The sequence below is a fragment of the Spirosoma pollinicola genome, from assembly GCF_002831565.1.
GTDB classification, from domain to species: Bacteria; Bacteroidota; Bacteroidia; order Cytophagales; family Spirosomataceae; genus Spirosoma; species Spirosoma pollinicola.
Window position 1 is genome coordinate 4,699,901 of sequence record NZ_CP025096.1, and the last position, 230,686, is coordinate 4,930,586.

The window sequence follows — 230,686 nt, forward strand, 5'->3', positions numbered from 1 at the left end:
TGAAATCCAGACGGGTTTCGGTCGGACGGGTACGTTCTGGGCCTTTGAGGGTTTCGGGCCGGTAGTGCCTGATGTACTCCTTTGCGCTAAAGGAATGGGGGGCGGTATGCCGATCGGTGCCTTTATAAGTTCGGCAGAAATTATGAGTGTATTCAGGAACAACCCGATTCTGGGGCACATCACCACATTTGGCGGGCACCCGGTTTCGTGTGCCTCCTCGCTGGCAACGTTGCAGATTATTCGGGACGAAAAGTTACATGAACAAGCCGAAGCTAAAGGTCAATTGATCAGGCAGTTGCTAAAGCACCCCGCGATTCGGGAAGTGCGGGGCAAGGGGCTGATGCTGGCGGTAGAATTTGAGTCGTTTGAGGTACTGAAACCCGTCATTGACCGGGCAATAGACCGGGGTGTAATTACCGACTGGTTTCTGTTTTGCAACAACTCGATGCGCCTTGCGCCACCGCTTATTATTACGGAAGCCCAAATTCGGGAAGCCTGCGCTGTGATTCTGGCCGCTATTGACGTCTGATCAGGGAAACATCACCGTTAGGGTACCCACCAGCAGGGCTATTCCGAATAGTATCAATAGGCCAATCAGCGCGGTTTTCAGAATGCTGCCCGGCTTCTTGGATGGTTGGTTTGTCATTGTGTTCATGCGTTTTTGTTGAAAGCAGTGTTAAGTATTCTGCCATTTACCCCCAACTCCCTGAAGGACGGTCGGCCGCTGCCGGGCGTAAGTTGAGAATAGTCAAGCTTACGCCCGGCAGCGGCCGACCGTCCTTCAGGGAGTTGGGGGTAAATGGCAGAATACTTAACACGATATATAATCTAAATCAAGTTGCTCTAGTGTGTACAACGATTTATAACGGAATGTTTCCGTGTTTTTTCTTCGGAAGCGTTGCTACTTTGTTTTCCAGCATGGTAAACGCACGGATGAGCTTCTGGCGGGTTTGATCAGGCATGATGACCTCGTCGATATAGCCTCGGTTTGCTGCCCGATAGGGATTAGCGAACTTCTCGGTATATTCCAGCACTTTCTCCTGCAACTTCGCCTGTGGGTCTTCGGCTTCGGCAATTTCGCGTTTGAAGATGATCTCGGCGGCTCCACTGGCGCCCATAACGGCAATTTCTGCCGATGGCCAGGCATAGTTCATGTCGGCACCAATATGTTTCGAGTTCATAACATCATAGGCACCACCATAGGCTTTACGGGTGATAACCGTTACGCGGGGTACGGTGGCTTCGCAGAAGGCAAACAGTAATTTTGCGCCATTCGTAATAATCCCGTTCCATTCCTGATCGGTGCCAGGCAGGAAACCGGGCACATCTTCGAGTACTAGCAAGGGCACGTTGAAACAGTCGCAGAACCGCACAAACCGGGCAGCTTTGGTGCTGGCATGAATATCGAGCACCCCCGCCAGAACAGCAGGCTGATTGCCCACTACCCCAATGCTGCGACCACCGATACGAGCGAAACCGACCACAATATTCTCGGCAAAATTCCGGTGTACTTCCATGAAGCTGCCGCCATCAACCAGTTCATCGATTACCTCCCGCATGTCGTAAGGCTGATTGGGATTAGCCGGTATAATGTTGTTTAGACCCGGTCTTGACTCGTCGGCTGGCTCATAGGCAAGCATCGGCGGTTCATCTTCGCAATTCTGCGGGATATAACTCAGCACCTGTTTAAGGCTTTGAATGCAGGCCAGTTCGTTCTCGCAGGAAAAATGCGTCACCCCGGATTTCGAGCTGTGTGTGCTGGCTCCGCCTAATTCTTCGGCCGTCACATTTTCATGCGTAACTGTCTTCACTACATTTGGGCCGGTCACGAACATATAGCTCGTATTCTCGACCATAAAAATAAGGTCGGTAATTGCCGGGCTATACACAGCACCACCCGCGCAGGGGCCCATAACGGCCGACAGTTGCGGAATCACGCCCGATGCCCGTGTGTTACGGTAAAATATATCGGCATAGCCTGCCAGCGACAGAACCCCTTCCTGAATCCGGGCGCCCCCTGAATCATTAAGGCCAATTAAGGGAGCCCCGTTTTGCAGAGCTAGATCCATCAATTTACAGATTTTTTCGGCGTGGGTTTCTGACAAAGCGCCCCCAAACACCGTAAAATCCTGGGCAAAAACATAAGTCAAGCGCCCGTTTACAGTACCATATCCAGTTACAACGCCATCGCCAAGATAATGCTCTTTGTCCATCCCGAAATCACGGGTACGGTGCATGACAAACTTGCCAATTTCCTCAAAAGAGCCTTCGTCCATCAGCAAAGCGATTCGCTCACGAGCCGTTAATTTGCCTTTTTTATGTTGAGCATCAATACGCTTCTGACCGCCACCCAGTTCGGCTTCAGTATTTTTCTGGGCCAAAACGTCGGCTTTGGACAGTTTAGGAACAACGGTCTCCGTGGACTCTGAAAGGGTTGTAGCAGGCATATGGTTGGTCATAGGTAAACAAGTAGGGACAAAGTTAATTTATCTTACGGATTCCAACGGTTTTGACGTGTTTTGTGTCCTGAAATTTATTAAACCTAATTAAAGGATGCAGCGACTTCTCCGTTTACTTACTCTCCCGATCATCTTGGGGCTGCTCGACAGTTGCGGGCGTCCTTATGCACCGAATCCGCCTACTACAGGCGACACATACCGCCCCGTTTATGCCGCCTATTCTGACGTTCGTTCGATTCAGACGCTTGGGCCACAACCCATTAAAAACGCAGGCAAGATTTATCGCAAAGACGATTACCTGTTCATCAACGACCGGGGAAGTGGTATTCATATTCTGGATAACCGTATTCCTGAAAAGCCGGTTAAGCTGGCCTTCATAGCCATTCTGGGCAATCAGGAACTAGCCATTAAAGACAGTATTCTCTATGCCGACAACATTACGGATCTGGTGGCCCTGAATATTGCCAACCCGTTGAATGTGCGGCTTGTCAAACGAATTGAAAACGCATTTGAGTATTCCGCTTTCCCGCTGGCAACGAATGTACGATTTGAGTGCGCTGATCGTAGCCGGGGGGTAGTCGTTCGTTGGGAAAAGATCGCCGTCGAAAATCCACAATGTTATCGTTAACGTTACTCTACACCTATGAACTCACTTCTCCGCTTTCTCCCCCTACTCTTCCTGCTGGCATCCTGCGATAAAGGCAGCAGCAGCGATGCCCCTTCGCCCGGTTCAGGCACTGGCGGCTCTACCGCCCGGTTCACCGTAAGTGGCAATACGCTTTACACGGTCAGCAATACCGCGTTGCAGACCTATGATATTTCACAAAGCAGCAATCCTAAAACAGGGAGTAAGGTACCCCTCGGCTTTGGCGTCGAAACGATTTTCCCTTACCGAAACACCCTGTTTATCGGCACGCAGACCGGGATGCATATTTACGACATCAACCAACCTGCCACCCCCAGATCAGTGGGTATCTATACCCATATTTTGAGTTGCGACCCCGTGGTAGCGCAGGGCAACTACGCTTATGTCACCCTGCGCAGCGGAACCAATTGCCGGGCTCAGGCGGTGAATATTAATAGCCTCGATGTTATTGAGATCAGTAATCTGGCCTCGCCCAAACTTATAAGGAGTTACCCCATGATAAATCCGCATGGTCTCGGTGTCGACAGTACGTTGCTGTTCGTTGGAGAGGGCGACTACGGTTTGCGGGTTATGGATATTAGCGATCCCACCAATGTGCGCGAAGTGCAGTATTTCTATGAGACGAAGACCTATGATGTCATTCCAGCTAAAAAATTGTTGATCGTTACCGGCCCCGACGGAATTTACCAGTACAGCTATGCCGATTTGAAACAGTTGAAACTGCTCAGTAAAATTCCGGTTGAACTATGAAACCATTCAGCCTTCTTTTTTTGCTGGGGTTGTTCTTGGCACTCAGCCAGTCGGCAAGGTCACAACAAACCAGCTCATTCTCAATATCTGATAGTAAAGTAGAACGAAATTCGAGTTGGGTAGTCAAATTTGCTCCGCTGAGCCTGTTGGATCCCAGCAACACGATTCAGTTTGGGCTGGAGCGTTTTATGGGTTCTCATCAGTCCCTTCAGATTGAAGCCGGTTACGGTCGGCAGAGCATGAACTTATGGCAAACCTCACAAGAATCCCGCTACAGCAACACTGAAAACTGGCGCGGGCGGGCGGAGTGGCGATATTACTGGAAAGGCGGCCCACTTGGCTCCTATCTGGCTATCGAAGGGCTTTATAAACAGGTAACGGCTTACGAAAACGGAACCGTTGGCATTGGCTGCGAAACAGGCCAATGTCAGTATTATCAGCGATTTTCATCCCCCATTGCCAAACGCGTCTGGGCTGGTCACTTAAAGTTTGGGCGTCAGTTTCCACTTTCGCCCAACAATCGACTGGTGGCCGATTTTTACGGGGGCCTTGGCGTCCGCTGGAACTCTGTCGACCGTACTATTCAGCCCGACAGCTATTACTATTATCAGGCCAGAGGATATACTCTGTTTGACCCATTTTCATACACACCCTACCCGCGCATAAGTATTTCCTATGGCATAAAGTTTGGCTATGCGTTTTAGCTTACGTTTGTGACGTTTTCAATCGAATGGCAGGGTGAATACGTTTGTCAGGCTAAAAATTGGCTTTCTTTGTAAAAAACTGCGAACGACTTCCGCTTGAAAGCCTATTCCATTTCTTTTCTTTTTTTACTGATATGCCCGGTTCTGACGGTTGCGCAATCACCAGGGGGACAGCGTATCTTTTCGTTTCTGGATTTGCCAACTCATGCGCGCGTGGCGGCTCTTGGCGGACAGATTGCCACGGCTACCAGCCCGGGTGGAGCTTATCATCTGAACAATCCCGCCCTTGCCGACTCTACGGCTCCCAATCTTTTGTCCATCAGCTTAATGCCTTATCTGGCAGCGGCCAAATACATTACCGTCCAATATGGATTGCCCGTAAAATCCAACGATGCCGACCGGCATACTGGCTGGGCCATTGGTTTGCAATATTTGAGTTATGGCCAGTTCAGCATGACCGACCCAACTGGAAATACACTGGGTACATTTTCGGCCAATGATTACGCACTTAGCCTGACGCACTCGCGAACAGAAGGAAATTTCACCCTAGGCGCTACAATTAAAGCGGTTGGGTCTTCCATTGAAATGTACTCGGCCTTTGGCATACTAGCCGATTTAGGTGGGGTATGGCGGCATCCAAACCGCAACCTGACCTTCGGATTAGTGGCTAAAAATGTGGGTTACCTCGTTAAAAACTATGGTCCCACAGATGCCAATCTCCCCTTCGATTTACAGGCGGGCATTACCATAAAACCCCAACACGCCCCCATTCGCCTAACAGTAACGGCTCATCATCTTCAACGGTTCGACATTAGTTATAACGACCCGAATCTGAATATTCGGTATGATCTGAGTGGCAACCCCATTCCACAAACAACCAGCGTAACCGAAAAAATAGCCCGCCATCTGAGTATTGGCGCCGAATTGCTCCTTAGTCCAAACGTTAATTTACTGGTGGGATACAATCACCAGAAACGGGCCGAGGGTACGCTAACGACTGGCGGTGGTGGCGCGGGAATTTCGTTTGGGGCTTCGGTGCAGGCCAAAGGCTTTCAATTGACGTATGGTCGGTTTACAACTGTTCCCACGGCGGGAACAAGCCAGTTGTCACTGCGAATTGATTTGGAACGGTTGTTGAAATGATGAATCAACGAGTTAGCCACGTTAGATTTTTATACCCATTGAGCCATTTTCCTATTTCCTGTGTTTATTTACCACGGGGTGCCCAACTTACTCCGTTTTTTCAATGACCCAATCACTCAAAGACCTTACCCCACGGCAAATTGTTGCCGAGTTAGACCAGTACATTATTGGCCAGCACGACGCAAAGCGTAATGTGGCCATTGCCCTGCGCAATCGCTGGCGCCGGATGAACAGCTCCGCTGATATGCAGCGCGAAATTACTCCGAATAATATCCTGATGATTGGCGCTACCGGCGTAGGCAAAACAGAAATTGCCCGGCGGCTAGCAAAAATTGCCGATGCGCCCTTTATCAAAGTCGAAGCTTCGAAATTTACCGAAGTTGGCTACGTTGGCCGTGATGTTGAAAGCATGATTCGTGATCTTGTCGAGCAGTCGGTAAATATGGTGCGGGCAGCTAAAAAAGAAGCCGTACAGGCCAAAGCCCATCAACTGGCTGAAGATGCAATTCTGGATATATTGATACCGCCCGTTAAGCCCGCCAATGGGCATGTGGGATTCGAAAACGAAAAAGCCGATCGAGCTCACGGCGACTCCGACTCCGAACTGAACGAACGCACCCGCGAACGTTTCCGCGAAAAAATCCGCTCTGGCGAGATGGACGACCGCAAAATCGACATCGACGTTCAGCAGAGTCAGGCGCCAAACATCGGCATTATGGGCGGGGCAGTAGACGATCTCTCTATGATGAATATTCAGGAGATGATTGGCGGCATGATGCCTAAACGGGGCAAAAAACGTAAAGTAAGCATTGCCGAAGCACGTAAAATCTTGCTCGATGAAGAAGCAGCCAAGCTCATCGACATGGACGAAGTCAAGGAAGAAGCTATTCGAAAAGCCGAAGACGCGGGTATTATTTTCATCGACGAAATAGACAAAGTCGCTTCGGCTCGTTCGGGCAATGGTGGTGGCGGTCCTGATGTGAGCCGCGAGGGCGTTCAGCGGGATTTACTCCCGATTGTAGAAGGTAGTGCGGTCAATACCAAATACGGCGTAATCCATACCGACCATATTCTGTTCATTGCCGCCGGTGCTTTCCATGTGGCAAAACCCAGCGATCTGATTCCCGAATTACAGGGACGTTTCCCGATTCGGGTGGAGTTACAGAGCCTCTCAGAAGATGATTTCTACCAGATTCTGAAAGAGCCCAAAAACGCCCTGACCAAGCAATACGAAGCCATGTTAAAAGTTGAGGATGTTGGCTTGACCTTTCAGGATGACGCCCTGCGCGAACTGGCCCGGATTGCCTTCGAGGTGAACAGCGACGTTGAGAATATCGGCGCACGCCGGTTGCAAACAGTCTTGAGTCACCTGATGAATGACTTCATGTTCGACATTCCCGATGTTATCGGGGCCAACGCACATGTCGTAGTCACAAAAGAACTTGTTTACGAAAAGCTGAACGGCCTGGTCAAAAACCGGGATTTGAGCCAGTTTATTTTGTAATGTAACGCGGACATCCTGTCCGCCTGGCCGCAGTCTGAAAAGACTATTTAACCAGGCGGACAGGATGTCCGCGTTACATCAATCCAACCACCTGCTCAATGGCCCGATCAATATCGGCCCGCTTTCGGTCGGGGGAGTCGAAGCGGTTGAAAGGCCGAAGGTCAAGTACAAAGGTTTCTTCAATTGTTTCCTCGTCCACAGGCGTATAGAGTTTATAAGCCGTCACTTTCACCGGAATTAGTCCATGCCGGGTCTTGAAGCTGGTCAATAAAAAAGCCAAAAGTGCTTCGACTTCATCTACCGAAACGCCCTCGGCAGCTACGAACCTGACTTCTGCCTGATTCCGGTCGACAAGCGTTTGCTCTTCAGGCGCAAAATGCCCTTCGCAGCTTGAAAACGTTCGCACTAGCCCCGTTTTGTTCAGGGCAGTCACCAATGGGCGAATTTTAGGTTCCAGATCGTCCATCAGGGTTCGCCGTCAAGTAGTGCTATCTCATCGGCCTCATTCATTTTCCGCCGATACACCTGTTTAGAATTTCGCCAGAACCAGCCCAGATAAGCCACCGCTACTAACGCCAGCATACCCGACACGGCAAACGAAGTATCAATACCAGCTTCACCAGCCATGTGATTGTGCAGCCAACCTGAGGCCAGGGCTCCTAAACCAATACCCGCTTCAAGGGCAATATACATGGTCGCCATAGCGCGTCCGCGTGTTTTTTCGTCGCTCAGATCGGCGGTCCAGGCTGTCACCGTCGGCGAGTTCATCCCCCACGACATGCCATAAAAAACAGCCGCCGTCCAGAACCAGGTTTGGGAGTCGGTCAGGATCAACATACCCATTGAAATAGCCAGCACAATTGTCGAAATGAATAGAACCGGCACCCGGCCATATCGGTCGGAGGTTCGGCTAAACACCAATCGAACCACCAGCGAAGCTATTGTATATACCGTAAAAAACAACCCGTTGTTGGTAATACCCAAGGGATTACTCAGCTCAGCGATTACGGTCAAAACCACGCCCGACGAGAAGGATTGTAGCAGCAACACGATGAACGGTGGCAGGGCTTGCTTATCAAAGACTTCTGCTTTTTTCAGGCGTAATAGACTAAACCGAAAGGGTTGCGGACTCACCAGCGTCTCAGGCATTTGTAATAAAATTCCGATGGATAACAGAGCAAAAGCCGATGATGTCCAGAACATCACATTCATGGAAAAATCATGAGCAAGCCAGCTACCAATCGCTGGCCCAAGAGACATACCCATTGCCGTAAATAACCCCAGTGTACCCATAGCTTCACCCCGGCGAGTGGCCGGAACAATGTCGGCAACATAGGCCGACGTGGCTGTGGGCTTGGTTCCTGTTGAAAAGCCGTGAATGAGTCGAAGCGTGAGAAAACCACCGACGGTGAGCAGATAGGGATATAGAAACCCGCAAACGAAGCACACAATAGACCCAAAAGCCATGACCGGAACCCGACCCACTGTGTCGGTAATTTTTCCGCTGAAGGGTCGGGATAGCCCCGCCGTAAGTGTAAAGAGGGCTATGATGAATCCGATGTACTCTCTACCCCCCAGCTTTGTGAGGTAGGCGGGCAGTTCAGGAATCATCATCTGAAAACTGGCCGAGAATAGGAAGTTACTAATGCAAAGTAACCAGAACGAAACCGTGTAGAGAGAGGGGCCGCGCGAAGCCCGGCGGGAAAACAATGAGCGAACGTCCAAAATAACTGGATTTGGTTCGCTCAAATTTACGATTCATTTCTGGTAGACCCATACGGTTTTCGAAACCGTACGGGTCTATTTTATCATTTCGGTTCCGGCGTGGAGTTGCCGCCATCGAGCACAAAGCGCCACTGGCCGTTTCGCTGGCGTTTCCATACCGTCATATATACGCCATAGCTAACTGTCCGCTTCACCGAGTCATCTTTTTTGGTCAGCATCCATTGGCCAAAGGTGTAGCCTAACTCGCCCGACTGAGCTGCATCAGCCTTGAGCACCTGCCAGGTCAAAACGGAACCATTGGTGGGCAGACGACTCATCTGCGCCCGGAGGGAATCGAAACCAACTGTGGGAGCAGCCCCATCATTTAGTTTAATAACATCGTCGGCGGCATAGGTTGTAAAAGCCTTCGCCATACCCTGTTTTTCAGACAAAATGCTAAAATTCTGATCGGCTTCGCGAATTTCGTCAATGGATTTCTGGCGTGTTGCTGCGGCCGGATTCATAGCCCGGGGGCTTTCAACACGTGTTCGGCAGGATGAAAATAGAGCAATGCCACACAAAAGAGACAATACGTACTTCATGTTCGGTAGGTGATTCGTATAGTTTTGGCGTAAATTTGCGCAATGAATTATGAATGCTGAATGATGCGTATTTAATTATTTTCCACGTCAATCATCGCGGGTAGGCTAACCCAATCATAATGCAGCCAATAAAATTCATCGTTTATTATGTCTCAAAATTTAAAAATTGCCATCTTCCTCACCGTTTCCATCCTGCTATCGACCTTTACGTTCTATTTCTGGCAGGTATTTAGAAGTCCGAATCTGCTGGTTCAGGACGATGACAAAACGTTTGCCTTGCTGATTCCTAAAGGCTCCACATTTGAGTCGGTTATGGATACGCTCAAAACCCACAAGGTCGTCAATGACGAAACATCCTTCCGATTTCTGGCTAAAATGATGAAGTACCCGGAACTGGTAAAAGAAGGTCGGTATGAAATCAAACCACGCATGGGTAACCGCGAAGCCCTGGTTAAACTGCGAAACGGTAGTCAGGATGCCATGCCTGTTACCTTTAACAGCATGCGGCAGAAAAGTGACCTCATTCAACGGCTGGGCAGTAAGTTTGAGTTTGGGTCCGATGCCCTTGGCAAGCTCCTCAACGACCCGGCCACCTGTCAGAAATTCGGGTTCGACACCACGACCATCGTTTGCCTGTTTCTGCCCAATACCTACGAGTTTTTCTGGACTATAAAGCCCGAAGCGTTTCTGGAACGGATGGGTAGCGAATACAAGAAATTCTGGACGCCCGACCGGCAGGCTAAAGCCAAAGCCCTGGGTCTTACGCAAACCCAGGCTCAGGTGCTTGCCTCTATTGTAGCTGCCGAAACCAACAAACGGGATGAGCAGCCCCGTGTGGCGGGTGTTTACCTGAACCGCCTGAAACAGGGCATTAAACTCGAAGCCGACCCAACGGTGATTTTTGCTCTCCGCGATTTTGGTATTCGTCGTCTCCTCAACAAGCAGTTAACCGTCGACTCTCCCTACAATACCTACCGCTATACCGGGTTGCCACCGGGACCGATCAACTTACCGGCTCCAGCTACAATCGACGCCGTCCTGAACGCCGAACAGCACGACTACCTATACTTTGTGGTAAATGCCAGTTTCAATGGCTACCACACCTTCTCGAAAACCCTGACCGAACACCTGGCCAATGCCCGCCTGTATCAGCAGGCCCTCACCCGGATGAAGATCATGAAATAAAAGTAAGTCGGTAAGTCAATTGATTACTACCCACCTATGATCACTTACGACGTTAAAGATATCCGGGTTCGGTATTACGATACCGACCAGATGGGTATTGTTTATTATGGCAACTATGCCCGATTCTATGAAATTGGCCGGGTAGAAGCGTTACGGGATCTTGGCCTGAGCTACAAAGAAATCGAAGAACATGGCATTTCAATGCCGGTTTACGATCTGACTTCCCGGTTCATTCGTCCGGCGAAATACGACGATCTATTGACCATTCGTGTTACGATTCCGCAAATGCCCAAAACACGACTTATGTTCGATTACGAGATTTTTAATCAGGATGGGCAACTCCTGAATGCTGGTCAGACAACACTCGTTTTTGTACGGACAGAGACTGGTCGCCCGTGTGCTGCACCTGTCGAATTGGTTGAAGCCTGCAAACCTTTCTTTGACCAGTAGGTTTAAAAATAAGCATTGATGGCTATAAACGTACCCTTGAGCTGATATCGGCTCCCTATAGGCCATAACCGATAAATTATTAACGAAGCCCGCTATGTTTGACAAGCTACTGAATGTTAAAGCGTTGCGGAATGCCCGTATCTGGCTACAGGGTCATCACCCCTTTAATTCCAGAATTACCTGGTACACGTTTTTACAAAAGATGCTTGCTCAAATTACTGATAATAACACGAGTGAGCGAGCTGCGTCTGTTTCCTATAGCCTTATTCTGGCCGTTTTCCCGACAGTCATATTTTTCTTTACCCTGATTCCCTTTATCACGTTCATTCCGGATCTTGAAGATCAGATAATGGGTTTCTTTCAGCGGCTGCTGCCGGGCGATACGTTTAGTACGGTCGATACAACCATCCGCGATATCATCAACCGCCCCCGCAGTGGTGTACTATCTTTCGGCTTCCTGTTGGCTTTATATTCTGCCACGAGTGGCCTGGTAGCGTTAATGCAAGCCTTTAATTCCTCCTATCACTCAGACGAAAGACGCGGTTTTTTCAAGGTTCGGCTGGTGGCAATTGGTCTGACGTTTACGTTGGCATTCGCGTTGATTCTGGCCGTTGTTGTGTTGATTATTGGCGGCATTATCAGCGATTATCTGCTCCATTTTGGATTGCTCAACAATGTCATTTTCATTAATCTTCTGGCTATCGGACGCTATCTGGTTGTCTTCGCCGTTTTTGTCGGCGCGGTTTCGGTTATCTATCGGTATGGGCCGGATGTCAAAATGAAGTGGGTCTTTATTACGCCTGGTTCTGTAACGGCTTCGTTGCTGATTGTGCTGACAACATTGGGGTTTTCGTTTTACGTTTCCAATTTTGGTTCGTATAACAAAGTATACGGATCAATTGGCACGCTCATTGCTCTGATGATCTGGATAAACCTGATCGCACTACTCCTTATTTTGGGTTTTGAAATGAATGTGGCGCTCTATAATCTCGAAGGTGAAAAAAATCCGAGCGTTGCCGAAAAAACAACAAACGCCACCCCGGAGATTTGAGATGACGTTTGCAAAACCTAACCCATAAATGTAAAGGCACAATTTCAGGCTAGCAAACTAGTTTGGCAGACCCGAAATGTGTTCTCTTAACACGGGGCAAAAAACGCGCCAACTCTCTATTTCAAACGAATCATTCATCACCTTTTTACCGTTTGATCAAAATACAGCCAGAGGTAGTAACAAATAGTTTTTACTTTGTGAATTCAATTAACTGGCTTTAGTTAGCCAGCACAGCAAGTATCAACTAAATACCATTTATCTTTTTTATGTTTTCTGTCACCGGACAGTTAAACCCTCTGCCGATGAGCCCTTACCTCAATCGGATTAAACCTTGGGTAAGTGTCATTTGTACCAACTATAATCAACTGGCTTATCTTGAGCAGGCTCTACAATCGGTTATTGATCAGGATTATCCGAATGTTGAATTAATTGTCATTGATAACGGTAGCACCGACGGTTCTGTCGAGCGTATTTTAAGTTTCAACCAGCGTAATCCCACGATTCGGTTCATTCGCAATCTTGCTAATCTGGGGTTGAATCGAGCGTTTAATCAGGGATTGGCTCTTGCCGAGGGCCGCTATATAATTGACCTTGCAGCCGACGATATACTCCTTCCGGGGCGAATCAGTAAACAGGTTGCCTTGTTTGAGCAATTGGCAGGTCCATATGCTGTCGTATTTTCTAATGCGGCTTATATCGATACAACTGGTCGGGAATTTAGGCAGCATTACGATGTTGATGAGCAGGGCCACGCCCGCGCCCGAATTCCATCGGGCAATGTTTTTCAGAAAATACTGGAGTCGTATTTTATTTGCACACCAACCATGATGATGCGTCGGGATGTGTTGAACGAACTTGGTGGCTACGACGAAACCCTGGCTTATGAAGATTTTGACTTCTGGGTCCGTTCAGCCCGACTTTACCATTACGCTTATCTGGACGAAGTGCTAACGCTGAAACGCCAATGCCCCGGTTCACTGTCAACCCAGGTGGCATTACCCGATAATAATTTACTTCGATCAACATTAGCAGTTTGTAAAAAAGCGTTTGAGCGGTGTACTACTCCCGACGAGTACAGCGCTTTAGCCGGGCGCATTCGTACATTTATCCGCAAAGCTTTTTATGCTGAACAGTTTGATTTAGCACTACAGTTTGGCGATCTACTTCGTCATATCGAGCAACCGGGCCTTTCCAGCTTCCTTATTCTGGAATTAAGTCGGCTACATTTTCCAGTCAATGGAATTTACAGGAAGTATCTGCAATGGTGTCCGGCAGGTCAGTCAGCGAAACTGGTTTAGGCCGTTTTTGGTTACTAGTTTATGGTAAACTTGAGGCTGAATTCGCAGAATAATTGCATAGACTCACCGTAAACCAAACCTGTAATCTTTTACTATGGCCGCCGAATTCATTAAACTGTATCCTAAAAACCCAGATCCGCGTCGAATTGAGCATGTTGTTAATGCCCTCCGCGATGGGGCAGTCATTATTTACCCAACCGATACGATTTATGGGATGGGCTGTGATATTCATAACACCCGTGCTGTGGAGCGTGTAGCCCGAATTAAGGGTATTAAGCCGGCAAAGAACGATTTTTCTTTTATCTGCTACGATCTGAGCCACATTGCCGATTATGCCAGAGTCAGTAATCAGGCATTTAAAGTGATGAAAAGTTTGTTGCCCGGCCCGTTTACGTTTATTCTACAAACAACCGGAAACGTGCCTAAATTACTGAATACCAATAAAAAAACAGTTGGTATTCGGATACCCGATAATGATATACCCCGACAGATTGTGCATGTACTGGGGAACCCGATCATTACTACCTCTATTCGCGATGAAGACGAAATCATCGAGTATTCGACCGATCCGGAATTGATTTTTGAGAAGTTCCAAAACCAGGTCGATATTGTTATCGATGGTGGGTATGGCGGCAATATCCCGTCTACGATTGTTGACGCTACTGACGACGATTTTTCGATCATACGTCAAGGCCTAGGGGAATTAGTCCTTTGAAAGCTTAGGAATTGGTACTATACTTGCACCCTGGGGTTAGCATTCCTTCTCTATGGAATCTGACCCTTTTTTTGTGAATTTTTTAGTACTCAACTTGGTCTATATGCGCTTATCTTTAGCCGCACTACCTGTGCTGGCTCTTTGCCAGCTAACTGGCTGCTCAACTCAATCGAAACAGGAAGATTCGTCGAAAGTCGGTAAAACGACCGTCGAAACATCAGCTAAAAATCAAGTAACTTCCGCAGCCACTGCTGATTCTTCCGAAAAACCGGCCGCCGTTGCAACATCTTCTGAGACGAACAAAAACGCTGTATCAACGGGCGATTCCACACTTGATTCGCTGACTTACGCTCCTACCGGTGCACTTTTGCCTAAACACCGCATATTCGCCTATTACGGTAATCCGCACTCCAAGAAAATGGGGGTATTGGGTAAGTATCCGAAAGAGGAGATGCTGAATCGGTTAGATAAAGAAATTGAGAACTGGCAAAAAGCAGATCCGGCCACCCCTATTCAGCCTGCCCTGCACCTGGTAGCCATTTCAGCACAGGGATTACCCGGTAAAGATGGCGGTTATCGTATGCGCATGTCCGATAAAACCATCAAGAAAGTACTGAAGTGGGGTAATGAACACAAAGCCATTGTATTTCTGGACATTCAGCGGGGTCATGCACCACTGGGACCTGAAATGGAATTCATGAAAAAGTACCTTAAACTACCCTTCGTTCACCTGGGTATCGATCCCGAATTCTCTATGGTGACGGGTGCGAAACCAGGCTCTAAAATTGGCTCATATGATGCTGCTGATGTTAATCAGGCCGTGCAGTTTCTGAGCCGTGTCGTGAAGGAGAACAATCTACCTCCTAAGCTGCTGGTCGTTCATCGCTTTACTCAGGGAATGATCAAGAACTATAAAAACATTAAACTCGATCCGAATGTCCAAATCATTATGGATATGGATGGCTGGGGACCACCGGTACTCAAAAAAGATTCTTACAAAGCGTATATCCAGAAAGAACCCGTCCAATACACCGGCTTCAAACTGTTTTACGACAATGATTTCCGCAAGCCCGGTTCCCGCATTATGACTCCTGCCGAAGTACTGGCACTGGACCCAAAACCAATGTACATTCAGTATCAGTAATTAGATAATGAAAAGTTAACAATGAAGAGTGAATAATGAATAATAGATAATGCTTATAATCAGATACTTATTCATTATTCACTCTTCATTGTTAACTTTTCATTATCTAATTAATCAATCGCCCTACCCGACTCCAGCGGATTTTGTGCCAGATATCGGCAGGTACAGGGTCGAGTGACATCCACACAAAAACAGCTTTTCCCACAATATGGTCTTCCGGCACGAAGCCCCAATAGCGTGAGTCCTCCGAATTATGACGATTATCGCCCATCATGAAGTAATAGTCCAGCTTAAAGGTATAGTTCGCTATTGATTGTCCATCTATTCGAATGCTGGTCGGCGTTAATTCTACCTTTTTGTTATCTTCATATCGCTCAATAAGAGGACCATACAAAGCAATTGTTTGTTTGTTAATTGGGATAGTTGTGCCTTTCTTAGGCACATTCAGCGGGCCAAAATTATCCTGATTCCAATTGTATGCAGAGCTTCCGTAGATACGGGCATCGGGTTGACCAGCTTGATCAGCTATAGGGTCAATGCCTTTGATCCAATCAAAACTCCGGAATTTATTGATTACATCCAGCGTCGTATTCACTCGATAGCCAACCAGAAACGACGTTTTGGTTGAGTCATTATACGCTTCCAGAGGCTGCCAGTTAATAAACGGACCTTCTTCCGATTTAAAGTCATTAACGATATCGTATTTACGAAAAAATCGTTCATCGAGTACCTCGGTCGTTTTAATGAAGTAGCTGGTTTCTGATCGGGTCGGCACAGGCAGAACCTTACCGTTTATATACACCTGCTCCTGCCGGATTTCCAGAACATCTCCTGGAATACCAATGCATCGTTTAATGAAATTGGTCTTTAAATCGGTTGGATACGCCGGTTCATTTGGCTTTGCGGGTGGGTAATTGAATACAACAACATCGCCATTTTTCACATGCGTAAAACCGGGTAGCCGAAATGAAGGCAATTGAATAGCCGTACTATAAGACGGAATGTTTGTACCCCAAATTTTCTGATGTGTAAGGGGCACCTGCAATGGTGTTTTAGGGGTGCGAATGCCATAATGAAGCTTACTGACGAACAGAAAATCGCCTACCATCAAGCTATTTTCCATAGAGGGCGTGGGAATTGCATACGCTTCAACGGTCAGGAAACGGATAAGCGTTGCGGCTATTACGGCAAAGAAAATAGAATCGAGCCATTCCCGCAGGGGCGATTTTCTGGGTTTTAACGGCTTCCTGGCCGTCAAAGTTTTCTTCCTGAACATAGTATAAACCGATAAGAATGATATAAATAGTTCATCATGATCTCAAGATGCCTACCTAACAAAGGGAAATATATGTAGCACTATCTAAAGTGACAGTCTATTTTACAGAAACGGTCTTATACGTTGCTGAATAGTATGCTTGACCTACTGAACTACTAGTATGTATATCTATTTTCTATCAGACAATCAGCAGTTAATTTTCTACTCTTAACAAAAGGTGTCTGCTTAAAACCTCTCCTTCTTTCCGGTCTAAAAGCTGTACGATGTGATATCCGAAATCAGTTTTGAATGGTTTAGAAAATTGATTAACCCGCATTCCGCTAACCATTTCATTAAAAGCAGAAACAAACTGATCAGGCTTTTGCCATCCCAAATTACCACCAACAGCATAAGTGCCATAATCCTGAGAATATCGTCTGGCTAGTTTATCAAACGATTGCCCAGCTTTTAATCGTTTATAAATCAATCCAACTTGCCGCTTAGCCGTCAAGTCAGTGTAATGAACTTTATTATTTGTTGCAGGATTTTGCTGGTTAGGCTCGAATTGGCTTGGTGATTGTATTCGTAGTCTACAACCGAGGCCATCAAGAGATCCGAAGACGAATAGAACTAGGCAAACTAAAGGGAAAGCGTACAATTTCATGGCATATTGAATTTTGTAGGGTGACCCGCAAAAAGAGTAATTGGTTGGAAATCATATAATCACATTCATTTACCTACTATTGACTATTGAACACAAAAAAAAGCCCAGTCTATAATGACGGGGCCCTTTTACTAAATCAAACTTGATTAACTACCGATTCTCAACCAGAGCTTTGAACTCTTCAACCGAAACCTCCTGCGTCACGATCGTTAATTGAGTCTTAGCGTACTCAATTACTTTGTCGTCATACACCCGGTTAAACGTACTTGTATAATTCTGACCGTTGTTCTTCTCGTCCATCAAGTAGTTACGGGCAATGCGATCGATGGTTTTATTCATCTCGTCATCTTCATTACCCATGAAGCCAAATTGCTCCTGAACCATCAAACGGGTCACGGCCAATACGTCGTCGAACTCAACGTTGATGTCAGCTTTCTCGGCAATTTTATTTTTGATGAGTTGCAGTTTAACCGACTTTGTGAAGTCATCATATTGCTCATCAATTTGCTCAGGCGTGTACTTGCCTTCGTTCACTTCCAGCAACCAGTTTTTCAAAAACTCGTCGGGCAGCAAAATTGGCGTGTTGTCGATCAGTGTTTTTTCGATATCTAAACGCAGCAATTGAGCTGACTCCCGACCGTAATTACCTTTGATGATTTCGGCTACTTTAACACGGAATTGCGCTTCATCAGAAACAGCGCCAACACCAAGTACTTTATCAAAAAACTCCTGATTCAGTTCAGCGGGTTCGTGGCGGGTTATGTCATCCACTTCAAACGTAAACTCACCGGTTAATTCGGCAGCTTCTTCTTTCTTGACGCCGGTTGCATTGGCACGGGCTTTCTCATCGGGGAACGCCTGCTCCAGTACAAACGTAACAACATCACCTTTTTTCTTGCCAACAAACTGACCTTTGGCGTCTTCAGCCATCTGGTTCGTCGGGAACGCGGTTTTGGCCGTAAACTCGCCCTCAACCTGCTTCAACTCACCATAAATCGTATCGCCATCGTTCACTTCTTCGCCATGTCCATGCGTATGGAAGCGCTGTTGAAGATCGGCAATGGTCGAGTTGATTTCAGTTTCACCAGCTTCAATTTCGTATTGCGTAACGCTTGGCAGATCACTGAAGTCGATATCGAACTCCGATGCCAGACCCAGCGTATAGCTGAATGCAAAATCAGATTGGTTGTCCCAGTCAATAGCTTCAGCCGAATCGCGATCTGGAACAGGATCACCTACAACCTGAAGTTTGTTTTCGCGGATATATTGACTGACCGTTTTGCTCAACATAGCGTTGATCTCATCAACCAGAATGCTCTTACCGTACATTTTCTGCACGAGCGATGCCGGTACATGACCAGGCCGGAACCCTTTCAGCTGAACCTTACGGCCATAATCTTTCAGTTTCTTATCAACTTCTGGCTTATAGTCAGCCGGGGTTAGGATAATTTTCAGCGAGGCATTCGTATCGCTGGCTTTTTCTAAGGTAATATCCACGTTTGTATCGGTTTAAAAACAAAAAGCGAAAGAGTGAAAGAATAAAAGAGTGAATTGTTACAGACAACGCTCTTTCGCTCTTTCACTCTTTCGCTTATTAAACTTCTGTACGGGCGGAGGGACTCGAACCCCCATGCCTCACGGCACCAGATCCTAAGTCTGGCACGTCTACCAATTTCGCCACGCCCGCAAATGTTGGCCCGAACAAGTAGAATTGTTCGCTGAATGCTGTCTCTCTTTCGACTAGTTGCCGAAGTGTTTCAGATAATTCAGGGTGCAAAAGTACAAAAAGATTTTACTATTGCAAGCATATTTTCATAAGGATTTATTTTTAGTGATTATTCCATCCATTATCGCTTAATAATTTGTTAACTTGTAGTAAGAGTACAACCTACAGGCCATTACTGCAAAGAAGCCATTATGATGAATGCCATCGAGCATCAAGCTGGACAATCCTCCGACACTGACGAACCGGTTATTGACCTGGAATTAGAGCGGCTGGAAATCCTTAAACGCTACCGTCGATTATTAAGGGCGGCAAAACCAATGTTGAAGGGCAATGACGCTAAATTGATAAAGAAAGCGTTCAACACATCGGCCGAAGCACACAAGAATATGCGTCGGCGGTCGGGAGAACCGTACATTTATCATCCGCTGGCAGTTGCCCAGATTGCCGTTGAAGAAATTGGATTAGGTACAACCAGTATCGTTGCCGCTCTACTTCACGATGTTGTTGAAGACACCGATACAACCATTGACGATATTGACCGGGCGTTTGGCCCGAAAGTGGCCAAGATCATTGATGGTCTGACGAAGATTTCGGGTTACTTTGAATACGGAACCTCGCAACAGGCCGAGAACTTCCGCAAGATGCTTCTGACACTGTCAGACGATGTTCGTGTAATCCTGATTAAACTCGCCGATCGCTTGCACAACATGCGTACGCTGGACTCCATGCCCCGCGACAAGCAGTTGAAAATCGCGTCGGAAACGATTTATATCTATGCGCCACTTGCCCACCGATTAGGCTTGTACAGCATTAAATCGGAGCTGGAGGATTTATACCTGAAACACGTCGAGCCGGAAGCCTATAAAGATATATCAAAAAAACTACGGGACACCCGTCTGGCCCGCGACCGTTTCATCAGTCGTTTTATCGAACCAATTGAAAAAGACCTCGCCGAGACAGGTATCAAATACTTGATCAAAGGGCGGCCGAAGTCTATTTATTCTATCTGGACGAAACTGAACAAATCAAAAAAACCGTTCGAGGAAATTTATGATTTGTTTGCCGTTCGGATTATTCTGGACGTGCCTCAGGATGAGGAAAAAGCGGCCTGCTGGCGTGCCTATTCCATCGTAACGGATCACTACAAACCTAATCCCGACCGTCTGAAAGACTGGATCAGTACTCCCCGAACCAATGGCTATGAATCGCTCCATACGACGGTTATGAGCCGATTGGGCCAATGGGTAGAAGTCCAGATACGGACCGAGCGGATGAACGAAATTGCGGAGAAAGGCTACGCGGCTCACTGGAAATATAAGGGTAACGATACCCATACTGGTGCGGGTATTGAAGCCTGGATCAGCCAGGTTCGCGACATGATTGAGTCGGCGGGTAAGGGCGACAAAAAAGCAGCTATTGAGTTTGTTGATGATTTCCGGAGCAATCTGTATAGCGAAGAAGTCTTTGTCTTCACTCCCAAAGGCGATTTACAGGTGTTGCAGCGTGGTGCTACAGCCCTCGATTTCGCCTTTGATATTCACACCCAGATTGGCGCACGCTGTATGGCGGCCAAGGTTAACAACACCCTGGTGCCCCTGAGTTATGTGCTCCAAAATGGCGATCAGGTAGAGGTGATTACCTCAAACCGGCAAAAGCCCAATGAAGACTGGCTGCGGTTTGTCGTTACGTCGAAGGCCAGAACCAAGATCAAGGATTTAATTAAGGAAGATAATAAGCGGTTCGTGACCGATGGTCGCGAGTTGGTCAACAAAAAATTAAAGGTGCTTCGAATGGAAATGACCAACGAGGTCATCAACCAGTTACGCGCTTATTTTGGCTCGAAAACCACCGACGATTTTTTCTACCGGGTCGGTAAAGGGCACATAGACGTTGGCGAACTGAAGAAATTTAAATCCGACAAAGAAGCCAAAGAAAACCGCACTCACAAGCTCAATACCGATGCCCTGCCTGACGCCAAGGCGTTTGTAAAGGAGCTGAAGAAAATGCACGGCGAGCGAGCCGATGCCGATATGCTCCTTATTGGGGAGGACATGGACAAAATTGATTACACGCTGTCTAAATGTTGCAATCCAATTTCGGGCGACGACGTTTTTGGCTTCGTTACGATCAACGATGGCATCAAAATTCACCGGGTAACCTGTCCAAACGCCGTTGAGCTGATGTCGAATCATGGCAACCGCATTATCAAAGCGAAATGGACCTCTCAGAAAGAACTTGCCTTTCTGGCAGGACTTCGCATTACGGGAACGGATCGCGTTGGTTTGATAAACGATGTGACACGGGTTATCAGCAATGAACTGCACATTAACATGCGTTCTGTGGCGATTGACTCGAAAGACGGTATCTTTGAAGGAAATATTCGACTTTATGTCCACGATACCAGCCACCTTGAAACCCTGATGCAGAAACTCGAACGCGTTCAGGGAGTGTTTGAGATCGTACGGTTTGATTCTTAAACAGGGAAAATGAAACGTGTAGATCGAAGAATATGTCTGCGTGGCCAACCTTATTCTTTATTCTATGCGCTTCATTCTTCATTCTTCACTAATTTTGCGATATGCCTGCTCCGACGCAAACAAATTTAGAATCTGCTCAATTAATTTTTCGAGCCTATCTGGAACGGAAGGGACTTCGAAAAACTCCTGAGCGATTTGCCATACTCGAAGAGATTTATAACCGGCAAGACCACTTCGATGTGGACGAGTTATACATCTCGATGAAAAACAAAAAGTACCGGGTTAGCCGGGCAACCGTCTATAATACCCTGGACGTGCTGGTTGACTGCGATCTGGTTACAAAACATCAGTTTGGCCGTAACCTGGCTCAGTATGAAAAGTCGTATGGCTTTCGTCAGCACGACCACCTGATCTGCACGGATTGCCATAAGGTGATGGAGTTCTGCGACCCGCGCGTCCAGAATATTCAGAACATGGTTGGTGATATGTTGAAGTTCAACGTTATGCACCATTCGCTGATTTTCTACGGCTCCTGTGCCCGTGATGTCTGCGAGAATCGCCAGATAACGGAAAAAAATGCACAGGGGCGGTCCGTCGATACGGTACAGATTCCGGTAGAAGGATAGGGGTTGATGTAGGATGTATGGTTGAGGTTTTTAAAGAATACTTTCTGTGTTTTACTACATGTATCCTGTCTCGTACACAACACATCCTGCCCCTATGAAAGCTTACACCGAATTTGTTGATTTTATCGTACAGGGGTTAAGTCCACAACAAATCCTGGCATTTCGTCCATCAGACGAAACCCGCGAGCGAGTACGCTATCTCTTGACAGCAGAAAAAACCGGAACGATTTCAGCCGATGAAACAACCGAATTAAACGAATTTGAACAGTTTGAACACCTAATGCGTATGACCAAAGCCCGCGCCAGTCAGCATGGCGCGAGAGGGTAATTACATATCAACAAAGTTGCGAAACAGCGTTGCCCAGAGAGCCGGTTTTTGTTGTGAATACTGTTTGATTGATGAGCGACAGACATGACTTTTTTGTGAAGTTGACCATATAATTGGGATAAAACATAGTGGCCCAACTACCAGTAATAATTTAGCTTACGCCTGCTTTAACTGTAACAGAAATAAAGGAAGCGATCTTGCTTCTATAGATTGGGATCGGAATGAACTAGTCCGGTTTTATAATCCTCGTTCAGACATTTGGTCTGAACATTTTCATTTCGAAGGGTTTCACATTGTGGCTACAACCCAAATTGGGAAGGTAACAGCTACTATTTTTCGTTTCAATGACCGGAACCGCTTACTTGAGCGCGATCCAAATTCATTTTTATAATGATCGATGTTTTATTAGGCCTCCAGTGGGGCGACGAAGGGAAAGGTAAAATTGTGGACGTACTGGCTCCGCAATATCAGGTTGTAGCCCGCTTTCAGGGTGGCCCCAATGCCGGGCACACACTCGAATTCAACGGGTTCAAGCACGTGCTGCACCAGATTCCATCCGGCATTTTCCGGAACGATATCCTCAACATCATTGGTAATGGCGTAGTGCTTGACCCCATCGTGTTTAAAAAAGAAATTGACGGACTGGCGAAGTATAATCTCGCTTTAACAGAGAACCGTCCGACGGCCCGGCTACAGATTTCTCGCAAGGCCTCTATCATTCTCCCAACACACCGACTCCTGGATGCCGCTTACGAACAGGCAAAGGGCGAATCGAAAATTGGCTCGACGCTCCGGGGTATCGGACCTACGTATCAGGATAAAGTGGCACGACTGGGTTTGCGTGTCGGTGATATTGAGTTACCCAGCTTTACAGAAAAATACGCCAAATTAGTGGCTGTCCATAAAGTTATTCTGGATCAAAATAACTTCGACTACGCATCGGTGCTGCCCCAGGCAGAAGCCGAATTCTTCGCTGCCGTCGAGTTCATGAAGCAATTCCAGATTTCCGACAGCGAATATGCCATAAACGAAGCCATCAGCAGCGGCAAGAAAATTCTGGCCGAAGGGGCGCAGGGTTCACTTCTTGACATTGATTTTGGCTCATATCCTTTTGTAACATCCTCCAGCACAATGGCGGCCGGTGCCTGCACTGGTTTAGGGGTGGCACCTCGTAAAATTGGTGAGGTATTCGGCATTTTCAAAGCCTACTGTACCCGCGTGGGCAGTGGCCCCTTCCCTACCGAATTGTCCGATGAAACAGGCGAACTTATCCGGAAAGAAGGCCGCGAATTTGGCGCCACCACCGGACGTCCGCGTCGGTGTGGCTGGCTGGATTTACCGGCATTGAAATACGCGATCATGATTAACGGCGTTACGCAATTGGTGATGATGAAAGTCGATGTGCTGAATATATTCGATGAGATCAAGGTGTGTACACACTATAAACTTGCCGATGGCACCCTAACCGAACAGATGCCCTATGACCTTTGCGATACTGACGTAACGCCCGTTTACAAATCGTTTAAAGGCTGGCAAACGGATTTAACTGACATTCGCTCGTTTGTTGACGTACCAAGTGAATTAGCCGATTATGTCTACTTCCTGGAAGACACGCTGGGTTTGCCAATTAATTACATCTCGACAAGCCCCGACCGGGAAGCCATTATTCACCGGCAGGCTGTGATTGCTTAATTCGTTTTATACGACTAATTAGTTGAGAGCCGCCCCCTCCATACAGGTAGGGGCGGCTTTTTTGCCTATTTTTGACAAATTGAACCGGAGTTGTTCTGCCAGTTATGTCCGTAAAAAATTTTTACCAAACCGTCTATCAAACCGACACGCTTTTCCGGGTAGCTGGCGAATCATGGGAGCCAACGGCTCAGTCAGTTATCGAGGAGCCTGTAGAAGAACAGGTCTCAGGGGTGACTATTGACACACCTGATTTACTTTCTGAACTGGATAAACTGTCGGCTATTACACCCGCACTTTCGGTAGATATCCTGTTGACAGATGCCCCGGTTGCAGAGTTGATAACGGTTGTACCTGAGGAGTTAATAACGCTTGCACCTGAGCCAGCCCTTGTTGTGGCTGCACCCGAGTTATTGCCTCAGTTACCACCACGCCCCACCACCCCCTCAATTGTTCCCCCTGTGCAGAAACAACCACGAATACCCCAGCTTAATCATAAAGTTCTGCTTTTAGCCGATGAAGAATTAGACCCAAGCAACCTGCTCTTTCTGGAGAAAATCCTCAAAGCTGTTAACCTGAATGTAAATGGCGTCGATTTGCTGAATCTGCACGGGGTGCAGGGAATGGATTTCGCCGAGTTGCTGCGGGGAAAATACATCAATCACTTTATTACGTTTGGGGTACCGTTCGAGCGTATCAACCTCGATATTATGATGGATCGGTATTCGCCGGTTCGATTTGAAGGCATCACCTTCCTGATGGCCGACTCACTCCCCACCATTGAAGCCGACCAAAACCTAAAAAAACGGCTCTGGAGTGCCTTACAACGTGTCTTTAGTCTATAAACGACGTACGTTTCAGCTCATATTAACCGTTGACTAGGTAACTTTCTTTCCCGATATTTCGCCTTTCGTCAGATTTTCATAATGACGTTTCCCCAACGAATCCGCCGTTTGTTTTCTTCTGTTCCTGTTTCATCTGCTTCAGTTGACGCATCGGTTACGTCATCACCGTTGGCAGTACCAACCGTACCCGTTTACCTGATGCAACAGGTGAACGAACTGATAACGTTAAACACCTCACCGGTTTACAAACCAGAACCCTTACCCGATTGGCTGGCCGATGAGAACTCACTTCGCGATGAAGGGGTTTTGTTCGGTTTATCCGATGCCCGACCTGATGGAAAAATAAATCAGATTCGTGCTTTTTTCGCCGGACAAACGGCTTCTTTAGACGAATTGGTAACGGAAAACACGGAGAAAATCGGTGAACTGAACTTGTTGATTGAGCACCGGGAAAGTCGGATAACCACCCTTCGCGGGCAGATCAGTGATTTACGCGACAGCAAACCCACCCCAACCAACCTGATTCGAACCCTCGTAAGTCTGCTTCTTTCAGTGGGGATGTGCGTTTGCAATTTCTATTTGATCGACGAAACCCTTCGCCCCATTTTTCCAAACCGCCTGATAGCTCTGGGTGTATTTTTGGCAGGCATGTTCAATTTGTTTGGCCGAACATCGTTCTTCTACGAAGAAGGCACTCGTTTGTCCGTTCGGCGCGTTCTGGCAGAAGCCGGTTTACCATTGGCGGCATCAGTTTTTATTCTGGCAAAAGCCCTGGAAACACAGTCGGTAGGTCAGGCAATTGCTTTATTTGCGTTTACTTTTTTCCTGTTTCTTTTGGCCGGTAGCCTGTTTTTGAGCACGTTGACCAGGTTACAGACAGATCTTGCCAGTATTGAGTCAAATAGGCTTATGGTAGTGAACAAAGTGCAAAGTCCACCCGTTTGGGAAACCGAAATTGACCGGCTGAGACGTGAAATTGATGCCATTCGTATGCAGAAATGGCCCATTGTCATAAGCCTCAACCATACGCAGACCGACATGACCCGATTGAACACCAAACGCGATGAACTTGTTAACTTATTTGTGAGCGAGTTCGAACTTGCCCGCAGCCTGCGCGACCGGCTCTCTGAGCAACAGCGTAAACTATTGATGAATTATGATTGATTACCGAATCGACAACGCGATTGGTATCCTGATTCATTAGTCGTAATTCACCATTAATCAATGATTATGGAACCAACAAACAACCCAGACTTTCATCACGGCTATACGAGTGGTGTGGAAGGCGTGAACCGGGAAACATACGAAGGCTACCTCTCAAGTCAGATCAATACCGACTGGCTAACGGAGCGAATTGGTGAAAAACGGACCGAAGTTGCGGCCATTAATCAGCAACTCACCGAAGCAACCGAAGCGAATCGGGCGGCTTTTTCCTCGCTACAAACGCATACCCTACAGGTTGAACGGTTGGCCAAACAGGTAGGTCAGCGCGAAGCCGACCGGCAGGGGTTAGAAGCGGACCGCGATAATTTACGGGAGCGCCGAACCAAAGCATCACCTGATTATTCACTCTTTGCCGGATTACTGTTTTTGGTGGCCGGGATTTCGTTTCTGGCCGGTGACCTGATTATCTCGCACGAGATTGTGGCTTATGCGCTTAACATCCGTAACACTAACGAAGCCTGGGCGTTTGCCGTTGGTTTGGCGATGGTGTCGATTCTGCTGAAACCAGCCTACGACCGGCTCATCGAAAAACCCTATCAGGAAGATCCCGTGAAAAACGGGCGCAAATATGGCCAGTTTAAAATGGCTCTGGCGGTATTTGCAGTTATTACCCTAGCCGTTTTAGGCTGGTTCCGGTATGAAGCCTACCGCACCGACCAGCTCAAATCGGCAATCAACAAGTCCGTCCGTCAGCTCCAACTCAACACCGATCCAACAGCCGCGACGCAGGTATTAAGCCCATCGACGATCAATAAAATAGAGAAGCAACTAAGCGAATCGAGCGAGTTGAATCTGGCGCTGGTAAACAGCCCCTGGGCGCTCCTATCGTTTGTGTTGAGCGGCATTTTGTTTGCTTTGGCAGGGGCTGTTTGCCTTGGCATAGCTTTGCCGGTTATTTCGGCTTTTTGGTTCCGGTGGTTGCAGGCCGACATTAAACTCTGGAAATTGCGCCGTCGTTTAAAACGTCTTAACAACGAAATAGCCCCCCTGGAAGCCGAGCTAGCGGAACAACTTACTCAACAGAACGTACTACAACACAACCTCGATCTGCTACCCGACCTGAACGAGTTAAAAGAGCAGCGTCAAACGATCATGGCCGAACTCAATGAACTCCTGGCCGAATTGAAACTTGCTCAAACCGATAGCCGCATCAGCAATTTCAACGACGGGTATGGTCAGGGAGAAGCTACAAGGACAGTTTTAAGCGAAGACGAACAGCGGCAACTTCGCAAGGAAATGCTGACCCTTCAGAACGGCAATCGCAACCGGACGAATGAAACTCGCCCAGCCGGCACACCAGCGGTTAATGGAGCAAACGGCAAGGCCCCCTTGCGCCCTCATCAAACAATACGAAAGTTTCTTTCTGACGAATTGTAGATTTATAACATTGAAAAAGTCTAATAAAAAACGCTCCCCTTTGCCTGTAAGCATGGGGAGCGTTTTTTATTCAGCTAACTTTCAAGTTGCCAGAAGCCTTTATAAATCGTCACGTAGGTAAATTACTTATAGACAGGTAAGCGTATTGGAATAGTTATTTTTTGTCAACTACTTAATTAGATTGAACCCCACGCCAATGCAAATGAAGGAAATCAAATTTTACATCGTTGATGTATTTGCTAATACTAAATATGAAGGGAATCAGCTAGCTGTTTTTTTGGATGTAGACAACCAACTTTCGGACAACCAGATGCAGCAAATTTCGCTGGAAATAAACTTTGCTGAAACTACATTCATAAAAGAAATTCAGGGCAATCATCGGTTCGTGGTTCGCATATTTACGCCCGAACATGAAGTCCCCTTTGCGGGGCATCCTTCGCTGGGAACGAGCTATATCATTTCAAAATTTATACTTCCCGACCCTCCAAAAGAATTAACCCTGGCACTGGCCCATGCTGATATTGACATAGCCATTTTAGAGCCAGATAACCTGGATGAAAGTATTATTTTCATGCGCCAGGCGCAACCTGAGTTTGGCCATGTATTCACAAAAGAAGAGATTTCCCTGGAGCTAGGAATTAAGCTCGAAGATATTGATACTGCCCTTCCCATTCAGGAAGTAAGCACGGGACTTCCCTATATCATTGTTCCACTTAAAAATCTGACCGCGATTGATAATCTTTCCCTCACCTACGAGCCATTTAAAGAATTTTTGTTAGCTCGAAATAAGTATAAAACAAATAGCCATACAGGCCATTCAACGTCCCTGTTTTTCTTTACGAAAGAAGGGTACGAGCCTGACAGTTCATACAACACGAGAATGTTGCTGATCGAAAACAATAAACTGTCAGAAGATGCCGCGACGGGTAGTGCAAATGGTTGCTTCCTGGCCTACCTTTTACGGTATGAAAGCACCCCAATAAAAGCAACCGTTGAACAGGGATTCCAGCTCGGCCGTAAATCATACATTTATCTTGATGGAACCCTAATAGACGAAACCTTCCAGATAAATGTAGGCGGGCGCATCAAACTGATTTCAGAAGGAACCTGGTATGTGTAGGTCTACACGTTAAAACTTAGTCAACTGAAGTTAATATCCTTCGTCAGAAACCAGGTAATAGTTTACGCTTCCTGTTTGGCTACCTTCTTTTGAAACCGTTAGGGTTAGCCATTCTACATGCGTATAGGCATTATACGGCCCACTTTGCGTGTCTATCACTTGCTGTTTTCGTTCGTTGGCCTGGGTTTGAACAAAGGCAATAGCCTCCTCGCGTGAATCAAAACTACCAATCAGATCGCCGAACTCAAGCGCTGGCTCTTCGTCGGGCAATTCTCCTTTCGTATTGGAAATGGGTGATTCAGGGTGCTCTGATTGATTCTGTATTTTAGGGCTTGCATACAATTCGATGATCATGGAAGTATGTTTTTTCTGAAATGGACTTACAGCGACTTGGCAAATTGGTTATTTTCGCGCTTGTTTTAGACTGTTGTATACAATTGACAACTCAGTAAGGCAGGTAGTGTTAGCCTATTCAGGAAAAATAATTCAACTTTCATCAACTAACTAAGGGGATTCAACACAAAAAGCAAGCAACTTTTGCAAATCTGCCTCCTCGTTGAAATTGATCGCGTTTTCTTTCAAATACGTTTTAATAGCTTGTTTTTTCAAAGGAAATAAACCAAGAATACTTCCTTGTTTGGGTACATAAAACCGATTATTCTGATCCATAATTCCGTAGTCAACTCGTTTTGATAATACCAGATCAGACTGTGCATTAAGTTTTGCCAATGACCCATTACTATTGCTTAACATTGTCGTATTCCGGATTGAGGATGTGCCCGAAGATTGCCCATAGCCACCTTGTTTTTCGGTGTCAATTAAAGCCAGTCGTTGTTTACTCACTAATTTAACGGATGAATAACTACCAAGAAGGCGCCAGAACGTTTTGGGGTATTCGTAATAAAATACATCCTGTCCAATACTAACCAATTCAATTGTTGGATCTTCGGAGAGGGCCAATGTATCACCCTTTGGACTAACAAAGTGCATTTCACCCAGCAAAAGATTATAGTTGAATACAGCCTCTGAGAAACTTCCGTTTTTAAAATGCAGCTTCCCGCGTGCAAATGCAGGGTACTGATATCTTTTTGCAACAGGCATTGCTTTATTGGGATCACTGCCCCCTTTCAGCCTATAATATTGGCTTTCCTGAGCCAGTGAACGGTCAAATATACCCGTACAAATAATCAATATAAGTGCGTATAGTTTCATTGGCTTGATTTTAATAGCTGCCTAAGTTCCATTAAAAAATTCAATAAAACCATACAACTGACTAAACAGGAGAAGTAGATGTGAGTCTATAGTTTCTCTGAAGCAAGGCATTCGCGAGAAGAGTAATTTTTATTAAAATTTCAGTTTGTTTCATATCCTTGGTCCTACTAAAAGCAGACACCAAACGTATGTTCAACAAATTGTGGATACTCTCTCTTGCCTTGACAACCACAGCCTTATCAGGTCCGAACGGGCTAACCCCCAAGCCGATCTTAGCTCCAACACCCACACTCATGGCTACTCAACGTTCGCAGGCATCAGCAGTCGATAGTAAGAAAAAACAACGACAGGAGCTGTATCAGTTATTAGGGAAATTGCCTGATCGACATCGACCGATAGCGGTTGAAATAGTTTCCACTCAGGAAACCGATGAGTTGATCATCGAAAAACTCCTTTTAGATATCAATGGGTTGGAGCGGGTTCCGGCCTACTTCACAAAGCCTAAAAATAAATCCGGCAAACTACCTGTCGTTTTGTTCAATCACTCGCATTTCGGGCAATACGAAGTAGGAAAAGAAGAGTTTGTACGAGGAAGGCCCGAAATGCAGAAACCACCCTATGCGCTGGCGTTGGCCCGAGCGGGTTATGCTGGCTTATGCATAGACAGTTGGTGCTTCGGCGAACGGCAGGAACGAAAGGAAACAGATACGTTTAAAGACATGATCTGGCATGGACAAGTACTTTGGGGCATGATGGTCTACGACAATTTGCGGGCGCTGGACTACCTGGAAACCCGATCCGATGTCGACACTAAACGGATAGCTACTATGGGTATGTCGATGGGAAGTACGATGGCGTGGTGGCTGGCTGCTCTGGACGAACGGATCAAGATATGCGTTGACCTTTGCTGCCTGACTGATTATCAAGAACTTATTAAGACCAAAGGACTTGACTTACATGGTATCTACTATTATGTGCCCGACTTATTGAACCACTTTACCACCTCACAAATTAACGGTCTTATTTCCCCTCGCCCTCATTTTGGTTTAGCGGGCCGGTTTGATCCATTAACACCTTTGCCCGGACTCACAAAAATTGATCAGGCATTAAAAGAAATCTACAAAAAAGATGGAGCGCCAGATGCCTGGCAGTTACGGATTTACGATGTTGGTCATCGGGAAACAGAAGCCATGCGGACCGATATAATGGCATTTTATAGAAAATGGCTTTAACCAGATAAAATCCTTACTTGCCGGAAAATCGTTATAACTGAAAACGATGAATAAATCTGGGTTTCGATGAACGAACCGAATCTGTTATTTGAGTGCCTGACGTACCAATTACAAAACTTCCCGCTAGATGATATGCTCTGCGCACGGGAAGCCAATCAATGGCGAAAATATAGTACGCAGGAAGTTAGCAAACTGGTTGATCAGCTAAGTGCTGGCTTGCTTGCGCTAGGACTAAACGAAGGTGATCGAACCGACGAAGGCCGGGATAAAATTGCCATTTTGAGTGCTAATAGGCCCGAGTGGATGCTGGTGGATATGGCGATCCAACAGATTGGCGCCGTTTCTGTGCCCATCTACCCAACGATAAATCCGACAGAACTGCAATTCATTTTACAGGATGCAGCCGTTAAACTGATCTTTATCGGCGATGAAACCCTGGCAAAAAAAGTAGCTGCCATTCAACGTGAATTGCCCGACTTAAAAAACCTTTTCACCTTCGACCAGGTACCAACCACTCAACATTGGCGGGAGTTACTCGTTGACTATACCCCGGTGGTTCAGGCTCAACTTACTCAGCAACGACGGGCAATAACGCCCAATGATCTGGCAACTATCCTGTACACCTCTGGCACAACAGGAACACCAAAGGGAGTTATGCTGTCGCATCATAACCTGCTCAGCAACGTATTTAGTAGTTCCCTTTTGCTCAAGGAAGTCGGGATTCAGGGTAAACGAGCACTTAGTTTTTTGCCGCTGAACCACGCGTTCGAGCGTATGGCTACCTATTGTTATTTTTACTGCGGAACCTCTATCTACTACGCCGAGAGTATGGACACGATAGGCGAAAACCTCCGCGACGTTCAACCGACGCTCTTTACTACAGTGCCCCGCTTACTCGAAAAAGTGTATGAAGGCATCATCGCCAAAGGTTCTGAGCTGACTGGCATAAAACGACGGTTGTTCTTCTGGGCGCTAAAACTGGGCGAACGTTTTGACCTCAACGCACCCCAATCAATAAGTTACAAACTTCAGTTGGCCGTGGCCAATCGACTCGTTTTCAGCAAATGGCGGGATGCGTTGGGCGGTCAAATCCGCGCCATTATAACGGGGGCGGCAGCCTGTCAGGTGCGCTTGCTTAAAATCTTCGGCGCAGCTCAGCTTGTTGTTATGGAAGGCTATGGCCTGACAGAAGCGTCGCCTATCATCAGCGGAAACCGGCACAGCGACGCAAACCGGATGTTCGGCACGGTAGGGCCACCTCTCAACGATGTTCAGGTGGCGTTTGCCGACGATGGCGAAATACTTTGTAAAGGCCCCAACGTCATGATGGGCTACTACAAACGGCCCGATCTAACCGCGGAAACTGTCATCGACGGCTGGTTGCATACGGGCGACATCGGGACATTGGTGGATGGCAAATTCCTGAAAATCACCGACCGCAAAAAAGAGCTATTCAAAACCAGTGGTGGCAAATATGTAGCGCCCCAGCCCATCGAAAACAAGATGGTTGAGAGCCGCTGGATTGAGCAGATTATGGTGGTGGGCGAAGGCGAAAAGTTTGTGGGTGCCCTGATTGTACCCGCTTTTCAGGCACTCCAGGAATGGTACACGCATCAGGGGAAAGCCTATCCCGACAATGCCACGGTTATTGCCGACGAGTCCATTCTGGCACTTTTCACCAAAGAAATCGACCATTATAACGCGTTTTTCAATCACGTCGAGCAGGTGAAAAAGTTTGCCCTGTTACCCAACGAGTGGACGATTGAGAAAGGCGAACTGACACCAACGCTCAAGTTGAAGCGAAAAGTGATTCGGGAAAAATATAAAGACCAGATCACTGGTATCTATTCGAGTTAGGCGGCCCTACTTATTGGCTACCTTTGTGGATGGATTATTTTAAAAACCTGCTCGACTTACTAAAAGCTGAACGAGAAGAAGACCGTAATCAGTACCGACGACTCACAGAAACCACTTCCATTGCCGAACGGCGGGCCAATGGACTAACCTGGTATCCTATCGCCATTAGAGGATCAGAAATGAGCCGGGGCGATTATGTAACGGTGGAGGTGGAACGTACCACGCACCAGGATATAACACACCAGTTACGGTCGGGGATGCCCGCATTGTTTTTCAGCAACCACGACCCTAAAAAAGACCGGGTCGAAGGCACGATATCCTACCAGAGTGGGAATCGGCTTAAGATCACCCTGCTTACCGACGAGCTTCCCGAGTGGTCGAGTGATGGCAAATTAGGTGTCGAAATTCTCTTTGACGACAAGAGTTATGACGAGATGCAGGACGCCCTCAAAACGGCGAATACACTCAGCCAGGATCCAAAAAACCGACTGGTGAACATCCTCACGGGTGAGACCTCCCCTACCTTTCATCCAGAAACGCCAAAAACCAATATTCCCCGGTTGAACGACAGCCAGCTTCGGGCCGTCGAAAAGATTCTGGTTGCCAATGAACTGGCTATTGTTCATGGCCCTCCCGGAACCGGCAAAACCACTACTTTAGTCCAAGCCATTAAGGCGCTGATTAAGCAGGACCACAAGAAAATACTGGTTGTTGCGCCCAGCAATACGGCAGTCGACCTGTTGAGCGAAAAACTACATGAGGAAGGTTTGAATGTGCTCCGGGTGGGTAATCCGGCCCGTGTATCCGAGCGGTTGATGGCGCTCACGCTGGATCATAAAATGGCCGATCACAGCCTGATGAAAGAGGCTAAGAAGCTAAAAAAACAGGCGAATGAGTTCAAAAACATGGCGCATAAATACAAGCGCAGTTTTGGAAAAGCCGAACGTGACCAGCGAAAAGCTCTCTTCGATGAGGCCCATCGGATCATGAAAGATGTGGGTAATACCGAACAATACATCATTGATGATCTGGTAGCGAAAGCGCAGGTTATTACGGCAACACTTGTCGGTTCCAACCAGTACATGATTCGTAATCTTACCTTTCATACGGTCGTCATCGACGAAGCTGGGCAAGCCTTGGAACCTGCCTGCTGGATACCTATTCTGAAAGCGCAGAAATTAGTACTGGCCGGTGACCATTGTCAGTTATCGCCCACTATTAAGTCGACCGAAGCGGCCCGAAAGGGGCTGAGTACTACCCTGCTGGAAAAGTGCGTGACCCTTCACCCCGAAGCCGTAACCCTGCTCGAAGAACAATATCGGATGCATGAGCACATCATGGGCTACTCATCGCAGGTGTTTTACGACAATCGGTTGCGGGCGCATTCGTCTGTGGCGGCTCATGCGCTGTTTCCGGGCGATAGTTCCCTCGTCTTTATCGACACGGCGGGTTGCGGATTTAACGAGAAACTGGAAGGCACAAGCTCAACAAACCCGGAAGAGGCCGCCCTGTTAATGAAGCATTTAACCCAGATGACCCTTGAACTAGGCCCACATTACACGCCGGAGAACTTTCCAAGTATTGCCATCATATCGCCTTACAAGCAACAGCTAAACATACTGAATGAACAACTGCAACACACCCCCGAACTACAGCCATACCGACATAAAATAGCGGTCAACACAATTGATAGTTTTCAGGGGCAGGAACGCGACATTGTGTACATTTCCATGACTCGCAGTAACGACCAGGGGGAGATTGGCTTCCTGTCAGACGTGCGCCGAATGAACGTAGCCATGACCCGCGCCCGTAAAAAACTGGTGATTGTGGGCGATAGTGCCACATTGGCGGGCCTTCCCTTTTATGCCGATTTCATCACCTACGCCGAAAACCTCAATGCCTACCAGAGTGCGTGGGAGTGGATATGAGTTAGTTGTACCCATGGGCTTTAGCCCGTGTTCTATGCAATAAAGAGCACGGGCTAAAGCCCATGGGTACAACTAATTAATCTTAACCAAGTCAATCTTAAACACCAGAATTGAATTACCCGGAATATCGTTCTGATCCTGCGAACCATAGGCCAGACTTGGCGGTAGATAGAGCGTGATGCTACCACCCGGTCCCACCAGGGGGATTCCCTCCTGCCAGCCTAAAATGAGTTGGTTCAAGTAAAAGCTGATGCCTGAAGCACTATCGAACGTTTTTCCATTGGTGAGTTTGCCGCTGTAATTAACGGTCACGTTTGCACACGCATCTGGTTTTTTCCCTGAGCCGGGAGCATCGATGGTATAATAAAACCCACGCTCATCAAATTTAGCGGCAATATGACTGGAGTCTATATACTGTTTCAGTGTGGTGATATCCTCATAATGTGCCTTTATCGAAACAACTGGCTCGGTGCAGGGGCCTTGATCGGCCTGTTGGCAACCGCTCGCGATGAGTATTAAAAATAGAAGCGCAAATGAATAGTTTTTCATTTTTCGAAAACAAGGTGCTTTTACAATATAAGTCTAGCTCGGTTTACCGCAATAAATGAAGTACCAAGAGCAACAAGTGAACCAACCAGGCCAGACAAAACCAGCGCAACTGGTTTCGTCAACTTAAAATTGGGTTGTGACAATTGAATTACTTTAATGAACAGGTACGCTAAACCGGCAAAAGCAAACCCCAAAGCTAGTGCCGTAAAAAGAGCCGTCAGAAACCAGTTTGTCGTTGCATTAAGTGATGGCTCCAGCTTACGAGCCATACGTTGTTTAGTCATTGTAACAAACGTGGCCATCGTTGTTGCGAAAACCGAAATCATCACTGTAGGTATTAACAGATCCACCACAGTCGGATTGGTACCTTTTAAGTTGATGGCTTCATACTGATGAAAAATAATAAACGGCGCTAGTATGTTTATAATCAGGTTTAAAACCGTTGCCGTAATGGCATTTCGTTTTGTAAATTTTTCCATTTCCCGGATAGGCGGTGACCGCCCAAGATTAATTTATTCAGTAGTGACCATATCGATGATTTTTTGATCGGGGAAATCCTTTTTTCAGCTTCTATGATTGACCAAAAAAGCATCGATCAGAGGCTCATATTGCTCCCGGTTAATATCAAAGTGACCTACATCTGGCAGCAGGTGCCAGTCAACGGATGCACCGGCGTTGGTCAGGGCTTCAACCAGTTCCATACTTTGCTGGTATGGAACATGCTTGTCCTGGTCTCCGTGAAATACCAGAAAGCGGGGCACGTAAGCACTATTCAGATATTGTACGGGATTCGAGGTTGTAACCAGTTCCGGTATGGCCTGAATGGGGTTACCCATAAATAGGGACTCGGACGAGTCAGCGACATTGTGAGTTAAACCATCATCTAGTTTCTGGTCGTCCATACTCAGGAAATTGATTGGGCTGGATTCACTGATCACCCCCGACACCCGGGATTGAAACGGCGTATAGTCTACACCCAGCAACTGCCCGCTCCAGCCCGTAAGACCAACCATTGTACTTAAATAACCGCCAGCTGAGTGCCCCCAGGCTACAAAGCGATTTGCATCTAACTGATATTCCTCAGCATGCTGTCTCAGCCAGCCAACGGCCGCTTTCGCATCATGAACAGCTCCCGGAAATAAAGCTTCGTGGCTCAGGCGATAGCCTACAGCTGCCACCGCAAAGCCTTTTTCAAGATAGTCCAGTGGAATCTGATTCCTGGGGCTTGGATCTTTAGTTCCCCGCATAAAGCCGCCCCCGTGAAACCAGATAATAAGAGGAAATTGGTTCCCATGTCGGGGCAGATATAAATCGAGATGCTGACGCTCATGACCACCCGGAAGGTAGGAAAGGTCTTTATGAAGTATGTACGACTGATTTTCCATTAATATCCAGGCGTTACTTTTTGGATGCGAGTATACCGGCCAGCCAAAAGGAAAACCGGACCATAGTAGCCTGAACTGGATTCATGGAATTATCGGGAGGGGGCGACACAAAGTACAAATCCAGCTTTCCATAATTCTTCAAAACCCGGTCGAAGCGGGCGGGACCGGGTTTTTCAGGTAGGGTATGCTCCGGGTAGGGCGTACATAAAGCATCGAAAAAGGGCTCAAATACGCCTGGACTTAACATCCCGATAAACTTGGTATACGGACTTTCCAGCCGGTATGTATGTTTTGTATAGGCCGGTACAAACAAAAAATCGCCGGGATTTAGCGGTACGATCTTCCCATCATTCCACATGGTCATGTTCCCTTCCAGCGAGTAAAAACATTCGGAATGAAGTTTGTGATAATGCTGGATAATTGCTCCTCCTTTGGGGCCTTCGGTCAGAACGAACAGATACTGTCCATCGGTATTATTTTGTCTAACCATAAAGGTTTGCAATTGATCTTCCACGATCAAATGCTCTCCACCCCCTTTCGCAATCGCGTAGGGCTGGCATCCATCAGGGCGCTCCAGATTAGTTACTTCTACGGCTGGGAGTACAGGCAAAAACCCGTCAACCAACTGAAAATCTACGGTTGACGAAACGGCATAAAGGTCGCTTTTGCCCGCCTTTTCGTTTTGTGCTAATTCGGCAAACAAGGAGTTTAAGCCACCCGCTCCCGAAAAATATAACGTCTTTGTTGCTGGGACCACACACTCAATCTGATGAGCAACCCCTTTGGGTATATGGCCAAAATCGCCTTCTTTCAGGTGGTATGTTTTTTCAGAAAAAGACAACAGGAGTTCGCCCGACAGCACAAAAAGGCTTTTATGCGTTTTTGTATGCGTATGAGCGGGTAGTTTAAACCCTTGCGGTGCCAGCACCTCAACGATCTCCATTAACCCTCCCGATTGGTCACGAGAGTTAATAAGGGAAATGTCGGCCCCGTTAAAACGCACGTTTTGGCCTTCGCCGGATCTTAATAAATAAGCCGGTGGATGTGTTGTATTCATACTGATTCGACTGGTACAAGGTTACAGGATAAGGTATCTAATTGGCTAAGATAGTGAAACAGAATCATTCGCCATATCACAATACAATTCCTGCCACCAAGCCAACGATAATCAATACGTAAGGAGGAATCTTGGTGTATAGGAGAACCCCAATTGTGACCATCACAACTACAACCGACGGCCAGTGGGGTGCCATTGGTTCAAACAGGGCTATGGCTGCAGCCGCCGTTAAGCCCGTGCTGGCCGCATTGATGCCTTCCAGCGACGCCCGCACCACGCGGTAACGTTTTAGCTGCTCCCAGAACCGATAGACAAAGAAAATAAAGAACGTACCGGGCAGGAAAATTCCGGCAGTCGAAATGAAACTGCCCCAAAATTGACCACCAAGCCCGGAATCGCGCATGGATAAGGCCCCGATATACGATGCAAAGGCAAAGACAGGCCCCGGAACGGCTTGGACCAACCCCAGTCCCGACAAAAACTCCTCGCGGGTCAGGTAGTGTTTAAAGGCGACAAACTCGTTGTAGAGCAAGGGGGTTAGCACCTGCCCGCCACCAAAAACAAAACTACCATTCCGGTAAAAATTCTCAAATAACCGAACCGGTAGTAACTGCGTGTAAGCACCCAGTGTGGCCGCTCCGATGAATACGCCAAACCATAAAAAAAAATTAGCCCACTGCACATGCAGGGGCTTCTTTGTCATTCGTTCCTGTTGTTTGTAAGTGAGCGCCGTAGTGAGGCCCCCGACCAGCAATACAATGGGTGTCATCACCGGCGACCGAAACATATAAGCCACAATCGCTGCCGTAAGCGCTAAAGCCAGGCTAACTTTATTCTTGATAACTTTCTGGCCAATTCGATACCCAGCTACTACCATAAACCCAACGGCCATGGGCTGAATAAATCGGGCAAATTGCAGCGACAGCTTTTGTTGTTCGATATAATAAATACCCATCCCGGCGGCAGTCATTAGGCTAACTGCGGGCAATACCCAAATCAATAGGGTGATATAAGCGAGGTTAGGGCCACCAATTTTAAACCCAATGGCCGTAATTGTCTGAGTCGAGGTTGGACCCGGCAAAACCTGCCCTAAAGCATTCAACTCCAGCAATTCTTCTTCGGTAAGGTATCGACGTTTCTGAACAAACCGATCATAAAACATGGCCAGATGCACCTGCGGCCCGCCAAACGTCGTTAGCGCCAGAATAAGCACATCTTTCAGAAAGATGATGTAACGAATTCGGCGTACGGGCTGGGCAGTGGACAGGTAAGGCAGCATACGGATGGGTTGTCAGTGGTGGTTGATCGTTATTTTCGGGTCTGAAAGGCATGACGATCAATCACCACCTATTAACAAGGAAGGCTATTTTTTGAGACCAAGCTCAATTAGCCGTTCGTTCAAAAATTCGCCAGCCGTCATATCCACGTATATCTTCGGATTTTGCGTATCAATACAACTTTCCAGACTCGTCAGATCCATATCCGAGCGAGGGTGCATAAAGAACGGAATCGAATACCGAGACTGATTCATTTTTTCGCGCGGGGGGTTTACCACCTGATGTATAGTCGACTTGAGTTTGTGATTCGTCAACCGGTCGAGCATATCACCAACGTTCACGACAACCTGATCGGGCAGGGCCGTAATACCAATCCACTTGCCATCGCGACGAAGCACTTCAAGTCCATCGGCCGATGCGCCCATCAACAGCGTAATCAGGTTAATGTCTCCGTGTGGAGCTGCCCTTACGGCACCATCCGGCGTTGTATCAGGATCAAGTGGGAAGTAATGTAATGCCCGAAGGATACTATCTCCGTTTTTTACTTTATCGTCAAAATAATTTTCGGGAAGTTCGAGATATAGGGCAATGGCCCGCAGGAGTTGCTTACCTGCACTTTCGAGTGTGCGGTAGGCCGTAACGGTCGATTGACTAAACGCCGGAAATTCCTCCGGCAACACATTGGCAGGCATTTCACCTTCCGGTTCCGGTTGACCAATGTGATAAAACTCTTTTAAATCAGCAACTTTAAATCCTTTGGCGGTTTCTTTTCCCTTACCAATATAGCCCCGCTGGCCGCTTAATTCAGGGTGCTCGTATTTTTGTTTCAAGGCATCAGGCGATGAGAAAAAACCCTTCGCCGAGTCATATAGCTTTTTTGTTAACTCGCTGGTTAATCCGTGGTTACGAATAGCCACAAAACCAATTTGATTAAATGCCCGGCCTAAATTCTGAACAAAATTCGCTTTTAGCTCGGGATCACCCGATGTGAAATCCGCCAAATCCAATGACGGTATTTCATCATATAACTCTTCTTCTACCATGGACTAAACGATTTTCACAAAAATACAAAATATTGCGAAATCTGTCGGTTGTAAACATAGAGACGTAACCGCATCGGCGGCCCGGCCCTTACGTCTCCTTCGCGTCAGCAATTTGTATCTATCTGGTACAGGATACGAAAAAAGGTTGCTGACGCAAAGGAGACGTAAGGCCGGGCCGCCGATGCGGTTGCGTCTCTACATATATTCATTACCCTTACGCTCCGAAATTTTTGCCGACTTTAGTCCAGTCAACCACGTTCCAGAATGCCGTAACATACTCGGGCCGACGGTTTTGGTATTTCAAATAATAAGCGTGTTCCCACACGTCGAGTCCCAGAACAGGCGTTCCTTTTTTCTCGGCAAGAGCCATTAATGGATTGTCCTGATTAGGCGTCGAGACGATTTCGACGTCGTTGCCATTTTTGATCAGCCACACCCAACCTGAGCCAAAGCGACCCGTGGCGGCCTTACCCCATTCGGTTTTGAAGTTATCGAACGACGTATATTTTTTATTGATAGCGTCGGCCAGTGCGCCCTTTGGTGCACCACCCGCATTTGGTCCCATGATATTCCAGAAGAATGTGTGGTTCCAATGGCCACCTGCGTTGTTCCGAACAGCCGGAGGTGTTGTGCTGCTAACGCTTTTCACTAAGGCCTCGATGTCCATTTTCGCCATGTCGGTGCCCGCAACTGCTTTGTTGAGATTATCAACATAGGCTTTGTGGTGTTTGTCGTGGTGAATTTCCATCGTCATTTTGTCGATGTGGGGTTCCAGGGCACCAGCATCGTAGGGTAAAGGGGCCAGCTTAAAGGGCCCTTCGGCTTGAGAAAGCCCAAAACCGAATGATTGGAAAGCCACCAAACCGGCCGATGCACCAAAGGCCAATTTCAAAAATTCGGAGCGATTCATGCGAATGTTGGTTAGTACGGAAATAAAAATGCGTCTACAACCTAAATAGTTAGTAAACAAAACCCCACAAATGGACGAATGTTCAACAAACTAAAGGTCACAGACGCAAAGAAACGAGTTTTTTGTATCAGACAGCATCTTGCTGTCGCGATCATATAATTATCCACTAACAGCCAGAGACTGTTGGCTACAATTAATCGTACGCGATTCGGCTCAAAATGCTTCGACCGAGTGTTACCTCATCGGCATATTCAAGATCGCCCCCGATGGGTATACCCCTTGCAATGGTTGAAATTTTCAGATTAAACGGCCTTAGTTTTTTCTGGAGATAAAAGGCCGTGGTGTCCCCTTCCATCGTAGGGCTGATAGCCAGGATTATTTCGCGCACTTGTTCTATTTCCGGACTTCGCAGCCGGGCAATGAGCGAATCAATTTGCAGGTCGCTTGGTCCGATGCCTTCTACGGGCGAGATAATACCTCCCAGCACATGATAAAGACCCTTGAACTGAGCGGTATTTTCGATAGCCAGTACATCACGGGTATCTTCCACCACGCAAATAATAGACTGATCGCGCTTGTTACTCGTGCAAATGGTACACAAATCGTGGTCGGACAGGTTGTGGCATTTGCGGCAATATTTAACCCTTGTCCGCATAGCCGTCAAACTCTGGGCCAGCGTTTCGGTTTGTTCTTCATCACGTTTGAGCAGGTGAAGCACCAGCCGGAGAGCGGTTTTCTTCCCGATTCCCGGCAGTTTCGACACCTCATTCACCGCGTCTTCTATGAGTTTGGATGGGTATTCCAATTTCAGTTAAATTAAAGAGTGAAAGAGCGAAAGAGCGAAAGACTGGCTGGCGCATCAACTCTCGCTCATTCGCTCATTCACTGTTTCACTCTTTCGCTCTTTAATTTAAGACTTCGGCAGAGATGCCGCGCCGACAGATTTCATTGCGCATGGGCACAAGTTCTTCCCATGATCCATTCTTGACGGAACATTTCCCTTTATAGTGGATTAGCAGTGTACACTGCTCGGCCTGTTCAGCCGTATGTCCGCAAACGTCAATCAACGTTTCGATCACATGCTCGAACGTATTGACTTCGTCGTTGAAGACTATAAGGTTATGAACGTCGGTTTCAACGACTTCGTCGAGCACGTCCACAACGGTTTCTTCAAAAGGTTGCATAGGAGATAAAATGGTGTTTACTTAGCAAATTTACGGCAAAATGGGCACTTTTAAAAACCTATTGCCGTGCTATAAAAGAACCCATTTTTGGCCTGAAAAGTTGCCTGATTGTCTATGAATACCACCCTCGCTTTAGTCATTCTGATCGCTTATTTCGGAATGCTGATTGCCGTTTCGTTCTACACCGCCCGAGGAGCCGATACTAATGCCTTTTTTACCGCTAACCGACAGTCACCCTGGTGGTTAGTCGCTTTTGGCATGATAGGCACCTCGCTGTCGGGTGTTACGTTTATTTCGGTACCGGGTGCCGTCGGCAAAATTGGCTTCTCCTATTTTCAGGTCGTGTTGGGCTACATCGTTGGCTATTTTGTGATCGGTTCTGTGTTAATGCCCCTATACTATCGCCTGAATCTGATCTCTATTTATGGCTATCTCGAAAAACGCTTCGGATTCTGGTCGTATAAAACAGGTGCCGGTTTTTTCCTCCTCGCCCGTACAGTTGGTTCTGCAGTACGGCTTTACGTGGCCGCCGGTGTGTTACAAATTGCCTTGTTTACACCATTGGGTGTGCCTTTCGAAGTCTCCGTACTGATTACCATCGCATTAATCTGGATCTACACGTTCAAGGGGGGCGTAAAAACCATTATCGTAACGGATACCCTACAAACCGTGTTTTTGATTACCGCAGTGGTACTCACCATCGTACTGATTTCGCAGGAACTAGGCTACTCGTTCGGCGATTTGGTTAAGACAGTGAAAGACAATTCCATGTCGCAGGTATTCTTCTGGGATGCCAACGACCCTAAGAACTTTTTTAAGCAGTTTATTTCGGGGGCGTTCATTGCCATTGTCATGACGGGTCTGGATCAGGATTTGATGCAGAAAAACCTGACCTGCAAAAACATTGGCGAAGCCCAGAAAAACATGTTCTGGTTTACAGTTACACTCGTGTTCGTCAACTTCATGTTCCTGTCGCTCGGCGTTCTTTTATACGTTTTTGCCAAACGCGAAGGCATCGAGATTCCGGCCCGTACCGACGATCTATACCCAATGCTCGCTTTAAATCACCTTGGTTTATGGGTGGGCATTACCTTCCTGCTGGGAATCACGGCCGCCACCTACGCCAGTGCCGACTCGGCGCTGACAGCTCTGACCACTTCGTTCTGCGTTGACTTTATGAATGTTGAAAACCGACCTGAAACCGAGCGGTCACGCATCAAGCATATTGTTCACATTGGCTTTTCCCTGCTGTTTTACGTCGTCATTCTGATCTTCCGTCAAGTCAACAGTAAAGAAGTCATTACGGCTGTTTTTGATATTGCTGGTTATACCTACGGCCCGTTACTGGGCCTCTACGCCTTTGGAATGTTCAACAAACGGCCGGTTATAGATTGGGTGGTGCCGTTTATTTGCCTTGCTTCGCCCATACTCACCTACATCATCAATGAGCATTCTGCGGCCTGGTTTGGCGGGTACCAGTTTGGCTTTGAACGTTTACTGCTCAACGGTTTATTTACTTATGTTGGCCTGTGGGCGGTATCAAAGCCTGTTGTGAAAGAAGAAGTGGTAGTGGCCTAGAACCCCTTTTTACGAACGTTATGAACTATAAATTTTTCTCCTGTCTCCTTCTGATTGTTGCCTCTTTTAACGCAAAGGCGCAATTCTGTTTCTCACCCGAACGCCCACAACTGGGTCAGGTAGTGTCGTTTACGTACACTCCTCAAACCACACCGTTAGCCACCGACAGCACGATTGAGGGCCGCTATGTACGTTATGGGGCACCTAATGAAATGCGTCTGAGTCAGCCAGCCAATGTGTCGCTGATACGAACGGGTAATGAGTATGTAGGCAAGTTAACGATTCCTAAAAAAGAGGTGGCGGGGCTCATGATCCTCTTTCGGAACAGTGTACAACCCAAACGAACCGATCTGAACAAAGGGCAATTTTATGTCATTCCGGTTTGCGATGCCAACGGACGTATCGTTCCTCATGCCACCGGTGGGCAGGCTTCGGTATTTACCCGTAGTCATTTTCTCTATGAACTAAACGCCCAGCCAGATCCTAACTGGGTCGTTACGCTGTATCAGCACGAAATCGCGCAAAACCCCGATCTGCGTCCCCAATACTGGTCGGACTTACTTGCCGCTCAGATCAAACAAAGAAAACCGGGTTATGGCCCAATCGTAAAGGCAGGTATCGAATCCTATCTGGCCTCCCGCCCTACGCCAACTGTTGCAGAATTGGCCACTGCCGCTCAATTGTACGAAAGCATGGGCGACTTCCCAAAGGCCAACGCCCTCCGCGAACGTCAGAAAGCCGTTGACCCAACCAGTTCATTGGTACAGAAAGATCGCTCGATGGCCATTCGGAATCAATCGGACTGGACACGTAAGAAGGCAGCCTATCAGGCCCTTTTGGCCGAGTTTCCAACGTCGTCATACCTACCTGCTCTAACGGTATTGATGACTGATGGCTATTTCAAGAACAACGACATTAAAGGATTGATAACCTTTGTTGAACAACAACCCACATCGCACACAGACCCCCTGATGCTGAACACGATGGCGTTTCAACTAGCCGATGAACGACGCTCGCTGCCCGAAGCGGAGCTGTTGATTAAACGCGCAATGGCTGTTTTAAAAACACAACCTAAACCTAAAACGACCGCTGGTAATTGGGAAACAGAGAAGCAGATTCGACAGCGGCAGTTGCTGAACACCTACGCCCACACATTGGAACAGCAGGGGAAATACGCTGAGGCATATCCTGTTTATCAGGAGTTCATGAACTCTGATGACATCGACAATAGCGATCCACGCACGAATGAGCGTTATTTTCTCTGCGCCCTCCGCACCAATCATGCTGCCGAAGCCCGCCCGATGACCGAGGCCGCCGTTCAGATTGGGAAAGCTACCCCAGCTCTAAAAAACGCCCTTCGCGATTGGTATGCCAAACAACCGGGCAATTCCATTGCCACAGCCGATATCTATCTGGCCGACCTTGAAGCCAATTTACGGGCCGAGCAACGCGAAGAACTCCAGCAATTACTGATCAACGAACCAGCACCGGCGTTCTCGCTCACCGATCTACAAGGTCGCACCATCTCATCTTCGGCCTTCAAAGGAAAAGTTATTGTACTGGATTTCTGGGCAACCTGGTGTGGGCCGTGCATAGCTTCTTTCCCGGCCATGCAGCAGGCACAAACTCGCTTCCAGAACGATCCGAACGTACGGTTTTTGTTTGTGAACACGCGTGAAGGCGGGCCTTTGCAGCGGGTCCATACGTTCATGGATAAGCACCCCTACAATTTTGTGGTGCCACTCGATAGCCAGCAAAAAGTAGCCAACGCCTATAAAGTGCAGGGTATTCCGACTAAAGTTGTGATTGGTCCCGATGGCCGTGTTCGCTACCGAACCATCGGCTATAATGGCAATCCCGAAACAACCGTGAACGAGTTGAGCCAGATAGTCGAGATGCTGAAAGAAGGAAAATAACTAGCGGGTTAGCAACGCCAGATCAAACGTAAATCCGGGCAGCACACCCTCGCCCGTGAGTATTTGAGCAAATGAAGAAATTACGTCGATAGGCTGATCAGGGCGATAAATGAAAACCTGTTGCGCTTTTCGATCAATTAGCCAACCCAATCGGCATCCGGCTGAGCGGTACTCCTCCATTTTATTCTGAAGATAGTTCAGATCATAACTGGCAGAGCGAAGTTCAATAACAAAATCAGGGCAAAAGGGCGCGAATTTTTCCTGTTGATCTTCAGGAATGGCCTCCCAGCGATCTTTTTGAATCCAGGCCACATCCGGCGAACGAGTTGCGCCATTGGGAAGTCTGAATCCTGTGGATGAATCAAAGGTATAGCCTGCTCTGTTTTCTTCATTCCACAAAAATACCCGACTGGCAAGAGTTAGGTTAATATTTCCTGTTTTTGATCCGGTGGGTGACACTATTATTATATTTCCGTTCTTATCACGTTCTAATTCGAGGGGGTCGTTTGCCCGGCAGAAATCGAAAAACTCTTCGTCTGTCATGACCTCTAATTTCTTAAGCACGACCGGAAATTCCAGTTCCATAACCGTTTCTGTTTGGTTAACTACATGCAAAATACCGTATTTGCGTCAACTTTACAATTTCCCCTGATGACCGTCCGCCAAGCCACCGCTACCGACCTTCCAGCACTGATGCACCTGATTCACCACGTTGTTCCACTCATGCGGCAAGCCGGTAATTTTCAATGGGATGAGCACTACCCGAACCATGACGTATTTGCCAATGACATCGCCCAGAATCAGCTTTGGGTAGTGTATATAGACGGGCTATTGGCCGGGGTAGCGGCAATTACGGAAGATCAGGAACCCGAATACGCACAGGTTGGCTTCGACCTTAGTCAGCGGGCTATTGTGACTCACCGGCTGGCGGTTGACCCGGCTTTTCGCGGACAGGGTGTAGCGGCTGCACTCTTGGCCCAAGCCGAGCAGATTGCCCTCGAACAAGGCATCGCTTTTCTTCGGATCGACACCAACTCGGAGAACCAGATTACCCAGAAACTTTTCCCAAAAATGGGATACAGGTATGCTGGCGAAATCACGCTAAGTTTTCGGCCGGGACTAAACTTTCTGGCTTATGAGAAAACGTTATAATTACCCGTAAAAAGGTTGTAGATAGCTATTGGCTTAAAAACGCGAAAGATTTATTCTGATAACGGGGCAATGACAAGCTATTACGGATAAGCAAAAATGACTGATACGCACTTGTTGCTGCGGCTACATTATCAAGCCAGGAAGGAATATCTCCACCGGGATCTAATCGACAGGTATAGGTAACCTGCATTCGTTGCTTTGTTACGGGTCGAACCTGCCATATAGCTAACCAATCGGCGATACGTACCGTATTCGGCTGGGTTGCCACTAAGTCAGGCATACCCACTCCTTTAACATGAAGAATTTTTGTTGCAGGGTCTTGCGTGAATGTCAGTTTCACACCCATATCACGGTCACTAACGGGCCATGGTACAGCCGTAACGACATGATACAACAATTCCGTTTCACTGACGCGTCGTATCAGCCTGGCGGATTTCGTTTTATAGATGACGTTTTTATAATTTGCAATATCAGACAGTAGGGCTACCAACTGGCTCTGCGTGCCCTCCATAGCGCACTCAACTCTCAATTCACTCGATCGGCTACCGGGTATGTTGCGCGTATAAACTTGAATTTGATCCTTGTCTTTCGCTAATTTCCAGGCTTCCTGTGCTTGTGCCTGAACAGATCCAACGCCCAGTCCAAAACTAATGATCAACAATACCCAAAAGCAACCTGACTGAAATAACCTCATACCGTTTTTACGCCTTTTCTTCAACGCCTTCTTCTTTTTACCTGCATATCTAACGTTAGGGCTACGGTTTTTGTTAAGTCGCTTATCAATTACGTGATTTTTTAATCAATACCCATCTACACTTTAGCAGAAATCAGACGCGTAACAAGGCTTCTGGTTATAACGCAAGATGCTCGGAGTGAACCGATTCTCCGTAAAATACAGTTGCCTGACGGTCAAAATCTTCGGTGGAGTCAGTAGTCAGAAACGTACGCTGCCTGTGTTTACTGCACTGCGCTTCCAGTTCAGGATGACGAATCAGGTAATCGGCCAGGCTATCGGCTACAATTCCACCCTGGCTGAGAATGGTCGCGCCTTGTGGAGCATACTGTCGTATCTTATTGAGCAACAACGGGTAGTGGGTGCAGGCTAGCAGGATCGTGTCAATGTCAGGCGATTGTTTCAACAGTCGATCAATGTGTTGCTTGACGAAATAGTCGGCTCCGGGACTGTCATATTCACCGTTTTCCACGAGCGGTACCCACATAGGGCAGGCTTCCTGAAAAACGTTCAGTTCAGGAAAGAACTTCTCGATCTCGACCAGGTACGATTCCGACGTAACCGTTCCCCGTGTGGCCAAAACACCAACGTTGCCGCTTTGAGAGTAATTGCCAATAACTTCTGTTGTAGGCCGAATAACGCCTAATACGCGTCTATCAGGACCATCCAGTCCGGGATGTTGAATGGGCAAATCAAGTTGCTGAATGTTTCGTAAGGCTTTGGCCGAAGCTGTATTACAGGCCAGCACAACCAGGCGGCACCCCCGATCAAATAAATGCTGAACACATTCGAGCGTGTAGTGGTAAACTGTTTCAAAGGAACGGGTACCATAAGGCGTTCGGGCATTGTCGCCGAGGTAGATATAATCGTATTGGGGTAACTTCTGGACGATTTCGCGCAGAACAGTCAGGCCGCCATAACCTGAATCAAATATGCCAATTGGTTGAGAGGGTATAGGCATTTTATAAAATCAATAAAAGCTGTTACACAGAGATTCGCAGAGAAAACGGATATACACGGAGGTTTTTTGTTAACTCCTCCGTGTATATCCGTTTTCTCTGCGAATCTCTGTGTAATAATATTATCCCAGCAGTTCTTTCCCCTGCGCCAGAGCCGCATCCAATCCCGATAAATCGGTGCCGCCCGCTGTGGCGAAGAAGGGTTGCCCACCGCCACCGCCTTTTATGTTTTTAGCCAGCTCTTTTACAACCTGACCGGCATTCAGTTTCCTGTCCTGAATGAGTGAATCGGGAAGCATGACAGCCAGTTGTGGCTTACCGTTTATATCGGCACCCAGCACAAGGGCGAGGTTATCGACTTTCGCTTTCAGGTCATAGGCCAGTTGCTTGAGGGCATCGGCGTTGGGAACGTCTACCCGTTCAACAAGCACCATATGACCCGATCCAACGTTTCCGTTTACGGCCTGTATTTTCGTCAACAGTTCATTCTTTACTTGCTGAATCTTCTCATTCTGCAATACTTCGACCTGCTTCTGCAAGGCAGCGCGTTCATCCATCAACCCCTGAACGGCTTTAACAACATCTTTCGGCGCTTTAAGTAATTCTTTAAGTTCGCTCACAACCGCCATTTGTTCGTTTATCAAGGCTTCGGCACCGGAGGAGGTTTTAGCCTCCACCCGCCGGATACCCGTTGATACCGACCCTTCGCCCGTAAACTTGAACAAACCAATATGTCCTGTTGCCGGCACATGCGTACCTCCGCAAAGCTCAACAGAATAGTTGGGGCCGAAGGTGATAACCCGAACGAAGTCACCGTATTTCTCACCGAACAACGCCGTTGCGCCTAATTCTTTAGCCTGCCCGATAGGTACGTTCCGCTTCTCATCGAGTTTGATGTCTTCCCGAATTTTTTTGTTCACGATCCGTTCTACTTCGGCCAGTTGCTCGTCGGTTACTTTGCTGAAGTGAGAGAAGTCGAATCGCAGGGCATCAGGCCCAACATACGACCCTTTTTGGCCAACGTGCTTGCCCAACACATCGCGCAGAGCCGCGTGAAGAAGGTGCGTTGCCGAGTGATTACTGCTCGTGAGACCTCGACGGGCAGTATTGATAACGGCGTAGACTGAATCAGCTTCGGTCAGCAATTCATCAATTCCCGTAACATCCTGAACGATATGAATAGTCAGGTCATTTTCTTTTTTAGTATCCAGTACCGTCAGCGTTGCAATCTTATCCGAGCCAACGAATAATTGAAGCACACCCGTATCGCCAACCTGTCCACCCGATTCCGCGTAGAAAGGGGTTTTGTCGAGTACTACCTGTATTTGCGTGCCCTGTTTGTTCTGAATCTTGCGATACTTCACAATGTGGGTGTAGGCTTCGGGCTGATCATAGCCCACAAATTCAACACGGTCTGTTTCATTGACATCAATCCAGTCGCCTGCCGTTGAGGTGGCATCTTTTCTGGACCGGGCTTTCTGTTCCTGAAGGGCTTTCTGGAAACCAGCTTCGTCAATTGTCAATCCCTTTTCGCGGGCGATAAGGGCCGTTAAATCGGCGGGGAAGCCAAAGGTATCGTTTAGTTCGAAGACGGTTTCGCCGGGAATTTCTTTCGTGCCTTTTCCGTCAAGATCACTAATTATCTGATCTAGACGCCCCAAACCCGTTCCCAACGTCCGCAAAAACGAGATTTCCTCTTCCCGAATAACGGTAGCCACAAAATCACGCTGGGCGTTCAATTCGGGAAATACATCGGCAAATTGTTGAGCAAGTGTTGGCACGAGCTTGGTCATGAACGGCTCGGTCAGGTTCAGGTATGAATACCCGTAGCGAATGGCCCGGCGCAAAATTCGCCGGATAACATAACCCGCTTTGGCGTTCGAAGGAACCAGTCCGTCAGAAATGGCAAACGATACCGCCCGAATATGGTCGGCGATCACGCGCATTGCTACGTCGGCTTTGTCCATCGTGCCGCCGTATGCTTTGCCCGATAGCTCTTCAATAACACGGATCGTGCCCGTAAATACGTCGGTGTCGTAGTTCGATTTTTTACCCTGAATGGCCATGCATAATCGCTCGAAACCCATACCCGTATCGACATGGCGGGCAGGCAGCGGCTCCAGCGAACCATCGGCTTTGCGGTTGAACTGCATGAACACAAGGTTCCATATTTCGACTACCTGTGGATGGTCGGCATTGACCAGGCTTTTACCGGGTGTTTGGGCTACTTCTTCCGGCGACCGCAAATCGACGTGGATCTCGGAGCAGGGGCCACACGGACCCGTATCGCCCATTTCCCAGAAATTGTCTTTTTTGTTGCCGTAGATGATCCGGTCTTCGCCCACAATGGGTTTCCAGAGGTCGAACGCTTCCTGATCAAAGGGGACGTTGTCTTTTTTATCCCCTTCAAATACCGATACATAGAGCCGATCTTTGGGCAATTTGTATACGTCCGTCAGTAACTCCCACGCCCAGGTAATGGCTTCTTTTTTGAAGTAATCGCCAAACGACCAGTTGCCAAGCATTTCGAACATGGTGTGGTGATAGGTGTCGAACCCTACATCTTCCAGGTCATTATGTTTCCCCGAAACCCGCAAACACTTTTGTGTGTCGGCCACCCGTTTGGATGGCGGAGTACCGTTTCCAAGGAAAAAATCTTTGAACTGCGCCATACCCGAGTTGTTGAACATCAGCGTCGGGTCGTTTTTGGCAACGAGCGGGGCCGATTGTACAATCAGGTGTTGTTTGGATTGGAAGAAGTCGAGAAAATGCCGACGTATTTCGTGGGAAGTCATTTTTTTTAGTCAGTAAGTCAATAACGGGGGCGCCCGTGCGGTTGATAAGTCGATACGTTATATCGCCGACTATTACTTACCGACTGACTAACTATCTACCTTACTCAACTGAGTCTGCAAATTTACGGCAAAACTTGCGTTTATTCAGACAGCTTTCCAAGTTTGCAGTATGGAAAACGGGGGCAAGTTGTATTACGGGATAAAGGAAGTAGCGGAGATGTTTGACATCAATGCCTCCAAACTGCGGTATTATGAAAAGGAATTCCCTACCCTACAGCCCAAAAAGAACCGCTCCGGCGACCGGGTTTATACGCAGGATGACATCAATCATCTGAAAGAAATTCTGGTGTTAATCAACGATAAAGGCTATACGCTGCCGGGGGCCAGAGAATACATCAAAACCCGCGATGCCAACCGCCGGGAACATGTCGTTTATATCAATAAGCTCAAGCGAATAAAGGCCGGACTGGAGAAGCTTAGAGCCAGTCTCGACAAACAAAAACCACAGGAAGTGCAGCCAAAACAGGACGATGACGAGCCTGAGGAGGTTTTGTAAACAGAGATTTACTGAAACCCAATTATCCGGTTTCAGCCTGCTGTTATTTGATTATCGTTGGCTTTTCCCGTAAGAAATAGGTAAGCTTGCAGAAGACACACTATTTTGTGTACTGTATACAAACCAGCTTTCCTGTTTCGTGCCCATTAATATCCACCATCAAATTGCCCTGACGCTTGTTCCCGGCGTTGGCAGTGTTCTTATCCGTCAATTAATCAGCTATTGCGGTTCCGCTGCCGATGTGTTTCAGGCACCTTTGGCCCGGCTGATGAAAGTGCCGGGCATTGGCGAAGTGACGGCTCGCGCTATCTTAAAACCCGGAATCTTAGCCGAAGCGGAACAGGTGGTACGACGGCTTGAAAAGTTGGGCGCTACAGCCCTTTTTTATACGGACAAAGCCTATCCAACCCGCCTTAAAACACTGTACGATGCCCCCGCCCTACTCTATTTTCAGGGAACCGGCGATCTCAATGCTACGCGCACCATCGGGCTGGTTGGCACCCGACAGGCTACTGATTATGGTCGGCGCATTACCAATGAAATTATCGAAGCGGTGGTTCCTTATAATGTGAGCGTTATTAGTGGATTAGCCTATGGCATCGACATTGCCGCCCACCGCGCCAGTCTGTCGAATGGCTTACCCACTATCGGCGTCATGGCCAGTGGTCTGGATATTATTTATCCGAATGTCCACCAGAAAACAGCTGGTGAGATGCTTATGCAAGGAGGCCTACTCACCGAAAGCCGACCCGGCACCAAACCCGACGCGCACCTCTTCCCGGCGCGGAACCGGATTATTGCGGGCTTGAGCGATGTCGTTGTTGTAGTCGAAGCGGCCGCCAAAGGAGGTGCATTGATTACGGCAGAATATGCCAATAATTACCACCGCGAGGTATTTGCGGTGCCGGGACAGTTGAACCAGGCGTTTTCGGCAGGTTGCAACAAACTCATCCGGGAGAACAAAGCGCAGATTTACACCAGCCCTAAAGATCTGATTGAAGCACTAAACTGGGACAAAACAACGAATACCAGTCCACACAAAAACACCCTTCCGGCCTTACCTGTCGGAATCACAGAGGAAGAAAGTCAAGTGTTGGCTTTGCTTCGCCAATCGGCCGATTTACACGTTGACGAGTTGAGTTGGAAAAGCCAAATACCGATGGGTCGCCTGGCTTCTCTCCTGCTCACGCTGGAGTTTCAGGGATTTGTGCGCTCCCTGCCGGGGAAAAAATATGCAGTGGTGTACGTTTGAGGGTATTCAGGCTAGTTTATAATTCCTACTTTTATGGCTTAGTCTAAATTCTGCTCTCGTTCCATGACTGCCCATCTACAAAATTTTCGACAAGCGTTTTTTTGTCTCTCGTTTAGTTTACTGGCTCTTTCTGGTTTAGCCCAAACACAGTCAACTGCAAAAAAAAGTGGAAATCCCGTTTTCCCTGGTTGGTACGCTGATCCCGAGGGCGTCATTTTTGGTAAGCAATACTGGATTTACCCAACATACTCGGCACCGTACGAAAAACAGATTTTCTTCGATGCGTTCTCTTCACCCGATCTGGTAACCTGGACCAAGCACAGCCGCATCCTTGACTCGACAGCCGTAAAATGGGCAAAAAAAGCCATGTGGGCACCTGCCATTATCGAGAAGGGTGGAAAATACTTTTTGTTCTTCGGTGCCAATGATATTCATGATGAGAAGAAAGAAATTGGCGGTATTGGCGTCGCCGTTGCCGATAACCCCGCCGGACCCTTCCGTGATTATTTAGGAAAACCCCTGGTCGGACAGATTCGCAATGGCGCACAACCCATAGATCAATATGTTTTTAAAGACAAAGACGGGCAATATTATTTGCTATACGGCGGCTGGGGCCACTGTAACATTGCCCGCCTGAAAGATGATTTCACCGGTTTTCTGCCATTTCCCGACGGCACAATCTTTCGGGAAATGACACCCAAAGGGTATGTTGAAGGCCCAACCATATTTGTTCGCAAGGGTAAGTACTATTTTATGTGGTCGGAAGGCGGCTGGACAGGGCCGGATTACTCGGTGGCCTATGCCGTTGCCGATTCGCCCTTTGGTCCATTTGAACGAGTCGGTAAGATATTACAGCAAGACCCTGCTGTGGCTACCGGTGCTGGTCACCATTCGGTTATTCAGGTGCCCGGTACGGACGACTGGTACATCGTTTATCATCGACGCCCCTTAACAGAAACCGATGGTAACCATCGCGAAACGTGTATCGACCAAATGTATTTCAATATAGATGGATCTATTAAACCTGTGAAAATTACAGTTACCGGTGTTAGCGCGAAGCCACTAAAATAAGTTAAGAATCAGGATTAAATTAATGAAAAATGGATAATGTAGAATGAAAAATTGCCACGATGTAAATATTTTACATTTTACATTCTCCATTCTACATTATCCATTTACTTATTACATAATGTTTGTAACCATGAAACAACTCATTTCAGGGCTGGTAGTTTGTTTTTTCGGTATTGGGTATGGTTTTGCTCAATCAACCGCGAATCCGGCATCACCAACTTTACCACGAATCGCTATTGCTGGCTTAGGCATCGAATCCAGTACTTTTTCTCCGGCCGTTACCCACGAGGAAGCCTTTCACGCGCGTTATGGCCCCGAGGTGTTCAATGCCTATCCGTTTATGATGCCCGTATCTCCCCTGCGCAAAAAAGCAATCTGGCTTCCTGCTATCGTAGGGAAATCGCTTCCCGGTGGCGCTGTAACCCGAGAAGCTTATGAATCACTGGTAAAAAAAACCCTGGACTCGCTCAAAAAATACGGCCCTTATGATGGCCTTTATTTCGACATTCACGGCGCCATGAGTGTCGTGGGTCTCGACGATCCCGAAGGCGATTTCATTACCCGAATCCGAAAAGTTATTGGCTACAAAACACTCGTTTCCACATCAATGGATTTGCATGGTAATGTATCCTGGCGATTGGCCCAGAATTCAGATTTGATTACCTGCTACCGAATGGCCCCTCATGAAGATGCCATGCAAACCAAAGAACGTGCGGTGGCCCATTTGCTGGAGCGCATTCAGAATGGAAAAGGCAAACCCGCCTACAAAGTTTGGATACCGGTACCAATCCTGTTGCCGGGCGAAAAAACGAGTACCCGCATCGAACCAGGCAAGAGTCTTTACAGTGAGGTAGAGCCACTTGCCGATCATCAGCCTGGCATTGTCGACGCAGCCATCTGGATAGGCTACGCCTGGGCAGATGAGCCCCGCAATCATGCCGTTGTGATGGTTACCGGCGATGACAAGGCAAAAGTGACCCAGGCCGCCGAAAAACTAGCCCTTGATTTCTGGAATGTACGAAATCAGTTCGGCTTTGTGGCCCCTACCGGTACGCTGGAGAAGTGTCTGGCGAATGCGCTGGCCAGCAAAAAACACCCTTTCTTTATTAGTGATACCGGCGACAATCCAACGGCCGGTGGAGCGGGCGACGTGACCTGGACGCTCACGCAGCTATTGGCTCGTCCGGAGTTTCAGCGGGAAGACGGCCCTTCGCTGATCTATGCATCCATCCCCGATCCGGAGTTGGTAAAAAAAGCGATAGCCGCCGGTGTGGGTGGCCATGTTGATGGTGTTGCAGGCGCTCGAGTCGATGCCCGTTTTGCTCCGCCCGTTAAGCTAAAAGGAACAGTAGAATCTATCGTTCGCGGAGACAAAGATGCTGAGGTAGAGGTGGTTGTAAAGATGGGAAGCGTACATGTTATTGTCACCCAAAAACGGAAGCCCTACCACAAGGAAATTGATTTCACCCGGCTTGGTCTCAAACCCCGGCAAGCCAATATTGTTGTGGTAAAGATTGGGTATCTCGAACCTGAACTGTATGCCATGCAGGCCGATTGGATTATGGCCTTAACACCAGGTGGCGTGAATCAGGATTTAGCCCGATTGCCCTATAAGCGAATTAAGCGGCCGATGTTCCCATTCGATAACGACATGAAAAAACCAGACCTGTCGGCTCAGTTTGTGCCCCTTTCCGGTACAACCAACTAAGCTTGTACAAAGACTTAAGCAGGAAAATACACGGTGAAGGTTGCGCCCTGGCCCGGTTGACTCGTAGCTGTAATTCCTCCGCCATGATTAGCGGCAACTTTCTCGCAGATGGCTAAGCCAATACCCGTTCCTGCAAATTCGTTTTTGCCATGAAGCCGCTGAAAAACATGGAATATTCGGTCAATGTATTTCTCATCAAAGCCGATTCCATTGTCTGTTATGCTGATTCTGTAATAAACGTTTGCCAATGGAGTAGGCCGGATCAGTTCAGGTAACTCACTTGACTCGATCCGCTCACTTTCGACTCGAATGACTGGAGAAACATCAAGTCGCCGAAACTTCAGGGCATTGCTGAACAAATTCTGGAATAGCTGCTCCAATTGAGACTGGTCGCCTTTTATGTTCGGTAAATCATCTATTTCAAACAGAGCATTTGTTTCCTGGATACGCAGGTCTAAATCGGAAAGAACCGTGTTGACTACTTGATTCAGATCGACAGACGTTGTTGTGTCGCGCCGGGTAGATATTCGGGAGAAGCTAAGCAAGTCTTTAATCAGCGTTGACATTCGACTGGCCGCCAACTGCATACGCTCCAGATAACCGACGCCCTCGCCCAACTGGTCAGCATATTGACGATGCAGCAAGTCGCCAAATTGCTGCACCTTCCGTAAGGGTTCCTGCAAATCGTGGGAAGCTATGTAAGCAAATTGCTGAAGGTTAGTATTGGATCGGTTCAGTGCCTGGTTACTTACTTCCAGGGCAGTGATCGTCTGGGTAAGCTGTTCATTGTTGACTTTTAATAGTTGCTGGGTTTCTTTCTGAATGGTCAGATCAGTCAATATAACACTCAGACACGTTCCGCCATCCAGTTCCAGAACCGTTGCCGAAAGCAGGCAGGGAACCAGATTTCCGCCCGAACTGATCAGTGCTACATCAAGCTTCCACTTACCAGTCCAATGATCTGCCAATAACGAATCGAACTCTATCCGACTGGTAGGCGCAATAAACTCGGCAAAACTTATACCCAAAACGCTGGACAAAGGCAACTTTATCATAGCGGCAAAAGCGGAGTTGCCATATAAAATAAGGCCATCCTGATTGAGCGTTACCGCCCCTTCATTCATCGTCTCTATAAAAACACGGTAGGTATGGTCGGCTGTTTTGAGCGTATACAACTCATGTCCGGCTGCTCCCTGAACAACCAGCGCATCAACTTGTCCGCTACGAATCGCCTGAATAGTTTCTGTGGCTTCATCGAGTTGCCAGCGTAGCGCTTCATTTTCCGCTACTAATTGCTCGTATGTTTTCGACCCGTTCATTAATCTAGGCTAGTGACTCCTAATCCGTTCAGTACCTTTTGGGTGTTAGACAAATCACCTATAAACCGGCGTTCAGGTAAAGGAAATCGTTTAATCAGCAAGGGCAGTGCAATAAGTTGTTCCCGTTCGGCCAGTTCTTTTTGCTGATGCACATCAATAATTTCAAGGTCGAATTGACCAGGTAAGTACTGCTCACAAATGTGTTTAAGATTGGCAATTGCCCGGATTGAATTCAGCGACGCCCCCGTGACAAATAAATGCAATACGTAGTGCTGGCCCTGGCCATCCGGATGAAACTCCTCTGATCGTGATGGCTCTTTCATTTACTTAACAGTTGGGCGGATATTTAATCCAACCAACACTTTTTCTTCATTCGACAAGTCGCCTATGATCTTACGAATAGGCTCAGGCACCTTTTTAACCAGCGTTGGAACGGCCAGAATCTGGTCACCCTCAGCCAGCTGCGGTTGCACCCGTAAATCAATAACTTCAATGACATATTTCCCTTTCAAGTGCTCTTCGCAGTACTTTTTCAAATTGCTCAGAGCTAATTGAGATTTGGGCGTATTACCGGCAATGTAGAGTCGCAGCTCCCAGATTTCTTCGTTTGTTTCCATTCACTATTTGTCATTCAGACCAACTGCCTTATTCATTATGCCGACTTCGGGTTACCTCCTCCCGGTTTTTCGCCAATACCTCCTTCCGGAGTTCATCATCTACATAGGTTTTATTCAACTCATCCTGTACAGATTCAAACTCCTCCTGCAGACTGGCTATTTTTGCTTCCAGAACCAGGCGTTTACGCTCAATTTCACGGTCTTTACGGCTCAGAGCGTGTTTCCGCAGAACAAGCCCTGTTTCTTCTTCCAGTTGCTGAGCCACTCGGGCAGAACCTGTCAGAACACCTTCTATCCCCAAATAAACGTCAACAAGATTAATTCCATGATCGGTAATAATAAACTCCCTAACCTGATTGGAATGTTTCATGCCGCGCGATTTCATGATGTACAATCCCCGGTTTCGTTCCCCATTCATTTCAATGTCTTTAACCTGTAGCCAGGCATCGACCAACGACGAAACTCCTTCATCGGTCTGTTCATTAACTAGACTGTTCAGGGAGAGAGCCGTGAACATAACGGTTATTTGTTCAGCCTGCAAAAAATCAATTAACCGGATCAACATCGACTTAACATCACTTACCGACCCAACGGTAATCAGATTAGTTATTGGATCGATTATCACAACAGTAGGCTTAAATTCCTGAATTTGTTTGTGAATCGCCACCAGATGCATCTCCAGCCCATTTAGTGTTGGACGGGCCGCCTGAAAGGCCAGCAAACCATCATCAATATGTTGCTGGAGATCAAGCCCGATCGAGTGCATGTTGCGAGTAATTTGCTGCGGAGACTCCTCAAACGCAAAATAGATGCACCGTTCCTTTCGCTGGCAGGTCTGGTCGGCAAAAGTAGCGGCAATACTGGTTTTACCGGTACCTGCCGTACCCGATACCAGAATGCTGCTTCCTTTGAAAAATCCCTGCCCATCGAGCATTTTATCCAGCGCCTGAATTCCGGATGATATACGCTCAGACGATACGGGATGATTCAGTGTCAGGGAGGTTACTGGCAGAACTGAAATGCCCGTTTCGTCGATCAGGAATGGGTATTCATTGGTACCGTGAATCGATCCACGGTACTTGATAATACGTAGTAAGCGGGTTGAAATTTGATTTTTGACCCGGTGATCGAGCAGAATTACGCAATCCGATACATACTCCTCCAGTCCCTGTCGGGTTAAAGAGCCCTCCCCTTTTTCGCCAGTAATAATTGTTGTTACCTTTTTTTCTTTAAGCCACTCAAAAAGTCGTCTTAACTCAGCCCGCAGAATGCTCTGATTGGTTAGGCCGGCAAACAGATTCTCAATTGTATCCAGCACAACCCGTTTAGCCCCGATACTGTCGATCGCGTAACCTAGTCGAATAAATAAACCATCCAGATCATATTCGCCGGTTTCTTCGATTTCACTCCGTTCAATACGGACATGGTCGAGTTTGATCAGTTTCTCTCTCTGTAACTGATCGAGATCGAAGCCCAGCGACGTCACGTTTAACGCCAGTTCCTCACTTTTTTCTTCAAACGCCATGAACACGCCTGGTTCATTGAACTCCATTGCTCCCCGAACAATGAACTCGATAGAGAACAGCGTTTTTCCGCTGCCTGCACTTCCGCAAATTAGCGTAGGTCGTCCGGCGGGAAGCCCCCCGGATGTTATTTCGTCCAGTCCCCGAATACCGGTCCGGGATTTGGGAAGAGATGTCAATGGTCGTTTCGGTTGATCAGGTAAACTCATGCACGTAGAAAAGGAGACCAATCAGGTTCAGTAGAAGAAAGAGAGACATATACCCAACACATAGAAGCAGTAGAATACAGGCTTTTTTTACTAGATTATTGTCTGCGCCTTCCGGGTCAATTAAGGTATATGGATGTTTATATATACTAAAAAAGCACAAAAAGGTTTGTGGAATATAGGTTAGAAACGTTTACGGACTGTTTAACAGTATACTTCCTTATTTCGACACAACTCACATTCGTTTGTAGGCTAATTGAATTAACTAAAACGAAATTAGCTACAAAAGAAGTTATTGACCAAGTTGCGCCGATGTAAAAAAGCTTTGATTGGGTTAATAACGTCTTGAGGGTGGGCAAATAACCCGCTACGCAAGGCGCATGTTGAATTTGATCCGGTCAATTGACTACCTGATAATCCGATAAGGTGAACCGGCTGGTGAGCCTACGAAAATGGGTATTCAACCGAGGGTATAATGTCGTGTTTTTACCAGCTTCATTGACGTACCAGCTTCGGCAGCCCGTTCTCCACACGGTTCCTTCAAATTGCTGTTGAAGGCGTCGATTATACGCTGTTTGAACAGGCTCTTTCACATCCAGATACCCCCGCTCTCCTAAACAGTTTATTTGACGGATATAACGCATGATATAATTCATCTGCGATTCCATGATGTGTAATACTGAATTATGGCCTAACCCGGTGTTTGGTCCCAGAAGAAAGGCCAGATTTGGAAAATTGGCCGTTGTAATGCCTTTATAGGATTCACCGCCCGTCTTTCTCCAAACGTCGAACAAGTTCTCATTCGTTTTACCAATAATTTGAATAGAAAAATTCAGATCGGCTACATGAAAACCCGTTCCTAAAATAACGATATCAACAGGGTATTCCTGACCAGTTTTCGTTTTGATTCCGGTTTCGGTAAACACATCAATATTTTCCGTAACTAGCTGAACATTAGGTCGATTAAAAGTCGGATAAAAATCGTCAGACTTCAAAATACGTTTACATCCAATTGTATAGTCAGGGGTTAGTTTTTTTCTAATGTTGGCGTCATTTACTTCATCAGCTAACTTCTTCATGGAAATTCGCTTCATGAGGGCATTGATCCAGGTAGACCCGATAAACCCCAGCCCAATCAATTCATTTAACCAGAAGATCGACTCCCGTTGCAGTTTCATAAAAAGAGGAAAGCGTTTGAATCGCTGTTGGGCGGCTTCAGAAATAGAGCTATCCAGCCGGTAGCTGATCCAGGCTGGGGTACGCTGAAAAACCAGTAAGGATTTTACCTGTGCCGCAATGCTGGGTACTAGTTGAACAGCGCTGGCCCCGGTACCAATCACAGCCACATTTTTACCAGTCAAGCTGCAACCAGTATCCCACTGCGCCGAATGAAATACCTTCCCCAAAAACGTATTCAGGCCCTGGAAAGCAGGAATATGGGGACGATTCAGCGGACCCAGTGCTGCCAGTAAAATTTTAACCGTTGTAGTTGTGTTATAAGCATCCGTGAGTTGCCAGCAACCATTCTCCTCAATGAACCGTGCCTCCACAATGTCGGTATTGAACCGAATATGATTTCTCAATTTATTCCGGTCAACTACTGTCTGTATATAGGCCAGAATATCAGGTTGGGTCGCATATAAATTTTTCCAGTTGGGGTTAGGTTCATCGGCAAACGAATACAGGTGCGAGGCCACATCACAGGCACACCCTGGATACAGATTGTCCCGCCAGGTCCCTCCCACGTCGGCGGCTCTCTCAAAAATCACAAACGATTCTTTCTGATTTTTTTTCAGTCGCAAAGCCGCAACCAATCCGGCAAATCCGGCGCCAATAATACCAACCTGAAAGTCCGGTTCCATCGTATCTTAGAGTAAGAAAGTGGTTGTTTACAATTCTAACCAAACTTTTGACAGTACCCCTAAAAACAACATCCCGAAAGGTATAAACTTTCGGGATGTTACACCAATCTGAATTTCCGTATTCCAATCTTTATCCTTTACACAAACTTATCGGGTTTTCGATTTCGTCGGCCTACTATCTGATTTGGGTATTAACGGCATTTCCGGCTCCAGTTCACTCACCTGTTTCGATCTTATTTTTCGACCTTCATGGAATATTACAAAGGCAATTAGTAACAGCAGCAATACATTGGATACGAGATCGATGGTATCGCCGGTGTGGGCAAGGGGTGGGTCAAATCGGAATTCAATCGTGTGTTTTCCGGCAGGAATTCGCAAGGCTCTAAGCACATAATTGGCCCGTAGATGCGGAGCTGGTTTTCCATCTATAAACGCCTGCCAGTCGGTTTCACCCCTATAATAGATTTCGGAAAAAACAGCTAGTCCATCGCGGGCAGCGTTCGATTCATAGAGCAGTTTATCCGGCCGATAGCTCGTCAATTGAATCGTGCTGCCAGTATGGTCCAATTTGGCGGGCAGGTTTCCTAACTGTGTTGCGAACCGCTTGTCGACTACTACCGAATCGCGAGGGTTCAGCGTTTTCATAGCGGCCATTTCCTCATCGGCATTAGCTACCTGCTGTATCGTTCCAACAAACCAGGCCGCTCCCATTACTTCTGGATTGGGCAACGCCATTGGTCCGGCCGGAGCCTGCTGCGGATCATTAGGGTTAGCCGGTCCATTCTGAATAACATACTTGGCATTCAGCATATTCAGAATATTAAGGGTATTCGGCTGAAAAGCGAAGTTTATCAATTCATTGTAGCGACGAAGGCGTGTTGTATTGTAGCCCCCAATGGAGCGATGGAAATACGAAGTCCGGTTGGTTTCCATAAACGACCCCGTCTGGTCGAACACGCGGTAGCCCAGTGATTTATCCTGTAGTATCTGCTGATCGGCAGGTGTTGGTTCGAACAAGGTACTGGCCTGAGTTTTCGATATAAAATCGGCGTTATTCAGAAACCGCTTATCCACCGAAAACAGATCGAACACAACAACGGCCAAAATCAGTGGATAAAAAACGCCTGCCTTTATTTTGTCCGTTAGAAACAGCCAAACAGATCCGGCTGCCAGCAAAACGAGAATAACCGACCGGAACGCATCGGCCCGGAATAAACTTTGTCGGTCATTGATAAGAGCCGTTTGAAAGTCTTTTGCCCCTTCGCCAAAATAACGACCTAAAATGGCCAGATCATTTGGTGCCTGAAAGTTGAAAAACGTACTGCTCAGCAACGCTAACACGGCGGCTAAACCGGCAGTAAGTCCCAGACTTATCAAGAAAGGTTGCTTTAGTTGATTAAACGTCAATTTTTGGTTGACAATCGTTTGAATACCCAGAGCAGCACCAGCGGCTATGAATAACTGGGCGAGGCAAAACGCCATTGTCATTGCCCTGAACTTGTTCAAGTAAGGCAAATTGTCGAACAAAAACTCGTTAAAAAACAGCAGATTTTTTCCCCAGGCCAGCATAATCATCAGGACAGTTGCACTCAGCAACCACCAGCGAACAGCCCCCCGCAGAACAAACATACTCAGCACGAATAAAAATAACAGGGCCGCTCCTGCATAAGCGGGGCCACCCACCATAGGCTGATCGCCCCAGTATGTTGGTGCGCCCAGTTCGGCCATTTGTTTGGCGGCAGAGGGGTCAACACCTCGTGCTGTCATGGCTTTGTAAAACTCCGAATCGGTTGTCAGGCCACCACCCGAAGCGCCCCCAAATGCATTGGGAATAAGCAGAGTGAGCGTTTCGGCTTTTCCATAGCTATAGGTGAATGCATAGTCTTTGTCTAACCCCCCCTTCGACTCACTACTTGGCGATTTTCCGTCAGGGTTGGTTGTTTTGGCAGTCAGTTCGGATTTGCCACGGATTGTTTCTTTAGTGTATTGATTTAGCATCAACAAGCGTTTGCCGAAACTCCCGGCAGCCAATCCACCAACAACGGCCAATGTGGCCAGACCGAGAGCTAGTTGCTTCGTTTTTCCAGCCCTTACGAGCGAAATACCTTCAATCAGCACATACAAGCCAATAGACATAAAGAGGTAATAGGTAATCTGAATATGGTTAGCTCCCAATTCCATACACATAAAAAAGCCCATCAGGGCGGCTCCCAGCCAATAGCGGCCTCTTAAGGCCAATATGACACCGGCCAGCATGCCGGCACCGTAGGCCATAGCAAAAAGTTTGGACACGTGACCCGCTTCGAGACTAACGATCCCAAATGTTCCCAATCCATAAGCGGCTGCGCCCAAAACCGAGAGCCATGAGTTACACCCCAGCACAATCAATAATATATACATACTCAACATCACCATGAATACAATACTGGCAGTGTTTGGCAGTACACTTATAACAGCCATTGTGGCCTTATAAACAAAAATATAAGGGTAATTATAGTCGATCATGTAGCCCGGCATACCACTAAAAACAGCATCAGTCCATTGGGGCTTTTCGCCTGTTTCTTTGGCAATTTCACGAATTTCCCGAGCGGAAGCCGCTGACTCCTGCACATCATGCATGGAAAGCGTTTTGCCCGACATTACCGGAGAGAAATAGATAATGGCCAGCACCAACAAAGCCAGAACGGCAATCAGGTGTGTGCGCAAACCGGTTTGCCGGTGCGGTTGAAGAAGGGTTGGTTGGTTCATAAAATCAACTGGTACATAGCCCAAAGATACGGCTTTGTACTAAAACGGATAGACAGTCTGCCTGATTGTTCGTGGAGAATTCACTTTGGGAGGTGGCACAATTATTGACAGGACCAACTGTAAGTGTTGGGCTAAGTTGAATTATCTATAAAACCCGAAACAATTGACTCTCTAAATACTATAACTATCGTTACCACAGAAAGATACTTTTGTTACTGATGGCAATGAATAACAAATTTTATGTGTAACAAAAATCAGAAAAGCAACTGAACAAATTCAGAGGTATTCTACAATTTTACCCTCTAAAACAGCAAAGCTACCTACCGTTTAATCAATTTTACTACACATTAAGCTACTAATTTCAGAACTAAAGCTGTCTTACTGGTACCCATTAGGCACACATGCGGAACAGACTCAAGCATCTCAGTATCAGTAAACTATTTTTTTTATTTGGTAGATCCAAAGGTCTACAATTAAAAAAATTTTGTATACTATTATATATGTTCTTCTTTCATAATATGTTTATTTTTTCTTTAAGAATAGTAACCCAGTGCAATTAATAGTAGTCTAAAATTCAAAATCTAACCCCATAGATTGCTTTAATACATCCTACTGAATATGAAACGCCATGTACTCATCGTAGATGAAAATCCATACGTTGTTGATATACTCGTTCAAACGCTTTGTAAAGACTTTAAGATTACAATAGCTGGTACAGGACAGGAAGCTGCTCATTTATTAATTCAGGGTTATCGATTTGATAGCGTAATCACTGAAATAGAATTGACCTCTTTTAGTGGTTTAGAGTTAACTAAACTCATCAGAATGAGTCGTTTGACAGCTCAAATTCCGGTCGTAATCTTGTCAAGCGTATCAGATAGTAACACTCGGATTACATGTCTGGAACAGGGAGCAGATGCATTTTTGTCTAAACCATTTAATCCACTGGAAGTGAAAGCTAAACTTCATGCTCTCCTCCGGCGTGCCGACTCACCAGACCAGGAAGTTCAAAAACGATTATCCGTCCGCGCAAATAAAGGTGGTAAGACCATCTGGTCATACCCTTCCCGTATACTCTCCATACTCTTCGGCGGTTTCGCTGTATCCTAAGCTTTCCTCTTTTTTAATCAGATACTTAGTCTATTTGTGAATGAATATGGCAATTTCATAGTCATTCGCAAATAGTACTAAACCTTGGGGATTCGCACAGACTATTTGCAGAGTCTCGGCAAAACCCGTATGGCATTCCGGCTTTTTTGATCCTTTGATTCGATGATAGTAGTCATTTCAGACTATCATTCGGTAATGTTGATGCAAACGTATATACCCACCGAAGGGTACAAAAATTTCTGTGCACACAACGACATGGCAACGCTTTACGTCTTATTGGTAATAGAAAATGACCTGATCGCCAATCGAGTTGCGGGCCTGATTGGTATGAACTATCTGATTATTCGCTTTAGAGAATTAAAAGAAGCTGAAGAATGGCTCACTGACAGGCAAGAGGTAGACTTGATCATCTCCGATGGCGTTACTGGTTACAGTCTGGCCGACCTGATACGGAGCAAGCGGGATTATCGGCTGGTCCCTTTACTGGTTTTGTCCCGCTTTGGCGAAGCATTAGTAGAACCGATATCCACAAGTACAGGCGTTACAGATATTTTGATTATTAATGAGGATAATCAGCGACTTCTGGCTAAAATAAGCTATTATCTTACTTTAAGTAAGCAGATTCATTCTATTGAAAGCGCTGGCCTCTTAGCACCAGTCCAGTCGTTTACTCTACCCTTTTGGAAACGTTTACTTGACATTAGCGTCGCCTTGCTGGTTATCATACTGTTAGCTCCCTTACTGTTAGTAATTTCACTTCTTATCATTATTGACTCCAGAGGACCAGCCATATATAAATCAAAACGGGCTGGGGCTAATTTCCATGTGTTCGATATGTATAAGTTTCGAACCATGGAAGCAGAAGCAGATCAACTTCTCAACCAGCTTGCATCTTATAATATCTACGACACAGAGGTCCCTGTAGAAACAACCGAAATGAAGTTTCTTTGCGATGCATGCCGGTTAAAGGGTCTGCCCTGTCAGTTAGTACTTTTCGACAAGAATCAGCCCATTTGCGAGAAACTTTATTTAGAAGAAAGTAAAGGGACGGCTAAATTCATGAAGTTTCGTAATGATCCGCGCGTTACGCGACTAGGTACTTTTTTGCGCAACAGCAGCATTGACGAGCTTCCTCAACTTTTCAATATTCTGCTTGGCGATATGTCATTAGTGGGCAACAGACCCCTGCCTCTTTACGAAGCGGAGAAACTCACCTCCGATGAATTTGCCAGACGATTCTCCGGCCCGGCAGGCTTAACGGGTCTATGGCAGGTAAAAAAACGAGGTAAAGGCGAAGGTCAAATGTCGGATCGGGACCGAACGCTTCTCGATATCGAATACTCAACTACATTCTCGTTTAAAACCGATATCCAGATCATCTGGAAGACTATGTTCAATTTGTGGCAAAAAGAGAACGTGTAACAGTGGTTTCTTACACACGTCTATTAGCCTGTTAGATTGCTTAGGCTAATACGATTTCCAATCCAAATCTTACAAGACCAATGAACCTGATAAACCGCCCTTTTTTTGTCTTTGATCAATGGCGTTGTAACTCATGGTTTTTTAGTGTGCTTGGCCTGTTGATCGCGTTGATGGCTGGCTGGGTTATTGGCACAAAGGGCGTTTTGGGCGGCCTCACGGTAGTAGCAGTACCCATGGCAATTTGCCTGGGAATTGGCATACTGGTTCAGCCAAAATTTGGCTTGTTCCTCTACGTTAACCTAAGTTTTGTCATTGGGTTTGCCCGTTTTTTACCCCGTGATACCCCAATGGGGACGGGCCTTGATGCTATTTTATTGCTGAGCCTGCTCGGAACATTTCTGAACGGAAAACAAATGGACTGGAAACAATTAAAGCAACCCGTTTTGTGGGTGCTTATTGTATGGTTGTCCTATACGATTCTGGAATATTTTAACCCAGAAGCCCCTCACCGGCCAGCCTGGTTTTACAATGTCCGTTCCTTTTCGCTAAGCTGGTTTTTTATTGCCATCATCGTTATGGTTAACCCAATTAGCCGAAAAGATATTCGCGTTTTTATCACAATCTGGTTAGTGTGGTCTTTTTTAGCTGCGCTGTGGGCTTTTAAACAACAATATATACGACTCGAACCCGCCGAACTAGCCTGGCTGGCCGAAGGCGGAGCCCGAACACATATTTTGTGGGGACAGCTTCGCAGTTTCTCGTTTTACTCCGATGCTGGACAATTTGGCTCTGAGATGGCTGGGGTAACGTTAATTTGTCTGGTCCTTTTCTTTGAGAGAACATCCTGGCTACACCGTATTGCCTACCTGATTCTGGGTGTTATTCTTTTCTGGGGATTTGCCGTTTCTGGTACGCGAGGTGCTCTTTTTGTCATACTGCCGGGCTACCCGACTTATCTGTTCTTAAGTCGTAACCTGATGAATATAGTGCGGGGCATTGCGGTGGCAGCGCCTATACTTGCTCTGTTGATGTTTACATCAATTGGCGATTCCAATTACCAGATTTTCCGGATCCGTTCGGCCCTCCGCCCTACTGAAGATGCGTCGTTCCTGGTTCGGCTGGAAAACCAGGAAAAACTTAGCCATTACCTGAAGAAAAAGCCTTTTGGGGCAGGCATAGGAACTTCGTCGGGAGCTGGCAATCGCTTCTCGCCCAATCATTTTGCCGCCCAGATTCCTACCGATAGCTGGTACGTTCAGCTCTGGATAGAAACCGGCGTTGTGGGGCTCACACTTTACCTGATGATGCTGGTGGGTATAATCCTGATTGGCACATATAAAATCTGGCATTTAAACGATCCCAGGCTCATTACCCTGATGATCGCGTTGCTGGCCGAATTTGTTGGTATTGCCACGGTAAGTTACACCAACCCAATTTTGGGCCAGTTTCCAACCAGTACGATCATTTTTATCAGTAGCATTTTATTTACCACCTGTAATCGTTGGGATACGCCCAAGCACTTAAACTATGCGAATCGGAATTGAAGCGCAGCGGCTCTTAAGGCCTCATAAGCACGGTATGGATATCGTGGCACTGGAAACTATTCGGGCGCTATCGACGTCGAAACAGCATGAATTCGTCGTTTTCATCAAGCCCGATACAGATCGTGATAGCCTCCCCAGGGCATCTAATGTAGAGTTCGTTGAACTGGCGGGTGGCCCGTATCCGGTTTGGGAGCAATATACTCTGCCCAGAGCGATCAGACAGTACGGCATTGATCTATTACACTGCACAGCCAATACTGCTCCACTGCGTTGCCCGGTGCCGGTTGTGCTTACACTGCACGACATAATTTTCCTGGAGAATCGGCCCTTGCTGGAAGGAAGCTGGTATCAACGATTCGGGAATCAATACCGCCGATGGAATGTACCTCAGATCGTACCGAAATGTGAACGGATCATAACGGTTTCCAATTTCGAGCGTCAACGCATTATTGATCATCTAAAACTTGATCCCGAGCGTATCGTAACTATATGGAATGCCGTTAGCCCCCAGTTTCGGCTTATCAATAATGACATCCAGACTCCCAATGTTCGATTACAGTATAATCTGCCCGAAGAGTTTATTTTTTTTCTGGGAAATACCGATCCAAAAAAGAATGTTCGGAACGTTCTGAAAGCCTTGCTTCTCCTGAAAAAACAAGGTCAACTTTCGTTACCAGTCGTTATTTCGAACCTGTCGGATTCTGCATTTCAGTCCATTTTGACAGAAATTGATGGGCAGATACTAAAGAATGATATTATCCTCTGCGGCTATATTCCAAACTATATTTTACCGCTGGTTTATAATATTGCCACAGTTTTCATGTGCCCATCCCTGCGTGAAAGCTTTGGTCTTCCCATTCTTGAGGCAATGGCCTGTGGAACCCCTGTGTTAACCTCCTCCACGTCTTCTATGCCAGAGGTAGCTGGTGAAGCCGCCATACTGGTCGATCCTACCTCGGTCGAAGCAATAGCCTTGCAGCTTTCTTATTTGATTCAGCAGCCTGCTCTGAGGGCCGAACTACGACGAAAAGGACTAGCCAGAGCCGAATTATTTTCGTGGCAATCGGCCGCAGAAAAATTATTGGATGTATATGCTGAAGTACTGGATACACACCCAATCACGACTGTATGTTAATGTGCAGTACCCGATCCTGACTCTGGTACGTCTGCCGATTCAAAGCCCGACTGTAACTAAATGTCTATTTTATCAAAAACACTAACGAGTTTGACGTTCTTGTTGAGCAGATTCAGATGCCGGGAACCGGAACGGCTTTGGCTCCTTTTACCCATTGCTCTATTACCTTGTCATAGTATTTAAGAACGCGTGCCGGGTTACCGCCAACAACTGAATAGGCAGGCACACTGCGGGTAACAACACTCCCGCCCGCTACGACAGAATGGCGTCCAATCGTTACGCCTGCCGTTATGGTCACATTAGCCCCTATCCAACAATCATCGTCAATTATGATAGGGCGTACCGTAACTATCTGATCCCGTATAGGTTGTTCTACATCTTCGTAAGTATGATTAAGCCCCGATAAAACGATATGCTGCGCCATAATTACCTTACTCCCGATAGTTACCGGGCCAATAACCACTGCACCGATACCCACTTGTGTGTTGTCGCCAATCAGTACGGCGCCTACCCCGTTATTGACAACACTGAAATCATCGATAATACTGTGTTCGCCCAGGGTAAACGGATTGAACGGCAGCACATCCAGACGAACGCTCGACCTGACGATTGACGTACGGTGCCGCTTATGTACAAACGGATTGACAAACCAGCTCACCCATAGGCGCGGTCTGGCTTGATAACGGGGAATCAGCAGAAAATGAATAAAGCGCTTAAGGCCAGGCCGTTTGTCAAGATAGGTCTTCAATGTAATATTTGTTTACGTACTGAACCACCTCTGCTATTTCTCCGGCATGCCGTATTTTGATCGAAACCAGTGGCTCTGTACATCTTTTCAGCAAAATAATCGGGCCTGATGAACCGGACATAATTAAGTCGGGCGAAGTAGTTATCGCATACGAAATACCGAAGATCGCGTTGGGTTCCATAATAGTTCACGGCGGTAACTACACCTGGAAATTTCAGCACAGATGGCTGCATGTGGGCAAGCGCTTATTTAATAGAAAATAGTATACTAAACTATTTTCTTCTTTGTTATGACTTTCAACGGTTGAATAAGACACTGTTTAACGCATAAAATTTAGGAATTTCGGGCAATTCCTGATACGCTACGGCAGCCGAGTAACCTGAAGCAACCTCAAAACTACCGACGTTCCAGTTACCAGACCCGCCAAGCAAGCGACTCTCTGCTGCATGCAATCCAGTCAACGAGGGAATTCGAAAGAAATCTTCATCCATACCTTTACCCGTCGCCTTTACAAAGGCTTCTTTACGAGTCCATAATTGATAAAACCGCTGGTAAGCATCTGTTTCACCATTAATGTAAGCCTGTTCTTCCGGGCTGAAACTAGCAGGCAGAATTTCCTGAAAAGAGAACCCTGGATTTATTTTTTCCACATCGACGCCAACGCTTACTTGTCCAATAGCAAACAAAGCCCAGCCACCCGAATGGGATACGTTAATATGCCATCCTGTATCACCAGCCAACGCTGGCTTTTTATTAGGTCCTTTTATAAAACGAATCTGATCAGGTGCTTGAGCGGTGTAATTCCCGGCTAAAATCCGGAGAATCCCACGGCTATGAATAAACCGCTTTCGGTCTTCACTCCTATGATACCGCTCGGCTCGATTAATTTCATCGGGCTGTAGTAACGACGTTAAATACGGGCTGACAAAAGCGCCTTCCACCAAGTCAAATCGAAATACAGCTATGTCATCCTTATACGAACAATCTGGCAGACTCAGCCAAGAAATGTCCTTAAAATCACTGCATGCAACATGATGAACTGACATAAATGCTTCTTCTTTTTGTATAAAACAAACAAATGAGCCATTCTACCGCATTAAATGTAATCAATTGACAACGAGCCTATCTAGACAAATAAGCGGTGACCGGATTTCGCGAGTATTGTCTAAATAACTAACCATGCTAGCTAAGTTTAACAAATTAATAAGGAATAGCCATGAATGGCTTCCTACCCTACGCTGGGTAATTGCGTTGATTACCTATTCAGTTTATTCCTTTTTTCAGTCAGCTTCTGCTCAATCCTGTGCGAATCCATCGGGACCTCTGCTCATTGACCAATCGTTCGGCACGGTTAGTAAACCTGTTTCGCTTTCGGGCTTAACGACCTATCAGTACGTTCTGCCGATGTGCCCTGCCGATGGGCAGTATACGGTTACCGAAGCCATCGACAGCGGCTGCTTCAGTAACACATGGTATGCCGTAGCCTCAGATCATACGCCCGGCGACGAAGCCGGCAATATGATGATTGTGAATGGGGCCAATACGCCAGGTGCTTTTTATGAACAATCTGTAGCTGGCTTTTGCGGTGGAACGACCTACGAAATTTCCTTTTGGGCTTTCAATCTGCTAAAAACGGGTATCTGCCCTACTCCAATTATCCCAAATCTAGCCGTATTCATTGAAACAAAAAGCGGGCAACTAGTTAGCTCGACAAACATAGGCCAGGTTGATCTGGCCTATGCACCCACCTGGCAACAATATTCAGCCCTGTTCACTGTCCCCAAAATCACAGAAGAACTGGTTATAAAACTGGTGAATACGAAAGGCGACTACGGCTGCGGTAACGATATGGTTATTGACGACATTCAGGTCAGACAATGTGAAGCATGTGCCTCTAACGAGATTTATGTGCCGGATATTTTCACGCCAAATAATGACGGTCATAACGATGAACTGGCGTTTTTTTTACCCAGAGTCACCTCTTTCAACTTAACCGTATTTGACCGCTGGGGAAGTGAATTATTTACCAGCAACACGCTAAATCAGAAATGGGACGGTTCCTACGCCGGAAGCCCGTGCATATCTGGCACTTACAGTTGGGTTATCACCTATCAGCCGGAACTGGCCGGGCAGAAACCGCCTAAACACATCCAAACAGGCCGCGTTTTACTCCTGCGCTGAATTTATGAACAACAAGTATCCAACTGACCCTATGTAAAACAAGCACTGACAATATCTACATTAATATCGTTAATGTGACTGTTTACGATAACACGGGTCGAAAGTATAGCCAGATAAGTTATTTGAAGTCAAGCAGCGTTTTTTATGAACAACTCGATTTGAGCTTGCTACCGCAAATCGCCTATTTGCTTAATTCAGAGCAGGGGCAAGAGAGGTCGAGTAAAGAAAATATCAGGAAGCGGTGAATGAGAAAGAGTTCATTTTGCCGAAAGAATTAGCCTATAGCGTTTTTCAATGAGTAATACACAAAAGGCAATGAACGGGGGAAAGTGGATTACGGTATCTACCGCTATCTCTACTCTGTTTCAGTTTTTGCAGGTGGCTGTACTTGCCCGATTATTAGACCCTTCCGATTTTGGCATTGTCAGTATCAGCAATTTAATTATCACTTTCTTTCAGATTTTTTCCAATCTCGGCTTTTCCAACTCTATCATTTATAAGCAGGAAAGTGACCGCAACATATTGTCTACGCTGTATTTCCTGAACCTGATCGTTGGGTTTGTCATTTTTATTGTCATTCACATCAGCTCTCCGTTTATCATCTCGTTTTATCACGAGCCCAAGCTGGAGCAGGTACTCTACTTCTCTTCTTTTTACTTTATGATTGCCTATTTCGGGCAACTATACATGTTTTTGCTGGAGAAAGAACTTCGGTTCAAATCGGTAGCGATGCTTGATATTGCCGGCACCGTTATTGGCTCATTTGTTACAGTGACCCTTGCGTATAATGGCTACCGAGAGTTGTCGCTCATCATCGGCTCTCTGGTTATGCAGGTCGTAAAATCGGCTTTACAAATAGTATTTGGACGATCACTCTTTCGCCCTACGTGGTCGTTTGATCTGGCCAGGGTGAAAGATCACCTCCGCTTCGGCCTTTACAACATGGGCGATGGGTTGTTGGGTTTTATTCAATTCAACTCCGACAATATCTTTATTGGTGGCATGCTTGGGGTTAAAATGCTAGGCTATTACACCATTGCCTACCAGTTAGCCATTTTCCCGATTGCCAAACTCAACCCCATTATTTTGCAGGTCGCCTATCCAATTCTGGCGAAAATGAAAGACAACACGGCCGATCTAAAGAAATCGTATCTGAAAATTCTGGACTTCATCAGCTACTGCAACCTGCCACTGCTAGCCGGTTTGTTCATTACCGCCGATAGCGTCGTACCGTTGATTTATGGGCCAGGCTGGGAAAAAACGATTGACTTAATCTACATTTTCGTTTTTATTGGCATTTTCACCTGCCTGAGCCATCCCCTGTATACACTGGTGTTTACCAAGGGAAAGCCAAGCCTATTGTTTTACCTCAATCTGGGTACTCTACTTATAAAAATACCTTTAGTATATCTTCTCGGTACGTATTGGGGCGTGACTGGAATTGCGCTGGCATTTATGCTGTCTACGTTACTAAACATGATCGCCAATTTTGCCATTGCCCATTCCCTCATTGGGGATTTTGTGGGCGATTTCGTCCGGGAGATAGCCAAGCCTGTTGTTTTTTGCCTGATAATGGTTGGGGTAATTTATACCTACAAGGTGGTTGTTGGTAGTTCAGGTCTGGTCAATACGCTGGCTGAAATTGGACTTGGCGGAATGACGTATGCTCTCCTGACGCTAGCGTATAAACTTTCCTTTACCGAATTGAAAGCCTACCGGCAGGCTTTACTATAATCATTAAGAAGTTCAGAATCCAGTTTGGTATCGCAAACCGAAGTCGACCGTGAAGCCATTTGTTCGTACAAAAAAGTCCTCTTAGTAACCAACCACACCACAAAAAAAGCGACCACAATTTCACGTTGTGGTCGCTTTTTTTGTGGGTTTAACTTTCATCCAAAGCCCGTTGTAGTGTTTCGGCAAATACCTTATCGTTGGGTGGCAATAGCATTTTTTCATGGTCGCCGGGAACGTCGTGGACCCGTACTCCTTTTAAGGCATATTTTTTCCAGCCCAGGTATTTACTATCATCGACAAAGTAAATTCGGTGCTTTGCTTTAAAGAGATCAATGATGCCATCATACGATTTCATTGAATAAGCATGAAAAGCAATTTCATGCTTTTCCATTATTCGCTGCAAATGATCAAACTGCACTGCGGGCTGATCCGCTACATGAAGGCCTCCCAGTTGCAATAGTGATTTTAGTTGCCGCTTTATGTAGCGTTTCTGATGCTGAAGTGCCAGAACCGGATGCTGAATAAACGAGCGGGTAAACCACACTGCCTTAGGAAATTGACGTAGTATTTTCCGACCGAAGCGCGTTAGGAGGCTCTGGTTTACATGGGTATCCGATTCCTGGGCGTTGGTATCGAACATGGCCAGCATTTTCACGTCCTTACCCATCTCCTTGAGCTGCCTGGCCATTTCGAGCGCCACATACCCACCAAATGAATACCCGGCTATAGCATAGGGGCCATCCGGATTCTGGTCCAGAACTTCGGTCAGATAATGAGCAGCAATAGCCTCCATATTATCTAAAGGTTCATCGGTGCCATCCAATCCTAATGCCTGGAGGCCGTAGATAGGTTGCTCTGTATCCATATAAGCAATCAAACTACTAAAATTGAGGAGATTTAGCCCAATACCATGAATGATATAAACGGGCATTTTGGTGCCTGTTGGTTTTATGGGAACCAGCGATTTCCAGGCTATTGGCTGTTTGTCGGCTTCAAAAAACTGAGCCAGCCTGCGAATGGTGGGATAGATAAGTAAGGTCGACAGGGGTAACCGGCGGCCAGTTTCTTTTTCGAGCCGAACCATCATCTGAACGGCAATCATCGAATGCCCTCCCAATTCAAAAAAATCATGATCAATGCCAACCTCATCGGTATCCAATACGCTTGTCCAGATGGCATGAATAAGCTTCTCCCTATCCGTAACGGGCTCCCCGTTTACGCCTTTTTTTGCCAGCAGGGAATCAGGTTTGGGCAGGGCCTTTCGATCAATCTTTCCATTCGGTGTAATTGGCAGTTGATCCAGACGCATAAACTCTGTGGGCACCATATACTCGGGAAGCACATCTCTCAGTTTCGTACGCCAGATCGGCACTTGTGCTACAAAAGCTCCGTTTATGAGCGGTGGGGCAGTTACCAGATAGGCAACCAATCGCTGGTCGCCGGGGCGATCTTCACGAGCCATGACAACAGCATCCTTAATGCCGCCATGTGTTACCAGCGCATGCTCAATTTCACCCAGTTCGATCCGATACCCTCTAATCTTTACCTGCTGATCAATGCGGCCCAGGCAATGTATCTCACCATTGGGCATAAACTTGCCAAGGTCGCCCGTGCGGTACATCTGGCGGTTTGGCAAGCTGGCAAATGGGTTGGGAACAAATTTCTCCCGCGTCAGTTCCGGTCGGTTCAGGTACCCACGAGCTACGCCATCACCGGCAATATAAATTTCACCAACAATACCTTCTGGTAGTGGATTCAGGTGTTCGTCCAGAATGTACACCTGCGTATTGTGAATAGGTCGCCCAATCGTAATTAGCTCATCGGTGGCTAAAATCTGCTTCCCTGTCGAATAGATGGTTGTTTCTGTTGGGCCATACATATTCCACAGCGTGTCGCAGCGTGCCACCAGTTTCTGTGCCAGGTCTTTCGACATGGGTTCGCCACAGCAGAGTGCTTTCAACTTGAAGCGCTGTTCCCAGCCAGCGGCCAGCATCAGTTTATAGGTGGCCGGTGTTGCCTGGATAATCGTTATAGTTTGCTCGGGTATTACCTCCAGTAAAGAACGTCCGTCCCGGGTCGTTTCGGTATCGGCCAGCACAAGCGTAGCCCCAACTAACAGGGGCAAAAACAGTTCAAGCCCGGCAATATCGAACGAGACAGTTGTTACGGCCAACAATACATCATCTGGTGTTATACCCGGCATGTTTATCATGCTGAAAAGCAGATTAACCAAATTATGGTGTTCGATCAATACGCCTTTCGGCTGGCCGGTTGAGCCGGATGTATACAGTACATACGCCAGATCATCGCCCGTAACAACGGCTATAGGCGTCTCTTTCGAATACGTATCCAACTCAGTCAATAGAGTCTCGATGAGCAGTACCGAAGTCTGGCTTATCAACTCACCAGCAGCATAGTAACCTGTTAAGCTCCCTCCATGATATTTCTTCGATGTGATGAGCATACTAGCCGATGAATCGGCCAGCATGAAGGCAATCCGGTCATGCGGGTACTCCGGATCAATAGGCACATAAGCAGCGCCTGCTTTTAAAATCGCCAGGAGTGTCATGATCATCTCCGGCGACCGGTCCAGTACAACCCCAACGATATGCCCCGCTCCAATACCCTGCCGCTGTATGGCATGAGCTATACGATTAGCCGTTTCGTCCAGCTCCTGGTAGCGTATTGACCGTCCGTTAAATACCAGCGCTACTTTATCCGAATACGTGCTTGCCGTTTGTGTCAATAAGTCGTGTAAGGCTGTTTTATCAGGGTAATTGGCTTGCGTGGCGTTCCAGGCAGCCAGCTTTCCGTATTGCTCAACTGTGTCTGTTAACAGAATCTTGTCAAGACGAATATCTGGAGTTGCTACGACCTCTTTTAACAGTCGTTCAAACTCGGCCATCATCCGATCAATACTGGTCTGTTTGAAGAGCTGTGTGTTATAAGACCATTCAAACGTAAGCGAAGCATCCTGAGCTGACGAAGAACCGCTAATGTTCAAGAATAAGTCGACAGCCCCGTATTTTCGGGGATTACTAATGAGCCGGTAATCAAGCCCTGCGAACGAAACACCATCATCGAGACCCAGATCCACGTTAAAAATAACGGGTACCATCGGCACTCGGGCGGGATCTCGGGTGATGGGCAGTTTCTTGAGCAGGCTGCTAAAAGTTAATTCCTGATGCTCGTAAGCATCGAGAACAGCTTCCTGCCGCTGTTGTAGAAATTGATAAAAAGGTAGTTCTGGCCGGGGAAAGCTCCGCAGTGGCAGCAGATTTATACAATGTCCTACCAGCCGAATCTGACCAGAAACAGATTGACCTGCCGTTGGCAAACCAAGAATGATGTCCTGTTGCCCGGTAATCCGATGTAGCAGGACGTCAAAGGAAGTGAGCAGGGTCGTCACAAAACTACATCCGGCCTTTTGACCCAATTGCTTCACATCTAATGCCAACGTTTCATCCAGTGAATAATCCTGACGAGCAATGGCATAGGTCCGTAAGGCGGGCCGGGGAAAATCGGTTGGCAAGTCAAGCACGGGTATCGTTCCCTGGTATTGATCGAGCCAGAATTTCTCTACTTTCGCATGCTCCTCCCCTGCTAAAAGCTGATGTTGTTTGTAAGCATATTGGCTATACCGTGGCGCTTCGGCCAGCGTATGAGGCAGATTTTGCGAATAAGCGGAATATAGTTGCCCTAAATCCTGTAGTACTATACCGAGCGACCAGCCATCACAGATAATATGATGAGCCGTTATAGTGAAGTGGTGCTGTGTATCGGACAAGCGGATAAGTCCTGCTTTGGCCAGAGGGCCAGTCAACAGATCAAATACATGCAGCGCATCCTGCGTAATGTAAGCGTCAATGACCTGTGCTTTTTCGGCATCATTTTTATCAGAACAGTCCTGATAAGACATAGTGTCAGCATACTCGCCTAAAATACACATCTGCTTGCCATCAGCACTAAAAGCAGTGTGTAATGATTCGTGCCGCATGACCAACTCCTGCCATGAACGCTCTAGTGCCAGTCGGTTCAACGGACCAGTGAAACGAAGAGATACCGATTCATTAAAGGCCCTATTAGCGTCGTTTCCACCAAACTGACAGGCTGCCCATATTTCCATTTGGGGTGCAGTAGCAGGTGCCAGACGCACAATACCTGGCCCCCCAAACGGGTCAAAATCAACATCAATAAGTTTTACTTTCGTCGTGCTTCCCGTCATTCGTACTCAAATTTTCTCAACCTGCAGGTATTTACCAGGCAGTTCTGGATTTGGTATAAACCAAGCTGGATTTCCATCTTTATCTCGCCCCAGTCTAGCCCCGTATGCAGGTGGTATATTAGCGGAGTAGTCCTTAATGTCTTCAGCTGGGCGACTACCAGAGGCATCTGAGCCGGGAAAGAACCCAGCTGCCAACAAAACGAGAACACTCTCCTTAAACTGATAAATAATGGTATCTATTTCCTGGTTCGTATGCGCTGCGGTCAGGAAACAAGGGAATCCATCCCAGATATGAATCCCTTTTTCCCGCATTACAGTGAAAAGAAGTTCAGAATAAGGAAATTCTTTAGTAAACTTTATCTTCCATAATGAACCAAAGTTAACTATAAAAAGGGGTAATTGCCAGCCAGCGAGTACGTCGTTCATAGTCCTGACTAAGCGATTCGTCTTTTTTGTCAATTCTTGCTGTAGTTGCGGACCAGCGTCCTTCATATACTGTAAAGATGCTTTCGCAGCGGCCAGCGCCAGTGGGTGGCGAACAAATGTGCCGGCAAAATACGTCACGCCAACTTCAGGAATTGATTGATCGCCATACTGCCAGAAGCCCCCATCAAGTGCATCCATGAACTCCCGCATACCGGCAATAACCCCAATAGGTAACCCGGCACTTACAACTTTCCCATATGTGGCCAGATCAGCCTTAATACCAAACATCGCCTGTGTGCCACCGGGATGCATTCGAAAACCCGTAATTACTTCGTCGAAAATTAACACCGTCCCCGACGCGGCCGTAATAGCCCGTACCTGTTTCAAAAAATCAATGGGCACAAATTCCGGCCGTCGGCTTTGCACAGGTTCAACCAATACGGCGGCCAGCTCATGCGCCCGCTCTTGAATAATACGAAGGCTCTCATCCGTACCATACTCCAAAATCAACATATTCTGCACCGATTCGGGCATGATGCCGGGTGCAGCCGGATAAGACGTTAACTTTTTGGTGCCTCTTACCAACACTTCATCGGCAATACCGTGGTAAGAACCAGAAAACGCTACGATCAGCGAACGGCCCGTTACGGTTCTCGCTATACGCATCGTTCCTAGAACAGCTTCTGAACCTGTGTTGCAAAGTGCAGCCCGCTCACTTCCGGTAAGCTCACAAATCAACTCGGTTACCTCGCCCGCCAATTCGTGTTGCGGCCCAACCTCGTAGCCATACTCGATTTGCTCGTGTAGTACGGCTTTGATGAAGTCAGGTTGATAGCCGAATAAATTGGACCCAAAGCCGTTGAGTGCGTCTATGTATTCGTTTCCGTCAATATCCCACAAATGACTTCCTTTAGATCGATTCACCACTAATGGATACACAATCTCTTTGGTGAGCGGACGGAAACCTGACACGACCCGAGGGTCGGCCATGTGGCTCCGGTGTTGTTGCGCGTAGGCTTTACTACCCTTCGTTTTCTGATTATATCGTTGTGTTAGCTGATTCAGAAACGCCTGCTGTTTATCTGTCAATTCCGACGCCTGACGCTCAATACGGGCGGTAGCTCCAAACGGTTTTCTACGTTCAGCCTCCTCTTCGGGTGTTAGGCTATTATCCGCTATAAACGGGAGTTTCGGTACAACAATAGGTTCTCTGCCAACCGGGGCGGGCACTGTAGAAACGGCAATTAAGGGTGCCTGAACTGCGCTTCCCTGCAAGAGCAAAACCTGCCTGGCCATCAACTGCAACTGCTGGGAAAATAACCCTATTGCGGTATCATTAGCTGTGGGTAAAGTAGTGGCACTCTGAGCAGGGACTTCTATATATTTTAGTGTTGATGGTGCCGACGTAAGTTGAGTTATCGGTTGCGGCTCATCGGCGGGCAACATCTGATCCAGATAACCGGCTACCAGTTCGGGCGTTGTATAAGTAGATGTTAGTTGACGAAACGTAATTGGCAGATTAAATTCCTTTTTCAATCGTAATGCTACTTGAGTCAGTAACAAGGAGTCGAAGCCAATTTCCAGAAAACGTTTAGTCGATGCGACCCCGGCCATGTCGATGCCGGACGCATCTTCCAATAATTGATTTACTTTTAAGAGTAAGGTATTTTTTCGCATAATGGTGGGTTCCTGTTGAGCAGCCCTGGCACCGTTTGTCTTATCAAATGTGGGCTCTACCTGATTTGGGGTCACAGGAGAGTAAGGCCGTGCGGCTTCCATGACAGGCTCAATCCAGTGCCTTTTCCGGTCGAAGGCATATGTTGGTAGTTTGATTCGGTTGCGTTTTTGTCCAGCGTAAAATGCAGCCCAATTGGGTTCCAATCCGCTTACATAAAGCTGGCCAAGTGTAGTCAGAACGGACTGATAAGCCACTGCCGTGTCAGGTTGATTAGTTATGCCAGACAGGACAATAACGGGCTTCTTACCGGCTTGCTGCCGGGCAAGTGTAGCCGTTACATGGCCTGGTCCGATCTCCAGCAGCAGGGGGTTATCCAGCGAAAACAGCGTGTCGAGTGCATCGGAAAAACGAATAGTTTCGCGCAGATGCCTGGCCCAGTAGTGTGGGTTGGTGGCCTCGTCATCGGTAAGCCAATCCCCTGTCAGCGTCGATACTACGGGTTTTTGGGGCCTGTTTAACCTAACCTCCTGCACCATAAGCGCAAATTCGTCGACAATGGGGTCCATCATCATCGAATGAAAGGCATGGCTGGTTACTAATGGCTGATTTGGTATTTCTCGCTCGTCCAGCAGCCGGGCAAAGTCAGCGATATGCTCATCGGGTCCGGCCACTACACAAAGGGTGTAGCTGTTCATTGCTGCCATTGAGAGCGTTGCAGGCAGCATGTCCAGCACAGCAGCCGCATCCATTCGTACTGATAGCATCCCTCCACGAGGCAATTTGCTCACCATCTCGCCACGTGCCGCAACGAGTTTCAGGGCATCCGGCAACGTAAAAACACCCGCCAGATGGGCAGCCACAAACTCACCGATACTGTGCCCGCAAAATATGGAAGGTTCGATACCCCAACTCATCCATAACTGCGCTAAGGCGTACTCGGTAACAAATAGGGCGGGTTGTGTATATCGCGTATTTCTAAGTCGCTGTTCGGCCTCTGCACTGGCGACATCCGGGTAGATAACCTGCCGAATATCAACTGGCAGATAATTCGCTAACAGGCTGGCACATTGATCGACAGCCTGCCGAAATACGGTTTCGCACTCATAAAGCGAACGACCCATATTGAGAAACTGCGCTCCCTGCCCCGGAAACAGAAAGACGACCTCTTCCGGGCTTCCATCTGTCCTGTTCGTACGGGTAGTTGTGAGAAGTTTAGAAGTCAACTCACAATGGGTCGACGCGACAACAAAGGCGCGTTGGGCAAAATCAGGGCGGGTTGTCTGAAGCGTAAATGCAATATCTGCCAAGTCTATTGACTTGTCCAGCTCGATTACGCTGGCCAGTTTTTGTGCGTAAGCAGTCTGGCTGGTCAACGTTCTGGCCGACCATGTTATGAGTTGAACCGGACGGGAAGTCGTCTGTAGCACCGATGCGTTTTCTGACTGGTCATTATAAATACCGGGCGTTTCGTGCTTAAACTCTTCAAGCACGACATGCACATTGGTACCGCCAACGCCAAACGAACTCACCCCCGCCCGACGTGGCCTGTATTCCGACGAATTCTGATCGGGCTGTTCCCACTCACGTAGCGTAGTATTGACAAAAAACGGGCTATTGGCAAAATCAATGACCGGATTTGGGGCATTAAAATAAAGTGACGCCGGAATTTGTTTGTAATATAAAGCAAGTACCGTTTTAATAAACCCGGCTACTCCGGCGGCCTGTGTCAGGTGGCCCATGTTACTTTTTATGGAACCGATGGCGCAAAACTGCTTTTGCGTCTGTTCGCCAAACGCCTGGGTTAAGCCCTCAATCTCAATTGGGTCGCCCAGCGGAGTGGCTGTTCCATGCGCTTCTACGTAACTAATAGTAGCCGCGTCGATGTCGGCATCGGCAATGGCCATACGCACAGCCTCTGCCTGCCCATCGGCATTGGGGGCCGAAAAACTACCTTTACCCCCACCGTCATTATTGACGCCGATGCCTTTAATGACCGCATAAATAGTATCGCCATCCTGCCGGGCTGCCTCCAGGCTTTTTAAAAGAACAACACCGGCCCCATCGCTAAAAACGGTTCCCTCAGCATCGGCATCAAACGACCGGCAATGTCCGTCGCGACTGAGCATAACGCCCTGCTGATACAGATGGCCACTATTAATAGGCGTGGTAATACTCGCACCTCCGGCCAGCGCAACATCGCACTGCCCGCTTCGAATACTCTGAACAGCCTGCGTTATGGCCAGTAAAGACGTTGAACACGCAGAATAGACACTTACCGCCGGGCCTTTTAAATTGAGTTGATAGGCCGTGCGCGATGCAATGTAATCTTTCTCGTTCAAAGTCATGACCTGAAACGCTCCAACCTGTTCAATCAGGTCTTTATGCCCCAGTATGTTGTTCAGATAATAGGTATTGTTACCACTACCCGCAAACACACCAACCCGACCGGCATAGTGGTGCGGCAGGTATCCGGTTTGTTCGAGAGCCTCCCAGGCTATTTCCAGAAACACCCGTTGCTGGGGGTCCATTACGTTCGCAATCAAAGGCGATAGACCAAAAACTGTCCGTCGAATTGGTCAGCCTGATCAAGTACACCCCTTGCTTTTACATATAGAGGATCGTTTTTGAGGGTAGCCGGTATTGACGCATCAAGTTCGGCATCCGTGAAAAAGCGGGTTGTTTCTTTACCTTTTTTCAGAATATCCCACAATTCGTCAACCGTTCCTGCTCCCGGAAAACGACCAGTCATGCCAATAATGGCAATGTCGGTTTGAGGTATTTCAGAACGATGCTGCGCAGCTAGTTTGTTCGTATCTTCAGCCAAAACCCGATTCTGTTGGCTGGTCGATTTAGAATCAATATAGCTGGCGATGCCTGCAATGGTTGGATATTGGTAGAGTTTGGTAACAGGCAGAGTAACCTGCAACTGGTATAAAGCCGCCACGGTTTTCTGTGCCAGCAATGAATTTCCACCCAACTCAAAGAAGTTATCATCCAAACCAACCTTATCGACCTGTAGCAACTTACTCCAGACTTTGACTATCGTTTGCTGCAGGTTGGTTTTGGGCTTCCGGTAGGCCACGCTCTGTTCCGGCCGATTACGACTCGGTGCAGGCAGTTGTTTCTTATCGACTTTCCCGCTGCTGGTTTCAGGAAACTCATCCATCCAGACAAAGGCAGTGGGCATCATGTATTCCGGCAATCGCTGCTCAAGTTCCCGGCGCACCGATACCGTATCTGTATAACCCGGCGATGCGATCACATAAGCCACCAGTTGCTTATGCCCCTCAGTGTCTTCCCGCGCAATCACCACGGCCTGTTTTATGCCCGTGGTGTGATTCAGAATCACTTCCACTTCGCCTAATTCCACGCGGTGCCCCCTGATTTTCACCTGATCGTCCCGGCGGCCCAAAAACTCAATGCTCCCATCCGGCAACAAACGGCCTATATCACCTGTGCGATAAACACGCGTCGGTTCGCTTGTTTGGGGTATGGCTAACTCAATGAATTTTTCCTTCGTCAACGCTGGCTGGTTCAAATACCCTTCTGCCAGGCAGGCACCAAAGAAACAAAGCTCTCCAATCTCCCCATCGGGCAGAATCGCCAGTGTTTCATCAACGATGACCAGCTTTACATTATCAATGGGTTTACCAATTGATGGCAGCAGAGGCCAGTCAGCAGCATTACCAACCAATTTGAGTTGCGTCACAACATGGCACTCGGTCGGGCCATACTGATTGTATAAAATGCAGTTGGGTAGTTTTGAAAAAAAGTGGGCAATCTGAGGAGTAATCTTTAACTGCTCTCCTGCCGTCATAATTTCGTATAAACTGGCCGGAAACTGGTTAAGATTCTCGGCGGCTTCGGCCAGATATTGCAACGCTACAAATGGCAAAAATAGCCGATTGATCCGTTGCTCATCAATAAACTGCAAAAGGGCATTCAAATTCTGACGCAGCGTTTCATCCAATAAAACCAGGGTTCCACCTGTTGTTAGCGTAGCAAATATTTCCTGAAAGGAAACATCAAAACTTAAGGGAGCCAGCTGTAATGTCCGGGTTTTCTGAGCAGCATTCGACTGTTGCGACTGCCATTGCAACAGATTCTTAAGGGGCTCGTGGCCCATACAAACTCCCTTCGATTTTCCCGTCGAACCAGATGTGTAAAGCACATAGGCCGTACTCCCCTGATTCGGTATAGGATTGAGCGCAGGTACATGCTGCTCATCAGATGCTATTGCAGTAAGGCCCAATTGCTCAAACAGGCGCTTATCCCGGGCGGTTGTCACGCTGGTATGCAAACCCGAATCAAGAATAATTTGGGTCAGGCGTGGCGCTGGATAAGCCGGATCGAGCGGTAAATACGCTTTACCTGCTTTCAATATAGCCAGCACACCAATGACCATCTCCAGATTGCGGTAGGTGCTTACCCCAATCAGTTTCGCGTCGAAGTCAGTTTGTAGAATACCCTGAGCAAGGTTATCTGCCCGGTTAACTAACTGGCTATACGTCAACGTATGCTTTCCGGCGACAACAGCGATCTGGTCTGGATTTGCATGGGCAACCTGATCAACAAGCATATGAACGAGCGGTGGATTTAGGATATTCCACCGCTCGTTATTTTCATTAAAGACATGCATACCGTACTGGATTAAGGAGGTGTGAGCAGTTCCTTACCCCACAAATAAGCTTACAGAATAGTACGCTGAAGTTGCGCAGAACGATCTGTTCCTGTGGGCATTTGCATCCCATCAGCCTGGCGTGGCACGTCTACGTAATTTCCTTCAACCCGGTTCAATACCGTTAATACGGGTTGATTGGTCACGCGGACGTACATGCTTAATAACTGTTTCTCCGCTCTTGCCCAGGGGCTGTTGGCGTCAATAACCAGCAACGACAAGGCACTGCTTTTCAGCAAATAAACCGGAATCTGATTATTGATCAGAGCAGGTAATTCAAGAATGATGCGGTCATACTTCGTGCTATCGAAACCCTGATAATAGTCGAGCAGATAATCAATTCCTGACACATTCATAAAATCAGGACGCACCGTATATGGAAAAAACGTAATGTTCTTTAGTTGCTCTCGTTGTTCTCTGTTATTCTGCCGTGGGTAGCAATAAGCAACTTTCTGGTCGGCAATGTCATACAATTGAGTGAGGCCATTGGCAATCTAGGTTTTGCCCTGTTTTGACCTGATGCTGAACAGCGTAACAATTGGCGGATAAGCTTTGGTGTTGTTCTGAGAGACCTCAATATTAATGGCATTGAAAAGTTGCTCAAACATACTCCTCGATGCACGGGTCGTTCGAGAGTAAACGAGCGGCTTTTTAACCGTTGGAAACAGAGCCGTAACAGGCATGCCCACCATCGCTTCGGCTTGTTCCGGTGACTGAATTCGCTTATCCAGCCAGAAACGCAGGGCAGTCAACAGCAGCGCAATGAAGAGCCCAACACCTAATCCAATCGCTATTAATTGCACCCGTTTAGACGGTAGTGGCATAAGTGGAAAATCCGGCGCATCCATTATTTCAAGCGTGCCGCCAATAGCTACATCCTGCCGACGCGTGCGCGACTGATCGACATTTTGCAATAAGTCGAGGTATTCTTTTTCGGCAACGGCCAGATCGCGGTTTAATTGGCGAAGTTGAGAGCCCAACGGACCGTACTCGTTCGTTTTTGCCTGGAATTCAGCCATGCGATTCTGGTACAACGCCAACCTGGCCGACGATTCTTCGTATTCCAGCGATTTAGTTAGTCGATCATTCGCCACCGTTTGTGTTGGCACAGCATCGGCGGAATTAGCCGTTGCATCATACTTTTGTGCGCTAACTTTAAGGTCTTCCTGAGCCTGAGCCACTGTGGCCTGCAACTGGGTTATTACCTGTTTAGGCTGTCCATATGCCCTGGCATTGGCCAGTTTGCTTTCTGCGTCGGTTAATTTCTTTTGCTTGTCATTCAGGTCATTATTGGCCGAGCGAATGCTGCCCTGCTGCCCCATACGCCGATTGAGCGCATCGAGCGATGCTTTAGCCGCATTCTTTCGCATCAACTCCTGACTGTATTCGTTTTTTAAGGCCTCGCGCGATGACGCTACAGTACGGGCTTCTTCATCATAATCCAGTACCTGATGCCTTGAACTAAAAGCCCGCAGGCTCGCTTCAGCCTGAGCCAGTTTCTCCTTGGCTTTTTGAAGCTTATCTTCGTAATAGCCTACAACTGAATTCGTTTCAGACGTCTTGAGTGTCGAGTACCGTTGATTTAATATATCGATGGCATAATGAAGCGTTCGCTGGGCCACCGCCGGATCGTCAGATTCATACTCCATCAACAGCACATCGTTTGTATTCTTGCGAGCGGTTGCTTTGATGTTTTCGGATAAATGTTGACTGGAGTAGTAGGAGTCTGACTTAAGTAATAAGGTTTTTATCGGATTACTGGTCGATGCTTTTGCCAGGCTGTCTATAGTCCGATGCAGGAGTGCAGAATCTCCGGCAATGTAAAACAGGCTTTCATAGGCGGGCGTTATTACCTGGTGCAGTTTCTGAAAACCAGCCTCACCTAATATGAGTGTGTCGGGTTGCCGAAGACGCAAATGGTCGCTCAGAAGGCCAATACCGATCTGGAGCAGGGTTTCCCGCGAATTCAGGGTCGTCAGTATATTATCAAAGGCGCTGGCCGACCGATCTGTATAGGAATTCTGTTTATCTGACAATAACGAATAACGCGATACCAGACCTGTGTACAGTGTTGCCTGCGATCTGTAAATCTTTGGTTCATTGCGCGTAACGTAAACTGCCGTACCTGCTGTTACACAGGGAATCAGAATAAACCAGAAAATATGCTGTTTTAGTACCCGCAAAAAGACCTCGGTTGACATACAAGTCGTTTAGTTACGTTTCAACCGCTGAATAGGCATACCCACCAGCGCTTCAAAATAGTGTACGTTCTTTAGAAAATTCCCCTTCACCAGTTCCGATGCCGATTTAGCCTGCACATACCGGCTGGTTATGGTTGCCATATTTTCGGCTGTAATCCGTCCTTTTTGAATTTCTGCTTCAGCCACCCGAAGCGATGCCAGTGAAGCCTGTTCATCAATAAGGTTGATTTTTAAGAGTTGCTGAGTCGTAATCATATCCTGGTAAATACCAATCAGATCACGTTTCAATTGCAGCTCAAGAATTTCCTTCTGAACAACCGATGCCCGGTAATTTGAGTAGGCCTGCCGTACCTGGTGTTTTCGCCCAAACAGTTCATAAAGCGGTAGCCTGACATCCACCCCAACCCGATACCCATTGGCGATCTGACCGAGGGCATCACGGCCGGTAATTGTTGTGGTACCCGAAGAAATAATCGACTGAGTTCCGGTCGAGTAATTTGCAAAGCCGGCTACGTTCTGCAGAATCTGAACTTTGGCAACCTCATAGGACGAGCTAAGTGAATTAGATACCTCATTCTGGTATTTAATGAGTGGTGAATGCGCCACCGCTACTTTCATAATGTCGTCAAATGGCATCAATTGAACGGCTATATCCTGATTGATATCAAGATATAAGGTGTCGTCTGCCAGACCGGAAGAAGGGCCAAAAGAAACCAGTCCCCGCCCACCCCTGCTTTGCCCGAATGAGGCTGTGAATGCAAGCAGTCCAATTATTAAAAAAAGGCTGGTCCTGACTTGAAAGCCAAATTTTACGGTGAATACACTACTATTTATCCTGAACATACTTTACAAAAGCATTTCCCTGCCTATGCCACGGTACTTATCATTATTAAATAAGTCTTGTCGATGGCGATTGTGCGAGCAAATGTTTATTAAACGGCGGGGTAAATAAACATGACTAAGTATTTAATATACTTAGTCTTTAAAACGAAGAGTGTACTGTATTTTTGACTCTTTTATATCCAGATTGTCACAATATGCAAACAATTAAGGCACACGAGTGCTTGATGTGTTAGTATGTGGTGTATGGATAAACCGTTTAAATGCCTTTCGCATATTCAGAACGGCCCGCACAAAACTTAATAATAGCAGCGGAATGAGCAGTAACTCCCGAAAAGTAATTCGCTTCCATAAGTGAGCAGGTACAGAAATAGCCAGACTACCGCACAAGACAAGCAGTAAAACAAGGGGTATTTTCCACAACATCGACTGACCAGTAAGGCCGCCCATACCAATACAGGCAGCTAACAGGCCAAGGAGCAGTATTTTAGGCAGAAAAACAGCCTGAATCACTTTGAAACCGGCCCCCCAGTGCCCCCGTAATATTTCCCGGATGCCTGTCCAAAAGTAAACTTTCACGAACTGCCACTGTGCAGCTACCCACCGGGTTCGCTGATTTTGGAACACTGCCCGATTAGCTACTTTTTCGTCGTAAATAAAGGCATCTTCAAGGTAAGCGATCGTATTGCCACTTATTACAATATTGGTTTCCAGTTCTTTATCATAACCACCAATTGTATTCTGAGTAGCCATAGCGGCTTTCATACTATTGGGCTCGAAGGCCATACCCGACCCGATCGTTGCTGATGATAAGCCTAATACCCGGCTTGCTTTTCTAAAAATGTGATTGTTAATCTCTTCACTAATGGCATCCAGAACGGCCACACTTGTATTGATATTTTTAGCCACCCGATGTCCCTGAACTGCCCGCCAACCCTGAGCAAAAGCGTTGTTAATTCGACTCAGGAAATCCGGTGCCATGTGGTTATCTGCGTCCGACACCATCAGAATGTCATACTGATCCAGTGGCAGTCTGGAAAGTGCCGAATTGATAGCTTTAGCCACAGTTGATACTTCAAACGAGACTTGAAGCACTTTAACGGGCATAGTTGCCAGTTTAGCAAGTGTTTGAGGTTGAAACGAGTCGGCAATGACAATAAGCTCAAATCGATCTGCCGGATAGTTTTGTTTTAAATTTTCGGTAACTGAGTCAACGATAACCGTATCCTCTTTATAGGCCGGAATAAGAACACCTATTTTCCTAAAAACTGAGGGTGATGAAATCACATCGCTGTCATCTGCCCGCCCTAGGCGCCCTGCTACAGAGAACACAAGCCAGTATAAAACATTGAGGGCACTAATTCCTAACAAAACGAGGTAAGTGTAGTAAATGATGATCATATTAAACCCTTAATGCTATGGGATATCTTCTTTTATTTTTGACCATTATTCTATTAACTGGTCACAAAAAAGACGCAACCCTACGAATCATTCCTGCGTATAGAGGAACATGCGCTACATCGTTGTTTTCGCTCAGCAGGAAATTGGTTATGCCGTGGGGTTCGACTACTCCACCGATGCCATCGATTTTTTATTTTGGGGCTACGAAGAATACGACTTGTTGCCCTACGGAATTTTTGACGCATTAACCGGCGAGGTGTTCCCCTATGAGCACCGGGGCGAGCGTGTAGTGGCTGTAGATGAAGAAACGATCAGCCGCACCGCTACGGATTATTTGAAAGCCGCTATTCGGCAAACGAACTGAGGTACAATCCATAAAATAAAGCCAGAAGGCCGGAAGATATCAATATCAGTCCAGCCTTCTGGCTTTATTTTATGGATTTATTAATTTCTATACCACCATTATATCTTTTTCCTTTGCGACAAACGTTTCCTCAATGCGGGCAATGAAGGCGTCGGTGAGTTTCTGAACGCGCTCCTCGCCCACTTTTACGGCATCTTCCGAAACGCCATCTTTAGTTAGTTTGCGGATGTCGTCGTTGGTGTCTTTGCGGATATTACGAACGTTGATTTTCGCCGTTTCTACTTCCTGCTTCACCTTCTTAACGAGATCGCGCCGACGTTCTTCGGTCAGGGGCGGGATGCTCAGGCGAATTTGCTCCCCGTCATTATTGGGGTTCAGGCCGAGGTTTGAGTTACGGATAGCCTTTTCTACTTCACCAATCAATTTTTTCTCGAAAGGCCTGATAACGAGGGTACGAGCATCGGGCGTGTTGACCGAAGCTACCGTATGCAAAGGCGACAACATACCGTAATACTCGATCTGAATACCGTCTAGCATGCCTGCATTGGCTTTGCCAGCACGAATTTTGGTTAACTCGATGGCTAAGTGCTTGAGCGCCTTTTCCATCGTATCTTTTGCATCGTCGAGGAATAACTCGATTTCTTCCATGTCTTAATGAGTGAATGAGTGAATGGTTAAATGAGTGAATGGTTTAGTGAAACAGTCACTTATTCAATCCAGTCACCTAATCATTCAGCCCTTTAGTTCAAGCTTTTTATTCCGGCAATTTCATTGTAATAAGGGTTCCCTGATCATCGTCGCCCTGAACAAGGCGAAGCAGACTCCCCTTTGTGTTCATATTGAAAACAATAATTGGCAGGTTATTTTCCTGACAAAGCGTAAAGGCCGTCAAGTCCATAACGCTTAGTTTCTTTTCGTAAACGTCGTCGAAGGTAATGGTCGTATACCGGGTCGCCGTTTTGTCTTTCATCGGGTCAGCCGTGTACACGCCATCGACTTTTGTACCCTTTAACACCACATCGGCTTCGATTTCAATAGCCCGCAGACTGGCCGTTGTGTCTGTCGTGAAGTAAGGGCTTCCTGTTCCGGCAGCGAAGATCACAACACGTCCTTTTTCGAGGTGGCGCACCGCCCGCCGACGAACATAGGGTTCGCAAACCTGCTCCATTTTAATAGCCGACATAACGCGGGTGTACATGCCGTGTTTCTCGAACGAACTCTGGAGCGCCATCGCGTTAATTACGGTGGCAAGCATCCCCATATAATCGCCCTGTACCCGGTCGATACCGGAGCGTTCGCCGGACACACCCCGGAAGATATTACCCCCGCCGATAACAATAGCTACTTCAACACCCAGGTCCACTATTTGTCTAATTTCCTGGCTGTATTGCTCCAGTACAACCGGGTCAATGTTGTATCCGTTAGGCCCAGCAAGAGCCTCCCCACTCAACTTGAGCAGGATGCGTTTATACTTTGTTTGCGATGTCATGAAGGGAAAATTTGCGGGCAAAGATATAAAAAAGGGGGGAAGCAGGAAAGGTAAACGAAGAAAGGTGGAGTAATCCTGTCGAATAAAATCTACTGGTCAGGCCGACAGCCAAAGCTCTTTTAATCGTCTTAGATCCCGTTGCATGGCTACGAAAACTTCTTTCTGCGGAATTGACAACTTTGTAGCGCCATGTTCTGCCCCGCCCGTTGGGTATTCAATGTGCAGAGAGACAGGCACATTCAAGGCATATTTCTTCAGGAATCGAAAGTAGGTTTTGACGTCCACCATACCCTCTCCAAAGGGAACGTCCTGCACCGTTGTCACCCCGTTCCTGGTTGACCATCTGAAATCTTTAAGGGCAATTGATTTTATTTGGGGCCGAAGCAAGCGCAGTCCATTAGGCCATGATTGTCCGCCTTCTACCGTAGCGTGACGAATGTCATATTGAACGCCGGTATGCGTTGAATCAGCTGTTTTCAGGATTTCCCACAGTTCCCAAACCGACGAACCAACCAGCAAACCAGCATGATTCTGGTAACAACCTATCAAGTTCAGGGATTTGTTTAGTTCGCCCAGCGCTTTCAATTGGTGCTGAAAGCCCGTAATAGCATCGGGGATCGACTTCTTTTCATCGTACTGATACCATTTCATCCGATACTGCTGGATGCCTGCATTCGACGCGGTTTTTAGCACCCGAATATCGGTCGCACTGGCCGCATCACCCACAACGGTTGTCATGAGTTTAGGCGGCAGTCCTGCCTTTTTAAGGGCGTCTGTGGCTTTTGGCAATTCGTCCTCCACGCGCTCCGGCCGAACATGTCCATCGGGCCGAACGGTCAAATCGACGCCGTTAAACCCCATCGACGCGGCAGCATCGGCCATATCCGCATAGTTCAGAAACTGTAAATGTTTCGAAAAAATATGAATATCGGGCAATGGCAATTCTGCCGCCCCCATCGATGCCGCGAAGCTGGCCGACGCGAGCGGAAGAGCCCCCGCAACCAGGGCGGTTTGCTTTAAGAATTGACGTCGGGAGCAGGTAGGATGCATACCCGTAAAAGCGATATCAGGCAAATTCTACCAACACCTGCCCTTTTTCGACACGGTCGCCTTTGGCAATACGTATCGTTTTCACGGTTCCGTCGCCGGGTGCTTTGAGGTTATTTTCCATCTTCATAGCTTCCAGAATCAGCATACTATCGCCTTTGCTGATCACGTCGCCCGGCTGAACACTTATGCCAACAATAAGACCCGGCATAGGCGCTTTTAATTCATTAACCTTTGTTGTAGCGGCACTACTCATGCCCATTTTTTCGAGCAAAAGATCGAAGCGGTCTTTCACATTCACGACATGAATATGGCCGTTTATTTTCAGACTCACCGTTTTTTCGACCGCGTTCATTTCCAGCACCTCGGCAGTATATGAGCGGTCCTGATGAAGAATATGGAAAGTCCGATCCGAAATTTTAATTAGATCCCAGGTAAATGGTTCGTTGTTGACGATAGGCCCATTTAACGTAAAATCAATGGTAAGTGACTGGTTGTTAAGGGTTGTCTGGTACATAATTTGTAAATCCTCAAGTTACAGGCATAGAATTTCAGTATCCATGTTCGTAAATTCTCAACAGGAATCAGGATCGCTACATGGAAAAACGTCTGCAAACTACGATTTATTTACTAACCAAATCCCCAGCAAACAGACACCCATTCCGGCAAACTGCACGAGGTAAACCGTTTCGCCGTCCAGAACTCCCCACAATAGAGCCACAATAGGAATAAGGTAGGTGACCGATGCCGCAAATAAGGGCGATGCCAGCTGCATGACCCGGTTGAAGAAAATTGACATTAGCCCAGACCCGAACACGCCCAGGGTAACCAGTGCCCATAATGACCAATTGCCCTGCGCATTGACAACCCGCGTTAAGAAATCGGTTGGGATGAGGGTTAATAGCGCAATAGGTCCTGCAAAGGCAAAGAGCCAGGCGGTGGATATCAGCGCGGGTAAATGACTTAAATACCGCCCGATCAGATTGGTATTCAGTCCGTAACAAATGGTTGCCAAAACAATCAACAGCGCATAGCCATTAATCTGAAAGGAACCCGTTGCACTAAAAAAGACCAGAAGTAAGGAACCTGCGAGTCCAAGCAAAATTCCGGCAACCTGTCTAAATTTGAGGGACTGACTAAAAAACACCGCCCCCAGAATCAGCGTAAATAAGGGACTAAGGGAGTTGAGTGCCCCCGCCAGCGAACTATTCAGGTGGGCACCCGCTTCGGCAAATAAGAACGCGGGAATAACGAAACCAACAATCGCCGACGCCAGCAGAGCCACCCAGCGATGCCGAACAGCCACCCGGACATCGGCCTGTCGACTCTGTCGAGCCAGAAAAGGGGTAAAAAACAGCAAAGCAAATACTAGACGCCCCGCTCCCACTTGTTCGGGCGGAAATATATCGAGACTTCGCTTGATAAGAATGAATGAACTTCCCCAAACCAGTGCCAGCGCACATAATAACACCCACGCCAGTACCGGGCGTTTTTGGGCAATAACAACGGGTTCTTCGATGGTCATCAGCGATGAGAACGTATCATTAACAGACAGGCGGATACAAACAGATATGTAATGAGAAATCCGTTTTTATCCGCCCAATCCGGTTAATCAGCGTTTCTGTTAAGCGAATTCAACTATATAATTTTCTTGTATTTCGTCGAGAATAGCACTTACCCTATTATAAGAATCAGTTGTTACCAGACGCATCCGATAGGGTTTAAAATCGGGTAAACCTTTGAAATAATTGGCATAATGGCGTCGCATTTCAAACAGCCCGACTATTTCTCCTTTCCACCGAATTGAGAAGTCGAGGTGCTGACGGCAAACGGCCACCCGGTCGGCAACGGTTGGCGGGGGCAGATGCTGCCCGGTCTGGACAAAGTGCTTGATTTCGTTAAAGATCCAGGGATGTCCAATGCTGGCCCGTCCGATCATTACCCCATCGACTCCATACCGGTTTTTGTACTCAAGCGCTTTTTCGGGCGAATCAATATCGCCATTGCCGAAGATTGGAATCTGGATGCGGGAGTTTTCTTTGATACGGCCAATCAATGTCCAGTCGGCATCGCCTTTATACATCTGTACACGCGTGCGGCCATGAATGGTCAACGCTTTGATACCAATATCCTGTAAGCGTTCGGCGACTTCACCAATATTTTTGGTGCTTTCATCCCAGCCAAGACGGGTTTTTACCGTTACGGGCAGGTGAGTTGCCTTGACGACGGCCTCTGTCATGCGCACCATCTTCGGAATATCCTGCAACAGGGCAGCACCAGCACCACGGCAAGCCACCTGTTTAACAGGACAACCGTAATTGATGTCAATCAAATCAGGATTAGCGCGGGAAGCGATGCGGGCGCATTCGCCCATCGTTTCTACATCAGACCCGAAAAGCTGAATGCCAATGGGGCGTTCATATTCAAAAATATCTAGCTTCTGAACGCTTTTGGCCGCGTCGCGAATGAGTCCTTCCGACGAAATGAACTCGGTGTACATCAAATCGGCCCCATTTGCTTTACAAACCGCGCGAAATGGCGGGTCGCTGACATCCTCCATAGGAGCAAGCAGCAACGGAAAATCCGGGAGCTGTATAGTACCAATATTAACCATTGTCTGAATGTATATAGAGGCTGCCGGTCAAAACAGCCACAGATTTTCTGGTAGATACGTTGAATTTGAGAAGTATACCCCGAAGAGTATCTATTGTTTCAGCACAATTCACAGGGCGAATTGGTTCCCCTGGATATAGGCTGCGGACTAGTCTGCAAAGTTACAGAACAGTATGAGTATCTAAACTAACGTGAACTATGAGATTTTTGGCCGTGTATCGGACTAGTGTTTGTAGAGAAGTGGCCTCGTGAACAAGCAGGGTATGCCGTAGGTATGCACCATCAACATCCGGGCACTTTATTATAGTTTTTTCAGGTCAATTCGCTCAACTCCCCGGTTATATCCCTGCCAAATCATAGTTCGCTGGTCAGCAGATAAGTTTAACGAATATCCATCATTCATCAACCCTATATTATTTAGAAACTCTTCCTCGGACTCAGTCAATCGTAAACCAGGCGGAAAATTAAATGAAAATGTAAAGGAAGCTTGTGGCCCTTTTTTATCGATTAGCCATTCCGAATTTGCCAACAGATCAAACTGAATGGGGTACGTTTTATTTCTGAATTGAAGTGTTCCATTATATTCACCACGGCGTAAGTCCCTGGGAGATGTTCGGGCTGGTGAAGCAGACTCAACCGTAAGTATAGCGAAATCCTGAAAAGTCGTGTCTCTATTTAGGGGTATTTTCTTCTGATAATAGTTATCAGGCTGATAATTGATTTGTACTTTTTGCATTTTCCATGTGTCCACTAGCTGAGGTTCAAGCTCACTCATAAGTTGAATACTGGCTTTATCGAAATCTATTTTAGGTTCCTCTTTTCCAGAACACTGGCTGAACAGAATACTGACGGCGGCTAGAATGAAGTAAATTGTAGGTTTCATAATGGATCTAACTAATATAAAACAAAGATTCTCTGCCGGCGCTTTGCTGTATCGAATTACTTGGATATACCCTCATCCTGAACGAAACGCTTAAAAATACCAGCCTAAAATCGGCGACTGATTCCTGTGCCGAGCATGAAAACCATGCCGGTGTCATTGAAATTGGCCAGCCGAAGTCGAACGTCGACACTCCAGCGCGGATCAAAGAGCCACTCATATTCGGCAGCAACATGCCCGCCTGTGTTCAGCGTACTGTATTGCTGCCGATTGATAGCGACAGACTGCAACCCGCCTGGCGAAAACTGAGCCGCTCCGCCCCGGTACAGATCCTCACGGCGATACCATCCGGAAAGCCCCACACCCACTCGCAGTGCGTGGCGTGGGCTTCGCATCAAATCAACGAACAGGCTGACGTCAGCGGTAAACCGCTCCCTACGGTTGGGATCAGGCACAACGTCGTTGAACGGTTGATTGATTGACGTAACGCGCATATAGCCCAGTTCAGCCGCAACCATAACCCGGTCATTATGAAAATGACGAGCCAACCGACCCACGTAACGTGGACCAATATTATCAGGGGCATCCAGTTTGGTCAGGTCAACACCCAAACGAACCGAATTGCGCGCAATGGGAGTTTGGGCATACATGAATTCAGACAAGAACAAGCCGATGAACAAAAGAAAATAGTGTTTCATATGGGTATGAGTCAGTTTATTGGCAGAACCATTCGATCGTCAGGAAGCCAGTGGTACCCGGCGTTCCCGTCACAACCAGTTCGGTTGCTTCTGTCGAATAAAAGTCGCCACGAAAGGATTCATTTGTATAACTACCAGCCGCCAGTGAGTCGCGCCGGATGGGATAGAGCCCCTGACTGGACCCTAATGGATCGACCTTTAGGCTAACCGGGTGGCTAATGGTGCCACTAACCCGGATCGTCATGGAGCTTGGATTGTCCCTGGGTGCCGGGAGCACGGTACGAACCGGTACCGAAAAATCGGTAATACGAATTTGTTGATACGTCCGATCGAGGAGGGTAACATCATGGCAACCGATCAACAGGAACAGGAGTAGTGCTATTAATGCATTCTTGCTTAATGTTCGATACATGTAATTCATTTATTGAGTAAGTCTGTCCAGTCAATTAAGGGAACGCGGTGTCTGGAGATGATACCGTGTCCCGCCTGTTATCACAAAAAATATGGGGCCGAAACAAGCGCGGTTCGACTTAGAACCGCGTGCATAAACCCAGAGTTGGCCGCTTCGCAATTAACTTTTTTTGAACCGGATACGTGTGCCTACAGTCTGACCAGCGGGTACGAATGTGTAAATTAACGTATTGACTTCGCTACAAGTCATGGTTAGCTGATTTGTTTCTTTGCCAGTGTTCAGATCGATTCGGTAACTTATGCATCCTTTCGACAGGGCCGTTGTTTGAAATTCCTGTTTAACCAAATCTCGTGCGTAAACAAGACTATCGGTTTGCTGCCCATTCACATACCCGCGCATTACCACCTCTACGCTATCTATAGCAACGGGTAAAATCTGGATGTCCACGGTCTCGCCGTTAATTAAGAATGGGGTGTTGTTCGGTTTACCCTGATAGGTACCGGCCAGAGAAAGAGCTGGTTCTGGCAGACTTAACGTGTTGCGGGTACAAGCGAGAAAGCTACCGATCATTAACAGGCTAAGCCCAGTAAGCCAGTTTGACTTTATCATAGTTGGTTTGTTTCTTCTTCACAGGTGAAACGAAACAGTACTGAAATTCTCTATACCATTCAATAAAAATTCATATTTATCTATGGACATTAAATCGATCGAAAAAAAACAGCATGCCTTGACGTTGGTTCGATAACTTTTTCAAGATAGAATACGTCAGCCTAACCCGAATGCGGTCGGGGTTTGTTTTTTTAGATGTAAATTGCGCCATTTGCGAATAAAGCCAATGATTGTTTTCGTAATTCATCAGCAGCATCTTTCGAATGAGATATACATCAACTGGTTGCCCGATTTTCAATAAATTTACCGGAAATTATGCAGCCTAGTTATACGCCACAAGGCGCTACATCACGACCACCAACCCTTGGCGGACTGACCATGCTGGTCGGTTTTGTGCTGATTGGTGGCGTTGTCAGTACACTGCTTCTGTTCGGCATTATGGCCGTCAGCAAGGGAATGGGACTTACCGAAGCGCAAGCTTACCTGGCTAAACTGGCGGGTAATCCATCGGCCTCACCAGATAGCTGGTATGAACTGATGGTGCTCCAGGCAGTTAATCACCTGGGCACCTTTTTCCTGCCAGCTCTTGCCTACTGGTACCTGATCGAACGCCGGACATGGTCGCAATTCAACGTTCAGCCTATTTCGGCTGTCGTAGGTCTAAGTCTGGTTGCTTTGATCGTCATTGCCTTTATGCCATTCGATGGCCTGATTATCGAATGGAACCAGAATCTGCATTTACCCGAAACGCTTGCCCCTATTGAACAGTGGGTTCGGGATAAAGAAAAGGGCCTCGAAGGCATCACTAAATACCTCACAACATTTAACTCAATCGGGCAGTTGCTGATGGCGCTGCTGGTTATTGCCGTAATTCCGGCCATTGGTGAGGAAACACTATTTCGGGGGGTGCTTCAGCGGAATTTCATCTATTGGACCAAAAATCATCATGTGGGCATCTGGCTGGCGGCTGCGTTGTTCAGTGCCATTCACGTGCAGTTTCTTGGCTTTTTTCCCCGTATGCTACTGGGTGCTTTATTTGGTTATCTCTACGTATGGTCGGGTAATCTGTGGGTTTCTATTCTGGCACACTTTGTCAATAATGGATTCACCGTATTGATGGTCTACATGCATCAGCAAAAAATGGTCTCGGTAGATATTGAAAGTACAGAGTCGGTTCCACTGGCAGGGGTTCTGGTTTCGGGAGCTATCACCCTGGGGTTACTGTATTATTTCAGAAAAAACAATCAGGAGCAGACGACGAGAATCGCAGAAAACTAACTAACTCGGTATTCGCTCATTTATCTTTCACCCCACTCACGCTTTATTTTTAATTCCCTAAAAACAATATGACAGATAACTGGGAAGTAATTTATTCATCACCTCTGCCCCATCGGGCCGAACTGGCAAAAGCATTGCTGCTTGAACATGACATTTCGGCGGTGGTTATCAACAAACAAAGTAGCAGTTATCCAACCATTGGCTTGGGGAAAAGTGAGGTCCATGTACTGACCCAGGACGCTATTCTGGCTAAAGTTATTATTGAGAATGAAGCAACGTTTAGCTAAACTTAACAATCTCCAACAGCGGGTTATTGCGGCCATAATCGGGGTTCCGTTTATTCTATTTATGATCTGGTATGCCGACTGGACATTTGCCTTGCTCTTCTGTGTTGTCAGTGCGCTCACTCAGCGGGAGTTTTACAGGCTTCTTGGTCTTGATGGCTTTGAACCGTTAACGGCTTATGGGACGGTGGTGGGCACGATGATCTGTGTGCTGGCCTACTTTATCGAGACTGACCAGATCGGCATGGGAAATTACTTTCTTATCTGCCCGGCATCGTCGATGATCTTCCTGATCAAACTTTATAAAAAACGGGATATGAAACCCTTTACAAACATTGGTTTCACATTTCTGGGTATTATTTATGTAGCGATGCCGTTTGCCCTGTTAATCATCCTTGCATTGCAGGGGGGCACGTTTCATCCGATGATTATTACGGGCTGCCTATTACTATTGTGGGCCAGTGATATCGGTGCCTATTTTGCCGGTACCAAGTTTGGCCGACGCAAACTTTTCGAACGCGTTTCGCCCAAAAAATCGTGGGAAGGCAGCGTAGGTGGCGCTATTGCGGCCGGACTGGTGGCACTTGGTCTCACCTTTTGGGCACCTGAACTAAAGCCCTGGCAATGGTATTGTGTTGGGGGTATTATTGTTGTAACGGGCACCTATGGCGATCTGGTTGAGTCATTATTCAAACGCAGTATTGCCATCAAAGACTCAGGCAGCAGCATTCCGGGGCACGGTGGGTTTCTGGATCGTTTCGATGGTCTGCTACTGGCGGCCCCATTTATTATTACGTTTTTAAAGCTGTTTGCGTAGAGCAAACACCATTAAAAATGCATTTAAAACCCTAAACTTTCTTAAAATTAGGGTAATACAAATCATATCTTGCCTTTTACTCGTTTACTTTGTAGTATGGTTAGTTTGTCTATGAAGAAGTCATTGACGTTATTGGTCTTTATCCTCGTGTTATCTGCACTGGCGGGACTCTTTACGACCGTACAGGCGCAGGGACAGGAACGGCAGATCACGTTTACAGGCTTTATCACCGGCGGTAAAACAAATGATGCTTTACCCGGTGCGTACATCTACATTCCTAAAGCGGGCAAGGGCGTTCTATCGGCGCCCAACGGCTATTTTGCACTGCCTGTTTTTCCCGGCGATAGTATTATCTTCAGTTATGTAGGCTTTAGAACTCAGTACCATATCATTCCGCGCCGGTTAACCGACCTTACGTACTCCGCAGTCGTAGCGTTGCAGGAGGACGTGAAAACACTGGCCGAAGTGAAGGTTTACCCGTATGCAACCGAAGAGTTGTTTAAAGAAGCCTTCGTAAACCTGAAACTCCCCGACGAAAAAGAGCGCGAGAATCTGGCCCGAAATACGAGTCCGGAAGCTATTATGCGTATGGCCGCAACCATGCCTATGGGGGCACTTGCCAACCACCAGAACTTTGTCAATCAGCAATTCTTTGGGCGCGAGTCGCTCATTGGGCGAAGTGCCACCCCTACGTTTGCCTTCACGAATCCCTTTGCCTGGGCCAACTTTATTCGCTCTGTGAAGCGGGGTGACCTGAAAACGAAAGAATGGCGAAGTGAACTCAATAAAGCCCCGCGCGAGAATATGACGCGGAAAGACATACTGCAGGATGCCAATTAAGCATGGGTGCTTTTGTGGCTAAGTATCCGGTCTTTTCTATACAGACGGCCACACCTTTAATGTCAACGTTGCACCTGTAAATACGGCATAGGTTTTAGCAAATACCCATTCGCCTAGATTTATGTACCGGCTTGTGGCCGAAACGGCTAGATCGAGCGGCAAGTGGCGATGCCCGAATATGTAAAAGTCGTGGTGCAGCTTCGCTTCTACTTCCCGGCAATATTGCATCAACCATTCCCGGTCTTCGCCTAAAAACTGCTCTTCTCCTTTTTCCTGATTGCTGGCCCGACTCCGTCGCGACCATGCCTGCGCCAGTCCGATTCCCAGATCGGGGTGTACCCAGCGAAATAACCCTCGGGCAAGCCCACTTTCAAACACCGTTTTAAGACGCTTATAAACGAAATCACCAGGCCCAAGGCCATCCCCATGCCCTATCAGGAACTGCTTATCCCCTATTTTGTATCGCCGTGGATTGCGATAAACAGGAATACCCAGTTCGTGCGTGAAATAGTCATTCATCCACATATCGTGGTTGCCCGTAAAGAGAATGATACGTATGCCGGCGTCGGTAAGCTCAGCCAGTTTTCCCTGTAATCGAATAAACCCCTTCGGAATACTATGTTTGTATTCGAACCAAAAGTCAAATATATCCCCAACCAGAAAAATAACATCGGCATGAGGCCGGATCGATTCCAGCCAGGCAACAATAACTTTTTCCCGTTCCTGGCTTTTCTCGATTGAAGGCGTACCAAGGTGAAAATCGGAAGCAAAATAAACATGACGGCCCGGAGCCAGGGAAATAGTTTCTATATCAGACATCATACGGTAATTCTGCCGTAAAATTACGCAACGATTACCGTTCACTCAGTGGACTTCTGTACCTGTTCGTAAAAAAGCCTTTATTATACCATCATACATCCCGGCAAACAACGATACCTACCATTACCTTACAGGATGAAAATAGGGAGTTTTGACAAAAACATCCTGACATCTAATCTGGTATTTAAGAAAACGTTAATTTTGGCTTTTCACAAATCATCTCATGAAAATCAAATCACTGATACTGGCTTTCCCTGTACTATGTTTAGCCTGCAGCAGCCCAAGCTCCACCTCCGATCCCGCAAACCAAATTGACGCTAGTCCAATTTATGCAAAGAAGGTCGTTGGTGTTGATGCCCTTTCAACCGATGCCAATTACGATGAACCCTGCAACATTCTGGGAGAAGAGTATGTTCGTTCAACGTTCAATTTAGACGAAACAGCTAAACTGGAAGAAGTTCTTGAACATGATGGCTGCGAATTTGAATGGGCCGGCAATAAAGTTCTGGTTTCGTTTGGTGGCAAGCGCCCTTATTCGTCAATCTATCTTGCCGAATACACGTTTGATAAAATGTATCAGGGTAAGCCCTCTATCGCTGCGACAGAGCCTGTAGAAGTAGAAGCGACAGCCGATTCGGTATTGAACGGTCCCAAAACAGAAGGCACTAACGCAGAAACATCTGCCTCAGAAACTGTTTCTGAAGAAGCCAAGCATACGACCGACGACAAGCAACCTCAACATGGCGGTGTTTCGGCGGCAACTCCTCACCTTACCAAACCTGCGGTCACGAAAGGCTCTTTTGAAGCTGTTTCAAACGTTGGCGACAAAGCGGTCTGGAATGCCTCTACCGGCGCGATGCACGTGCTTTATAACAATCACATCATTAATGTGACGGTCGAAACGAAAGATAAAGCCGAAGTACGGAAAGAACACGCACAGAGTTTGGTAGAAGTACTGATCGATAAAATTGCCGAGAACGAATACGTTAAGCGGTTGTAATAGATAAAACTCAAAAAAAGGTCGCTGTGAATGCCACGGCGACCTTTTTTTATGTTAAATCCAGTGCTCTTTTTTAGTAGTTAAATGCCTGCGAACTCTTAGTTATTGACGATGAAACCAACTAATTTACACAAGCTTCTTATCTGAGGCAGCTAGAAATAACCTATACCCATGCACGAACTACCTGGAAGAAGAAAATTTGTACACGTTATCACTAAAGCCGCAGGTATGTCATTACTTATGCCGGGTCTTAGCCTTGGTCAGGATACAGCGCTCAGCCAACAATCGTTTACCGTTGGTCAGATCATGGACTTGATTATAAAGAAAATTCCAGGTGCGCCCTTCCCCAAAACGGTCGATACATTAAAGTCGGGAAGTTCATCCCAAAAAGTGACCGGCATTGTTTCTACGATGTTTGCGACGGTAGAAGTCATTGAAAAGACTATTTCGCTGGGCGCAAACTTCATCATTGCTCACGAGCCGACATTCTATAACCATGCTGACGACACCGACTGGCTTGAAAGCAGTGACGTTTTTCGCTACAAGCGTGATCTATTGAAAAAAAATGGAATTGCTCTTTGGCGCTTTCATGATTACGTGCATTCGCTCAGCCCCGACGGCATACAAGCAGGTATGTTGGCAGCTTTAGGCTGGAAGCAATACGCAAGCGCAAGAAATCTGCATGTACTCACAATGCCCGCTACACCCCTCAGCCAACTCATTAACCACGCTAAAGCCAAGTTAGGGATCAAAATGGTACGGGTTGTAGGCGATCCGTCGCAGTCGTGTCAGCGCGTTTTACTGATGCCGGGTGCTGCTGGCGGACGCAGTCAAATTACCGTCATCGAAAAAGAAAAGCCTGATGTTATTTTTTGTGGCGAGTCCAGCGAATGGGAAACGCCAGAATATGTTCGGGATGCACGTCGCCAGGGGAAGAAGTTGTCGTTGGTTATCCTGGGTCACATAATGAGCGAAACCGCCGGTATGGAATGGGTAGCATCTTGGCTAAAGCCTCAATTGCCAGGCGTCAAGATAACTTATGTCCCGTCCGGGAACGAGTTCACTTATTTGTAAGAAAGCTTGGCCCCTTAAACCGACAGATAAGGCAAGTACGGCTCTAGTTTGCCTGTATCCCGAAAGGCCGACACCTGATGCAGTTTATTGTTGTAGGCATCGTAGCGAAGCTCGACGTAAAAATCGCGAAGGTTGTAGAGAAGGAAAATGTTTTCCCCTTCATACCGGTTTGCGAGAATGTCGCCCGTAAAATAAAGGGTGTCGAGTTGCTGGTCGGCAGATAGGCTGGTAAAATCGGCAGGTTGCATAGGCATACGGGGTTGACAAGCGAAATAAACAAAAAGCGGGCGACCCACCAAATGAGCCGCCCGACTTTATATATCACAACAAAAACAGCAATAGAATACAACTAAAACATTATCCTGATTAACCAATTATAATACAGTGCACTTATGGCCTATATCAGTTGGCGTTGAATTATATAGTTTTATCCGATTTTTACTTCCCGGCCCGTTCGGGCTGCCTGATAGATAGCCTCCACAATTTTTATATCCCGCAGTCCTTCTTCACCCGGCACCATCATTGGTTTCTTGTTCATAATGGCGTGGGCATCGTCGTCCATTTGCATTGCTTGTTGCATAGGCACTTCATACGGATGCTCAATTTTCCCTCCATTGCTCCAGAGCCCGTTCTGGCCGTTGTAAGCTGAGTAAGGCTCCATACGCAAGGTGCCTTTGCTGCCTGTTACGTCTAAAAAATTCATGTTCATGCCGTAGCTTGACTGAACGGCCGCCCGCGCCCCACTCGGAAAAATAAGCTGTGCCATTGATGTTTCATCAAGACCATTCTTATAGACATCGGGGCGTGCCGTGTACTGTTGCGCCGTCACGGCAATCGGTTCCTCGCCCGTTGCCAGCCGCGCTCCCTGCAACACATAAACGCCCATATCGTACATGACACCACCCCCCATTTCTTTCTTCTGTTTCCAGTGCGTTGTGCGGTTGTCGTAATAACCCGCCGAGCAGCTAACCATCTGGATTTTACCGATTTTACCCTCTCGAAGCCCCTTCACATATTCCTGCGTGTTCGGCTCGTGGTGAAGCCGGTAACCAACCGCCAGTGAAACTTTGTTTTTAGCACAGGCATCAATCATATTCTGGCATTCTTTCGCTGTAACGGCCATTGGCTTTTCAACCCAGACATGCTTCCCGGCTTTGGCTGCCCGCACTACGTATTCTTCGTGCATGGATGGGGGTAACACCACATAGATCACGTCGATATCCGGGTTATTGGCGATCTGGTCGAAGGTTTGGTACGAATAGATATTCTTGTCGGGAATATTATACTGCTTTTTCCATTTTTCAGCCTTTTCGGGTGTCCCTGTTACGATACCGGCGAGGTAACAATTTTTGGTTTTTTGAAGGGCCGGGGCAAGCAGGTCGGTGCTGTAATAGCCCAGGCCAACCAATGCCACACCAAGTTTATCTTTAGCGGGTTTTGTACCAGCCCAAACTACAGAAGGCGAAAGCGCTGCAGCAACGCCGGTAAGCGCGGTTGTATGCAGGAAAGTTCTGCGAGACGTCATTGTATCGTTCATGTTAAAGGTTCAACACCTAAAGTTCAGTGTTTCTGTGTTATGTTTCAAGTACAAATCTCGAACCCACCCGATAAGCTTTTTGTTGAAAATGGGGGCTATCCATTAAGAACCCCCTATTTTTGCTCCATGTCTAAGAACGTCAATATCGGTTTAGTGCAGATGAGTTGCTCGGCAGATGTCGAAGCAAACATTCAGAAAGCCATCAGCGGCATTCGCGAAGCCGCTCAAAAAGGTGCTCAAATCGTTTGTTTACAGGAATTATTCACGTCGCTGTATTTCTGCGACGTTGAGGACCATCACAATTTTAGTCTGGCCGAAGCGATTCCAGGCCCATCGACCGACCGTCTGGCGCAGTTGGCAGGTGAGCTGGGCGTTGTCATTATAGCTTCGTTATTTGAGAAACGTGCGCAGGGGCTGTACCACAATACCACGGCGGTTCTGGATGCCGATGGAACATACCTGGGGAAATACCGGAAAATGCACATTCCCGATGATCCCGGTTATTACGAGAAATTCTACTTTACCCCCGGCGACCTTGGCTACAAAGTTTTCGATACGAAGTTTGCCCGCATCGGCGTATTGATCTGCTGGGACCAGTGGTATCCCGAAGCAGCTCGTATTACTGCTCTGATGGGTGCTGAAATCCTATTTTACCCCACTGCCATTGGTTGGGACACGAACGAGCCAGACCCTGCCCAGAATACAGAACAATATAATGCCTGGCAAACAATTCAACGGAGTCATGCCATTGCCAACGGCGTTCACGTAGTGGCCGTTAATCGGGTGGGGCGCGAGGCCGATCAGCAGTTCTGGGGCGGGTCGTTCATAGCGAATCCATTCGGAACGCTACTATATCTGGCGCCCCACGATGAAGAGCTTGTACACGTTCAGACGGTTGATCTGGCCCTTTCCGAAAAATACCGTACTACCTGGCCTTATTTCCGCGACCGCCGGATTGATTCGTATCAGCCCATTACGAGACGGTACATTGATCAGGAATAAATTGGCTTACGATGTACAGTATAAATTGGGCATACGGTCGGCCCAATAATCATTCACGATTTAGTTTAAATCGTAAACACAACTAGTTTGAAGCCAGTTATGAAATTACTTGCCTTAGGTTTTTTGGTCAGTTTGGCGGGTACTGGCTATTGGTATTGGCAGTCAACAGCAGCCACTACAGTTGATGCCGTGCACTTGCAAGGGCCAATTCCCGCCCAAACGACACTTGCACCCACGCCCCGATCCCGCTTTACACCCACGCCCAGTACACGAAAAGGATTTTACAGTCTCGACATAGTGAGTGACTTTTCGATCCCCTCTACTAAAACTATTATATTCTGCGGAGCGGGTCGTAATCTGCATGTGCAGCAGGATCGTACAAAAATCTTCAGGCGTGGTTTCTCGGCCGTTGATCAAAGCCGAATGGTATCGGGCGTTGAACTTTGGCGTGACGGCTTTCCGCAAAATGGCTGGAAAAGTGTCCTCCAACCCATCCAGCGTGCGTTAATCGTTTACCGGGGTTATTTCAGGGATGCGTTCAGTCTAGGCTGGGCAGAAAACAGCGAAAAAGCCACTGAGACAGTATATCGCACTGCCCCGGTCGCGGCTGGTGCGCGACCGGGGCCTGTCAATCGAAACACCTTGTATCAGGCCTCGATGGAGTTAAGAGGAGGCTGTGTTGGCTTTGGTGACTGTTCGCCCAGTGGCATGAAAAGTACGTATGGATTCATTGTTCTGGACATTGAAAACGATGGCACTAGTTTAGGAAACCGGCAGGAACAGGCTAACCTGTACACCTATATGATTAAAATCCTGAAGGAGAACGCCAGTCCGCAAACGCTGGTGGGTTCCATTGCGCCAGTCCTGCACAATAGCGTTGGGTACTCAAGAGCCGAAGACTACAAAGCTACTGCTGATTGGCTTTGGAACACCCCGGCGCGTCATACAGCCAGCAGCCGCCAACGGGGCATGCCCGATGACATTGTGGGTAAATCTTTTAGTGATTATGCCGATTTTCAAATGCCCGGCACCTACTACGTTTATCCTGACTTCGACTACTCGATCCGGCACAATGGCGATAACGACCGGCATTGGTTAGCAGCCTTGTTGGGTGAGCAGGAGGTCAACATGAAACTATCGCCCAAGAAGCGAATTGCCTGGCAATGGCTATTCAATACGCAGAGTGAACTGCCCAACAGTGCTCAGGCTGAGCATCCTGCTCCGCCAGCCGTAGCCGAGGGCATGGGTATTTTTTACTGGTTTACGGGCGCCTATGGCGTTTTGTTCTGGGATGACCACACCGACTTGATACCAGATCAGCCCTCTCCCACCGACCCAAATGCCAAAGGGGTTGGCAATGACCGGAACTATACTTGTTATGAGCATTATGTACATGGGCTCTGGCGGCTTTTCAAGCACCATAGCGACTTGTTTAACGGCCGGGAAACCTACCTTAATGAGGCTACCGAATGCTCGTACGATAATGGCCAAACATGGTACAAATACAACGCGAATCAGATTAAAACCCACGACGTGCCTTTTGTACGGGCCATTGTCAATGGGGATCAGATTCTGATTGCTGCGACCAAAGCGTATGCGCCGTCGAATCAAACCAATAAGGTGATGATGCGCTATGTTCAGAACGGCTATACGTTTTACACGACGTTAACCCTGAAAGGCGATGAAATTTACCTCGGTCGGGCTACTATGAATCGGGACAAGAAATCGTAATCTAGTAACTGGCAGGCATTTGTAGTGAGTGCTATCAATTAGTGAAGTTGTTTAAACTTTTCTTTTTTTAGTATAAACAAGATGTTTTTTGTCATGGCTCCGGCCACCCGGTCCGACGCAGGAGGAATCTTCGGTGGGTGGGCTAATTTTCAACCTACTGAAGATTCCTCCTGCGTCGGACCGGGTGGCCGGAGCCATGACAAATTCAGCATTGTAATAAAAGTTTTAACAGCTTCAGTATTTAATATTACCTACCGTCAATTAATTATTTTTTAGTATGAATCTAGGTATCGAAATAGGCGGAACAAAATTGCAGCTGGTGACGGACGATGGAAGCGGCAACATTGCCCAGCGTTTCCGTTATGCTGTTGATCCCGAGCAGGCTGCGGAGGGTATTCTAGCGCAAATTGCTGCCACAATTCAACAACTCCCCAAACCACCGGCAGCTATCGGTGTGGGCTTTGGTGGGCCGGTCGACTGGCAAACGGGTCGTATTGCTGCCTCACACCAAATTGGCGGCTGGGCTGGTTTTGACCTGGCAAGCTGGCTTCGGGAGCAAGTACCAGGCGTCATTGTGCACGTAGAGAATGACGCCAATACAGCCGCTCTTGGCGAAGCTCGTCAGGGGGTAGCTACCGGATTTAAGCACGTCTTTTACGTTACCCTCGGTAGTGGAGTTGGTGGCGGAGTGGTTATCGACAGACAACTTTATCATGGAGCAATGCCCGGTGAAGCCGAAATTGGCCATTTATGGCTCGTTCCACCCAGTGATCACCCAGACAGCACGTCCATTCCGGGCACCTCCATGCCAGGCCAAACGATTGAGCAAACCGTATCGGGTTGGGCAGTTGACCAGCAGATTCGGGACCTTCTGCCCCAACTGCCTGACGATTCAGCCTTAAAAATAGCCGTACAACAAGCCCATGCTTCGGGTTCTGTTGGTAAAGAAGCCCGTTTTCTGCATCCGGCATATGAGGCCAGTGACCCCGTTGCCAAAATGTTGATTGAACAAATCGGTACGGTGCTGGCGCTGGGACTTTCGCACGTTACCCATTTATTTCACCCGGATGCAATTGTTCTGGGCGGAGGTCTGTCGCTTATTGGCGAACCCTTACGAGCGGCCGTACGTCAGGCCCTCCCTCGCTTTATCATGAAATCATTCCAGCCCGCACCACTCGTATTACTCGCCAAACTGGGCGAAGATGCTGTGCCCGTTGGTGCACTTGAATTAGTGAAGAATGTAGAATGAAAATTACATTTCTATGAATACGAGCCACTAAATTCATTTTTCATTTTACCTTATACATTTTCATTGTCTAAATCCCTATGAACCAGCCTTACTTCCAGACGTATATTGACAGGCAGAAAGAGGTTTATGATGCCATCCCGATTGACCGGGTTGAGCACATCATTAACCTTATCAAAAAATGCTGGGAAGAAGATCGGCAGTTATTCGCCTTTGGAAATGGCGGTAGTGCCTCCAACGTCTCGCACTTTATCACGGACCTTGGCAAAAGCGCATCAGACAAAATGGGCCGACGCTTTCACTGCATGTCGCTCAATGAAAATGTTTCGTGGATTACTGCCCTGGGGAATGATTACGCCTACGAAGACATTTATATGCGGCAGCTTCAAAACTATGCTCGGCCTGGCGATCTGGTGCTAACATTAAGCGTGAGTGGCAACTCACCAAATGTCGTAAAAGCGGTAAAATGGGCCAATGATAATGCGCTGACGACCATAGCCCTTGTGGGTGGAAAGCGCGGGCAACTCGCCGACCTCGCTCATGAATCAATCGTTATTCAGGATGAACACTACGGCCGGGTTGAAGACGCCCAAATGACTATCTGCCACATGCTGTGTTACGGGTTTATTGAATCGTAATGCTGAGCCCGCACCGACAATCCTTTGTCGGTGCGGGCTCAAGATCAACTATACCGGTCGTTCCGCCAGGGGTAGGCCGTGTTGGAATATCCACGCTCTTCCCAAAACCCGAGCTGGTTTTTAGCCAAAAATTCAATCCGTTTAATCCATTTCGATCCTTTCCAGGCATACAGCTGGGGGGTTATCATACGCAATGGTCCCCCATGTTCGCGGGTTAGGGGGTTCCCATCGGCCGTATGAACGAGAAGCACATCGGGCTTTAGAGCCTCTTCGAGCGCAACATTCGTGCAATACCCATCGTAGCCATAGCACATGACATGTGTAGCTGAACCCTTGGGATCAACTAAAGCGGCCAAATCCATAAATCGAACCCCCACCCAGGGAACGTTGAGTCGCGACCATGTCGTGACGCAATGGAAATCGCTGGTATCTTCAACCTGCGGCAGATCCATTAGATCGTCCCACTTAAGCCGAACAGGATTATTTACCTCACCATCAATATTTAGTTGCCACTTATCGAGTGGAATGGCAGGCTGATACCCCAAATCCAGAACCGGCCACTTTGCGGTAACAGTTTGCCCAACCGGAACAGCAGGCATACCATGCCGGTTAGTGGGGCCGCTACCACGCGGTTTTTCCGGCCCGTCAATATGATCTGCCATTGAAGGCGTCTGGGCCATTTTTTCCTCAAATCGACGCTTGAGTTTCATGCGGGCCTCAATGATTTTATCGGTCTTTTCGTTAGCGTCCATCGTATGCTTTACAGAAAAAATGGCTTTTCTTTTTTCCTATAAACCGCAATTTTTGTCTTGTAGTTTTAGGGAAGCGAAAAACTAACGGGATAGCGCCGGTGCGTGCTTGTCTAATACTAAATCAGTCACTAAAAGCTTCCACCATCAGTAACTTCTACGACACCCGCACGTAGCTTCCCAGCAGTTTTACCTCGGCAGAATGGTGATTCAGAATTTCGTGTAAATCGGGGTCGCTGGCGTGCCCTTCGCATTCAAGCAGAAACCAATACCGGAAAGTCGCCCCATCGCGCAATGGGCGGCTTTCTATTTTAGTAAGGTTGATGTTTCGATTGTTGAACTCCTGTAAGAACTCGGCCAGTACCCCCGGCGACTGGGTGTTGGGCAAGCGGGCAATCAGGGTAGTTTTATCATGACCACTGGGCTGATTCACAAAATCTTTGGCCAGAATCAGAAAGCGTGTCCGGTTCAGGTCACTGTCTTCAATGTTATCGAACAAAACGGGCACATCAAACAACTTAGCGGCTATGCCCGAGCAAATGGCTGCGGCATATGGCTGCTGAGAGGCCAGTTTAGCCGCTTTCGACGTTGATTCGACGGGTATCATCTCGGCCTTTAACCCATCGAAATAATCATTAAGGAACCGGCTGCATTGCCCAAAGGCAATATCTTTGGAATAGATGTGGGTAATATCAGCCAGATTTTCGGCCTGTGTGGCAAACGTAAAATGAACTGGAATCTTAATTTCCGCTACAATACGCAGGTCTTTTTCAAGCAACAGATCAATGGCTTCTTCAACAACGCCCTCCTGATTATTTTCGATGGGGACAACACCAAATCGTACCCGACCCGTTTCGACACTCTCGAAAACTGACCGAATTGTTGGCAATGCCATATAGGTGCTCATAGCCCCAAACCGGCTTTCGGCGGCCTGGTGTGTGAATGTTCCTTCTGGGCCTAAGTAAGCAATTCGTTCGGGAAGTTCCAGATTACGCGAAACGGCAAATATTTCCAGAAAAATAGCCTCGATCGCCGGGCGGTTCAACAGGCCGTTATTTTGCTCGTGAAGCCGATCCAGAATTTGCTTTTCGCGTTCTGGACGGTAAATAACTGTGTTCGTTGTACGCTTTAGTTCACCCACCTTGCGGACGAGTTCCATACGTTGGTTAAGCAACGCCAGCAATTGGTCGTCGAGGGTGTCAATGTCGTTACGGAGAGACTCCAGAGTCATAAAAAAAGTCAGTAAGTCGGTCAGTTAGCAAGTCAGTTGGTTAGCCACATACACCCGCCAACACACAAACTTAGCACTTACTGACTTACCGACTTACTGACTCACCGACTTTTCTATACCAAAGCTACATCGTCAACATCTTTTTCGACCCGCAAATTGTCGATAATGAAGCGTTGGCGGTCAGGCGTGTTTTTACCCATGTAATAGCTAAGCAACTTAGGCACTGATGTTTCTTTTTCCATAATAACCGGCTCCAGGCGCATATTCTCGCCAATGAACAGGCCAAATTCATCCGGTGAAATTTCTCCTAAACCCTTAAATCGGGTTATTTCGATCTTCTTACCCCCCTTGGTCAATTTGTCGATACCCGCCTGTTTTTCTTCTTCCGAATAACAATAGGTGGTTTCCTTGTGATTTTTTGGATTTCGAACCCGAAACAAGGGTGTTTCGAGAATGTACAAATGGCCATTCCGAACCAGGTCGGGGAAAAATTGCAGAAAGAACGTTAGCATCAGTAATCGAATGTGCATGCCGTCGACGTCGGCATCCGTAGCAATTACAATCCGGTTGTAACGCAGCCCTTCGAGACCATCTTCAATATCTAAAGCGTGTTGAAGCAGGTTAAACTCCTCGTTTTCATACACTACTTTTTTGGTCAGACCAAAGCAGTTCAGCGGTTTTCCGCGCAGGCTGAATACGGCTTGCGACTGCACGTTCCGCGATTTTGTAATGGAACCACTAGCCGAGTCACCTTCAGTTATGAACAGTGTAGACTGATACCGGTCTTCGGCCTTCAGATCGGGCAGGTGATTACGACAGTCACGTAATTTTTTGTTGTGCAAGCTTGCCTTTTTGGCACGATCATTCGCCAGTTTTTTAATACCGGCAAGTTCCTTTCGTTCCCGCTCCGACTGTTCGATGCGCTTTTTAAGGGCTTCCCGTACAGCCGGGTTCATGTGCAGAAAATCGTCCAGGCGTTCTTTAACGAAGTCCTTAACGAACGAGCTCACCGATTGAGCGTTCGTTTCGGGCGACATATTCTGCGAACCGAGTTTTGTTTTTGTCTGTGATTCAAAAACGGGTTCCTGTACCCGAATACTAACAGCGGCAATGATGGATGACCGAATGTCTGATACCTCGTAGTTTTTATCGAAGTGTCGACGAACCGTTTCCACAACAGCCTCTTTGAGCGCGTTCAGGTGCGTACCGCCCTGCGTCGTGTATTGGCCATTCACAAACGAGTAGTATTCTTCGCCATATTGATTGCCGTGCGTCATGGCAATCTCAAGATCATTCCCTTTCAGGTGGATGATTGGATAGCGCAGCGAATCTTCGTCTTTCTTGGTCTTATCGCGCAGCAGATCGAGCAACCCGTTTTGCGATATATATTTTTGTTTGTTGAACGAAATGGTCAAGCCTGCATTCAGGTAGCAGTAATTCCAGATCATATTCTCTAAAAACTGAGGAATGAAATGAAAATGCTTAAATACAGTATCATCCGGCTCAAAGCAAATGAGGGTTCCGTTACGTTCATTGGTAATTTCCTCGCCCCGCTGCTTCAGTTCGCCCCGTTCAAACTCAGCCCAGACTGTACGACCTTCCCGAAAAGCCTGCACACGAAAATAAGTCGAAAGAGCGTTAACCGCCTTAGTACCGACACCGTTAAGACCAACCGACTTTTGGAAAGCGCCGGAGTCATATTTACCGCCTGTGTTAATTTTGGATACAACTTCAACAACCTTACCAAGTGGAATGCCCCGGCCATAGTCACGAACCTCGACCCGGTGATCAGTCACACGAATGTCAATGATTTTACCAAAGCCCATAACATGCTCATCAATGCAATTATCGACGGTTTCCTTTATTAGTACATATATGCCATCATCGGCGGCTGAGCCATCGCCAAGTTTGCCAATATACATACCCGGTCTAAGACGAATGTGCTCGCGCCAATCCAATGACCGGATACTATCTTCGTTGTATTGAACAGACTGATTCAGCAATTCTGCCATGTGTAATTATTAACTAAAAGACTAAAAGAGACTACCCGATGAACTAGCCACCAAAATTTAACATCGGAAAAATTATACCCTGATTTAATAAGGAGTCAAAACATCCCATACAATACGAAACTGTTTATAATCCAACAAAAGTTCGCTTACTTTGCCGACTGAACTGCACGAAATACTACCTAACCCAACTGTATGTTAGATACTGGCTTCTTTTTCGTAGAAGCCAAGCCGTTCGATATCTTAAAAATATGCAAAATCTAAGAATTTTCCACGACTTGCCGCAAAAATTTTTTCTTTTTGTTGTTGCTTTCGTTCAACGCAAATTTAGCACTCAATTAACCATATTATTCCTATGTACAGTTGGCCTGACTGTGCAGGGACAGGTCGTTGCTCCATCAAGCAGTGGCGCTATCTCTGCACCAGGTGCCGCTCGACCAGGAGCCGCAACGGGTTTGCCTGGTGGTGTTGCATTACCTCAAGGAGCCAACATCAATAATCTACCGACAAACGTTCAACAACAAATCAAAGGACGTTCGGGTCAGACTACTGTGAATCCAAATGGTCGGACCTCAACTGCTCCTTCCAGTACGGATCGCAAAAAGGCTGCTGCCAATCAAACGACTAATCAGCAGGTTGCAGCAGACGATACACTGGATGCAGGCCCCCAAACTAACGAGGAAATTATTAGAGCCGGAGCCGAACGTGCCCAACGTCGTGAACAAGCAGAACGACGCCAAAAAACATTTGGCTATGCACTCTTCAACGATCCGTCTATGCAGATTTCGTTTGAGCCGAACCTGAACATCGCCACGCCACGAAATTACGTTGTCGGTCCCGGCGATCAGTTGAATATTCAAATGTATGGCTACTCTGAGGCTGAGTTTAGTCAGACAGTGTCTGCCGATGGCAATATCTATTTTGCTCAGGCTACGGGCATTGGCCCCGTTTCTGTATCAGGTTTAACAATTGAACAGACAAAAGCGCGAATCATCAATCGTTTATCCAAGCGGTTCGTTGGCCTGCAAAAAACATCATTTGGTCCGCAAAACACATTCCTGGAGGTTTCTCTTGGCGGAACGATACGGAGTATACGTGTAACAGTAACAGGCGATGCAGTACGGCCAGGCACGTATACATTATCCTCTTTATCGACTGTTATGAACGCAGTCTATCAGGCTGGTGGTCCCAACGATATTGGCTCGTACCGCAAAGTGCAGCTCATTCGTAATAATAGAGTAGCTGCCACCCTCGATCTATATGATTTCCTGCTGAATGGTATTCAGCGCAATGACCTGCGGTTGCAGGATAATGACAACATTCGATTTACAACCTTTGTTGAACGGGTAGAAATTAGCGGCACCGTTAAGCGGGCTAACATATTTGAGATGTTGCCCGGCGAAACGCTGGATCGGCTTTTGTTCTATGCCGGTGACTTTGCCGCTCAGGCCTACAAGAATCGCCTTAAAGTTACCCGCCTGACGGATAGAGAGATTAAAGTCGTTGATGTAACAGCGCCTGAATTTAAGACATTTGTGATGCAGGACGGCGATTTTGTAACGGTTGAACGGCTGCTTGATCGCTTCGAAAATCAGGTTACTATAGAAGGAGCCGTATTTAGAACCGGACAATATTCGCTTGATAATAACCGGACGTTGAAGCAGCTTATCCAGACAGCCGAAGGTCTAAAAGGAGATGCTTTTACAGGGCGTATCTCGATTGTTCGGACTCGCGAAGATCTGGCGATTGAGAACCTGTCGATCAATCTGGCTAACATTCTGGCCGGTACGGAACCCGATATTGCGCTGCAACGCGAAGATCAAATCATCATTCCATCGCGATTTGATTTTGTACAACCAGCTACCATTTCAATTCAGGGCGAAGTAAACGCCCCTGATCCGGGAATGACGTACATGGCTAATATGACATTAAACGATGCCTTAGTACGTACGGGCGGGCTTAAAGAGTCGGCAGCGGCTTCTATGGTTGAAGTCATCCGTCGGAAAAAAGATGCAGATCCGCGCTCTCCTTCGGCACAAATTGCAGAGACGTTCCGGTTTAATGTAAACCGTGACCTTTCGATCAATAGCGATACAAACAAGGATTTTGTCTTAGAGCCCTTCGACCAGATTATCGTGCGTCGGTCGCCAAATTACGCTATTCAAACGTATGCCTATGTGGCAGGTGAAGTGATCATTCCAGGTTCATATCCGATCCGTACGAAAGATCAGAAAGTTTCCGATCTCGTTTTACAGGCGGGTGGCCTGACACCACAAGCTTATGTAGAAGGTGCAACACTTATTCGGCCGGTGAAATTGAGCGCCGATGAGATAAGACGCAAGCAAAAGGCAATCGACGAAGTAGCCAACAGTGCTGTGAAGGCAGTTGTTGAAACAGAAGAGGTTACCCCCAATTTAGCGGAGGCTATTGGCATTAACCTTAAAAAGATTTTAGCTAAACCAGGCTCGTCGGAAGATATTCTGCTTCAGGAAGGGGATACACTTCGTATTCCAAAATTACTTGAAACAGTACGTATTCAGGGCGAAGTGCAACTACCCAATACAGTTAAATACAGAAGTGAGCAAACGTTTCAGGATTATATTTCGCAAACCGGTGGATTCACGTCTAAGTCGCAACGTCGGCGGGCCTTTATTGTGTATGCAAATGGATCTATTGACAGAACCCGAAAGTTTATGTTCTTCAACGTCTATCCACGTGTTGAACCCGGTGCTGAAATCGTTGTTCCAAGACGGACAATCGTACCGTTAACGGCTCAGCAATTGTTGAGTTCGACCGTTGGCATAGCCGGTTCGTTGTTAACACTCGTTACTACCCTTCTTCTGATTACAAAGGTTCAATAAACAGGCATCTTCACCGTGTATGGCTTCTATAAACGTAAACGATACAACGAATCAAAATCAACTGGCAGCCTCGCGGCCGCTTCCTCCAGACCAGATTTCCCCAAAATCTGTTGTACTACGAATTGTTGAGTTAAAATACGTCTTCCAGCGCAACTGGAAACTGTTAATCATCATAGTCGCGCTTGGGGCAGCCATCGGTTTTACCTATGACTTGCTTCACAAGACAAGAATCACCTATACGGGCACCATTATGTTCAACCTGGGTGGTGGCTCATCGGGGGGTGGATTTGGCGAGTTAGGCCAGTTGGCTGGTGCTTTCGGGTTGAGTTCAGGAGCTCCGGATGCCAATATTTTTGTTGGTGACAACTTTCTTATCTATGCCAAATCGAGGCCGGTCATTGAGAAAACACTGATGCAGACCGATACCATCGATGGTAAAGATACCTTATTGGTAAATTACTATATTCGCCACAGCGGGATTCGTGACAAGGAATGGGAAGATAATGATTCGCTGCGAGCTTTTTATTTTAAGCGGGCCAAAGTTCCTGCTGAATATACAAAGATGGAACAGCTTGTTATGTCTGATATTTTCACTCGGATAGGGACCGAGATGGCAGTGAAGCAACCGGAACGGAAATCGTCGTTTATGGAATTAAGCAGTTTCATGGAGGATGAAAAACTAGCGGCTGCCTTTCTTACCACTCACCTTAAAACGATTGAGGCCGATTATCAGAAAAAACAAACTAAAAAGACCCGTGAGATGTACGATCTTCTGACATCACGGGCCGATTCCATTGCCAGGAAACTAACGGGCACCGAAAACTCACTGGCAAAATACCTGGATCAAAACCAGCAGATCATTGTGGCACAGGCTCGTATTCAGGAAAATAAGCTAAACCGAAACTCCGGCTTCCTGACTACCCTGTATTATCAAGCCCTGCAACAGGCAGATAATATGCGTTTATCACTCATTCGCGAAACGCCCCTCTTTACAATCATCAAGCCGGTATATTTTCCTTTATACCGTGAAGTATTGGCAACAGCCGGTTTGCAGATTGGTGTTGCCTGTAGCCTGGTTTTAGCGATTCTTGTTATTTTCTTAAAAGAAACCTATCGCTCCATTATGAGAGCACAATAACAAGTTTATTTGTTTAACGACGCTCTTTATTTGACACTATTGAAAACGCACGAAGTTATCATACAGCCGGGCCGCTCTGAGCGGCATTACTGGCGCGAGCTGTGGCGAAACCGCGAGTTGATGTACATTCTGTCTATGCGGGACGTTTCTGTACGCTACAAGCAAACAGCTCTTGGAACCGCCTGGGGTCTTATTCGCCCATTGACAACCATGCTGATAATGGTGTTTGTGTTCAGTAAAATTGCCAAGCTTCCAGCCGATCCTGGTGTCCCCTACCCACTCATGGTATTAGGCGGCATCACGGTATGGACGTTTTTTGCAACAGCCTTTACCCAAATCAGCAACAGCGTGACAATGAATTCGAACCTTGTCACCAAAGTATATTTCCCACGGCTTATTATGCCCATAAGCTCAGTAGCTGTTAGTTTTATAGACTTTCTGGTATCGCTGGGTTTATTTATTGTGTTATCGATTTGGTATAAATTCATGCCAGACTGGCACTTGCTCTTACTGCCTGCCTTTATTGTATTAGCACTGCTGGCATCATTTGCGTTTGGACTATTCTTTGCTGCCGTAAACGTTCGTTTCCGGGATATCGGTCAACTGATACCGTTTATTGTGCAGATTGGCTTTTACATTTGTCCAATTGCTTACAGTAGTCGGTTGGTAGCTGATAAGGCAGGCGAATGGTGGACCCCTTTTTACTGGATGAATCCCATGGTTGGTATCATCGATGGTTTCCGCTGGTCGTTACTTGGCGAAAAAGCGTATTTCAATCCGGAGAGTTTACTTATTTCGGTTGGTATTATTGGGGTCTGCTTAATCTTATCGCTTTACTTTTTCCGTAAACGAGAGAATTCATTTGTTGATGATATTTAAAGAATTACGATTTCTGACTGACAAGCAGACTTAAATCGTAAACCGTAATTTGCCAATTCATATGTCTGTCATTACTGTCGAAAATATAAGCAAGCATTACATCATTGACCACCAGAAGGGCAAAGGTGCCAATACGTTGCGTGACGTTATTACGGAAAATCTCCGGGCTATGTTCGGCAGTAAAAAAGACCAGAACGCTGTCACCCATGAAGAGTTCTGGGCACTCCGTGATGTAAATTTTTCAATTGAGCAGGGCGATCGTGTCGGCATCGTTGGTCACAATGGTGCAGGCAAATCGACAATGCTTAAGATTTTGAGTAAAATTATTGAGCCTAGCAGTGGCACAGTTCGTATTAAAGGACGGGTGGCCAGCTTGCTTGAAGTCGGTACCGGTTTCCATCCTGAGCTAACAGGCCGCGAAAATATTTACCTGAATGGGTCATTGCTGGGCATGAGCCGCAATGAAATTCGCAAGCAGTTCGACGAAATAGTAGCCTTTGCTGGTGTAGAAAAATTTCTGGACACACCCGTGAAACGGTATTCGTCGGGTATGTATGTCCGGTTAGGATTTGCTATTTCAGCCCACCTCGACCCCGAAATTATGATTGTCGATGAAGTACTGGCTGTGGGAGATGCCGAATTTCAGAAGAAAAGTCTTGGCAAAATGCGGGACAATTCGGCAAGTGGTCGGACTATTATCTTCGTGAGCCACAACCTTACTGCCGTTCAGGCTCTTTGCAACAAGACACTCTATTTCGAAAAAGGCCAGCTTATAGAACAGGGAGAAACGAACCAGGTCATTGCAAATTACCTCAGTAAAGTTTCCAAAACCCGGCTTTCCCGGGAGTGGGCCACACCTGAAGAAGCTCCGGGTAATGATTTGGTTCGCATCCGGCGCATTGAACTGGTTCCTGAATATCAGGAGGGACTTACCCACATCGATGTTCGGACGGCAATGAACTTTCGGTTTGAGTTCTGGAACCAGATGGATCATGCCAACCTAAATTTGAGTTTGCACCTCAACTCCATGACGGGTGAGTGCATCTTTAACATTGGTACGCTGTCGCAGCCTTACGGTAAAGGGCTCATTTCGGGAGAATGCACAATTCCGGGTTATTTCCTGAACGATGGCTCTTACACAATTTCTATTATGATTGTGAAGGATACCGTCACGCCACTCTACGTTATGGAAGAAGGTATTACCTTTGATGTAGAGGATTATCGCGAGGGTATTGCCTGGTATGGCAAGTGGCCAGGTTATGTACGCCCCCAAATTCCTTTCCACACAAAAATGCTGGAATCAGTTACCAATGAGCAGTAAATAGTGATTCATGGACGTTTTCTACAAAACTTGTTCTCATTTTCCTGTTTATTGCTAACTTTCATTTTATACCTGATTGATGATCAACGTCACTAAATCATATCTGCCAGACCTCGATGAGTACACCACCTACTTGAAAGGTATCTGGGAGCGCGTACACCTGACTAATGATGGTCCACTCGTTCGCGAACTGGAAGATCAGCTAAGGGACTATCTCGGCGTAAAGTACCTGAAGTTTTGTACTAACGGAACGATAGTGCTGCAATTAGCACTCAAGGCGCTTGATATTACAAAAGAGGTTATTACCACACCATTCTCTTACGTTGCCACGACAAATGCGTTGCTGTGGGAAGGTTGCACACCCATTTTTGCTGACATTCGTCCGGACGATTTCAACATCGATCCTGATAAAATCGAAGCGCTGATTACTGAAAATACACAAGCCATTATGGCAACTCACGTGTATGGAAACGCCTGCCGAATTGAGCAGATTCAAGCTATAGCCGATAAGTTTAATTTAAAAGTTATTTACGACGCAGCGCACACGTTCGGCGCTCGTTATAATGGCCAGTCGATTTTGAGTTATGGGGATTTGAGTACCTGTAGTTTTCATGCCACGAAGGTTTTTCATACAGTCGAGGGCGGCTGCATAGTAACCAACGATAGTGATATGGCCGAAAAACTGCATAATTTCCGGTCATTTGGCCATAAAAACGACACCTATTTTAGTATTGGCATCAACGCTAAAAATTCAGAGTTTCATGCTGCTATGGGGTTGTGCATGTTGCCGAAGGTGCCTGAATTAATTGCGGCCAGAAAGATGCGTTTTGAGTTTTACGACCGGCAGCTTGATTTTACAAAAATCTATCGACCATCGATTTTGCCCGGTGTGGACTATAATTATGCTTACTACCCCGTCGTGTTTGATTCGGAGGAAACACTGCTCCGGGTAATGGACGCTCTGAAAGTAGACCATATTATGCCGCGACGGTATTTTTATCCCTCGCTCAATACCCTGGACTTTACCTTTGCTCCCGGCTCAGCAACAGCTCAACCCTGCCCGGTATCTGAAGATGTGGCGCTTCGAGTGCTATGCCTGCCTCTTTACCCTGATTTGGCAGAAACAGATGTTAACCGTATTGCCTCCATTGTAAATATGGTCGTTGCCTCGGTGCCGGAAATTGTTTAGAGTATGTGGGCTGATCGTTACTATATTTCTTTGAAATCTGGCAAATTGATTTAGAAAGCCATTTTTCAGTTGGGTAGCCCACCAGGGTACATAAGTCATTATGAGTAGTCTATATTTCCTCTCTCTCGTTCTATTTGTCGTTTACACTGGTCAGATCTCGACGCGTATTTGCCGCCGGTCTTTGACCGAATGGTGGCTAACAACCTTTCTACTAGGGGCAGGAAGTGTAATTCTGACAGGTTTTATCCTGTCAGCACTTTATCAAACAGCTAATTCCCCTGTTTGGGCAGTTTCGGTATTTATAACGGTAACGATACTGGGCGCAATCCTGAAACGACTGTCCCCATCTCAGGCAGGTTTTTCGATCAGGCTCCTTTTACTGGAACGCTGGCAAACGGCCCTGAGCTGGTTCAGAGGATTATCCACCTTCCCCCGGTTTCTGTTCTCCATCCTTTTCTCGACGCTGGTCATTATAGCCAGCTTGAATTTGCTACTGGTTCTGTTTACGGTACCGAACGAGTGGGATAGCATGACCGGCCATTTAAACCGCGTTATGCAGTATATTCAGCGTGGTACGATGCGGCACTTCGGGGGTACAAACTGGAACATAGATACCTATCCCAAAAGCGTTTGTACACTCCAGATTTATTCGTTTTTAATGACCGGGCGTTTTGAGAACGGATTCAAATTCATTCATCATCTGAGTTACTGGACGGCTATCGTAGCTGTATTCGGGATTGTACAGCGCATTGGGCAAAACAGGTTGTCGGCTAGTTTTTTTTGTGCATTAGCCTATGCCTTATTGCTCGACTTCCTGATGCAGGCTATCACAACCGAAACAGACATCGTACTAACGGCCTACCTTAGCGTGCTGCTATACATGCTGTTTACGTATAGGACAACAGGAACGCAGCACACAACAGACAACCGCTATCTCTATCTGGCGGGTATGGCTTTTGGTATTGCCTTTGGGCATAAAATTACGTTTGCCCTCCTGTTGCCTTCCGTATTCGTTATTATGATCTACACAGTATTCCTGTCGAGGTCTTTGGCTATTACATTTAACAGAACATGGCGGTTGGGTACCTCTATTCTTGTTGGCGTATGTTTGTGGACGCTACCAACGGGTTACCTGAAAAATATTGAAGTATTCGGCCATCCTATCGGTCCGCCAACGGCTCTTAAGCACCAGTCGGTAGAGCGAGCCGGATCAGTAGCTAATTTATTTGAGCAGGGAAGCCGAAACGTGGTTCGTTACGGCTTCGACCATGTTAATATCGATGGTATCAGAAACAGCAGCATAGGGGCAAAAATTAACCATGCCATGCGTCTACCGCTGGTTTTTGTTGAGGACAAATTACATATGCGGTTAGATGAGGAAACTGATTTCTCCATTCAGGCTTTTTCATTCGACCGGAAGTTTGCCTTTTATAATGCCAATCCTTATTGGGGAATTTTTGGCTTTGCACTCATCTTCCCGTTGCTCTTTCTGGTACTGATTGGCTATATCCGTTCCACGGCCCATGTGTATCTGGGTATCGCTTTGTTACTCCATTTTGCAGCCCTCTCCTATTCGGCGCCGTATGACCCCTTTAAAGGACGTTACTTCATCGAAACAGGTTTGTTTGGCGTTACATTTCTGGCGTTGATTTTCCTTCACCCCCGTACTTCCGTCGACGTTCCAGGACGAGTCATCTGGAAGTCCTATGTGGGCATTGTTACCTTGCTGGGATGCTTATCGGCCTTGATGTGCGTATTTTTGAACACACGAGCCCTGCCCTTTGCCTGGACCGCTCCCGACGGGATACGCTTTCCATCTGCATTTCATTCCGATCGGATTCGGCAAATCACCATTGGTCGCCAGGATACGTATATTCCTTATAAACGATTCGATGAGTTAGTGCCCGATAAGGCAACCGTAGCGCTGGCCACTATTAACGACGATTACGAATACCCGCTTTATGGTCCCAACCTATCGCGTCGGTTGATAGCGATCAATCCGTTTGAACAGGGTTTAAAACCCATTCCGAAGGGTGCGGATTACCTTTTCTTTGATAAACGGATTATCTCACCCATACCCGGCGATATTCGCCTGGGTACAGATACCACCATGCGTGCCATGATGATTGTTCCGGGCGAGGATTATTATTTACGTAAACTAAAATAGTGTATGGTATTCGGTTTATGGTTTACGGTTGGCTAACGCCCATGTAGTGCTTACGCGTCAGCCAACCGTAAACCATAAACCGAATACCGATAATAAATTTGCCTATGACGCTTGCCATCATGCAGCCTTATTTCCTGCCCTACATCGGCTACATGCAACTGATGAGTGCCGTTGATACATTTATTCTCTATGACGACGTATCGTTCATAAACAGGGGGTGGATTAATCGTAATAAGCTGCTGATCAATGGACAGGAGCATCTTTTTACAATTCCACTCAAAGATGCCAGTCAAAATAAACGTATCAACGAAGTACATCTGGCCGATGACCCTAAGTGGCGCAATAAATTACTTAAAACCATTGAGCAGGGGTATCGGAAAGCCCCCTATTATCAAACGGTTATGCCCCTCACCGAAAAAATCGTCAATTTTACAACCGATTCTATTGCCGATCTGGTGCATAACAGCCTTGTTGAACTAAATCAATATCTGGGACTAACAACCCGTTTGATTGCTTCGTCGTCGATTTATACTAATGCAGATTTGAAAGCGCAGGAGCGTATTCTGGATATTTGTCGGCAGGAAAACGCAACTCATTATATCAATCCGATTGGTGGAATTGAGCTGTATGATAAACATATATTTGAAGAAACCGGCATTGAGCTGCGTTTTATTAAGGCTAAAGAAGTAGAATACCAACAGTTTGGCCGCAACGACTTTATTCCCTGGTTATCAATTCTGGACGCCCTGATGTTTAACGACATTGCCGGCATTCGGGTCCTTTTGGGTGAGTATGAATTGGTGTAAACATTGAATGAGAAACACCATCTCATTCCTCATTTATCAGTCAAAATAGTATGGCAAAAGTTATCATTTTCGGAGTAATGGATACGGCTGAGCTGGCCCACTTCTACCTCACACACGATTCTGAACACGACGTGGCGGCTTTTACCGTTAGTCGGGAGTACATAAGCGGCACCGAATTTCAGGGCTTGCCCCTGGTCGCGTTTGAAGATGTCGAGGCACTTTTCTCCCCGCAGGAGTACAAGTTTTTTGCACCTATGACTGGTCGGAACATGAATAGAAATCGTGAACGGATCTACCTGGAAGCGAAAGCGAAAGGCTACGAATTCATTTCGTATGTCAGTTCCAAGGCCACCTTATTTGGTAATCAGATTGGCGAGAACTGCTTTATTCTGGAAGACAATACGATTCAGCCATTTACGACTATCGGCAACAACGTTGTCCTATGGAGCGGTAACCACATCGGTCATCACGGCCAGATTAAAGATCACGTTTTTTTTACGTCACACGTGGTTATGTCGGGGCACTGCATCATTGAACCCTACTGCTTTTTCGGGGTAAACAGCACCATTCGCGACTTTCTACACATCGCCACAGGCACATTTGTTGCAATGGCTTCAGCGGTTTATAAAGATACCGAAGAATGGGGTCTATACCTTGGCAATCCCGCCAAAAAATTACCCAAGCCTAGTTACGAAGCCTATTAAGGTTTATGGTTTCCAGTCTACAGCTTTCGGTTGATGCCAAAAAGCCAAACCTGTAATACAGAAACCAAAAACTGTAAACCATACACCGTAAACTGAAAACTCTCCTCCTCATTGGCCACGATGCCAACCGCGCCGGGGCGCAACTTGTCTTACTGAATCTGATGCGTTTGCTCAAAGGGAAAGGTATTGACATGCACTTACTCTTGGGGGGCGGTGGCCCTCTTTTAGATGAATACCGCGCAATTTGCCCAGTCTTGCTTTGGCCCACTTTAGAACACGCTGCTGGAGCGGGGTTAACCAAAAAAGTACTTGGAAAGCTGGGGGTTCAAAAACGACAACTGGCGATTCGCCAGCAAGCGGTCAGGGAACAATTGAACGTAGATTCAGTAGATTTGGTCCTCGTCAATACGGTTTCGAGCGGACACTGGTTTGGCCAGTTGGCTATTCCTGCCAAAACTCCCGTTGTCACATTCGTCCACGAGTTAGATATGTCGGTGCGGATATATTCCAAACCTGACGAGTTGGCTCATCTTTTAAGCCGAACGAGCGAATTACTGGCCGTTTCGAAAGCAACAGCTCATTATTATGAGCATCAACACGGTTTTGATCCGAACCGAATTACGCTCTACACACTTATTGATACCCCATCTCTGGAGCGTAACGTAAAGGTAGCCCGTGAGCAACCCAACATTTATGCATCTATGGGTTTCCCCACGAATGCGCTTATTGTAGGTGGTTGCGGCAATGCCGAATGGCGCAAAGGAAATGATCTATTCATTACACTGGCCCGGCAGGTAGTTGGCCGGGATATGAACTCAACACATCCCGCTCACTTTGTCTGGGTAGGCGTTCCGCCAGGCACCCTGCGCGATGATTTGTTACTGGATATCCGAAAGGCCGGACTTGCCGACCGGGTGCATCTGATTCCGCCAACGCCTGATGTGCTTCGGTACATGAGTCGGTTTGATGTTTTCGTACTTTGTTCCCGCGAAGACCCCTACCCGCTTGTGGTGTTTGAGGCTGGTTTATGCCATGTGCCCGTGGTATGCTTTGCTGATGCAGGCGGTTCGCCCGAACTGGTTGAAGAAGATGGTGGTTTTGTGGTTCCCTATCTCGATCTCGACGCGATGAGCAGCCGGGTACTTAATTTACTTCATAAGCCCGAACTACGGCAAACAATGGGAAAACGGTTAGGTCAAAAAATTCTTGAACGCCATCCGGCTAAGCAAAGCATCGAAACTCTCGTAACTTTGTTTGACAAACTGACTCGGCAATAGAGCTATTTTACCGTATTGTAGCTCATGTCGTGCCTGATCTATGACCATTGCATTTACCATCTGTTCTATAAATTACTTAGCTCAAGCTCGCACCCTGGGCGAGTCTCTTCAAAAGACCAACCCTGATTATCAATATATAATCGGGCTGGTCGATAAACTGAGCGAAGCGAACTTACCCGATGAGTTAATACCCGGTTATCCAATGATCGAGGTAGATAAGATCGGCATTCCCGGCTTTGCGGCCATGTGCGACCGCTATGACATTACCGAGTTAAACACAGCCGTCAAGCCTTTTTTCATCGACTATTTCTATAAAACATATCCCGGCGCAACCAAGGTCATCTATTTTGACCCTGATATTATTGTATTTCAGCCACTGCTTGAACTCAATAAGTCACTGGAAGAATACAGTCTGGTTCTGACCCCACATACCCTCTCTCCTACACCGGATTGGGAACGTCCTAACGAGCAGCACCACCTGAACACGGGTATTTATAACCTCGGCTTTATTGGGCTGCAAAACAATGCTACCGCCCGTCAATTCGTTGATTGGTGGAAAGATCGCCTGGTGTATGAATGTCGGATCGACCTTTGCGCAGGTCTTTTTGTTGATCAACACTGGGTTAACTTTGCGCCCGTTTATCATAACAATGTTCTGATTGACCATCATTTGGGTTACAATATGGCTTACTGGAATCTGCATGAGCGGTATATTACTCAAAACGAACATGGAGAATGGCTCGTAAGCAACCAAAAAGAACAGCACCAAAAAACAACAGCGGAACCCTTGCAGTTTTTTCATTTCAGCGGCTACAACCCAAATAAACCCGATGAAATATCCAAGTACCAAACACGATTTGGTTTTAGCAATCAGGATACATCATCAACGGCTGACTATCTTCGCTATAGTGACCGGCCAGAACAGCAACGACCCGATGTGCGCCCCCTGTTCGATTTGTACCGCAGTCGACTGCAGGAAAACCACAATGAACAGTACCGGCAATATCCCTGCGTTTATATAAAACCGCCCAGTGTATTACGGTATGTACGGGTTCGTAAATTGTTAAAAACCCCTTTTATTAAAATTATTGGGCTCTTAGAATCTCGCCAGGTATGACAGAGGGACCTCGTTTCCGAGAACTTTGGACACATCGTTATCATAAATTTCCGCACATTATAGGAAAGTACTGGTCCTTTGCCAGTAAGTACATTCGCCTGCGTTTGATAAAAATGCGCCTGGGCAAGCGTCCGCTGGTGGCTATTATACTATCGGAGCAGATGGGCGATATTATTGCCTGCGAACCCGTGGCCCGCGAAGTAAGAAGGTTACATCCCGATGCTTATATCATCTGGGTAGTACGTGAGCCGTTTGTCGATTTGGTCAGATATAATCCTAATCTTGACGGTTATATTCTTGAAAAATGTCCGGGCGAACGGGTACAGTTGCTTCGTTCGGGCATATACGACAAGGTTTATAACATGCACATATCCCATCGGAAGTGCAAATACTGCCCGGAAGACCCCATAAACCCTACCGCCGATCAGATTGGTCTTACGTTTGATAACTACCTGGACCGGGGTGATTTGCTGTATGTCTTTTCGCAGGCCGCTGGCTTGCCTGCTCTCACCGATGCCCCCAAAATGTATATTCCCGAGGTTATCCGGCAAACGGTAAAGGCTCTAAATTTACCCAGTCAGGCAATTGTCATTCACTGTCAGTCGAGTCATGTTTTGAAAGACTGGCCAGCAGCCAATTGGAATAAACTGGCACAATGGTTGCTTGATACTTACCCTTATCCAATCATTGAAGTTGGTCAGACACCAACGGTCAATACGTCTAATCCGCGCTTTCTGAACATGTGCGGACAGTTTAGTTTGCTCGAAACAGCCGAAGTTATTCGGGGAGCTCACCTGTTCATAGGAATCGACAGCGGCCCGGCCCATATGGCAAATGCAATGAATACCGATGGCATTATTTTACTGGGACAACTGTTCGATTTTGTTGATTACCTACCCTACTCAGGTCGTTATAAAAAGGGAGAAGGCGTAACTATTTTGAATGATTTTGGCCATCCATGCGCTGATTTACCTTACATATGGGTACAGGAAGCTACTAACCGGCGACTAGGTCAACCCAAATTTGTATGAATTCATCAAAATCAGTTAGTGTAAATGTTGTACTGCCTGTATATAAAACGGAGCTCACAGATTATGAGACAATTGCACTCACACAATGTTTGCGAGTGCTAAGTAACTACCCCATTATTTTAGCAGCTCCTCATTCATTGGACGTTTCTAATTACCTGCAAATTGGACCCTCGTTGCAGGTTCGCACGTTTGATGACAATTACTTTAACAGCATCGACGGCTATAATCGACTAATGCTGTCCAACGAATTTTATAAAGCTTTTTCCGATCAGGAATTCATACTCATTCACCAGCTGGATGCGTTCGTCTTTCAAGATGATTTGACCTACTGGTGCCAACAGAACTACGACTACATTGGAGCACCCTGGCTACGAGACCGCGATTTTACAGGAAGACTTGACCAACTTGACTTTACGATCCGGCAACGGGTAGCTACCTGGCTTAATCTTAAAAAAGCCGATGGAATAACTCCCCGAGAAATTATTAATCTGAATGGCGTTGGCAATGGCGGTTTAACGCTCCGGCGAGTATCGGCCATGATCCGTTGCCTAGATCGGTTTCAAAAAAAAATTGCCGAATATGAACGTATTTCTATGCACCAGTATCACGAAGATGTATTCTGGAGCATTGAAGTAAACCGTTACTGGCCACACCTTCGGATACCATCCTACCGGAAAGCTTTACTTTTTTCGGTCGAATTTTATCCTGAGTGGGCTATAAATCACTTTAACCAAGGCACATTGCCTTTTGGCTGCCATGCCTGGGACATTCACGGAACCGATTTCTGGCGTCCTATTTTTGCTCAATACGGCTACCAAATCTAACCTTTCGTATGACCCAACGCACTACAATCTCCATTGCGCTTTGTACTTATAACGGCATAGCCTACTTGCCAATGCAATGGCAGAGTTTACTCGATCAGGAACAATTGCCTGATGAAATTGTCATTTGCGATGATCAATCTACCGATGGCACCGCCGAATTACTTGCCGAATTAGCCGCCAAAGCCCCGTTTGTTGTGCGAATTATCAGCAACCCGGTGCGGCTTGGATCCGATAAAAATTTCGAACTGGCTTTAGCAGCCTGTACGGGTGATCTGATTTTCATTTGCGATCAGGACGATTTTTGGTTGCCGGAGAAAATTGCCACCATGACCCGATTTATGGCTCAACACGCCAGCGTTCAGGTCGCTTTCTGTGATGCCTACATCACGGATGAAAATTTAGAAAAAGGTACAGATAGAGTTTGGGAAGCTGTGCGCTTCGATACAATCGCTCAAACACGGTGGGCATCTGGTGAAGCCCTGGAAATATTACTCGACGGAAATCGGATGATGGGCTGTGCAACAGTTATTAGAAAACCATTCATTAAAATCATACTTCCTGTACCGACTGATTTGCCGGGAGATTACATTTATGACGGCTGGATCGCATTGGTAGCTGCGGCTTATTCGTCAATCGCTTATATCGACAGGCCACTGCAACTTTACAGAACCCACCTTCAACAACAGGTGGGGGTAGGGCCTCGTGTGCAGGAGTTATCAGAGCGCATACGCCTGCGTGACCGAGTTACCAGGCACCGAGCCAGGAAACTAGCCCCCCTCGAAGGGAAATACCTTCTGTTAACAAAACTAAGCCAATTACTTCTCGAACGAGTCCCGGCCGATTTGCCTAGCCTTGCTCAACTGCGTAGGCGGCTAGCACATTTCACCATGCGTAGTAGTTTGCCCCATAATCGTCTCAAACGCTTTGTACCTGTTTTGTGCAGTTTACAACAAGGTAATTATAAACGGTATGCCGATGCATCCGCCAACTGGTACGCCCCCTACTTAGCTGTTTTGGGCGATATATTTGAATAATGTAGTTTTGCGCCTACTGTGCTACTAACCATCTGTACTATCCGTCAACTACCCCAAGCGCTTGCGCTTGGAACTAGTTTTTGTCATCATGCTGCGACCTCAGCCCAAACTCCACTAGTCTTGATTGGATTGGTTGATGATCCGGCCCAATTGCCTGCTGACTTTGTTTCGCCCTATCCAATTATACCAGTAAAAGAGGTATTGACGATAGCTGACCTTACGTCACTATCGGCAAAGTATACGCCAACAGAGTTTGCCGCAGCTTGCAAACCTTTATTTATTGCTGAAGCTTTTCGACGATTTCCAGAGGAAGACAAACTCCTGTATGCTGATCCCAGTATTCAATTTTTGACCTCACTCTCCCCTATTTGGGAGCAGCTTACCATAAAAAATACAATTCTGACACCTTTTATCACGGCTAAGCCAATGGATACACGGTGGCCGGATGAAAAGTTTTTTCAGAACATTGGCCTATACAGTTCCGATTTTTTGGGATTTTGCCGATCTGCTGAAACAGACCGACTTTTGGTCTGGTGGGATGATCGGGTTAGGGATCGGGCACAGATTGACTTTTGTGAAGGGCTCTGCCTGGATCAGCTCTGGCTGATGCACGTACCTGTTTTTTTTACCGATGTAGCAGTCGTCAGAAATCCCGGCTGGCATGTTGCCCTCTGGAATCTGCACGAACGTACTCTTCTACAAGAAGGCAACCAGTTACGGGTGAGCGGCCCTGATGGTCAGGATCAACCTCTACAATTTATTAATTTTAAAGGTCTGGCAAATCCAGATGAAGGTTTTTTCACCCACCAAAACCGGTTCCAACTTCGTGATCGTCCAGAAGTAGCCGCTTTATTGGCTACTTATCGTCAACATATTTCTGTCTATCAGTCATCAACGTTAGTAGCTACTAATCCATCTTACGGAGAACAACTGGAGCCAGTTGTTTTGCGGGGTTGGCGATATGCAGTCAGCCAATCTTTACAGGGCATAACCCGCTTTATTGATCGGGTACCCATTCCGGTTATCAACTGAAATCAACTAACCGAATAATCGATATCCATAAAGGTTTTCTCAAGCAATAACCCTATTTTTGTCGATCAATCATCTCAGAAAAATACAAACACAAGCTGTTTTGTAGATTTCACTACATGAAAGTACTTTTCGATCATCAATCCTTTACAGGTGTATCATACGGAGGAGTTTCACGCTATTTTTTCGAATTGATGCGTTCCTTCACCAAGTGGTCAGACATTGAATTTGAATTATCGCTTCGATTATCCAATAACGAATACCTTGATCAGACCTCATTTAGTAGCCACTTACGCTACCGTAGTCTGGCACAGGTGCGGAATGTGCATAAAATTGCCTCAGTACTGAATCGACTATATAGCCTACAGCGTGTAAAAGCAGGAAAATTCGACGTTTTCCACCCTACCTATTACCATAAATATTTTTTAGACGCTATTGGTAAAAAACCGTTTGTGCTGACATTTCACGATGCCACAAGCGAACGATATGGCAAGCAGTATCCGGAAGTAGGCGAAGGGCTGTACGAACTCAAAAAACAACTCATGCGCCGGGCCGATAGTATTATCTCGGTCTCGGAGTTTTCTAAACAGGAAATCCTGCGCTTCTTTCCAATAGAACCGGAAAAAATAAAAGTAATTCCGCTGGGCACTACTCTTGGGGAATCGATTTCAACGGATAAGCTTTTGCCCCCCCTGGCAGCACCCTATTTGCTCTATGTGGGCAAACGTGGGTTATACAAAAACTTCGATGGTTTCTTTCGGGCAGCCCAACCTGTACTGCATCGACATCCTGATTTGCACATTATTTGTGCAGGCGGTGGAGCCTTCAATCAGCATGAACAAGGATTGTTTTATGCGGCCGGTCTCACCGGCCGCATGCATTATCGCCCTGTAGACGATACCAGTTTGTTAGCTCTTTATAAGTACGCCCGTGCTTTCGTTTTTCCATCACTAAATGAAGGTTTTGGCATCCCGGTGCTGGAAGCTTTTAGCGGTGGCTGCGCTGCTGTATTAAGCAACCGGAGTTCGCTACCCGAAGTAGGCGCAGACGCTGCGTTATATTTTGATCCTGAAAATGATGACTCTATTGCCGATGCCATCGAACGTATTGTGACCGACGACGCACTCAATGCAGAACTTCGCCAGAAAGGTACACAGCGACTGCTCGACTTTTCGTGCGATAAAACGGCCTCCCAAACGCTGGAGGTTTATCAATCCCTCTGCTAACCGAAAGCATGCTTCATTCGTCTAAAACACTCCGTACATTCGTCACTCAGCCTTATTCTCCTTCGGCAGTTACTACGGTCGATCAAAAAAAGTATCCAAAACTAACCATTGTCACGCCTTCCTATAATCAACAACAATACCTGGAGCGCACCATTTTAAGCGTACTCAATCAGCATTACCCCAATCTTGAATACTTTATTATGGATGGTGGGTCGACGGATGGGAGTCTTGAGATCATAAAAAAATACGAGCCTTATCTGGCAGGTTGGGTAAGTGAAAAAGATGGGGGCCAGACCGACGCTATTAACAAGGGATTCAGACGCGCAACGGGCGATTATGTTGCCTTTCAGAACTCTGATGATGTCTTTGCACCTGATGCTTTAAACCGATTGGCAGAGGCCTGGAGAAAAACGCCTGATAGCGATGTTTTTTTCGGCGATCTGTACATTATGGATGAGGATGACGTTATTCTGGAAGAGATGCGAGCCCCAACGTTTTGTGTCGAGTGTCAAATTTACGAAGGCATGCAGGTTTTTAATCAATCTCTTTTCATTCGACGCGACCGCCTGACACAGTTTGGTTTGCTGGATGAAAGCCTTCGATTCGTCATCGATTACGAAATTGTGACCCGCTTGGGTGTACAGCCAGGGATTAATTTTCGACATGTTAATGGATTTTGGGGCGGTTTTCGCGTTCAGCCTGATGCTAAATCATCGACCATTGCCAGTACAGTGGGACTTCAGGAGCACAAACTGGTGAAAAGTAAATACCAACCCCTGTTAAAGTCATCATTGGGAAAATCGTTCTGGGAGCGTTACTGTCGATTACGTAAACTAGTTGCCTTTGTCCTGCAAGGAGAGTTTGGCTATGTCTGGCATAGGATACGCTTGAATAAGCCCAAACAGTGATCTCGGTATAATTTTTTGTAAGTAAGAAACCTTTACATAACTAACCATAACAAGTAAGTATAAATGGCCAATTTCATTCGCTTTGTGCAGACACTCGACTATATGCGGATGGTTGTCGGTATCTGTATTGTCGTGAATGGTTATCCCCTGATTTTTTTCTTCCGGGAAACCATGAAACTCGCGCCGGGTAGTACAGTCTTTACAGCTGTTGTGTTAGCAGGCGGATTAGTGCTGATGATTCCGTTCACGGTATTGCGTCGATTATACCGGCCCAATATGACTATGCTCTGGATGGGTGTCAGTTTCCTGCTGCTGATCATTTTCTATATGTTCTTTTTTAATGGAGTTCCCGGATTTGAGGATTCAGGGCGGGACATGATCTATTTTGCTTATGTCCTGATTTTCCTGTTTTTGCTTATCAACATACCAAACGATATCATCAGGGTATTCATCCCGATTGTTGTTCTGTTCACGCTGGTATCTAATCTGGGCTTGATTTACGCGTTAATAACAGATCCCACCTGGGCTATCGGCCAGCGGGCAACCATTACCCTTAACAATGGGGATGAGGGCTCAGGAAACCCACATGCATTTTCACGCAACGCCTTTATTGGTGTTGTGGCCTGTGCCATTGGCTTGTTCCGTCCTCAAACGAACATATTTTTCAAACTGCTCTGTTTTTTCGCTGGCTTAGTAAATATCGCTGTGCTTGTGCTTACACAGACCAGATCAGCTATTGTTGCTCTGATTCTTGCCGTGATTTTGTTCATGTATTTCAATGTCCGGCCGGCTCAAATCAGGATTGCTGTTCGAGGTCTTGTCAAGCCCGTTCCTATTTTCATTATGGCCGTGGGTTTTTTAGGTGTCATCTATTTTTTCCAGCGGTACTTTACAGCCTATTTAATTCTCTATGATTACGTAACCAGCTTTATGACTCGTAATCTGGAAAACGTATATGCACTTCTGGGAATGAAAGCTCAGGGCGTTGATTATAACGCGGTTTTAGATGATTCGGCAGCTAACCGTTCAGTAAGCGGAATTTTCCTTCGTAACGTTTTATATGGTCACCTGCACATGCTCATATTGGGCTATGGATACAAGTATTTATATCTGGATGTCCCGCTGATGGAGGCATTCACCAATCATGGTATCCTTGGCCTGGTGTTGTTTGGCGGCATTAACGCATTAGCTTTCTATCATGCAATACGAACAATGCGGACAAACCCGAATGATTTAAGCACTTTTCTGGCCTATTTTTATCTACTTATCTTCGTACAGTTGTTTACCAACGGACGACCCAATGAAATCTCCTTCTGGTTTCCGCTATCGCTGATGATTCGGTTCATAGGCGTAGATCATTTATTTCCAGCTTACCTATCCACGGCATCGCCCAGTCAAAACACTGGGCAGCTTGTTGTTGTACCTACCCAACCAGTCTAGCAGGATGCGTATCCTCATTGTCCACAATCTGCTATGGGCCCATTATAAAGCCAGTGTATTTCAGGCCTTACAACACCTGGTCGACCAACAGCCCGACCTTTCCATCCGGGTCTTACAGATTGCCCGTAATGAACGATCCCGAGCCAGCCTGGAAACAGCGACCGATGCCGACACCCCCACCTACACCTACCAGTACGAGTTGCTCTTCGACCGATTCCTGGAAGACATCAGCCTGACCGAACGGGCTCAGGCCCTGCTCCGACACGCCAGAGCTTACAAACCTGACGTCATTAATCTAACGGGCTACTACGACCCCGCTCAACTGCTGCTGTTGGCCTGGGCCAAGCTCAATGGCATCCGGGTGGTGATGCAAAACGAAAGCACAGCCGCCGACCACCAGCGCAGCGGCTGGAAAGAACTCTTTAAGCGCAGTGTATTTCGGGCTTGCGACGGCTTCTTCTGCTTCGGCAGCCAGTCGGCCGATTACCTCATCCAGTTGGGTGTACCGCCAGCCAAGATCCTGCTGCGTAAAAATGCGGTGGATAATGAAGCCCTTCGGGCGGTTTATGAGCAGACTTTGCCAAACCGCACCCGCTTGCAGCAAAGTCTGCACTTACAGACCAACAACTTTGTTTTTGTGGGTCGGTTAATCGAAGTAAAGAACCTGCCAATGCTGCTAAATGCCTTTGCCGAGGCCCTCAAGCGCTCGGTCAATGCCTTGAACTGGGGCTTGATTTTGTTGGGCGATGGTGACCAATGGGCCGAGCTGAGTCAGCAGATTGGGTCTCTGAAGCTAACCGACCGGGTCACCCTTTTACCAGGCAGACCCTGGTTCCGGGTGCCGGAAGTGTTGGCCCTGAGCAATGTACTCGTACTACCGAGCCGTTCAGAACCTTGGGGTCTGGTGGTCAATGAAGCGATGGTGTGCGGCCTGCCAGTAATTGTTTCCGAGCGGTGCGGGTGCGTTCAGGACCTGGTTCACCCTGACGAAACCGGTTTTGTGTTCGACCCCGAAGAACCCGACAAGCTCACACAACTGATGGTTAAGTTTATGGATGATTTGGTCGATACCCAACGGATGGCTTATTACGCTCAGCAGTACATTGCCCCATATGCACCCGATGTTGTCGCACAGGAAATGCTTGATGGCTTTCGCGAAATCACTAATTAATTAGTTATTTCGCATATATATGCGAATTTTAAATATTTGTGCTTACACCTGGCAAGCGGGTGGCCCACCCAAGATTATTGCTGATCATACAGAAGTCGTTCTACGCTATGGGCATCAGGTGGATATTCTTAGCCCCATTTCTCCCGGCGAAAAGCCTTATTCTTTGCCTACTGGTGCACGGTTAATTCTGTGTCAGCGGACTCCGGTTGTGAGCCGTTTCTTTCGTGAATTCTCGGTTGAGTTATATCAGTTTCTTAGTCAACATGCGCACGAATATGATATTATTCATTGCCACGGCCTGTGGCATTTTGGCGTGTTGGCGCCTTTCATGATCGACCGCACTGTAGCCAAGGTAATAACGATTCATGGTGTGCTGGATCGGTGGGTATATGCGCACAATAACTGGAAGAAAAAGATAATGGATACGCTTGCCCAAAAAGCGTATTTAGACCGGGCGGATTTGGTTCAAATAAATAATACCGACGAGCGGGAAGACATACTTCGTTATCTCGGACACCCTCATCCAAACACGGTTATTATCCCGAATGGGGTAAAAATGAGTGATTTTACAGACCTACCGCCAAAAGGTAGTTTTCGCCAGAAATTTAATCTACCTCTCGACAAGAAATTAGTCTTGTTTATGAGCCGCCTGAATGCGAAAAAGGGCCTTGATCTGCTTTTGCCCGGTTTTCGGGAATATGTTCGTCAATATCCCGATACGGTTTTGGCTTTGGCTGGTTCCGATGATGGGTATGAAGCAACGGCCCGTCAATTTATTGCGCAACACAACCTCAGTGAGTCCATTCGGCTGGTTGGCATGTTAACGGGAGATGATAAAAAAGCGGCTCTGGCCGACGCCGATTTATTTACACTCCCCTCCTATTCAGAAGGTTTTTCGATGGCGGTGCTCGAAGCAATGGCTACCGGCACACCAGCCCTCGTGTCGGACAGGGTTGGATTTGGCGAAGCGATCCGGGAACACGAAGCCGCTGGATTGCTGGACAGTTTAACACCAGAAAGCGTTCGGGCTGGGCTGGAGAAGTTACTTGGCGACGATAAACTGCGCCAGCGTTTAGCTGCAAATGCAACAGCACTCGTGCAGAAACGGTATAATATTGATGTTGTTGCTAAACAACTTCTGGACGAATACACCAAAATTGTTCGACCCAAATCATAAACGTATACTACAAGGTAACTACGTCGACCGAATTGACTTTTGACCGAAGCTGGTAGTTTGTCGGGTATATCTGTTTTTTGGCTCCATCTATAATCAAGACATAGACCGTATAAACCTGATTATCCTGAATAAATCCGTTAGATATAGTGGCGGAAAACCCATTTGCGTAATAGTTTTTCCCAAGCGAAAAAAGAAAATTTTTTAATGAATAGCGATTCTGTTTTGTCGGAAGCATGTGCTGTTGCTTTTCGCTTTTCAATATAATATATGCACCATCCTGTTTTCCTATATTTCGAGTATATGAATCATTCGTAAATACAAGTGTATGTCCGCCAACCTGCTCAACAGCTAATTGAAATTTTTCAGTTGCTTTCTCATAAGGCTCATCAAAAAAATAATGATCAGGTAGCTCATAAACACCTGTTCGGATAGCGCGAACAGTAACCGAGTCGACGGGGCCCCGCATGTTCATGTAAATAGGTGTACTGGGTATTGATCGGTTTCGCTGCCAACCGTATATATCCGTGTATCTTTCCTTATAATAATAGTCGAGCGGAGCTACATATTGGAAATAACTAAATAGAAAAAGAGCAAAACTTAGCCCCAGCCATACTTTACTATACAACTTATTTTTTTTATCATCCAGCTTACTGGATACCAGTAAAATAACAAATATCAACCAGATGAACCCAATGTATTTATATCGACTGATTAGTACTGCATTAGTCCCATCCAATGCCCGGCCTACCGCAAAAGCCAGCATAGTGATAGTTAAGTGAATAATTCCTCCCCATAGTGTAATCTCCCATCTTGGATAATTCCTTACAGAGCCAGAAAAGGCAGATTTAACAAGCACAAACCCATAATAAATAACCACGATGCCCAGTATAAAGCCAACTGTAACAATCAATCCAATACGCATCCAAGGGGGTAAAACAGTGCTCAAATCGAAAGATAAACCACTGAAAACCAGTAGATTTTTAAAAATCAGGCCTGGATATTGAATGTTATCAGATAATTTAGGTCTGAAGGCAGGAATAGTGAGGTTGTGATAATAAAGCAATACAATACCGCCAATAAGCAGCACCCAGATACCTGTATCTTTCCAGCGGTGTTGAAGTAGTAGAAGCAGAACGCCAACCGGTAAAATAAATGTACCGTTTACATCACTGAGAATAGAGCCAACTGCAAAAAGTAAAGCTAGTGAAAAATGTTTGAGCTTACTTGAAAAGAGATGATAAGAAGATAAGAATGCTAAAAAATAAATAACAATTTGTTGAAATGGAATAATAGCCCAAAAGATGGCTTCGTAGTATTGAATGGTAAATAATAAAAGGGCACTACTAAGCAAAAGAGCAATCGGCAGTTTTGCATCTCGAATGATTGAGTAGAACAAATAAAATATACCGACAAGGGAAAGTAAGCCAAAAAACATCTGAATTCTTAAATCCAAATGCCCATTAAGCAAATAAACACTGATAGCCGCAATTCGATCAACAACGATACGACGTTCATCATCCTGCGTCCAGAGAATTTCAACTAATGAAGACCAGGAAAAATGGGTTAACTGAGCAAATTTGGTAACAGGTTCCAGCAGTCCATCATAATCATCCTGAAAAGGAATATTGCTGACAAATTGAAAAAAAGTATAGAAAAAAATAAGAATAGGAACACTCGATAGTATAATTATTCCTCTACGACTAATCGTGTTTCCTAATGAAGCTGTCGCCATTCTAGTAAATACCAATGATAGGTTTATGTAAAGAAGCTTACATAAACAAGCAGATGATGTTAGTAAGGAAGTTATTAAACGTCTCGTTTCACTACGCTCGTCCAATCTACCTGCCGGTCGGCTTCAGATAGGTCTACGAATGGAAACTCAAGCAACAATTTCTTCAATTTAGGCAGGCAGTTCTCAAGGCCATAGTACGACTTAAATTGTCGCGCCCGACTCAAACCGGGAATCATAGGCTGTCCGGCATCGAAGTCGCGCGGATGAAAATAGGTCATTACGTAGTCCGAACGTCGCATAAAGCCCTTGATGACTTTGTACGGAAACAACCTGAAATACCCACCACCCGAAAATATCAGGTCCTGCCCAAACACCGCAGCCGTATTGATCGGAAATTCTTTCAATAAAGTACCTCCCACATTCAGATATCCGGGTTCAAACATGTTCAATGAGGCATCACCCCCATGCGAGCGCCGGGCCGAAAATACAGAGCAATCAATGTCAATCCCTTGCTCAAGTAAAATTGGAAATACCCAACGGTTATATTCCTTAATCGAAAAACCCGGTGCCCGATACGAGCGCACCTTTTTTCCGGTCAAATCCTGTAAATGTTTAATGGATCGTTCCAGATCAGTCTGAAACTCAGCGGGCGTTTGTTCATAGGCCAATTGGTGGGCATATGAATGGGTAGCAATTTCATAACCCGCAGCGTCAATTCGCCGAATAACGTCAGGATGTTTATCGGCAACCCAACCCAGACAAAAGAAGGTTGCCCGGCTTTTAGTATCGTCCAATAGCTGGAAAATACGATCCATATTCTGGTATATCCGGCTCTCGTACTGACCCCAATCAGCTTCTGTACGGGTTGAAGCATTGTCCAGAATATGAAACCACTCTTCAATATCGAACGTAAGAATATTCATTTGTTTACTAACTCATTAATAAAACCGTTTTCCAGCCCCCAAAAAGGCTTTTACATCGTCGCGGGTAGGAAACGTGAAGTAGGTCATCTGGCTTGCATCATTCTCGATTAACTCATACTTGCCTGTATGAACCTTCTCGATAGCCTCCAGGATTGAATCCATTCCTATCTTTTTTGTAACATCAATCAGCTCGGCCTGCGTCATGTTGCCAATCTCAAGCTTATGCTGGACCAGAATTGGGCCATTGTCGATGCCTTCGTCGACAAAAAATACAGAGACGCCCGTATGAGTTTCGTTATTTTTCAAAACCCAGAACGAAGGCATTAAGCCTCTGTACTTGGGTAATAATGCCGTATGCAGATTAACGCAGCCATGCGTGGCAACATCCAGTAGCTTCTGCTTGAAAATTTGATTGCCTGCAATGGAAAGAAACAAGTCTGGCTTATATTCCCTTAGCTTCTCCAGGTTTTCATCTTTGTTGATGTTACCATCAATATGAATCAGCGGAATATTCCGATCAGCCAGAACCTTCCGAACGTTATTGCGACTATCTAATTTTGACGCTACGAATTTGAATCCATAGCGGACGAAAAAGGGAAAGCCAAAGATATTATAGGTCTTTTTGATTTTCTCCCCGAAGCTTTCCCGTTTGCCAAAGGGCGATACATCGAATACCACTGTTGCCACAACTTCGGCATAAGGCGGTAAGTTTTTGAGTAAATAGTCAATATTACGAGCGAGGTAGAACGGGTCATCCTGCGTAAGAATCACAAGGCGCATAAACTGTTAGCTAGCGTTAAAGCAACAAAACTACGTATTCCGGCCGGAAAGCCAGTACTCGTTTGTCAGCGAATGATCACTTTTCGACGGAGTACTTGCCCATCGGCAGTTTGTAGATCGGCTATATAGATTCCAGACGCCAGATTATCCAGCGATACAGAAAGTGTTTTTTGAGCACGCCCACGCCAGCTTTTTACGGTTTGCCCAAGTAGATCGCGCATCGTTAACTCGGTGAAGGTCACAAGGTCAGCCTCCACATGCAGTGTACGATCTGATGCCAGTGGGTTTGGATATAGCTGTACAACAGGTGCGGTTGGTTCCGCACCCAGCACCAGCGGGCGTGCACTAATCAGGTTGCTATACGTCGATTCCGATGTTGCGCTTGTAGCCCTTAGCCGATAATAATACGTACCAAACATATTGGGCAGATTGGTATCTGTAAATGTGGCAACTGTTCCGTTTAGCGATGCAATCTGTTTGAACGTAGTTGGGGTATCATCTGCCCGCTCCAGAAACTGGACCTGTCCACCAGCAGAAGCAGTCCAGTTCAATTGAATTTGATTTTCGGAAATAGGTTTTGCTGCCAGATTTGTTACGCGGGGAATGGCATCGGCAATTGACACGTTGTCGAAGGAGAAAGCACGCATTCCCCGTGTATTTCGAAGCGTGGGGCCATCATAAAATGGAGATGCGGCATCAGAAAAGTAAGCAGGAAGGTACCGAAGCTTCGTAGCCGTCGATGTCTGTTTCAAACCAAGTGTTACTCGGTTCCCGCTGGCCGATCCGCCAGCTAACAAACTCGCTTTCCCATCCAGATAAAAGTAATCTTTCAGCTCCCTACGAGCGATTATAGCTCCTGTTGCAAAATTATAGAAGGTGGTATCGTTCTTCCAGACCATCTGCATCTGATCATCATATACCAATGTGATCGAATCTTTCCGAAGATTATAAAACGATTTCTTAACGTCGGGCGAGTTAATTTGAAGGGTATCTGTTGACCCGTAAATGTCTCTGGCCAGAAGCCGGAATTGTTCGAAAGCCAGTTGTTGGTGCGCTTTCCCTGTGTAGTGTACTCCATCATAGCCTGGCGTCCCGACGGTTGCAACAGATTCTACGTTATTGAACAGGTATTTCGTACGCCGTTGAAAATCGCGCAGAGCAGCTGCTTCTTCCTCTACGTTAGCCAGAATATTGATCTGCCCTACATAGATGCGGGCATTACCGTAATCTTCTCTAAACTGATTGTAGAGCGTTGTAAATTTAGCGCCATAGTTTTCTGGCCCACTCCCTGCCTCTTCTTCGCCCTGTTTCCAGATAATGGCTTTCACCTGTTTGGCAACGCCCGCCCATCGCGCCCGATTCAGCAGGTCGCCATAAAATGTGATTGGATTCGCGTGGTTGATCGGATCACGAACTGTTAGCGCTGTAATTGACGTCCCTCCCTGACCACCATTCATAAAACAGGTTGGAATGCCATAGTTTTCCAGAATAAGTCGTTGTAATGTCAGACCGAAACCGCCCACACTGGCAAATGGCTGCTTAGCCGGATACCAACTCATTTGACTCGGAGACCCGAGGTAAGGGTAAGAAACGTTGCGCAGGTATTTATCGTTAAAATTAAATGAGTACAATTCGTCGAAGTTTGACAGAGCCAATGCATTTGATTGCCCGTCTATAATATAAACATCACCGCAAACGATATGCTTGGGATTTGCAACTTGCGTTGAATCGGCACCTTTATAGATAAATACCTTGAAGGAGTAGTCAGCGCGTTCGGCCCTGATAGTCGACGCCAAGTTGAATACGGCTGAACTATCCTTAGGATCAAGCGATTGAGTATTAACCTTTATGAGTGAATCTTCTCTAAATAGTTGTAGGCCAATTTTAGTGTAACCCTTCGCATTCATTTTACCGCTTACTGTCACTACGGCCTGATTAGTGGCATCTCGCGGGTATAGTTGAAGATCACGGGGTAACTGCTGAAAAATAATTTGGCCAGATACAGAGAAATAGTACAAAAACAATATCACTACTAAGTAAAGTCGCTTCATCGGCTTTGTTGGATATAAAAAAAGTTATAATATTGCATGTTAAAGAAAACACACAATCTACAGGTAAAAATATAGCCTTTACGCAAATAAGTGAAATAAACGGCATTTATTGCGAAAATGGCAACATTAAGTATGACCGACGTATCCGTCATCATTCTGACACACAACGAGGAAAAGCACATTACCCGTTGCTTACAGAGTCTTCATCCATTCACGAATAAAATATTCATTGTCGATTCGTTTTCAACCGACAAAACCGTTGAGATAGCTCGATCACTCGGTGCTACGGTGGTTCAAAATGCCTGGGTAAATTACGCAACTCAATACAACTTTGGTATTGAGCACACTCCCTTTGAAACAACCTGGCTCATGCGTATGGATGCCGACGAGTATGTGATGTCCGATTTAGCCGATGAAATCAATCTACGGCTCTCTGGCATCCCGGCTACAGTTGGGGGTATTTACGTTAAACGTCGGGTCTTTTTCCTGAATCGCTGGATGCGTCATGGGGGGTTCTATCCAATTTGGTTACTCCGGCTCTGGCGACGGGGCGATGGCTTTTGTGAACAGGTTTGGCACGATGAACACATTAAACTGACTAAGGGTGAATCGATCCAGTTTTCTCATGATATTGTCGATCACAACCTTAACAACCTCACCTGGTGGACGCAAAAGCACAATCATTACACCATTTTGGAAATGATTAATCTGCTAAACTACCGCTATAAGTTCGATCAGGCCGAAACGGTTGAAGCCCGATTTTTTGGAACACAGGACCAGCGCATGCGGTATTTAAAAGAAATGTATGCTTCGCTGCCCTTGTTCACGCGACCAGTTTTATATTTCATTTATCGCTACTTTGTTCGAATGGGGTTTCTGGACGGGCGAGCAGGCTTCGCCTGGTGTTTTCTACAGGCACTTTGGTATCGCTTTCTGGTCGATGCCAAGCTGATGGAGGTTAACATTCGTGTTGGCAATGACAGAGACGCAATTATCAACTATTTCAGAACGGAGTATGGCAAAGATATCAGACCCAAACAACCCGAACAGGTTGGTCAGTCATGAACCAAAAATAGATCCACCATTGGAATCAGTTTTTCAGGGTCAAACTGATTTCTCCCAATTTAATATAAGTTGGTACAACCCTGGCCCACGGTGGAAATTAATACTGTGGTTTTTGACAAGCTCGATTTTTATAAATACTTATTTGCCAATCCCAATTTCCCTTAAAGTAATTGTGCTTCGGCTATTCGGGGCCAAGATCGGGAAGAAGTTTGTCATTAAACCTGGCGTAAATATTAAATACCCTTGGTTACTTCAGGTAGAAAACGAAGTCTGGATAGGTGAACAAGTTTGGATTGACAATTTAAGCGAAGTTCGGATTGGTAGTAATGTTTGCCTCTCCCAAGGCGCCATGTTGCTGACCGGCAATCATGACTATAGCCGATCAACATTCGATTTGACAACACAGCCTATAACCATAGCTGATGGTGTTTGGATTGGAGCCAAAGCGGTGGTTTGTGCAGGCGTTCATTGCGAATCGCATGCCGTTCTGGCTGTCAATTCGGTGGCCACACGCTCATTGGATGCGTATGGTATTTATCAGGGAAATCCGGCCGTTTGGGTCCGACAACGAAACATTAGGGCGTGAAAGTATCGATAATAACTGTTGTTTATAATGGCTCGGAATTCATTCGGGATTGCATCGAATCTATTCTGAATCAGACGTATGCAAATATTGAATACATCATAGTCGATGGGCAATCGACAGACGGAACGGTTGACATCGTAAAATCGTACGGCACGAAAGTTGCCCGCTTTATATCGGAACCCGACAAAGGTTTGTATGATGCCATGAATAAAGGTATTCAAATGGCCACTGGTGATGTAATTGGTTTATTAAATGCCGATGATTTTTACCGCCATGACCTCGTCATTGAAAACATGGTCGCTACATTCGAAAAAACGGAAAGCGATGCCGTTTATGGCGATATGCTGTATGTTGACCGGCTCGACACCAAAAAACTCAAACGGTACTGGCGGTCGGGTTGGTACAGTGAGAATGCATTTTTATGGGGCTGGATGCCCGGTCACCTGTCATTTTTTGCCAAGCGATGGCTATATGATGCGTACGGATTATTTCGACTCGATATGAAAAGTGCCGCCGACTACGAGTTGATGTTACGATTTATTCATAAAAACAAGGCCAGACTTGCTTACATGAATGAAGTGACAATCGTTATGCGGGCAGGCGGAATTAGCAACAGCAGCGTTCAGAACCGCCTTCGCGCTAATCGGGAGGATCAATTGGCGTGGCAGTTCAATGACGTAAAACCATATTTTTTTACATTCTGGCTCAAGCCTTTACGAAAAATAAAGCAATACATTAGCAAACCGCCTGCAATACTTACCAGGTAAACTAGACCGTTAAATCAGATTTTACCTTTTTCAATAAATAAACCCATAAACTTTACGCTTCTTGACACCCCAAATTGGGTAGCCAGTTTCAAGTTAAGTAGCGTAATTACTGAGCGTTCCACCAGGCTCAGCAAAATTAGCCGCCTTAAACGACCCGCCTTATGAATATTGATTTATTGATTGCATACCTGCAAAATAAATTCAATGATGAGCCATTCACGTTTGGCTTATATCAATGTATTCTCTCCTTTTTAGTTGCCTGTTTTGTGGCTGTTGTGGCTATTCCGGTCATTATCAAAATTTCGGAGTTGAAATCATTGATGGAGAAGCCCGGCGCTCGTCGTTCACACTCTACCCCAACCCCAACCTTTGGTGGTATTGCCATTTATGCGGGTATTCTTATTGCTTATTTTTTGTGGCCCAGTATTGACCAAACGGATATTTACAGTACCAATTTATCAATTGCGGGGATGACTATCCTCTTCTTTATTGGCATCAAAGATGATCTGGTAGGTATCGACCCTGCAAAGAAACTTATGTTTCAGGTGCTTGCGGCTATGATCCTTATCCTATTCGGTGACCTGCGCGTTGATTACCTGTATGGCATCATGGGCTTTCATCATATAGCACCCTTTATCAGTATTATTTTGACTTGCTTTATCTTCATTGCCCTCACTAATGCCATTAATCTTATTGACGGCATCGACGGTTTGGCGGGAGGTATCGCCACAATCGCCAGCGCTACATTCGGCGGCTGGTTTCTCTTGACAAGTCACTTTACAATGGCTTGCCTGGCCTTCACGCTGGCGGGTGCTTTATTGGGCTTTCTAAGGTTCAACTTCTCCAAAACCAGCAAGATTTTCATGGGCAATACAGGCTCGCTGATTATTGGCTTCCTGCTCGCTTTTTTCGCCGTTCGGTTCGTTAGCCTGAACGCAGCTTACCGGTATGAGCCCACTGCCTTTTTCAATGCGCCTATTATTGCCATTGTGATTCTGATCGTACCAATTTTCGACACGTTACGGGTATTTTTAGTCAGAATATTAGCGGGCAAGTCCCCCTTCTCTGCCGACCGTAATCACATGCATCATATTTTGTTAGATAATGGCCTGTCGCACGCTAGTGCAACGGCAGTGCTTTGCGGTATATCTTTATTTAATACGGTTCTGTTTTTGTTTCTACACCGAAACATATCGAATACCCTATCCTTAATTATCCTGGGTTTCCTGTTTTGTTCATATATGGTGGTAAGCTTCACACTCAAAATGCGGGTCATGTATGTGTCAACGCATCCGCGTCGACGAAAAGCCGTTTTACGGCGGGAGTTACAAAGCGGTATTGTTGGCCGTCGTATTATTGATTATCTATAAGTCCCGATTTCTTCTAACAAAAAGGGCCGCCAATTGACTGGCGGTCCTTTTTGTTAGAAGAAATCGTATCAGGATAACACCTCTTTCTTTTCAATTCCTTCTGGCTGACCTTCGAGTACACTCTTAGCTTTCTTTACTACATTTTCGACAGTGAAGCCAAAATACGCCATAACTTCCTCGCCAGGGCCAGACAGGCCAAAGCGGTTCATACTAAGCGTTGTGCCCTCATCGGTAACGTATTTGTGCCAGCCAATTGGCGACCCCATTTCTACAGCTAATCGCTTCTTGATAGTAGGCGGTAGCACCTCGTGCTGATACGCCCGATCCTGTTGTTCGAACAACTCCCAGGAAGGCATGCTAACGACGCGAGCCTCAATACCCTGCTTCTTCAGTTCTGCCTGTGCCGCCAGCACCAGCGACACCTCCGAACCCGTTGCAATCAAAATCAGTTGAGGGGTGCCCTCCGATTCACTCAAAACATAGGCCCCTTTTTCGAGTCCGCGCGCTGAACCGTATTTGTTCTGGTCGATAACGGGTAGCTTTTGTCGGGAAAGAATGAGTACGACTGGGCTCTTTGGTTGTTGCATGGCCACACGCCAGGCTTCGACGGTTTCATTGGCATCAGCGGGGCGAATGACAACGATATTAGGAATCGTTCGCAGCGAAACATATTGCTCGACGGGCTGGTGCGTTGGGCCATCTTCGCCCAACCCAATACTATCGTGCGTGAATACGAATGTTGCCGCCGATTCGGCCAATGCTGTTAGGCGGATTGCTCCACGCATGTAATCAGAGAAGTTAAGGAATGTACCGCCGTAGGGATGGACTCCACCATGTTGCGCCATGCCATTGAGGGCAGCACCCATTGCATGTTCACGAACACCAAACCAGATATTTGAATTGCCATAATGACCAGGCTGAAAACTAACATCGCCTTTGGTTGGCATATCGTTCGACGAAGCCAGATCGGCCGAGCCACCAAAGAGATAGGGCACTCGCTTTTTCAAGGCTTCCAGCGCCTTTCCAGAGGCTTGCCGGGTTGCCAGTGGGCCATCAGCGGGGGCAAACGTAGGAAGGTCGGCTTCCCAATCCTGAGGAAGTTTTCCGGCAAATGAGTTGGTAAAAACTTCAGCCTCCTCCGCAAATTGGCTTTTGTACGAGCCAAAGCGCTTTTGCCAATCGCGTTGCAGAACGGCTCCCTGTTTTCCTGCCTCGAGCAAATGGGATTTTACTTCATCGGGTACCACGAATGACTTATCAGGGTCCCAGCCATAAAACTCTTTGGTTTTTCTTACGTTTTCTTCACCCAGTGGACTGCCGTGCACTTTACTGGTTCCTTCTTGCGGACTACCAAAGCCAATAATTGTACGCACGGCTATAATTGACGGACGCTCAGTTTCGGCTTGAGCTGCCCGAATAGCTGCGTCGATAGCATCGAGGTCATTGCCATCGGCGACATGCTGTGTGTGCCAGCCATACGCATCAAAACGAGCCATGCGATCTTCGGTAAAAGCCAGGTTTGTAGGCCCATCCAGCGAGATAAGATTATCGTCGTACAAGTAGATAAGCTTACCCAGTTTTAGGTGACCCGCCAACGAAGCTGCTTCGGAAGCAATACCTTCCATCAAATCACCGTCACTAACGATTGAGTAGGTGTAATGATCCATCACGGTATGCCCTTCCCGATTATACGTAGCCGCCAGAAACGCTTCGGCCATAGCCATACCCACTCCGTTGGCAAACCCCTGACCCAGCGGGCCCGTAGTTACTTCAACGCCCGGTGTTAAATTCGACTCGGGGTGGCCCGGCGTTCGGGAATGAAGCTGGCGAAAACTCTTCAGATCATCGAGAGTCAGATCATACCCATACAGATGTAGCAGGCTGTACAACAAGGCCGAACCATGTCCGGCCGACAATACGAACCGATCCCGATCAGGCCAGTGTGGGTCTTTGGGATTGAAACGCAGAAAGCGCGACCAGAGTACATACGCCATTGGCGCAGCACCAAGCGGTAAACCTGGATGGCCTGAGTTAGCTTTCTGAACAGCATCTACCGATAGAAGTCGGATCGTATCAATACTGAGTTGGTCGAGATCAACTGTTTTAGTAGTCATAAGGAAAGAAGGCAAACATTGAAAATTAACACTGATTTACTTAACCGCACTTAATAAAATGCCTGTGCATATAGACTAACTAGCAAAGGCAAAAAGAAGATTGAAAAAAAATTTCACTTCATTACATACATTTGAATATCAGTGATTTATATATTTTTTATTATCAAATAATTCTGGATTAACCTTATTAATTTTCGACCCGCCGGGATGATTAGCTGAATCAAACAGCGCAGATAAAACACTGAATCTTATAGCTTTTCAAAATATCCAGCCTTCCTAAAAAGCTAAATTGCTTATTTATTGTTTCTCTATAAACAAACTATACATTAACCATGAAATCGACTAGCGTCAAGAAAATCCACGACTTCGGTCAGAGTATCTGGCTGGATTTCATCGATCGTAAGAGTATGGACACCGGTGAGATCCAAAGGCTTATTGATCAGGATGGCATACGGGGAGTAACATCGAACCCCACTATTTTCGAGAAGGCCATTGGGGGTAGTTCCGATTATGACGAGGACATTCAGCGACTTGCTCATGAGGGTAAAAGCAATGAGGATATATTTTACGGTGTTGCTATCAGCGACATTCAACGGGCTGCCGATTTATTCAAACCGGTTTTTGATGAAGAAATCAAAGGAGCCGATGGCTACGTAAGTCTTGAGGTGTCTCCGCGTTTCGCCCACGATACAAACGCTACGATTGATCAGGCAAGAGCATTATGGAAGGCAGTGAACCGTGAAAATGTAATGATAAAAATACCTGGTACTGCCGCTGGATTGCCTGCTATTCGGCAGTGCATTAAGGAAGGTATTAACATCAACGTCACACTATTATTCGGTCTGGATCGATATGAAGCCGTTACGAATGCCTATTTGAGTGGTCTGGAAGATCGGGTTGCCCGCCAGGAGCCAATCAATCAAATTGCCTCTGTCGCCAGTTTTTTCCTAAGTCGAATTGACGTGCTGATTGATCCCATACTAGCTCAGAAGGGCTTGCAAAAATTCATGGGTGAAGTAGCCATTGCCTCGGCAAAAAAGGCCTACGAAATTTACAAAAGGGTGTTTAGCAGCGACCGGTTCAAGAAACTGGCCGAACAGGGTGCAACCCCACAACGGCCGTTATGGGCTAGTACCAGCAGCAAAAATCCTGCATTTACGGACACTAAATATGTAGAGGCATTAATTGGACCTAAAACCGTTAACACGCTGCCACTCGAAACAATAGACGCCTATCGGGATCACGGAAATCCGGCTTTTCGATTAGAAGATGATCTTGATAAAGCTAGTGAAGTCTTGAAACAACTCCAGGCAACTGGTATTGATCTTGATGAACTGACGCAAAAGCTGGAAGCCGATGGGGTTGAAAAATTTGTGACGTCGTATGATAAACTGCTAGCAACTATTGAGCAGCAACGGCACGAAATCGTACAAGGCCAATAACAAACATATATGTAAGGTAGAAACCTAGTCTGTCGGTCAATACGGTCTATCTATCGGTGTTTACAGCCTGTAAGTCTATTTTATTTTTATGAATGCCCAATCCTGTGCTCTTTTGTCTATCGACATAGAAGACTGTAAAAGGAAACAATTATTTTTAATAGATAGGAATAGGCACAAAGCCGGACTTATGGTCCGGCTTTTGTGTGAAGAAGCACCCCAAATCGACTTATTTAAGCCATGTCAACGCTTTCCCCCGCAATTGTATTTCAGCTTTGGGGGATACTAGCTTAATAAAACTATCTACCTGGCAATTGTTAAGTTGCACCCCGCTCGAATCCTCTACTATTGTTTGTAAGTTATGATAATAGTCTTCACCCAATATTGCGAAACTATTCTGGCTTGACGTCAGGGAGAAGGATTTCGAGCTGGTGATCTTATTTGTTCTCAGGCGACTCTTCTGAAGGGAAACAGCCATCGAATCCGCGATTAGTCCGGATAGGGTTAACCGTCCGTTTTCGAAGGAAAGTGTTTGTACAGTGGGTAATCGCAACACCAGAAGAACACGTAGCTCACGATCGGCATCGGCACGTGGTTCGTTTTGATAACCACTAAAATCTGGAGTGAAGGCTATAAATACGGTATCGCCCTGTTGATGCATACGATAATGCTTTATCTGCTCCGGGTCAATTAACGCATGCCCTTTAGTGTTAGCTTTTTCGATGATGATTTCACTGGTCGGCGTACCTTCAATGACCCAGTGTTTTGCTATTGGCAAAGTCCGCTGTTCGAACTGTTGATACGGATTTGTCCAGTCTATTTTATCGTACTGCTGCTTGAGCAGCATATCTGTGCCAATCATGCCTGTCAATGTTAGAATCGAAATGACGGCTAAGAGTATATGACTTGTTTTCATTGTGTGTTCGATATGGCGTTTACGTAATCATCATAACGTGTTTCGATCTCGCGCAGGTCAATCCCCAACAGAGTTAAGTTTTTGAAAAACTGGGGCAGGTCATTCTGCAAAAACTGCTCGCGTCGAAAGGACCGAATTCTGTCGCTGGCCTCCTCAGTGGGGAAATAACCGATACCTCGTTTGTTTGCAATGACACCTTGTTGGCTCAAAAACTCGTAGGTTCGCATGACCGTATTGGGGTTTACTTCCAGCTCTGCCGCCAACTCACGCACAGATGGGATCTTGTCTCCTACCGGCCAGTGGTTTAGCAGCACCTGTTCACTAACATGCTCGGCAATTTGCAGGTATATGGCTTGTTTATCTCGAAAATCCATAGGTTATACCTCCCGTTCTTTAAGCCGAAAATAGGCCATGATGTATAATAAGACCACTACCATACTTCCCACAGCATACCGAATTTGATTTCCGATAGGCTGAATCATCTCAATCTTGCGATAGTAGTATTGATTCGTAGGTGATTCGGCTATAGCATCCGAAAAAGGCGTAGCACTCCGAATGCTTCCAGAATCAGTTATTGACTGTAAAAAGTAGTTGTTACCCAAAAAGCCAAAGATGAGTAAGGCAAAGGCAATTATAACGACTATTGGCAGTGTATACTTTCTAATAAGCAACGTAAAAGCAAGTGTAAATGAGTGTAGAAGGGCAGTAAATGCCCATAACTGGGTTGGAATGTCCTCCATGCTCTTTTCATTAAAAATAGATTGAATGACATAAAGACCTCCCTGTTGACGAATCGTAGCTAATTGCTCAGGTGTCCAGTTTCGATTGTTGACATATGAAACACCGATTGTATCCATTAACGCAAATACAGACAGATAGACAACTACGAACCCTAATCCAGAAATAAACCAGATCAACGCCATTTTTTCAAACTGTGATGCTGGTTGCATCAGATAGTTAACGGCTCGTTCTTTTTGATTTAATACCGTCGTTTGCTGTACAGTGAAAATATACCAGCAAGGCCAGACGAATAAAAAGAATAGTAAATCTCGCTGCCTGTCAACCACAGCCGGGGAGCCCTGGTATGCAAAAACACACGCTACGAATAAGGCTCCTACAAGCAACCCAAGGTTTGCTAATAACTGCACTTTGTTATCCGTAAAATATTTGCGCAGCAGCCGTCCAAAGCGGCTGAATGAAAATGTCTGGTTCATGCGTTTGCCAGGGTTGGGCTAGATGAAAATAATTGTTTAATACGCGCTGGCTCGGTTTGTACAGCATTAAAAAGCCGTTCCAAATCCAGACGACTAGGTTCACCTAATGGGTTCTCAGCTACAATAGCATAGCCCCCTACCACCCGCTCGACGTGCAGCGCTTGCCGGGTATTCTCCAATTCGGGAACCATACCAAACCATAGTTTTGCTGTTATTTCTTCGACGCTGGCTTTTAACGCGATACCTCGCTCCGACAGAATCACAATTGGATCAATCAAGGCGTCAAGATCACGAACCTGATGGGTTGAAATTACGACCGTCCGGTTTTCATCAACCGCCCCGGCAACTAACCGCCGAAACTGGCTCTTGGATGGAATGTCTAACCCGTTAGTTGGTTCATCCATAAGCAGTACCGACGTATTCGTCGCTAGCCCAAACCCAATCAGAATTTTCTTTTTCTGACCATACGACAGCTCATGAAGATTCTGAGATTCGGTGAGGCCAAACTCATGGATATAGCCTGCCATTTGTACCCGGTCAAAGCGGGGATAGAAAGGTGCATTGGAGTCAATAAATTGCCGGATTCGCACGTCAGGCATAAAAAACTCTTCCGGTACAAGAAACAAGTCTTCCAGAAACGCAGGTCGTCGCTTTTCGGGTATGTAATTGCCAACCTGAATAGACCCTGCACTCGGATACAGCAAGCCTGAAAGCAGCCGGAAGAGCGTTGATTTCCCGGCTCCGTTGGGGCCTAGTAAGCCATAAATCGAACCAGCCGAAAGCGTTAGATTTAACCCTTCGAACATGGGTTTACCGCTACGGTAACCAAAGGATACATCTCTTAAGTCAATCATAAGAAAAGTAGCTATAGTGTATTAGATAAGTAGTACACTACAATAGTAATGATAAGTATTTTTATAAATTAACTTTCTGGATAATTTATTTTTAGAGCATAAAAAAGGCGTCTCGTTACGAGACGCCTTTTTCCTATAAAATCATGACAAGGTTATTTATTCGACACTTTTTTGGCGTCTTTCTTCATTGCCTTAGCGTCTTTTTTCATATCCTTAGCGGCATCGGCTTTCATATCGTCGCCTGCACTTTTAGCCTCTTTCTTCATTTCTTTGGCTTCGTGCTTCATTTTTTTATGCTCCATCTTGGCATCTTTTTTCATGTCGTCCTGAGCAAAAGCGGCCCCTGTCATAATCATGACAGCAACAGCAGCGAGCATTAATTTTTTCATGAGTTGATATGGTTTATGTAGTTAACACATTCATGAAACGAACTGCTTATCAGAAGGTTATTAAACCTCAATTAAATAAATAAGAAATTACGCCCTACTAAAGCGAACAACTATTGATTGGTGTTCTTAGGGGTTTTCTTTTTGGCCTTCACATTCGATGGACCAGTGCGCACACTGCTGGCGGCATCAACTTTTGTCGTTCCACGGTTTGATCCACTGGCATCAGCCTGATGCTGATCGCTGGTCAAACCCGTTCCGGTAGAGGCTCCGTTTGTTCCATCGTGAGTGTTAGCCGCCGATGTACTTGAGCGGGCGGCATCATTGGCAGACATAGTACCACTTGTTGATTTGTTGTCGCTTGTGCGACGGGGTTGCTTCTGTTGAGCAACGGCTGTTCCGGCAAGTACCAGAGCCAGCGCAAGGATTGCGAGTGAGTTAATCATTTGTATTTCGGTTAACGTGAGTAATACAATTGATAACTCGCTCGCAGCCTATGAGTTTTCAGGAAAGCGAATAATATAAACAGATGGCCATCTAAAACTAGGCAGCCACTTTAAATTCTGATGTTAAGTGGAATGTAACGTCGGGGTTATTTTGCTGATTCATGCGCAACATCCAATCCGATTCGGCCAGAAAAACAGGGTTCTGGTCTTTATCATACGCAATCTGGTTGCCTTTCAAACGAATAAACTCAGCCAGTTTAATCGGGTTCTCGGCAGTGATCCAGCATGCTTTTGTGTAATTCAACGGCACCCAACGGCATTTAGCTCCATATTCGTTTTCAAGGCGGTACTGGATTACTTCAAATTGCAGTTCTCCAACGGTTCCAACAATTTTTCGGTTACCCAATTCGAGTGTAAATAATTGTGCCACACCCTCATCGGTCAACTGCTGAATACCTTTATCCAACTGTTTCGACTTCATAGGGTCGAGGTTGACCAGTTCTTTGAAGATTTCCGGCGAAAAACTCGGAATCCCCTGAAACTGAAACTCCTCGCCTTCTGTCAGGGTATCCCCGATTTTAAATGTGCCCGTGTCATAGAGGCCCACAACGTCGCCGGGGAAACCTTCTTCCACAACGCTCTTACTGTCGGCCATGAAACTGAATGGACTGGCAAAGCGAACATTTTTATCCAGCCGGGTATGGTGATAAAATTTATTCCGCTCAAACACGCCCGAACAAATGCGTAGAAACGCAATCCGGTCGCGGTGGCGCGGGTCCAGGTTCGCATGGATTTTGAAGACAAAGCCACTGAAGTTTTTTTCGCCGGGCAGCACTTCGCGCTTATCTGTCTGGCGGGCAATAGGTTCGGGAGAAATCAGGCAGAAGCCTTCAAGCAATTCTTTGACACCAAAGTTGTTCACCGCCGACCCGAAAAATACGGGAGCAAGCTTGCCATAAAGATAAGCTTTCTCATGAAAGGCGTCATAAACGCCGTCAATCAGTTCGACATCCTCCCGAAGGCTGGCGGCATCGCGCGCACCGACTTTTTCGTCGAGCAAATCGTCGGCCAAGTCGATTGCTAATACATCTGCTTCGACTTTCGTTTTATTGGCTTTAAAGAAATATAACTTTTTCTCGATCAGACTATAAACTCCTTTGAAGTCAGAACCCATGTTGACCGGCCAGGTCATTGGCCGGACCCGAATGTTGAGTTTCTCTTCCAGTTCATCCAGTAGGTCGAATGGATTTCGGCCTTCACGGTCAAGTTTATTGATAAAAATGATTACCGGTGTATCACGCATCCGGCACACTTCCATCAATCGTTCAGTCTGTTCCTCAACCCCTTTTACACAGTCAATCACCAGAATAACACTATCAACTGCCGTAAGCGTCCGATACGTATCTTCGGCAAAATCTTTGTGTCCAGGTGTATCAAGGATATTAATCTTCAGATTTTCGTACTCAAACGTCATGACCGACGTGGCCACGGATATACCTCGCTGCTTCTCGATTTCCATGAAATCTGAGGTAGCGGTCTTTTTTATTTTATTGGACTTAACAGCACCAGCCGTTTGGATAGCTCCGCCAAAAAGGAGTAGCTTTTCAGTCAACGTTGTTTTACCGGCATCGGGGTGACTTATGATGGCGAACGTCCGCCGACGAGCCGTTTCGGCCTGTGTATTCGTTTGCATTATTCTCAGAATCAAGTTACAAAGATACAAAAAAAGGAGTAAAGGGAGGAAGGGGAGTAAAGGGAAGAGAGGAAAATTTAGTGTATAATCCCCCTCCTCCCTTCACTCCCCTCCTCCCTTTACTCCTTTTTATAAAAAGGCCCACAGCAGCAATGCCCAGCCCGCTATCATGCCTAAACCACCAATTGGGGTAATGGCTCCAAGCCAGGTAATACCCGTAAAACACAAAATGTAAAGTGAACCCGAAAAAATAATCACGCCACCCAAAAATGAATAACCTGACCAGTTCAGCAGTTTAACAATAGTAGGATTGCTGCCGAATGCGTGCATCAGCATGCCCACTATAACAAGGGCGAAGGCATGATAGAATTGGTACCTGACAGCCGTTTCGAAGGTAGCGGCCCGCCCGGAGGCATCAAGCATAGTCCGTAATGCATGGGCACCGAAGGCACCGATTGCAACGCCCAGCAGACCTAATACAGCCCCTGATTGAATAAAGAATTTCATTTTCGTATGTCATGCTGACGAAGGAAGCATCTTCGGATCAGGGTGTGATTGATGTATAGTACTTCTCAGTTTACCTGACGAAGATGCTTCCTTCATCAGCAAAATCCCTAATTTCTACTCCCAAAAATAGCACTCCCAACCCGAACCAACGTACTACCCTCTTCTACGGCAATACGGTAATCGCCACTCATGCCCATCGATAATTCATGAAAACGAATCATAGGACGCTGAATCTGACTCAGTTTATCGTACAGTAGTTTCAACCCCCGAAATTCCCCGCGAATTTTCGACTCGTCGTCCGTATTGGTCGCCAAGCCCATAAGCCCCACAATTCGCACATTTGGAAGTTCGTTCAGCTCAGGTGCCTGAAGTAACGCTTCGGCCTCATCGGCCGACAGTCCAAACTTGGTTTCTTCGTCGGCAATGTAAATTTGAAGCAGACAGTCGATGACCCGATTGTGTTTGGCAGCCTGTTTGTTCACCTCCTGCAAAAGCTTCAGGCTATCGATCGAGTGAATCATCGCCACAAACGAAGCTATGTATTTAACTTTGTTTGTCTGCAAATGGCCGATTAGATGCCACTGCACATCGGTGGGTAGTTGTGGCTGTTTATCGGCCATTTCCTGCACTTTATTTTCACCAAACTGGCGGCAACCAGCCTCATACGCTTCGAGCAGTAGCTCAACCGGTTTGGTTTTAGTAACTGCAATAAGGGTAGCCTTACCATGTAATTCACTCTCAATCAGGCGAATTGAATCAGCAATCATAGTCTCTTACGTAGTTGTCTTGTAACAACCGTTTATTAATATTGTGCAAATATAGGTTTGAGAATTACGCAGGAACGCGTAGTTTTTGGCCACCAACGAGCCAAACAAGGCAATAAATCACAAAGTGGTTTAGTTTTGGTAAAGATTTAACCTCAACTCTTCAGTCAAACACATGACCCCAATGGAACCCAGAACCCAACCCCAGAATAACAGCCGCAGCTATCTACTAGCCGCATTAATAATTCTGGCTGCCCTCAATGTGCTCCTGCTGTACTTCTACTACCAGGAACGTCAGGATAATAAAACAAAAGATGCCACAATTGCAGCTAAAACAGAAGAGGTTTTAATTGCTAAAACAAAACTCGATTCAATTTCGGCACAGCTAGATGCTAAAATCGCTGAAATTCAGCAATTAGGCGGTAGCGTTGATTCGTTAATGAAGGTAAAAGCTCAGCTTGAAATTGATAAGCGCGAGTTGAAAAACGTTGGTGCATTCGATAACAGGAAATACAACCAGAAAATACGAAACTACCAGGCAATCTTGGTTCAGAAAGATCAGGAAATTGCTCGTTTGAAAGAAGAGAATGGGATTCTTTCTGAGAAAAACGAATCCCTGTCTCAGGAAAACAGCGGCCTCAAAGCGGAGAAGCAATCATTGAGTGATTCAGTTGTGTCAGTCACGATAAAAAATCAGGAGTTAGCGGAAAAGGTCACTATAGCAGCCGCGCTTCATGCCGAAGCGGTGACCGTTAATGCCGTTAATTCGAAAGGAAAAGAAAGCGATGGAGGTACATACAAAGCCAAAAAGCTGGATAAAATTCATGTATCGGTACTTCTGTCACCAAATGGCCTGGCAAAAAAGGATGAAAAGCTACTTTACATTCGGGTCATAGATCCAAACGGTGCTGTCATCTCCGATTTGGCCACTGGTTCCGGCGAGTTCACGTACAATAATCAGGGAATGATTTACACGGCAATGCAGAAGTTTACTTTCGATAATAGCCGTCAACGACTTGACTTCTTTTACGGCCGCAGTGGTCAACCGTTTAGAGAAGGCAAGCATATAATTGAAGTATACTGCGAAGGCTTCCGTATTGGCGAAGGCGAGTTTACGGTGAAATAGTCGGTAAGTCAGTAAGTGTCTACGCCTAAGTAGGTAAGTGGCTGGTGCAAAGAGAATCTCATGAGCCAGCCACTTACCTACTTAGGCGTAGACACTTACTGACTTACCGACTTATTAACTCAACAGTCCCTTTGCTTTTCTCACTTTTTTCACTACCTTTGCGCCCTAATTTCAAACAAATTACATAAAAATGTTTCCTAATAACTACGAGACGGTGTTCATTTTAACTCCCGTTTTATCTGATGCTCAGATGAAGGACGCCGTTGACAAATTCCGCAAAGTGCTGACCGATAACGGTGCGGAACTTGTTCATGAAGACCACATGGGTTTGCGCAAGCTAGCCTATCCAATTCAGCATAAGAACACGGGTTACTACCAACTCTTCGAGTTTAAGGCCCCCGGCACGATCATCGAAAAACTCAACACTGAGTATCTTCGTGACGAGCGGATCATCCGTCACCTGACGATTTCGCTCGATAAGCATGCTGTTGCTTACAACGATCGTAAGCGCAATGGCTTAGTGGGTAAGAAAAAACAAACCGAAAACGCCGGGGAGGCCAAGTAATCATGAGTCTGCAAAACGAATCTGTCTCGAAAACCGAGAACCGCAAAAAATACGACCGCTTTAAGAAAGCCGGTATTAAATACATCGACTACAAGGATGGCAACTTCCTGTTGAAATTACTGAACGAGCAAGGTAAAATCCTTCCCCGTCGGTTAACCGGAACGACCCTGAAGAACCAGCGCAAAGTGGCCCAGGCTGTCAAACGCGCTCGTCATTTGGCCATCCTGCCTTACGTAGGCGATTCTTTAAAATAAGTTAATCAGTTAGTAAGCCAGTGAATCAGTAAGTAACGCACATGCGATTTATTACTTACCGACTTATCAGCTTATCGACTTACCGACTCTCACAAAATGGATATCATTTTAAAAACCGATATTGCCGGCCTGGGCTATAAGAACGACACCGTTGTGGTGAAGCCCGGTTACGGTCGCAATTACCTGATTCCTCAGGGATTTGCAATGATGGCAACTGACTCTAATAAGAAGATCGTTGCTGAAAATATTCGTCAGGCAGCTCACAAAGCCGAAAAAATCAAAACCGAAGCGCAAACCATTGCCGACGGTATTGGTGATATGACGTTGACGATCCCAGCGAAAGCAGGCGACAGCGGCAAAATCTTCGGTCGGGTTACCAACACGCAGGTGGCTGAAGCCCTTCGCGAAAAAGGCTTTGACATTGACCGCAAGAAAATTACGGTTGAAGATGTTAAAGTTTTAGGTACCTACGAGGCTGCACTTGACCTGCACAAGGATGTGAAGCACAAAGTGAAATTCGAAGTAGTATCGGCCGAATAAGCCCTACTATTTTCAGGAAACCGACCGGCACGTTGCAGAACGAGGCTGGTCGGTTTTTTCATTATATTAGGTTGACAACAAGTTCAATATGCCACCTCGCGATCTTGAAGCAAATGCGCATGTGGGCGCCTTCCTAAATAGTAAAGGAACCGAGTCAAAACAGGTCGTCGGGTTTCGTGTTTCAGTACTGGCGTTGTTTGGTGAACAAGCGAGCATGGGCGCACACGAAAGGCTACTTTCTAGCTCATAATCAGGCCATTAATAACAAAAATCTTTCATATTAAACGGACCTAATCAGCCCGTTTTTTTGTTAATTTAGTATGCAGTTTCATACCGAATTTTCGCCCGAACCACTCGCCCAACGTCTTGGTCTTAACAGTAGAATTGTGACCATTGGGTCGTGCTTTTCCGATGTTATGGGACGTCGGCTAACTGATAATAAACTTGCTGTGCTGGCTAATCCATTCGGCACAATCTTCAATCCGGTATCCATCGCTAAATTACTAACGATGGCGCTACGGGGAACTACCCCCGACGAGAGTGGCTATGTTGAGCGTGATGGTAACTGGTTTCACTATGACTTCCACTCATCACTCTGGGCTAAAAGTCAGGATGCATTACGCAACCAGTTAACCATACGTCTGGCGCAGACGGGCGATGCCATTCGAAAGGCTGACTTTTTGTTTTTGACACTTGGCTCGGCTATCGTACATCGGCATATAGAAACGGGCAATGTAGTGGCCAACTGCCATAAAATGCCTGGCTCGCTATTCGAGAAGTATCTTTATAACATCGATCATCTACGTGACGATATGACGCGTCTGTTTAAAACGCTTCGTAAAGCCAATCCTACGTTAAACATATTGCTCACGGTTAGCCCCGTTCGACACACGCGCGACACCTTGCCGCTGAATAGCGTTAGTAAATCCACACTCCGGGTGATTTCGCATGAACTGACGGTATGGAACAGCTGGGTATCGTATTTCCCGGCTTATGAGCTAATGATGGATGACCTGCGTGATTACCGTTTTTACGAAGCGGATATGATTCACCCAACTACGCAGGCCCACGACTATATTTTCAACAAATTTGCCGAAAGCGCATTTGATGCCGACCTTCGTGCTTTCGTTGATGAGTGGTCACAGATCTCGAAATCGCTGGTTCATCGGTCTCTTTACAGTACTGGGAGTCGGGCTCATGTCCAGTTTCTAACCAAGTTAGCTTCTCAACTTGAAGGTATCTCACACTATGCAGACGTGTCTGCGGAACTGGCAGAGGTACGAAGTCGTTTAGAAAAATGTACAATGTATGATGTAAAATGAATAATCGAGACTGCTCATAAGGCAGTATGGTCTGTGAACCCAGTTATTTTGCATTTATCATTACCCATTATTCATTTCTCTCTTCTGGATGTCTGATTACCGATTAAATAAAGAAGCCGTTCTGCGGGCATTGAGTACCGTTGAAGAACCCGATTTAAAGCGCGATATTGTTTCGCTCAACATGGTTAAAGATGTTGTGCTGGGTATTGGTTCGGTTCGATTTACGGTTGTATTGACCACACCTGCCTGCCCGTTAAAAGAAGTTATTCGTAAACGCTGCGAAGACGCGATTTATACGCTCATAGGCGCCGATATTCAGGTTACCATTGATATGACTTCCGATGTGACCTCAACGCGAGCCAATGCACCCACGCTACCGGGGGTGAAAAACATTATTGCGGTTTCGTCAGGAAAAGGGGGCGTTGGAAAATCGACAGTTACAGCGAACCTGGCTATCGCGCTGCACAAGTCGGGCGCAAAAGTTGGCATCATCGACGCCGACATTTATGGGCCTTCAATGCCAACGATGTTCGGAGCCGAAAACATCCAGCCCCGTATTTTTCAGGTGGATAGCCAAACGAGGATGGAGCCAATTCAGCAATACGGCATCAAGATGCTCTCGATGGGTTTGTTGGTAGCACCGGGTCAGGCAATTATCTGGCGGGGTACAATGGCGGGTCGGGCTTTACAGCAGTTTTTTTCCGATGCCGATTGGGGTGAACTGGATTACCTGCTTATCGACCTGCCACCCGGCACTGGCGATATTCACCTGACACTAGTGCAAACGGTGCCTGTAACAGGCGCTATTATTGTGACAACGCCCCAGAAGGTTGCTTTGGCCGATGCGACAAAAGGGCTATCGATGTTCCGGCAACCGCAAATCAACGTGCCGGTGCTGGGTGTGATTGAAAATATGTCGTATTTCACTCCTGCTGAGTTACCAGATCATAAATATTACATTTTTGGCAAGGGTGGTGGTCAGACTCTGGCCGATCAGTTCGATGTACCTTTGTTGGGTCAGATTCCACTTGTACAAAGTATTCGCGAAGCTGGCGACGACGGGCGTCCTGCTATCAGTGCAGGCGAACCAGTTGCGACAGAGGCTTTTCAGGCAGCTGCCGAAGCTCTCGCTCAACAAGTAGCCATTCGCAATGCAACCATCGACCGTACTGAACGTGTACAGGTTGCATAACCAACGTATAAAGTATAAATTTACCGTAAATCAATGATTCAATGGACACGGTAGTTAATAGCGACCAACTGATTAGTAAAATAGAACGGGCACTTGACAGCATGAGGCCCTATCTGGCTGCCGATGGCGGTAATGTTAAGATATTGGAAGTTACCGAGGACAAAACCGTTCGACTTGAACTGGTTGGCTCCTGCGGCACTTGCCCCATGTCAGCTATGACATTTAAAGGTGGACTGGAAGAGGCTATTCTGAAAGCAGTGCCGGAGATTACAAAGGTCGAAGCGGTAAACATTACCCCTGCCTTTTAATTGATCAGGGCGTGGCTTGGTTTGAGTGTGATTGAACATTGATCGCTCGAATTATACCAAGAACGCCTAGTTTATTAACAAGAAGAACGCCGATTCAGGCGTTTTTTTGTTTCTTTGCAATTCTTATTATCCCTCAAATTAAGTGAAAATAGGCATTTTCTTCGGTGGACCGGCGCGTGAGCGGGAGGTTTCGTTTGCTGGTGGGCGTACCGCCTTAGCTAATTTAGATAAAGGCTTATTCGAGCCCGTACTGGTTTTTGTCGATGGGCGAGGACGGTTTCGGCTCGTCACGCCGGAATTTCTTCAATCACCATCTTTGCGCGAAGCCTTGCCACAGGACGAATCCGGCTTTTTAGTCTATGATGAGTCACTAGCTACCGATGTCCTCGATACAAGTTTGCCTGAGCTACGACCAGAACAGTTTCGAGATCATTTCGATTTGGCGTTCCTGGCTATGCACGGACCCGATTGCGAAGATGGCGCTATTCAGGGACTGTTGGAATGGTATAAAATGCCTTATACTGGCCCCGGTCTGGTTGGATCAGCGGTTGGGATCAATAAAATTCTGCAAAATGAACTGATTGCACTGGCCAATGGTCAACAGAAAAAAACGGCGACTATTAGCCGGGATGCCTACGAACAAGCCGACAAAGCTCAGTTTTTTCAGTCACTTGTTGAGCATCTGGGGCTTCCCATTGTTGTAAAGGCTCCTCATCAAGGCTCATCCATTGGCGTTGTGATTGTGCGAGAGGCCGATTTAACCCTCTTCTGCCGATCCGTAGAACAGTGTTTTTTTACAATGAGCATACAGCCTGATGGCTGGAGCAAACTAAGTGAGTGGGGAGGCTTATCGTCGGAAGAAAAACACGAGCTGGCGCAGAAAATGGTCAGTTTGGATGCTGGCATCAGTTTTCCCGTTGTGATTGAGCAAACGGGTGAAGTAGTCAAACACCCTGCCGACTTTGTAGCTAAGCTCGATGCCGTTGGTAATCAACCCATATCATTAGCGTCTCTTAATGCCGAAGATGAGGTCCTGTTTGAAGAATTCATTACCGGACAGGAATTTTCCTGTGGGGTAATTCAGGACGATGACCAGGTTGCCATTGCCTTGCCTCCAACGGAGATTTATAACGTAACGAGTTTCGATTTTGAATCGAAGTACAAACTGAACACGACGAAGAAGCGGATTCCGGTTGAAACGAGTTTAGAGAATAACCGCAAAATTCAGCTGGCCGTAGCGGAGGTATTTTCCCGATTGGGTATCAATGTGTATTCACGGATTGACGGTTTTTTGACGCCCGCTGGTGATGTATTGCTCCACGACCCCAACACCATTCCGGGAATGTCGCCTTCGTCGTTGATCTTTAAGCAAATGGCCGAAATCGGCTTGAACCTAGCCAATTCTCTCACCTACCTTATCCGCCAATCACTCCGCGAACGTATTCGTACCGGGAAAGACACGTTTCATCTTAAACGTTTACTTGCTGAACTTGATGCTCAGTTAGCCGCTCGCAAAGCTAATCCATTACCAGAGCGCGTAATTTCCTTCGGATCGAGTGATGAAGAATTCATAGCTGCCAAACAGCAGTATAACGAAATTGCTGCTTCTGGTACAGTATTTCCATCATTAATGTATATTAAAAGTAAACTGGAATCGCACGAGATACCTGTTAATCTACTGTTCAAAGACACGATTGCCGAGCTGGAAACAGCGTTGAGTCGGCCACGCCATCCGTTGCTTGTTGAAACAACGGAGCAGGCCCGACACGTTACCCAACGATATATATAAAACTGTAAGGTTCATACAAAAATGCCCTTACCAGACAGTAAGGCCATTTTTGTATGAGTAGGCTATATTATAACAATACCGGCTGGCCTGTTCGTACAGATTCATCACAGGCGAAGGCAATTTGCAAACTACTAACGGCGTCCTGCATATGATCAGTCAGGTCGCGATCTTGCAGAATGGAATCCAGAAAATACCGTTGCTCCCGGTTGCAAAGTTCCTGATGATCGGGTTCGTCCTGCATATCAATCCAGGTGTCTTCTTCTACAAACTGGTCGTTGGCATCTAGCGCGGCTTTATGTACGCGTAATGATTCTGTTTTTGTATGCGAATCTACATTATCTGACTTTCCGGCGGCACCGGCGTTTTTGGCGACAATAGATACGCATCCATCCGGCCCAATTACATCTTTAACAAAGAAAGCCGTTTCGCTCATCATAGGTCCCCAACCGGCTTCGTACCAGCCTACAGAGCCATCTTCAAAGCGAATCTGTAACTGGCCATAGTTGTAATTACCGGCAGGAATGTCATTCGTTAAACGAGCACCAATGGCGTTCACCTGTAACGGCTTCGAACGGGTCATTTGACACATTACATCAATGTAGTGCACACCACAATCCACAATCGGGCTTAGGCTTTTCATCAGGTTCCGGTGGACTGTCCACATCGTGCCGTGACTTTGCTGATTCAGGTTCATCCGCATTACCAGCGGCTTGCCTAACGTCTGTGCTATCTCAACAAATTTGGCCCAGGATGGATGAACCCGCAGAATGTAGCCAATCACTAATTTCTTACCAGCCTTTTGGGCAGCCGCCATTACGCGTGTTGCTCCTTCGACTGTATCAGCAATCGGCTTTTCCATGAATACATGACAGCCCTGTTCGAACGCCATAACAGCAAAGGCTTCATGTGTATCAGGGTATGTGGAAATACAAACCGCATCGGGTTTAGTTTCAGCCAGGGCCGTTGCATAGTCACTATAGAGTGTATAGCCACCGCCCAGTCGTTCATTTAATACAACTTTACTATTCCCGGTAGATACAATACCACAAATTTCGAAGCCGTCGATTGTTTGATAAGCAATGGCATGCGACGCGCCCATGTTGCCGCATCCGACGACGAGAACCCGTATAGGTTGAGTAGTTACAGACATATTTTGTTTGTTACAATTAAACAAGTACCTGAGTGAGGTAAAATCACTCAGGCAGCAAACTTACGACAAATTAAATACAGCTATTTCGTCGAATATGGATCAATAGGCTCAATAGTACCATCTGCCTCACGATGCAGCTCCGTTACCTTAACATTCCGCAGGTGGGTTTTCCCCGATAGTTCGGTATCATGGTAAAAGATGTACCATTTGCCCTTGAATTCAACAATTGAGTGGTGCGTTGTCCACCCCTTAACCGGCTTCATAATCACTCCCTGGTAGGTGAAAGGCCCATAAGGCGAATTACCAACGGCATAAACCAACCAATGGGTGTCGCCTGTGGAATATGAGAAGTAGTATTTGTCCTTATACTTGTGCATCCAGCCACCTTCAAAAAACCGTCGGTCATGGTCACCGCCCAAGAGCGGCTTCCCGTTTTTATCAATGATTTTTACATCTTTAGCTACTTCATCAAAATGCAGCATATCTTTACTCAAGCGGGCTATCTTAGCCGACAAAGCAGGCGCTTTATCGGTGCCAAGATCTGTTTTTGAACCATTTTTCTCGTATTTCCCAGTAGCCCAACGTTGCAGTTGCCCGCCCCAGATTCCGCCGAAGTACATATAGGCTTGGCCATCCGTATCGGTAAAAACAGCCGGATCTATACTGTAACTGCCCGCAATTGGCGTAGGTTCTGCCTTAAATGGCCCACTGGGCGATTTGCTGGTCGCAACACCCATTCGGAACACATCGCTTTTGTCCTTGACCGGAAAATACAGGTAATACATACCGTTTTTATAGGCAGCATCAGGCGCCCATAATTGACGACCAGCCCAGGGTATATTCTTTATATCCAGCCCCACGCCATGATCGGTAACCTTACCATTAATGCTATCCATTGATAGAATATGGTAATCCTGCATGGCGAAGTGAGCGCCTTCATCGTCCTCTTTTACCCCCGCATCTATATCGTGGGAAGGGTAAATGTAAATCTTCCCATTGAAAACATGAGCGGACGGATCAGCGGTGTATATATCGCTTACTAGAGGCTTTGGTAAAGCATTGGCACTAGCTGTTGTATCACTGGCTACTGTATCCTTTTCGTTACTTTCCGTCTTTGACTTATTACTTTGACAGGCTCCGAGGAACACGCCCGAAACAACAACGACAAGCGCCAGATAACTGAGCTTACGGGTATTAATCATATTTAGCTTAAATGATTTGTTGGAGTACTAACAGGCAAAGGGCAAGCCGCTCTCGTTTTACTGAACACGTAAAACACAACAATAACGCTGGAAGTAGAAAAATTAGCCTTCGTACGAGATATCCGTAATTTTCAGTACGTTTTCGCCCTTTATTGTTCGTAACGCTATCGAATCACCTACACTCTTTCCGAGCATAAGTCGTGCAATTGGGGCCGTAAAGGCAATTCGTCCGTTTGTGGCATCGGCTTCATCAACCCCTACAATTGTTAACTGGCGATTAGCTTTACCATGTTTAGTACTCTGGCTTTTTAAATGAACAGTTGCTCCAAAGCGCACTTCATGATGTGGTTGTTCATGATTATCAACAACTTTTGCCGTTGCAATTCGCTGATTGAGCGCTCCTATTTGTCCATTCAGCAACGCTAATTTGCGCATGCGTTCTGTTTCGTCAAGTTCATGAATTTGCGTGTGTGCATGTTCCTGCTCAAGCGCAGCCAATTCTTCTCTTAACAAGGATAAACCTCTATACGTCACATAATTCGTCGTACCCGGTGGCAAAGGAGCCCGAGCCGGAATAACGACAGGATCGTCGGCACGCTCATTCTTCAGAAAAGCACTACTCATATTATTATCACCATTTACAGCAACTTAACTGTGCTAAGGGCATCTTGTTTATAGAGAACCCTAAACTCATTCCCGTTTATATGCCGTTTAACTCGTTGTTATGACAGGTCACAACTAAAGCCTTTTTTGAACCTCGATGACACTATAAGTTTGTCCGCAAGTGAACAATGCATGTCCAGTTATGGACACTACCAAACTAAGCAATCAAAATAACTATCTAATTATCAGAACAATATATTGTTTGGCACAACCTTTGGCTTAGTAACTATGAACAGTAAACAACTACAAACATTCAAATACACACTACCATGTTTTCACTATTAAGCAACTTAGCCGGTTCTGTATTAATCAGTGCAGCTACTCTAACAAATCCAACGAACCCTAAAGCATTATCATTTGATGCCAGCGCCTATGTCACAGTTAATAAACAAATTCGGGTAGCTGTTCAAAAGAACACTAAAGTCCCTGTCGTCGTGCTGCTACGTAATAAAGACAATGAGATCTTATTCCGACAGAACATCAGTAAGAAAGAGTCAACGTATGCAGTAAAACTGGATGTCAACGAATTGACCGATGGACAATATGAACTGGAAGTAAGTTCGAGCGAGGGAAGTATACGCAAACAATTCAATCTATCGACAGCACCTGCATTGCAGGTAACCCGCATCGTGGCTTTGCAGTGAAGGCATCTTTTAACAACGAAACCCCAGACTTTCATCCAGGGTTTCGTTGTTAAAAGACTGCTTTTTAAACTATCTGAACACTCACTTCGTAATAATCGACGGTAGGGGCTCCGGCGAAGTAGTTACTCATGTGTTTAAGGATGTCTTGCAGAAAACCACTGGATTCAGCGGCCTGACGTGCGGCCTCAGACTCCCAAATCGTTACCATCAAACCCTTATTGTCGACGGGATTTGTCAGCATTCGACTGTTTTTAAATCCGTCAAGTTCTTTAAGCGCCGGACCAACAGAATCCCGAAAATAATTTATAGCGTCAGGAATACTTTCGCTCTTCAAAGGGAATTGAATAACCCTTGCATACATAGGCGTGATATGTTAAAAGTGAGTACTCTTTACTAATCAAAAAACGCTTAAGTACAGTTGTCGGTGTTGTTGGATTACGATATTCCTTTAAATTCTTCCTGCTCGGCAAAAGGTTGGCTTCTTAGTCGTTTGCCCGTTGCCTTAAAGATAGCGTTGGCAACAGCACCACCTGCCGGAGGAAGAGAAGGTTCTCCTAACCCTGTAGGATCGATTTCATTCTGCACAAAATGTACATCTACTTCAGGAATTTCATTCAGGCGAATGAGTCGGTATTCATTGAAATTTTTCTGTTGCGGTACACCATCTTTAAAGGTAAGGTTACCGTACATTGCATGCCCGATCCCATCTACGATGCAACCACGCACCTGCTGCTGTGATCCGCTCTGATTAATAACGACGCCACAATCCGCTGCTGAATAAACCTTTTGCAAGACAGGCTTTCCTTTTTGCATAACAACCTCGCCAACTTGAGCCACATACGAACGGTGCGAGAAATAAACGCTAAAGCCCTGGGCGACAGGCTTACCATCAGCTCCCTTTTTCTTGCCCCATCCTGACTTCTCAACCGCCAGATTAATCACTCCTTTCATTCGGTCAATGTCGTATTTGATGGCCCCCGTTGGCTTTTGTTTGGCTTTATCCAACAGCTCCAATCTAAATCGCACAGGGTCTTTTCCCGCAGCCTGCGCTACTTCATCTATGAACGACTGCTCGGCAAAGGCGAGAAAGTTTGTAATTGGTGCTCGCCAGGGGCCGGTGGTAATGGGCGATTTGTGATCTACGCTGTCAATTAACAGGTTATCGACAGCCCCCGCCGGAAAATTATCCTCTCTCGTTGAATTGCCGGCGTTTATACTAGCACCACGCAGCTTATAACCAATCATGTTACCCTGTGCATCCAAAGCCGCTTCAAATCGGTATCGAACCGCCGGGCGATAGCTGCCGCCAGTCATGTCGTCTTCGCGCGTCCAGATCACTTTTACCGGTGCATTAACCAACTTCGATACCTGGACAGCCTCCACAACATAATCTGCTTTTAGCCGACGGCCAAAACCTCCACCCATACGAGTCAACTGGACAGAAACCTTATCGGGCGTAATGCCAAGCAATTTAGCCGTTTCATTTCTCGCTAATTCGGGTGTTTGTGTCGGTCCCACTAGTTCAACACCATCCGGGCGGACGTGCGCGAAGAAATTCATTGGCTCCATTGGCGCATGCGACAGGAACGGGCATTGGTATTCTGCCTTGACGACTTTTGCCGCATTTTTAAACGCGGTTTCTACATCACCATCTTTTCGACGAACTGTTGCACCTGATCCATCAAGTAACTCTTTAAATATACGGTTGTGATCGGCGGTGCTTTCTAACGCATCTGCCTTCTCCCACTCTATTTTCAGCGCGTCTTTCGCCTTTTTCACCTGCCAGGTTGACTTACCAACCACGGCCACATTGTTATCGAATGTTACCACGTTGACAATACCCGACATCGCTTTTGCAGCTTCAGCGTTCAACGATTTTAATTTATAACCAAATGCTGGACGCTGGATCATGGCAAATAGCATGCCTTCACGGTAAAAGTCCAGACCAAACAGGGGTTTCCCCGTGATAATTTTGGGGTTATCTACGTTTCGAATTGTGCTGCCAATCAGTTTGAAGTCTTTTATCGCCTTCAGTTTAACATTCGTCGGAACCGCCAGTTGGGCCGCTTCGTTAGCTAGCTCACCATAACTCGCCTTACGGTTGCTGCCAGAATGCGCAACAAATCCATTTTCTGTAGTACATTCTGATGAGGGCACATTCCAGCGTTTAGCAGCCGCTTCAACTAACATCATCCGGGCTGTGGCTCCCGCTTTGCGAAGACGCTCCCAGGAGTGTGGGATTGAACCACTTCCACCTGCTACCTGGCGTTCAAATTTCTTGGTATCGAGTGGTGCCTGTTCAACCACAACCTTGCTCCAGTCCGCGTCTAATTCTTCGGCAACTATAATTGGGAAAGCCGTTTTTATTCCTTGTCCCACTTCGGGATTTGGTGAGAGAATGGTAACGATCCCCTCCGGGCTGATGGACAAATAGCTATTGAAATCGGCACCAGCTATAATAGCACCACTAGCAACAGTTGACCCAATTGCTTCAGCCTTAACCCAACTAAACCCTAAAACAAGCCCACCCCCAGCCAGCGTGGCTAATTTTAAAAAGCCCCTTCTATTTGTATGCTCTATATTCTTCATGACTATTTCGTTTTAGAAGATTTAATAGCACCTGATGTACCCATCGACATTGAAGCGACCTTCACAGCTTCCCGAATCCGATGATAGGTTCCACATCGACAGATATTTCCTGTCATTGTTTCATCTATTTCGGCTGAGGATGGTTTAGGATTTCGTTTAAGTAAAGCAGTTGCGGTCATGATTTGACCTGCCTGACAATACCCACATTGAGGTACGTCTATTTTATCCCAGGCAACCTGAACGGGATGGGTACCTGTAGCGGACAGACCTTCTATAGTTGTTACTTTCGATTTACCCACGGCAGAAACAGGCAATACACATGAACGGGTAGCTTCCCCGTTTAGGTGCACCGTACATGCACCACATTGAGCAATGCCGCAACCGTACTTTGTACCGACCAGACCGAGATTATCGCGTAGAACCCATAACAAGGGTGTGTCAGGCTCGACATCAGCTTGAAAGCTGCGGCCGTTAATTTGGAGTTTGAAGATGGCCATTTCTAGGGCAGAAGGAGATGAAACGTCTAATATACATAAAGTTAATGTGGATCAATTCCAAAAGTTGTGGAGCATCAAGGATTAAGCATATAACTGAGTTAGGCGGTACAGAAAGAATTCGATGTTTCGCACCCCGCGGAATTGACTTCGAAATGCTTTGATCTTCGCATTGAACGACTCGGCTGAAGCGTTGGTACTGCGGTTGTCAAAGTAGTTGAGAATCGTTTCATAATGATTTTGGATAGAACGGGCCACGGTGTTGAAAGTTTTGAATCCCGCTTGGCGTACTTTTTCATGCCATTTGGCCAAGCGGGCTAAGCCCTAGCTAGCTAGAGTGGTTAAAACCGAATTTGATACTTGGGAAAGCCAAGGTCTATCCATTTTTTATTTACCTACCTACAGTCCTCATCTGAATCCCATTGAAATTCTGTGGCGCTTCTGCAAATATAAGTGGCTTAACAAAACGCATTATAAAAGCTGGTCAACCTTAAAGAAAGCTATTCTTTATATTTTTAAGGAGTATGGGTCGATATATACCATCAGCTTTACAAACCTTATTGTAAAAAATACCCAAGTTAGTATCAAGCTTAATTCTGCCTAATTACTTATAGTCACTGAACAAACAGGCTTGAGAAGGTGAAGTAAAGTAACCAGGGTAAAGCCATCCCGGTTAGGCGATGGGCAAAGGAGCGGTGCGACCCGTTTCCAGATTAAGGAAACAGCCCCGGTGGGGTGTCATCGCTTTACGGAACAGGGTCCAAAGTAGGGAACAGCCATGATTGGCCAGTGTTGAATTAATAAATAACTCCTGCTTTTGCAACGCTTCGGCCAGTGAACAGCTGGGCGTATTATCGGACTGGTCAGCTTCGAGAAGTAACTGGTCAAATTCGTCCGTAATAAAGGGAAGCTGGCCAACAGCAACATACTCCTGCGTAGGGGGTTGTTCAATTTCGCCAACAGTCGATAAAATGACCTGACCGATTTGTTGACTGTTCCCGTAATCAAGCCAGTAATAGGGTCTGTCGCGGTCGAACGCGACCCGGTCAGGCGCGACCCGGTCCTGTTTGGCCTGTACCCTTAGTTCCTGTAATATCAGCGCGATTTCCCGCCGTGCCGATACGGTATCTACGCACGTAATAAACAGATTGGCCGATGCGTGCTGGCGCGAATTTCCCCGAAGGCGGCTGATACAGTAGGGGGTTGGAACCGCTTTCCAGTTGGTGCCAAAAAAACCGTTGACCCGGTTAATTAAGGCAACTGCTTTGTTGAGTTTCAATTCAGAATGGGCAAATAACTGTCTACCCAGGTTCGCTTGGCTGACGGTATCACCGTCCCATAACCGAACCTGTAAACCGGGATGGCCTAATTCGGTAAAGGCGTGGTTCATTCTGGCCAGCAAGGTCAACACCTGCGAACCGGTCCCCCCGGCCCCGATTAAATTAACCGTCAGAGGATTAGTCGGATTCAGCAGGTATGAAGCGGTAAAATGAACACTTGGTCGCCCTTGTTCGGGCGAATCCACGCGGGGTCTAGTTGTTTTCATCTGTATAACCAGTAAGTAGCTTTAACGTGAAGGGGCTGGTAACGAGTACGTCAAGAGGGAAATCTGTATGCTGATCAATCAGTCGTTGCCATAGTTGAATAATGTTACCCTGTACCGGCTGATGTTCATCGAACAGGTGTGAGAAGTACGAATTGAAAAAGCTTTCTTCCCATGCCGCCATAAATTCGTTGAGCGTGGACGACTGACGAATACCGACGCTGACAGTTCCCATGCAGACCCCGCCCTGCTTGTTGGTATTGAAAAACGGAGCATAATACAAGGGGGTATCTATCGTTGGTTTCTCGGCACTCAGCAGGGCAAACAGAAATAAATAATTCTTGGAAGCCAACCATACCAACGCGGGTAGAGAAGCTATCCCGTTCGGTATCGTTAACGACTCGATGAAATATAAGTGACGCTGTTGCGGGGGGGTGTACCACATTACCCGGCCCTGATCGGCATCCAGATAAAGTACGTTTTCGGGCAACAGCCCGTTGAGTCGTAAAAACCCTTTTTTCTTTTCTTTTTCCACCGTCAGGATTTTGGCTAACTGCTTTGACTCTTGTTCGGTTAAGGGATGAAAATTAATGGGATGACCAGAAACAGGGTCAACGTCGAAGGCTTGCACATGCCCATGATGACTATTGCTCGCCTGTCGATAGACCAGCAGTCCCTGCGTTGGCAGATACGACTTCCCGTAATTGGCGGTTATGTTGTTCATCAGCAAGGTTTTTTAGTAGGTCGGCTAACGCATCAAGGCTGGTATAGAATACCTCCTCAAAGGCTAAACAAAGCGGTGGTTCGGCGCAAGGCCGGTCAAACAAATGATACGCCAATGGTTCTTCAACGTACCCGCCCCCGTTAAAATCGCAGTCCAACGATTCCAGTATGTTATCATGGACCCAATCCCCCCATTGCCATAAAAAACCAATGCGCTGGTCGGGGTCAATGGAATAATCATCGTCGGAATGGGCCAATCCCCGCTCATAGCTTCGGTAGTAGGTGCGGTCAGGGTACTGACGATATAAGCTCAAAAATGAGCCGCTGATCCGGTGTAATGCTTCTTCCCATTCATCGGTAGGCCGGAAGGATTGGTGACGCGTTTCAAACGCATCCAGATGCCGCTGGTTCCAACCTATGTACCGTTGTAGGATAGAGCCGCCCAGTCGGGTATCGGTTAACAGCGTCTCAAATTCAGCCAGCTGGTTTTCCTCGTCGTCCTCCCGCATGGATTCTGCCATCATATCACATTGGTAATAGACAAAGCTACTCTCGTCGGAAAAGAAGGCCACACCGGCCACCGTATGCAGATACGATACCAACGAACATAACAGGGCCGAAGCCGACAACCTGCTTTTTCCCTTGAGCGTCTGGTAAAGGGGTTCCAGCGGTATATAATACGAGGTAAAGCCCGTTTCATATACCTTGTAAACGGCAAGGGTTGATCGGAGGGTATCATCGTCCTCGATAATGGCCAGCGATGCATTGGGGTCTGCCGCTTGCAGGGCAGCTTCGGCCTGTGAAAACGCAAGAAAAACATTATGCGGATAAACGCTGGTATTTTCCATTGCCGTTACGTCAAAACCAAACCCATACGCTTGAGATAAAAACAACAGGGATTGAAAGAACTCCGCTTCGATAATCGCCTGATCGTGGAATTCGGCCAGTTCCTCAACAACTGGCTCGAAACGGTATCTTAAAAAACCATCGGTAGCTGACTCAGCGGTAAAGATCGTCGTTTCTGAACGACGCTGTGAGCCGCGTCGGGGAGTGAGTTGAGGGAGAGCAGAAACGCGGCTATTGCCGAGGAGCGTTGCCATTGATTGGAATAGGGATAGTCCGTTGAAATAACTCTGGCGGGTTTGCCCATGATCGCTAGGAATTAACCTTTCGTACCCATAACGCTATCAAAACGGTACTCGATGCGGTCGTTTCTGACTTGCCCCTCACTTACTTTTGCCGTCGTTAAAAGAGGATAACTGTTGGCATAAAAATTCAGTACGGCTTGGGGGCTTAAGGAGCGTTCAGGGTCAGCCAGTTCAACAGGCTGGCCTTTGTCCTGAATAATAAATACCCGTTTATAGGTTGTGGCGATCAGGTTCATACGCGTTGTTTATGCATTAATTGATTCAAATAGGGTAGGGGCACTGAACTTCTGAACTAATTCTTCCCGCTTTTTGGTGATGGCTTCCTGCTGGTTGGGAAATAGGGTCGGGTCGGGCAGTTTTGCACACGCTTCGCGGTATTTTCCGGCTTCTTCCAGTTCAGTCACTTTGACCATGAGGCCATCATAGGTTTTTTTCTGTTCCTCGGCTTCTTTTCTCTGTTTGGTTTCAGCCGCTTTTGCCATTGCCGACTGCTCACTGGCCAGCGCAACACTTTTGAGATGGTCCTCCATACTGACCAGCAATTGGGAAGTCTGCTGATAGGGCTCTGTAATCTTTCTAAAAAAAGCTTCATCAATAGCTTCTGGAAGTCCATTGAACAACAGGGGCTTTATTAGCTGTTGGGCTTTGTCTCCGCATTGCTCGTTGGTCAGCAGAACGCTAACAATGAGTTTTTCACCTACGGTTTGACAGACGATTTTTAAATCGCCCTGCAAGCCAAGCTGGTGGACTTTTTGAAAAAACTCCATACGCTGTTCAGGAAATGAATTGTGTGTTGTTTACTGATCTAAAGATAGCCATTCAGCCGGGTATGGGGTGGGGTAACAAGTGTTCGTTAAAGGGATGGGGAAAGCCCTTTTCCCTGTTATGTTTAGCTAGTTACCAGTTAGCCTGCCTGGGTCCAGGAATCGACCCCTTCGCGGTCAACACAGATGAGTCGGTGAAGTAAAGTAGAGATAGCCGACTCGCCCGCTGTGTGCGATGCGATCGGTATACGACCATCGAAGGCGCTTCGGTGGTTAGGGTTGAAAAATCCGGATGCGCCGGATCGATCAGAAAATTGTCGTCCCGTAGGGCCTATTCCAGCCCCGAACCACCGTTCCGGGAACCTCCGTTCCGGGAACGGTGGTTCGGGCTCAGGTCGTAAATAGAAACTGAGTAAAACGAATGTGACAGGCTACCCATTAAGCCAAACGAAACACGCACACCATCCACCGTTCCGGTAGAGTCGGAATAAAATATTGTAAACTCATTGAGCTTCACCGGCTGACCTGCTACTCGTTGGTAATGAATCAACCGGCACAGGGCGTTATTCATATCATTGGTTAGGCTACGCCCACCCTGATCCAAATCAATTAGAAAAAGCGTCTTGGCTTTCAGGTCGATTTGAAACTGCACGTCTGATTGCGGGTAGCCTAAAATCTGGTATTTGGGGAGCGTGTGTTTGGGTAGCTGACCGTTATGACCATTTTCCATATTAATAGACGTTTGCTGGTTTACGCTATTAAAAATAGGGTTCGATACGGAATTGGACTGGCTTACGACTAAAATCATAAGGCAATATTAGCGCGCCTTCTCCCCTGTTATGGCCTGGCCATAGGCGTAATAAAAAAGGTGAAGTGATTCTTTTATTATCGAACGGCTACCTATATACGTATCCTAATCAGGTAACTGATTTGGCGTACTCAACCGCTAAATCATTCATTAGCTGAGGGAGTCGTTTACCTAAATCCGGGTACTCAGGCCGTTGAAATACATCGTTGAAAAATTCTTCACACCCCTCCAGGGCTACCCCAGTCAGGCCCTTACTGATTAACCGTTGTTTAGCCTGCGCAAACAACGTTTCCATCCGCTGGCTATACAACCCATAAAGGATGGAATGAAACAGGTTTTTTGCGTCCGCCAGGGCGGCATGCTCGCGCCGGTAATGCTGGCGGGTGGCTGGGCTGGCCGTCTCATAATGGGTTCCATTTTGCTTAAACCATTCTTCTGCCTGCTTTCGGGGCTCCAGCAGTACTTGGACGTATTCATCATACAGACAAGGCCACAGTTCCAGCACCTCACTTAGCGTCCGCTCCTGCCAGTCCTCATCACTGCCAATGCGTTCGATCAGGCTACCAACATCCGGTAAGGGCGTAACGCGCAGCGGTTGTAGAGCGACGTCTGCAGGAGAACTAAAGAGGTTCAGTTGTTTACTTGCCATGGCGGCGTCTATTTTAGGCTATAAAATTTCACCCGCTTATCGGCGTTTTGCTCGATCAGCCGCTGCTCAGTGGCTTTTCGATCGCGTTTATCGCACCAAAGTTGCGCGTACGAAGTCCGGTCTACCTCGATGGGAATGCGGTACTCTAAACGCCCCCCGGCCAGTTTGATCCGGCGAATATGGAGGGTTGGGGGCCGCTTGCTTTTGCGGACGGGCGGCACCTGAATCTGGCGAAGGCGGGGAGCAGTTGAGGCGTGTTCCATGTACTAAAGATACGCCCGTCAGCCCTGGGTATGGTCGCTAGTTGATACGGCTTGCAAAGCTGTGTTGCCTTCTTTCCCCCGTTATCTTGAATGATTGGGTGAAGTGATACAGGCAGGGTGAATAGCTTTGTAAATGACACCTATGGAGCGTTTCACCCTTTTCCGGTTACCAAAGACGTCCAAGTCTTAGGCCATTTTCACGAACATTGTTCAGGTTTTATCCGTGTCTTTTTTGTCGTCTGTTCCGGCTACGTCTGGCCGGGCCCACCTCTACAGCCACTGGATTTTTCGATTTGCGAAGCGATTTCTGACGTAACAATTCTGCGTACCGCCGTTGAATAGATTCCGCAGTCGTGTAGGGCATGTCGGCCCATCCATACAGCTGCGCGATGTGCTGTCGCACCATCGCCAGTACCTTTGCATCGTCCAATCCGATCATCTCGGTTGGCCAGCCTTTGGTAAAGCGGATTCTTTTTGGCAGCCTTTGTTGTAAGGCGGTCCTCTCCTGCGCTCGATACTTGGCTTGCCGGTGGCCCATTTGCTGTTCAGCCGATAAAAGCTCTGGTGCCAGGCTTGCCAGCCAGGTAGAACCCTGAAAGGAGAAACCCGATGCATTTTCAAGATCGATCAGCTGACGATACGCTGCATGATTGTGGAGGGCTTTAAGCGCCCCGCGTAAATCGGACTGACTAGACATAATGCAAAAGGTACACGAAACCCGGCTGCAACCGTAGTGGCGATAGGCTTGGTGAATGGGCAAGTTTCCTACCTTGTGGGCGTCCCAAACCTGAGCCAGCGTCCAGTCGACCAGGGGATTCCAGGTAATACCGCTTGTATTCTTTTTCTTACGCAACAGGGCCGGCTGGGGCTGCTGGACGGGCGTACGCTGCCGGTCCTTGCTTTCGGTCCGGCGAACGCCGGTTACCGAAATGATTACCTGATTGGGAAACAGTTCGGTTAGTCGCTGGCAGATAATGGCTGTTTTCAATTCGCTCGTGCAGAACCGCATGGATGGGGTCGACCAGGGCAGAATTAGCGATACGCAGGAGAGGTTTTTGTAGCGTTCCACATTAGATTGCCAACGTTGTTGCCAACGCTCGATCATGCCTCCCTGCCGGCGTTGTACGGTAATTAACGGAATGCCTAGTTGATGAGCTACCCGTTGACAAATACGGGCGGAGTCCTCCCATTCAATCTGCCCCAGGTCTGCATGAACCAGGACGCGCGGACCCCGGTGACCGATCCGGTTCAGGTAAGCCATTACGGCCCAGGCACAGGCCGATGAATCTTTTCCGCCACTAATGCCAATGGCAACCGGGGCCTGCTGAGCGAGTAGGCGATTGACTTCGTCATCAATGGCCAGGCCAAAACCCTCGTCCGTTGAACGGACGGACATTTCAGGTGAAGCAAAAAGAGAAAGCTGGCTCATATAAGGATTTGGTTTGTCTTCTTTGCTTTCCGGCATGACCTGCTGCAGGTCTGGGATTGATTCCGTTGCAGCATACTTTGTAACACGGGTAAAAGCGTGTATACCCGGCTTTGGGCAATAGGTAAACGCACGCCACCCACTAGCTCAACGTCAAACAAAGGGCGTTTCTGAGAGCGGGTTTGCTGATGTATCTGAAGCAGATATTCCGGATTGATAACGTATTGTTTATGAATTCGCAGAAAGCTGGGATAATACTGAGCCACTAGGGCAAGCGGGCCCCGTCGAAGATCCCGGTATCCCGATAAAAGATGGGTCCAGGTATAATTCTGTTCGCCTGACAAATAGCATACCTGTCGAGCCAATGAGAAGGGTCGATGATTCATGACCGGGAAGAATTAATAAACAGGTTAACGAGCCACCGCACGACTAAAGAGCGCATAGGGGCAAGGCGTCCCTTAGTAAGCTTGTCTGACGGCTCTCTCTAAAGTCAGCCAATCAACTTGGCTTTTTGAATTCAAGAATCAGTTCTCCATCCTGCCAGAGTTCGGTATTATTCATGTACACTTCTCTTGACCATTCCGCGAAATGTCTGGCGTCTGACTGGAATTTGAACGTAGCGAATGGTTCGGTTTGACCCTTGATGCGCACTTCACATCTAAAGGGATTTTCTTTTTGCTTAGCCATAGCATCCGGGGACAGTTCACTGTTTCTTCTTTCCTAAAGATACAGCTCTTCAGGGGGGGCAATGACCAAAATGTACTGGCTGCGCGTATTGTCCGGGCCGCCCTTTTCCCTGTTATACCGGCGTTTACGCCATCTTTTTTACAAGTCAATTTTTATCCATTATTTTAATCAGACAATCGCCTTTACCGATCTATATGGATCAGATTTTACGCTCATGACTCTTTTCTTCTGCTGCATTGGTCTCATCGCACTGGTGTCAGTCCTTACGGTGCTGGCCTTAATTTTACTGAGCAGGATACGCCGTGAGCAGCAGCGTCGTGTGCAGCTGCACCAGCAGGTTTGCCGTCAACAACATCGGCTTCAGGTTGATCAGGATGTGATCCGGCATTTGTATCTCCGGAGTGGGGTTTCGCATGAGCAGGTGCAGCGGTGGATCGATGGCCTAACCGAAAGCGAGTTTTACGCTACATTTTTGTGGGAAGATTTGGTTGATGAGTCAGGTGAAGTCATTGCCTTGTATGGCCAGGGCAATCTCCCCTTACGCCGGCTGGATCGCAGCCGGATGGCCAGTCAGCAAGGTATCGAGCTGTTAAGTGATTCCTTTACTCGTCGGCAACGCATTTACTTCCAGATGCGCCGGCATATCCTGCCCACTGTATGACAATGGCTGTGTATCCTAAGTTTGAGGACTTTTTTCCAGAGCAAACCAGACCCCAGATTTCGGATTTGCTGGCGACGGCATCATCCCGCGATTTATTAAAAGCAACCGCTTTTCTGAACGCTCAGGTCCATCTGAAACAGCGTAATTTAGCTGCGCAAGAGAAAATTTTTTACAAATGGATTCGCGTTTTTGACGAATTTCCAGATTTGAATGAGCGATATACTTCATTCAAACACCAAGTTCATGCATCGAATGGCCAGGTCGTACTTTTCACCGCTCACCAACTTTTGCAACTTACCGAGCAGATTCTGTTAAACTTTAATGATCTACCGCCGAAAGATAGCCATGATGTAGCCGATGAGTGGGTTCAGTTTAAACTCTGGCTGCTAATTAATTCCGCCGGAGATGAAGCAGTTCAGGAAGCGTTAGGACAACAGGACGGTGACATTGCGGACATGATGCTGGTCAATGAGGCCGATCATTACGAGTTTACGGGCCGAAAGGATTTTGCCTATCAAACAATGCTGGCCCATGCCTTTTTCGAGTACCTGTCTGAGAATAACGATCTCCAGCCTTACTTACTGGAATTTACAACTAAAAAACATGTAGCTGATTATGCAGAGTATCTCCGTCATCTAGTCGGTACGTACGCGGGCATCTTTACAGCTGAATCGTTCGACTTCAGCGTTAAGGAAGGCTCAGAGGCAGACATAGCTTTTTTTGACTCGTTTGCCTATGATTTGTCGATGGACCAGCTTAAAGACTTAAGCGCCACGTACTCACCCGATCCTGACTTTAAACTTATTCGCACAAAGCCTTTAATAAAAGAAGGGCCAAGGCAGTATTACCCCCTTTTTCATAATTTCTACGTTGACAAGATTTACCAGGGACTGCTTTTTGATTTCTACCAATTAACTTCAATCCAAGATAAATTCAAACGATTCGATAACTTTCTCCAGCATTTAGGCCAGGAATTTGCTGAGACAAATTTGTTTTACCGGTTTTTAGAAGGGTGTTTTAGGCCTAAAAGTCAGTTCGTTGCTGTTCCAGGTAATCGTTATTCGGATTCAGAATATTCGGATTATTACGTCCGGGATGGGAACCGGCTTTTTCTGTTTGAATTTAAGAATAGCATCATAGCTGCCGGCGTTAAACATTCGGCCGATGCTACACAAATTAAAGAGGCTGTATTAAAAAAATTAGTCGCAAGCACCAACGATGGCAAGCAGCAGAAGAAAGGAATAAGCCAGCTATTGTCGGTCTTAAAGACTGTGGCAAATGGGGGTTTTAACTTCGACCCCATATCACCTGAACTGGCTAAATCGCTGCAGATTTACCCAATCATTGTTCACACGGACGACTTTTTCTCCTTGAGTAGTGTTCAATTCATTGTTAATGAAGAGTTTCGCAAAAAATTTAATGATGATCCTATATCTGCGCCCTACGTCCATGATGTTACCTTAATGCATCTGAAAGACATTCTCAGTATTCAATTTTTAGCGCGTTCAGGCCACCTGACTATCAAAGAAGTTATGCATCAATATAAGGCCCGTTACCGCATAATTAATCAGTTCGTTCCTCAAACGCCTGAACAATATCAAAGGCACGTGTTTAAAAAGTACGAAGATTTCCGGTCCACAGTGCAAGATTTAATACCAGAATATGTTGACCAGGAAGCCCTGATGACCCGGCTGACGGAGGCCCTTGGTTTAGCTAGTTCATAAATTAATCGACACGGTATCATTCCAACTTAAGTCCAAGGTGAAATAAACTTTCATCATTCGAATAAAGCAGAAGTGTATCAGCATGACAGGGGTTAGGCTTCCCTTCCTTTGCTAAAAGGGAGCAAAAGCAGGCTAAATTTTTTCCTTTTAATAAGATCAGGTTACCACGCATCCAAACAAACCGCTGCCGAATGGCTTCGCTAACAGAAGACCCATCACTCGGTAAAGCATAGGGATCAGCCAGTAGTTGAGCGAACCGGTCAACGACCAGTTGCTGGGCTAGTTGGTGAATTTGTTCCGGATTAACGATTCCTGCTTTAGCGCCTTGCTGCTCGGCTAGCTCATAAACGTCGGTTAGTTGGAACGGATTACCAAACCGGCCGGGCCGACAGACACTGATTGTGTTTGGTGGTAACCGGTATCCTTTCGTTCGTTTACGCTGTACACGGATAGGCATTTACGTTTGTCTGTTTATGCGTTTTTTTGGATTGGAATTTTGCTGGTGGCTTGAGCTGCTATTTTTACTCGATTTGCCAGGATGTTGGTTGATAAGGCTGCTGTTTCCAGGACCGCAATAATGACTGGTATTTACGGCGACCATAGTTAATAAATGAATCGTCGATTACGTGTTCCAGCTTAAACAATTGATGGGGCTTCTGTTTTTGAACTCCCAGGATCTGATACCTGGTAACGCCTTGTCCACCCTGTTGGCAACCATCCAGATAGAAAGCGGCCTGGCGGTCGTAATCATACGTTTGACAAGCGGTTAAAAATTCTGTGTAGCTTGTAGCCGACGTCGTTTTAACGTCAACGATCAGGCTTTCTGCCGGAACGCGTAAGTCAATTCGTGCTTTGCAGAGAAGTTTTGTCCGTTCATCCTCCCAAAAGTGCGCCTGCTCACAGATACCCTTTTTGAGCAGTTCAGGAAAATCAGCGTCGTTTCGTATCACCTCAAGCATCCGTTTTATAGCCGTAGCCCCCTTACCAGCGGGTTCGACGCCAGGAGTCAGTAATAAGTGGTCATGGAAAAGAGTACCGAATGCCAGTGCCTGGCTAAAGATTGGGATCGGCTTACGTCCGAACAGAAGTTTGTTTTTAAACTCGGTCAAGTCCGAGTTAGCAATTCGGGGAATGGCTCGGTAATTCATAATCTGCTGTTGTTGTAAATACCCACCAGATAAGCTTTTTACAACAACAAGATACACCGCGCTGATGCGCCAACGGACTTAACAGAGAAGTAAGTAAACCCTTGTTTAACAGCTTTTTACCCTGTTATTAATAGCAATTGGGCTTACGCCGAATTAGTGAAGTTAGTACCCAAAATACCTGTCCCCGACGTACCTCTTCACTATGGGTGTTTATGGCGTTGTTTAACCAACGTAATATAGTGCTACAAATCTAACATTAATTGACCGCTGGGTAATGCCTGAATCGTTTGAAAGCTGGACAGACTGATGCCCACCAGTCGTACCCCTTTTGTTAAGTCCTGGATTCCCGATAGCAAGTCCATACTCAGTTGTTGTAGCTGAGATAAATTAGTGACGGCCGTGAGCATTGTCCGACTTCGGGTAATCTGCTGAAAATCCGCGTACTTGACTTTTAACGTGACCGTTCTGCCTACCATACCCGTGCGTTCACAGTAAGCCCACACTCGTATGACTAGTGGGCTTAACTGATCCGCTATAGCGGCATAATCGGTCAAATCCTGCTCAAACGTTGTTTCAGCGCCCACTGACTTCCGTTCCCGATTGGGCGTAACCGGCCGCTGATCAATAGCGCGCGCTATGGAATAAAAGTAAGCACCTGCCTTGCCAAAATGCTCGTTTAAGAATAGTTCGCTCCGCGCCCGTAAATCCATCCCCGTAAAGATGCCCAGCTGATTCATTTTATCGGCCGTTACGCGGCCAATACCATGAAACTGGCCAACCAGAAGTTTTTCGACAAATGCCAGGCCCTGGTGTGGTTTGATGACAAATAGTCCATCCGGTTTTCGATAGTCCGAGGCTAATTTAGCTAAGAATTTATTATAGGAAACCCCCGCTGATGCCGTTAATTGGGTTCGTGCTTTAATCTGCTCCTTAATGGTTTGCGCCAGTTGCGTAGCGGTGCACCCATCGGGTAGGCTAGCCGTTACATCCAGATACGCTTCATCGAGTGAGAGCGGTTCAATCAAATCCGTATACTGAGCAAACACAGTCCGAATCTGAGCCGATACGGCTTTATATACCTCAAATCGCGGCTTGACAAATAGTAGGTCAGGGCACTTCCGGATCGCGATCGACGAGGCCATTGCCGAACGTACGCCATAGGTTCGGGCTTCATAGCTGGCTGCCGCGACAACACCCCGCTGACGGGAGCCGCCAACGGCCACAGGCTTTCCGCGTAAGTCAGGATTATCGCGCTGCTCAACCGATGCGTAAAAGGCGTCCATATCGACGTGGATAATTTTACGAAATTGAGTCTGTTCCTGCGCCATGAATGAATCCCAGGTGTCGTTTAAGTTGAAAAATTTATTTTTCCGAGGTGCGTAATGTCCAAAATTTTGGACATTACGCATCGATTTCAAGGCTATGGATAAACCGATTCGATCTCCGGCTTATAATTGGACGGATGACTTAGATTACATGAACCAGTCTGCTGAAAGCGGCTTGTCTGAGCCGTTACTATCTGTTCAGCCGGACTATACCAACGCCCGGTCATCCGGTATAAAGCTGCCTCGAATTCCCGCAACTGCCGATCCAGTTCGGGCTGATCAGGTTTGAGCATTTTCTTTTCGGTCATTGAACACGTTATCGAAAACCGGCCGTAGCCACCCTGCATGACGGAAGAAGTGGTTATGAATTATTTGCCATCGGGTAGACATCTAAACCGATTTGCTCAAGATAAGGCTCTAAAGCAATGCTGCTGCGGAACGAACGGCAGGCTGTTATCTGATTTAGATCCTGACTGTAGCGGATCTCAACGTAGAAAGTTTCCAGGGCATACAGACATAAATACGATATGCCGACTCGTCTGGTTACTAAAAAAGTGCCGTCTTCGAAGGCACTTGCCAGCTGCTTTTCGTGGGAAAGCCGATTGAACTCGTAGAGGGTCATGACCAAATTTTAAGCTCTAATTTACGTAAAAACCTGAAAACATTAGGATTTATAATACAGTACACATATAATAGCCCCCGAAATTATATTTTACTTGTATTAGATGCCTATGAAAACAAGGGTCAGAACCCGATTTACAATTAGAAAAGCTGGCATAAAAAGTCGGTTAAGAATACCGTTATTTCTTTCACGCGTCCACTGCGGGTTTCCCTCGCCGGCGACCGATTATTTGGAAAACGTCTTGGATTTGAACGAGTTGTGTATCGTCCATCCTGACGATACCTATTTTGTTCGAGTTGAAGGAAACAGTATGGTCAATCCGCGTGCCCGACTCGATTCCAGGATTGATGACGGGGATATTCTGGTGGTGGATTGTCTGATTGAGCCTGTCGATGGTCAGGTTATTGTGGCGTTTGTGAATGAGGGATACGTTGTCAGGCGTATGAAGCGGGTAGGGGAGATGTTGCTGCTGAAAGCAGACAATCCAAGCTACGAGCCAATCTATATGCACCCGGGTGACCCAGGGGAGGACTCCTTTGTGTTTGGAACCGTTGTCTGGGTATTTTTTAAACCATCGATCTTGCCCTAACCTTTTCGAGTATGTACGCTCATTTTGACGCCTTGTCGTTTTACGCCAGTTGTCACATTTCGTTTCAGCACCCGCTCCGCAAACAGCCCGTTATTGTTTTATCCAACAACGACGGTAACGTAGTGGCGCAAAATGGGATTGCCAAACAGTTAGGGATTACCCGTGGAACTCCTTTTTTCAAAATTAAGGAGTTGGTTGGTCAGCAGGGTATTCACGTCTTCTCAAGCACGTACCCGTTATACGGAGATATGTCGAGACGAATTTTTGCCATCGTTGGCCGGTTCATCGAACGCGTGGAGGTGTATTCGATTGATGAGGGCTTCTTCGATCTGGCGGGTTATGAGGCTATCTATCCCGATTTACGGGAACTGGCGCAGACGATCCAGTCCACGACGTACCGTAGTAGCCGCATACCCATAAATATCGGCATTGCGCCCACCAAAACACTCTGCAAGGTAGCCACATGGTTTGCCAAAAAATGTCCCGAACATAAAGGTATATGCGTACTGGATACCCCGGCCAAGATCAGTCAGGCATTGGATGAGTTTGGAATAGGAGACTTATGGGGCATTGGGGATCGCTACGAACGATTGCTTTTAGCGAACGGTATCCAGACGGCAGCTCAGCTGCGTAATTTACCGGATGACTGGATCAGGCAGTTTCTGACGGTTACCGGGCTTCGACTGGTGTATGAACTGCGGGGCCAGCCTTGTAAAGCGCTGGAGATCGAACCCGCCAGAAAGAAATCTATTTGCACGGCTCCCAGCTTCGGCATGCCGGTGAGCGGCCTGGAGCCGCTTCGTGAGGCGGTTACTACGTATCTCTCCAGAGCGGCCGTTAAACTGCGAAACCAGGCATCAGCAGCCGGATACATTACCGTGTTTCTACACACGAATTATTTCCGTACCAATGACCGGCAGTACTCCAACAGTCGCACGGTAAAGTTACCTCATCACAGCTGCAGCGATGCTGAACTGATCCGATACGGGCTGGCCGCTTTGGAGTCCATTTACCGGGAGGGGTACAATTTTCAGAAAGTGGGTATTATGCTGACGGATCTGGTGGATTGGGACCATCGGCAGTTTAGTGTCTTTGACGTTGAACCCGATGAGCGCTGGAAACGGGTTTATTCAGCCGTTGACCGCATCAATCATCGGTACGGACGTGGGCGGGTCAGACTGGCCAGCCAGGGCTTTACGGAATCGGCCTGGCTTATGAAGCAAAATTTTCGTTCACCCTGCTACACTACCCGGTGGAAGGATATTCTCGTGGTAAAATAAGGCAGGAGGACTACTATTTGGCTATTGCTTAATGATCGTATTCTCCTTTTCAATTGAAAAGAAGATGCTTTGCTGAATTATATTTATTGACGCTGTAAATCTTTAAAAGCACTCCAGATATAGAACAACTTAGGAATTGGTTCGTGTAAACGTAGTTCATACCCGCCCATTCCATCATCAAGCAAAAATGGTTCAATGGTAAACGTATACTTAATGGTTTTGTACATAATTCCTTCCTCCAATAAGATCTTACCCAGTTCAATTGTGTATCCCTTTGCCGCCTGTATCACCGAAAACGCGTCAGCTATCGAACTTCCGGCTGGGACCAGGTAAAGTGTGTCAATTTTTTGTCGCTCTTTAGCGCTGACCCCAACTCTCATCCGCACGCTAAGCAGATTGACATCTAACTTTAATTGCTCGACGGATTTCCTGGGTAACACCAGTTTGCCGGTTCGTGAAATATAACCGGCGATACAAACTGGCCTGCTTCCAGGTAAATTACTTTGGGCTAATCTAATATCATCTGGCGTGTGAACAGTGGGGGCGTAATTAGTAGGTATCATGAGACGCTGAACTATGACCTTAGGCCAATGGAAGCCTGAAATAAAATCATTCTGTCTGCATATAATTATGGAAAGAGAATTATTTTTTTTTCGGCCTGCTCTTATCTAATCCAAATTCTGTTGGAAGAGCGTTAAGTAACTTTCCCCATTAAACATCTGGTATCAATTAATATAACCGGCCAGCTTACTTGTTCACCACCACAAATTCGACCCGCCGATTCTCTGGACATCCGGTAGGTGGTGGGCAGTTACGTTGTAATGGCCGTTTATCCCCATACCCTTTTAATTCGATTCGGCGATGGTCAATGCCCTGGCTGGCCATATACTGTTGAATGGCAGCTACCCGTTCTTCCGATAATTCCTGGTTAAGTTTGGCATCGCCGATTACATCTGTGTGGCCTTCGAGTCGAATGCGCAAGGTGGCTTGCTGTCTCATCTGGTCAATCAATTTATCCAGCTCCGGAAATGATTCGGGTAACAGATCAGTGGAGGAAGCTTTAAAATAAACATTATTAAGTCGCACTACCTGCCCCTGACGGTAAGGGGGTTTGGGTGTTGGCTGATAGATCGGTTGGGTTGGGGACAAGATTGATCGACGAGCGAACCGTTTTACAGCTATCAGTAGCCTGGCGTTAAGATAAACACCCCCGAGCCGGTAATCGATAGTGTTAATAACCGGGGGTTGATTCGCTTGAAAAAAGGTATGCTTCTCCTGAAATGTAACTTGCAGGGGTAAACTCAATGAGGCAGAAACCTCAATTGATTTGGTTACTGTAAGGCCAATTTCAGGGTCGATAAATAGCGAGCGAGCCGAATAGTTTTGTAATTCAACTTGATCTCCCTGCCCAGTTTGTGTAAAATTCAGCGGATAAGCTGTAGCAAAGGCCTGCCTAGGTTCAATGAAGCGTAGGTTGAACGATTGGTGCCCGTTCAATCGAAAGAAAAGGCTGGCCGATGACTGTTTAAATACAGGTATGGACACCGGTAAGTAGTACCCTAAGGCTGCGTTTAGCTGCCAATAGTTTAGGTACACGTTCCATCCGTTGATGGTATAGCCATTAAACGAAAAAGTTGATTTAAACAGAGAACCATAGAATTGACTTCCCCAGTCGGCTCCTACTACAAACGCCCAGCCATATCCTGTTCGACCCGTATGTCTCAGGCCGATATTCAAACCATACCGAAATGGTTTAATCGATGGTATATTAACAGATTGGCCCTGTGAATTAATTACTTGTTGAGGCAGGGTATTGGGATTCTGAGTAATTTGAAGCAGGCCTTGTGGGTTCGCATATTGGAGCGGGAATGCCAACGCATTGTAGCTAACTGTTGGCGAAAGAATGATCTCCGTCTGAGATTGATCAGCCTGTGCGTTAGCTGCCAATGACTGCCATCCAAGGATACAGATTAACAGGAGACGGCTAGGCTGGTAGAGCCGAATGAGAGGGTGAATTACAACAAGCATAAAGTTAGCTTCTATAAAAAGCTTTGAAGTAACATCTTTTCGTCTGGCTCTTTTATTGGTTAATTAATTATTTTTTTTCCGGTCACTATAGTGTAATATTGTAATTAGTAATACTTTATCAGATTGGCTATGACAGTAGAGCAAATTCAACAGGCTATTGCCGCTTTATCAGCGGAGGAGTATAAACAGTTGTCCACCTGGTTAACGAAACATGACTTCAGTCGGTGGGATGATCAGATTGTAGCCGATCTTGAGGGGGGGCGGCTTGATGGGCTGATTGATGAAGCTAAACAGGAATATCAGGCGGGCTTGACATCTCTTCTATAAATTAGTTTACTGATAGAACCGACCACTGTCCACAGCCCCAATTTCACATCATCTGCTATCACAGTCGAGCAGGTGAACAGTGAACGCAAATAGAAGAAAAGTTCTGTAGAATTTACCGCTTTGTCTATCAAAGGGGCGGAGCTACCTGAAGAATAATTGGCCACACCGACTCAGCATTCGACAAGCAATCCCTGTGTTAGGAGACCACCACCTGCGGATTTCACATATCAGCTCGCCTGACAAGACCCCCTGTCAGCAATGATTATTTCGTTAAATTATCATATACTTTGTTCATAATGTCATTGACTGACGCAACTTCTGATATTTTTAATAATACTTCTTTCCATTTTTTAGGTTTATATGTTCCGAAAACTTTTTCTGAGTTGTCATAATAGGAATGATTATTTGGAACATAGTAGTAAGTAAATGAATTTATAGTTTCATTTATAAAGCCTGAATAAACTCTTTCTGTTGTAAAATGAAATAGTTGAGAAACCGAGCTAATTGAACTTTTAATGTTTACCCTTTCCAAGAAATTATCATAAGTGATTGTAATTAGATAAACTTCATCATTACCAACCTCCGTATCATTGATTTTATCATTTGCTATATATATAGTTAATTTTTCCTGAGTTTTGATAAAATTTTGAAGTAATCCTTTTGTTTCAAGATTATCATGTTTTGCTTTGTAATACCTTGCCTCTTCAAAAAAATTATTGTCAATACTTAAAGTATATACTAAGTCCCCTTGCCTGTTTGTATAACCGATATCTTCAATTATTTCTTCTATTTTCAATGGATCAGTTTCTTGTAATGACTCTTTTAGTTTCTCTATAGTATCTTCTAAGGCATAAATTGTTTTTTTGATATTCTCTTTGATTTCATTTTGCCATTTTTTAAAATCGGCTCGGTCATTAGCTACATTTATAATATAAGGCGTGTCTATCTCTGTATTTATTTCAGGAAGAATGTATGAAATAAACAGACGGTTTTTATTAAATGAGCTTAGATTTAATGTATTTTCAATCTTATCAAGAGCGGTCTTTTTATGAGATACGATAAACTTTTTTTCTTCAATAATTTTTTTACCTGTCAGTCTGTATGAGTTGTAATGAGTTTTGCTTTCTTCTTTAATTAATTCGAAATTACTTAAAATGTCTTTTGAAGACAAAATGAAGATTTTCTTACTATCCTCATATCCACTTATTGCTAAAACGAAAAACTCTTTTCGCTCGCTACCGTCATCATCTAATATGTATTCTTTAGGAATGTATTGTGTTGTGTCTTCGTCTTGAAAAAATTTAACTTGAATTACACCAAATTTTGGTGGATTCTTGTCAAGTATATTTTGGGATGATAACCGTCTTTGAATAATTAAGTCAGCACCGTGTATATCAACGGAACGTTCCAATATCCAAAAACGATCAATTAAGAACTCTCTAGCTGTAGCTTCTCCAATTGTTCCATTTTCCATTCTTTTAATCCAGGAGGGCTTATTTATTTCAGTCATTTAGTTTCCTTTAGTCAATGTTATCTAATAATTGTCTCCAAAACGCTAATTGATTACTGCAATATAAAATACGCACGTCGCATTTCGTATTGTGGGTTGATGTAACGTTTTCAATCGTTGGCTCTTCTGGTCACCCAATGCAACCAAGTAGTGATCAATGGAGTGTTTGAAGAGATGGATAATACACTAGTACTAGGCAGAACGCTACTGACATACGGTTGTCAGTAAACCTACTTTATTTTGTGTGATTCAAAACAAACGCACAAGCGCCATGATTTTTGCCTCCGTTCGCATTATTACTGCCAATATTAAACCCCTCGTCCGGTTCTACGAGCAGATTACTGGCCTACCTGTGATTCAGTATACCGATGATTTCGCCGAATTACAGACCCCTTCGGCTACTTTAGCCATCGGCAGCACACGCACCTTGCAACTGTTCGGAGGTGATCATATCGCCAAGGCCGCCAGTAACCACTCCGCCATTATCGAATTCAGGGTAGAGGATGTTGATAGTGATTATCGAAAATTAGTCGACATTTTAGGCGAGTTGATCATTCAGAAGCCGACTACCATGCCGTGGGGTAATCGTTCATTGCTGTTCAAAGATCCAGATGGCAATCTGGTGAACTTTTTTACGCCAGTTACCCCGGAAGCCTTTAAGAAGTTTGACAAATAGTGTCCCAACTCCTGTCGAACCCATTATATGAATGCTCAGTTATGGACAGCCAAATCAGCTTCGTCTCAGATAGGAGCGAATTAAGAGATTATTATACACACATATGCTATGTGCATTTTCTAACCGTATTATCTCTTTTAAGGAAATGTTTCCTAGCTTTTCTGTCCAGTAAAAGATAGCAAGTCCAGACATGGCTTTTTACACTGTCTAAGGCAGGTAATTAACAATTTTACACGGCGTCGCAGTAGTCTCTCCATTTCGGTTAACTTACCCATACTTATAGTTAGCTCATCGAATCGCTAATCATCGTCAAAAAAATCCTTCGATGGTTAACTTAAGTAACTCACTAGTTTAATAGTCTGTATCCGGTAAATTGCGTCGCTAACAAGTCGTTTTCTGATTATGTTTCTTAAAAAGATATCCCTACAGGACGTGCGGGGCATTGAGCAATTAACGCTTCTGTTTACCCAAGAAGACACTTCCATCCCTCGTTCACGAACACTAATACTGGGAGAAAACGGTATGGGCAAAAGTACGTTACTCCGAGCGATTGCTCTAGTGACTTCGGGCAGTGACGCACTGAGCACGTTACTAGCTAATCCGGATGAATGGATCAGCCACTCCCGATCTGAATGCATTATTCAAGCAACGCTGGTTACCCAAAAGCAGCAGGAACGGTCCATTTCATTACGCATCAAACGGCATGATACCCTAAGAGATATAATTATTACTAACCAAGCTGCACTCAACGAGATTGATGCCGCGCTAAATCACGCGAATCGGAATTATTTTGTGGTGGGTTACGGGGCCTCCCGGCGCCTGAATCAGCGAACTGATTTTTCGTCAACGGAACGGGTTTATCGAAATGACCGGGCGCAAAACGTGGCCAGTTTGTTTGAGGCTGATACCTCCCTGTATCCCATAGCCGCCTGGGCCATGGAACTCGACTACCAACAGCCAGACCGACTGACTTTACTGAAGGATACACTAAATGACTTACTGCCCTCGATACGATTTGATTCGATTGATAAAAAAAACAAACAACTGCTTTTTAAGGTAGGTCGGCAAAAAATACCGCTTCATCAACTCAGTGATGGCTACCAAAACGTGGTTGCCTGGGTAGGCGATATGCTCTATCGGATGATGAATACATTTACTGATTTTAGCTCCCCCCTCGAAACAAGAGGTGTCCTGCTGATCGATGAGATTGACTTACATTTACACCCCAAATGGCAACGATTGATTCTAGATTATCTGTCCGTTAAATTTCCTCGTCTTCAACTGATTGCTACAACCCATTCTCCCTTAACCGTTCAACAGGCCAGCGCGGGGGAGCTTTTTTTCTTACATCGATCGGAGAACGGCCGTATTGCTTTAGATGCCTTTCAGGGTTCTCCTAAGCAAATGCTGATTCATCAATTGTTACTTTCTCCCTTGTTTGGACTAGCCACCGATGAGTCGGTAGCTACCCAACAGGCCAAAGAAGAATATCGTTCGCTCAAGCATCGTAAATCGCGCTCGGCATCTGAGCAACAACGCTTTGAGCAGTTAACCGATCAACTGGCACAGCTGCCCCCCGTCCAACGATCAAATTTCGCCATGGACAACCAGCAGGTTGCCCTGCTCAATGAGGTTCGGCGTGAATTACTTAAACGGGACGCTCAATGATTGCTCTTCAACATACGTATTCGGAGGAGGCCATCCACAAAAATTTTCGGGGCGCCAAGCGCGTCGCGTTTAACTTAGAGCTGCTCAACCAGCAGCGCCAGCGGCTGCTGCACCAGCGAGATGGGTTTCATTTTATCAGCAGCCGTTGGAAAGAAGCCAAAGTGCAGCTCTACTTCGAAACTAAAGATAAATGCGCCTATTGCGAAGCTTCGACTAAAGTGGTAGCCCACGGGGATGTTGAGCATTACCGCCCCAAAAGTATATACTGGTGGCTGGCTTACTGCTACGATAATTACCTGGTGTCCTGCGCGGTTTGTAATGAGGTGCACAAAAAAGATGAATTTCCCACCGGAGTAGCGGCTTTACCACAACCTGCCCTGTTACCAACGGCTACTGATGCGGAGTTAAAGGCGTTAGCGCCCTGGGTGACCCCTGATCCCTTGCATGAAAAAAAAGGCAAATCCCGGACTCAGTTCTTCGGGGATTTAGACCAGGAACAGCCCATGTTGCTTAATCCTTACCTGTGCGATCCAGAAACGTATTTCGCCTACGAAGTCGATGAGTTTTTGCAGGAAGTTTCGATTATTCCGTTGACAAGCCAGGTGGCACCCTCTGTCAATGAAACCGTTCGGGTGTATGGGTTAAACCGGGTGGAGTTGCTGAGCCTGCGGCACTTTTTTTTCTCTATATACGATACCTTTCGCCGGACACTGACCGACGAAGGCATCAAGCTCAGTACTCGGCAAGAGAATGAAGCCGCTATTGAGCTCATGAAACAGCCTAAAGCGCCCTTTGCGGGTATGGTACGCTATTTTGACCGCGTGCTCAGGCTCTGAACGATTCCCACAAACGGGCTACTGTTTTTTGCTCAAATTGACTGTACTCTTCCGGCCGGTTTAGTAAGATTTCCCAGGCCTCGTTGAGTAAAGAAGCTATTGGCTGATCTACCTGCTGGCATTGATCGCCATAGGAAAGCCAATCCTGGTTTCGACAGCCTTCATAAACATTTTGCGTCAACTGACTAATTAATTCGTCAGGAAAGGCCATATCGTAGTGAAGGGGCTGGTTATAAGCGGGTAAGGTCAGAAATTCCTGCCACAATTTGGCAATCTGATCCGCTTCCTGCACGTGGCCCATGCGCATCAGCATTCCGTTAATACACCGCATCCGGGCTTCGTGCGAGGGATGAGATTCGGACTGTGTATCGTAGACGTCTCCTAACCGTTCTGAGACTGATAATTTTACGTTGGTCCAGGCGTAAGCTGGCCCTAAGAAATACGTGGCGATTAAATCGCAGGCAAATTCGGCCTGCCAAGCTTTATGCCAGCGGGTTTTCCACTGGTTGAGCGTGGTCAACAGTTCTTTTGATCGTTCCTGGTCTTCTACAGCCCAGCATTCGGTCTGATATACCTGATCAATAACCTCATTAATGGAACCCGTCAAATTTGGATAGGACACGTTATGGTAGTTGAGCAAAACATGACCCGTTTCATGCAGCAAATCAGGGATGTTTAATAAATGAGCTTCTTCCCCTGGGGGGGCGCCAATTAAATCATAAGCTGCTAAGGCCCAAAAATGATTACTGTTGGTTGAAATTGTTGTTACCAGTGGGGGAGTTCCTGAAACGCCCATCTCCTGCCACAGCTGGCGCATAAGCGCATTGAAATAGAGCTCTGGCTCACCAAAGTGCTTTAGCACCTGTACCCCATAATATTCCAGTTGCAGCAGATGTTCGTTGGAGCGTTGGTAGTCACTATAAAAGTTGGCATTGGTACCCGGAATTCCCCACGACGAATCATTCATCGTCCTCAATACGTCCATTTTTAGGCTATGTAACCGGGTTTCGGTTTGCTTTAAAAACAGTTGATTCAGGTGGGGATTAAAATCATCCCTCGATAGGACTTCCCGCAGATGTTCAATGCGATTGACTAATTCTTTCAATAGTGATCGAATCATCCCCGGCGGCTCGTTCTTAACTGATGAAACAAGTTTGTTCGTTCGTCGTCTAACAAATAAAGCAACAGATCCAGCAGATTCAGCTGCCGCTCATTGAGTGGGGAAGCACTCATCAGCGATTGCCTTACCTCTAGCACTTGATCGTCGGTGACGACCCGCTCTTTTAGCCGGTGCGAGTAATCCTGCTCCAGCAAGCTGGCGGTTTCGCTACTCCGTAGAAGTTGTTCGACTCCTTCTAAAAATCGACTCAACAAAGCTTTGGCTTCGGTTACTTCTTCCAGGGTAACCACTACGGCCGGGTATAGTTGAGCCGTTATGTTCATGGCATTCATGGCAAGGGCCCGCTGTTTTTTAAGCGTTAAGATCGACCGGTTGATCTGCTGGGTCAGCTCGGAAAGCCGTTGATACCGGCTTGAAAGCAAACTGATATCACTCATGGCATTTGTTCCAGTTGGTGCATAAAGCTTTCATCCCACGCCTGTACATTATCATCTATATCATCCTCTTCTTCCCCGGGTTCCTCCTGCCAGAGGGATTCTGAAACGGCCAGGGGTGCTAAAAAGGCATCCAGCAATTTAATGACGATTGGTAAGGCACTGGGCCGGTCCGGAGCGGAGAAGGCTAGTAGACTCTGCGCAAAAACGTCTTCAATTACCTTGTCAAAATCAAGCGTTCCCTCAATAAAGGAAAGTTGTAAGGGTTTGGAAGAGCCCCTTGTTTGGAAAGGCTCTCCAGTCGGGAACAAAAACGCGTCGCGGTGCTGATGGCCCAGTAGCCGGTAAGTACCCGCCGTGGGCCGCTCTAAGGGACGGCGGCCGGGTGTCGCCGAGCGAAAGGGCAGCTGGCTCGTCTTATGCACGTCTACAATTCCCCAGTTAAAATCCGGATGATTCAGTAAGCCATCCGCCTGCAGCTGCGCAATGACCTGTTGCAGCGCAACGCCTTCTCCTCCGTGGCTTCGCCCGTCCCGCAGCAGCACGATCCCATTGGGATTCAGACAGTAACCCCGCTCACCCAGGTGTTTTTTTAAATTAGGGTATAATCCCTTAAAAATCTGTTCCGCCGATAGCTTTTCCGCCCGCTGTTGAGTGGGTTTCTTAGGCACATCTAAATAATCGAACACAATGCGCTCCCCATTGCGATAAAAAAACAGAAAGCCTGCGTACCGGTCGTGTACATCAATGCCGATGTACACGTCATAATGCAGAGGATCCTTCAACGCATACGGAAATTTGCGATTTAGCTTCAAATACTCCAGCCCTAGATAGAACGCGTAGGATTTAAACAGGCGCGCCTGTTTATCATCAGGATGATGGTAAATTAATCCTTCTACTTCATCGAGCTTATAACTGAAGTAGTCGTCTATGGCGCCGAAATTCGCGCACTGGAACTTCAGATTTGGGTAGTGCCGCTTCATCATAATATCGTGAAAGGCGGCCGCTCGCTCATCCCCTTTGTTCCAGTCCGGTAGCACCAACAGCGCGTAGCCCTGCTGAGCGCCATATTTTTCCAATAGAGCGCTAACCTTGTCGACCAAATCCGTTGCGGGAATGCTCGTATCAGCCCGGTAGGGAATTACTTTCGTGAAGCCAGGGAAGGCGGGCGCTAGTGCTTTTAGTTGCTTTTCAAGCTGTTTTTGAAAGACATCCCGTAGCGCCGAGGCCATCGTCATGGTATCCGGTACTATCAAATATTGGGCATCAAAACGGGTCTGGTCTAGAATGCCCACGCTTTCCAGCAGACTCCGTCTTCGCTTTCCGTACTCATACAGGGGGGTGTTCCCTGATTCAGGGGTGATGGCTGGCGTTAAGTACCGGCTGAAATTAAATTTGAGGGCCTTCATTTCCAGCACGGGTAACTTCTCTTCCAGTGGCTTTTCACTAACTTGCAAGGCCACCTTGTTAAAGCTCAGATTGGCAAAAAATCGCTTGATGTTGTGGCCGATGTAGTTGAATCGTTCGGTTGATTCGACGATAGTTTTGTTGTGTAAACTTTTTACCTGGGCATCACCTGTTTTAAAAAGCTGACGTACCAGCCCCGCTGGAGCGCTGAGCGGCTCCATTTCTTTGTTGGGGTAAACAAAGTACACTACCACATCATCGGGGGACAGATAGGGGGCTACCTTAAACTTATCACCCTGCGTTTTGGCCTTAAGGTAATCAATCAGCGACCACACCTTGCCGGTAGCCGGATCCGTAATTTTTTCATCACCTACTTTACCTCCGAAGCCAACGACCCGGATCGGAAACCAACGATCGCCCATCTGATACAAACAGGGTAAGCCCCGCTTACCCCAGCCTTTCAACAGCCGACGCTTGATATAAGCTGCATTGGTTGGATTAATCCGTTGGTTTAACCGCTTACTATCCAGGTAGCGATAGGTAATATCGAGGCAGAAATGGACCAAATCAGGACCGTCGGCGACGAGCCGGAAACTAAAGCCCGGCAGCATCCAAACGCTGAGCTGCTCGGTCGCTTTCAGGGGATTCTTAAAGAAAAACCGACCGGCTCCGTCCTCGACCAGTTGCCACTTACTTTTGATCTGGTGACGAACCTCAAACTCAACAAATTGAAGGATGAGTGCCCGTTCCTGCTCGGAGCATCCCGTAAATTGCAACTTCTCGACCGTATCCAGCGAGCTTAATTGAAGGGGTTTCGGGCGCGTCTTAACGAGTAGGCCCGCTACGCTCCGGTCCGCAGGAATGGCCACGTACGTTTGCCCGTTTGCTCCCCGCAGTAGGGCGGCCGGTCCTTTGATATGTGAGCTGACGTGACGAACCACTTTTTGAAGTTGTCGGTGGTAATCCTCCTGGCGACCGGCTAAACAAGGAAGATCAACCGGGATTCGGCGGTAGGAAAAATCAATTGCTGAGGGATTGAGCCAGGGAAACAGATTCTGCGTAGTGGGCTGGGTCGAATTCATCCGGTTGTTGATATAAATGGTTGCACAAAGCGTAAAATGGGCAGGTATTACAGGCGTAATCACTTTCGGAAAAAGCGAACTCGTCAATCGAAATTTGAGTCGGCTTTCGACCAGCCCGCATCAGGTCTACATCCGTAGCCGTTAGGGTGATGTAATCTACCGTTTGCTGGTAGGTATCCTCGCTCAGCACGTGCTCCTGCACTTTACCTTTCAGCAGGTTTGCTTCCAGGAGTTGAATATCACTAAATTGGTAAGCCCATCCCCCTTCTTGTTTTCGTTTGCGGTAAATAAGACTACCAATTACCAACAGTTGCCGGGCGTAATCGCTCGTTTTTGCCTCCGAGACTTTCCAGTCTAAAACGATCTGACGCATAGGGTAGCCAACCAGCAAATCAATCTGGGGATTGAGATTGGCTTTGCCGATAATGATATGCCGGTCCTGAACATTGGCTTTTAGCCAATCTGCTTCGAGCAGAAAATCCAGTAGGAGCTGACCATCGGGTAGGGTTAAGGTGGGTAGGTTGCGAATGGCTTGCCGAACGCGCTGACTCACCAACTCTAAATCGGCTTTCTCATAGGCAGTTCCTAATTCATGAATATCCAGAATGAGAAAATTGTCCCCGGCTTTTGATTCCGATTCAGTCTGGTAGCGGTGCTGTTTAGAGAAGGCAAACTGCCGCCTGGCCATATCGATTGTCAGTTCCTCCACCTGGTTAAAGTCAGGAATCTGCTTTAAGCTTAACGGGGGGATGACCCAGGCGTTGATGGCTTTATCAACCAATACACCCGCCCACATCTCCAAGTTGATTGTTTTTTTCAACCAGTGGGCCTGCTTTCGCAGTGGATCTTTGGCCCGGCCGTCCGCTAAAATGTGCGACAAATAAAATTTTCGGGGACAAACCCGGTAGGTAAGTATGGTACTTAATGACCATTTAATAAACTCACTCATTCGACTTACTATGTAGGGGTGGATACGGTTTTCTAGTTTATTAGGCAGATGCCATCAGGTTTTCCAGCCGGTGTAAATACATAGCCACCGCTTCGTCATTTTCAAACAGCGAACGGCCTTCTTGCCGGCTTTCGGCGGATCTAGCTTCCCCGTTTTCCCGCCGGAAGGCCAAACTACCTGCGGATTGATTGGCCTCCTGGGTAGCCGCCATTCGAAGCTGCTGAAGGGTTTGCTCAATAGCGGATTGGGCGACGCTAAAAGGGATCTGCAGTCGGAGCAGTAGGTTTTTCAGTAAAACGACGGGAACATTACTGATAAAAAGCGCATCTACCAGCAATTTAGTCAGTAAACCTTCGGGGAAACGGGTCTGGCTAACCAGTTGCGGAAGCTCGATGGCTTGCTGCTGAATGGCCTGCTGTAAGACGCTACCCAGCGTAGGCGAGGGCAGTTGTGTGAACATCCCAAGCAGTTGTTGTTCCCGTTGCGGGTTGGGCTCCAGATGGATGGGAGCGGAAAATACCCAGTCTGCCAACCGGTCAATTTCTGAATCGCTGGCCGTGAAAGCCATTAACCGGAGCGTGTTGTCCAGTACATTGGGAGAAGTGGGGAGCCGGTTCATACGAGTTGATTAATGAGGTTGATAAGTTTTTTCTTCGCGCGCAGATGTTTCACTTTTAGCTGATTATTGACCGTGCCTAGCATTTGAGCAATTTCATCATAGCTAAATTCCTGAGCGCGTAGCAACAGCAGATCGCGCTCTAGAGGTTCTAACTGGTCTAAAGCCCGCTGAAGTTTGCCCAGCAGAGGTGATTCAGACTCCGCGGGCTCGCACAACTCGGACTGGCTGTCAATCAGCCAATCCGTTATAACCCGCTGGCGCTGATCGTTTAGTTCCGTTTGCGCTTCGTCGGGGTAGACCTCCAATAGAGGAACCGTAGTAAGCCGACTGGCCTGGTGTTCTTTCCGGTACCGCTGGCGGAGAAAGTTCAGGAACACCTTAAAAACCAATCGATCAAACATGGTCTGGTTCTCAAACTGGTAGCTTAGCAAGCGGAGTTGGAGTTGCTCCAGTGTCTGATAGATCACTTCCCAGATAGCATCTTCATCCAGAGACCACTGGACATGCGCATACTGATATAACTGCCGACCATACCGCTTGTAGAGCAGCGTAACTGCCGTCGAATCGTTGGCCTCGATCCGGCTTAGAATTTCGGTATAGGTAGATGCGATCACGGTAAAGGACTGTTTACTCCTATAATGCAATCAGGTTACAGCTCTTTCCAAAAATTGGTCAGCTTACTGTAAAACAACAAGCGGTGATGCCCGCAAGCCGGCTATTTACCTAATCGACCCATACATAAGAGCATAAATCTGTAACCTGTCTACTTCACAAGATGGGGTGTTTAAGGAGCCGGTAGTTGTCCGGTTAGCTAAATAAGCATTACTGGGTGGAATGAGCTAGCAAATAGCTAAGATCCGGTCGAAGAAGTTGTTTTAAAACGCCCGAAGAATCAATTAATTTGTCCTGGATATCTTTGGAAAGGCTGTCAATACTTTTGGTGGACAGTACCCAGCTCATGGGTACTGAGCTAGAGCCAGCCCGGATAGGCTGCGCAATAAGCCAACCCTGATGATTCGTCACAAACTGGCGAAGTTGCTCCTCGCTGGTCCGGCTGCGGCCCTGACGAGTATTATAAATACCAAACAGAACTTCGGCCAGTTCATTGGCAAAACGGACGGGATGAATTTGCGACTGTGTATCATCACTGAATTTGAGAAAAATGATGATCGGAATAACTTGCTTGAATTCCTCCGCCGCTTTAGCTTTCAACATGGTAAGCACGTCTAAAAGAGAGCTGGCACCGGTATTCTCGACGTATCCCCCATCGACGTAATGAAGATAGGACGTTGGGGAAGACCCATGAAGAGCCGTTTGCCACCGAGCGGGATCAACGGCGGCACCCGGCGAAAAAAGCGGGAAACGACTGCTGAAATTAAGGGCGGTACTATACCGAAACCGGTTGCGAATCTTTCGTTGTAATAGATCCCGATCGGTCGCAAAGGCCATACTATCGGCTTGAGCTGTACTAATCCAACACTGTAGCCCAGTCTCGACTTCGGTTGTATTAATAATAAATAAGGGGTCGAGCGGCCTGGGGATAGGGGATAAAAAATCTTGCCCAAACGTGTTATCTGTTGACCGGTTCAGCGTCTGCCCGTAGGCCACTTCCCAGGCTTTTTCCAACGCCGTTGCCCGGTTAAAGCGGTCGATATTTACGGGAATAAATAGGTTAAGCAGTTCCCCATAAAGGAGTTTACCAATAATGGGGGAAAGCGCGTCATAAGCAAAGAAGCGTTTCGCCAGCCCGCTTGCCTGATCCGAACTTGACTTAGACCGGTACGCTAAGGCGTTGTACAAACCTAAACCAATGGCTCCCCCTGAAACGCCGGACATCGCAAAAATGGATTGTCGCAGATTCAGCTTTCCTGTTTTGGTCAGCGTATCGTCCAGCCGGGTTAAGTATAAACCCGTATAGGCACCTGTGCGAAAGGCGCCCCCTTCTGAACAAATAAAAATAACCGGATATTTTTTGGTTGACGAAGTCGCCGAATTTTGCCCTTCGATTTGCGCTTTATACTGGTGAAACCACGTTTTAAACTGAGCGGCTATGGTTAATCGCTTTTGGGCTGGTTGATTCCCTATCCGGGCAGGATGATCGTTATTGAAACAGGAGGAAACTATCAGCAAGATCAATAGGCTAAAACGCACGGAAATAAACCATTTTCGCAGCAGGGCATGATCTAGATACAGCAGTCCAGTATACATTCCCGAATAGCACCCAAAAGCCAGGCATACCAGAGCCGGTGAGCCAATGCTTCCATAAATCCCGGACTCAACCGTTAGTAGACTAATGCCTGTAAAGAGGACTAGGGCTCCTAAAGCAATACCGTTAACTTGCCGGTGAAGCCCCCGGTAAAACGATGTAGGGACGAAGTAAATCCATTTGTAGACTCCTCCTCGCTGCCGCCCTCGGATGAAAAGAATCGAGTCGGGATTTAATAAGGTGAAGGACCGAGGAATGAGGCGGTCATTCTTTACTACGTCCGGATTCTGCAAAAACGATGTCAGCGTGTGCGTATCACCTACAAATAACTGGGTAAAGCTGGATAGAGTCGTTTTGTAATCGGCTTTAAAAGTCGACGCTTTGGGCAGCGTGTAGATATAGTCCTCATATATACCGTTTAGTTTACTGAGCCAGAATAACTCTTGGGGTGGTAATGATCGGGCGCCAAACGCCGTTCGAAACGGATTACCCGGTTTGGCCTGACCAAATTTTCGAAAATACAGGTTGGCTGTGACTAGCATCAGGCCGTAAACAAGCACAAGACAGCCACTAAAATAGCCAAATTCAAGGGAAAATAGCTGATATTTGGTTTGGGCAAAGCACCAGCTTAAGCCTGACATGATTAATAGATACGGCCATAGGAGAAAAAAAGCAGCTAGACCTTTTTGTACCGATTTGCGCCATTCGACCCGGGCATCACTTAAATTTTTGCCCGAATTATCGCTAATAGCAATGGCATAGCGAACGCCTAGTTCAGCGGCTACACTCCAGCCAAAAAGGCTAAGAAGCAGAAACATCAATTGGAGGATATTGCCCTCTTTAAGCTTTTCCACCACGATTAGCAGCGTATCCCTACCTTGGGGCAAGAAAATAAAAAGAACACCCGTCAGAAAGGCGGGTAAGATGACAAAGCCAATACTGGAAGCAACCGATAAAAAATCCTTCAGTAAAATGCGAACGGATAATTGGTTCCAATGAATACCGAGTAAGATAAGTCCTTTCTTACTGATGGGAATAAAAATGCCAATGAGCACTCGTAAGCTGGCGGTAAACGTTCTGTTCATTGATGTTTGCAGGTAAAGCTTTTGTAAGGCGGCGACTCAAAAAGCCGGCACGCTGGTTAAAAATCGCCTCTATGTTCGAATCCTGCAAGAGTAGATTTCCCATTATTTATTTTATAGAGAACCAGCTTTTGCTGCGGGTTCGAAGTCAGCGACCTTACTATCTTTAAGGGGCAGGCGGGCAACCTTTATGTGATTGATGATAAAAATCTAGATATCGAGGAAATGTTCTTGGCTTTACAAGTTGATTTGAGAGCGAATAGAGTTAGTGATAAAGGCCTACTAGTCATTAAATTAAAACGTACTAACCGGTAAACCCTTTCTCGCTCCGGAGGTAGACTACCGCTTCGTGCTATTCTGGTGAACCGTCAAGCATAGCGGTACCCATATGTGAACTCAGTACTTAGAAATGGTGGATCGATTGTCTTTTTAAACGCCCGTGGCTGTTGCACAACTCATTTTAGGTTAAGATCATAGTAGGAAAAGCTGCTAGCCGGTCAAAATTCTGTGCTAATGGAAGGCTAAAACGGCTCTTACAGCAAATCATGAATAGCGGACTGTCCTACATTTCGAGTTGTGCAACAGCCACGCCCATTTTAAGCGACGATATCCGAATGTAAATAAGCTTTCCAAGTTTTACCGCTGCTCAATCTCAAATTGCCGTCTCGCAAATCAACGTATCATTTTCAACGATGAGTGTGAGTTAATGATACATCGTAGACTGCCAAGTGACGAATTTTGTACCAAAACGGCAAATGCACCCTGGTGGGTATTCAGACAGTAATAACTCGCGTCTGAGCGTTGATCCTATCTGTATCCTTCAATACTATAGGAAGCATTAAAATCTCCTTCCACAAGGCTGTAGAAACGCTTAGATGGCTATCAGCCCTGCAGTTATATCATTCTTATCGTCAGATCCGGTTTTATTATAGGTTCCCCTGATAATGTAATACTAATATCCCACTCACAATAAGGAGGGGGCTTAACCCTACAGTAATCGCCAACTTTTTCGGTTTAATAAGGGCGCTTGCCCTCCTAGTCTAAAGCCTATCGAGATGCTTATTTGATGTGTCCTGGCTTCGGTCAGCTTGGTAAAGGCTTTGTTTTTTAGAAATTCTTCTGATCGCTTAACTATAACAAAAAGTATGACGCTATTTATTTGCCAGTTTAATCTTTTCGTTGCTACATATCTGCTAATCAGACAGATAACCCGCCAACTATAACAAAAAGTACGTTTTTTTGATCTAAAGCGCTCGAATTTATTTCAGTAGTGATTTTAGGTAATCTACTGTAAATCAGCATAGTAAAGCGCCAACTATAACAAAAAGTACGGTATATATTACTGATTTTAGTGGTTATAGTTAAACTCTGAAAAAGCTTATGTATTGATTACTAATAAGTTAGGCTCGAAGTATAACAAAAAATACGTTTGTTTATTTTGTTTGTTGCTGAAGTGCTAATTCGGATTTAACTCAATTTACCCTCATAATCAGGCAGTTAACTGCTTAACTATAACAAAAAATACGTATAAGTCAAAATTCTTTTGCCTAACGAGGCTATTTTTAGCATGTAACCAATTGATTTTCAGATATTTATACTAATTATAACAAAAAGTACGTTTGCGAGACTTTTTCATAAATAGTATTTGATTTTTTGTTTTTTTCGTTGGGTACTTTTGTGAAATAGCCTTATTTTTTTCTTTCTAAACCCTGTTATCAAAGATTTGTGAAAAATCAATTCTTTTATTTGTAGATTTATTTTGATCTTTGAGAGCTCTATAACTTTATGATTATCAGCAGATTATCCAGTATAACTATAACAAAAAGTACGGTTTCTATAACAGTTTATACGTTTTCTATAACAGTTTATACGTTTTCTATAACAGTTTATACGTTTTGTTTAGCCTCTGATATAACAAAAAGTACGTGGTGGAAGAACAAGTATAACAAAATGTACGATACCCTATAACAAAAAGTACGGTGGAGAAGTGGATAAGTTTCGATTGCGTTATGTGTGTAGTTGGTTTATTTTTGTGAACATGGCACGCGGGCATAAAACACAGACACTTATTTATCAGGGTAATACACTGACGACGGCGCGGTATGAAATGTCTGCCCTACAAAAGGACATATTATATGTACTCCAATCAGCGATCAAGTCGAATGATGCGGCTGATCAGGAGTATATCCTGCGTGTACGCGATATTATTATTGATCTGGATCGAGATCCTAGTAACGGATATACCAATTTAAAGAAGGCTTCTTGGGGTATGATGGACATCAAAATGGAGATGTTCATTAACGGAGAGTATGTGCAGGTAGTCCCCTTTTCCCGCTTTATATATAACGAAGGTGAAGGGACGATGCGGGTTACTATAGATCCTATCATGCGAGGTATGTTAACTAACCTAAAAGGGGGTAACTATACTACGCTAGGGAAAGAATCCGCAATGAAGGTGACCGGTAAATACTCGAAGCGGCTTTATGAAATGATTTCTCAGTGGAAGGATATAGGGATATTTAGTATCACTATATCCGAGTTGCGATCACGTCTAGCCTTAGTTGATACTGAAACTGGAAAAGAACTGTACTCAATGATTGGTATGTTCATGGAGCGTGTTATTGATCCCTCAATTAATGAAATTAATCAACATACGGAATTATTGGTTCGGTATGAACTTATCAAGCAGGGTCGAAAATATACTGGACTTCGGTTTAAGATCAGCAGAAACACCATAGAGCAGGAATTGTTTCTGCCAACACCAACCGATTCCATTGGCATACTATCGGAAAAACTTGTTAGCCGGTTTGGTTTACGGACTGATCAACGGGATGCAGTTATCGAAAAATATGATCAGAAGCTTATCAATAAAAAGATTTACGAGATTGAAAAAATGATTAGTGATGGACAAATTAAAAACATTGGTGCCTACACAGCAAAAGTGTTTGGTGTGCAGTAAATTGACTTTGTTTGTACTGTAGTGCTTTTCCTATTACTTGTCGATTGATAAACCATGATGCATCCTAATTCGCATGTCCAAAATTTTGTACATATACGTAAGCGTAAGGGTTCTTTCTTTTAGGACTAACCGGTTTCGTAAATGGTATTCATCATGATGGAGCCGGTGAAATCGGTCAATAGATTAAGCGAAGAGTTAGAAAAGATGGCTCCCGTCAGATCAGCATAAGCAAAAGAAGTATCTTTTAACTGAGCTCCACTAAAATCTGCACCTACCAGTGAGCTTTGTGAAAAGTTTGCCCGATTTAACTGAGCGCCGGCAGCCAGCAGGCTATCCAGGTTTTTCCCCTGAAAGTCAGCATCTGATAGATCGATGTTGTTATCTATGGCCTGCTGAACAGCCATGGTCAGGGAATTCTCGGCTATACTTACTTCAGCGATTAGGTCGCCATCACAGGTTTGAAGGTAAAAGGTGTGCATTGATTCTTACGGTTTACTGCAGATTATAGTTGAACGTCCAATTCTCTTACACGCTAAGCGTTTCTCGCTGGAGATAGTACTGACTGTCGGGTAGGGATAGCCCTTGTTTTGTTCTCGTTAATCCAACGTAGAGCATATTGATTTCTTCCAGGATACTCCCCGGATTCACCGGCTGATGATTGGGTTGTCCGCCCGCTTCAGCCTTTTGCTGCTGATTCAATAGACCGATATAATCCGCTAATTTACGCTGATCAATGAAATCGTCGCATAAAGTGACTTGGTCATATTCCAGGCCTTTGCTGCGGTGCACCGTTGAAAAGATCAAATCCGCGTGCGGCCGAAAACGCTGGGCCAGGTGGGCCGTCCGGATCTGTTCGATGAAATGGGGTAAGTCATCGCCATACGTGAGCACGAGTTCTAGGGCCGTTTTCATCTGGCCATCCCCTGTTTGATCGATGTAATCACCCAGCTCTTCCAGGGAACCCATGGAGCGTAGAAGTGGATTTTTTATTTCACGCGGCCGGTTTTGCTGTAATAAGACCATATCCAACAATCCCGCTCCGTTCTCCATAAAGGTGTATGTATCGAAGTTACCTTCGAAATAAACGCTGCCGATCACTTCCTGAATGCATAAGAGGTCAATAGCGGCGCTGACCAGCTGCAGATTGGTTCGTCCGATCAAGGCCTGTAGGCAGGTAGGTTCTGCTAAAATTGTCGCATCGTCAACGCCCATGCCCTCAATGGCCTGAGGGGTATAGGTTTCACCCAGGAAGGGATGAATATGCTGTTTCAAGGATAAAGCGCGCCGGGCCTGACGAGCAATACCGGGTGGGAACCGGAAGCTCTGCGTTAACCCATAAGCCGCAAAATCTACCTGATTCAGGCTGTTGACAGCGTGGCGGAACCCATAAATTTGTTGATGGCTATCCCCTACAATGACCCGGCGTGCGTGCGGCTGTTGGCTGAAGACATCCAGCATTGTTGGAGAGGCATCCTGCCCTTCATCGAAAAGAATATAGTCGTAGCGCAACTGAGGCGCTAACAACTGAAATTTCTTCAGGTAATAATCATGGGTTACTTTCAGGCTTCGCTCGTCCATTTGATTCCAGAGCCAAATGGCACCGGCTTGGATTACCGCCCCAAAATAATCGGCGAACCGGCGGGATATCAGGGGATCATAGCGAAGGAGGTGATTGTAGTTAAGGTCCTCGATCCGGGTAACGGGTTCATTACAGTACCAGTCTAGCAGCCGTAAGCTGTGGGCGGCTACGGCCGTCCAGGGTGCTTTGCGACGGGTTGGGGGCATGCAGCGGACAACGAGCGATTCCTTTTGCATTCGATTGGCCAGATCAAAAGCCGAGTAGCTGCCACTGGCCAGCAGTTCACTGTTTTGTTTGATAACTCGTCCGTAGGCCAGGGAATGCGCCGTATGGATGGTAACGCCCCGTACGCCTTTACGCGCAAAAGCTTGCTGAGCCTGCTCGCGCACGGTTCGGTTGAAGGCTAAATATAGGCCGCGGCTACCCGTTTTTTGACGTCTCGCATACTCAATCAAAGTCGTTGTCTTTCCCGATCCAGCCACGGCGTTTATCTTCATATTGGTTTGACAGTCGACAATCGCTTCCTGTTCCTGCGTTAGGGCATACCCATTTGCCTGAGACTTCAGCGCTAACCGAGGGGTAGGGGGGCGGTTAACCGATCCGAAGCTTACGCCGGCATATCGGTCGAGTAGGGGCCAGTTCCAAGTATCCATATCCTTATCGCTTTAAAAGTATCCGGGTCACGCCAGACCGGGTCGGGTGATTATTTTCCGTAATTGACTCCTTAACGGTTGACATTTTGAAAAAAAATATACATTCACGCCAATTTTCAAGTCGTATTTCCGTGTTTACCTACTTTCGCTTTATTTACCTATGCTCAACGTCCTAATTACTAAAGTCAACCCCTTTATCGCCCCCCTGTTGATGCTACTGCTGATGGGTCAATTAACGGCCTGCAAAAAGGGAGGGGTTTCCCCGGACGGCGATCCTGACGCGCTGACGCTGAAAGCCCAGCAAACAGAATTGCTCAATGATGCCAGTTTGCCAGTCGCTGTGTCGGGTACTTACCAGGCAGTCGTCATCCGCTGGGAACGATTCAACAATTCGGACTATAAGGATGAAGGCTTTCTGACTTACGATACACCAGGCATCGAAAGCAACTATTACTTGCAGGTAGATCCCACCATCGGCAAAGATTCTATTCAGCTTACGTTTTGGGGGAACGGGTACGGCGGTGAGATTCCTAAACGAAATTTGGGTCGTTTTAAAGTAACTCAGGTTTTTAACCGTACCAAGTCGGGAGATGAGGCCACTGGGTATACCCTGGATAGCTGGCAGTTTGGCAGTGCCCTCGATTTGAATCAGATTCATGTTGCCCGCATGGGATATGCCACTAAAACCGAGTTGAGTTACGGTATGACCTTGTGCCGTATACTGGATAAGTCCAGGGCCGACTATGGTCAGATCGCGATGAATATCACGGGGCAGTCGGACCCCACGTCGAACCCCCGTAACCTCAACCCGTGGGGCCATTTTACCTTTACGCGTCGATCGACGGGGACGCTGCTGAATCGGTAGGGACGTCGCTGAGACCATTGTTTTCTCGTTGTATCAGGCAGTAAAATACGCATAAAGCAGGAATTTTTTGAAAGGTTTCTGCTTTTTTTTTGGTCACATCTAAGAATGGCCTAACTTCTTTTCCCTGTTATATAATTTAGATGAGTTGGTGAGGTTGTTGCCTCAATCCATCCTCTCTTCGGATGAGGGACGAACGTACACGTGATGCAAGTACATGTCGGTGCGAATAGGAAAGCCCTCCAGGTAGCGATGAATTACTTTGTTTTGATACGGATCAGGCTGGACGATGGATTCCAGATCGATGAAAACGATATTGTAGCGAATCTGCGCTACGGCCTGGGCCCGGCCTTTACTACGATCTTTTTCGTACTGGTTTTTTAGTAAATGAACCGTTTCGTTAGCCATTCGGTAGCCATCCGTTGGGTCCTCCACTAAATACTTATAGTTCAACGTGTTGTAAATATACTCCTTATGATAGTTTGACAGGGCTATGTCATACCGATCCGGATGCTGGGCAATTTGTTTCCACTCATTAAGTTCATCCTGCACGACTCTGTGCTGATCGGTGGGTACATCGAACAACGTTTGTGTATCGAGTTTGTCCAGATCCTGCTGCAATTTCTGAATCACCTCCTGAATCGTATCGAGTTTGGTTTGACGGGTAATTTTTTCGGCTTTTTTGAGAAAATACCGATGTGTTCGAAAGAAGGTGAGCCGGCAGGCGGGTTTTCGCAGATTGATTAATTTAATAGTCCGGCAATCAAATTCTTCCCAGGGGTAAAAAAGGGGTGCATGTTCACGGCTTATGTAGCGAAGCTCGCAATCATCGGGTTCTGGCCCTTCCAGGTTCCAGCCTTCGGGCCGCAGGTGTGGTACTTGCTGAATGCATTTTAGCAGTTCAGCGCTCATATACAAATAATGATCGCTTTCATAGACTTTCCGTTTTGGTTTCCGCTTTGGCTTTTGTTCCTCATTTTCCATGATTGCTTGACTATTGTTGGCCAACTGATTTTAGTATGTTGCGCAATATTACACTTGAAGGTAAATATTACCAAGCAATACTAATCGATGTCTGACAATTTTATCTGATCTCCTCCAACCAGTTAAGTAATGGCCTTATTTATCCACCGATCTTTTAGTTTTTTTTCTAAGCCGCCAGTCTTTTTATAGTTTAAACTTACTTTTTACTACTTTGTACTGATTGAATAGATAATACAGGGAAAAAAACATCGTGCTAACTAATTGATGTTGAACGCTATATAATAACTAAATTCATAGTTCAGTGACTAATTCGCTAAGTTTTACCGGGTTCACAAGACAGATCCGCTAACCTCAAGCGACAGTTTCGCTAGCTTCAAACGACAGATTCGCTAATCTCAGGTGACAAATTCGCTCATTTCACGCGACAGATTCGCTAGAAACTGAATAACTAGAATGACAAATCCGCTAAGCAAAATCCGGTTTATCCACATATTTGCTTGACTTGTAAGGACCCTGGTCTACCGCGATAAAAGCACACATGCTGGTTCCGGGCGCACAGGGTACATCAACCAATTACACAAAATCTAACCGAAAAAAAAATCATTTAATCTTCACAATGTTAGGTTTCTGAAATATTTATAGTGGTAAATATTCTAGTTTGACTTTTATGAGCCGAAAAAAAAATTATATTTGACCATACATAAAGGGGTTAAAGAAATATTCTCTTGTGCGTATGTCATCAAAATCTGATATCACATCCCTGCCTTTGCCGCTGAAGCAGATCCTGGCTGAATCCCAGAAGCGTCCCGTTAAGCAAAAGCGAAGCAGTCCCCCGGTGGTGGTTTCCTCAGCGGTTCAGCTAAATCTGTTCGAGTTTTTCGAGCAGGGGTATACGCCAAATAACACCAAAGCGAATTACTCCGTCGAGTTAAACCAGGCCTTTCGTCAACAGATGTTTCGGGAACCCATGCGCTTACTCCAGGCGCTGCCCAAACTCAATGTGCTGGAACGACGATTATACTGGCTTGTACTGGGGGCCTTAAAGAATTATCAATATCTCCAGCAGGCAACCCCCCAGAGTGAACCACTACTTGAACAACGATTGTCTTTTCAGTTTCACCGATCACGCCTGCGGCCTTGTAAGGATGAAACCGCAACGGTGAATATTAGCGTAACCGATGTCAAAAAGACGCTGGGTTCTTTGTCTGAGAAGCGAATTAAATGGGTTAATCCCAAAGGCGATCAGGTGTCGGTTCACATCTTTGATACGCAGTACCTGATGGGCGAAGGACTGATGGTTTTGGAATTGAATCCGAAACTGACGGAGGCCTTCCTGAAGCTGGGTAATGATTTTGCTCAGTTTAATCTCCAGAAAGCGCTCTTACTTAAAAAAGAGTATTCGCAGCTTATGTATAGCTACTTGTCCCGACATCAGTGGCGCGGGAAGTGGACGATCGCTATTGAGGATTTCCGGAAATTAATGGACGTACCCAATCAAAACGACAGAAAAAGTGACTACAAAGGGAGTTACGATCGATTTGCGAACATTAAACGACGGATGATTGAACCGGCCATAGACGAAATACAACTGCTGGGAGATATGAAGATTACCTACCAGGTACAATCAGTCAATCGTCAGGTAACCCACATTCAGTTCACCATCTGCTCAACAGCGGCCAAGCAGGTCAATGATGACGATCCGGCGGCAAAAGCCCGGTTGGAAAAGCTTCTTGGTGTCATAAATACAATGAGTTATGCTGATAAGCTGACGTTCACCGCCAAGACACTCCAGGAATATTACCCTAAGCTCCAGCCGTGGCAAAAAGATCGTATCCTGGTGGAGCGGAAATTACTGGACTTGTTCCTCAGGGCCGACGCTTACGTCGAAGCAGGTTACGTGCAACAGGAAAAACATGAGGCTTACGTTGCGACCAGTGTGTTTGGCCGTTCGGCCAACCTAAGTACCTCCTCGACCAGGCATACGGCTCCTCTATAAGTCATGCTACTCCGTAGCTCGCACCGCGTACCCTATTTCTTCTAAACTTACTGCGTTTAACCTTTTTTTAAAAATTAAGTAGTCACGGCTATGGATATAACACCCAACCAGCGCGGCATTATGCTTCTGGTTTTTACTGGCCTGATCGGTTGGCTCATCTATTATTGGTGGATGTTAGCCGGTGGCCGGCATCCATCAAAACGGCAGCCTACATCCTGTAACTTGGATAACCAATCCAACAGCCGCTTAAACCAGGCACTGCTTTCCCTGCAAGAGTTTCAGCAGCAACCTATTCTAGAATCCGCCCGGTTAAATTTTCTGCGTCAACTGGATGCAACGGTTTTACACGACCTGATTCTGCTGGCCCTCTCGGCGGTAAATTACGTCGTTCGCATGGATGAACCGGCTCTGCGCTACGAGCTGCCTCCCCTGAAGGAGACTGAACCTAACCGTGATTTTGTGATACTCGACAAAACGGAGGCGCTGACCAAACCGTCCTATAAAGGGCGGTTAAGCCGACCCATGAAAGAGGTCATGATGAATCTTGAACCACGCATTGAGTCGGGTAATGTATTTACAGCAGACGGCCGACCGGTTCTGGTATCCATTCAGCTAGAGGGGAATACCTACTCCCGCTATGGTTTTAGTCGACTTAATAAAGCGTGTGAGTTGGAAAACCTGATGGGACTTTTAATCTACCTGGGTACCTCACCCTTGACATCCGCACCCGTGTCACCAGTTGTCATTTTGACAGGAGGCGAACTGTTAGCCATTCTTGATGGACTTGAATCGTAGCTTAACGAACACTAAAACAAATGAACAGTATGGTCGCTCAACATAAGGTAGTAGCTAACCTAGATGACCGAAAAAAAATGAGGTCTCTGTCGATTGAGAGTGTAGTGGATTCCACCTGGATATGGCTATTCTTTGGATACGTTTTTCTAGGGTTACTGTGGCAATGGGTTAGCCCAGTGATAGAGGTAATCTGGCTAGTAGTCGAAAAATGGCGGGGGTTTCTCCACTACCACTGATCAACATGTCCGTTTCAAACATCATAAACTATGAAAGTCGATACGATAAAACTACCCAATGACCTTTATCGTCAGTATTTAACGTTAACGGATGAACAACTGACCCAAGCTGTCCTCGTTGTTGAAACGTGTCGTGAGCGTGGAATTTTTTCTTCCCAAACGCGCCCGGTTGACTCATTTAAGCCTGGACTATTTGATTCTGCCTATACCCGGTATTGGCACGATCAGTTCATGGAACATACTGCTCGTCACACCTATTTTGTCGAATTTAATATTCGCTATTTCACGGCCTTTCTGCTAACCTATCTCATGGATAACTGGGGCTTGCACCCTGATGAAACTAGTGAGGAATTATATCGTATCCTTTTAGAATCAAAACCTCTATTCGACGCTCACTATAAGAAGCAAATTAATGGTTTGGGGGCTCCTACCTTCGAGGCAGAAATGGATTTGGCTCTGCTCCGCTTTGTTGACTCTACCATTTGCTGTCAATTAATACCCTATAAAAAAATGCCGGCAGATGAAGAAGCTGAATGCATCAATGCGGGGAATGTCGAACTGGAACCGACCCTGAGTATACCGAGTGAGCTTTACGAAGACACATTTGATGAGGGTTGTGAGTTTAGCCCATTGGCTCCGGCAACCAAGGGAAAAACAGATGAGCGCCCACCGGATGTAGGATCACTGCTGGTAGCAAGTAACCAGGTTACGCCCAACAAATTTCTGAAAAAAATCAGCCTAAATTTAGTTGGCACATTCGATCCACTTGATTTCAATGCTCCCCTGTCGGCTCCTGAAGAAGATACGTCAATCAAACAGGGCAGCTTAGCGAATCTTAACCGATTTACTACGGAGGAGTTGATCAATCGATTAGCTGAATCTGACATCGATTTACTAAGTAGTTTACCTTGGCATTCCATTCAGGCCTGCCCCAACTGTTTTAGCCGGGCGTTAGCTGAACGGAAAAAAGAAACAGATGAAGGCACTCATTACTGCTCAGCGTGTCGCAAACGCGTGCGGCCGGCTTACGTACCTTTTTATGATGAAAACTACACGGCTGATCCCCATATTGCCGTCACCAAACACCGACGTCACCTTACCCAGCTAATAACTGATAAAATTGCCGGTCTTAAACGACTGGAATCCTTAAAAGTATCTTGCTGGAAAAGGCGCTGCTATTTTATTAGTTTAGATCAGATTGACGAAAAAGCTTATAAGGACCTTGCTTTATTATACGAAGCTTTTTACGCGGATTATACCGCTGACACACCAGATGCCAAACTGCAGATTCATCTTTGCTCCAACGGAGGTAACGTCTTTCAGGCCAAACGAATTAGTGCGCTGATTAATGCCAATCATCACATAACGCATGTTCAGGGGAGTGTCCTGAACAGCGCGGCTTTTACTATTTTCTTTTCGGTGATCTGCACCCGTGAGTTAACTCCGCATGCGCAGGGAATGTATCACTTGGCCCGATCGGCGCAGTTCGTGTTGGAAAATGGGTTAATTCCTGGCTGGCAAGAGACGATTAATGGGGAGGAGTCGCTGGCACTGTGTCAAAAGCTTGGCATGACCGATTTGGAAGTTCTTCGAATAAAAACAGGGGAGGACGTTTACTTTACCTATACACGGTTGAACGATTTTCTCGGACAGCCAACTGCTCACAAACCAATTATAAAAGATATGTCAAACGCTCATTCATACGAGGCTGACATAACAGCTATTGCTAAGCAGTTCACAGCAAATAATTCAGAGTAATGGCAATATACACTTTATGGTTTGTTAAAACTCGACGCCCCATTCATTAGTGCTACTTTACTTTTCAAAACAGGGAAGAGTACGCTGTTCCGGATGGGTATCAGGCAATTGTAGTCAGTCATCAAGTCTACTTATTTGATCTTCTATGAAACCTTTTGATCGTTCTATCATTTACACCCGGCTGGCACCGCTGCTCAACTTGATTATCCCGGACATTCCGCTCCGGCCGTTTTTTTTCCGCCTGATTATTGCTTTTCTGACCACTCAATCGATTGGAGCATTGGTCACACTAGGGCAGTCGATATTAGGCAGTCCCCTGGATGATACCTGGCAATATTACCTGTTTCTCGCGTTGGAAATGATCCAATACGGTTGTTGGTTCTGGAATGTCTGGTATGGAATCCGTCTGCTGTTTACCTGGGTTATTCCACTCGATGCCAAAGGAATTCTGACGGCGGATTCTATTGCGTTAGCCGTCTCGCTTGGTTTTCTATTGTTTATGGTTAGCGCCGTTTCTTCACTTCAAGATCAAACGTACTCCTTCACGATCCGCTTAGTATTAATCGCTGCATTTACCGTTAGCATCGGCCTGCCAATGATCTGGAAAAAAGCTTCGTATTAGCTGTAGCTTATATTTAGAGTAAATAAATGGGATACCGACACATCGGTATCCCATTTATAGTTTTAAGGAGCGCAAATTGATTTTCAGTTAGTCTACACTAGTAGTCAGCGTGGCTTTGATCGAAATGCTTTTTTTGTGGGTATGACCTAACAATGGTTTTTCAATTAAGAACCAGGATAACGTGGCTATACAGATGAGTAGCACCGAGTAGAATACAATTTCTGTCAATCCATTAGCGGAGCTAATGTGCAGAATGTCAGCCGCTCTCAACCAGGCCAGCCGGCCATAGCTTTGCTGCGGGGTATGAATAGTAAAGATTAGATTATGATACAAATACAACCCGTAGCTGATCCGGCCAATGTATTGACAAACGGGATTCAGCAGAAGCAGCCGGCCCAGCACGCCAAGGGGTTGATGGCAATAGCCAACCAAGTATCCCCCGTAGAGCGATACCGTAAAGCGTAGGCCAGCGGCCATGCCTGGCGAATAAAATAACCCCCGACCGGTAAGCTGCCAAAGCAGGCCAGCCAGAATAACCGATGGCCAGGCGATAAATAAACTGTTCAGGAGTATCGATGAGTTGAAAAACGATTGGCTCTTTTCAGGTTTGTAGAGCCAGTACCAGGCAACGAGTAAGCCTATTCCGTACCCATCCAAACAGCCTGGTAGCAAGCAATAGCTGGCTGGCCACCAAATCGCTGCAGGGAAAAGAAGGTAACTGCTGCCCCGGTAGAATAAGCTAATGATAATCAGGATCAATCCGAGCTTCGGTAGCTGCTGGCTGGGCGTCAGCCAGATTAAGAAAGGCATTAGAATATATAATTGTTCCTCAACCGACAAAGACCACAGGTGATCCAGATGAGGTACTGGGTGAATGACCAGAAAAAAATTGGCGGTATACGTAAAAAAAGGTATCCCTTGATGCCAGATCACTGAGTCACCCGTCACCAATAAGACTGTCAAAGCAAGAAAATAAATTGGAAAAATACGCCAGGCTCGTCGTCTTAAAAAGGGAGTTATAAACCTTCGAAGAGAAGTCGGCTCCTCACTTAGATCAACCCGTTGTTTTTCAATTAATAAGATGCGACTTATTAAAAAGCCGCTTAAAACAAAGAACAGTGAAACCCCTGCGTTTCCTACCATGCCATAATCATGCATCCCGTCAACCCAATGATCAAGGATGACGAGCCATATTGCCCAGGCTCTCAAACCTGTCAACGCAGGGAAATAGCGTACTTTGATTGTCGCCATGGCATTTAAGGGATTATATAAGCACAGGACTATTCATAATACTTTCAATCTGGATAGTAAATTTAGTTTTTTTTCGGTCAAATTTTATTAAGATATGTAAACTATAATTAAAGCTCAATGGGTTAAGAGTACATACCTTAATGGTATAAAATGGAGTTTATTCATCTACATCCAGACCATGCTGCTAGAATGCGTTGGCTCAAACGCATACCCTGAGGATTTCACCAGTTTCGTGTTCGGCCTGGAACAATTAATTGGAAAACCTATACGCTAAGGAAGGATTGACTTGGTCATTCAAAGTTAGTTGACTAGATATAAGGGTTAATCATTTAGAAGCCCTCGTAACAGTTAAGCGGTTCCGCAACGGCACGGTTCGGCGTCCGTCGCATGACCTACCACCGGAATCCAGTTCGTAGCAGAAGTGAAATGTTGTATTCTCTTATCTGTCCCTGCATTCTCTTCGTTCTATATTCCTTCAAGATCTACTTTCGCTTCAACCACTCGCTGAATACTTTCCGCCACATTCGACAGGAAGTTATAACCCGTCTGCTTTTCGACCTCATCGATGCTAACTCGGTATCGCGTCCAGGGCTGCAGGCCCGTCGTATTGGTATTGGGCATCCAGACGGCTATCACCCGCGTCTGCGCGCTAATTCGATTCACATCCCCTGAACCGACCGGCAACACAACCACTATTTTCCACAGTACAGCAGGAACTGTCAGCTTACCGTTGGCAATACTACTTACTTTGCCGTTATCACCTTCGCCCCCTTTCCCATAAGTGCCCGCTATGATATAGACCTCATTCCCTTGAGCCAACAAACCACGCGTGTAATCTTCCAGATTCTTCCAGGCCTGCCGATTGTGTTGAGGGGCTTGAGGGACGATGTTGGTTAGAATAAAGGTAGTCTGGTTCTCTTGGGCCGTACTATCCCGATCATCAGAGGGGCAGAGATGACCTCGGTCGAAGCCGCTATTGGTATAGTCCGTATGGCGAGCCTGATACCAGGTAGTGGGCAAGCTTTGATCCGGAATGAAACTACCGCCATACCGTAAAGCAGACCCCTTCCATGCTGCACTCAGATGCCAGCTGCACCAGTTGGCAATACCGGTTGACTGGTTATAGGAAACACTGTAGGTTGGCCGGGTAATCAAGTAGGCGTTTGGACTGGACTCCAGCGGTCTGGCCCCATCGGGATTGCCCATCGCCAGATTATCATCTCGGGTTGGGCTGGTGGTAACCGGAGGGGAAACCGCTGATTGCTTACACTGGCTAAAACCGCTAACGAGCAGCAGGAAAATGAGTATTCTGTTTAACTTCATAGGGATAAAAATAAGGAAGCTTCGTCCGCCTTAAGCACTCATGTCGAGTCAACGGGTTATTTACCCGACTGCAACACTCGCCTATTCCGCTGGTGGCATTTCGTCGCTTGCAGGGTCTACAACACTACCGGGATCTGGCCCGCCGACGAGACCACCTCGCTACCTGACGCTTGGAAGAACTGGAACAGATCGGAACCTATGTGGCGCAGATTGGCCAAGTATGAACGGAACGCTCATCAACTGACTTGTCCTACTTTTATTCGGAGGTTTTTCTGACCGGTGGCTGAGCAGGAGGGTAGGGGCTGAAAAGGCTCTTTTTGCGTTCAATAAACCCGTTCATTTTAATCGTTCAGCGTTTTTGGTCAAGATGATGTTTTAATGAACGTTTTCTGCTAATAAATCTAAAAAGGCGTTAGGGCCAATTAGCTTTCTAGTTCTCACCATAATAATTTTATATGAGCATATTTTACTGCATTCAAAGTGGGGTATATAGTATAGCACGGCTAAAACATCATTTAAAATCTACCACTATTTCCGCTCTAAGTTGTAGACGTTTAAAAAGAGAATATTTAGGATTTGGCATAGATCGATACCAATACTGGAAAGTGATCAGAAGAGTTATCTCGATTAGGGGCAAATACTTTTTTTGTGGCAAGCGATTGACCATTCGCATCAGTAAGAATTTTAACTTGTACTAACGCATCCCCGATCAGTTTAGGATCGATTAGGATTTGATCAGGAATATGCCAAGGCCCATGCGGTAGCGTCTTATAATAATATGTTCCTAATGCCCCACAAGTTCCCCCAAATACTTGCCAACTAGTATTGTATAATGCTCTTCCAAACCCGAACGTGCTAGTAGTTTTTATTGTATGCTTCAAGTCTCGGTTAGCAAATACCCCCGTTTCTTCCATAATTACAATATCATAAGGAGGCAAATTAAAGTCCCCTGACAATATTTCATATAGTGATTCATGTTTCGTACGCCATGCATTAATAAATGGCATATCCTTTCGCAGGAATTCTCGCTTTTGGTCATCGCTTTTGTGCAAAGCAGGTAAATGTAAGTTAATAATCTTAATACCTTTATCTGTACGGCTTATTGAATCTAATGCGAGTAATTGGTATCGATCATTACGAGTCAAATTTTCATTTGTTTTATATTTATCTTTCGTAACTAGTGTTACCAGCCCAGGTGGTCCGTTATAAAGTTCGTAACTTCTTAAATTCGCATATGAGAGAACGACACGATCGGCTTCCTGTAAGGTTACAAATGTCGGATTATGCCCGGTTAATAAGTCGGTAAGAATTTGGGCTCGTTCTTGATAGTTTCCTCGCTTTTTAGTTGCATGAGGACTATCTCCCATATTCCATTGTAAGATCGAAATATATACTTTACTCATTAGGGATTGCTAGTAGTAATCTTTCGATTAGTTCTTTTGTCCGTTCAGAGGAAGCTACAGAGGTTAAAAAGGGTATTAATTGCTGTTCTGTGGCAATCGTAGGGACATCCTCATCCCAGTTTGTTATTTCTAATGGGGCTGTATTTGATATCTGACGAATAGTAAATAGAATATTGCTGGCCAAAGTATATCTAGTTGACTCTATAATAAAATCAAACAATTTTGGTTGGTCTTGGCCAAAGGATGGAAGGGGAACAAGTCGAGCCCTAACTCGATTTTCAGTGCGGGGGGCCAGGCTTTTAGCAAAATTATTGACTAAGCCAACTAGCGAGTTTTTGGGAATTGTAGGCTCCTGAAAAACAGGCCATAAATTCGTTATCTCCTCTAATGGCATCAGATTGGCCGTGTGTGCAATATATGTTTCTAGAGTCGAATCAGTCATTTCATATGTGGGGAGTGGGATTATTGGTTGAGGCAACCCATTATAGATTGGGCCTGTATATCCAACGTAATGAGCGAGCAATGCTATGCATAAATTAATTAGCTTGTCTTGTCGCTCCTTGCTTGCCTCTAAATCCTCTGGCTGCCCATTCATTAAAGCCGAATAGCTCATTCTAGCCGATTGTATTAGGTCTGTTACATTTTCGATATTTGCAAAAGATGCCGCCACTTGAAAAATTCGGATCGGCTGTAAAGAAGAGAGACCAGTGGACTGTTTATCTGTAAATTGAGTTAACAACTCCTCTACATCTCTGACTTTAGACTCGTTATTTTTCAGACCATCTAAATTTGAATACACAATGCAAATTGCGGCATTCAAACAGGCATAAAATAGTTTTAATTCTCTGCTTGTATTCCACGTCTCCGCTGTTGATTCGACGTATAACCAAAGTACATCTAGTAAATAATTGGTAGCATTATCCTTTTTGGCTACTTCACTTAATTTTTGAGTTATTTTCTCAAATAATTCGGGTAAGCAAAATACATTCTGCTTGTACGGGATAGGCGGGCGTTGGCTATTTTTTTTGATCTTATTGAAACCAAAATTACTACCAGCGTATCCTATTATTTTCCCTTCTCGATTAAAGCCTGTAAGTAATTTACAGGTAATTGGAAAGCCCAAACAGAAACTGATTCCCCATAAATCGCGGTCAACTATTGCGTGATTTAGAATAGCCGAGGGAGCTTCTATTACAAATAGGTTAGTATCCTTTTGTCTTAATATATAATAGGTATAGATATCACCCTTTAAATAGTAATGCCCTTGAGAAGCGGAAAAGTTTTCCACTTCCAAACGTAGATTACCACGTGAAAAAGGGATTTTTTCAGAAAGTTGGCCAACCCAAAGGAAAATTTCATCTTGGAATAACTGCCAGTACAAAGATTCTAAATTAACTCTAAACCCTTTATTAGGTCCACCGTATTCAGTTGTTGAATCCGAGTAATAGGTCAACTTAGAGAAAAAGGTTTCACCATTCTCTGTAGCCGCATACAACGGGGCTCCCCATAACTTATTATCAGTGTTTTGTTGCACTGAACCCTGTGCTTCAACTGGTAGAATATAATTGAGCTTTGGTACTTGATCATCAAAGACTAATGTGGCGGGATAAGCTGACCAGTCTTCTCCTCCAAAATCTGTTTTCATTAGATTACGAGGAAACGTAGTAGAAGGTACAGTTAGACCTAAGATAGTATTTAATAGTCGAGCAGTATCATTATCAATTTTAATCATACTCCAATCTTTTTATTTTCAATTACTTAAAGTGAATGCTCGAATGATGTTTTTAACATTGCAAAATTTAAGCACGTTCAAACCTTATTAACTCGCCATCCAATATCGGCGACAGGATTATTTATGCAATAATTCCTCACGTCATCTCGATTTTTCCCATTTTTGGTTCTGGCCGTGTGTGTAAGCGCCTGAGCATTTTAGTTGACCTTAAAGAGTTTAAATCTCGACCGAAGAGTCAGAAGTAATCTTTGATTTCTTTCTTTTGGTTTTCACTTTGTTCATCCGTCTTGTCAGATCAATACCGATTACTGTAATTTGCTCAATCTTAGGATAACTAGCTGATAGTTTTTCCCAATGTTCTTGCAATGCGGTAACAAGCTCTGAAAATGTCGCTTCTATCCTGCTATCTGGTAATTGCCAACTTGTTTTTTGCCCCCGATATACCAGCACGAATATGCCTCGATTAGATTGATTGTCCCGTAAATAGTCTCCACATAACTGGTTCTCTAATCTTTCGAAGAAATCTGGTCCACTCCAATTATCGGCTAGCTTGAGTTCGACCGGAACCGGAGCATCAAAGAGAGAACTATGAAAACGACAGTCTGGCCGTTTTGCGTCGGCAAATTCTTCCTCCTGCGTAATCAGGTATTTACCCATGGAACGGCCTCGGCACCAGTTGGCTATAACTCGTCTAATACCAACTTCCTCCTCTTCCAATGCCAGTGTTGATGAATCGCTGCTATCACTTTCTTCAAGATTATGCTTAAGATCTAACAGCCGTTGAACCCCTAAATCAAATAGTTCACGGTGGTTGGCGGGTGTGCAGTCCAATGTTTTCGCGAATTCGCTGAATTGCTTAACTGTCCAGGGCGAACTATCTGCATCCATTTCTGCCCGCTCTTTGGCATTTTTTTTCATCCACTTTCGATAGCCTTCAGCCGGGTGTATTTGGGCCAATTCCATCATGGCTAAATAGGATTCTTTACCCGGCATAGGTTTAAGCATGGAGAACAAGTTGTCACGGGCATCCTGTGCATCATCGCGTAATCCAGGAGAATAGACTCCTTTGTTGGCTCTATCAATATCCGCTTAAACCCGGATATAATGATGCATCAACTGATACAGGTTCTTCAGGTGCGTTGGTGATTTAAAGGTTTCTCTTACGCTAGCCCCTGAACGCCTTCCCCCGAGAAGGGCCACAATTGTTTGCATGGCCAGCTTTGTGGCTTCTTTCTGATTTTCGGCATAAAGCTCAGCCAGACGATCCGAAAAGGTCCTTACCGCCGATTCAGGCTCCAGGCTTATCCAGGTGGAATACCAATAAGGAAGATGTTGCAAAGAGGTTAGTGTATTACATTTTTTGTCAGCTAGTCGAGCGAGTTCAATATCTGGGATCTTTGAACTTCCCTGAACTACTTTTAACATGTATTGTAGATTAACTATGTTCGTAGGTTCTTTTTCCAGCCTTTCCAGAAGCGGTCTAGCTATACTATCCCATAGCCACTCACAATCCCAGCTAACTTTATTTAATATATAAGTATAATCCTCTCCTTCTGGAATTTTTTCTAGTGCCAATTCCCAGCTAATTTCTTGAATAATTAATTGATTAATGAGCAAGGGAAAGTACTTATAAAGCTTTGGAAACCAGCTTGGAAACCCACCAAATGTGTGAAAAGCGTACCGGCAAGCTCTCTCAGCCTCTTCACTACTCAGGTTTTGTGGCCAGTCCGTCATTTCAGTTGATTCTAATACAAGTCCTGACAACCCAAATTCAATTCCAACTGAATTGGTATCTTTTTTGCCTTTTTCTGATCGGAGCGAAGGGGTATAAGTCCGCCAAAAACTTAACAAGCCATCATGAAAAGCGTTGGCAACTTCTATGCCGTAGTCTTTTATTAAACTTTGCCAATTTCGGCTAGCTGGTTTTGCTGAATCGGCTTTAGAAAGACTTCGTAGGCGTTCATACAGGTAATACTGAGCTTTAGAGACTGCCCCCTCATTTAAATCATTTGCACGCAGTTTTTCACAATTCTCGTTCAGCCATTTTATGTTTTGGTCGTGAACCAGCTGACGCTTCTTCTCTTGCCCTTTTTCTTGACGCTTCCACTGAGCTTCTCTTTTTTGCCATTTTTTATATTCTTCAGACGGAGCTGGTGGATTCACAAATTCGTCTAGTCTTTTCTTTAGCTCATCTTCATGTTCTACTGCCTTTTTAAGCCCGTTTAGCCAGTTCGCTGGACTTCCATTTTCTTTATATAATTTAAATGCTAGTGATAAAGCGACTAGTCGATCAGCCAAAAGTGAACGGTTGGAAATATCAGTTAGTATAAGCTGAAAATCAGTACTCGAAAACTTCCAAAACCCGTCAATACCAGAGACTTGCCAAAAGTTAGTCAGCGGTTCTTTTTCATGCCGTTCAAAATAATTACGAGTCTCTTCAACATCCTTCCAAAACAGAGCATGGTTCAGTTCCTGCCAGTCAGATAGGAGCGCTGGAATAGTGTGACTGGGTGCCCAAGTCCTATAACTTTCATGCGAACTAAATGAGGGAGCCTGAGTGAGGGCAAATAAACTGGCTGAAGTGAATACAGTTGAATGCTTGTTGAAAATTAACTTCTCGATTGCTTTTAGGCTGATGTGCATTAACCAGCCATATTGCTGCGATATCTCACAATATCTGCGCTCAAAAACTGGCTGACAACGTAAAAGCGTATCAATCCCTTTGACTAAAGTAAATACTGCGTCCAGATCTGCACGCTTAACAAAATTCAGTAAGGAATAACCAAGCGGATCGGAATCGTATAATTTTTCATTCTGTGTGCTCGCTAACGCTTTTGAAAGCCAAGCGGCCGACTCTTGAGAGCCATCTGAACTATTGACTAACTCAGCCAAGAGCCTCCTGTCATGGGGTGCTTCATCCGTGAGTAAATAAGTACAAACGGCATTTAATTCCTCTTTCGTACCCACTTCCTTTACCACTCGTATAGCGGCTATCCGGGTATGCCTTTCAGCATTATGATCTAAGGCGAAACCCAGGGCTATTGGTAAGGCCGTTTTCATTTGCCCCTGCCAAACCAGATCAAGCAGATAAGAGGTAATATCTGAATTATGCTTATATTCTTCCAGCAAATGGATAATATCATTTGCCATATCGGGTAGAGCGAAACGTTTTACAGCAGTCAACTGCTCAAAGGACCTGTAGGATGAGCTAGAAGCTAGTTTTTGACAGACTGAAGCGAGTATTTTTCGTCTTAAGTCAATAGGAATTCTGCTTGGATCGCCACCCTCCAGAATCAATTCTGGTTCGAGCTTATATACTTTTAGCAATAACTGCTGATCGAATAAAACCAGCCATGACAGGATTGGCCTCATGGAAGGTATGATTACTTCCTGCTCATACTGAGTGCGAATAAACAAGTGTTCAATTTTCTGCCTGGACCCCTCATTCTTTAATTGTTCAGAAAGCCATTCCGCCGTTAAGTATTCCCGCACCGATCGGTGATGAAAGCGGACCGTACCATAGATAGCTTCATCAAATATCGGACGGCTCAACAAAATCTGACAGTCAGTATCATCCCAATCGGTTAATATTGACTTTACATCGATGCCTCTCAAGTTATTAGTTCCATCAGGAATTCGAATTGCGGATTCATGCCTCAAAACGGACGCTGAAGCCAGCAGGCGAGCACCCTTTTGCGCTTTTTCTATCGTAAACGGCTTTGACTCTCGTCTGTCCTGATCACGTTCCTCCAGTCTTCGCTGTACACTGTGCTCCATCAACTCAAACCGCGTACCTAGACGCTGTTTATCATTCCAGAACGCTAACAGTTCCTCTAAATCTTGAGGTCGAGTGGTAAATACCCAGGCATCCTGTCTTTCAAGCTCGCGTAAAAAATCAGCACTTTTTTTTACCCCTTTCGTAGTGACAAACGTAGTAATTTGATTGCCCGTTAAATCAGCTAGTGAATAGACTTTGAAGCCTTCCTTCTTCTCATCAGGTGTATTATTCAATCCGTTTTGCAGAGAAGATGAACGGGCTTCTTTTAACGAAATATCTTCCTCCCCGATCTCAATTTTATTTTCTTTGTAAACTGTATAGACAGCGGGAAATTGAGTTTCGCAGAACTTTAAATCGGTTTTTGGTCGCCACGCAGATATTCGTGAGGTAATGACAATATGTGTCCGTTGAATAGCTATCGATATGCGTGAATACAGTTTACGAATTGCCCGTTCAAAGTCCTTTGGATCTTTTAGTCGGGCTTCGTCTACGGAATCAAGCAGTAACCATCCTTCTTCGTTTGAATTTAACCAGTTCTGAAATTCCTGGTACGTACCCTCTTCAAAAGCGCTCTCCAGATCATCGGCTACATGCTCCAGGCGCATGAAAAAAGCAAATTTATTCTCTGTTCGGAGCGTCTGAGTGGCATGGCGAATTTCTTGTGTTTTGCCTGCACCTGCCTCTGCGAGTATTACAACACGATACTCGTTTACTAGTTCTTTCCAGCCGAGCGAAGCGCCTGCCTGAAAGCGATTAAATTCAGTTAAATCAATGTCATCATCCGTTGACCCATCAATATAGTCAATCGGTAATTGGTTAAACAAGCGATTAAGATTGATGAAGTTTTCCAAAGCTTTATAGCGCTACGATAGCTTAAAATCGGTTATAGAGGATCTATTTCGTTTAATCCAATTTTATAGGAGGTACGATCAAGTATACACTCGTAGAGCTTGATGGATGTTGATTCAGCTTTGTCTTTTATTAAGTTAATTACCTCTATTTTTTGTGTTGTAGTGCATTTGGCACCTAACACTATCCGATCAATACAGTCAATTGGGTAGTTAAATAAATAGATTTGCTCTCCTGGTATCTGTTTGACTAAGTCAGCCTCATTCAGTAATTTAATGATCCGCCACTCTTTCTCATACTTCCATTTGATACTTTTCTTTAAAAAGATTTCGCGTACAAGCGTAGTGATAGCTTCCTCTTCGGATAAATCTGGATTGACTAAAGCAAGGCTTGGCCTTCTATTATTATAAATTACTTTTTGTAAACAATTCGTCTGATCGCGCTCCGATTTACGCTGGTTAAAAAAAGGATGGTCTGATTTGAAGCCAATAGCAAAACCTTTATGAGAATCCGCATAGTGAGACCACATCAATTCGTTATCAGACTTTTCAGTTAAACACAAGAGGCCAAACCGGCTATTCATATCTTTCTGTAATGTATCCTGAAATTGTTCTTTCATGCCCTCAGACTCCAAACCCACAAATTCGTTAAAGATTGACATCAATAAGGGTTGGACAATCGCTAAGGCATCTTCAGGTTTTGTTGATTGAAGCAATGAGCTAATCTCAGCAGGTAAATTATGTTCCTGTATGATTTGGTCAATGTTTTGACCAAAGTGAGCGAAGAACTCCTGCTCAAAGTTTGACCCTGTGAAGAGCGTTTCACCAAATGAAGTTATTTTGCTCCTCTCCACCAGAGCGTCTATGTGGGGTGTTACTTCAAATGGATCATTAAAGGAGCCCGGTTGCGTAAATCGGAGCATACCACTGGTTAAGACTTCGAAACGCGATAAGTATTTATATAATATCATTTAATCATAATTCTTTTCTCGGCCAATAAACTGTATGGACCAAGACATATTAAAGTATGGCTCTTGAAGCGACTTAAATATACTAGATTTACAGATAAAATACAGATACAATACAGATATGACATTCGAGAATAAACTTCAGTTTGACTTTGCTACCACGCAGGAGGTAATTCGTCGAATTGGCTTGATTGACGCCTTTAGAGGAAAGTGGGGCGCTATTGAGCAAAAAAATAATCGATACTTAAGAGAGCTGCGTAGAGTAGCGACAATCGAAAGTATTGGTTCATCAACGCGAATTGAAGGAGCAATCCTCACCAATGATGAAGTTGAAAAGTTAGTCCGGAATGTAAAGATTACCGAGTTCAAAACCCGGGATGAGCAAGAAGTATTCGGCTACTATGAAGCATTAGATTTGATTCTAGATCATGCCAAAGAGATTGACCTGTCGGAAGCTTATGTCAAGCAACTGCACGGTATCTTACTCCGTTATAGCAACAAGGACCAACGGCATCGTGGAGGTTATAAAACGCTCTCGAACCAAGTCGTGGCCAATTATCCAGACGGGAGTCAGCGGGTCATCTTCAATACAACGGCTCCCCATCTGACCGAAGCTGAGATGTATGAAATGGTTAACTGGGTTCGTGTTGCCTTAGAAAACGGTAAAATTCATCCGCTACTAGTCATCGGGCTATTTATCTATGAATTCTTGTCAATACATCCTTTTCAGGATGGCAATGGTCGATTGTCAAGGCTTATGACAACATTGCTTTTGCTAAAAATGGGGTATGATTTTGCTCAATATGTTTCCTTTGAAAATATCATCGAACAGCGGAAGGTAGATTACTATCGCGGGTTAATGGCAGGTCAGCAATACCGCAGTACAGATAAGGAGGTGATCGGAGAATGGATGGTATTCTTCCTGGATTGCTTGCTGACATTGACAAGTCGATTAGAAAGCAAGTATGCCTTATACAAGGATAAAGGAGGGTACCTGAACGAGCGTCAACAACAGGTACTGGCAGTGCTACAAGATCATCAACCCGTTAAGATTAGCGATTTGGCTATTCTACTACCAGACGTATCAATAAATACGCTAAAAAAAGACTTACAATATATGGTCCAACAGGGGATACTTGAGCGGCTTGGCGAGTTGAAGGCAACAGTGTATTTAGTGAAATCTAATTAGTTTAAATACCTGAAAATCTTTATTCAAAACAGCTTGCCCTATTAATACCCTGCTATATAAGGCTTAAGAAGATTTCCAGCCTATTCAAAACTTATTTAAGTGTATCAAAAATGCCAAGAAGTAATTCTTCCGCGTCTGGTGACCGTAGAGATTTTGGTGGTAAAGTCCCTCAATTTGAGTTGTTTGCGGACAAAATTTATGTAGAGTTAACTCGTCATAATTTAGCTTGGATAAAAGTAGGGGATGCTGATGCTGGGAATGCTGATGACATTCAATATGCTACCCGCACTGAAGTTCATGCTTACCAAGTTAAATGGTCACAACAAACTCAAAAACCACCTTATAGGTATTTAGAATTTATTAACATACTTCCCGAGTTAAGGCAAAGCTGGCTAAAATTATCAAAAGTTAATGCTGAATTAGGACTACCTGTATATATCTATTTACTCACCAATCGCTCATCTTCAGAGCATGATAGATTAATCATTGATGACGCACCAGCTAAATCAGTAGGTAGTTTCAGTGATTTTCTCTCCCAGGCATGGCCCGATATTAATTCAGGTACCAAGCCCATGGGTAATTGGGGGCTATTGTTAGAACAAGAGCTTATCAAGTTGAATTTAACCGAGACTGAGTTTTTAACGTTCTCCCAGCACCTACGTCTTGAATTTAACGCAACTCTTCCGCAACCGACAAATCATCGACACCACGATATTTACCAACAGGATGTCACGAATTTGTATAAATTTTTCCATGATGAACTTGCCCAATTGATGGGGCAAGTGAGTTTTACCGCCGACGAGCTCATTAGAAAGATGCAGTGGGAAGGGCGCTTAAAGGCTATATTTTCACATGACTTCTACGTTGACCCCAAAATATACCAGCCAAACATTACGACTATTGAAACCCTTTCTCAAAGTATTGAATCGTTGCCAGGCGGATATATATTCCTGGAAGGTAGCCCTGGTTCAGGTAAGTCATCTCTCTTAACAAAGTGGGCAACCGGCCGGCCGGAAAGGGTGGTTAAATATTTTGCTTATCTTAATCAGACAAATGGTAATCAGCCTATTCGGGGTGAAGCAGTTAACTTATTTCATGATCTAACTATTCAACTCACTGAAAGCGGCTTTTTCGGTAGTACAGTTTTGGGTGCTCAACGTGATCTGACACTAACTCAGCAGATTTTCCAAAACCAATTAAAGCAGGTAGGAGATATTTATCAGCAGGACTGTACAAAGACAATCATTATTATTGATGGTTTGGATCATATTCCTAGAGAATATGCTAAACAGGGAACGTTACTTGAACACTTGCCACACCCCAACGATATTAGGCCAGGTGTATATATTATTTTAGGTAGTCAATCATTCGATTTAGCTAGTTTAAACGTTTCTGTAAGGCAGGAGGTTGAGCAAATAGGTAGACATATTGTTGTTCGACCTCTGTTGCCAAGTGCCATAAGCAAAATTGCTGACAGCTACCTTGCTGAGCAACTTAACCCTACCCAACATGACCTCCTTTTTCAGATTTCGGGAGGCCACCCATTGTTTCTTCAATACATTCTGCGAACAATAAAAAACGAAACAAACGATAGGCCGATTGAGGAAATAGTAGCCCCCTTGCCTCCATTCGACCAAGATATCAGCTTGTATTATAATCGAATATGGCAGGAGTTTGAGACAGACGAAGACATTGCCGATTTACTTGGATTAGTTAGTCGACTTCGTTTTGGATTCCATTATGGTATGCGAAACGAGTGGGGGGTTTCTGCTTCTGTTGCTCGTAAAGCCAAACGTTGGTTTAATCAATTCTTTGACGAGTCGTTTGGCTTCAAGGTCTTTTTCCATAATAGTTTTCGCCAGTTTTTACTTTATAAGACGGCAGAGGATCCCCTCAGTGGTCAATATGACAAAACGGCTCATGAAAATTTTCACGTCCGTTTAGCTGATTGGTCAGAAACATCGAGCATTCGTCTCTTTCACCACGAACATTTATACCATGTTCATCAGGCCGCCCAAATTGATCGGTTTTATCAAACGTTGACCCCAGCTTACGTGGATAATCAGCGCTATAACTTTCGACCGTTCGATGCAATTCGCGATGATCTAATTATGGGTTTGCAATTAGCTGCGAAAGACCAGAATATGCAGCTTATGCTACGCTATGGTTTCTTGATGGGTGAACTTCACCGTCGTGAGCACAATTTGGATGAAAGCAATTTCCTAGACTACTTCCCCACTTTGTTTGATTTTGAGGCTATAACCGAATATGCGCTTTTACCAATCAATTCGCCCGAACGTCGTAGCAGGGCAATGGAGATTGTTCGACTACTGTATCGAAATGGTTATGAAACAGATGCTCGTCGATTGTTTGCATTTGCTGAACCCGCAGCTTATGCAGTGGAAGAATTGATCCTCGACTCTGAAAAGGGACACCATTGGCAGGAACAGGCGAATTCATTAAAGGAATGGGTTCGAACAAAATGCTTATGGTCTGATCCAGAAGAAATGCTTGAAAAAGTTTTAAACATTAAGATAGTAAGCGATAATACCGATAACACATACGAAGAGCAAAAACTACAAACACAATTATTGGATGCACTTATTCAGTCGCTTACTCACACCAAATCTCTAAGACAACTGTTATTAAAGATTTTTAGTAGGTTTGATTTTGGTCATCCTGGTAATATTAGTTTCTTTTTACCCCGTTTATATGATGTAGTGGACATATTGATTCAGGATGATGAAGGCGAATTGGCAGTTTTTTTATTAGATACCTGTCTAAGCAGTTTGAATCCTGCAAGTTTATCCATTGATCAGCGGATATTGCTAGCCAATATGCTGTATGAAATCGACACAAACTCGCAAAAATACCAAGATTGGATTCGTGATGTTGTTTTAAATCCAATAACATCAATCCCTACTGATATTCGTACCGATGGTTCGCTAGACTATTATTTACCTTATTTCAGATATGTTGCCCTGGAAACGGTTCAATATAAAACCGTTGACTTGTCAATCTTATTTCCCAACGCACCCAGCGATCGATACTATGATCCTATAGTAACAGACTGGTTTAAGATGATGGCGCGGACTGCTATAATAAAGGGGGAAGGCCTAAGGGGCGAACGGTTTAACAGCCGAAATCTATTGCCCATAATTCGGTTTTATTATAGACCTAAACCACATCTATCAGAAACCAGCCAAACACGTGTGGAATGGTCGCGAAATTCCTACTACCGACAGATAGTTGAATCTATTGTAGTGTATGGTTCGAAAGCATTTTCTGAAGCTGCTACCTTATTTGAAACTGAAATTAATCAAAACATTACATATTGGTCTGCTGAACTCCAATTTGAGGTTTGGATAACATTCCTACGTCTTGGACTTGACAAGGAACGTTTAAGGGGACTGATTAACGGAATTGCTGGAGCTATTATTGAGGAACAAGGTGACTTATACAGCCGGATGAACCTAGCGCTAAAGTTAAGCGAAACCTATTTAAGCTTGGGCGCATTTGAAACCGCTCAATTCTGGTTACGGCGGTCGGCTGATGAGTCGTTTGGAGTAGGTTTTCGTAAGGATTATCAGTTCAACGATTGGATTGCTTGGTTGACGAAAGCAAACGTTGTCGAACCAGAGAAAGCTCGGGAGCGTATCCGTTGGATAGCCTCCTACTTGAAGCATATTGATCAAAC

The 230,686-nt window shown here is 46.2% G+C and carries 206 protein-coding genes, 1 tRNA gene and 2 pseudogenes (2 of these 209 cut by a window edge); 98 read left to right on the top strand and 111 right to left on the bottom strand.

All coding sequences use genetic code 11. The annotated features are described in order from the left end of the window. A protein-coding gene (locus CWM47_RS19675) for an aspartate aminotransferase family protein (RefSeq protein ID WP_100993960.1) crosses the window boundary here: on the top strand, positions 1–529 show its 3' portion. The gene continues 680 nt to the left of window position 1, outside the view; only the last 529 of its 1,209 coding nucleotides appear in the window; its start codon lies beyond the left edge, outside the window; the stop codon is at positions 527–529. On the opposite strand, the gene CWM47_RS39805 is transcribed toward CWM47_RS19675, so the two are convergent. Together CWM47_RS39805 and CWM47_RS19680 are read right to left on the bottom strand one after the other, a co-directional pair. Beyond that, on the bottom strand, positions 530–655 hold the full coding sequence (locus CWM47_RS39805) for a hypothetical protein (protein ID WP_262511971.1): 126 nt from the start codon (positions 653–655) through the stop codon (positions 530–532). 205 nt (positions 656–860) lie between these two features. Next, the gene (locus CWM47_RS19680) at positions 861–2,447 is read right to left on the bottom strand and encodes an acyl-CoA carboxylase subunit beta (RefSeq protein ID WP_100993961.1); all 1,587 of its coding nucleotides are present in this window, start codon (positions 2,445–2,447) and stop codon (positions 861–863) included. A 106-nt stretch (positions 2,448–2,553) separates the two neighbouring features. Between CWM47_RS19680 and CWM47_RS19685 the strand changes: the two genes are divergently transcribed. From CWM47_RS19685 to hslU, 5 genes are all read left to right on the top strand, one after another. After that, on the top strand, positions 2,554–3,087 hold the full coding sequence (locus CWM47_RS19685) for an LVIVD repeat-containing protein (RefSeq protein WP_100989918.1): 534 nt from the start codon (positions 2,554–2,556) through the stop codon (positions 3,085–3,087). A 15-nt stretch (positions 3,088–3,102) separates the two neighbouring features. Further along, positions 3,103–3,855, top strand: coding sequence for an LVIVD repeat-containing protein (locus CWM47_RS19690; protein ID WP_100989919.1), 753 nt, complete (start codon positions 3,103–3,105; stop codon positions 3,853–3,855). Then, positions 3,852–4,559 (top strand): hypothetical protein, encoded by a 708-nt coding sequence (locus CWM47_RS19695; protein ID WP_100989920.1) that lies wholly within the window; start codon positions 3,852–3,854, stop codon positions 4,557–4,559. The genes CWM47_RS19690 and CWM47_RS19695 overlap by 4 nt, the downstream gene beginning before the upstream one ends. 96 nt (positions 4,560–4,655) lie before the next feature. After that, the gene (gene porQ / locus CWM47_RS19700; RefSeq protein ID WP_100989921.1) at positions 4,656–5,702 is read left to right on the top strand and encodes a type IX secretion system protein PorQ; all 1,047 of its coding nucleotides are present in this window, start codon (positions 4,656–4,658) and stop codon (positions 5,700–5,702) included. A 103-nt stretch (positions 5,703–5,805) separates the two neighbouring features. Beyond that, positions 5,806–7,206, top strand: coding sequence for an ATP-dependent protease ATPase subunit HslU (gene hslU / locus CWM47_RS19705; RefSeq protein ID WP_100989922.1), 1,401 nt, complete (start codon positions 5,806–5,808; stop codon positions 7,204–7,206). Positions 7,207–7,279: 73 nt separating this feature from the next. Here hslU and CWM47_RS19710 read toward each other — a convergent pair whose 3' ends face one another. The 3 genes from CWM47_RS19710 to CWM47_RS19720 all read right to left on the bottom strand — a co-directional run bounded on the left by CWM47_RS19710 (position 7,280) and on the right by CWM47_RS19720 (position 9,512). Next, complete coding sequence (locus CWM47_RS19710; RefSeq protein ID WP_100989923.1) at positions 7,280–7,672, bottom strand: hypothetical protein; 393 nt, start codon at positions 7,670–7,672, stop codon at positions 7,280–7,282. Further along, positions 7,672–8,931, bottom strand: a complete 1,260-nt coding sequence (locus CWM47_RS19715) for an MFS transporter (protein WP_100993962.1) — start codon at positions 8,929–8,931, stop codon at positions 7,672–7,674. The genes CWM47_RS19710 and CWM47_RS19715 overlap by 1 nt, the downstream gene beginning before the upstream one ends. Positions 8,932–9,014: 83 nt before the next feature. Then, the gene (locus CWM47_RS19720; RefSeq protein ID WP_240625351.1) at positions 9,015–9,512 is read right to left on the bottom strand and encodes a YybH family protein; all 498 of its coding nucleotides are present in this window, start codon (positions 9,510–9,512) and stop codon (positions 9,015–9,017) included. Positions 9,513–9,659: 147 nt separating this feature from the next. Here CWM47_RS19720 and mltG point away from each other — a divergent pair, with 147 nt between their 5' ends. The 6 genes from mltG to CWM47_RS19750 all read left to right on the top strand — a co-directional run bounded on the left by mltG (position 9,660) and on the right by CWM47_RS19750 (position 15,355). Then, entirely contained in the window at positions 9,660–10,697 is a 1,038-nt protein-coding gene (mltG, locus tag CWM47_RS19725) for an endolytic transglycosylase MltG (RefSeq protein WP_100989925.1), read from the top strand. A 36-nt stretch (positions 10,698–10,733) separates the two neighbouring features. Further along, positions 10,734–11,147, top strand: coding sequence for an acyl-CoA thioesterase (locus tag CWM47_RS19730; protein WP_100989926.1), 414 nt, complete (start codon positions 10,734–10,736; stop codon positions 11,145–11,147). A gap of 94 nt (positions 11,148–11,241) precedes the next feature. After that, positions 11,242–12,198: a YihY/virulence factor BrkB family protein gene (locus CWM47_RS19735; protein WP_100989927.1), complete on the top strand. Its 957-nt coding sequence runs from the start codon at positions 11,242–11,244 to the stop codon at positions 12,196–12,198. 302 nt (positions 12,199–12,500) lie between these two features. Continuing rightward, positions 12,501–13,496, top strand: coding sequence for a glycosyltransferase (locus CWM47_RS19740; RefSeq protein ID WP_100993963.1), 996 nt, complete (start codon positions 12,501–12,503; stop codon positions 13,494–13,496). Positions 13,497–13,590: 94 nt separating this feature from the next. Then, positions 13,591–14,211: an L-threonylcarbamoyladenylate synthase gene (locus CWM47_RS19745; protein ID WP_100989928.1), complete on the top strand. Its 621-nt coding sequence runs from the start codon at positions 13,591–13,593 to the stop codon at positions 14,209–14,211. 103 nt (positions 14,212–14,314) lie between these two features. Then, positions 14,315–15,355, top strand: coding sequence for a hypothetical protein (locus tag CWM47_RS19750; RefSeq protein ID WP_206170531.1), 1,041 nt, complete (start codon positions 14,315–14,317; stop codon positions 15,353–15,355). Between the two features lie 106 nt (positions 15,356–15,461). Here CWM47_RS19750 and lepB read toward each other — a convergent pair whose 3' ends face one another. The 4 genes from lepB to CWM47_RS19770 form a co-directional block, all read right to left on the bottom strand. Beyond that, positions 15,462–16,631 (bottom strand): signal peptidase I, encoded by a 1,170-nt coding sequence (lepB, locus tag CWM47_RS19755; protein ID WP_100989929.1) that lies wholly within the window; start codon positions 16,629–16,631, stop codon positions 15,462–15,464. A gap of 193 nt (positions 16,632–16,824) precedes the next feature. Further along, positions 16,825–17,274 carry a peptidylprolyl isomerase gene (locus CWM47_RS19760; RefSeq protein ID WP_100989930.1) on the bottom strand — a complete coding sequence of 150 codons (450 nt, stop codon included), beginning with the start codon at positions 17,272–17,274 and terminating at the stop codon, positions 16,825–16,827. 150 nt (positions 17,275–17,424) lie between these two features. Next, positions 17,425–18,771: a trigger factor gene (tig, locus tag CWM47_RS19765; RefSeq protein WP_100989931.1), complete on the bottom strand. Its 1,347-nt coding sequence runs from the start codon at positions 18,769–18,771 to the stop codon at positions 17,425–17,427. 108 nt (positions 18,772–18,879) lie between these two features. Next, positions 18,880–18,961 (bottom strand) — tRNA-Leu (locus tag CWM47_RS19770). 230 nt (positions 18,962–19,191) lie between these two features. On the opposite strand from CWM47_RS19770, the gene CWM47_RS19775 reads away from it, so the two are divergent. The 9 genes and pseudogenes from CWM47_RS19775 to CWM47_RS19815 all read left to right on the top strand — a co-directional run bounded on the left by CWM47_RS19775 (position 19,192) and on the right by CWM47_RS19815 (position 28,686). After that, positions 19,192–21,477, top strand: a complete 2,286-nt coding sequence (locus CWM47_RS19775; RefSeq protein WP_100989932.1) for a RelA/SpoT family protein — start codon at positions 19,192–19,194, stop codon at positions 21,475–21,477. Between the two features lie 101 nt (positions 21,478–21,578). Beyond that, a complete protein-coding gene (locus CWM47_RS19780; RefSeq protein ID WP_100989933.1) occupies positions 21,579–22,103 on the top strand; it encodes a Fur family transcriptional regulator in 525 nt (174 codons plus the stop codon). Between the two features lie 94 nt (positions 22,104–22,197). Then, positions 22,198–22,431, top strand: a complete 234-nt coding sequence (locus tag CWM47_RS19785; RefSeq protein WP_100989934.1) for a hypothetical protein — start codon at positions 22,198–22,200, stop codon at positions 22,429–22,431. 106 nt (positions 22,432–22,537) lie between these two features. Further along, positions 22,538–22,822, top strand: a pseudogene (locus tag CWM47_RS40300) (HNH endonuclease); the annotation flags it as partial. Continuing rightward, complete coding sequence (locus CWM47_RS19795; RefSeq protein WP_100989935.1) at positions 22,822–24,123, top strand: adenylosuccinate synthase; 1,302 nt, start codon at positions 22,822–22,824, stop codon at positions 24,121–24,123. The pseudogene CWM47_RS40300 and the gene CWM47_RS19795, both read left to right, overlap by 1 nt. A gap of 104 nt (positions 24,124–24,227) precedes the next feature. Continuing rightward, a complete protein-coding gene (locus CWM47_RS19800) occupies positions 24,228–24,965 on the top strand; it encodes a hypothetical protein (RefSeq protein ID WP_100989936.1) in 738 nt (245 codons plus the stop codon). An 81-nt stretch (positions 24,966–25,046) separates the two neighbouring features. Next, on the top strand, positions 25,047–26,129 hold the full coding sequence (locus CWM47_RS19805; protein ID WP_100989937.1) for a hypothetical protein: 1,083 nt from the start codon (positions 25,047–25,049) through the stop codon (positions 26,127–26,129). A 66-nt stretch (positions 26,130–26,195) separates the two neighbouring features. Next, on the top strand, positions 26,196–27,566 hold the full coding sequence (locus CWM47_RS19810; protein ID WP_100993965.1) for an AAA family ATPase: 1,371 nt from the start codon (positions 26,196–26,198) through the stop codon (positions 27,564–27,566). Between the two features lie 196 nt (positions 27,567–27,762). Continuing rightward, entirely contained in the window at positions 27,763–28,686 is a 924-nt protein-coding gene (locus CWM47_RS19815) for a PhzF family phenazine biosynthesis protein (protein WP_100989938.1), read from the top strand. A 30-nt stretch (positions 28,687–28,716) separates the two neighbouring features. Here the strand turns inward: CWM47_RS19815 and CWM47_RS19820 are convergent, their stop codons facing one another. Next, positions 28,717–29,040 carry a hypothetical protein gene (locus CWM47_RS19820; RefSeq protein WP_100989939.1) on the bottom strand — a complete coding sequence of 108 codons (324 nt, stop codon included), beginning with the start codon at positions 29,038–29,040 and terminating at the stop codon, positions 28,717–28,719. Between the two features lie 150 nt (positions 29,041–29,190). Further along, positions 29,191–29,898, bottom strand: a complete 708-nt coding sequence (locus CWM47_RS19825) for a hypothetical protein (RefSeq protein WP_100989940.1) — start codon at positions 29,896–29,898, stop codon at positions 29,191–29,193. A gap of 293 nt (positions 29,899–30,191) precedes the next feature. Between CWM47_RS19825 and CWM47_RS19835 the strand changes: the two genes are divergently transcribed. From CWM47_RS19835 to CWM47_RS19845, 3 genes are all read left to right on the top strand, one after another. Next, positions 30,192–31,130, top strand: coding sequence for a dienelactone hydrolase family protein (locus tag CWM47_RS19835; protein WP_100989942.1), 939 nt, complete (start codon positions 30,192–30,194; stop codon positions 31,128–31,130). Positions 31,131–31,196: 66 nt separating this feature from the next. After that, on the top strand, positions 31,197–32,987 hold the full coding sequence (locus CWM47_RS19840; RefSeq protein WP_100989943.1) for an AMP-dependent synthetase/ligase: 1,791 nt from the start codon (positions 31,197–31,199) through the stop codon (positions 32,985–32,987). Between the two features lie 29 nt (positions 32,988–33,016). Next, the gene (locus CWM47_RS19845) at positions 33,017–34,915 is read left to right on the top strand and encodes an AAA domain-containing protein (protein WP_100989944.1); all 1,899 of its coding nucleotides are present in this window, start codon (positions 33,017–33,019) and stop codon (positions 34,913–34,915) included. Positions 34,916–34,987: 72 nt separating this feature from the next. On the opposite strand, the gene CWM47_RS19850 is transcribed toward CWM47_RS19845, so the two are convergent. From CWM47_RS19850 to CWM47_RS19890, 9 genes are all read right to left on the bottom strand, one after another. Beyond that, the gene (locus CWM47_RS19850; protein WP_100989945.1) at positions 34,988–35,464 is read right to left on the bottom strand and encodes an FKBP-type peptidyl-prolyl cis-trans isomerase; all 477 of its coding nucleotides are present in this window, start codon (positions 35,462–35,464) and stop codon (positions 34,988–34,990) included. 20 nt (positions 35,465–35,484) lie between these two features. Beyond that, positions 35,485–35,943, bottom strand: a complete 459-nt coding sequence (locus tag CWM47_RS19855) for a hypothetical protein (RefSeq protein ID WP_100989946.1) — start codon at positions 35,941–35,943, stop codon at positions 35,485–35,487. Between the two features lie 84 nt (positions 35,944–36,027). Continuing rightward, positions 36,028–36,849: an alpha/beta hydrolase gene (locus CWM47_RS19860; protein ID WP_100989947.1), complete on the bottom strand. Its 822-nt coding sequence runs from the start codon at positions 36,847–36,849 to the stop codon at positions 36,028–36,030. 13 nt (positions 36,850–36,862) lie between these two features. Then, on the bottom strand, positions 36,863–37,906 hold the full coding sequence (locus CWM47_RS19865; RefSeq protein ID WP_100989948.1) for a cupin domain-containing protein: 1,044 nt from the start codon (positions 37,904–37,906) through the stop codon (positions 36,863–36,865). 76 nt (positions 37,907–37,982) lie between these two features. Continuing rightward, positions 37,983–39,185: a chromate efflux transporter gene (chrA, locus tag CWM47_RS19870; protein ID WP_100989949.1), complete on the bottom strand. Its 1,203-nt coding sequence runs from the start codon at positions 39,183–39,185 to the stop codon at positions 37,983–37,985. Between the two features lie 84 nt (positions 39,186–39,269). Further along, positions 39,270–40,226 (bottom strand): isopenicillin N synthase family dioxygenase, encoded by a 957-nt coding sequence (locus tag CWM47_RS19875; protein WP_100989950.1) that lies wholly within the window; start codon positions 40,224–40,226, stop codon positions 39,270–39,272. Positions 40,227–40,440: 214 nt separating this feature from the next. Next, complete coding sequence (locus tag CWM47_RS19880) at positions 40,441–41,136, bottom strand: superoxide dismutase (protein ID WP_100989951.1); 696 nt, start codon at positions 41,134–41,136, stop codon at positions 40,441–40,443. 193 nt (positions 41,137–41,329) lie between these two features. Beyond that, entirely contained in the window at positions 41,330–41,941 is a 612-nt protein-coding gene (gene recR / locus CWM47_RS19885) for a recombination mediator RecR (RefSeq protein ID WP_100989952.1), read from the bottom strand. A 100-nt stretch (positions 41,942–42,041) separates the two neighbouring features. Continuing rightward, entirely contained in the window at positions 42,042–42,320 is a 279-nt protein-coding gene (locus CWM47_RS19890) for an ATP-dependent Clp protease adaptor ClpS (RefSeq protein WP_100989953.1), read from the bottom strand. A gap of 114 nt (positions 42,321–42,434) precedes the next feature. Between CWM47_RS19890 and CWM47_RS19895 the strand changes: the two genes are divergently transcribed. Both CWM47_RS19895 and CWM47_RS19900 read left to right on the top strand, forming a co-directional pair. Continuing rightward, on the top strand, positions 42,435–43,898 hold the full coding sequence (locus CWM47_RS19895; RefSeq protein ID WP_100989954.1) for a sodium:solute symporter: 1,464 nt from the start codon (positions 42,435–42,437) through the stop codon (positions 43,896–43,898). Between the two features lie 20 nt (positions 43,899–43,918). After that, positions 43,919–45,814 carry a redoxin domain-containing protein gene (locus CWM47_RS19900; RefSeq protein WP_100989955.1) on the top strand — a complete coding sequence of 632 codons (1,896 nt, stop codon included), beginning with the start codon at positions 43,919–43,921 and terminating at the stop codon, positions 45,812–45,814. Here the strand turns inward: CWM47_RS19900 and CWM47_RS19905 are convergent, their stop codons facing one another. Then, complete coding sequence (locus tag CWM47_RS19905; RefSeq protein ID WP_100989956.1) at positions 45,815–46,399, bottom strand: Uma2 family endonuclease; 585 nt, start codon at positions 46,397–46,399, stop codon at positions 45,815–45,817. Positions 46,400–46,423: 24 nt separating this feature from the next. Between CWM47_RS19905 and CWM47_RS19910 the strand changes: the two genes are divergently transcribed. Then, positions 46,424–46,966, top strand: coding sequence for a GNAT family N-acetyltransferase (locus tag CWM47_RS19910; protein WP_240625353.1), 543 nt, complete (start codon positions 46,424–46,426; stop codon positions 46,964–46,966). 25 nt (positions 46,967–46,991) lie between these two features. Here CWM47_RS19910 and CWM47_RS19915 read toward each other — a convergent pair whose 3' ends face one another. The 3 genes from CWM47_RS19915 to alaS form a co-directional block, all read right to left on the bottom strand. Next, positions 46,992–47,660, bottom strand: coding sequence for an START domain-containing protein (locus CWM47_RS19915; protein ID WP_100989957.1), 669 nt, complete (start codon positions 47,658–47,660; stop codon positions 46,992–46,994). A gap of 157 nt (positions 47,661–47,817) precedes the next feature. Further along, positions 47,818–48,660: a glutamate racemase gene (gene murI, locus CWM47_RS19920; RefSeq protein WP_100989958.1), complete on the bottom strand. Its 843-nt coding sequence runs from the start codon at positions 48,658–48,660 to the stop codon at positions 47,818–47,820. A gap of 120 nt (positions 48,661–48,780) precedes the next feature. Beyond that, positions 48,781–51,453 carry an alanine--tRNA ligase gene (gene alaS, locus CWM47_RS19925; protein ID WP_100989959.1) on the bottom strand — a complete coding sequence of 891 codons (2,673 nt, stop codon included), beginning with the start codon at positions 51,451–51,453 and terminating at the stop codon, positions 48,781–48,783. Positions 51,454–51,622: 169 nt separating this feature from the next. Between alaS and CWM47_RS19930 the strand changes: the two genes are divergently transcribed. The 4 genes from CWM47_RS19930 (at position 51,623) to CWM47_RS19945 (ending at position 56,040) form a co-directional block, all read left to right on the top strand. After that, positions 51,623–52,009, top strand: coding sequence for a MerR family transcriptional regulator (locus CWM47_RS19930; RefSeq protein ID WP_100989960.1), 387 nt, complete (start codon positions 51,623–51,625; stop codon positions 52,007–52,009). A 139-nt stretch (positions 52,010–52,148) separates the two neighbouring features. Continuing rightward, positions 52,149–53,261, top strand: a complete 1,113-nt coding sequence (gene dprA, locus CWM47_RS19935) for a DNA-processing protein DprA (protein WP_100989961.1) — start codon at positions 52,149–52,151, stop codon at positions 53,259–53,261. Positions 53,262–53,324: 63 nt separating this feature from the next. Next, a complete protein-coding gene (locus CWM47_RS19940) occupies positions 53,325–54,332 on the top strand; it encodes a glycoside hydrolase family 43 protein (protein WP_240625354.1) in 1,008 nt (335 codons plus the stop codon). A 130-nt stretch (positions 54,333–54,462) separates the two neighbouring features. Further along, a complete protein-coding gene (locus tag CWM47_RS19945) occupies positions 54,463–56,040 on the top strand; it encodes a M81 family metallopeptidase (RefSeq protein WP_100993968.1) in 1,578 nt (525 codons plus the stop codon). Positions 56,041–56,054: 14 nt separating this feature from the next. On the opposite strand, the gene CWM47_RS39810 is transcribed toward CWM47_RS19945, so the two are convergent. The 6 genes from CWM47_RS39810 to CWM47_RS19975 all read right to left on the bottom strand — a co-directional run bounded on the left by CWM47_RS39810 (position 56,055) and on the right by CWM47_RS19975 (position 64,315). Next, positions 56,055–57,359, bottom strand: a complete 1,305-nt coding sequence (locus CWM47_RS39810; RefSeq protein WP_100989962.1) for a sensor histidine kinase — start codon at positions 57,357–57,359, stop codon at positions 56,055–56,057. Beyond that, a complete protein-coding gene (locus CWM47_RS19955; protein WP_100989963.1) occupies positions 57,359–57,682 on the bottom strand; it encodes a circadian clock KaiB family protein in 324 nt (107 codons plus the stop codon). The genes CWM47_RS39810 and CWM47_RS19955 overlap by 1 nt, the downstream gene beginning before the upstream one ends. Continuing rightward, positions 57,683–57,976: a circadian clock KaiB family protein gene (locus CWM47_RS19960; protein ID WP_100989964.1), complete on the bottom strand. Its 294-nt coding sequence runs from the start codon at positions 57,974–57,976 to the stop codon at positions 57,683–57,685. Positions 57,977–58,004: 28 nt separating this feature from the next. Beyond that, complete coding sequence (kaiC, locus tag CWM47_RS19965; protein ID WP_100989965.1) at positions 58,005–59,708, bottom strand: circadian clock protein KaiC; 1,704 nt, start codon at positions 59,706–59,708, stop codon at positions 58,005–58,007. 395 nt (positions 59,709–60,103) lie between these two features. Further along, a complete protein-coding gene (locus tag CWM47_RS19970; RefSeq protein WP_100989966.1) occupies positions 60,104–61,567 on the bottom strand; it encodes a flavin-containing monooxygenase in 1,464 nt (487 codons plus the stop codon). A 147-nt stretch (positions 61,568–61,714) separates the two neighbouring features. After that, positions 61,715–64,315 (bottom strand): hypothetical protein, encoded by a 2,601-nt coding sequence (locus CWM47_RS19975; protein ID WP_100989967.1) that lies wholly within the window; start codon positions 64,313–64,315, stop codon positions 61,715–61,717. Between the two features lie 618 nt (positions 64,316–64,933). Between CWM47_RS19975 and CWM47_RS19980 the strand changes: the two genes are divergently transcribed. The 4 genes from CWM47_RS19980 (at position 64,934) to CWM47_RS19995 (ending at position 69,526) form a co-directional block, all read left to right on the top strand. Further along, the gene (locus CWM47_RS19980) at positions 64,934–65,425 is read left to right on the top strand and encodes a response regulator transcription factor (RefSeq protein ID WP_240625355.1); all 492 of its coding nucleotides are present in this window, start codon (positions 64,934–64,936) and stop codon (positions 65,423–65,425) included. A 255-nt stretch (positions 65,426–65,680) separates the two neighbouring features. Beyond that, positions 65,681–66,847: a sugar transferase gene (locus CWM47_RS19985; protein WP_100993969.1), complete on the top strand. Its 1,167-nt coding sequence runs from the start codon at positions 65,681–65,683 to the stop codon at positions 66,845–66,847. A gap of 80 nt (positions 66,848–66,927) precedes the next feature. After that, positions 66,928–68,391 carry an O-antigen ligase family protein gene (locus tag CWM47_RS19990; RefSeq protein WP_100989969.1) on the top strand — a complete coding sequence of 488 codons (1,464 nt, stop codon included), beginning with the start codon at positions 66,928–66,930 and terminating at the stop codon, positions 68,389–68,391. Further along, on the top strand, positions 68,375–69,526 hold the full coding sequence (locus CWM47_RS19995) for a glycosyltransferase family 4 protein (RefSeq protein WP_100989970.1): 1,152 nt from the start codon (positions 68,375–68,377) through the stop codon (positions 69,524–69,526). The genes CWM47_RS19990 and CWM47_RS19995 overlap by 17 nt, the downstream gene beginning before the upstream one ends. Positions 69,527–69,638: 112 nt before the next feature. Here the strand turns inward: CWM47_RS19995 and CWM47_RS20000 are convergent, their stop codons facing one another. Both CWM47_RS20000 and CWM47_RS20010 read right to left on the bottom strand, forming a co-directional pair. Then, positions 69,639–70,274: an acyltransferase gene (locus CWM47_RS20000; protein ID WP_240625356.1), complete on the bottom strand. Its 636-nt coding sequence runs from the start codon at positions 70,272–70,274 to the stop codon at positions 69,639–69,641. A 296-nt stretch (positions 70,275–70,570) separates the two neighbouring features. Then, positions 70,571–71,320, bottom strand: a complete 750-nt coding sequence (locus tag CWM47_RS20010; protein ID WP_100989973.1) for a 4'-phosphopantetheinyl transferase family protein — start codon at positions 71,318–71,320, stop codon at positions 70,571–70,573. 133 nt (positions 71,321–71,453) lie between these two features. Between CWM47_RS20010 and CWM47_RS20015 the strand changes: the two genes are divergently transcribed. Next, positions 71,454–72,455, top strand: coding sequence for a T9SS type B sorting domain-containing protein (locus CWM47_RS20015; protein WP_100989974.1), 1,002 nt, complete (start codon positions 71,454–71,456; stop codon positions 72,453–72,455). Positions 72,456–72,749: 294 nt separating this feature from the next. Then, positions 72,750–74,189 (top strand): MOP flippase family protein, encoded by a 1,440-nt coding sequence (locus CWM47_RS20020; RefSeq protein WP_100989975.1) that lies wholly within the window; start codon positions 72,750–72,752, stop codon positions 74,187–74,189. A gap of 148 nt (positions 74,190–74,337) precedes the next feature. Here CWM47_RS20020 and CWM47_RS20025 read toward each other — a convergent pair whose 3' ends face one another. From CWM47_RS20025 to CWM47_RS20045, 7 genes and pseudogenes are all read right to left on the bottom strand, one after another. Further along, positions 74,338–78,414, bottom strand: a complete 4,077-nt coding sequence (locus tag CWM47_RS20025) for a non-ribosomal peptide synthetase (protein ID WP_100989976.1) — start codon at positions 78,412–78,414, stop codon at positions 74,338–74,340. A gap of 6 nt (positions 78,415–78,420) precedes the next feature. Then, the gene (locus CWM47_RS20030; protein WP_394342023.1) at positions 78,421–81,639 is read right to left on the bottom strand and encodes an aminotransferase class III-fold pyridoxal phosphate-dependent enzyme; all 3,219 of its coding nucleotides are present in this window, start codon (positions 81,637–81,639) and stop codon (positions 78,421–78,423) included. A 101-nt stretch (positions 81,640–81,740) separates the two neighbouring features. Beyond that, positions 81,741–85,157: pseudogene (locus CWM47_RS40305) on the bottom strand (beta-ketoacyl synthase N-terminal-like domain-containing protein); the annotation flags it as partial. Positions 85,158–85,207: 50 nt separating this feature from the next. Next, the gene (locus CWM47_RS39315; protein WP_240625362.1) at positions 85,208–85,669 is read right to left on the bottom strand and encodes a hypothetical protein; all 462 of its coding nucleotides are present in this window, start codon (positions 85,667–85,669) and stop codon (positions 85,208–85,210) included. Positions 85,670–85,690: 21 nt separating this feature from the next. Further along, positions 85,691–87,397: a GumC family protein gene (locus CWM47_RS20035; protein WP_240625364.1), complete on the bottom strand. Its 1,707-nt coding sequence runs from the start codon at positions 87,395–87,397 to the stop codon at positions 85,691–85,693. A 9-nt stretch (positions 87,398–87,406) separates the two neighbouring features. Then, on the bottom strand, positions 87,407–88,240 hold the full coding sequence (locus CWM47_RS20040; protein ID WP_100989977.1) for a TolC family protein: 834 nt from the start codon (positions 88,238–88,240) through the stop codon (positions 87,407–87,409). 204 nt (positions 88,241–88,444) lie between these two features. After that, positions 88,445–89,638, bottom strand: coding sequence for a glycosyltransferase family 2 protein (locus tag CWM47_RS20045; protein WP_100989978.1), 1,194 nt, complete (start codon positions 89,636–89,638; stop codon positions 88,445–88,447). Between the two features lie 109 nt (positions 89,639–89,747). Between CWM47_RS20045 and CWM47_RS20050 the strand changes: the two genes are divergently transcribed. After that, positions 89,748–90,002: a hypothetical protein gene (locus CWM47_RS20050; protein WP_100989979.1), complete on the top strand. Its 255-nt coding sequence runs from the start codon at positions 89,748–89,750 to the stop codon at positions 90,000–90,002. Between the two features lie 87 nt (positions 90,003–90,089). Here CWM47_RS20050 and frr read toward each other — a convergent pair whose 3' ends face one another. The 10 genes from frr to CWM47_RS20100 all read right to left on the bottom strand — a co-directional run bounded on the left by frr (position 90,090) and on the right by CWM47_RS20100 (position 97,750). Further along, positions 90,090–90,650, bottom strand: a complete 561-nt coding sequence (frr, locus tag CWM47_RS20055; protein ID WP_100989980.1) for a ribosome recycling factor — start codon at positions 90,648–90,650, stop codon at positions 90,090–90,092. A 106-nt stretch (positions 90,651–90,756) separates the two neighbouring features. After that, positions 90,757–91,491, bottom strand: coding sequence for a UMP kinase (gene pyrH / locus CWM47_RS20060; protein WP_100989981.1), 735 nt, complete (start codon positions 91,489–91,491; stop codon positions 90,757–90,759). A gap of 96 nt (positions 91,492–91,587) precedes the next feature. Next, the gene (locus CWM47_RS20065) at positions 91,588–92,541 is read right to left on the bottom strand and encodes a sugar phosphate isomerase/epimerase family protein (protein WP_100989982.1); all 954 of its coding nucleotides are present in this window, start codon (positions 92,539–92,541) and stop codon (positions 91,588–91,590) included. A gap of 16 nt (positions 92,542–92,557) precedes the next feature. Then, a complete protein-coding gene (locus CWM47_RS20070; RefSeq protein WP_100989983.1) occupies positions 92,558–93,055 on the bottom strand; it encodes an acetyl-CoA carboxylase biotin carboxyl carrier protein subunit in 498 nt (165 codons plus the stop codon). A 99-nt stretch (positions 93,056–93,154) separates the two neighbouring features. Beyond that, positions 93,155–94,063 carry a DMT family transporter gene (locus CWM47_RS20075; protein ID WP_100989984.1) on the bottom strand — a complete coding sequence of 303 codons (909 nt, stop codon included), beginning with the start codon at positions 94,061–94,063 and terminating at the stop codon, positions 93,155–93,157. 99 nt (positions 94,064–94,162) lie between these two features. After that, on the bottom strand, positions 94,163–95,152 hold the full coding sequence (dusB, locus tag CWM47_RS20080; RefSeq protein WP_100989985.1) for a tRNA dihydrouridine synthase DusB: 990 nt from the start codon (positions 95,150–95,152) through the stop codon (positions 94,163–94,165). Between the two features lie 300 nt (positions 95,153–95,452). Continuing rightward, positions 95,453–96,034, bottom strand: coding sequence for a hypothetical protein (locus CWM47_RS20085; RefSeq protein ID WP_100989986.1), 582 nt, complete (start codon positions 96,032–96,034; stop codon positions 95,453–95,455). A 104-nt stretch (positions 96,035–96,138) separates the two neighbouring features. After that, a complete protein-coding gene (locus CWM47_RS20090; RefSeq protein ID WP_100989987.1) occupies positions 96,139–96,729 on the bottom strand; it encodes a hypothetical protein in 591 nt (196 codons plus the stop codon). Positions 96,730–96,745: 16 nt separating this feature from the next. Continuing rightward, positions 96,746–97,141, bottom strand: a complete 396-nt coding sequence (locus CWM47_RS20095; RefSeq protein WP_157816000.1) for a hypothetical protein — start codon at positions 97,139–97,141, stop codon at positions 96,746–96,748. Positions 97,142–97,300: 159 nt separating this feature from the next. After that, positions 97,301–97,750: a hypothetical protein gene (locus CWM47_RS20100; RefSeq protein WP_100989989.1), complete on the bottom strand. Its 450-nt coding sequence runs from the start codon at positions 97,748–97,750 to the stop codon at positions 97,301–97,303. A gap of 378 nt (positions 97,751–98,128) precedes the next feature. On the opposite strand from CWM47_RS20100, the gene CWM47_RS20110 reads away from it, so the two are divergent. The 4 genes from CWM47_RS20110 (at position 98,129) to CWM47_RS20125 (ending at position 100,969) form a co-directional block, all read left to right on the top strand. Beyond that, entirely contained in the window at positions 98,129–99,028 is a 900-nt protein-coding gene (locus CWM47_RS20110; protein WP_100993970.1) for a CPBP family intramembrane glutamic endopeptidase, read from the top strand. 68 nt (positions 99,029–99,096) lie between these two features. Then, complete coding sequence (locus CWM47_RS20115; protein WP_100989991.1) at positions 99,097–99,315, top strand: putative signal transducing protein; 219 nt, start codon at positions 99,097–99,099, stop codon at positions 99,313–99,315. Then, positions 99,296–100,129, top strand: coding sequence for a phosphatidate cytidylyltransferase (locus tag CWM47_RS20120; RefSeq protein ID WP_100989992.1), 834 nt, complete (start codon positions 99,296–99,298; stop codon positions 100,127–100,129). Before CWM47_RS20115 ends, CWM47_RS20120 begins: the two co-directional genes overlap by 20 nt. A 111-nt stretch (positions 100,130–100,240) precedes the next feature. Continuing rightward, on the top strand, positions 100,241–100,969 hold the full coding sequence (locus tag CWM47_RS20125) for a carboxypeptidase-like regulatory domain-containing protein (protein WP_100989993.1): 729 nt from the start codon (positions 100,241–100,243) through the stop codon (positions 100,967–100,969). Between the two features lie 36 nt (positions 100,970–101,005). Here the strand turns inward: CWM47_RS20125 and CWM47_RS20130 are convergent, their stop codons facing one another. Next, positions 101,006–101,788 (bottom strand): UDP-2,3-diacylglucosamine diphosphatase, encoded by a 783-nt coding sequence (locus tag CWM47_RS20130; protein WP_100993971.1) that lies wholly within the window; start codon positions 101,786–101,788, stop codon positions 101,006–101,008. A 223-nt stretch (positions 101,789–102,011) separates the two neighbouring features. Between CWM47_RS20130 and CWM47_RS20135 the strand changes: the two genes are divergently transcribed. Continuing rightward, positions 102,012–102,788 carry a 6,7-dimethyl-8-ribityllumazine synthase gene (locus CWM47_RS20135; protein WP_100989994.1) on the top strand — a complete coding sequence of 259 codons (777 nt, stop codon included), beginning with the start codon at positions 102,012–102,014 and terminating at the stop codon, positions 102,786–102,788. 171 nt (positions 102,789–102,959) lie between these two features. Further along, on the top strand, positions 102,960–103,862 hold the full coding sequence (locus tag CWM47_RS20140) for a Nif3-like dinuclear metal center hexameric protein (protein ID WP_100989995.1): 903 nt from the start codon (positions 102,960–102,962) through the stop codon (positions 103,860–103,862). 14 nt (positions 103,863–103,876) lie between these two features. Here CWM47_RS20140 and CWM47_RS20145 read toward each other — a convergent pair whose 3' ends face one another. After that, positions 103,877–104,110, bottom strand: coding sequence for a hypothetical protein (locus tag CWM47_RS20145; protein WP_100989996.1), 234 nt, complete (start codon positions 104,108–104,110; stop codon positions 103,877–103,879). A gap of 179 nt (positions 104,111–104,289) precedes the next feature. After that, positions 104,290–105,387 (bottom strand): Gfo/Idh/MocA family protein, encoded by a 1,098-nt coding sequence (locus CWM47_RS20150; protein WP_100993972.1) that lies wholly within the window; start codon positions 105,385–105,387, stop codon positions 104,290–104,292. Between the two features lie 138 nt (positions 105,388–105,525). Here CWM47_RS20150 and CWM47_RS20155 point away from each other — a divergent pair, with 138 nt between their 5' ends. The 4 genes from CWM47_RS20155 to CWM47_RS20175 all read left to right on the top strand — a co-directional run bounded on the left by CWM47_RS20155 (position 105,526) and on the right by CWM47_RS20175 (position 110,016). Further along, positions 105,526–106,401, top strand: coding sequence for a carbon-nitrogen hydrolase (locus tag CWM47_RS20155; RefSeq protein ID WP_100993973.1), 876 nt, complete (start codon positions 105,526–105,528; stop codon positions 106,399–106,401). A 99-nt stretch (positions 106,402–106,500) separates the two neighbouring features. Next, positions 106,501–108,132: a hypothetical protein gene (locus CWM47_RS20160; RefSeq protein WP_100989997.1), complete on the top strand. Its 1,632-nt coding sequence runs from the start codon at positions 106,501–106,503 to the stop codon at positions 108,130–108,132. A gap of 277 nt (positions 108,133–108,409) precedes the next feature. Continuing rightward, positions 108,410–109,381 carry an ROK family protein gene (locus tag CWM47_RS20170; protein ID WP_100989999.1) on the top strand — a complete coding sequence of 324 codons (972 nt, stop codon included), beginning with the start codon at positions 108,410–108,412 and terminating at the stop codon, positions 109,379–109,381. Between the two features lie 77 nt (positions 109,382–109,458). Next, complete coding sequence (locus CWM47_RS20175; protein ID WP_100990000.1) at positions 109,459–110,016, top strand: D-sedoheptulose-7-phosphate isomerase; 558 nt, start codon at positions 109,459–109,461, stop codon at positions 110,014–110,016. A gap of 44 nt (positions 110,017–110,060) precedes the next feature. Here the strand turns inward: CWM47_RS20175 and CWM47_RS20180 are convergent, their stop codons facing one another. The 3 genes from CWM47_RS20180 to CWM47_RS20190 all read right to left on the bottom strand — a co-directional run bounded on the left by CWM47_RS20180 (position 110,061) and on the right by CWM47_RS20190 (position 114,008). Then, a complete protein-coding gene (locus CWM47_RS20180) occupies positions 110,061–110,768 on the bottom strand; it encodes a molybdopterin-dependent oxidoreductase (RefSeq protein ID WP_100990001.1) in 708 nt (235 codons plus the stop codon). Between the two features lie 154 nt (positions 110,769–110,922). Then, positions 110,923–111,996 (bottom strand): prephenate dehydratase, encoded by a 1,074-nt coding sequence (gene pheA / locus CWM47_RS20185; protein ID WP_100990002.1) that lies wholly within the window; start codon positions 111,994–111,996, stop codon positions 110,923–110,925. A 113-nt stretch (positions 111,997–112,109) separates the two neighbouring features. Beyond that, positions 112,110–114,008, bottom strand: a complete 1,899-nt coding sequence (locus CWM47_RS20190) for a DNA topoisomerase IV subunit B (RefSeq protein WP_206170532.1) — start codon at positions 114,006–114,008, stop codon at positions 112,110–112,112. A 248-nt stretch (positions 114,009–114,256) separates the two neighbouring features. Between CWM47_RS20190 and CWM47_RS20195 the strand changes: the two genes are divergently transcribed. From CWM47_RS20195 to CWM47_RS20285, 19 genes are all read left to right on the top strand, one after another. Further along, positions 114,257–116,866, top strand: a complete 2,610-nt coding sequence (locus CWM47_RS20195; protein WP_100990003.1) for a polysaccharide biosynthesis/export family protein — start codon at positions 114,257–114,259, stop codon at positions 116,864–116,866. Positions 116,867–116,885: 19 nt separating this feature from the next. After that, on the top strand, positions 116,886–118,004 hold the full coding sequence (locus CWM47_RS20200; RefSeq protein WP_100990004.1) for a hypothetical protein: 1,119 nt from the start codon (positions 116,886–116,888) through the stop codon (positions 118,002–118,004). A gap of 39 nt (positions 118,005–118,043) precedes the next feature. Continuing rightward, positions 118,044–118,883, top strand: coding sequence for an ABC transporter permease (locus CWM47_RS20205; RefSeq protein WP_100993975.1), 840 nt, complete (start codon positions 118,044–118,046; stop codon positions 118,881–118,883). A gap of 61 nt (positions 118,884–118,944) precedes the next feature. Further along, positions 118,945–120,204 (top strand): ABC transporter ATP-binding protein, encoded by a 1,260-nt coding sequence (locus tag CWM47_RS20210; RefSeq protein WP_100990005.1) that lies wholly within the window; start codon positions 118,945–118,947, stop codon positions 120,202–120,204. Positions 120,205–120,283: 79 nt separating this feature from the next. Beyond that, complete coding sequence (locus CWM47_RS20215; RefSeq protein ID WP_100990006.1) at positions 120,284–121,393, top strand: DegT/DnrJ/EryC1/StrS family aminotransferase; 1,110 nt, start codon at positions 120,284–120,286, stop codon at positions 121,391–121,393. 100 nt (positions 121,394–121,493) lie between these two features. Continuing rightward, complete coding sequence (locus CWM47_RS20220) at positions 121,494–123,560, top strand: glycosyltransferase family 39 protein (protein ID WP_100990007.1); 2,067 nt, start codon at positions 121,494–121,496, stop codon at positions 123,558–123,560. A 104-nt stretch (positions 123,561–123,664) separates the two neighbouring features. Then, entirely contained in the window at positions 123,665–124,366 is a 702-nt protein-coding gene (locus tag CWM47_RS20225) for a WbqC family protein (RefSeq protein ID WP_100990008.1), read from the top strand. Positions 124,367–124,416: 50 nt separating this feature from the next. After that, complete coding sequence (locus tag CWM47_RS20230) at positions 124,417–125,070, top strand: acetyltransferase (RefSeq protein ID WP_100990009.1); 654 nt, start codon at positions 124,417–124,419, stop codon at positions 125,068–125,070. A gap of 110 nt (positions 125,071–125,180) precedes the next feature. Further along, positions 125,181–126,347 carry a glycosyltransferase family 4 protein gene (locus tag CWM47_RS20235; protein ID WP_240625969.1) on the top strand — a complete coding sequence of 389 codons (1,167 nt, stop codon included), beginning with the start codon at positions 125,181–125,183 and terminating at the stop codon, positions 126,345–126,347. Between the two features lie 40 nt (positions 126,348–126,387). Next, on the top strand, positions 126,388–127,464 hold the full coding sequence (locus CWM47_RS20240; RefSeq protein WP_100990011.1) for a glycosyltransferase family protein: 1,077 nt from the start codon (positions 126,388–126,390) through the stop codon (positions 127,462–127,464). Beyond that, positions 127,461–128,495, top strand: a complete 1,035-nt coding sequence (locus CWM47_RS20245; RefSeq protein ID WP_100990012.1) for a glycosyltransferase family 9 protein — start codon at positions 127,461–127,463, stop codon at positions 128,493–128,495. The genes CWM47_RS20240 and CWM47_RS20245 overlap by 4 nt, the downstream gene beginning before the upstream one ends. Next, positions 128,492–129,319 (top strand): DUF5672 family protein, encoded by an 828-nt coding sequence (locus CWM47_RS20250; protein WP_100990013.1) that lies wholly within the window; start codon positions 128,492–128,494, stop codon positions 129,317–129,319. Before CWM47_RS20245 ends, CWM47_RS20250 begins: the two co-directional genes overlap by 4 nt. Before the next feature lie 8 nt (positions 129,320–129,327). After that, entirely contained in the window at positions 129,328–130,353 is a 1,026-nt protein-coding gene (locus CWM47_RS20255) for a glycosyltransferase (RefSeq protein ID WP_100990014.1), read from the top strand. A 120-nt stretch (positions 130,354–130,473) separates the two neighbouring features. Next, positions 130,474–131,385 carry a hypothetical protein gene (locus tag CWM47_RS20260; RefSeq protein ID WP_240625365.1) on the top strand — a complete coding sequence of 304 codons (912 nt, stop codon included), beginning with the start codon at positions 130,474–130,476 and terminating at the stop codon, positions 131,383–131,385. Positions 131,386–131,501: 116 nt separating this feature from the next. Then, on the top strand, positions 131,502–132,608 hold the full coding sequence (locus tag CWM47_RS20265) for a glycosyltransferase family 4 protein (protein ID WP_100990016.1): 1,107 nt from the start codon (positions 131,502–131,504) through the stop codon (positions 132,606–132,608). Between the two features lie 8 nt (positions 132,609–132,616). After that, positions 132,617–133,516: a glycosyltransferase family 2 protein gene (locus CWM47_RS20270; protein ID WP_100990017.1), complete on the top strand. Its 900-nt coding sequence runs from the start codon at positions 132,617–132,619 to the stop codon at positions 133,514–133,516. Between the two features lie 63 nt (positions 133,517–133,579). Beyond that, positions 133,580–134,956: an O-antigen ligase family protein gene (locus CWM47_RS20275; protein ID WP_100990018.1), complete on the top strand. Its 1,377-nt coding sequence runs from the start codon at positions 133,580–133,582 to the stop codon at positions 134,954–134,956. Positions 134,957–134,960: 4 nt separating this feature from the next. Beyond that, positions 134,961–136,127: a glycosyltransferase gene (locus CWM47_RS20280; RefSeq protein ID WP_100990019.1), complete on the top strand. Its 1,167-nt coding sequence runs from the start codon at positions 134,961–134,963 to the stop codon at positions 136,125–136,127. Positions 136,128–136,146: 19 nt separating this feature from the next. Beyond that, positions 136,147–137,304: a glycosyltransferase gene (locus CWM47_RS20285; protein WP_100990020.1), complete on the top strand. Its 1,158-nt coding sequence runs from the start codon at positions 136,147–136,149 to the stop codon at positions 137,302–137,304. Positions 137,305–137,311: 7 nt separating this feature from the next. On the opposite strand, the gene CWM47_RS20290 is transcribed toward CWM47_RS20285, so the two are convergent. The 4 genes from CWM47_RS20290 to CWM47_RS20305 all read right to left on the bottom strand — a co-directional run bounded on the left by CWM47_RS20290 (position 137,312) and on the right by CWM47_RS20305 (position 142,790). Continuing rightward, positions 137,312–139,036: a hypothetical protein gene (locus tag CWM47_RS20290; protein ID WP_100990021.1), complete on the bottom strand. Its 1,725-nt coding sequence runs from the start codon at positions 139,034–139,036 to the stop codon at positions 137,312–137,314. Between the two features lie 74 nt (positions 139,037–139,110). Continuing rightward, positions 139,111–139,959, bottom strand: coding sequence for a polysaccharide deacetylase family protein (locus CWM47_RS20295; RefSeq protein ID WP_100990022.1), 849 nt, complete (start codon positions 139,957–139,959; stop codon positions 139,111–139,113). Positions 139,960–139,974: 15 nt separating this feature from the next. After that, positions 139,975–140,739, bottom strand: a complete 765-nt coding sequence (locus CWM47_RS20300) for a methionyl-tRNA formyltransferase (RefSeq protein ID WP_100990023.1) — start codon at positions 140,737–140,739, stop codon at positions 139,975–139,977. Between the two features lie 65 nt (positions 140,740–140,804). After that, a complete protein-coding gene (locus CWM47_RS20305; protein WP_100990024.1) occupies positions 140,805–142,790 on the bottom strand; it encodes a sialate O-acetylesterase in 1,986 nt (661 codons plus the stop codon). 132 nt (positions 142,791–142,922) lie between these two features. Here CWM47_RS20305 and CWM47_RS20310 point away from each other — a divergent pair, with 132 nt between their 5' ends. The 4 genes from CWM47_RS20310 (at position 142,923) to CWM47_RS20325 (ending at position 146,578) form a co-directional block, all read left to right on the top strand. Beyond that, on the top strand, positions 142,923–143,855 hold the full coding sequence (locus tag CWM47_RS20310; RefSeq protein ID WP_100990025.1) for a glycosyltransferase family 2 protein: 933 nt from the start codon (positions 142,923–142,925) through the stop codon (positions 143,853–143,855). A gap of 19 nt (positions 143,856–143,874) precedes the next feature. Next, the gene (locus CWM47_RS20315) at positions 143,875–144,441 is read left to right on the top strand and encodes a WcaF family extracellular polysaccharide biosynthesis acetyltransferase (RefSeq protein WP_240625366.1); all 567 of its coding nucleotides are present in this window, start codon (positions 143,875–143,877) and stop codon (positions 144,439–144,441) included. Beyond that, positions 144,438–145,208: a glycosyltransferase family 2 protein gene (locus CWM47_RS20320; protein ID WP_100990027.1), complete on the top strand. Its 771-nt coding sequence runs from the start codon at positions 144,438–144,440 to the stop codon at positions 145,206–145,208. Before CWM47_RS20315 ends, CWM47_RS20320 begins: the two co-directional genes overlap by 4 nt. 161 nt (positions 145,209–145,369) lie before the next feature. Next, positions 145,370–146,578 (top strand): glycosyltransferase family 4 protein, encoded by a 1,209-nt coding sequence (locus CWM47_RS20325; protein ID WP_100990028.1) that lies wholly within the window; start codon positions 145,370–145,372, stop codon positions 146,576–146,578. A 68-nt stretch (positions 146,579–146,646) separates the two neighbouring features. Here the strand turns inward: CWM47_RS20325 and tkt are convergent, their stop codons facing one another. Then, positions 146,647–148,692 carry a transketolase gene (gene tkt / locus CWM47_RS20330; protein ID WP_100990029.1) on the bottom strand — a complete coding sequence of 682 codons (2,046 nt, stop codon included), beginning with the start codon at positions 148,690–148,692 and terminating at the stop codon, positions 146,647–146,649. A 332-nt stretch (positions 148,693–149,024) separates the two neighbouring features. Here tkt and tal point away from each other — a divergent pair, with 332 nt between their 5' ends. After that, entirely contained in the window at positions 149,025–150,134 is a 1,110-nt protein-coding gene (gene tal, locus CWM47_RS20335) for a transaldolase (protein ID WP_100990030.1), read from the top strand. A 226-nt stretch (positions 150,135–150,360) separates the two neighbouring features. Here tal and CWM47_RS20340 read toward each other — a convergent pair whose 3' ends face one another. The 9 genes from CWM47_RS20340 to CWM47_RS20380 form a co-directional block, all read right to left on the bottom strand. Further along, on the bottom strand, positions 150,361–151,047 hold the full coding sequence (locus CWM47_RS20340) for a hypothetical protein (RefSeq protein ID WP_100990031.1): 687 nt from the start codon (positions 151,045–151,047) through the stop codon (positions 150,361–150,363). Then, positions 151,044–151,421 carry a GntR family transcriptional regulator gene (locus tag CWM47_RS20345; protein ID WP_100990032.1) on the bottom strand — a complete coding sequence of 126 codons (378 nt, stop codon included), beginning with the start codon at positions 151,419–151,421 and terminating at the stop codon, positions 151,044–151,046. Before CWM47_RS20345 ends, CWM47_RS20340 begins: the two co-directional genes overlap by 4 nt. Positions 151,422–151,424: 3 nt before the next feature. Next, positions 151,425–152,261 carry a hypothetical protein gene (locus CWM47_RS20350; protein ID WP_100990033.1) on the bottom strand — a complete coding sequence of 279 codons (837 nt, stop codon included), beginning with the start codon at positions 152,259–152,261 and terminating at the stop codon, positions 151,425–151,427. Further along, positions 152,258–153,115 carry an ABC transporter ATP-binding protein gene (locus CWM47_RS20355; protein ID WP_100990034.1) on the bottom strand — a complete coding sequence of 286 codons (858 nt, stop codon included), beginning with the start codon at positions 153,113–153,115 and terminating at the stop codon, positions 152,258–152,260. The genes CWM47_RS20350 and CWM47_RS20355 overlap by 4 nt, the downstream gene beginning before the upstream one ends. A 152-nt stretch (positions 153,116–153,267) precedes the next feature. Beyond that, positions 153,268–153,504 (bottom strand): hypothetical protein, encoded by a 237-nt coding sequence (locus CWM47_RS20360; protein WP_100990035.1) that lies wholly within the window; start codon positions 153,502–153,504, stop codon positions 153,268–153,270. Positions 153,505–153,614: 110 nt separating this feature from the next. Further along, on the bottom strand, positions 153,615–153,947 hold the full coding sequence (locus CWM47_RS20365; protein ID WP_100990036.1) for a hypothetical protein: 333 nt from the start codon (positions 153,945–153,947) through the stop codon (positions 153,615–153,617). 97 nt (positions 153,948–154,044) lie between these two features. Then, on the bottom strand, positions 154,045–155,640 hold the full coding sequence (locus CWM47_RS20370; protein WP_100990037.1) for a peptide chain release factor 3: 1,596 nt from the start codon (positions 155,638–155,640) through the stop codon (positions 154,045–154,047). A gap of 129 nt (positions 155,641–155,769) precedes the next feature. Beyond that, a complete protein-coding gene (locus CWM47_RS20375) occupies positions 155,770–156,147 on the bottom strand; it encodes a DUF423 domain-containing protein (protein WP_100990038.1) in 378 nt (125 codons plus the stop codon). 107 nt (positions 156,148–156,254) lie between these two features. Continuing rightward, complete coding sequence (locus tag CWM47_RS20380; RefSeq protein WP_100990039.1) at positions 156,255–156,914, bottom strand: YggS family pyridoxal phosphate-dependent enzyme; 660 nt, start codon at positions 156,912–156,914, stop codon at positions 156,255–156,257. Positions 156,915–157,095: 181 nt separating this feature from the next. Here CWM47_RS20380 and CWM47_RS20385 point away from each other — a divergent pair, with 181 nt between their 5' ends. The 8 genes from CWM47_RS20385 to CWM47_RS20420 all read left to right on the top strand — a co-directional run bounded on the left by CWM47_RS20385 (position 157,096) and on the right by CWM47_RS20420 (position 164,007). Beyond that, complete coding sequence (locus CWM47_RS20385) at positions 157,096–158,037, top strand: cell division protein ZapB (RefSeq protein ID WP_100990040.1); 942 nt, start codon at positions 157,096–157,098, stop codon at positions 158,035–158,037. Positions 158,038–158,227: 190 nt separating this feature from the next. Further along, complete coding sequence (gene rpsF, locus CWM47_RS20390; RefSeq protein WP_100990041.1) at positions 158,228–158,602, top strand: 30S ribosomal protein S6; 375 nt, start codon at positions 158,228–158,230, stop codon at positions 158,600–158,602. Between the two features lie 2 nt (positions 158,603–158,604). Then, positions 158,605–158,856: a 30S ribosomal protein S18 gene (rpsR, locus tag CWM47_RS20395; RefSeq protein ID WP_018620831.1), complete on the top strand. Its 252-nt coding sequence runs from the start codon at positions 158,605–158,607 to the stop codon at positions 158,854–158,856. A gap of 96 nt (positions 158,857–158,952) precedes the next feature. Further along, on the top strand, positions 158,953–159,396 hold the full coding sequence (gene rplI / locus CWM47_RS20400; protein WP_100990042.1) for a 50S ribosomal protein L9: 444 nt from the start codon (positions 158,953–158,955) through the stop codon (positions 159,394–159,396). 320 nt (positions 159,397–159,716) lie between these two features. After that, positions 159,717–160,718: a GSCFA domain-containing protein gene (locus CWM47_RS20405; protein WP_100990043.1), complete on the top strand. Its 1,002-nt coding sequence runs from the start codon at positions 159,717–159,719 to the stop codon at positions 160,716–160,718. Positions 160,719–160,806: 88 nt separating this feature from the next. After that, positions 160,807–161,910, top strand: a complete 1,104-nt coding sequence (locus tag CWM47_RS20410; protein ID WP_100990044.1) for an Mrp/NBP35 family ATP-binding protein — start codon at positions 160,807–160,809, stop codon at positions 161,908–161,910. Positions 161,911–161,951: 41 nt separating this feature from the next. Beyond that, positions 161,952–162,218, top strand: coding sequence for a NifU family protein (locus CWM47_RS20415; RefSeq protein WP_100990045.1), 267 nt, complete (start codon positions 161,952–161,954; stop codon positions 162,216–162,218). A gap of 142 nt (positions 162,219–162,360) precedes the next feature. Beyond that, a complete protein-coding gene (locus CWM47_RS20420; protein WP_100990046.1) occupies positions 162,361–164,007 on the top strand; it encodes a D-alanine--D-alanine ligase family protein in 1,647 nt (548 codons plus the stop codon). A 67-nt stretch (positions 164,008–164,074) separates the two neighbouring features. Here the strand turns inward: CWM47_RS20420 and CWM47_RS20425 are convergent, their stop codons facing one another. The 3 genes from CWM47_RS20425 to CWM47_RS20435 all read right to left on the bottom strand — a co-directional run bounded on the left by CWM47_RS20425 (position 164,075) and on the right by CWM47_RS20435 (position 166,983). Next, entirely contained in the window at positions 164,075–165,157 is a 1,083-nt protein-coding gene (locus CWM47_RS20425; RefSeq protein WP_100990047.1) for a Gfo/Idh/MocA family oxidoreductase, read from the bottom strand. Between the two features lie 80 nt (positions 165,158–165,237). After that, positions 165,238–166,359: a glycoside hydrolase family 43 protein gene (locus tag CWM47_RS20430; protein WP_100990048.1), complete on the bottom strand. Its 1,122-nt coding sequence runs from the start codon at positions 166,357–166,359 to the stop codon at positions 165,238–165,240. Between the two features lie 102 nt (positions 166,360–166,461). Next, positions 166,462–166,983: a GreA/GreB family elongation factor gene (locus CWM47_RS20435; protein ID WP_100990049.1), complete on the bottom strand. Its 522-nt coding sequence runs from the start codon at positions 166,981–166,983 to the stop codon at positions 166,462–166,464. 308 nt (positions 166,984–167,291) lie between these two features. On the opposite strand from CWM47_RS20435, the gene CWM47_RS20440 reads away from it, so the two are divergent. Then, entirely contained in the window at positions 167,292–167,666 is a 375-nt protein-coding gene (locus CWM47_RS20440) for a hypothetical protein (RefSeq protein ID WP_100990050.1), read from the top strand. 64 nt (positions 167,667–167,730) lie between these two features. Here CWM47_RS20440 and CWM47_RS20445 read toward each other — a convergent pair whose 3' ends face one another. The 4 genes from CWM47_RS20445 to CWM47_RS20460 form a co-directional block, all read right to left on the bottom strand. Continuing rightward, complete coding sequence (locus CWM47_RS20445; protein WP_100990051.1) at positions 167,731–168,027, bottom strand: antibiotic biosynthesis monooxygenase family protein; 297 nt, start codon at positions 168,025–168,027, stop codon at positions 167,731–167,733. Between the two features lie 74 nt (positions 168,028–168,101). Further along, on the bottom strand, positions 168,102–170,255 hold the full coding sequence (locus tag CWM47_RS20450) for a xanthine dehydrogenase family protein molybdopterin-binding subunit (protein WP_100990052.1): 2,154 nt from the start codon (positions 170,253–170,255) through the stop codon (positions 168,102–168,104). Positions 170,256–170,257: 2 nt separating this feature from the next. Then, positions 170,258–170,752, bottom strand: coding sequence for a (2Fe-2S)-binding protein (locus tag CWM47_RS20455; protein WP_100990053.1), 495 nt, complete (start codon positions 170,750–170,752; stop codon positions 170,258–170,260). Between the two features lie 81 nt (positions 170,753–170,833). After that, positions 170,834–171,061, bottom strand: coding sequence for a transposase (locus tag CWM47_RS20460; protein ID WP_100990054.1), 228 nt, complete (start codon positions 171,059–171,061; stop codon positions 170,834–170,836). A 25-nt stretch (positions 171,062–171,086) separates the two neighbouring features. On the opposite strand from CWM47_RS20460, the gene CWM47_RS39815 reads away from it, so the two are divergent. After that, positions 171,087–171,353, top strand: coding sequence for a transposase (locus tag CWM47_RS39815; RefSeq protein ID WP_100990055.1), 267 nt, complete (start codon positions 171,087–171,089; stop codon positions 171,351–171,353). A gap of 69 nt (positions 171,354–171,422) precedes the next feature. Here the strand turns inward: CWM47_RS39815 and CWM47_RS20470 are convergent, their stop codons facing one another. The 10 genes from CWM47_RS20470 to CWM47_RS20515 all read right to left on the bottom strand — a co-directional run bounded on the left by CWM47_RS20470 (position 171,423) and on the right by CWM47_RS20515 (position 178,459). Next, on the bottom strand, positions 171,423–172,295 hold the full coding sequence (locus CWM47_RS20470) for a PRTRC system ThiF family protein (RefSeq protein WP_100990056.1): 873 nt from the start codon (positions 172,293–172,295) through the stop codon (positions 171,423–171,425). Beyond that, positions 172,282–173,016 (bottom strand): PRTRC system protein B, encoded by a 735-nt coding sequence (locus tag CWM47_RS20475; RefSeq protein ID WP_100990057.1) that lies wholly within the window; start codon positions 173,014–173,016, stop codon positions 172,282–172,284. Before CWM47_RS20475 ends, CWM47_RS20470 begins: the two co-directional genes overlap by 14 nt. Next, entirely contained in the window at positions 172,937–174,115 is a 1,179-nt protein-coding gene (locus tag CWM47_RS20480) for a hypothetical protein (protein WP_100990058.1), read from the bottom strand. The genes CWM47_RS20475 and CWM47_RS20480 overlap by 80 nt, the downstream gene beginning before the upstream one ends. Positions 174,116–174,177: 62 nt before the next feature. Next, on the bottom strand, positions 174,178–174,399 hold the full coding sequence (locus tag CWM47_RS20485) for a PRTRC system protein C (protein WP_100990059.1): 222 nt from the start codon (positions 174,397–174,399) through the stop codon (positions 174,178–174,180). Between the two features lie 9 nt (positions 174,400–174,408). Continuing rightward, positions 174,409–174,930: a prtrc system protein e gene (locus CWM47_RS20490; RefSeq protein WP_100990060.1), complete on the bottom strand. Its 522-nt coding sequence runs from the start codon at positions 174,928–174,930 to the stop codon at positions 174,409–174,411. A 328-nt stretch (positions 174,931–175,258) separates the two neighbouring features. Beyond that, a complete protein-coding gene (locus CWM47_RS20495) occupies positions 175,259–175,735 on the bottom strand; it encodes a hypothetical protein (RefSeq protein ID WP_100990061.1) in 477 nt (158 codons plus the stop codon). A gap of 109 nt (positions 175,736–175,844) precedes the next feature. Beyond that, on the bottom strand, positions 175,845–176,384 hold the full coding sequence (locus CWM47_RS20500) for a hypothetical protein (protein WP_100990062.1): 540 nt from the start codon (positions 176,382–176,384) through the stop codon (positions 175,845–175,847). Between the two features lie 8 nt (positions 176,385–176,392). Further along, the gene (locus tag CWM47_RS20505; protein ID WP_100990063.1) at positions 176,393–176,647 is read right to left on the bottom strand and encodes a hypothetical protein; all 255 of its coding nucleotides are present in this window, start codon (positions 176,645–176,647) and stop codon (positions 176,393–176,395) included. A gap of 217 nt (positions 176,648–176,864) precedes the next feature. After that, positions 176,865–178,076 carry a phosphoadenosine phosphosulfate reductase domain-containing protein gene (locus tag CWM47_RS20510; RefSeq protein WP_157816001.1) on the bottom strand — a complete coding sequence of 404 codons (1,212 nt, stop codon included), beginning with the start codon at positions 178,074–178,076 and terminating at the stop codon, positions 176,865–176,867. Further along, positions 178,073–178,459 carry a LytTR family transcriptional regulator DNA-binding domain-containing protein gene (locus CWM47_RS20515; RefSeq protein WP_100990065.1) on the bottom strand — a complete coding sequence of 129 codons (387 nt, stop codon included), beginning with the start codon at positions 178,457–178,459 and terminating at the stop codon, positions 178,073–178,075. Before CWM47_RS20515 ends, CWM47_RS20510 begins: the two co-directional genes overlap by 4 nt. A 515-nt stretch (positions 178,460–178,974) precedes the next feature. Here CWM47_RS20515 and CWM47_RS20525 point away from each other — a divergent pair. Then, positions 178,975–179,421, top strand: a complete 447-nt coding sequence (locus CWM47_RS20525) for a hypothetical protein (protein WP_157816002.1) — start codon at positions 178,975–178,977, stop codon at positions 179,419–179,421. 2 nt (positions 179,422–179,423) lie between these two features. Beyond that, positions 179,424–181,145 (top strand): hypothetical protein, encoded by a 1,722-nt coding sequence (locus CWM47_RS20530; RefSeq protein WP_157816003.1) that lies wholly within the window; start codon positions 179,424–179,426, stop codon positions 181,143–181,145. A 16-nt stretch (positions 181,146–181,161) separates the two neighbouring features. On the opposite strand, the gene CWM47_RS20535 is transcribed toward CWM47_RS20530, so the two are convergent. The 5 genes from CWM47_RS20535 to CWM47_RS20555 all read right to left on the bottom strand — a co-directional run bounded on the left by CWM47_RS20535 (position 181,162) and on the right by CWM47_RS20555 (position 184,240). Then, positions 181,162–181,602 carry a DUF4326 domain-containing protein gene (locus CWM47_RS20535; RefSeq protein ID WP_100990069.1) on the bottom strand — a complete coding sequence of 147 codons (441 nt, stop codon included), beginning with the start codon at positions 181,600–181,602 and terminating at the stop codon, positions 181,162–181,164. Between the two features lie 64 nt (positions 181,603–181,666). Beyond that, on the bottom strand, positions 181,667–182,293 hold the full coding sequence (locus CWM47_RS20540; RefSeq protein ID WP_240625369.1) for a PD-(D/E)XK nuclease-like domain-containing protein: 627 nt from the start codon (positions 182,291–182,293) through the stop codon (positions 181,667–181,669). A gap of 242 nt (positions 182,294–182,535) precedes the next feature. Then, positions 182,536–183,621 carry a DNA polymerase IV gene (gene dinB / locus CWM47_RS20545; protein ID WP_100993977.1) on the bottom strand — a complete coding sequence of 362 codons (1,086 nt, stop codon included), beginning with the start codon at positions 183,619–183,621 and terminating at the stop codon, positions 182,536–182,538. A 92-nt stretch (positions 183,622–183,713) separates the two neighbouring features. Further along, entirely contained in the window at positions 183,714–183,926 is a 213-nt protein-coding gene (locus tag CWM47_RS20550; protein WP_157816004.1) for a hypothetical protein, read from the bottom strand. Between the two features lie 53 nt (positions 183,927–183,979). Next, positions 183,980–184,240 carry a hypothetical protein gene (locus tag CWM47_RS20555; protein ID WP_100990071.1) on the bottom strand — a complete coding sequence of 87 codons (261 nt, stop codon included), beginning with the start codon at positions 184,238–184,240 and terminating at the stop codon, positions 183,980–183,982. A gap of 109 nt (positions 184,241–184,349) precedes the next feature. Here CWM47_RS20555 and CWM47_RS20560 point away from each other — a divergent pair, with 109 nt between their 5' ends. Both CWM47_RS20560 and CWM47_RS20565 read left to right on the top strand, forming a co-directional pair. Continuing rightward, on the top strand, positions 184,350–184,829 hold the full coding sequence (locus CWM47_RS20560) for a LexA family protein (RefSeq protein WP_262511972.1): 480 nt from the start codon (positions 184,350–184,352) through the stop codon (positions 184,827–184,829). A gap of 11 nt (positions 184,830–184,840) precedes the next feature. After that, on the top strand, positions 184,841–186,109 hold the full coding sequence (locus CWM47_RS20565; protein ID WP_100990073.1) for a Y-family DNA polymerase: 1,269 nt from the start codon (positions 184,841–184,843) through the stop codon (positions 186,107–186,109). Positions 186,110–186,192: 83 nt separating this feature from the next. On the opposite strand, the gene CWM47_RS38200 is transcribed toward CWM47_RS20565, so the two are convergent. Together CWM47_RS38200 and CWM47_RS20575 are read right to left on the bottom strand one after the other, a co-directional pair. Then, entirely contained in the window at positions 186,193–186,672 is a 480-nt protein-coding gene (locus CWM47_RS38200; protein ID WP_157816006.1) for a hypothetical protein, read from the bottom strand. Positions 186,673–186,856: 184 nt separating this feature from the next. Then, complete coding sequence (locus CWM47_RS20575) at positions 186,857–188,137, bottom strand: OmpA family protein (protein ID WP_100990075.1); 1,281 nt, start codon at positions 188,135–188,137, stop codon at positions 186,857–186,859. 129 nt (positions 188,138–188,266) lie between these two features. Here CWM47_RS20575 and CWM47_RS20580 point away from each other — a divergent pair, with 129 nt between their 5' ends. Beyond that, positions 188,267–188,464: a hypothetical protein gene (locus CWM47_RS20580; protein ID WP_100990076.1), complete on the top strand. Its 198-nt coding sequence runs from the start codon at positions 188,267–188,269 to the stop codon at positions 188,462–188,464. A gap of 262 nt (positions 188,465–188,726) precedes the next feature. Here CWM47_RS20580 and CWM47_RS20585 read toward each other — a convergent pair whose 3' ends face one another. Next, positions 188,727–189,974: a hypothetical protein gene (locus CWM47_RS20585; protein ID WP_100990077.1), complete on the bottom strand. Its 1,248-nt coding sequence runs from the start codon at positions 189,972–189,974 to the stop codon at positions 188,727–188,729. A gap of 271 nt (positions 189,975–190,245) precedes the next feature. Between CWM47_RS20585 and CWM47_RS20590 the strand changes: the two genes are divergently transcribed. The 3 genes from CWM47_RS20590 to CWM47_RS20600 all read left to right on the top strand — a co-directional run bounded on the left by CWM47_RS20590 (position 190,246) and on the right by CWM47_RS20600 (position 193,154). Beyond that, the gene (locus CWM47_RS20590; protein WP_100990078.1) at positions 190,246–190,650 is read left to right on the top strand and encodes a VOC family protein; all 405 of its coding nucleotides are present in this window, start codon (positions 190,246–190,248) and stop codon (positions 190,648–190,650) included. A 402-nt stretch (positions 190,651–191,052) separates the two neighbouring features. Beyond that, positions 191,053–192,318 carry an AAA family ATPase gene (locus CWM47_RS20595; RefSeq protein WP_100990079.1) on the top strand — a complete coding sequence of 422 codons (1,266 nt, stop codon included), beginning with the start codon at positions 191,053–191,055 and terminating at the stop codon, positions 192,316–192,318. Next, positions 192,315–193,154 carry an HNH endonuclease family protein gene (locus CWM47_RS20600; protein WP_100990080.1) on the top strand — a complete coding sequence of 280 codons (840 nt, stop codon included), beginning with the start codon at positions 192,315–192,317 and terminating at the stop codon, positions 193,152–193,154. Before CWM47_RS20595 ends, CWM47_RS20600 begins: the two co-directional genes overlap by 4 nt. On the opposite strand, the gene CWM47_RS20605 is transcribed toward CWM47_RS20600, so the two are convergent. From CWM47_RS20605 to CWM47_RS20635, 7 genes are all read right to left on the bottom strand, one after another. After that, positions 193,144–194,274 carry a hypothetical protein gene (locus CWM47_RS20605; RefSeq protein ID WP_100990081.1) on the bottom strand — a complete coding sequence of 377 codons (1,131 nt, stop codon included), beginning with the start codon at positions 194,272–194,274 and terminating at the stop codon, positions 193,144–193,146. The two genes, CWM47_RS20600 and CWM47_RS20605, sit on opposite strands and share 11 nt — an antisense overlap. Further along, on the bottom strand, positions 194,271–194,711 hold the full coding sequence (locus CWM47_RS20610) for a hypothetical protein (protein ID WP_100990082.1): 441 nt from the start codon (positions 194,709–194,711) through the stop codon (positions 194,271–194,273). Before CWM47_RS20610 ends, CWM47_RS20605 begins: the two co-directional genes overlap by 4 nt. Further along, positions 194,708–197,197 (bottom strand): argonaute/piwi family protein, encoded by a 2,490-nt coding sequence (locus CWM47_RS20615; RefSeq protein WP_100990083.1) that lies wholly within the window; start codon positions 197,195–197,197, stop codon positions 194,708–194,710. Before CWM47_RS20615 ends, CWM47_RS20610 begins: the two co-directional genes overlap by 4 nt. Then, complete coding sequence (locus tag CWM47_RS20620) at positions 197,136–198,146, bottom strand: PD-(D/E)XK nuclease family protein (RefSeq protein WP_100990084.1); 1,011 nt, start codon at positions 198,144–198,146, stop codon at positions 197,136–197,138. The genes CWM47_RS20615 and CWM47_RS20620 overlap by 62 nt, the downstream gene beginning before the upstream one ends. A 40-nt stretch (positions 198,147–198,186) precedes the next feature. Continuing rightward, positions 198,187–198,765: a hypothetical protein gene (locus tag CWM47_RS20625; RefSeq protein ID WP_100990085.1), complete on the bottom strand. Its 579-nt coding sequence runs from the start codon at positions 198,763–198,765 to the stop codon at positions 198,187–198,189. Next, positions 198,762–199,379 carry an RNA polymerase sigma factor gene (locus tag CWM47_RS20630; RefSeq protein WP_100990086.1) on the bottom strand — a complete coding sequence of 206 codons (618 nt, stop codon included), beginning with the start codon at positions 199,377–199,379 and terminating at the stop codon, positions 198,762–198,764. Before CWM47_RS20630 ends, CWM47_RS20625 begins: the two co-directional genes overlap by 4 nt. Before the next feature lie 208 nt (positions 199,380–199,587). Next, positions 199,588–202,056 carry a patatin-like phospholipase family protein gene (locus tag CWM47_RS20635; RefSeq protein WP_100990087.1) on the bottom strand — a complete coding sequence of 823 codons (2,469 nt, stop codon included), beginning with the start codon at positions 202,054–202,056 and terminating at the stop codon, positions 199,588–199,590. A 2,035-nt stretch (positions 202,057–204,091) separates the two neighbouring features. Here CWM47_RS20635 and CWM47_RS20640 point away from each other — a divergent pair. Beyond that, complete coding sequence (locus CWM47_RS20640) at positions 204,092–205,012, top strand: replication initiation protein (RefSeq protein ID WP_100990088.1); 921 nt, start codon at positions 204,092–204,094, stop codon at positions 205,010–205,012. 125 nt (positions 205,013–205,137) lie between these two features. On the opposite strand, the gene CWM47_RS20645 is transcribed toward CWM47_RS20640, so the two are convergent. Next, the gene (locus tag CWM47_RS20645; protein ID WP_100990089.1) at positions 205,138–205,491 is read right to left on the bottom strand and encodes a pentapeptide repeat-containing protein; all 354 of its coding nucleotides are present in this window, start codon (positions 205,489–205,491) and stop codon (positions 205,138–205,140) included. 46 nt (positions 205,492–205,537) lie between these two features. After that, positions 205,538–207,244 (bottom strand): UvrD-helicase domain-containing protein, encoded by a 1,707-nt coding sequence (locus CWM47_RS20650; RefSeq protein ID WP_100990090.1) that lies wholly within the window; start codon positions 207,242–207,244, stop codon positions 205,538–205,540. A gap of 160 nt (positions 207,245–207,404) precedes the next feature. Between CWM47_RS20650 and CWM47_RS20655 the strand changes: the two genes are divergently transcribed. After that, entirely contained in the window at positions 207,405–208,109 is a 705-nt protein-coding gene (locus tag CWM47_RS20655; protein ID WP_100990091.1) for a hypothetical protein, read from the top strand. Positions 208,110–208,271: 162 nt separating this feature from the next. Here CWM47_RS20655 and CWM47_RS20660 read toward each other — a convergent pair whose 3' ends face one another. Continuing rightward, on the bottom strand, positions 208,272–209,090 hold the full coding sequence (locus CWM47_RS20660) for a hypothetical protein (protein ID WP_100990092.1): 819 nt from the start codon (positions 209,088–209,090) through the stop codon (positions 208,272–208,274). Positions 209,091–209,823: 733 nt separating this feature from the next. On the opposite strand from CWM47_RS20660, the gene CWM47_RS20665 reads away from it, so the two are divergent. From CWM47_RS20665 to CWM47_RS20685, 4 genes are all read left to right on the top strand, one after another. Further along, positions 209,824–211,086 (top strand): replication initiation protein, encoded by a 1,263-nt coding sequence (locus CWM47_RS20665; RefSeq protein WP_100990093.1) that lies wholly within the window; start codon positions 209,824–209,826, stop codon positions 211,084–211,086. Between the two features lie 90 nt (positions 211,087–211,176). Next, positions 211,177–211,881: a hypothetical protein gene (locus CWM47_RS20670; protein ID WP_100990094.1), complete on the top strand. Its 705-nt coding sequence runs from the start codon at positions 211,177–211,179 to the stop codon at positions 211,879–211,881. 266 nt (positions 211,882–212,147) lie between these two features. Further along, positions 212,148–213,875, top strand: a complete 1,728-nt coding sequence (locus tag CWM47_RS20680; RefSeq protein WP_100990096.1) for a hypothetical protein — start codon at positions 212,148–212,150, stop codon at positions 213,873–213,875. A gap of 145 nt (positions 213,876–214,020) precedes the next feature. Then, positions 214,021–214,497 (top strand): hypothetical protein, encoded by a 477-nt coding sequence (locus CWM47_RS20685; protein ID WP_100990097.1) that lies wholly within the window; start codon positions 214,021–214,023, stop codon positions 214,495–214,497. An 87-nt stretch (positions 214,498–214,584) separates the two neighbouring features. On the opposite strand, the gene CWM47_RS20690 is transcribed toward CWM47_RS20685, so the two are convergent. The 7 genes from CWM47_RS20690 to CWM47_RS20720 form a co-directional block, all read right to left on the bottom strand. After that, a complete protein-coding gene (locus CWM47_RS20690) occupies positions 214,585–215,748 on the bottom strand; it encodes an acyltransferase family protein (protein WP_100990098.1) in 1,164 nt (387 codons plus the stop codon). 465 nt (positions 215,749–216,213) lie between these two features. Continuing rightward, a complete protein-coding gene (locus CWM47_RS20695) occupies positions 216,214–217,071 on the bottom strand; it encodes a DNA/RNA non-specific endonuclease (protein ID WP_100990099.1) in 858 nt (285 codons plus the stop codon). 569 nt (positions 217,072–217,640) lie between these two features. Further along, complete coding sequence (locus CWM47_RS20700) at positions 217,641–218,474, bottom strand: exonuclease/endonuclease/phosphatase family protein (RefSeq protein ID WP_100990100.1); 834 nt, start codon at positions 218,472–218,474, stop codon at positions 217,641–217,643. After that, complete coding sequence (locus CWM47_RS20705; protein WP_157816007.1) at positions 218,467–220,119, bottom strand: hypothetical protein; 1,653 nt, start codon at positions 220,117–220,119, stop codon at positions 218,467–218,469. The genes CWM47_RS20700 and CWM47_RS20705 overlap by 8 nt, the downstream gene beginning before the upstream one ends. A 303-nt stretch (positions 220,120–220,422) precedes the next feature. After that, complete coding sequence (locus CWM47_RS20710; RefSeq protein ID WP_157816008.1) at positions 220,423–221,211, bottom strand: hypothetical protein; 789 nt, start codon at positions 221,209–221,211, stop codon at positions 220,423–220,425. An 84-nt stretch (positions 221,212–221,295) separates the two neighbouring features. Further along, positions 221,296–224,835, bottom strand: a complete 3,540-nt coding sequence (locus CWM47_RS20715) for an NACHT domain-containing protein (RefSeq protein WP_100990103.1) — start codon at positions 224,833–224,835, stop codon at positions 221,296–221,298. 32 nt (positions 224,836–224,867) lie between these two features. Further along, positions 224,868–225,755, bottom strand: coding sequence for a DUF2971 domain-containing protein (locus CWM47_RS20720; RefSeq protein ID WP_157816009.1), 888 nt, complete (start codon positions 225,753–225,755; stop codon positions 224,868–224,870). 166 nt (positions 225,756–225,921) lie between these two features. On the opposite strand from CWM47_RS20720, the gene CWM47_RS20725 reads away from it, so the two are divergent. Together CWM47_RS20725 and CWM47_RS20730 are read left to right on the top strand one after the other, a co-directional pair. Then, positions 225,922–226,989 carry a Fic family protein gene (locus CWM47_RS20725; protein WP_100990105.1) on the top strand — a complete coding sequence of 356 codons (1,068 nt, stop codon included), beginning with the start codon at positions 225,922–225,924 and terminating at the stop codon, positions 226,987–226,989. Between the two features lie 110 nt (positions 226,990–227,099). Beyond that, positions 227,100–230,686: the 5' portion of a hypothetical protein gene (locus CWM47_RS20730; RefSeq protein ID WP_100990106.1), read on the top strand. 2,527 nt of this gene lie beyond the right edge of the window; only the first 3,587 of its 6,114 coding nucleotides appear in the window; it begins with the start codon at positions 227,100–227,102; the stop codon falls past the right edge of the window.

Excerpts from the sequence above, each read along its gene's own strand:
- CWM47_RS39805 (WP_262511971.1), bottom strand. The coding sequence starts at position 655 with ATGAACACAATGACAAACCAACCATCCAAGAAGCCGGGCAGCATTCTG.
- CWM47_RS19680 (WP_100993961.1), bottom strand. The coding sequence starts at position 2,447 with ATGCCTGCTACAACCCTTTCAGAGTCCACGGAGACCGTTGTTCCTAAA.
- CWM47_RS19685 (WP_100989918.1), top strand. The coding sequence starts at position 2,554 with ATGCAGCGACTTCTCCGTTTACTTACTCTCCCGATCATCTTGGGGCTG.
- CWM47_RS19690 (WP_100989919.1), top strand. The coding sequence starts at position 3,103 with ATGAACTCACTTCTCCGCTTTCTCCCCCTACTCTTCCTGCTGGCATCC.
- CWM47_RS19695 (WP_100989920.1), top strand. The coding sequence starts at position 3,852 with ATGAAACCATTCAGCCTTCTTTTTTTGCTGGGGTTGTTCTTGGCACTC.
- hslU (WP_100989922.1), top strand. The coding sequence starts at position 5,806 with ATGACCCAATCACTCAAAGACCTTACCCCACGGCAAATTGTTGCCGAG.
- CWM47_RS19710 (WP_100989923.1), bottom strand. The coding sequence starts at position 7,672 with ATGGACGATCTGGAACCTAAAATTCGCCCATTGGTGACTGCCCTGAAC.
- CWM47_RS19720 (WP_240625351.1), bottom strand. The coding sequence starts at position 9,512 with ATGAAGTACGTATTGTCTCTTTTGTGTGGCATTGCTCTATTTTCATCC.
- mltG (WP_100989925.1), top strand. The coding sequence starts at position 9,660 with ATGTCTCAAAATTTAAAAATTGCCATCTTCCTCACCGTTTCCATCCTG.
- CWM47_RS19730 (WP_100989926.1), top strand. The coding sequence starts at position 10,734 with ATGATCACTTACGACGTTAAAGATATCCGGGTTCGGTATTACGATACC.
- CWM47_RS19735 (WP_100989927.1), top strand. The coding sequence starts at position 11,242 with ATGTTTGACAAGCTACTGAATGTTAAAGCGTTGCGGAATGCCCGTATC.
- CWM47_RS19740 (WP_100993963.1), top strand. The coding sequence starts at position 12,501 with ATGAGCCCTTACCTCAATCGGATTAAACCTTGGGTAAGTGTCATTTGT.
- CWM47_RS19745 (WP_100989928.1), top strand. The coding sequence starts at position 13,591 with ATGGCCGCCGAATTCATTAAACTGTATCCTAAAAACCCAGATCCGCGT.
- CWM47_RS19750 (WP_206170531.1), top strand. The coding sequence starts at position 14,315 with ATGCGCTTATCTTTAGCCGCACTACCTGTGCTGGCTCTTTGCCAGCTA.
- lepB (WP_100989929.1), bottom strand. The coding sequence starts at position 16,631 with ATGTTCAGGAAGAAAACTTTGACGGCCAGGAAGCCGTTAAAACCCAGA.
- CWM47_RS19760 (WP_100989930.1), bottom strand. The coding sequence starts at position 17,274 with ATGAAATTGTACGCTTTCCCTTTAGTTTGCCTAGTTCTATTCGTCTTC.
- CWM47_RS19775 (WP_100989932.1), top strand. The coding sequence starts at position 19,192 with ATGATGAATGCCATCGAGCATCAAGCTGGACAATCCTCCGACACTGAC.
- CWM47_RS19780 (WP_100989933.1), top strand. The coding sequence starts at position 21,579 with ATGCCTGCTCCGACGCAAACAAATTTAGAATCTGCTCAATTAATTTTT.
- CWM47_RS19785 (WP_100989934.1), top strand. The coding sequence starts at position 22,198 with ATGAAAGCTTACACCGAATTTGTTGATTTTATCGTACAGGGGTTAAGT.
- CWM47_RS19795 (WP_100989935.1), top strand. The coding sequence starts at position 22,822 with ATGATCGATGTTTTATTAGGCCTCCAGTGGGGCGACGAAGGGAAAGGT.
- CWM47_RS19800 (WP_100989936.1), top strand. The coding sequence starts at position 24,228 with ATGTCCGTAAAAAATTTTTACCAAACCGTCTATCAAACCGACACGCTT.
- CWM47_RS19805 (WP_100989937.1), top strand. The coding sequence starts at position 25,047 with ATGACGTTTCCCCAACGAATCCGCCGTTTGTTTTCTTCTGTTCCTGTT.
- CWM47_RS19810 (WP_100993965.1), top strand. The coding sequence starts at position 26,196 with ATGGAACCAACAAACAACCCAGACTTTCATCACGGCTATACGAGTGGT.
- CWM47_RS19815 (WP_100989938.1), top strand. The coding sequence starts at position 27,763 with ATGCAAATGAAGGAAATCAAATTTTACATCGTTGATGTATTTGCTAAT.
- CWM47_RS19820 (WP_100989939.1), bottom strand. The coding sequence starts at position 29,040 with ATGATCATCGAATTGTATGCAAGCCCTAAAATACAGAATCAATCAGAG.
- CWM47_RS19825 (WP_100989940.1), bottom strand. The coding sequence starts at position 29,898 with ATGAAACTATACGCACTTATATTGATTATTTGTACGGGTATATTTGAC.
- CWM47_RS19835 (WP_100989942.1), top strand. The coding sequence starts at position 30,192 with ATGGCTACTCAACGTTCGCAGGCATCAGCAGTCGATAGTAAGAAAAAA.
- CWM47_RS19840 (WP_100989943.1), top strand. The coding sequence starts at position 31,197 with ATGAACGAACCGAATCTGTTATTTGAGTGCCTGACGTACCAATTACAA.
- CWM47_RS19845 (WP_100989944.1), top strand. The coding sequence starts at position 33,017 with ATGGATTATTTTAAAAACCTGCTCGACTTACTAAAAGCTGAACGAGAA.
- CWM47_RS19850 (WP_100989945.1), bottom strand. The coding sequence starts at position 35,464 with ATGAAAAACTATTCATTTGCGCTTCTATTTTTAATACTCATCGCGAGC.
- CWM47_RS19855 (WP_100989946.1), bottom strand. The coding sequence starts at position 35,943 with ATGGAAAAATTTACAAAACGAAATGCCATTACGGCAACGGTTTTAAAC.
- CWM47_RS19860 (WP_100989947.1), bottom strand. The coding sequence starts at position 36,849 with ATGGAAAATCAGTCGTACATACTTCATAAAGACCTTTCCTACCTTCCG.
- CWM47_RS19865 (WP_100989948.1), bottom strand. The coding sequence starts at position 37,906 with ATGAATACAACACATCCACCGGCTTATTTATTAAGATCCGGCGAAGGC.
- chrA (WP_100989949.1), bottom strand. The coding sequence starts at position 39,185 with ATGCTGCCTTACCTGTCCACTGCCCAGCCCGTACGCCGAATTCGTTAC.
- CWM47_RS19875 (WP_100989950.1), bottom strand. The coding sequence starts at position 40,226 with ATGGTAGAAGAAGAGTTATATGATGAAATACCGTCATTGGATTTGGCG.
- CWM47_RS19880 (WP_100989951.1), bottom strand. The coding sequence starts at position 41,136 with ATGAATCGCTCCGAATTTTTGAAATTGGCCTTTGGTGCATCGGCCGGT.
- CWM47_RS19890 (WP_100989953.1), bottom strand. The coding sequence starts at position 42,320 with ATGCAACCTTTTGAAGAAACCGTTGTGGACGTGCTCGACGAAGTCGTT.
- CWM47_RS19895 (WP_100989954.1), top strand. The coding sequence starts at position 42,435 with ATGAATACCACCCTCGCTTTAGTCATTCTGATCGCTTATTTCGGAATG.
- CWM47_RS19900 (WP_100989955.1), top strand. The coding sequence starts at position 43,919 with ATGAACTATAAATTTTTCTCCTGTCTCCTTCTGATTGTTGCCTCTTTT.
- CWM47_RS19905 (WP_100989956.1), bottom strand. The coding sequence starts at position 46,399 with ATGGAACTGGAATTTCCGGTCGTGCTTAAGAAATTAGAGGTCATGACA.
- CWM47_RS19910 (WP_240625353.1), top strand. The coding sequence starts at position 46,424 with ATGCAAAATACCGTATTTGCGTCAACTTTACAATTTCCCCTGATGACC.
- CWM47_RS19915 (WP_100989957.1), bottom strand. The coding sequence starts at position 47,660 with ATGAGGTTATTTCAGTCAGGTTGCTTTTGGGTATTGTTGATCATTAGT.
- murI (WP_100989958.1), bottom strand. The coding sequence starts at position 48,660 with ATGCCTATACCCTCTCAACCAATTGGCATATTTGATTCAGGTTATGGC.
- alaS (WP_100989959.1), bottom strand. The coding sequence starts at position 51,453 with ATGACTTCCCACGAAATACGTCGGCATTTTCTCGACTTCTTCCAATCC.
- CWM47_RS19930 (WP_100989960.1), top strand. The coding sequence starts at position 51,623 with ATGGAAAACGGGGGCAAGTTGTATTACGGGATAAAGGAAGTAGCGGAG.
- CWM47_RS19940 (WP_240625354.1), top strand. The coding sequence starts at position 53,325 with ATGACTGCCCATCTACAAAATTTTCGACAAGCGTTTTTTTGTCTCTCG.
- CWM47_RS19945 (WP_100993968.1), top strand. The coding sequence starts at position 54,463 with ATGAAACAACTCATTTCAGGGCTGGTAGTTTGTTTTTTCGGTATTGGG.
- CWM47_RS39810 (WP_100989962.1), bottom strand. The coding sequence starts at position 57,359 with ATGAACGGGTCGAAAACATACGAGCAATTAGTAGCGGAAAATGAAGCG.
- CWM47_RS19955 (WP_100989963.1), bottom strand. The coding sequence starts at position 57,682 with ATGAAAGAGCCATCACGATCAGAGGAGTTTCATCCGGATGGCCAGGGC.
- CWM47_RS19960 (WP_100989964.1), bottom strand. The coding sequence starts at position 57,976 with ATGGAAACAAACGAAGAAATCTGGGAGCTGCGACTCTACATTGCCGGT.
- kaiC (WP_100989965.1), bottom strand. The coding sequence starts at position 59,708 with ATGAGTTTACCTGATCAACCGAAACGACCATTGACATCTCTTCCCAAA.
- CWM47_RS19970 (WP_100989966.1), bottom strand. The coding sequence starts at position 61,567 with ATGGAACCGGACTTTCAGGTTGGTATTATTGGCGCCGGATTTGCCGGA.
- CWM47_RS19975 (WP_100989967.1), bottom strand. The coding sequence starts at position 64,315 with ATGAACCAACCAACCCTTCTTCAACCGCACCGGCAAACCGGTTTGCGC.
- CWM47_RS19980 (WP_240625355.1), top strand. The coding sequence starts at position 64,934 with ATGAAACGCCATGTACTCATCGTAGATGAAAATCCATACGTTGTTGAT.
- CWM47_RS19985 (WP_100993969.1), top strand. The coding sequence starts at position 65,681 with ATGGCAACGCTTTACGTCTTATTGGTAATAGAAAATGACCTGATCGCC.
- CWM47_RS19990 (WP_100989969.1), top strand. The coding sequence starts at position 66,928 with ATGAACCTGATAAACCGCCCTTTTTTTGTCTTTGATCAATGGCGTTGT.
- CWM47_RS19995 (WP_100989970.1), top strand. The coding sequence starts at position 68,375 with ATGCGAATCGGAATTGAAGCGCAGCGGCTCTTAAGGCCTCATAAGCAC.
- CWM47_RS20010 (WP_100989973.1), bottom strand. The coding sequence starts at position 71,320 with ATGTCAGTTCATCATGTTGCATGCAGTGATTTTAAGGACATTTCTTGG.
- CWM47_RS20015 (WP_100989974.1), top strand. The coding sequence starts at position 71,454 with ATGCTAGCTAAGTTTAACAAATTAATAAGGAATAGCCATGAATGGCTT.
- CWM47_RS20020 (WP_100989975.1), top strand. The coding sequence starts at position 72,750 with ATGAGTAATACACAAAAGGCAATGAACGGGGGAAAGTGGATTACGGTA.
- CWM47_RS20025 (WP_100989976.1), bottom strand. The coding sequence starts at position 78,414 with ATGACGGGAAGCACGACGAAAGTAAAACTTATTGATGTTGATTTTGAC.
- CWM47_RS20030 (WP_394342023.1), bottom strand. The coding sequence starts at position 81,639 with ATGGGTCGTTCGCTTTATGAGTGCGAAACCGTATTTCGGCAGGCTGTC.
- CWM47_RS20035 (WP_240625364.1), bottom strand. The coding sequence starts at position 87,397 with ATGTCAACCGAGGTCTTTTTGCGGGTACTAAAACAGCATATTTTCTGG.
- CWM47_RS20040 (WP_100989977.1), bottom strand. The coding sequence starts at position 88,240 with ATGTTCAGGATAAATAGTAGTGTATTCACCGTAAAATTTGGCTTTCAA.
- CWM47_RS20045 (WP_100989978.1), bottom strand. The coding sequence starts at position 89,638 with ATGATCATCATTTACTACACTTACCTCGTTTTGTTAGGAATTAGTGCC.
- CWM47_RS20050 (WP_100989979.1), top strand. The coding sequence starts at position 89,748 with ATGCGCTACATCGTTGTTTTCGCTCAGCAGGAAATTGGTTATGCCGTG.
- frr (WP_100989980.1), bottom strand. The coding sequence starts at position 90,650 with ATGGAAGAAATCGAGTTATTCCTCGACGATGCAAAAGATACGATGGAA.
- pyrH (WP_100989981.1), bottom strand. The coding sequence starts at position 91,491 with ATGACATCGCAAACAAAGTATAAACGCATCCTGCTCAAGTTGAGTGGG.
- CWM47_RS20065 (WP_100989982.1), bottom strand. The coding sequence starts at position 92,541 with ATGCATCCTACCTGCTCCCGACGTCAATTCTTAAAGCAAACCGCCCTG.
- CWM47_RS20070 (WP_100989983.1), bottom strand. The coding sequence starts at position 93,055 with ATGTACCAGACAACCCTTAACAACCAGTCACTTACCATTGATTTTACG.
- CWM47_RS20075 (WP_100989984.1), bottom strand. The coding sequence starts at position 94,063 with ATGACCATCGAAGAACCCGTTGTTATTGCCCAAAAACGCCCGGTACTG.
- dusB (WP_100989985.1), bottom strand. The coding sequence starts at position 95,152 with ATGGTTAATATTGGTACTATACAGCTCCCGGATTTTCCGTTGCTGCTT.
- CWM47_RS20085 (WP_100989986.1), bottom strand. The coding sequence starts at position 96,034 with ATGAAACCTACAATTTACTTCATTCTAGCCGCCGTCAGTATTCTGTTC.
- CWM47_RS20090 (WP_100989987.1), bottom strand. The coding sequence starts at position 96,729 with ATGAAACACTATTTTCTTTTGTTCATCGGCTTGTTCTTGTCTGAATTC.
- CWM47_RS20095 (WP_157816000.1), bottom strand. The coding sequence starts at position 97,141 with ATGTATCGAACATTAAGCAAGAATGCATTAATAGCACTACTCCTGTTC.
- CWM47_RS20100 (WP_100989989.1), bottom strand. The coding sequence starts at position 97,750 with ATGATAAAGTCAAACTGGCTTACTGGGCTTAGCCTGTTAATGATCGGT.
- CWM47_RS20110 (WP_100993970.1), top strand. The coding sequence starts at position 98,129 with ATGCTGGTCGGTTTTGTGCTGATTGGTGGCGTTGTCAGTACACTGCTT.
- CWM47_RS20115 (WP_100989991.1), top strand. The coding sequence starts at position 99,097 with ATGACAGATAACTGGGAAGTAATTTATTCATCACCTCTGCCCCATCGG.
- CWM47_RS20120 (WP_100989992.1), top strand. The coding sequence starts at position 99,296 with ATGAAGCAACGTTTAGCTAAACTTAACAATCTCCAACAGCGGGTTATT.
- CWM47_RS20125 (WP_100989993.1), top strand. The coding sequence starts at position 100,241 with ATGAAGAAGTCATTGACGTTATTGGTCTTTATCCTCGTGTTATCTGCA.
- CWM47_RS20130 (WP_100993971.1), bottom strand. The coding sequence starts at position 101,788 with ATGTCTGATATAGAAACTATTTCCCTGGCTCCGGGCCGTCATGTTTAT.
- CWM47_RS20135 (WP_100989994.1), top strand. The coding sequence starts at position 102,012 with ATGAAAATCAAATCACTGATACTGGCTTTCCCTGTACTATGTTTAGCC.
- CWM47_RS20140 (WP_100989995.1), top strand. The coding sequence starts at position 102,960 with ATGCACGAACTACCTGGAAGAAGAAAATTTGTACACGTTATCACTAAA.
- CWM47_RS20145 (WP_100989996.1), bottom strand. The coding sequence starts at position 104,110 with ATGCAACCTGCCGATTTTACCAGCCTATCTGCCGACCAGCAACTCGAC.
- CWM47_RS20150 (WP_100993972.1), bottom strand. The coding sequence starts at position 105,387 with ATGACGTCTCGCAGAACTTTCCTGCATACAACCGCGCTTACCGGCGTT.
- CWM47_RS20155 (WP_100993973.1), top strand. The coding sequence starts at position 105,526 with ATGTCTAAGAACGTCAATATCGGTTTAGTGCAGATGAGTTGCTCGGCA.
- CWM47_RS20160 (WP_100989997.1), top strand. The coding sequence starts at position 106,501 with ATGAAATTACTTGCCTTAGGTTTTTTGGTCAGTTTGGCGGGTACTGGC.
- CWM47_RS20170 (WP_100989999.1), top strand. The coding sequence starts at position 108,410 with ATGAATCTAGGTATCGAAATAGGCGGAACAAAATTGCAGCTGGTGACG.
- CWM47_RS20175 (WP_100990000.1), top strand. The coding sequence starts at position 109,459 with ATGAACCAGCCTTACTTCCAGACGTATATTGACAGGCAGAAAGAGGTT.
- CWM47_RS20180 (WP_100990001.1), bottom strand. The coding sequence starts at position 110,768 with ATGGACGCTAACGAAAAGACCGATAAAATCATTGAGGCCCGCATGAAA.
- pheA (WP_100990002.1), bottom strand. The coding sequence starts at position 111,996 with ATGACTCTGGAGTCTCTCCGTAACGACATTGACACCCTCGACGACCAA.
- CWM47_RS20190 (WP_206170532.1), bottom strand. The coding sequence starts at position 114,008 with ATGGCAGAATTGCTGAATCAGTCTGTTCAATACAACGAAGATAGTATC.
- CWM47_RS20195 (WP_100990003.1), top strand. The coding sequence starts at position 114,257 with ATGCAAAATCTAAGAATTTTCCACGACTTGCCGCAAAAATTTTTTCTT.
- CWM47_RS20200 (WP_100990004.1), top strand. The coding sequence starts at position 116,886 with ATGGCTTCTATAAACGTAAACGATACAACGAATCAAAATCAACTGGCA.
- CWM47_RS20210 (WP_100990005.1), top strand. The coding sequence starts at position 118,945 with ATGTCTGTCATTACTGTCGAAAATATAAGCAAGCATTACATCATTGAC.
- CWM47_RS20215 (WP_100990006.1), top strand. The coding sequence starts at position 120,284 with ATGATCAACGTCACTAAATCATATCTGCCAGACCTCGATGAGTACACC.
- CWM47_RS20220 (WP_100990007.1), top strand. The coding sequence starts at position 121,494 with ATGAGTAGTCTATATTTCCTCTCTCTCGTTCTATTTGTCGTTTACACT.
- CWM47_RS20225 (WP_100990008.1), top strand. The coding sequence starts at position 123,665 with ATGACGCTTGCCATCATGCAGCCTTATTTCCTGCCCTACATCGGCTAC.
- CWM47_RS20230 (WP_100990009.1), top strand. The coding sequence starts at position 124,417 with ATGGCAAAAGTTATCATTTTCGGAGTAATGGATACGGCTGAGCTGGCC.
- CWM47_RS20240 (WP_100990011.1), top strand. The coding sequence starts at position 126,388 with ATGACCATTGCATTTACCATCTGTTCTATAAATTACTTAGCTCAAGCT.
- CWM47_RS20245 (WP_100990012.1), top strand. The coding sequence starts at position 127,461 with ATGACAGAGGGACCTCGTTTCCGAGAACTTTGGACACATCGTTATCAT.
- CWM47_RS20250 (WP_100990013.1), top strand. The coding sequence starts at position 128,492 with ATGAATTCATCAAAATCAGTTAGTGTAAATGTTGTACTGCCTGTATAT.
- CWM47_RS20255 (WP_100990014.1), top strand. The coding sequence starts at position 129,328 with ATGACCCAACGCACTACAATCTCCATTGCGCTTTGTACTTATAACGGC.
- CWM47_RS20265 (WP_100990016.1), top strand. The coding sequence starts at position 131,502 with ATGAAAGTACTTTTCGATCATCAATCCTTTACAGGTGTATCATACGGA.
- CWM47_RS20270 (WP_100990017.1), top strand. The coding sequence starts at position 132,617 with ATGCTTCATTCGTCTAAAACACTCCGTACATTCGTCACTCAGCCTTAT.
- CWM47_RS20275 (WP_100990018.1), top strand. The coding sequence starts at position 133,580 with ATGGCCAATTTCATTCGCTTTGTGCAGACACTCGACTATATGCGGATG.
- CWM47_RS20280 (WP_100990019.1), top strand. The coding sequence starts at position 134,961 with ATGCGTATCCTCATTGTCCACAATCTGCTATGGGCCCATTATAAAGCC.
- CWM47_RS20285 (WP_100990020.1), top strand. The coding sequence starts at position 136,147 with ATGCGAATTTTAAATATTTGTGCTTACACCTGGCAAGCGGGTGGCCCA.
- CWM47_RS20290 (WP_100990021.1), bottom strand. The coding sequence starts at position 139,036 with ATGGCGACAGCTTCATTAGGAAACACGATTAGTCGTAGAGGAATAATT.
- CWM47_RS20295 (WP_100990022.1), bottom strand. The coding sequence starts at position 139,959 with ATGAATATTCTTACGTTCGATATTGAAGAGTGGTTTCATATTCTGGAC.
- CWM47_RS20300 (WP_100990023.1), bottom strand. The coding sequence starts at position 140,739 with ATGCGCCTTGTGATTCTTACGCAGGATGACCCGTTCTACCTCGCTCGT.
- CWM47_RS20305 (WP_100990024.1), bottom strand. The coding sequence starts at position 142,790 with ATGAAGCGACTTTACTTAGTAGTGATATTGTTTTTGTACTATTTCTCT.
- CWM47_RS20310 (WP_100990025.1), top strand. The coding sequence starts at position 142,923 with ATGACCGACGTATCCGTCATCATTCTGACACACAACGAGGAAAAGCAC.
- CWM47_RS20325 (WP_100990028.1), top strand. The coding sequence starts at position 145,370 with ATGAATATTGATTTATTGATTGCATACCTGCAAAATAAATTCAATGAT.
- tkt (WP_100990029.1), bottom strand. The coding sequence starts at position 148,692 with ATGACTACTAAAACAGTTGATCTCGACCAACTCAGTATTGATACGATC.
- tal (WP_100990030.1), top strand. The coding sequence starts at position 149,025 with ATGAAATCGACTAGCGTCAAGAAAATCCACGACTTCGGTCAGAGTATC.
- CWM47_RS20340 (WP_100990031.1), bottom strand. The coding sequence starts at position 151,047 with ATGAAAACAAGTCATATACTCTTAGCCGTCATTTCGATTCTAACATTG.
- CWM47_RS20345 (WP_100990032.1), bottom strand. The coding sequence starts at position 151,421 with ATGGATTTTCGAGATAAACAAGCCATATACCTGCAAATTGCCGAGCAT.
- CWM47_RS20350 (WP_100990033.1), bottom strand. The coding sequence starts at position 152,261 with ATGAACCAGACATTTTCATTCAGCCGCTTTGGACGGCTGCTGCGCAAA.
- CWM47_RS20355 (WP_100990034.1), bottom strand. The coding sequence starts at position 153,115 with ATGATTGACTTAAGAGATGTATCCTTTGGTTACCGTAGCGGTAAACCC.
- CWM47_RS20360 (WP_100990035.1), bottom strand. The coding sequence starts at position 153,504 with ATGAAAAAATTAATGCTCGCTGCTGTTGCTGTCATGATTATGACAGGG.
- CWM47_RS20365 (WP_100990036.1), bottom strand. The coding sequence starts at position 153,947 with ATGATTAACTCACTCGCAATCCTTGCGCTGGCTCTGGTACTTGCCGGA.
- CWM47_RS20370 (WP_100990037.1), bottom strand. The coding sequence starts at position 155,640 with ATGCAAACGAATACACAGGCCGAAACGGCTCGTCGGCGGACGTTCGCC.
- CWM47_RS20375 (WP_100990038.1), bottom strand. The coding sequence starts at position 156,147 with ATGAAATTCTTTATTCAATCAGGGGCTGTATTAGGTCTGCTGGGCGTT.
- CWM47_RS20380 (WP_100990039.1), bottom strand. The coding sequence starts at position 156,914 with ATGATTGCTGATTCAATTCGCCTGATTGAGAGTGAATTACATGGTAAG.
- CWM47_RS20385 (WP_100990040.1), top strand. The coding sequence starts at position 157,096 with ATGGAACCCAGAACCCAACCCCAGAATAACAGCCGCAGCTATCTACTA.
- rpsF (WP_100990041.1), top strand. The coding sequence starts at position 158,228 with ATGTTTCCTAATAACTACGAGACGGTGTTCATTTTAACTCCCGTTTTA.
- rpsR (WP_018620831.1), top strand. The coding sequence starts at position 158,605 with ATGAGTCTGCAAAACGAATCTGTCTCGAAAACCGAGAACCGCAAAAAA.
- rplI (WP_100990042.1), top strand. The coding sequence starts at position 158,953 with ATGGATATCATTTTAAAAACCGATATTGCCGGCCTGGGCTATAAGAAC.
- CWM47_RS20405 (WP_100990043.1), top strand. The coding sequence starts at position 159,717 with ATGCAGTTTCATACCGAATTTTCGCCCGAACCACTCGCCCAACGTCTT.
- CWM47_RS20410 (WP_100990044.1), top strand. The coding sequence starts at position 160,807 with ATGTCTGATTACCGATTAAATAAAGAAGCCGTTCTGCGGGCATTGAGT.
- CWM47_RS20415 (WP_100990045.1), top strand. The coding sequence starts at position 161,952 with ATGGACACGGTAGTTAATAGCGACCAACTGATTAGTAAAATAGAACGG.
- CWM47_RS20425 (WP_100990047.1), bottom strand. The coding sequence starts at position 165,157 with ATGTCTGTAACTACTCAACCTATACGGGTTCTCGTCGTCGGATGCGGC.
- CWM47_RS20430 (WP_100990048.1), bottom strand. The coding sequence starts at position 166,359 with ATGATTAATACCCGTAAGCTCAGTTATCTGGCGCTTGTCGTTGTTGTT.
- CWM47_RS20435 (WP_100990049.1), bottom strand. The coding sequence starts at position 166,983 with ATGAGTAGTGCTTTTCTGAAGAATGAGCGTGCCGACGATCCTGTCGTT.
- CWM47_RS20440 (WP_100990050.1), top strand. The coding sequence starts at position 167,292 with ATGTTTTCACTATTAAGCAACTTAGCCGGTTCTGTATTAATCAGTGCA.
- CWM47_RS20445 (WP_100990051.1), bottom strand. The coding sequence starts at position 168,027 with ATGTATGCAAGGGTTATTCAATTCCCTTTGAAGAGCGAAAGTATTCCT.
- CWM47_RS20450 (WP_100990052.1), bottom strand. The coding sequence starts at position 170,255 with ATGAAGAATATAGAGCATACAAATAGAAGGGGCTTTTTAAAATTAGCC.
- CWM47_RS20455 (WP_100990053.1), bottom strand. The coding sequence starts at position 170,752 with ATGGCCATCTTCAAACTCCAAATTAACGGCCGCAGCTTTCAAGCTGAT.
- CWM47_RS20470 (WP_100990056.1), bottom strand. The coding sequence starts at position 172,295 with ATGAAAACAACTAGACCCCGCGTGGATTCGCCCGAACAAGGGCGACCA.
- CWM47_RS20475 (WP_100990057.1), bottom strand. The coding sequence starts at position 173,016 with ATGAACAACATAACCGCCAATTACGGGAAGTCGTATCTGCCAACGCAG.
- CWM47_RS20480 (WP_100990058.1), bottom strand. The coding sequence starts at position 174,115 with ATGGCAACGCTCCTCGGCAATAGCCGCGTTTCTGCTCTCCCTCAACTC.
- CWM47_RS20485 (WP_100990059.1), bottom strand. The coding sequence starts at position 174,399 with ATGAACCTGATCGCCACAACCTATAAACGGGTATTTATTATTCAGGAC.
- CWM47_RS20490 (WP_100990060.1), bottom strand. The coding sequence starts at position 174,930 with ATGGAGTTTTTTCAAAAAGTCCACCAGCTTGGCTTGCAGGGCGATTTA.
- CWM47_RS20495 (WP_100990061.1), bottom strand. The coding sequence starts at position 175,735 with ATGATTTTAGTCGTAAGCCAGTCCAATTCCGTATCGAACCCTATTTTT.
- CWM47_RS20500 (WP_100990062.1), bottom strand. The coding sequence starts at position 176,384 with ATGGCAAGTAAACAACTGAACCTCTTTAGTTCTCCTGCAGACGTCGCT.
- CWM47_RS20505 (WP_100990063.1), bottom strand. The coding sequence starts at position 176,647 with ATGGAACACGCCTCAACTGCTCCCCGCCTTCGCCAGATTCAGGTGCCG.
- CWM47_RS20510 (WP_157816001.1), bottom strand. The coding sequence starts at position 178,076 with ATGAGCCAGCTTTCTCTTTTTGCTTCACCTGAAATGTCCGTCCGTTCA.
- CWM47_RS20515 (WP_100990065.1), bottom strand. The coding sequence starts at position 178,459 with ATGAATCATCGACCCTTCTCATTGGCTCGACAGGTATGCTATTTGTCA.
- CWM47_RS20525 (WP_157816002.1), top strand. The coding sequence starts at position 178,975 with ATGACTCTTTTCTTCTGCTGCATTGGTCTCATCGCACTGGTGTCAGTC.
- CWM47_RS20530 (WP_157816003.1), top strand. The coding sequence starts at position 179,424 with ATGGCTGTGTATCCTAAGTTTGAGGACTTTTTTCCAGAGCAAACCAGA.
- CWM47_RS20535 (WP_100990069.1), bottom strand. The coding sequence starts at position 181,602 with ATGCCTATCCGTGTACAGCGTAAACGAACGAAAGGATACCGGTTACCA.
- CWM47_RS20540 (WP_240625369.1), bottom strand. The coding sequence starts at position 182,293 with ATGAATTACCGAGCCATTCCCCGAATTGCTAACTCGGACTTGACCGAG.
- dinB (WP_100993977.1), bottom strand. The coding sequence starts at position 183,621 with ATGGCGCAGGAACAGACTCAATTTCGTAAAATTATCCACGTCGATATG.
- CWM47_RS20550 (WP_157816004.1), bottom strand. The coding sequence starts at position 183,926 with ATGACCGAAAAGAAAATGCTCAAACCTGATCAGCCCGAACTGGATCGG.
- CWM47_RS20555 (WP_100990071.1), bottom strand. The coding sequence starts at position 184,240 with ATGACCCTCTACGAGTTCAATCGGCTTTCCCACGAAAAGCAGCTGGCA.
- CWM47_RS20560 (WP_262511972.1), top strand. The coding sequence starts at position 184,350 with ATGAAAACAAGGGTCAGAACCCGATTTACAATTAGAAAAGCTGGCATA.
- CWM47_RS20565 (WP_100990073.1), top strand. The coding sequence starts at position 184,841 with ATGTACGCTCATTTTGACGCCTTGTCGTTTTACGCCAGTTGTCACATT.
- CWM47_RS38200 (WP_157816006.1), bottom strand. The coding sequence starts at position 186,672 with ATGATACCTACTAATTACGCCCCCACTGTTCACACGCCAGATGATATT.
- CWM47_RS20575 (WP_100990075.1), bottom strand. The coding sequence starts at position 188,137 with ATGCTTGTTGTAATTCACCCTCTCATTCGGCTCTACCAGCCTAGCCGT.
- CWM47_RS20580 (WP_100990076.1), top strand. The coding sequence starts at position 188,267 with ATGACAGTAGAGCAAATTCAACAGGCTATTGCCGCTTTATCAGCGGAG.
- CWM47_RS20585 (WP_100990077.1), bottom strand. The coding sequence starts at position 189,974 with ATGACTGAAATAAATAAGCCCTCCTGGATTAAAAGAATGGAAAATGGA.
- CWM47_RS20590 (WP_100990078.1), top strand. The coding sequence starts at position 190,246 with ATGATTTTTGCCTCCGTTCGCATTATTACTGCCAATATTAAACCCCTC.
- CWM47_RS20595 (WP_100990079.1), top strand. The coding sequence starts at position 191,053 with ATGTTTCTTAAAAAGATATCCCTACAGGACGTGCGGGGCATTGAGCAA.
- CWM47_RS20600 (WP_100990080.1), top strand. The coding sequence starts at position 192,315 with ATGATTGCTCTTCAACATACGTATTCGGAGGAGGCCATCCACAAAAAT.
- CWM47_RS20605 (WP_100990081.1), bottom strand. The coding sequence starts at position 194,274 with ATGATTCGATCACTATTGAAAGAATTAGTCAATCGCATTGAACATCTG.
- CWM47_RS20610 (WP_100990082.1), bottom strand. The coding sequence starts at position 194,711 with ATGAGTGATATCAGTTTGCTTTCAAGCCGGTATCAACGGCTTTCCGAG.
- CWM47_RS20615 (WP_100990083.1), bottom strand. The coding sequence starts at position 197,197 with ATGAATTCGACCCAGCCCACTACGCAGAATCTGTTTCCCTGGCTCAAT.
- CWM47_RS20620 (WP_100990084.1), bottom strand. The coding sequence starts at position 198,146 with ATGAGTGAGTTTATTAAATGGTCATTAAGTACCATACTTACCTACCGG.
- CWM47_RS20625 (WP_100990085.1), bottom strand. The coding sequence starts at position 198,765 with ATGAACCGGCTCCCCACTTCTCCCAATGTACTGGACAACACGCTCCGG.
- CWM47_RS20635 (WP_100990087.1), bottom strand. The coding sequence starts at position 202,056 with ATGAACAGAACGTTTACCGCCAGCTTACGAGTGCTCATTGGCATTTTT.
- CWM47_RS20640 (WP_100990088.1), top strand. The coding sequence starts at position 204,092 with ATGGCACGCGGGCATAAAACACAGACACTTATTTATCAGGGTAATACA.
- CWM47_RS20645 (WP_100990089.1), bottom strand. The coding sequence starts at position 205,491 with ATGCACACCTTTTACCTTCAAACCTGTGATGGCGACCTAATCGCTGAA.
- CWM47_RS20650 (WP_100990090.1), bottom strand. The coding sequence starts at position 207,244 with ATGGATACTTGGAACTGGCCCCTACTCGACCGATATGCCGGCGTAAGC.
- CWM47_RS20655 (WP_100990091.1), top strand. The coding sequence starts at position 207,405 with ATGCTCAACGTCCTAATTACTAAAGTCAACCCCTTTATCGCCCCCCTG.
- CWM47_RS20660 (WP_100990092.1), bottom strand. The coding sequence starts at position 209,090 with ATGGAAAATGAGGAACAAAAGCCAAAGCGGAAACCAAAACGGAAAGTC.
- CWM47_RS20665 (WP_100990093.1), top strand. The coding sequence starts at position 209,824 with ATGTCATCAAAATCTGATATCACATCCCTGCCTTTGCCGCTGAAGCAG.
- CWM47_RS20670 (WP_100990094.1), top strand. The coding sequence starts at position 211,177 with ATGGATATAACACCCAACCAGCGCGGCATTATGCTTCTGGTTTTTACT.
- CWM47_RS20680 (WP_100990096.1), top strand. The coding sequence starts at position 212,148 with ATGAAAGTCGATACGATAAAACTACCCAATGACCTTTATCGTCAGTAT.
- CWM47_RS20685 (WP_100990097.1), top strand. The coding sequence starts at position 214,021 with ATGAAACCTTTTGATCGTTCTATCATTTACACCCGGCTGGCACCGCTG.
- CWM47_RS20690 (WP_100990098.1), bottom strand. The coding sequence starts at position 215,748 with ATGGCGACAATCAAAGTACGCTATTTCCCTGCGTTGACAGGTTTGAGA.
- CWM47_RS20695 (WP_100990099.1), bottom strand. The coding sequence starts at position 217,071 with ATGAAGTTAAACAGAATACTCATTTTCCTGCTGCTCGTTAGCGGTTTT.
- CWM47_RS20700 (WP_100990100.1), bottom strand. The coding sequence starts at position 218,474 with ATGAGTAAAGTATATATTTCGATCTTACAATGGAATATGGGAGATAGT.
- CWM47_RS20705 (WP_157816007.1), bottom strand. The coding sequence starts at position 220,119 with ATGAAAACAGATTTTGGAGGAGAAGACTGGTCAGCTTATCCCGCCACA.
- CWM47_RS20710 (WP_157816008.1), bottom strand. The coding sequence starts at position 221,211 with ATGCTTAAACCTATGCCGGGTAAAGAATCCTATTTAGCCATGATGGAA.
- CWM47_RS20720 (WP_157816009.1), bottom strand. The coding sequence starts at position 225,755 with ATGCTCCGATTTACGCAACCGGGCTCCTTTAATGATCCATTTGAAGTA.
- CWM47_RS20725 (WP_100990105.1), top strand. The coding sequence starts at position 225,922 with ATGACATTCGAGAATAAACTTCAGTTTGACTTTGCTACCACGCAGGAG.